This window comes from Yimella radicis (assembly GCF_054778255.1).
The window spans coordinates 1-227023 of sequence record NZ_BAAGZR010000009.1 but is presented as its reverse complement, the minus strand read 5'-3'; the positions used below and the strand labels follow the sequence as shown (position 1 = coordinate 227023).

General features: G+C 66.8%; 224 protein-coding genes, 7 tRNA genes and 1 riboswitch (1 of these 232 cut by a window edge). Of the genes, 136 read left to right on the top strand and 95 right to left on the bottom strand.

Translation table 11 applies throughout. The annotated features are described in order from the left end of the window. The 4 genes in view from qcrB to ctaE are tightly spaced (at most 46 nt apart) and all read right to left on the bottom strand, a layout consistent with a single transcriptional unit that may run on beyond the window. Positions 1-684 carry the start of a cytochrome bc1 complex cytochrome b subunit gene (gene qcrB / locus ACYU8W_RS08220; protein ID WP_129624024.1) on the bottom strand. The gene continues 1128 nt to the left of window position 1, outside the view, so only the first 684 of its 1812 coding nucleotides appear in the window; its start codon is at positions 682-684; its stop codon lies beyond the left edge, outside the window. Then, positions 681-1757 (bottom strand): cytochrome bc1 complex Rieske iron-sulfur subunit, encoded by a 1077-nt coding sequence (qcrA, locus tag ACYU8W_RS08215; RefSeq protein WP_499468158.1) that lies wholly within the window; start codon positions 1755-1757, stop codon positions 681-683. Before qcrA ends, qcrB begins: the two co-directional genes overlap by 4 nt. Positions 1758-1789: 32 nt before the next feature. After that, on the bottom strand, positions 1790-2578 hold the full coding sequence (gene qcrC, locus ACYU8W_RS08210) for a cytochrome bc1 complex diheme cytochrome c subunit (protein ID WP_499468156.1): 789 nt from the start codon (positions 2576-2578) through the stop codon (positions 1790-1792). A 46-nt stretch (positions 2579-2624) separates the two neighbouring features. Next, the gene (ctaE, locus tag ACYU8W_RS08205) at positions 2625-3269 is read right to left on the bottom strand and encodes an aa3-type cytochrome oxidase subunit III (RefSeq protein ID WP_499468154.1); all 645 of its coding nucleotides are present in this window, start codon (positions 3267-3269) and stop codon (positions 2625-2627) included. Between the two features lie 218 nt (positions 3270-3487). Here ctaE and ACYU8W_RS08200 point away from each other — a divergent pair, with 218 nt between their 5' ends. Both ACYU8W_RS08200 and trpD read left to right on the top strand, forming a co-directional pair. After that, positions 3488-3931, top strand: a complete 444-nt coding sequence (locus ACYU8W_RS08200; protein WP_129624021.1) for a response regulator — start codon at positions 3488-3490, stop codon at positions 3929-3931. 4 nt (positions 3932-3935) lie between these two features. Beyond that, positions 3936-4994 (top strand): anthranilate phosphoribosyltransferase, encoded by a 1059-nt coding sequence (trpD, locus tag ACYU8W_RS08195; protein WP_499468152.1) that lies wholly within the window; start codon positions 3936-3938, stop codon positions 4992-4994. A gap of 44 nt (positions 4995-5038) precedes the next feature. On the opposite strand, the gene ACYU8W_RS08190 is transcribed toward trpD, so the two are convergent. Together ACYU8W_RS08190 and ACYU8W_RS08185 are read right to left on the bottom strand one after the other, a co-directional pair. Continuing rightward, on the bottom strand, positions 5039-5320 hold the full coding sequence (locus ACYU8W_RS08190; protein WP_129624019.1) for an Lrp/AsnC family transcriptional regulator: 282 nt from the start codon (positions 5318-5320) through the stop codon (positions 5039-5041). Then, complete coding sequence (locus tag ACYU8W_RS08185) at positions 5317-7056, bottom strand: DEDD exonuclease domain-containing protein (protein WP_499468150.1); 1740 nt, start codon at positions 7054-7056, stop codon at positions 5317-5319. The genes ACYU8W_RS08190 and ACYU8W_RS08185 overlap by 4 nt, the downstream gene beginning before the upstream one ends. Positions 7057-7267: 211 nt before the next feature. Between ACYU8W_RS08185 and ACYU8W_RS08180 the strand changes: the two genes are divergently transcribed. Genes ACYU8W_RS08180 through ACYU8W_RS08145 form a run of 8 tightly spaced genes read left to right on the top strand, consistent with a single transcriptional unit; the run spans position 7268 to position 12979 of the window. Continuing rightward, a complete protein-coding gene (locus ACYU8W_RS08180) occupies positions 7268-7504 on the top strand; it encodes a hypothetical protein (protein ID WP_129624017.1) in 237 nt (78 codons plus the stop codon). Positions 7505-7545: 41 nt separating this feature from the next. Beyond that, complete coding sequence (locus ACYU8W_RS08175) at positions 7546-8382, top strand: hypothetical protein (RefSeq protein ID WP_499468148.1); 837 nt, start codon at positions 7546-7548, stop codon at positions 8380-8382. A 9-nt stretch (positions 8383-8391) separates the two neighbouring features. Continuing rightward, positions 8392-8835, top strand: a complete 444-nt coding sequence (locus ACYU8W_RS08170; RefSeq protein WP_129624015.1) for an SRPBCC family protein — start codon at positions 8392-8394, stop codon at positions 8833-8835. Further along, entirely contained in the window at positions 8832-9833 is a 1002-nt protein-coding gene (locus ACYU8W_RS08165) for an ArsA family ATPase (protein ID WP_499468146.1), read from the top strand. The genes ACYU8W_RS08170 and ACYU8W_RS08165 overlap by 4 nt, the downstream gene beginning before the upstream one ends. Continuing rightward, positions 9830-10330 carry a hypothetical protein gene (locus tag ACYU8W_RS08160; protein ID WP_499468144.1) on the top strand — a complete coding sequence of 167 codons (501 nt, stop codon included), beginning with the start codon at positions 9830-9832 and terminating at the stop codon, positions 10328-10330. Before ACYU8W_RS08165 ends, ACYU8W_RS08160 begins: the two co-directional genes overlap by 4 nt. A gap of 5 nt (positions 10331-10335) precedes the next feature. Further along, positions 10336-11295, top strand: a complete 960-nt coding sequence (locus tag ACYU8W_RS08155) for an ROK family glucokinase (RefSeq protein ID WP_499468142.1) — start codon at positions 10336-10338, stop codon at positions 11293-11295. Continuing rightward, on the top strand, positions 11292-12290 hold the full coding sequence (locus ACYU8W_RS08150; RefSeq protein WP_499468140.1) for an ROK family glucokinase: 999 nt from the start codon (positions 11292-11294) through the stop codon (positions 12288-12290). The genes ACYU8W_RS08155 and ACYU8W_RS08150 overlap by 4 nt, the downstream gene beginning before the upstream one ends. Then, complete coding sequence (locus ACYU8W_RS08145; RefSeq protein ID WP_499468138.1) at positions 12287-12979, top strand: endonuclease/exonuclease/phosphatase family protein; 693 nt, start codon at positions 12287-12289, stop codon at positions 12977-12979. The genes ACYU8W_RS08150 and ACYU8W_RS08145 overlap by 4 nt, the downstream gene beginning before the upstream one ends. Before the next feature lie 3 nt (positions 12980-12982). Here ACYU8W_RS08145 and ACYU8W_RS08140 read toward each other — a convergent pair whose 3' ends face one another. After that, entirely contained in the window at positions 12983-13426 is a 444-nt protein-coding gene (locus ACYU8W_RS08140; RefSeq protein ID WP_499468136.1) for a hypothetical protein, read from the bottom strand. Next, entirely contained in the window at positions 13423-14172 is a 750-nt protein-coding gene (locus tag ACYU8W_RS08135) for an alpha/beta hydrolase (protein ID WP_499468134.1), read from the bottom strand. Before ACYU8W_RS08135 ends, ACYU8W_RS08140 begins: the two co-directional genes overlap by 4 nt. Positions 14173-14251: 79 nt before the next feature. Here ACYU8W_RS08135 and ACYU8W_RS08130 point away from each other — a divergent pair, with 79 nt between their 5' ends. After that, positions 14252-15160: a lysophospholipid acyltransferase family protein gene (locus ACYU8W_RS08130; RefSeq protein ID WP_499468562.1), complete on the top strand. Its 909-nt coding sequence runs from the start codon at positions 14252-14254 to the stop codon at positions 15158-15160. A 96-nt stretch (positions 15161-15256) separates the two neighbouring features. Continuing rightward, positions 15257-16585 carry a class II 3-deoxy-7-phosphoheptulonate synthase gene (locus tag ACYU8W_RS08125; protein WP_239702882.1) on the top strand — a complete coding sequence of 443 codons (1329 nt, stop codon included), beginning with the start codon at positions 15257-15259 and terminating at the stop codon, positions 16583-16585. Between the two features lie 63 nt (positions 16586-16648). Here ACYU8W_RS08125 and pknB read toward each other — a convergent pair whose 3' ends face one another. Further along, positions 16649-18595 carry a Stk1 family PASTA domain-containing Ser/Thr kinase gene (gene pknB / locus ACYU8W_RS08120; protein WP_499468132.1) on the bottom strand — a complete coding sequence of 649 codons (1947 nt, stop codon included), beginning with the start codon at positions 18593-18595 and terminating at the stop codon, positions 16649-16651. 122 nt (positions 18596-18717) lie between these two features. On the opposite strand from pknB, the gene ACYU8W_RS08115 reads away from it, so the two are divergent. Beyond that, on the top strand, positions 18718-19077 hold the full coding sequence (locus ACYU8W_RS08115) for an Rv2175c family DNA-binding protein (RefSeq protein ID WP_239701997.1): 360 nt from the start codon (positions 18718-18720) through the stop codon (positions 19075-19077). A gap of 24 nt (positions 19078-19101) precedes the next feature. Here the strand turns inward: ACYU8W_RS08115 and ACYU8W_RS08110 are convergent, their stop codons facing one another. Continuing rightward, on the bottom strand, positions 19102-20184 hold the full coding sequence (locus ACYU8W_RS08110) for a polyprenyl synthetase family protein (RefSeq protein ID WP_499468130.1): 1083 nt from the start codon (positions 20182-20184) through the stop codon (positions 19102-19104). Positions 20185-20273: 89 nt separating this feature from the next. Between ACYU8W_RS08110 and metF the strand changes: the two genes are divergently transcribed. From metF to ACYU8W_RS08095, 3 genes are all read left to right on the top strand, one after another. Further along, positions 20274-21167 carry a methylenetetrahydrofolate reductase [NAD(P)H] gene (metF, locus tag ACYU8W_RS08105; RefSeq protein WP_499468128.1) on the top strand — a complete coding sequence of 298 codons (894 nt, stop codon included), beginning with the start codon at positions 20274-20276 and terminating at the stop codon, positions 21165-21167. 99 nt (positions 21168-21266) lie between these two features. Continuing rightward, the gene (locus ACYU8W_RS08100) at positions 21267-21716 is read left to right on the top strand and encodes an SAV_6107 family HEPN domain-containing protein (protein WP_499468126.1); all 450 of its coding nucleotides are present in this window, start codon (positions 21267-21269) and stop codon (positions 21714-21716) included. A gap of 130 nt (positions 21717-21846) precedes the next feature. Beyond that, complete coding sequence (locus tag ACYU8W_RS08095) at positions 21847-22284, top strand: SCO2097 family morphological protein (protein ID WP_499468124.1); 438 nt, start codon at positions 21847-21849, stop codon at positions 22282-22284. 16 nt (positions 22285-22300) lie between these two features. On the opposite strand, the gene ACYU8W_RS08090 is transcribed toward ACYU8W_RS08095, so the two are convergent. Together ACYU8W_RS08090 and ACYU8W_RS08085 are read right to left on the bottom strand one after the other, a co-directional pair. Further along, positions 22301-22783 (bottom strand): DUF456 domain-containing protein, encoded by a 483-nt coding sequence (locus ACYU8W_RS08090; RefSeq protein ID WP_499468122.1) that lies wholly within the window; start codon positions 22781-22783, stop codon positions 22301-22303. A gap of 98 nt (positions 22784-22881) precedes the next feature. Beyond that, the gene (locus tag ACYU8W_RS08085; protein ID WP_129624003.1) at positions 22882-23085 is read right to left on the bottom strand and encodes a DUF7455 domain-containing protein; all 204 of its coding nucleotides are present in this window, start codon (positions 23083-23085) and stop codon (positions 22882-22884) included. Between the two features lie 289 nt (positions 23086-23374). On the opposite strand from ACYU8W_RS08085, the gene ACYU8W_RS08080 reads away from it, so the two are divergent. Beyond that, positions 23375-25483, top strand: a complete 2109-nt coding sequence (locus ACYU8W_RS08080; RefSeq protein WP_499468120.1) for a DNA gyrase/topoisomerase IV subunit B — start codon at positions 23375-23377, stop codon at positions 25481-25483. Between the two features lie 33 nt (positions 25484-25516). On the opposite strand, the gene ACYU8W_RS08075 is transcribed toward ACYU8W_RS08080, so the two are convergent. Then, the gene (locus tag ACYU8W_RS08075) at positions 25517-25993 is read right to left on the bottom strand and encodes a hypothetical protein (RefSeq protein WP_499468118.1); all 477 of its coding nucleotides are present in this window, start codon (positions 25991-25993) and stop codon (positions 25517-25519) included. Between the two features lie 76 nt (positions 25994-26069). On the opposite strand from ACYU8W_RS08075, the gene dinB reads away from it, so the two are divergent. The 6 genes from dinB (at position 26070) to ACYU8W_RS08045 (ending at position 30369) form a co-directional block, all read left to right on the top strand. Next, a complete protein-coding gene (dinB, locus tag ACYU8W_RS08070) occupies positions 26070-27284 on the top strand; it encodes a DNA polymerase IV (RefSeq protein WP_141928118.1) in 1215 nt (404 codons plus the stop codon). Positions 27285-27412: 128 nt separating this feature from the next. Continuing rightward, positions 27413-28000 (top strand): HhH-GPD-type base excision DNA repair protein, encoded by a 588-nt coding sequence (locus ACYU8W_RS08065; protein WP_141928119.1) that lies wholly within the window; start codon positions 27413-27415, stop codon positions 27998-28000. 38 nt (positions 28001-28038) lie between these two features. Further along, complete coding sequence (locus ACYU8W_RS08060; protein ID WP_141928120.1) at positions 28039-28671, top strand: transposase; 633 nt, start codon at positions 28039-28041, stop codon at positions 28669-28671. A 10-nt stretch (positions 28672-28681) separates the two neighbouring features. After that, positions 28682-29080 carry a hypothetical protein gene (locus ACYU8W_RS08055; RefSeq protein ID WP_499468115.1) on the top strand — a complete coding sequence of 133 codons (399 nt, stop codon included), beginning with the start codon at positions 28682-28684 and terminating at the stop codon, positions 29078-29080. 264 nt (positions 29081-29344) lie between these two features. Then, positions 29345-29869, top strand: a complete 525-nt coding sequence (locus tag ACYU8W_RS08050) for a DinB family protein (RefSeq protein ID WP_246092380.1) — start codon at positions 29345-29347, stop codon at positions 29867-29869. Continuing rightward, on the top strand, positions 29866-30369 hold the full coding sequence (locus tag ACYU8W_RS08045; protein WP_141928122.1) for a GNAT family N-acetyltransferase: 504 nt from the start codon (positions 29866-29868) through the stop codon (positions 30367-30369). The genes ACYU8W_RS08050 and ACYU8W_RS08045 overlap by 4 nt, the downstream gene beginning before the upstream one ends. On the opposite strand, the gene ACYU8W_RS08040 is transcribed toward ACYU8W_RS08045, so the two are convergent. From ACYU8W_RS08040 to ACYU8W_RS08030, 3 genes are all read right to left on the bottom strand, one after another. Further along, complete coding sequence (locus ACYU8W_RS08040) at positions 30366-31289, bottom strand: ferredoxin family protein (protein WP_499468113.1); 924 nt, start codon at positions 31287-31289, stop codon at positions 30366-30368. The genes ACYU8W_RS08045 and ACYU8W_RS08040 overlap by 4 nt on opposite strands. A 32-nt stretch (positions 31290-31321) precedes the next feature. After that, positions 31322-33790, bottom strand: coding sequence for a DNA gyrase/topoisomerase IV subunit A (locus ACYU8W_RS08035; RefSeq protein ID WP_499468111.1), 2469 nt, complete (start codon positions 33788-33790; stop codon positions 31322-31324). A gap of 150 nt (positions 33791-33940) precedes the next feature. After that, positions 33941-34642: a thermonuclease family protein gene (locus ACYU8W_RS08030; RefSeq protein ID WP_499468109.1), complete on the bottom strand. Its 702-nt coding sequence runs from the start codon at positions 34640-34642 to the stop codon at positions 33941-33943. A gap of 392 nt (positions 34643-35034) precedes the next feature. Between ACYU8W_RS08030 and ACYU8W_RS08025 the strand changes: the two genes are divergently transcribed. Then, the gene (locus tag ACYU8W_RS08025) at positions 35035-35451 is read left to right on the top strand and encodes a VOC family protein (RefSeq protein ID WP_499468107.1); all 417 of its coding nucleotides are present in this window, start codon (positions 35035-35037) and stop codon (positions 35449-35451) included. A 49-nt stretch (positions 35452-35500) separates the two neighbouring features. On the opposite strand, the gene ACYU8W_RS08020 is transcribed toward ACYU8W_RS08025, so the two are convergent. Beyond that, entirely contained in the window at positions 35501-36310 is an 810-nt protein-coding gene (locus ACYU8W_RS08020) for an LLM class F420-dependent oxidoreductase (protein ID WP_499468105.1), read from the bottom strand. A 35-nt stretch (positions 36311-36345) separates the two neighbouring features. On the opposite strand from ACYU8W_RS08020, the gene ACYU8W_RS08015 reads away from it, so the two are divergent. Then, entirely contained in the window at positions 36346-37395 is a 1050-nt protein-coding gene (locus tag ACYU8W_RS08015) for an alpha-hydroxy acid oxidase (protein WP_499468103.1), read from the top strand. 85 nt (positions 37396-37480) lie between these two features. Here the strand turns inward: ACYU8W_RS08015 and dhaM are convergent, their stop codons facing one another. The 5 genes from dhaM to ACYU8W_RS07990 are packed head-to-tail and all read right to left on the bottom strand — an operon-like array spanning position 37481 to position 41940. After that, positions 37481-37891: a dihydroxyacetone kinase phosphoryl donor subunit DhaM gene (dhaM, locus tag ACYU8W_RS08010; RefSeq protein WP_129623992.1), complete on the bottom strand. Its 411-nt coding sequence runs from the start codon at positions 37889-37891 to the stop codon at positions 37481-37483. Beyond that, entirely contained in the window at positions 37888-38505 is a 618-nt protein-coding gene (dhaL, locus tag ACYU8W_RS08005) for a dihydroxyacetone kinase subunit DhaL (protein ID WP_499468101.1), read from the bottom strand. The genes dhaM and dhaL overlap by 4 nt, the downstream gene beginning before the upstream one ends. A 2-nt stretch (positions 38506-38507) precedes the next feature. Continuing rightward, positions 38508-39509, bottom strand: a complete 1002-nt coding sequence (gene dhaK, locus ACYU8W_RS08000) for a dihydroxyacetone kinase subunit DhaK (RefSeq protein WP_499468099.1) — start codon at positions 39507-39509, stop codon at positions 38508-38510. Further along, complete coding sequence (locus ACYU8W_RS07995; protein WP_499468097.1) at positions 39506-40189, bottom strand: nitroreductase family protein; 684 nt, start codon at positions 40187-40189, stop codon at positions 39506-39508. The genes dhaK and ACYU8W_RS07995 overlap by 4 nt, the downstream gene beginning before the upstream one ends. Next, positions 40186-41940: an AMP-binding protein gene (locus tag ACYU8W_RS07990; RefSeq protein WP_499468095.1), complete on the bottom strand. Its 1755-nt coding sequence runs from the start codon at positions 41938-41940 to the stop codon at positions 40186-40188. Before ACYU8W_RS07990 ends, ACYU8W_RS07995 begins: the two co-directional genes overlap by 4 nt. A 129-nt stretch (positions 41941-42069) precedes the next feature. On the opposite strand from ACYU8W_RS07990, the gene ACYU8W_RS07985 reads away from it, so the two are divergent. The 7 genes from ACYU8W_RS07985 to ACYU8W_RS07955 all read left to right on the top strand — a co-directional run bounded on the left by ACYU8W_RS07985 (position 42070) and on the right by ACYU8W_RS07955 (position 50560). Then, entirely contained in the window at positions 42070-42192 is a 123-nt protein-coding gene (locus ACYU8W_RS07985; RefSeq protein WP_499468093.1) for a hypothetical protein, read from the top strand. A gap of 50 nt (positions 42193-42242) precedes the next feature. Further along, entirely contained in the window at positions 42243-43646 is a 1404-nt protein-coding gene (locus ACYU8W_RS07980; RefSeq protein ID WP_499468091.1) for a beta propeller repeat protein, read from the top strand. 19 nt (positions 43647-43665) lie between these two features. Beyond that, positions 43666-46338 carry a bifunctional acetate--CoA ligase family protein/GNAT family N-acetyltransferase gene (locus tag ACYU8W_RS07975; protein ID WP_499468090.1) on the top strand — a complete coding sequence of 891 codons (2673 nt, stop codon included), beginning with the start codon at positions 43666-43668 and terminating at the stop codon, positions 46336-46338. A gap of 85 nt (positions 46339-46423) precedes the next feature. Beyond that, positions 46424-47026: a DUF5998 family protein gene (locus tag ACYU8W_RS07970; RefSeq protein ID WP_499468088.1), complete on the top strand. Its 603-nt coding sequence runs from the start codon at positions 46424-46426 to the stop codon at positions 47024-47026. A 5-nt stretch (positions 47027-47031) separates the two neighbouring features. Then, positions 47032-48159, top strand: coding sequence for an alkaline phosphatase family protein (locus ACYU8W_RS07965; RefSeq protein WP_499468086.1), 1128 nt, complete (start codon positions 47032-47034; stop codon positions 48157-48159). Between the two features lie 24 nt (positions 48160-48183). Further along, positions 48184-48885, top strand: coding sequence for a thymidine kinase (locus tag ACYU8W_RS07960; protein ID WP_499468084.1), 702 nt, complete (start codon positions 48184-48186; stop codon positions 48883-48885). A 52-nt stretch (positions 48886-48937) separates the two neighbouring features. Then, complete coding sequence (locus ACYU8W_RS07955) at positions 48938-50560, top strand: MFS transporter (RefSeq protein ID WP_246092383.1); 1623 nt, start codon at positions 48938-48940, stop codon at positions 50558-50560. Between the two features lie 23 nt (positions 50561-50583). Here ACYU8W_RS07955 and sepH read toward each other — a convergent pair whose 3' ends face one another. Then, the gene (sepH, locus tag ACYU8W_RS07950; protein ID WP_499468082.1) at positions 50584-51948 is read right to left on the bottom strand and encodes a septation protein SepH; all 1365 of its coding nucleotides are present in this window, start codon (positions 51946-51948) and stop codon (positions 50584-50586) included. 151 nt (positions 51949-52099) lie between these two features. Between sepH and ACYU8W_RS07945 the strand changes: the two genes are divergently transcribed. The 6 genes from ACYU8W_RS07945 to ACYU8W_RS07920 all read left to right on the top strand — a co-directional run bounded on the left by ACYU8W_RS07945 (position 52100) and on the right by ACYU8W_RS07920 (position 56386). Continuing rightward, complete coding sequence (locus tag ACYU8W_RS07945; RefSeq protein WP_499468080.1) at positions 52100-53356, top strand: ferrochelatase; 1257 nt, start codon at positions 52100-52102, stop codon at positions 53354-53356. Beyond that, entirely contained in the window at positions 53356-54174 is an 819-nt protein-coding gene (locus tag ACYU8W_RS07940) for an inositol monophosphatase family protein (RefSeq protein ID WP_499468078.1), read from the top strand. The genes ACYU8W_RS07945 and ACYU8W_RS07940 overlap by 1 nt, the downstream gene beginning before the upstream one ends. Positions 54175-54337: 163 nt before the next feature. After that, entirely contained in the window at positions 54338-54631 is a 294-nt protein-coding gene (locus tag ACYU8W_RS07935) for a DUF4193 domain-containing protein (protein WP_129623982.1), read from the top strand. Positions 54632-54657: 26 nt separating this feature from the next. After that, positions 54658-55161 (top strand): dUTP diphosphatase, encoded by a 504-nt coding sequence (gene dut / locus ACYU8W_RS07930; protein ID WP_499468560.1) that lies wholly within the window; start codon positions 54658-54660, stop codon positions 55159-55161. A gap of 5 nt (positions 55162-55166) precedes the next feature. Then, entirely contained in the window at positions 55167-56012 is an 846-nt protein-coding gene (locus ACYU8W_RS07925; RefSeq protein WP_499468076.1) for a DUF3710 domain-containing protein, read from the top strand. Further along, positions 56012-56386, top strand: coding sequence for an OB-fold nucleic acid binding domain-containing protein (locus ACYU8W_RS07920; protein WP_239701976.1), 375 nt, complete (start codon positions 56012-56014; stop codon positions 56384-56386). Before ACYU8W_RS07925 ends, ACYU8W_RS07920 begins: the two co-directional genes overlap by 1 nt. Positions 56387-56408: 22 nt before the next feature. Here the strand turns inward: ACYU8W_RS07920 and ACYU8W_RS07915 are convergent, their stop codons facing one another. Together ACYU8W_RS07915 and ACYU8W_RS07910 are read right to left on the bottom strand one after the other, a co-directional pair. Next, entirely contained in the window at positions 56409-57107 is a 699-nt protein-coding gene (locus ACYU8W_RS07915) for a potassium channel family protein (RefSeq protein WP_129623980.1), read from the bottom strand. Between the two features lie 14 nt (positions 57108-57121). Next, entirely contained in the window at positions 57122-57787 is a 666-nt protein-coding gene (locus ACYU8W_RS07910; RefSeq protein WP_129623979.1) for a potassium channel family protein, read from the bottom strand. Between the two features lie 143 nt (positions 57788-57930). On the opposite strand from ACYU8W_RS07910, the gene ACYU8W_RS07905 reads away from it, so the two are divergent. Together ACYU8W_RS07905 and acnA are read left to right on the top strand one after the other, a co-directional pair. Continuing rightward, positions 57931-59196, top strand: coding sequence for a class I SAM-dependent RNA methyltransferase (locus ACYU8W_RS07905; RefSeq protein WP_499468073.1), 1266 nt, complete (start codon positions 57931-57933; stop codon positions 59194-59196). Between the two features lie 206 nt (positions 59197-59402). Continuing rightward, entirely contained in the window at positions 59403-62060 is a 2658-nt protein-coding gene (gene acnA / locus ACYU8W_RS07900; RefSeq protein WP_499468071.1) for an aconitate hydratase AcnA, read from the top strand. 72 nt (positions 62061-62132) lie between these two features. Here the strand turns inward: acnA and ACYU8W_RS07895 are convergent, their stop codons facing one another. Together ACYU8W_RS07895 and ACYU8W_RS07890 are read right to left on the bottom strand one after the other, a co-directional pair. After that, positions 62133-62861, bottom strand: a complete 729-nt coding sequence (locus ACYU8W_RS07895; RefSeq protein ID WP_141928142.1) for a hypothetical protein — start codon at positions 62859-62861, stop codon at positions 62133-62135. Between the two features lie 74 nt (positions 62862-62935). Beyond that, positions 62936-64159, bottom strand: coding sequence for a globin domain-containing protein (locus ACYU8W_RS07890; protein WP_499468069.1), 1224 nt, complete (start codon positions 64157-64159; stop codon positions 62936-62938). 160 nt (positions 64160-64319) lie between these two features. Here ACYU8W_RS07890 and ACYU8W_RS07885 point away from each other — a divergent pair, with 160 nt between their 5' ends. Further along, a complete protein-coding gene (locus ACYU8W_RS07885) occupies positions 64320-64991 on the top strand; it encodes a uridine kinase family protein (protein ID WP_499468067.1) in 672 nt (223 codons plus the stop codon). On the opposite strand, the gene ACYU8W_RS07880 is transcribed toward ACYU8W_RS07885, so the two are convergent. Then, positions 64967-66682 carry an HNH endonuclease gene (locus ACYU8W_RS07880; protein ID WP_499468065.1) on the bottom strand — a complete coding sequence of 572 codons (1716 nt, stop codon included), beginning with the start codon at positions 66680-66682 and terminating at the stop codon, positions 64967-64969. The genes ACYU8W_RS07885 and ACYU8W_RS07880 overlap by 25 nt on opposite strands. Positions 66683-66902: 220 nt before the next feature. Next, the gene (locus tag ACYU8W_RS07875; protein ID WP_499468063.1) at positions 66903-67292 is read right to left on the bottom strand and encodes a VOC family protein; all 390 of its coding nucleotides are present in this window, start codon (positions 67290-67292) and stop codon (positions 66903-66905) included. A 106-nt stretch (positions 67293-67398) separates the two neighbouring features. Here ACYU8W_RS07875 and dxs point away from each other — a divergent pair, with 106 nt between their 5' ends. Both dxs and ACYU8W_RS07865 read left to right on the top strand, forming a co-directional pair. Beyond that, entirely contained in the window at positions 67399-69267 is a 1869-nt protein-coding gene (dxs, locus tag ACYU8W_RS07870) for a 1-deoxy-D-xylulose-5-phosphate synthase (RefSeq protein ID WP_499468061.1), read from the top strand. Positions 69268-69270: 3 nt separating this feature from the next. Further along, the gene (locus ACYU8W_RS07865; protein ID WP_499468059.1) at positions 69271-70245 is read left to right on the top strand and encodes a phosphotransferase; all 975 of its coding nucleotides are present in this window, start codon (positions 69271-69273) and stop codon (positions 70243-70245) included. A 95-nt stretch (positions 70246-70340) separates the two neighbouring features. Here the strand turns inward: ACYU8W_RS07865 and ACYU8W_RS07860 are convergent, their stop codons facing one another. The 7 genes from ACYU8W_RS07860 to ACYU8W_RS07830 all read right to left on the bottom strand — a co-directional run bounded on the left by ACYU8W_RS07860 (position 70341) and on the right by ACYU8W_RS07830 (position 78969). Further along, positions 70341-71174 carry an aldo/keto reductase gene (locus tag ACYU8W_RS07860; protein WP_499468057.1) on the bottom strand — a complete coding sequence of 278 codons (834 nt, stop codon included), beginning with the start codon at positions 71172-71174 and terminating at the stop codon, positions 70341-70343. A gap of 104 nt (positions 71175-71278) precedes the next feature. Further along, on the bottom strand, positions 71279-72046 hold the full coding sequence (locus ACYU8W_RS07855) for a glycerophosphodiester phosphodiesterase family protein (RefSeq protein ID WP_499468055.1): 768 nt from the start codon (positions 72044-72046) through the stop codon (positions 71279-71281). 11 nt (positions 72047-72057) lie between these two features. Then, on the bottom strand, positions 72058-73584 hold the full coding sequence (locus tag ACYU8W_RS07850) for a UDP-N-acetylglucosamine 1-carboxyvinyltransferase (protein WP_499468054.1): 1527 nt from the start codon (positions 73582-73584) through the stop codon (positions 72058-72060). A 135-nt stretch (positions 73585-73719) separates the two neighbouring features. Next, a complete protein-coding gene (locus ACYU8W_RS07845; protein ID WP_499468052.1) occupies positions 73720-75825 on the bottom strand; it encodes a 3-hydroxyacyl-CoA dehydrogenase NAD-binding domain-containing protein in 2106 nt (701 codons plus the stop codon). Next, positions 75825-77087, bottom strand: a complete 1263-nt coding sequence (locus ACYU8W_RS07840; protein WP_129623968.1) for a thiolase family protein — start codon at positions 77085-77087, stop codon at positions 75825-75827. Before ACYU8W_RS07840 ends, ACYU8W_RS07845 begins: the two co-directional genes overlap by 1 nt. A 50-nt stretch (positions 77088-77137) precedes the next feature. After that, positions 77138-78391 (bottom strand): ribonuclease D, encoded by a 1254-nt coding sequence (locus ACYU8W_RS07835; RefSeq protein WP_499468050.1) that lies wholly within the window; start codon positions 78389-78391, stop codon positions 77138-77140. Next, on the bottom strand, positions 78388-78969 hold the full coding sequence (locus tag ACYU8W_RS07830) for a DUF3000 domain-containing protein (protein WP_141928155.1): 582 nt from the start codon (positions 78967-78969) through the stop codon (positions 78388-78390). The genes ACYU8W_RS07835 and ACYU8W_RS07830 overlap by 4 nt, the downstream gene beginning before the upstream one ends. An 81-nt stretch (positions 78970-79050) precedes the next feature. Here ACYU8W_RS07830 and ACYU8W_RS07825 point away from each other — a divergent pair, with 81 nt between their 5' ends. Both ACYU8W_RS07825 and hemE read left to right on the top strand, forming a co-directional pair. Next, positions 79051-79893, top strand: a complete 843-nt coding sequence (locus ACYU8W_RS07825; protein WP_499468048.1) for a DMT family transporter — start codon at positions 79051-79053, stop codon at positions 79891-79893. A gap of 31 nt (positions 79894-79924) precedes the next feature. After that, the gene (hemE, locus tag ACYU8W_RS07820) at positions 79925-80971 is read left to right on the top strand and encodes a uroporphyrinogen decarboxylase (protein ID WP_499468046.1); all 1047 of its coding nucleotides are present in this window, start codon (positions 79925-79927) and stop codon (positions 80969-80971) included. A 30-nt stretch (positions 80972-81001) separates the two neighbouring features. Here hemE and ACYU8W_RS07815 read toward each other — a convergent pair whose 3' ends face one another. Then, positions 81002-81379, bottom strand: coding sequence for a hypothetical protein (locus ACYU8W_RS07815; RefSeq protein WP_499468044.1), 378 nt, complete (start codon positions 81377-81379; stop codon positions 81002-81004). Between the two features lie 66 nt (positions 81380-81445). On the opposite strand from ACYU8W_RS07815, the gene ACYU8W_RS07810 reads away from it, so the two are divergent. Next, the gene (locus ACYU8W_RS07810) at positions 81446-81736 is read left to right on the top strand and encodes a hypothetical protein (protein WP_499468042.1); all 291 of its coding nucleotides are present in this window, start codon (positions 81446-81448) and stop codon (positions 81734-81736) included. Between the two features lie 36 nt (positions 81737-81772). Here ACYU8W_RS07810 and yczE read toward each other — a convergent pair whose 3' ends face one another. Beyond that, on the bottom strand, positions 81773-82480 hold the full coding sequence (yczE, locus tag ACYU8W_RS07805) for a membrane protein YczE (protein WP_499468040.1): 708 nt from the start codon (positions 82478-82480) through the stop codon (positions 81773-81775). 67 nt (positions 82481-82547) lie between these two features. On the opposite strand from yczE, the gene yczR reads away from it, so the two are divergent. The 3 genes from yczR to hemQ are packed head-to-tail and all read left to right on the top strand — an operon-like array spanning position 82548 to position 86096. Beyond that, the gene (gene yczR / locus ACYU8W_RS07800; protein WP_499468558.1) at positions 82548-83924 is read left to right on the top strand and encodes a MocR-like transcription factor YczR; all 1377 of its coding nucleotides are present in this window, start codon (positions 82548-82550) and stop codon (positions 83922-83924) included. Positions 83925-83973: 49 nt separating this feature from the next. Next, a complete protein-coding gene (gene hemG, locus ACYU8W_RS07795) occupies positions 83974-85380 on the top strand; it encodes a protoporphyrinogen oxidase (RefSeq protein ID WP_499468038.1) in 1407 nt (468 codons plus the stop codon). After that, complete coding sequence (hemQ, locus tag ACYU8W_RS07790; RefSeq protein WP_499468036.1) at positions 85377-86096, top strand: hydrogen peroxide-dependent heme synthase; 720 nt, start codon at positions 85377-85379, stop codon at positions 86094-86096. Before hemG ends, hemQ begins: the two co-directional genes overlap by 4 nt. 87 nt (positions 86097-86183) lie before the next feature. On the opposite strand, the gene msrB is transcribed toward hemQ, so the two are convergent. Both msrB and ACYU8W_RS07780 read right to left on the bottom strand, forming a co-directional pair. After that, positions 86184-86585 (bottom strand): peptide-methionine (R)-S-oxide reductase MsrB, encoded by a 402-nt coding sequence (gene msrB / locus ACYU8W_RS07785; RefSeq protein ID WP_499468034.1) that lies wholly within the window; start codon positions 86583-86585, stop codon positions 86184-86186. A 95-nt stretch (positions 86586-86680) separates the two neighbouring features. After that, on the bottom strand, positions 86681-89068 hold the full coding sequence (locus tag ACYU8W_RS07780; protein WP_499468032.1) for a DUF8508 domain-containing protein: 2388 nt from the start codon (positions 89066-89068) through the stop codon (positions 86681-86683). Positions 89069-89269: 201 nt separating this feature from the next. Here ACYU8W_RS07780 and ligD point away from each other — a divergent pair, with 201 nt between their 5' ends. Then, positions 89270-90313, top strand: a complete 1044-nt coding sequence (gene ligD / locus ACYU8W_RS07775) for a non-homologous end-joining DNA ligase (protein ID WP_499468030.1) — start codon at positions 89270-89272, stop codon at positions 90311-90313. A 233-nt stretch (positions 90314-90546) separates the two neighbouring features. Here the strand turns inward: ligD and ACYU8W_RS07770 are convergent, their stop codons facing one another. Beyond that, positions 90547-91605 (bottom strand): ATP-dependent DNA ligase, encoded by a 1059-nt coding sequence (locus ACYU8W_RS07770; protein WP_499468028.1) that lies wholly within the window; start codon positions 91603-91605, stop codon positions 90547-90549. Between the two features lie 37 nt (positions 91606-91642). Here ACYU8W_RS07770 and ACYU8W_RS07765 point away from each other — a divergent pair, with 37 nt between their 5' ends. Then, positions 91643-92794 carry an alpha/beta hydrolase family protein gene (locus ACYU8W_RS07765; protein WP_499468026.1) on the top strand — a complete coding sequence of 384 codons (1152 nt, stop codon included), beginning with the start codon at positions 91643-91645 and terminating at the stop codon, positions 92792-92794. On the opposite strand, the gene ACYU8W_RS07760 is transcribed toward ACYU8W_RS07765, so the two are convergent. After that, the gene (locus tag ACYU8W_RS07760) at positions 92783-93439 is read right to left on the bottom strand and encodes a dihydrofolate reductase family protein (protein WP_239701959.1); all 657 of its coding nucleotides are present in this window, start codon (positions 93437-93439) and stop codon (positions 92783-92785) included. The genes ACYU8W_RS07765 and ACYU8W_RS07760 overlap by 12 nt on opposite strands. Positions 93440-93469: 30 nt before the next feature. On the opposite strand from ACYU8W_RS07760, the gene ACYU8W_RS07755 reads away from it, so the two are divergent. Beyond that, positions 93470-94372: a PPK2 family polyphosphate kinase gene (locus ACYU8W_RS07755; RefSeq protein WP_499468024.1), complete on the top strand. Its 903-nt coding sequence runs from the start codon at positions 93470-93472 to the stop codon at positions 94370-94372. Between the two features lie 67 nt (positions 94373-94439). Here ACYU8W_RS07755 and glgX read toward each other — a convergent pair whose 3' ends face one another. Beyond that, positions 94440-96599, bottom strand: a complete 2160-nt coding sequence (gene glgX / locus ACYU8W_RS07750; protein WP_499468022.1) for a glycogen debranching protein GlgX — start codon at positions 96597-96599, stop codon at positions 94440-94442. 182 nt (positions 96600-96781) lie between these two features. Between glgX and ACYU8W_RS07745 the strand changes: the two genes are divergently transcribed. From ACYU8W_RS07745 to ACYU8W_RS07730, 4 genes are all read left to right on the top strand, one after another. After that, positions 96782-97828 carry a YihY/virulence factor BrkB family protein gene (locus ACYU8W_RS07745; protein ID WP_499468020.1) on the top strand — a complete coding sequence of 349 codons (1047 nt, stop codon included), beginning with the start codon at positions 96782-96784 and terminating at the stop codon, positions 97826-97828. Between the two features lie 51 nt (positions 97829-97879). Then, positions 97880-97952: transfer RNA gene (locus tag ACYU8W_RS07740), tRNA-Gly, on the top strand. Between the two features lie 27 nt (positions 97953-97979). After that, positions 97980-98050, top strand: a tRNA-Cys gene (locus ACYU8W_RS07735). A 1-nt stretch (position 98051) separates the two neighbouring features. Next, positions 98052-98126: transfer RNA gene (locus tag ACYU8W_RS07730), tRNA-Val, on the top strand. A gap of 60 nt (positions 98127-98186) precedes the next feature. On the opposite strand, the gene ACYU8W_RS07725 is transcribed toward ACYU8W_RS07730, so the two are convergent. Beyond that, entirely contained in the window at positions 98187-99110 is a 924-nt protein-coding gene (locus ACYU8W_RS07725) for a phosphatase PAP2 family protein (protein ID WP_499468018.1), read from the bottom strand. A 94-nt stretch (positions 99111-99204) separates the two neighbouring features. On the opposite strand from ACYU8W_RS07725, the gene ACYU8W_RS07720 reads away from it, so the two are divergent. From ACYU8W_RS07720 to ACYU8W_RS07695, 6 genes are all read left to right on the top strand, one after another. Further along, positions 99205-99277 (top strand) — tRNA-Gly (locus tag ACYU8W_RS07720). A 14-nt stretch (positions 99278-99291) separates the two neighbouring features. Further along, a tRNA-Val gene (locus ACYU8W_RS07715) sits at positions 99292-99366 on the top strand. Positions 99367-99509: 143 nt separating this feature from the next. After that, positions 99510-100553 carry a chorismate-binding protein gene (locus ACYU8W_RS07710; protein WP_499468016.1) on the top strand — a complete coding sequence of 348 codons (1044 nt, stop codon included), beginning with the start codon at positions 99510-99512 and terminating at the stop codon, positions 100551-100553. Next, positions 100550-101377, top strand: coding sequence for an aminotransferase class IV (locus ACYU8W_RS07705; RefSeq protein ID WP_141928171.1), 828 nt, complete (start codon positions 100550-100552; stop codon positions 101375-101377). The genes ACYU8W_RS07710 and ACYU8W_RS07705 overlap by 4 nt, the downstream gene beginning before the upstream one ends. Then, complete coding sequence (locus ACYU8W_RS07700) at positions 101377-101907, top strand: TIGR02611 family protein (protein ID WP_499468014.1); 531 nt, start codon at positions 101377-101379, stop codon at positions 101905-101907. The genes ACYU8W_RS07705 and ACYU8W_RS07700 overlap by 1 nt, the downstream gene beginning before the upstream one ends. Before the next feature lie 79 nt (positions 101908-101986). Then, positions 101987-102060, top strand: a tRNA-Val gene (locus ACYU8W_RS07695). Positions 102061-102113: 53 nt separating this feature from the next. On the opposite strand, the gene ACYU8W_RS07690 is transcribed toward ACYU8W_RS07695, so the two are convergent. Then, entirely contained in the window at positions 102114-102839 is a 726-nt protein-coding gene (locus tag ACYU8W_RS07690; RefSeq protein WP_499468012.1) for a FadR/GntR family transcriptional regulator, read from the bottom strand. A 178-nt stretch (positions 102840-103017) separates the two neighbouring features. On the opposite strand from ACYU8W_RS07690, the gene ACYU8W_RS07685 reads away from it, so the two are divergent. The 3 genes from ACYU8W_RS07685 to ACYU8W_RS07675 all read left to right on the top strand — a co-directional run bounded on the left by ACYU8W_RS07685 (position 103018) and on the right by ACYU8W_RS07675 (position 105323). Further along, positions 103018-104415, top strand: a complete 1398-nt coding sequence (locus ACYU8W_RS07685; RefSeq protein ID WP_499468010.1) for a GntP family permease — start codon at positions 103018-103020, stop codon at positions 104413-104415. A gap of 26 nt (positions 104416-104441) precedes the next feature. After that, on the top strand, positions 104442-104924 hold the full coding sequence (locus ACYU8W_RS07680; protein WP_129623947.1) for a gluconokinase: 483 nt from the start codon (positions 104442-104444) through the stop codon (positions 104922-104924). Positions 104925-104990: 66 nt separating this feature from the next. Continuing rightward, entirely contained in the window at positions 104991-105323 is a 333-nt protein-coding gene (locus ACYU8W_RS07675; protein WP_499468008.1) for a cupin domain-containing protein, read from the top strand. A 4-nt stretch (positions 105324-105327) separates the two neighbouring features. Here the strand turns inward: ACYU8W_RS07675 and ACYU8W_RS07670 are convergent, their stop codons facing one another. Next, positions 105328-107172 (bottom strand): ABC transporter ATP-binding protein, encoded by a 1845-nt coding sequence (locus tag ACYU8W_RS07670; protein ID WP_499468006.1) that lies wholly within the window; start codon positions 107170-107172, stop codon positions 105328-105330. A 76-nt stretch (positions 107173-107248) separates the two neighbouring features. On the opposite strand from ACYU8W_RS07670, the gene ACYU8W_RS07665 reads away from it, so the two are divergent. From ACYU8W_RS07665 to ACYU8W_RS07650, 4 genes are all read left to right on the top strand, one after another. After that, positions 107249-107701, top strand: coding sequence for a MarR family winged helix-turn-helix transcriptional regulator (locus ACYU8W_RS07665; RefSeq protein ID WP_499468004.1), 453 nt, complete (start codon positions 107249-107251; stop codon positions 107699-107701). Between the two features lie 287 nt (positions 107702-107988). Beyond that, positions 107989-108420 (top strand): antitoxin, encoded by a 432-nt coding sequence (locus ACYU8W_RS07660; RefSeq protein ID WP_499468002.1) that lies wholly within the window; start codon positions 107989-107991, stop codon positions 108418-108420. Positions 108421-108696: 276 nt separating this feature from the next. Continuing rightward, on the top strand, positions 108697-110697 hold the full coding sequence (gene thrS, locus ACYU8W_RS07655) for a threonine--tRNA ligase (protein ID WP_499468000.1): 2001 nt from the start codon (positions 108697-108699) through the stop codon (positions 110695-110697). Between the two features lie 73 nt (positions 110698-110770). Further along, positions 110771-111241 carry a GNAT family N-acetyltransferase gene (locus ACYU8W_RS07650; protein WP_499467998.1) on the top strand — a complete coding sequence of 157 codons (471 nt, stop codon included), beginning with the start codon at positions 110771-110773 and terminating at the stop codon, positions 111239-111241. Here ACYU8W_RS07650 and ACYU8W_RS07645 read toward each other — a convergent pair. Further along, positions 111225-111659: a nitroreductase family deazaflavin-dependent oxidoreductase gene (locus ACYU8W_RS07645; protein WP_499467996.1), complete on the bottom strand. Its 435-nt coding sequence runs from the start codon at positions 111657-111659 to the stop codon at positions 111225-111227. The two genes, ACYU8W_RS07650 and ACYU8W_RS07645, sit on opposite strands and share 17 nt — an antisense overlap. Before the next feature lie 118 nt (positions 111660-111777). On the opposite strand from ACYU8W_RS07645, the gene ACYU8W_RS07640 reads away from it, so the two are divergent. The 6 genes from ACYU8W_RS07640 to pdxS all read left to right on the top strand — a co-directional run bounded on the left by ACYU8W_RS07640 (position 111778) and on the right by pdxS (position 116708). Beyond that, complete coding sequence (locus tag ACYU8W_RS07640; protein ID WP_425472332.1) at positions 111778-112350, top strand: HIT family protein; 573 nt, start codon at positions 111778-111780, stop codon at positions 112348-112350. A 28-nt stretch (positions 112351-112378) separates the two neighbouring features. Then, complete coding sequence (gene pgsA, locus ACYU8W_RS07635) at positions 112379-113005, top strand: phosphatidylinositol phosphate synthase (RefSeq protein WP_129623940.1); 627 nt, start codon at positions 112379-112381, stop codon at positions 113003-113005. Further along, complete coding sequence (locus ACYU8W_RS07630) at positions 113002-113928, top strand: phosphatidylinositol mannoside acyltransferase (protein ID WP_499467994.1); 927 nt, start codon at positions 113002-113004, stop codon at positions 113926-113928. The genes pgsA and ACYU8W_RS07630 overlap by 4 nt, the downstream gene beginning before the upstream one ends. Continuing rightward, a complete protein-coding gene (locus ACYU8W_RS07625; RefSeq protein ID WP_499467992.1) occupies positions 113925-115097 on the top strand; it encodes a glycosyltransferase family 4 protein in 1173 nt (390 codons plus the stop codon). The genes ACYU8W_RS07630 and ACYU8W_RS07625 overlap by 4 nt, the downstream gene beginning before the upstream one ends. Beyond that, positions 115097-115675, top strand: a complete 579-nt coding sequence (locus ACYU8W_RS07620; protein WP_499467990.1) for a hypothetical protein — start codon at positions 115097-115099, stop codon at positions 115673-115675. Before ACYU8W_RS07625 ends, ACYU8W_RS07620 begins: the two co-directional genes overlap by 1 nt. Before the next feature lie 118 nt (positions 115676-115793). Next, positions 115794-116708, top strand: a complete 915-nt coding sequence (pdxS, locus tag ACYU8W_RS07615) for a pyridoxal 5'-phosphate synthase lyase subunit PdxS (RefSeq protein WP_499467985.1) — start codon at positions 115794-115796, stop codon at positions 116706-116708. A gap of 2 nt (positions 116709-116710) precedes the next feature. On the opposite strand, the gene ACYU8W_RS07610 is transcribed toward pdxS, so the two are convergent. Further along, a complete protein-coding gene (locus tag ACYU8W_RS07610) occupies positions 116711-117673 on the bottom strand; it encodes a GNAT family N-acetyltransferase (protein ID WP_499467982.1) in 963 nt (320 codons plus the stop codon). Between the two features lie 17 nt (positions 117674-117690). Here ACYU8W_RS07610 and pdxT point away from each other — a divergent pair, with 17 nt between their 5' ends. Then, positions 117691-118323 carry a pyridoxal 5'-phosphate synthase glutaminase subunit PdxT gene (gene pdxT / locus ACYU8W_RS07605; RefSeq protein WP_499467978.1) on the top strand — a complete coding sequence of 211 codons (633 nt, stop codon included), beginning with the start codon at positions 117691-117693 and terminating at the stop codon, positions 118321-118323. 72 nt (positions 118324-118395) lie between these two features. Here pdxT and ACYU8W_RS07600 read toward each other — a convergent pair whose 3' ends face one another. The 5 genes from ACYU8W_RS07600 to ACYU8W_RS07580 are packed head-to-tail and all read right to left on the bottom strand — an operon-like array spanning position 118396 to position 123455. After that, positions 118396-119745, bottom strand: coding sequence for an ABC transporter substrate-binding protein (locus ACYU8W_RS07600; protein WP_246092389.1), 1350 nt, complete (start codon positions 119743-119745; stop codon positions 118396-118398). Further along, a complete protein-coding gene (locus tag ACYU8W_RS07595) occupies positions 119742-120959 on the bottom strand; it encodes a branched-chain amino acid ABC transporter permease (RefSeq protein WP_499467976.1) in 1218 nt (405 codons plus the stop codon). Before ACYU8W_RS07595 ends, ACYU8W_RS07600 begins: the two co-directional genes overlap by 4 nt. 1 nt (position 120960) lies before the next feature. Continuing rightward, entirely contained in the window at positions 120961-121839 is an 879-nt protein-coding gene (locus ACYU8W_RS07590; RefSeq protein WP_499467974.1) for a branched-chain amino acid ABC transporter permease, read from the bottom strand. 13 nt (positions 121840-121852) lie between these two features. Beyond that, positions 121853-122557: an ABC transporter ATP-binding protein gene (locus tag ACYU8W_RS07585; protein WP_129623932.1), complete on the bottom strand. Its 705-nt coding sequence runs from the start codon at positions 122555-122557 to the stop codon at positions 121853-121855. Continuing rightward, positions 122550-123455, bottom strand: a complete 906-nt coding sequence (locus ACYU8W_RS07580; protein ID WP_499467972.1) for an ABC transporter ATP-binding protein — start codon at positions 123453-123455, stop codon at positions 122550-122552. The genes ACYU8W_RS07585 and ACYU8W_RS07580 overlap by 8 nt, the downstream gene beginning before the upstream one ends. A 151-nt stretch (positions 123456-123606) precedes the next feature. Here ACYU8W_RS07580 and ACYU8W_RS07575 point away from each other — a divergent pair, with 151 nt between their 5' ends. The 12 genes from ACYU8W_RS07575 to ACYU8W_RS07520 all read left to right on the top strand — a co-directional run bounded on the left by ACYU8W_RS07575 (position 123607) and on the right by ACYU8W_RS07520 (position 136954). Further along, positions 123607-124881: a PucR family transcriptional regulator gene (locus tag ACYU8W_RS07575; protein WP_499467970.1), complete on the top strand. Its 1275-nt coding sequence runs from the start codon at positions 123607-123609 to the stop codon at positions 124879-124881. 72 nt (positions 124882-124953) lie between these two features. Next, a complete protein-coding gene (locus tag ACYU8W_RS07570; RefSeq protein ID WP_499467969.1) occupies positions 124954-125712 on the top strand; it encodes a YebC/PmpR family DNA-binding transcriptional regulator in 759 nt (252 codons plus the stop codon). Between the two features lie 75 nt (positions 125713-125787). Beyond that, positions 125788-126144 carry a hypothetical protein gene (locus ACYU8W_RS07565; protein ID WP_499467967.1) on the top strand — a complete coding sequence of 119 codons (357 nt, stop codon included), beginning with the start codon at positions 125788-125790 and terminating at the stop codon, positions 126142-126144. Positions 126145-126204: 60 nt separating this feature from the next. Beyond that, complete coding sequence (gene ruvC / locus ACYU8W_RS07560; protein WP_129623928.1) at positions 126205-126771, top strand: crossover junction endodeoxyribonuclease RuvC; 567 nt, start codon at positions 126205-126207, stop codon at positions 126769-126771. Then, positions 126768-127373 (top strand): Holliday junction branch migration protein RuvA, encoded by a 606-nt coding sequence (gene ruvA, locus ACYU8W_RS07555; RefSeq protein WP_499467965.1) that lies wholly within the window; start codon positions 126768-126770, stop codon positions 127371-127373. Before ruvC ends, ruvA begins: the two co-directional genes overlap by 4 nt. Next, a complete protein-coding gene (gene ruvB / locus ACYU8W_RS07550; protein WP_499467963.1) occupies positions 127370-128458 on the top strand; it encodes a Holliday junction branch migration DNA helicase RuvB in 1089 nt (362 codons plus the stop codon). Before ruvA ends, ruvB begins: the two co-directional genes overlap by 4 nt. A gap of 181 nt (positions 128459-128639) precedes the next feature. After that, on the top strand, positions 128640-128960 hold the full coding sequence (yajC, locus tag ACYU8W_RS07545) for a preprotein translocase subunit YajC (protein ID WP_499467961.1): 321 nt from the start codon (positions 128640-128642) through the stop codon (positions 128958-128960). Positions 128961-128964: 4 nt separating this feature from the next. Then, positions 128965-130956, top strand: a complete 1992-nt coding sequence (gene secD, locus ACYU8W_RS07540) for a protein translocase subunit SecD (RefSeq protein WP_499467959.1) — start codon at positions 128965-128967, stop codon at positions 130954-130956. Beyond that, a complete protein-coding gene (gene secF / locus ACYU8W_RS07535; protein ID WP_499467957.1) occupies positions 130956-132089 on the top strand; it encodes a protein translocase subunit SecF in 1134 nt (377 codons plus the stop codon). Before secD ends, secF begins: the two co-directional genes overlap by 1 nt. Further along, positions 132086-132607, top strand: coding sequence for an adenine phosphoribosyltransferase (locus ACYU8W_RS07530; RefSeq protein WP_499467955.1), 522 nt, complete (start codon positions 132086-132088; stop codon positions 132605-132607). Before secF ends, ACYU8W_RS07530 begins: the two co-directional genes overlap by 4 nt. A gap of 46 nt (positions 132608-132653) precedes the next feature. After that, complete coding sequence (locus ACYU8W_RS07525; RefSeq protein WP_499467953.1) at positions 132654-134945, top strand: RelA/SpoT family protein; 2292 nt, start codon at positions 132654-132656, stop codon at positions 134943-134945. Positions 134946-135040: 95 nt separating this feature from the next. Then, positions 135041-136954 (top strand): acyltransferase family protein, encoded by a 1914-nt coding sequence (locus tag ACYU8W_RS07520; protein ID WP_499467951.1) that lies wholly within the window; start codon positions 135041-135043, stop codon positions 136952-136954. Between the two features lie 12 nt (positions 136955-136966). On the opposite strand, the gene ACYU8W_RS07515 is transcribed toward ACYU8W_RS07520, so the two are convergent. The 3 genes from ACYU8W_RS07515 to ACYU8W_RS07505 are packed head-to-tail and all read right to left on the bottom strand — an operon-like array spanning position 136967 to position 140285. Next, positions 136967-138244 (bottom strand): M18 family aminopeptidase, encoded by a 1278-nt coding sequence (locus ACYU8W_RS07515; protein ID WP_499467950.1) that lies wholly within the window; start codon positions 138242-138244, stop codon positions 136967-136969. Continuing rightward, entirely contained in the window at positions 138244-139608 is a 1365-nt protein-coding gene (locus ACYU8W_RS07510; protein WP_499467948.1) for a DUF349 domain-containing protein, read from the bottom strand. The genes ACYU8W_RS07515 and ACYU8W_RS07510 overlap by 1 nt, the downstream gene beginning before the upstream one ends. 2 nt (positions 139609-139610) lie before the next feature. Further along, complete coding sequence (locus ACYU8W_RS07505) at positions 139611-140285, bottom strand: peptidylprolyl isomerase (RefSeq protein WP_499467946.1); 675 nt, start codon at positions 140283-140285, stop codon at positions 139611-139613. A gap of 210 nt (positions 140286-140495) precedes the next feature. On the opposite strand from ACYU8W_RS07505, the gene ACYU8W_RS07500 reads away from it, so the two are divergent. Together ACYU8W_RS07500 and hisS are read left to right on the top strand one after the other, a co-directional pair. After that, on the top strand, positions 140496-141191 hold the full coding sequence (locus ACYU8W_RS07500) for an MBL fold metallo-hydrolase (protein ID WP_499467944.1): 696 nt from the start codon (positions 140496-140498) through the stop codon (positions 141189-141191). A gap of 20 nt (positions 141192-141211) precedes the next feature. Beyond that, positions 141212-142558 (top strand): histidine--tRNA ligase, encoded by a 1347-nt coding sequence (gene hisS, locus ACYU8W_RS07495; RefSeq protein ID WP_499467942.1) that lies wholly within the window; start codon positions 141212-141214, stop codon positions 142556-142558. Here hisS and ACYU8W_RS07490 read toward each other — a convergent pair. Then, on the bottom strand, positions 142545-143270 hold the full coding sequence (locus ACYU8W_RS07490) for a hypothetical protein (RefSeq protein WP_499467940.1): 726 nt from the start codon (positions 143268-143270) through the stop codon (positions 142545-142547). The genes hisS and ACYU8W_RS07490 overlap by 14 nt on opposite strands. A 103-nt stretch (positions 143271-143373) precedes the next feature. On the opposite strand from ACYU8W_RS07490, the gene xerD reads away from it, so the two are divergent. The 11 genes from xerD to ACYU8W_RS07435 all read left to right on the top strand — a co-directional run bounded on the left by xerD (position 143374) and on the right by ACYU8W_RS07435 (position 153900). Further along, positions 143374-144300, top strand: a complete 927-nt coding sequence (gene xerD / locus ACYU8W_RS07485; RefSeq protein WP_499467938.1) for a site-specific tyrosine recombinase XerD — start codon at positions 143374-143376, stop codon at positions 144298-144300. Between the two features lie 535 nt (positions 144301-144835). Next, positions 144836-145690 (top strand): ParA family protein, encoded by an 855-nt coding sequence (locus ACYU8W_RS07480; RefSeq protein ID WP_499467935.1) that lies wholly within the window; start codon positions 144836-144838, stop codon positions 145688-145690. A gap of 58 nt (positions 145691-145748) precedes the next feature. Continuing rightward, positions 145749-146678, top strand: coding sequence for a segregation and condensation protein A (locus tag ACYU8W_RS07475; RefSeq protein ID WP_499468556.1), 930 nt, complete (start codon positions 145749-145751; stop codon positions 146676-146678). Further along, positions 146671-147312 (top strand): SMC-Scp complex subunit ScpB, encoded by a 642-nt coding sequence (scpB, locus tag ACYU8W_RS07470; protein ID WP_499467932.1) that lies wholly within the window; start codon positions 146671-146673, stop codon positions 147310-147312. The genes ACYU8W_RS07475 and scpB overlap by 8 nt, the downstream gene beginning before the upstream one ends. Then, a complete protein-coding gene (locus ACYU8W_RS07465; RefSeq protein WP_499467930.1) occupies positions 147309-148172 on the top strand; it encodes a pseudouridine synthase in 864 nt (287 codons plus the stop codon). Before scpB ends, ACYU8W_RS07465 begins: the two co-directional genes overlap by 4 nt. Before the next feature lie 108 nt (positions 148173-148280). Next, complete coding sequence (locus ACYU8W_RS07460; protein WP_499467928.1) at positions 148281-149351, top strand: prephenate dehydrogenase; 1071 nt, start codon at positions 148281-148283, stop codon at positions 149349-149351. Positions 149352-149388: 37 nt separating this feature from the next. Further along, the gene (gene cmk / locus ACYU8W_RS07455; protein WP_499467926.1) at positions 149389-150060 is read left to right on the top strand and encodes a (d)CMP kinase; all 672 of its coding nucleotides are present in this window, start codon (positions 149389-149391) and stop codon (positions 150058-150060) included. After that, a complete protein-coding gene (locus tag ACYU8W_RS07450) occupies positions 150053-150730 on the top strand; it encodes a lysophospholipid acyltransferase family protein (protein ID WP_499467924.1) in 678 nt (225 codons plus the stop codon). The genes cmk and ACYU8W_RS07450 overlap by 8 nt, the downstream gene beginning before the upstream one ends. A 38-nt stretch (positions 150731-150768) precedes the next feature. After that, positions 150769-152238, top strand: a complete 1470-nt coding sequence (gene der, locus ACYU8W_RS07445) for a ribosome biogenesis GTPase Der (RefSeq protein ID WP_141928204.1) — start codon at positions 150769-150771, stop codon at positions 152236-152238. Between the two features lie 124 nt (positions 152239-152362). After that, positions 152363-153121, top strand: a complete 759-nt coding sequence (locus ACYU8W_RS07440; RefSeq protein WP_499467923.1) for a PIG-L family deacetylase — start codon at positions 152363-152365, stop codon at positions 153119-153121. Positions 153122-153153: 32 nt separating this feature from the next. Beyond that, complete coding sequence (locus ACYU8W_RS07435; protein ID WP_499467921.1) at positions 153154-153900, top strand: PIG-L deacetylase family protein; 747 nt, start codon at positions 153154-153156, stop codon at positions 153898-153900. On the opposite strand, the gene ACYU8W_RS07430 is transcribed toward ACYU8W_RS07435, so the two are convergent. From ACYU8W_RS07430 to ACYU8W_RS07415, 4 genes are read right to left on the bottom strand one after another with little or no spacing between them, the layout of a single operon-like run. Next, a complete protein-coding gene (locus ACYU8W_RS07430) occupies positions 153901-157290 on the bottom strand; it encodes a DEAD/DEAH box helicase family protein (protein WP_499467919.1) in 3390 nt (1129 codons plus the stop codon). It lies immediately after the preceding gene. Next, positions 157287-158351, bottom strand: coding sequence for a DUF8606 domain-containing protein (locus ACYU8W_RS07425; protein ID WP_499468554.1), 1065 nt, complete (start codon positions 158349-158351; stop codon positions 157287-157289). Before ACYU8W_RS07425 ends, ACYU8W_RS07430 begins: the two co-directional genes overlap by 4 nt. Positions 158352-158373: 22 nt before the next feature. Beyond that, a complete protein-coding gene (locus tag ACYU8W_RS07420; protein WP_499467917.1) occupies positions 158374-159549 on the bottom strand; it encodes a restriction endonuclease subunit S in 1176 nt (391 codons plus the stop codon). Continuing rightward, positions 159549-161027, bottom strand: coding sequence for a class I SAM-dependent DNA methyltransferase (locus ACYU8W_RS07415; RefSeq protein WP_499467915.1), 1479 nt, complete (start codon positions 161025-161027; stop codon positions 159549-159551). The genes ACYU8W_RS07420 and ACYU8W_RS07415 overlap by 1 nt, the downstream gene beginning before the upstream one ends. 209 nt (positions 161028-161236) lie before the next feature. Here ACYU8W_RS07415 and ACYU8W_RS07410 point away from each other — a divergent pair, with 209 nt between their 5' ends. Further along, complete coding sequence (locus tag ACYU8W_RS07410) at positions 161237-162499, top strand: hypothetical protein (RefSeq protein WP_499467913.1); 1263 nt, start codon at positions 161237-161239, stop codon at positions 162497-162499. 47 nt (positions 162500-162546) lie between these two features. On the opposite strand, the gene ACYU8W_RS07405 is transcribed toward ACYU8W_RS07410, so the two are convergent. The 4 genes from ACYU8W_RS07405 to ACYU8W_RS07390 form a co-directional block, all read right to left on the bottom strand. Continuing rightward, complete coding sequence (locus ACYU8W_RS07405) at positions 162547-162837, bottom strand: DUF6308 family protein (RefSeq protein WP_499468552.1); 291 nt, start codon at positions 162835-162837, stop codon at positions 162547-162549. Positions 162838-162978: 141 nt separating this feature from the next. Further along, positions 162979-163052 (bottom strand) — tRNA-Pro (locus ACYU8W_RS07400). 95 nt (positions 163053-163147) lie between these two features. After that, a complete protein-coding gene (locus tag ACYU8W_RS07395; protein WP_499467911.1) occupies positions 163148-164206 on the bottom strand; it encodes a YncE family protein in 1059 nt (352 codons plus the stop codon). Between the two features lie 261 nt (positions 164207-164467). Continuing rightward, positions 164468-165607 carry a MalY/PatB family protein gene (locus ACYU8W_RS07390; RefSeq protein ID WP_499467909.1) on the bottom strand — a complete coding sequence of 380 codons (1140 nt, stop codon included), beginning with the start codon at positions 165605-165607 and terminating at the stop codon, positions 164468-164470. A gap of 60 nt (positions 165608-165667) precedes the next feature. Between ACYU8W_RS07390 and ACYU8W_RS07385 the strand changes: the two genes are divergently transcribed. Beyond that, entirely contained in the window at positions 165668-166669 is a 1002-nt protein-coding gene (locus ACYU8W_RS07385) for a magnesium transporter CorA family protein (protein WP_499467907.1), read from the top strand. A gap of 9 nt (positions 166670-166678) precedes the next feature. On the opposite strand, the gene ACYU8W_RS07380 is transcribed toward ACYU8W_RS07385, so the two are convergent. After that, the gene (locus ACYU8W_RS07380) at positions 166679-167938 is read right to left on the bottom strand and encodes a DUF2207 domain-containing protein (RefSeq protein WP_499467905.1); all 1260 of its coding nucleotides are present in this window, start codon (positions 167936-167938) and stop codon (positions 166679-166681) included. Positions 167939-168039: 101 nt separating this feature from the next. On the opposite strand from ACYU8W_RS07380, the gene fdhD reads away from it, so the two are divergent. The 12 genes from fdhD (at position 168040) to ACYU8W_RS07320 (ending at position 178620) form a co-directional block, all read left to right on the top strand. Beyond that, the gene (fdhD, locus tag ACYU8W_RS07375) at positions 168040-168876 is read left to right on the top strand and encodes a formate dehydrogenase accessory sulfurtransferase FdhD (protein ID WP_499467903.1); all 837 of its coding nucleotides are present in this window, start codon (positions 168040-168042) and stop codon (positions 168874-168876) included. A gap of 36 nt (positions 168877-168912) precedes the next feature. After that, entirely contained in the window at positions 168913-169509 is a 597-nt protein-coding gene (gene clsA / locus ACYU8W_RS07370; protein ID WP_205744612.1) for a cardiolipin synthase ClsA, read from the top strand. Beyond that, the gene (locus tag ACYU8W_RS07365) at positions 169506-170399 is read left to right on the top strand and encodes a DUF881 domain-containing protein (RefSeq protein WP_499467900.1); all 894 of its coding nucleotides are present in this window, start codon (positions 169506-169508) and stop codon (positions 170397-170399) included. Before clsA ends, ACYU8W_RS07365 begins: the two co-directional genes overlap by 4 nt. After that, positions 170396-170728, top strand: a complete 333-nt coding sequence (locus tag ACYU8W_RS07360) for a small basic family protein (RefSeq protein ID WP_129623862.1) — start codon at positions 170396-170398, stop codon at positions 170726-170728. The genes ACYU8W_RS07365 and ACYU8W_RS07360 overlap by 4 nt, the downstream gene beginning before the upstream one ends. Next, entirely contained in the window at positions 170725-171501 is a 777-nt protein-coding gene (locus tag ACYU8W_RS07355; RefSeq protein WP_499467898.1) for a DUF881 domain-containing protein, read from the top strand. Before ACYU8W_RS07360 ends, ACYU8W_RS07355 begins: the two co-directional genes overlap by 4 nt. A 28-nt stretch (positions 171502-171529) precedes the next feature. After that, positions 171530-171919, top strand: a complete 390-nt coding sequence (gcvH, locus tag ACYU8W_RS07350) for a glycine cleavage system protein GcvH (RefSeq protein ID WP_499467896.1) — start codon at positions 171530-171532, stop codon at positions 171917-171919. A gap of 31 nt (positions 171920-171950) precedes the next feature. After that, positions 171951-172406, top strand: a complete 456-nt coding sequence (locus ACYU8W_RS07345) for an FHA domain-containing protein (protein WP_499467894.1) — start codon at positions 171951-171953, stop codon at positions 172404-172406. 7 nt (positions 172407-172413) lie between these two features. Beyond that, complete coding sequence (ftsR, locus tag ACYU8W_RS07340; protein WP_129623858.1) at positions 172414-173100, top strand: transcriptional regulator FtsR; 687 nt, start codon at positions 172414-172416, stop codon at positions 173098-173100. Positions 173101-173110: 10 nt separating this feature from the next. After that, a complete protein-coding gene (locus tag ACYU8W_RS07335; protein ID WP_129623857.1) occupies positions 173111-173614 on the top strand; it encodes a bifunctional nuclease family protein in 504 nt (167 codons plus the stop codon). Between the two features lie 148 nt (positions 173615-173762). Next, positions 173763-174344, top strand: coding sequence for a MerR family transcriptional regulator (locus ACYU8W_RS07330; RefSeq protein ID WP_141928504.1), 582 nt, complete (start codon positions 173763-173765; stop codon positions 174342-174344). Positions 174345-174427: 83 nt separating this feature from the next. Next, positions 174428-174523, top strand: a riboswitch (glycine riboswitch). 65 nt (positions 174524-174588) lie between these two features. Then, a complete protein-coding gene (gene gcvP / locus ACYU8W_RS07325; RefSeq protein ID WP_499467891.1) occupies positions 174589-177468 on the top strand; it encodes an aminomethyl-transferring glycine dehydrogenase in 2880 nt (959 codons plus the stop codon). A gap of 324 nt (positions 177469-177792) precedes the next feature. Next, the gene (locus ACYU8W_RS07320) at positions 177793-178620 is read left to right on the top strand and encodes a hypothetical protein (RefSeq protein ID WP_499467889.1); all 828 of its coding nucleotides are present in this window, start codon (positions 177793-177795) and stop codon (positions 178618-178620) included. Positions 178621-178686: 66 nt separating this feature from the next. On the opposite strand, the gene ACYU8W_RS07315 is transcribed toward ACYU8W_RS07320, so the two are convergent. From ACYU8W_RS07315 to ACYU8W_RS07305, 3 genes are read right to left on the bottom strand one after another with little or no spacing between them, the layout of a single operon-like run. Beyond that, entirely contained in the window at positions 178687-179901 is a 1215-nt protein-coding gene (locus tag ACYU8W_RS07315; protein ID WP_239701915.1) for a pyridoxal phosphate-dependent aminotransferase, read from the bottom strand. 22 nt (positions 179902-179923) lie between these two features. Next, positions 179924-182977: an AAA family ATPase gene (locus ACYU8W_RS07310; protein ID WP_499467887.1), complete on the bottom strand. Its 3054-nt coding sequence runs from the start codon at positions 182975-182977 to the stop codon at positions 179924-179926. Then, positions 182974-184128, bottom strand: coding sequence for an exonuclease SbcCD subunit D (locus tag ACYU8W_RS07305; protein WP_499467885.1), 1155 nt, complete (start codon positions 184126-184128; stop codon positions 182974-182976). The genes ACYU8W_RS07310 and ACYU8W_RS07305 overlap by 4 nt, the downstream gene beginning before the upstream one ends. Positions 184129-184308: 180 nt before the next feature. Here ACYU8W_RS07305 and ACYU8W_RS07300 point away from each other — a divergent pair, with 180 nt between their 5' ends. Further along, entirely contained in the window at positions 184309-185790 is a 1482-nt protein-coding gene (locus ACYU8W_RS07300; protein WP_499467883.1) for a glutamate-cysteine ligase family protein, read from the top strand. Between the two features lie 104 nt (positions 185791-185894). Here ACYU8W_RS07300 and ACYU8W_RS07295 read toward each other — a convergent pair whose 3' ends face one another. Continuing rightward, complete coding sequence (locus ACYU8W_RS07295; RefSeq protein WP_129623851.1) at positions 185895-186503, bottom strand: histidine phosphatase family protein; 609 nt, start codon at positions 186501-186503, stop codon at positions 185895-185897. 30 nt (positions 186504-186533) lie between these two features. Here ACYU8W_RS07295 and ACYU8W_RS07290 point away from each other — a divergent pair, with 30 nt between their 5' ends. From ACYU8W_RS07290 to ACYU8W_RS07280, 3 genes are read left to right on the top strand one after another with little or no spacing between them, the layout of a single operon-like run. Next, entirely contained in the window at positions 186534-186968 is a 435-nt protein-coding gene (locus ACYU8W_RS07290; protein ID WP_499467881.1) for an OsmC family protein, read from the top strand. 6 nt (positions 186969-186974) lie between these two features. Then, the gene (locus ACYU8W_RS07285) at positions 186975-187517 is read left to right on the top strand and encodes a DUF1697 domain-containing protein (protein WP_499467879.1); all 543 of its coding nucleotides are present in this window, start codon (positions 186975-186977) and stop codon (positions 187515-187517) included. A 9-nt stretch (positions 187518-187526) separates the two neighbouring features. Continuing rightward, positions 187527-188147, top strand: coding sequence for an L-threonylcarbamoyladenylate synthase (locus ACYU8W_RS07280; protein WP_129623848.1), 621 nt, complete (start codon positions 187527-187529; stop codon positions 188145-188147). A gap of 1 nt (position 188148) precedes the next feature. Here the strand turns inward: ACYU8W_RS07280 and ACYU8W_RS07275 are convergent, their stop codons facing one another. Beyond that, entirely contained in the window at positions 188149-188271 is a 123-nt protein-coding gene (locus tag ACYU8W_RS07275; RefSeq protein WP_255407396.1) for a hypothetical protein, read from the bottom strand. A gap of 122 nt (positions 188272-188393) precedes the next feature. On the opposite strand from ACYU8W_RS07275, the gene ACYU8W_RS07270 reads away from it, so the two are divergent. After that, positions 188394-189371, top strand: coding sequence for a quinone oxidoreductase family protein (locus ACYU8W_RS07270; RefSeq protein WP_499467878.1), 978 nt, complete (start codon positions 188394-188396; stop codon positions 189369-189371). Between the two features lie 66 nt (positions 189372-189437). Here the strand turns inward: ACYU8W_RS07270 and ACYU8W_RS07265 are convergent, their stop codons facing one another. Then, positions 189438-190451, bottom strand: a complete 1014-nt coding sequence (locus ACYU8W_RS07265) for an LLM class flavin-dependent oxidoreductase (protein ID WP_499467877.1) — start codon at positions 190449-190451, stop codon at positions 189438-189440. A gap of 76 nt (positions 190452-190527) precedes the next feature. On the opposite strand from ACYU8W_RS07265, the gene ACYU8W_RS07260 reads away from it, so the two are divergent. Further along, on the top strand, positions 190528-191913 hold the full coding sequence (locus ACYU8W_RS07260; protein ID WP_499467875.1) for an FAD-binding oxidoreductase: 1386 nt from the start codon (positions 190528-190530) through the stop codon (positions 191911-191913). Positions 191914-191968: 55 nt separating this feature from the next. Next, on the top strand, positions 191969-192751 hold the full coding sequence (locus ACYU8W_RS07255; protein WP_499467873.1) for a dioxygenase family protein: 783 nt from the start codon (positions 191969-191971) through the stop codon (positions 192749-192751). A 19-nt stretch (positions 192752-192770) separates the two neighbouring features. On the opposite strand, the gene ACYU8W_RS07250 is transcribed toward ACYU8W_RS07255, so the two are convergent. The 4 genes from ACYU8W_RS07250 to ACYU8W_RS07235 all read right to left on the bottom strand — a co-directional run bounded on the left by ACYU8W_RS07250 (position 192771) and on the right by ACYU8W_RS07235 (position 196459). Next, a complete protein-coding gene (locus ACYU8W_RS07250) occupies positions 192771-193571 on the bottom strand; it encodes an SDR family oxidoreductase (protein WP_499467871.1) in 801 nt (266 codons plus the stop codon). Between the two features lie 345 nt (positions 193572-193916). Then, complete coding sequence (locus ACYU8W_RS07245; RefSeq protein WP_499467869.1) at positions 193917-194855, bottom strand: pseudouridine synthase; 939 nt, start codon at positions 194853-194855, stop codon at positions 193917-193919. Between the two features lie 18 nt (positions 194856-194873). Further along, on the bottom strand, positions 194874-195965 hold the full coding sequence (locus tag ACYU8W_RS07240) for a methyltransferase (protein WP_499467868.1): 1092 nt from the start codon (positions 195963-195965) through the stop codon (positions 194874-194876). 176 nt (positions 195966-196141) lie between these two features. Beyond that, positions 196142-196459, bottom strand: a complete 318-nt coding sequence (locus ACYU8W_RS07235; protein ID WP_129623840.1) for a putative quinol monooxygenase — start codon at positions 196457-196459, stop codon at positions 196142-196144. Positions 196460-196759: 300 nt separating this feature from the next. Between ACYU8W_RS07235 and ACYU8W_RS07230 the strand changes: the two genes are divergently transcribed. Further along, positions 196760-197443 (top strand): lysophospholipid acyltransferase family protein, encoded by a 684-nt coding sequence (locus ACYU8W_RS07230; RefSeq protein WP_499467866.1) that lies wholly within the window; start codon positions 196760-196762, stop codon positions 197441-197443. Positions 197444-197608: 165 nt separating this feature from the next. Here the strand turns inward: ACYU8W_RS07230 and ACYU8W_RS07225 are convergent, their stop codons facing one another. Further along, positions 197609-199987 (bottom strand): ATP-dependent DNA ligase, encoded by a 2379-nt coding sequence (locus tag ACYU8W_RS07225; RefSeq protein WP_499467865.1) that lies wholly within the window; start codon positions 199985-199987, stop codon positions 197609-197611. 106 nt (positions 199988-200093) lie between these two features. Between ACYU8W_RS07225 and ACYU8W_RS07220 the strand changes: the two genes are divergently transcribed. Then, positions 200094-201095, top strand: coding sequence for a TIGR03557 family F420-dependent LLM class oxidoreductase (locus ACYU8W_RS07220; protein ID WP_499467863.1), 1002 nt, complete (start codon positions 200094-200096; stop codon positions 201093-201095). 55 nt (positions 201096-201150) lie between these two features. Here the strand turns inward: ACYU8W_RS07220 and ACYU8W_RS07215 are convergent, their stop codons facing one another. Beyond that, positions 201151-201861: an alpha/beta fold hydrolase gene (locus tag ACYU8W_RS07215; protein WP_499467861.1), complete on the bottom strand. Its 711-nt coding sequence runs from the start codon at positions 201859-201861 to the stop codon at positions 201151-201153. Positions 201862-202050: 189 nt separating this feature from the next. Here ACYU8W_RS07215 and ACYU8W_RS07210 point away from each other — a divergent pair, with 189 nt between their 5' ends. Then, positions 202051-202314, top strand: a complete 264-nt coding sequence (locus ACYU8W_RS07210) for a hypothetical protein (RefSeq protein WP_147301300.1) — start codon at positions 202051-202053, stop codon at positions 202312-202314. Positions 202315-202392: 78 nt separating this feature from the next. After that, the gene (locus ACYU8W_RS07205) at positions 202393-203628 is read left to right on the top strand and encodes an APC family permease (protein WP_499467859.1); all 1236 of its coding nucleotides are present in this window, start codon (positions 202393-202395) and stop codon (positions 203626-203628) included. 69 nt (positions 203629-203697) lie between these two features. Here the strand turns inward: ACYU8W_RS07205 and ACYU8W_RS07200 are convergent, their stop codons facing one another. The 3 genes from ACYU8W_RS07200 to ACYU8W_RS07190 are packed head-to-tail and all read right to left on the bottom strand — an operon-like array spanning position 203698 to position 205702. Then, positions 203698-204324 (bottom strand): DUF3618 domain-containing protein, encoded by a 627-nt coding sequence (locus ACYU8W_RS07200; RefSeq protein ID WP_115921868.1) that lies wholly within the window; start codon positions 204322-204324, stop codon positions 203698-203700. Beyond that, positions 204321-204884 (bottom strand): phage holin family protein, encoded by a 564-nt coding sequence (locus ACYU8W_RS07195; RefSeq protein ID WP_115921869.1) that lies wholly within the window; start codon positions 204882-204884, stop codon positions 204321-204323. Before ACYU8W_RS07195 ends, ACYU8W_RS07200 begins: the two co-directional genes overlap by 4 nt. Next, positions 204884-205702 carry a hypothetical protein gene (locus tag ACYU8W_RS07190; protein WP_499467858.1) on the bottom strand — a complete coding sequence of 273 codons (819 nt, stop codon included), beginning with the start codon at positions 205700-205702 and terminating at the stop codon, positions 204884-204886. Before ACYU8W_RS07190 ends, ACYU8W_RS07195 begins: the two co-directional genes overlap by 1 nt. A 285-nt stretch (positions 205703-205987) precedes the next feature. Between ACYU8W_RS07190 and gntA the strand changes: the two genes are divergently transcribed. The 3 genes from gntA to ACYU8W_RS07175 all read left to right on the top strand — a co-directional run bounded on the left by gntA (position 205988) and on the right by ACYU8W_RS07175 (position 208439). After that, positions 205988-206650, top strand: coding sequence for a guanitoxin biosynthesis heme-dependent pre-guanitoxin N-hydroxylase GntA (gntA, locus tag ACYU8W_RS07185; protein WP_499467856.1), 663 nt, complete (start codon positions 205988-205990; stop codon positions 206648-206650). Continuing rightward, entirely contained in the window at positions 206647-207324 is a 678-nt protein-coding gene (locus tag ACYU8W_RS07180; protein ID WP_499467855.1) for a DUF1989 domain-containing protein, read from the top strand. The genes gntA and ACYU8W_RS07180 overlap by 4 nt, the downstream gene beginning before the upstream one ends. Positions 207325-207404: 80 nt before the next feature. Continuing rightward, a complete protein-coding gene (locus ACYU8W_RS07175) occupies positions 207405-208439 on the top strand; it encodes a lactonase family protein (protein ID WP_499467853.1) in 1035 nt (344 codons plus the stop codon). A gap of 1 nt (position 208440) precedes the next feature. On the opposite strand, the gene arfB is transcribed toward ACYU8W_RS07175, so the two are convergent. Continuing rightward, complete coding sequence (arfB, locus tag ACYU8W_RS07170) at positions 208441-208887, bottom strand: alternative ribosome rescue aminoacyl-tRNA hydrolase ArfB (protein ID WP_499467851.1); 447 nt, start codon at positions 208885-208887, stop codon at positions 208441-208443. 77 nt (positions 208888-208964) lie between these two features. On the opposite strand from arfB, the gene ACYU8W_RS07165 reads away from it, so the two are divergent. Then, entirely contained in the window at positions 208965-209588 is a 624-nt protein-coding gene (locus ACYU8W_RS07165) for a LysE family transporter (protein ID WP_499467849.1), read from the top strand. Positions 209589-209603: 15 nt separating this feature from the next. Here ACYU8W_RS07165 and ACYU8W_RS07160 read toward each other — a convergent pair whose 3' ends face one another. The 8 genes from ACYU8W_RS07160 to ACYU8W_RS07125 form a co-directional block, all read right to left on the bottom strand. After that, positions 209604-210743: an XdhC family protein gene (locus tag ACYU8W_RS07160; protein WP_499467847.1), complete on the bottom strand. Its 1140-nt coding sequence runs from the start codon at positions 210741-210743 to the stop codon at positions 209604-209606. Further along, complete coding sequence (locus tag ACYU8W_RS07155) at positions 210736-211317, bottom strand: nucleotidyltransferase family protein (protein ID WP_245949981.1); 582 nt, start codon at positions 211315-211317, stop codon at positions 210736-210738. The genes ACYU8W_RS07160 and ACYU8W_RS07155 overlap by 8 nt, the downstream gene beginning before the upstream one ends. 22 nt (positions 211318-211339) lie before the next feature. Beyond that, the gene (locus ACYU8W_RS07150; RefSeq protein ID WP_499467845.1) at positions 211340-213529 is read right to left on the bottom strand and encodes a xanthine dehydrogenase family protein molybdopterin-binding subunit; all 2190 of its coding nucleotides are present in this window, start codon (positions 213527-213529) and stop codon (positions 211340-211342) included. After that, complete coding sequence (locus ACYU8W_RS07145) at positions 213526-214515, bottom strand: FAD binding domain-containing protein (protein ID WP_499467843.1); 990 nt, start codon at positions 214513-214515, stop codon at positions 213526-213528. Before ACYU8W_RS07145 ends, ACYU8W_RS07150 begins: the two co-directional genes overlap by 4 nt. Further along, complete coding sequence (locus ACYU8W_RS07140) at positions 214512-215048, bottom strand: 2Fe-2S iron-sulfur cluster-binding protein (protein ID WP_499467841.1); 537 nt, start codon at positions 215046-215048, stop codon at positions 214512-214514. The genes ACYU8W_RS07145 and ACYU8W_RS07140 overlap by 4 nt, the downstream gene beginning before the upstream one ends. 109 nt (positions 215049-215157) lie before the next feature. Further along, entirely contained in the window at positions 215158-217047 is a 1890-nt protein-coding gene (locus ACYU8W_RS07135) for an NAD(P)/FAD-dependent oxidoreductase (protein WP_499467839.1), read from the bottom strand. A 90-nt stretch (positions 217048-217137) separates the two neighbouring features. Continuing rightward, positions 217138-217737, bottom strand: coding sequence for a GNAT family N-acetyltransferase (locus ACYU8W_RS07130; RefSeq protein ID WP_141928532.1), 600 nt, complete (start codon positions 217735-217737; stop codon positions 217138-217140). A 7-nt stretch (positions 217738-217744) separates the two neighbouring features. After that, positions 217745-218452, bottom strand: a complete 708-nt coding sequence (locus tag ACYU8W_RS07125; protein ID WP_499467837.1) for a 4a-hydroxytetrahydrobiopterin dehydratase — start codon at positions 218450-218452, stop codon at positions 217745-217747. 405 nt (positions 218453-218857) lie between these two features. On the opposite strand from ACYU8W_RS07125, the gene ACYU8W_RS07120 reads away from it, so the two are divergent. Then, positions 218858-219211 (top strand): hypothetical protein, encoded by a 354-nt coding sequence (locus ACYU8W_RS07120; RefSeq protein ID WP_129623819.1) that lies wholly within the window; start codon positions 218858-218860, stop codon positions 219209-219211. 7 nt (positions 219212-219218) lie between these two features. Here ACYU8W_RS07120 and ACYU8W_RS07115 read toward each other — a convergent pair whose 3' ends face one another. After that, the gene (locus ACYU8W_RS07115) at positions 219219-219458 is read right to left on the bottom strand and encodes a VOC family protein (RefSeq protein ID WP_129623818.1); all 240 of its coding nucleotides are present in this window, start codon (positions 219456-219458) and stop codon (positions 219219-219221) included. 1389 nt (positions 219459-220847) lie between these two features. Here ACYU8W_RS07115 and ACYU8W_RS07110 point away from each other — a divergent pair. From ACYU8W_RS07110 to ACYU8W_RS07095, 4 genes are read left to right on the top strand one after another with little or no spacing between them, the layout of a single operon-like run. Next, a complete protein-coding gene (locus ACYU8W_RS07110; protein ID WP_499468550.1) occupies positions 220848-221966 on the top strand; it encodes a tyrosine-type recombinase/integrase in 1119 nt (372 codons plus the stop codon). Next, a complete protein-coding gene (locus tag ACYU8W_RS07105; protein WP_499467835.1) occupies positions 221959-222108 on the top strand; it encodes a hypothetical protein in 150 nt (49 codons plus the stop codon). Before ACYU8W_RS07110 ends, ACYU8W_RS07105 begins: the two co-directional genes overlap by 8 nt. Beyond that, the gene (locus ACYU8W_RS07100; protein WP_499467833.1) at positions 222101-222457 is read left to right on the top strand and encodes a helix-turn-helix domain-containing protein; all 357 of its coding nucleotides are present in this window, start codon (positions 222101-222103) and stop codon (positions 222455-222457) included. The genes ACYU8W_RS07105 and ACYU8W_RS07100 overlap by 8 nt, the downstream gene beginning before the upstream one ends. Positions 222458-222463: 6 nt before the next feature. Further along, positions 222464-223936, top strand: a complete 1473-nt coding sequence (locus ACYU8W_RS07095) for a Fis family transcriptional regulator (protein WP_499467831.1) — start codon at positions 222464-222466, stop codon at positions 223934-223936. 35 nt (positions 223937-223971) lie between these two features. On the opposite strand, the gene ACYU8W_RS07090 is transcribed toward ACYU8W_RS07095, so the two are convergent. From ACYU8W_RS07090 to ACYU8W_RS07080, 3 genes are all read right to left on the bottom strand, one after another. Then, positions 223972-224532 (bottom strand): alpha/beta fold hydrolase, encoded by a 561-nt coding sequence (locus ACYU8W_RS07090; RefSeq protein ID WP_499467829.1) that lies wholly within the window; start codon positions 224530-224532, stop codon positions 223972-223974. 17 nt (positions 224533-224549) lie between these two features. After that, on the bottom strand, positions 224550-225245 hold the full coding sequence (locus tag ACYU8W_RS07085) for a GNAT family N-acetyltransferase (protein WP_499467827.1): 696 nt from the start codon (positions 225243-225245) through the stop codon (positions 224550-224552). Between the two features lie 116 nt (positions 225246-225361). Further along, positions 225362-225571, bottom strand: coding sequence for a hypothetical protein (locus ACYU8W_RS07080; RefSeq protein WP_499467825.1), 210 nt, complete (start codon positions 225569-225571; stop codon positions 225362-225364). Positions 225572-225990: 419 nt separating this feature from the next. On the opposite strand from ACYU8W_RS07080, the gene ACYU8W_RS07075 reads away from it, so the two are divergent. Continuing rightward, positions 225991-226668, top strand: coding sequence for a hypothetical protein (locus ACYU8W_RS07075; RefSeq protein ID WP_499467823.1), 678 nt, complete (start codon positions 225991-225993; stop codon positions 226666-226668). A 174-nt stretch (positions 226669-226842) separates the two neighbouring features. On the opposite strand, the gene ACYU8W_RS07070 is transcribed toward ACYU8W_RS07075, so the two are convergent. Next, a partial coding sequence (locus ACYU8W_RS07070; RefSeq protein ID WP_499467821.1) for a helix-turn-helix domain-containing protein occupies positions 226843-227023 on the bottom strand: 181 nt, incomplete at its 5' end.

Here is a 227023-nt window from a genome sequence, read left to right as displayed (position 1 = left end):
GACGGTGTACAGGCGGGGGATGATCGCCTCACCCGGGAAGCCGCCACCGAACAGGCCGTAGGCGATGTAGGTGCCGATGACCGGGACGCTGAGGATGAAGCCCTGGGCGGCGCGGACACCCGTACCGGACAGCAGGTCGTCCGGCAGCGAGTAGCCGGCGAAGCCCTCGACCATCGCGAGCATGAACAGCAGCAGACCGATGACCCAGTTGATCTCACGCGGCTTGCGGAAGGCTCCGGTGAAGAACACACGGAACATGTGCAGCATGATGGACACGAGGAAGATCAGCGCGCCCCAGTGGTGCATCTGACGGATCAGCAGACCACCGCGCACGTCCATGGAGATGTCGATGGTGGACGCGAAGGCCTCCGACATCGGCACGCCCTGCATCGGCACGTAGGAGCCGTCGTAGACCGTGTGGCCCATGCTCGGCACGAACCAGAAGGTCAGGAAGGTGCCGGTGATCAGCACGACGATCATCGAGTACATCGCGATCTCGCCGAGCATGAACGACCAGTGGTCCGGGAAGACCTTCTTCATCAAGAACTTGGCAGCCCCCGCAGCGCCGGTGCGCTCGTCGACCCAGTTGCCGATCGCGCCGGCCGGGCCGCCGCTCTTCTTCGGGGCGTCGGTGCGATCGTCGGTGCGCAGGGCGTCCGCAGGACGGTGTGCAGCGGTACTCATGCAAGCTCCCAGAAGCTCGGGCCGACAGCGTCGGCGAAGTCGCCGTCAGCGACCAGGTAACCCTCGTCATCGACCGAGATCTTCAACTGTGGCAGCGGACGCTTGGCCGGGCCGAAGATGACCTTGCAGTCCTCGGTCATGTCGAAGGTCGACTGGTGACACGGGCACAGCAGGTGGTGCGTCTGCTGCTCGTACAGGCCGACCGGGCAGCCGACGTGGGTGCAGATCTTGGAGTAGGCGACGACGCCCCCGATGCCCCAGTCACGCTGTTTCTGCGACTTGATCTTGTTCTCGTCGAGGCTGACCAGGATGACCGAGGACTTGGCCTTCTCGTTCAGCGGGTGCTCGGTCTCGTTGACGCCTTCGGGCAGCACGTGGAAGACCGAACCGAGAGTGACATCGGACAGACGGATCGCGGTGCCGTCGGGGTCGCGCATCAGGCGGCGGTTCTTGCCGTTGAGCTTCTTGCCCCAGAGGGTGACCTCGAGGTCGTTGCGCGGCATCGGACCCATCGAACCCAGCAGCTGCAGGCCGAGGGGGAGTGCGAACAAGCCGAGTGCACCGCCCATCGTCATCTTCAACAGCGGACGACGCGTCAGGTGGGTGGACTCGCCGGCGTCGGCGAGGGTCTTCACGACGCTGTCGCGGGTCTCGTCGTCCGAGCACAGCGGGTGGCGCTCCTCGACTACCTCCTCGTCCGACATCAGCGTCTTGGCCCAGTGGATGGCGCCCAGGCCGATGAACAGGATCGACAGACCGAGCGTCACGCCGAGTGCGGTGTGGCTCGCGCCCACCTTGCCGCTCAGCGGCAGCGTGACGGTGGCGTCCTGGCCGATCGCGAAGTAGCTCACGATGAACAGCAGCGTGAACAACATCGACAGACCGAACATCGTGACGACCTGGAGTTCGGACCGCTTCGCGGCCTTCTCGTCGTGGTCACCGTGACGGTGGATGTGCGGGGGGAGTCCCGGGTTCTCGAAATTTTCCGGGGTGTCGGCGGCCCCGTGCGACGCGACCGCGGTGCCGTGGCTGCCGTGCGCGTCGTTCGAGTGCCGTGCGACTTGGTTCGTCACTGCGGGATCCTCCTGCGGAGTGGGGTCTGTCATCACGCCGCCTTCTTGCCCAGCCAGACGGCGAAGCCGATGAGGATACCGATGAAGATGGTCCAGGCGAACAGGCCGTCGGCGACCGGGCCCAGGTTGCCCAGGCTGTGGCCGCCCGGCGATGCCTCGGTCTCGATGTACTTCAGGTACGCGATGACGTCCTGCTTGTCCTTCGGCGACAGGTTCGTGTCGTTGAAGACCGGCATCGACTGCGGGCCGGTGAGCATCGCCTCGTAGATGTGCTTCTCGCTGACGTTCATCAGCGGCGGCGCGTACTTACCGCGGGTCAGAGCACCACCGGAACCGGCGAAGTTGTGGCACATGGCGCAGTTGACGCGGAACAGCTCGCCACCCTTGGCGATGTTGCCGCCACCGGAGGTGTACTCCTTGCTCGGAACGGCCGGGCCGTCACCGAGGGAGGCGACGTAGGCGGCCAACGCGTTGGTCTGCTTCTGGTCGAACTGCGGGGTGGCTCGTCCGGCCTGGACACCGGGCTGCTGCATCGGCATGCGGCCCGTGGCCACCTGGAAGTCGACGGCTGCGGCTCCGACACCGACCAGCGACGGGCCGTTGGGGCCACCGGCGGCGGAGATGCCGTGGCAGCTGGCGCAGTTGGCCAGGAACAGCTGCTTGCCCTCGGACACCTGGTCGGCGGACGCGACGCTCGCGTTGGAGGCGTCGGCGTTCTTGGGGGCGAACAGTGCGTACAGGCCACCGGTGAGCACCAGGCCGAGCAGAAGCACGACCAGGAGTGCGGCGGGATGCCGGCGGCGGGCGGCGAGGGAACTCACGGGGCTTTGTCCTGTCGTCGAGCGGTCGGAGCGGTCGGGGGAGTCGTCACTGGAGCAGGTAGATGGTCGCGAACAGCGCGATCCACACCACGTCGACGAAGTGCCAGTAGTAGGAGGTCACGATGGCGCCGGTGGCCTGGTGGTGGGTGTAGCGGCGCGTGGTGAAGGTGCGGCCGATGATCAGCAGGAAGGCGACCAGGCCGGCCGCGACGTGGACGCCGTGGAAGCCGGTGGTCATGTAGAACATCGAGCCGTACGCGTCGGAGTCCATCGAGATGCCGTCGCTGAACATCTCGGAGTACTCATACACCTGACCGGACACGAAGATCGCGCCGAAGACGTAGGTGAGGGCGTACCACTCGCGCATGCCCCACTTGCCGACCTGGAGCAGGGAGCCGGTGCGAGCGGGCTGGCCGGCCTCGGCCTTGAAGACGCCGAGCTGACACCAGACCGAGGAGATCACCAGGATCAGGGTGTTGACCGTCGCGAAGGGGACGTTCAGGGCTTCAGTGCGATCGGCCCATAGATCCGGCGCAACGGCGCGGATCGTGAAGTACATCGCGAACAGACCGGCGAAGAACATCAGCTCGCTGGAGAGCCACACCATCGTTCCGACGGCGGTCATGTTCGGCCGGGTCACCGCGGGGCTGGTACCGGGGGAGCTCGAGTGAGCAGTAGTTGCTGTCGCCACGGCGCCATTATGTCCCCATTCGCTCCGACGCGCGCCATCGACCCCCCGGTTTCGTGAGCTTCCCGTGACCCAACGAGCATCAGGCGGGTTGAGTGCCCTTGCCGTTGCGGGGATTTGGTGCGGCACAAGCGAATGCGGCCGTGATGGGGTTGTGATCTGCGGTTCGTTGTGGTCGGGCGCGAACGAGCACCGACCGTGAGGTCGGTAGCATCAGCGACATGAGTTCGAACGTGCCGGTTCCCGCGGCCGAAGCCGCCCGGTCGGAGCAGTCCTCCGGCCCGCGTCAGTTGACCGTCCTGCTCTACAGCGACGACAGCGCGACCCGCGACGCAGTGCGCGTCGGTGTCGGTCGCCGTCCGGCGCGGGACGTGGAGATCGTCGCGTGGCGCGAGTGCGCCACCGCCCCGGCCGTGATCGAGGCGGTCGAGAGCGAGACGTACGACCTGCTCATTCTCGACGGTGAAGCCGCTCCGGTCGGTGGCCTCGGGCTCACCCGCCAGCTGAAGAACGAGATCGTGAACTGCCCGAAGGTGCTGGTGCTGACCGGTCGAGCCGCGGACGGTTGGCTCGCGTCCTGGTCGCAGGCGGAAGCAGCCGTGCCGCACCCCATCGATCCGCTCGTCCTCGCGAACGCGATCGCCTCCGTCGCTCGACAGGGCTGAGCCGGTGACGGCACAGCTGACCTGGCCGACCATCCTCAACTCGCTGCTGGACGGCGACGATCTCTCGCTCGATCAGACGTCCTGGGCGATGAACGAGATCATGTCCGGCAATGCATCGCCCTCCCAGCTCGCGGGCTTCCTGGTCGCGTTGCGCGCCAAGGGTGAGACCGTCGTCGAACTTCGGGCGTTGGCCGACGTCATGGTGGCGCACGCGCAGCCGATCAGCGTCGAGGGCGACACCCTCGACATCGTCGGTACCGGTGGCGACCGGGCACACACGGTGAACATCTCGACCATGTCGTCGATCGTGTGCGCCGGCGCAGGCGCCAGGATCGTCAAGCACGGCAACCGGGCTGCGTCGTCGTCGTCCGGCGCGGCCGACGTCATGGAGGCGCTCGGCGTCCGTCTCGACCTGACTCCGGCTCAGGTCAAGAAGGTCGCGGACGAGGCCGGGATCACCTTCTGCTTCGCCCAGACCTTCCACCCGAGCATGCGTCACGCCGCGGCGACCCGAAGGGAAATGGGCGTCACGACCGCGTTCAACGTGCTCGGACCGATGACCAATCCGGCCAACCCGAAGTACCGGGCGGTCGGTGTCGCCGACCCGCGGGTCGCCCCGCTGGTCGCCGGAGTCTTCGCCGAACGTGGGCAGAACGCCGCAGTGTTCCGCGGCGACGACGGCCTGGACGAACTGACGTTGTCGACGACGTCCACGGTGTGGTGGATTCACGACGGTGAGATCAGCGAGCACTCGATCGATCCGGAGAATCACGGCCTGCAGCGGGCACCGCTGGAGGCGCTGCGCGGGGGCGATGGCATGCACAACGCGCAGGTGGTGCGCGAGGTCATGGACGGCTCGACCGGACCGGTGCGGGACGCCGTGTTGCTGAATGCAGGGATCGCCCTTGCGGTGGTGGAGTCGGGAAGCGGTGGACGCTTCGGCGCCGATTCCGACCTGGACGGTGCCCTCTCGCGGGGCATCGGAGCCGCCGAGAGGTCGATCGACAGCGGCGCTGCCAAAGCCGCCTTGGAACGTTGGATCAACTCCACGCAGAACGCCTGACCCCAGGCGTCACCAGACGTCACCAGACGTCGTTGCTGCGGCTACTACTCGTCGAGGCCGAGTGCGAAGGCAGCTCCGAGGTCGTCCGAGGAGTACGTGCGGAACGCGATGTGGGTGCGTGAGTCGAGTACCCCCTCGACCTTGTTGAGGCGATCGGCGATCACGTCGGCGAAGTCCTCGTGGCGTGCGACCTTCGCTACCGCGATGAGGTCGACATCGCCGGTCACCGAGTAGACCTCTGCGATGCCCTTGATCTCGGAGATCTCCTGGGCGACCTCGGGGATGCGGTGGACGTCGGCGGTGATGAGAACGATGGCTGAGATCACCCGGCCACCCTATCGCCGGCGTCGGCGCGGGTGCCCTGCGCCAAGGACATCTGCTTCTCCAATCGGGTTCTGGTGCCGGCGGCCCCGTTGATCGGGCACACCCACACTCCGTCGGTGTGCACGATCCGAACTCCCGGCTGCTCGAGCCAGTGCAGCACCTTCTCGGTTTCTTCGGTGAGCGCGGCCGGAGCCGGTGCCACCGGCGCGGCGACCACCTCGGCTGTTTCGCGCAGTGCTGCGATGTAGGGCATCGGATCTGCGCCGCGTGGGCTGAGGGTGGTGCCGGCGAATCGGCCGTAGCGCACGCAGACCACCTCCCATCCTCCGACCGCACCGGGGCGTGCTGCGACGACCTCTGGGGTGCGGGCGAGCGGATCGAGTCGCTGGGCGCGTGCGGCGCCCCGGACGAACGAAAGCATCCGGTCGCGCACGTCAGCCGCATCCTCGTACCGGCTCTGATCGCTGAGGCGTTCCATCCGTTCGGTGAGTACGTCGACGACCGGGCGTGCGTCGGTGGTCAGCAGCCGTTCGGCGTCGGCAGCGATGTCGGCGTACTCGTCGGTGGACTGCTCGCCGATGCACGGCGCCCCGCACTTGCCGAGATCGAAGAGCGCGCAAGCGGTGGACCCGCCCCGAGCCGACAACCGTTTGGTGCACTGGCGCAGCGGGATGACGTCGTGGACCGCGGTGACGGCCTGTTCGGCGGCGGTCCTGGAGTTGAACGGGCCGACGTAAGAGCGGGCATCGGCGCGGACCGTGGAGACGACGGACAGCCGCGGGAAGGGTTCCTGGGTCAGCTTCACCCACACCGCCCGCTCCGGATAGCGCGAACGGCGGTTGAACCGCGGCTTGTGCTGCGCGATCAGCCGAAGCTCACGCACCTGCGCCTCGAGTGCGGTCTGACACACGACGGGAGTGACCGACTCGGCCAGACCGATCATCTCGCGCATCCGTCGGCGCTTCTCGCTCTCGGTGAAGTAGCTGCGTACGCGCTTCTTGATGTCGACGGAGGTGCCGACGTACAGGGCCTGACCGTTCACGTCCTTGAACACATAGACACCCGGAGCGGACGGCAGATCGTCTGCGATCACCCGCTTGCGCCGTTGCTGCGGGCTGACCCGTTTGCTGTAGGTCTGGAGTTCTTCGAGCGTGTGCACGCCGAGATTGCCGACCCGTCCGATCAGCGCATGCAGGACGTCGACGGTTGCCCGCGCGTCGTGCAGCGCTCGGTGATCGGGAGTGGTCGCGGCGCCGAACAGATGGGCGAGCGTGCCGAGTTTGCGATTGGGCGCCTCGTCGGCGGTGACGAGTTGGCGACCCAGGTGCGCGGTGTCGACCACGGCCGGCCGCGGCCACACCGCGCCGGTGTCACGACAGGCGGCCTTGAGGAAACCGACGTCGTACGGCGCATTGTGGGCGACGACGACGCAGTCACCGAGGAAGTCCAGAAAGGGGCCGAGCACGGCGTCGATGCGGGGAGCGCCGGCGACCATCGCATTGCTGATGCCGGTCAGTACGGACACGAACGGCGGGATCGGCTCGCCCGGGCGCACCAGCGTCTGGAACTCACCCAGCACGATGCCGCCGCGCACCTTCACCGCACCGATCTCGGTGATGTTCCTGCCGGCGGGTGCTCCGCCGGTTGTCTCCAGGTCGAGCACGACGAAGGTGACATCGGACAGCGGTGTGCCGAGATCGTCGAGTGTCGCCTGGACTGCGACCGGTCTGGTGGACATGTTCCGAACGCTAGGTGCCGCCACCGACAACGACCCGTAGGACGCGCGGCACAGCCGGTGGACAGCGTCGGGAGGGCCGTGCTCGAGGCGTGTCCGCGGCTCGTCCGAGGTTGGGCCCGAGCAGGTTGTCGGTGCTCACCCCTAGCGTCTTCGGCGTAGTGGAAACCGAGTCGGAGACCAAGCGATCCGACCGAACACGAAGGAGGACCACATGCACGACGAACTGCACATCGACTGCCGTACCTGCCCGGTCCGAGACCGGATGTGTGGCGACTGCATGGTCACCCATCTGTACGCACTCACCCCGCCCGCTCCGCGACAGCCCGCACTCGACCGCGGCGAGCGAGCAGCGCTGGACATGTTCGTCTCACTCGGACTCGTCGACGTCGCTGACCTCGCGAGCGTCGAGGTGGAGGTGGACGAGACGGGCCTGCGTTCGGTCGGCTGACCTGGCGCTCGACCCATCTCGCCATCGGCCACGATGGGTCCATGGCTGAAGTCGACCGTCGCGGTGCCCTCACGGGGTTCGCCGGCCTGGTCGGTGCCGCCGTGCTGACGTCATGCGGTCGATCTGTCGAATCCGAGTCGTTCGAGTCGTCGGCGACCTCCGCCCGTTCGACCAACCGCGCCCGCACCGTGCTCGACGCCCAAGGACTGCCAACGCAACTGCGAGCAGCGGTGAGCCGCGACGCCGAGAAGGCGGCGAGCATCGTCACGTCCTTGTGGGGTGATCAATCGCCCTGGCCGTCGGCAGGCGCGCACGTCCGCGCCTTCGCAGACCACGACGCGTTCGTTGCTGCCGGTGGGGACCGCAACGCACGATCCGTCACTGCGACCACCACCGAGGACGGCACCGTCCTCATCTCGCCATCCCTCCTCGAATCGCCCTCAGCAGCAAGGGTGTTCGTCCTTTCTCACGAGTTCACTCATGTGCGGCTCGGGGTTCGCTCCGCGGCTGCTCGATGGGTTGCCGAGGGCGCGGCCGAGCTCACGGCCTGGCAAGCGTCCGGTCTGTCGTTCGCGCAGTACGCACCGACCTTCGTGCGTCGCGTTCGAGCGGGTGACCGGCCGTACGGGCCACCGTCGGACGCCCAGCTGGACTCGCACGCCGCCGACGTCCAGCGCGCCTACCAGCACGCCTGCGCCTACAGCGACTTCCTGCTCACGCGCACCGATCCGGTGGGCTACCGCCGTTTCGTCGTTTCCGCGGTCGCCGGAGGGCGACCCTTCGACGACCTGTTCGACGACACCTTCGCCGCCACCCAGCGAGCGCTCGGTGCATCGTTCGCCGAGCATCTGGCGAAAATTGCATCCGGCCGTCGATAGGGTGGCCGCATGGCCGACAGCACCCAGTCCACGATCGACATCGCCGCCGACGCGGCGACCGTTCTCGACATCATCGCCGACTTCGACGCCTACCCCGAGTGGGCGACCCAGGTGAAGAGCGCGAAGGTGCTCTCCGAGGACGAACTCGGGTGGCCGGAACAGGTCGAGTTCACCCTCGACGCTGCACCGATCCGCGACACCTACGTGCTGGAGTACGACTGGGACGTCACGGAGGACGGCACCGGATCGGTCAGCTGGCACCTGGTGCGGTCCGACCTGCTCAAAGGTCTCGACGGCACCTACAGCATCACCGGGTCAGGCGACACGACCTCCGTCACCTACAAGCTGGCGGTCGCCTTGAAGATGCCGCTCATCGGTGCGCTGCGCAACAAGGCCGAGCGCACGATCATCGACACGGCCCTCGCCGGCTTGAAGAAGCGCGCCGAGGGGTGAGCCCCAGGCTGCTGCTGGTCGGCGGCCCCGGAGGCTCCGGTTCATCGACCTGGGCCGCTGCGCTCGCCGACGACTGGGCCGCGCGCGGGCTCAGCGTCGGTGTGGTTTCACTCGACCCGAGATTCGGTGCCCACACGCTGACGACACACCGCGACGCCGTAATGGTCCGACCGGAGGTGGACCTTCCGGAGATGTTGTCGTCGGCGGCCCGGTCCTGGGGGCTCGATCCGTTCGTGGTGGACCAGGCGCTGGCGCTGCTGTCTGCCACGGGCGGCCCGGCGCTGTGGCAGCTGCCGCGCCTGCTCGAGCGCTTCGACCGGGTGGTGGTGGACGCCGGGGCGCAGCTGTCCGGACTCGTCCTGCAGGCTCACCGGCTGCCGTGGCTGCTGTCCGAGGCGGGCCCCCTGCACAGCGGCTGGTTGCGGGCCACGCGTCCGGTGATCGCTCTGGCGATGGGTTCATCGGCCATCGACAAAGCAGGCGCGAGTCGACTGGCGGCGGTGGCGGAAGACGCGGTTCGGTTGTCCGAACTGGTGATGTCCCGGGCGACGGCGTCCGTTCTGTGTGCGAGGAACGCGAGCCCGACTGCGAAAGTAAGACACCACGCCTGCGCCCTCGCTCTTGCCCAGTGCCGTCTGGGGGCGGTCGTGACCGCGGGGGACGACGTCGTGCTGTGCGATGGCCCTCGGGTAATTCCGATGTGGTCCGACCTGCCCCGGAACTGGGACGAGAAGCTGGCAGACCCGCCCCGGGAATCGAGCGTCCGGGGGGACGCGCGAGATGGTGCTGTCACCTGGGAGTTGCCCTTGCCGTTCGTCGATCCGGCAGAGGTCGAACTCGAACAGTCAGGTAACCGGTTGACCGTTGCGGTGCAGGAGTCGCGCCGCACCTTCGTGCTTCCCTCACTGCTTGCGCGCCATGTCGCGACAGGTGCCACGGTTCGGCAAGGCATCCTTGGGGTGACATTCGAACCGACGCAGCCCGAGGAAACTTCGTGAACCAGCAGTCCGAACCACGTGCGTCCGAGACCGGCTCGGTCGCCGATGAGGCGATCAAGCTGATGGAATCGCTCGGCGCGTGGGCCGACACACAGGCACAGGCACAGGCACAGGCGTCGGCTCAGTCGTCCGGTGCTCCCGCTCCGGACACGCAGGAAGCACCAAGGCAGGAGTCAGCCGAGAAGTCGACCACGGGTGGCTGTGACTGCAGTTCGACACACGCACCCAAGGTCTGTGCGGTATGTCCGGTCTGCCGCATCGGTTCGTTCGTCGAGAGCCTCGGCCCGGACGCGATGGAGCGCATCGCCGATGTCATCGGGATGCTCGCCGGGAGCCTGCAGGAAGCGGCACGGCAACGTCGCGGCATGCCGGAGCAGAAGTCGGCCGCCGAGGCCCAGCAGCCACTGCGAACGCACAAGGTTCCGGTCACGACAGACGCCGGCACAGATCCGGACGCCGCGCGTCCCCGAACCGGCGGCGGTGACTCGGCAGAATGACCAGCGTGAATTCGACGCGAGCGACCATCGGTATCGACATCGGCGGCACGAAGATCGCCGGGGGACTCATCGCCCCCGACGGCACGATCCTCAAGCGCGACCGCCGCGACTCCCCGGCGCAGAACGTGGACGAGATCGCAGCGACAGTCGCCGACGTCATCAGCGATCTCGCCGAGGGCGAGGACGTGGAGCGGGCCGGCGTGGCGTGTGCGGGATACATCGACAAGTCCGGGACCACGGTCCTGTTCTCACCCAACCTCGCTTGGCGCGACGAACCGCTCAAGGAACGACTTGAGAAGTCGGTCGACATCGAAGTGACGATCGAGAACGACGCGAACGCCGCTGCCTACGGCGAGTTCATCCACGGAGCCGGCCACGACGTCGACGACATGGTGATGATCACGATCGGTACCGGAGTCGGTGGTGGCGTGATCATCGACGGTGAGCTCTTCCGGGGCTCCTACGGCATCGCCGCCGAGATCGGTCACATGCGCGTGGTACCCGACGGTATTCGCTGCGGGTGCGGCAACCGCGGATGCCTGGAGAGCTACGGCAGCGGTCGCGCCCTCGTGCGTGAAGCCCGCGCACTGGTCGCCGGTGGCTCGCCGTACGCCGGCGGCCTCGCCGACAAGTGCGGGGGGGACGCCAGACAACTCGAGGGCAAACACGTCACCGAGGCGGCACAAGCAGGGGATCCGGCCGCCGTCGAGCTGCTGGCCGACATCGGCCGATGGATCGGTGAAGGCGCCGCCTCGTTGACCTCGGTGCTCGACCCGGCTCGGTTTGTCATCGGTGGCGGTGTGGCCGATGCCGGCGACCTGCTTCTCGGACCCATCCGTGAGGGATTCGGCCGCCAGTTGACCGGCCGCGGTCACCGGCCGACCGCCACCTTCGAGATCGCCCAGCTCGGCAATGACGCCGGCATGGTCGGCGCAGCGGCCCTGGTGCGGCCGGCGAAGGCGTGAGCGCGAACGTGAAACCCGGCCGGAGCGACGAACTCGCGATCGGGATCGACATCGGGGGCACGAAGGTCGCCGGCGGCATCGTCGACTCCGACGGCACCGTCGTCGCCCGGACTCGCCGGGACACCCCGCATCGTTCGACCGCGCCGCACGTCGTCGAGGACGTCATCGTCGACGCGGTCCAGGAACTCCTGCGACACACCGAGCGCCGCCCGGTCGCGATCGGCATCGGCGCCGCGGGCTTCGTCTCCTCGGACCGGGCCACGGTCGTGTTCGCACCGCACCTGTCCTGGCGGCACGAGCCGCTGCGTGAGGCGTTGCGGCAACGGATCGACCTGCCGGTCTTCGTCGACAACGACGCGAACGCGTCCTGCTGGGCCGAGTGGCGCTTCGGAGCGGTGCGCGAGGTGTCCCATGTCGTGATGGTCAACCTGGGCACCGGCATCGGCGGAGCGATTCTCACCGACGGTCAGATGCAGCGTGGCCGGTTCGGCATCGCGGGGGAGTTCGGCCACATGCAGGTCGTCCCCGACGGACACCGGTGTGAATGCGGTAACCGTGGCTGCTGGGAGCAGTACGCGAGCGGGAATGCGCTTGTGCGAGAAGCCCGTTCGATGATCGCAGCGAACTCACCGATGGCCGCCGACATGGCCGCCATGGTCGATGGCGACGCCTCGAGACTGACCGGCCCGATGATCACCGAGGCCGCGCAAGGCGGCGACCCGACTGCCCAGGAACTCCTGGCCGAGATCGGTACCTGGCTGGGAGTGGGTCTGGCGAATCTGGCCAACGCGTTCGACCCGGGAGCCTTCGTGATCGGCGGAGGCGTCAGCGCGGCCGGTCCGATGCTGCTCGACCCGGCCCGCGCATCCTTCCGTAGGCACCTGTCCGGCCGTGGCTACCGGCCCGAGGCGCGCATCGTGAAAGCCGAACTCAGCAATGAAGCCGGTCTGGTCGGCGCCGCCGACCTGGCACGCACGGAGGTACTGGACGCATGAGGGCAGCGCACACCCTGCGGGTGGTGTCGTACAACGTCCGCGCCTTCAAGGACGACACGGACGCGTTGAAGGAGATCATTCGGCTGATGGAGCCGGATGTGCTGCTGGTGCAGGAGGCTCCCCGGCATCCGCTCTCCGGGCACCGGATCGCGCGGTTCGCGGCCGACGTCGAAATGACCTGGGCGAACGGCAAGCGCGGCTGGATGAGCACCACGTTGCTGACCAGCCTGCGGGTGCACGTGCACGACAGCGTCCACCGCAACCTGGAGGTCCGCAAGGGCGACGAGCCGCGCGGGTATGCGCTGGCGACGATCAGCCTGCCCGGACACTCGCCGCTGCACGTCGCGAGCCTGCACATGTCGCTGCGCTCGGACGAGCGCAAACCGCAGGCGGCGGCTGTGATGAGCGTGCTGCAACCTGACGTCATCCCGGCGATCATCGGCGGCGATCTCAACGAAACCCCCGGGCACGACGTCTGGAAGATGTTCGGCGAGACGCTGCACGAGGCGACGCTGGACGAGTTCACTTTCCCCTCGAAAGCTCCGGTCAAGCGGATCGACGCGATCTTCGCCTCTGCGTCCCTGCCGCACAGCCGCCCGGTGTTCTCCCTCGATCCGGCGAAGCTCGCCCGCGCGACAGACCACCTGCCGCTCTATGTCGACTTCGATCTGAGGTCGCTCGCCCTGTAAGGACTACAGCCTGGCGCCGTCGTCGAAGGGGTCGTCCTCGTCCCGATTGGCGGGTTGACGAACCACCATCAGCACGATGCCGGCGATCGTGATGAGCACCGCCGCGACCCACCAGAGTGCGGCGGCGTAGCGGTCGAAGAAGAACAGGTAGAGCAGCCAGATCGGCCCGCCGACCAGGCAGGCGATCGTCGCCCAGAAGCCTTCGTCCTTGGGCAGTGGCGGGGGAGCGGGAGGGTGGAAGTCCTCCTCGTGCTCCTCGACGAAACCGGGGCCGGTGCCGGCGCGCCACTGCGTCGGGACGGTGAACGCCGCGGGTGCGGACGGCTCCGGATCTTCGAGGTCGATCGGTTCGGCGGCTGGGCCGTCCCAGTCGGTCATCATCTCCTCGAACCGCCGGTCGACCTCCTCGTCGGAGTGCGGGTGTTCGTCGGGGCGCTCGTCGCTCATGCGTTTCCTGCAACTCGTCGGGTGAAGTCGGTGACCGCTTCATGAATGCGCGGAGCGTCGTTGTCGAGGGTTGCGACGTGGTAGCTGTTCTCGAGCACGACATCGGTGACGTCGGTGCTCGAGATCCGGGAGAGAAACAGCTGCGAACTCGACGGAGGCACGATGTGATCCACCCGAGAACGCAGCACCAACACCGGCTGCGTGATCTGCGCCAGGTCGCGGGTCACGCGGTGCCACAGCTGCGCCTGGGTGTGCAGCGCACGCAGCGGCATCCGCTCGTAGGCGTCGTGCGACACCCCGTCCTTCTTGATGTCGCCGCCGATTCCGGAGACCGTCGAGCGCAGCCGTCGGGCAACCGGGATGAGGCGGAACTTCAGATTCTTGGTGCGTATGACCGGGTTGATCACCACGAGTCCGGCGATCTCCGGGTTCCGTTGCACCAGAAGGGTGCTCAGCGTTGCGCCCATCGAGAGGCCACACGCGACCACGGTGTCGCATCGTTCCGTGAGTTCGGCGTACGCGCCCTCGAGTTCGGCGTACCAGTCAGTCCAGGTCGTGCCGTCGAGGTCCTGCCACGCGGTGCCGTGCCCGGGGAGTCGGGGAGCGCGAACGCTGAACCCCTCGTCGACCAGATGCTCGGCCAACGGGCGCACCGCGGCCGGCGAGCCGGTGAATCCGTGGCAGACCAGGACGCCGGTGCGGGAGCCGTCGTGGACGATCGGGGTGGCACCCTCGCGGATTTGCATGACGTCTATCTTTACGCATGCCCGCGAGGTGGTGGCGGTGGGCGTTATGGTTCAGGCCGAAGCAATTCTTGGAGGCGCGGTGCTGTACTGGTTCTTGAAGCGGGTCCTGATCGGTCCTATTCTCAATTTGGTGTTCCGACCCTGGGTCGACGGTGAGAAGAACATCCCCGATAAGGGGCCGGCGATCTTCGCCAGCAACCACCTGTCGTTCTCCGACTCCTTCTTCCTCCCGCTGGTCGTGCCGCGCCGGATGACCTTCGTCGCCAAGGCCGACTACTTCACCGGCACCGGTATCAAGGGCCGCCTCACGGCCGCCTTCTTCCGTGGGGTCGGGCAGATACCGATCGACCGCGCCGGCGGATCCGCGTCGAGCGGGGCGTTGCAGTCCGGCCTCAACGTGCTACGCCGGGGCGAACTGTTCGGCATCTACCCCGAGGGGACCCGCAGCCCCGATGGGCGTCTCTACAAGGGCAAGACCGGCGTCGCTCGGCTCGCTCTGGAGGCCAAGTGCCCGGTCATCCCGGTCGCGATGATCGACACGGACAAAGCGCAGCCGACCGGTAAGAAAATCCCGAAGATCATGAGGATCGGCATCCGCATCGGCAAGCCGATGGACTTCTCGCGCTACGAAGGCATGCAGGACGACCGGTTCGTGCTGCGCAGCATCACCGATGAGGTGATGTACGAGCTGATGCTGTTGTCCGGCCAGGAGTACGTCGACGTGTACGCGTCCACGGTCAAGGACCGGATCGCAGCCAAGGCCAAGGAGATCGGCGGCGCGGCCGTCGCCGTCGGCAGCGGTGCCGCCCAGGCCATCGGCCACAAGGTGTCCCGACGTTCCGGCGAGGACGCCGGCGCGAAGGACGAGACCTCGCCGGAGGCATCCGAGGGCGGTCTCGCGATCGACCTGGAGACCGACGCCGACACGGTTGCTGGCACTGTCCACGACGCCGACGGTGACGCCGCTCACACCCCTTCGCAGAGCTGACGTCCCGCGCATCGGGCACCTGATTCGGACGTGGTGAGCGGCGCGTACGCTTGCCGGGTGAGTACCACCGCACTGAACCCCGACGCCCTGAACGAGATGCCCGAGTGGCCGCAGCTGCCTGCCATGCAGCAGCCCACCTGGCCCGACCGTCAGGCCGTCGAGTATGTGCGCTCCGAGCTGGCTTCGCTGCCGCCGCTGGTCTTCGCGGGGGAGTGCGACGTGCTGCGCGATCGCCTTGCCGCGGCCGCGAAAGGTGAGGCCTTCGTGTTGCAGGGAGGCGACTGCGCCGAGATGTTCTCCGCGGCGACCGCCGCGAACATCCGCGACCGCATCAAGACGATCCTGCAGATGGCCGCAGTCCTCACCTATGGCGCGAGCACCCCGGTCGTGAAGCTCGGTCGCATCGCCGGCCAGTACGCCAAGCCGCGCAGCAAGGACACCGAGACCCGGGGCGACGTCACCCTCCCGGCGTACCGCGGCGACATGGTCAACGACTTCGCGTTCACCGAGGAATCCCGCACCCCCGACCCGCAGCGACTGCTGCGCGCCTACCACACCAGTGCCTCGACGCTGAACCTGGTGCGAGCCTTCACCACCGGCGGTTTCGCCGACCTGCGTCACGTGCACGAGTGGAACCGCGGGTTCATCGCCAACTCGGCGTACGCCCGCTACGAGTCGACGGCCCGCGACATCGACCGTGCGATGAAGTTCATGAAGGCGTGCGGCGCCGACTTCGATGCGATGAACGCCCGCACGGTGGAGTTCTTCGCCAGCCACGAGGCGTTGCTGCTCGACTACGAACAGCCGTTGACGCGGATCGACTCGCGGACCGGCAACCCGTACGCGGTCTCGGGCCACTTCGTCTGGGTGGGCGAACGCACCCGCGACCTCGACGGCGCACACATCGACTTCGTGTCCCGCATCCACAACCCGATCGGCGTCAAGCTCGGCCCGAACGCCGACCCCGACGACGTGCTGCGGATGATCGACCGTCTCGACCCGCAGCGCACTCCCGGCCGCCTGACGTTCATCACCCGGATGGGCGCCGGTGTCGTCCGCGAGAAGTTGCCGAACCTGGTTCGGCGGGTGACCGAGTCGGGTGCCCAGGTCGTCTGGGTCTGCGACCCGATGCACGGCAACACCTTCGAGTCGCCCAGTGGCTACAAGACGCGTGAGTTCGACCAGATCGTCGATGAGGTGCGTGGCTTCTTCGAGGTGCACGCCGCGCTCGGCACGATCCCCGGTGGCGTGCACGTCGAGCTCACCGGCAACGACGTGACCGAGTGCCTCGGCGGTTCGGAACAGATCCTGGACGCCGACCTGGAGAAGCGGTACGAGACCGCCTGCGACCCGCGACTCAACCACCAACAGAGCCTGGAGTTGTCCTTCCTGGTCGCCGAGATGCTCGCGCAGCGCAGCCGCTGACGATCAGCAACAGGAAGGGACCGGTTCACAGTGAACCGGTCCCTTCCTGTTGCGGCTGACGCGTCAGACGATCGACAGGGTGATCGTGCTGCCCTTCTTCACCGAGGTGCCGGGGCGCAGGCTTTGATCCCGGACGGTGTCGAAGAGCCCGCCGAAGAACCGGTCGAGTTCGACGGTGAATCCCTGTGACTCCAGGAGAGTCTTGGCGGCGCCGCTCTTCATGTCGATGACCCTGGGGACCTGGACCATCTCCGGCCCCTTGGAGACGATCAGTTCGACCGAGTCGCCCTTGTACAGGTTCGCGCCGCTCGCGGGAGTACTGCGGATGACCGAACCCTTGGCGACCGTTTCCGAGAACTCCTCCGTGCCGTAGGCCACCTTCAACCCGAGACGGGTCAACGAACCTTCAGCCTCAGCTCGAGGTCGACCGGCAACGTTCGGGACCGGAACCGGCTGCTTGCCCTTGCTCACGACGAAATTGACCTTGGCACCCTTCTTGAGCGCGGTGCCGGGTACCGGGGTGGACGAAATGACCGAGCCGGTCGGGACGCTCTCGTGGAAGGCTTGCGTCACGGTGCCCACGCCCAACTTCGCCTTCGTGATCGCCGCCCGCGCTGCAGCCTGCTTCGACCCCGCAAGTTTCGGGGCACTGAACCGCTCGGGCCCCTTGGAGACGGTGAGGGTGACGGTGGAGTTCTTGCGCTGCTCAGACCCGGCGCCCGGTTCGGCCCTGATGACCTTGCCCTGTGCGACGCTCTCGCTGAAGGTCTGTCGCACGCGTGCCTTGAGATCAGCCTTGCTGATCCGTTCGACCGCCGAGCCCTGAGCCAACCCGTTCACCGTCGGCACCTTTGTCGACCCCAACGGGCCGGACGTGAAGGCCCAAGCGGCGGCTGCGCCGAGCGACAGCAACGCCACCAGGAACAGGACGACCAGCAGGAGACCGCGTCGAGGACGCCGGGAGTTTTCGCCCGGCTGATAACCGCGGGTGTCGAGCGGATTGGTCTTGCTGTGGATGGCAGTGGTGTGCGATCTGCCGGCATCCACCTGCTCGTGGTCGACCTGTGCATCGGTGGTCTCGGTGGTCTCGGTGGTCTCGGCGTCCGAGGGGAGCGCACGGGTGCGCCGGTCGCCGTGATCGGTGTGATCGGTGTGTCCGGACTCGAGCCCGCGTCGCACCGTCCGCAGCGCGACCAGCAGGTCGGCGGCAGTGCCCGGGCGATCGTCCGGATCCTTGGCGGTGGCCTGGGCGATGAGGTCGTCAACAGTGTCCGGGATACCGCAGACGGCGTCCGACGCGCGCGGCATCGTGCCGTGCACGTGCTGGTACGCGACATGGATCGGCGAGTCGCCCGGGAACGCCTTCTCGCCGGTGAGGATCTCGAAGAGCAACAGACCGGCGGAGTAGACGTCCGAACGCGCGTCGGCCGTGCCGTGCTCCACCTGCTCGGGGGACAGGTAGGAGGCGGTGCCGAGCAGGATGTCGCTGTCGCCCGTGAGTGTGCTCGTGGTGACCGCACGTGCCAGTCCGAAGTCGGTGACCTTCACCTGGCCGGTCTGGCTGATCAGGACGTTCTCCGGCTTCACGTCACGATGTACCAGGCCGGCACGGTGCGCGGCGGCGAGGCCGTCGAGGATCGGGTCCATCAGGCCGAGGGCCTCGTCGACCGGTAGCGGTCCGCGCCGCCGGATCAGCTGGCGCAGCGTGTCACCCAGCACCAACTCCATCGCCAGGAACGCGTACTGCCCGTCCGAGCCCTGGTCGGTCACGGCGACGACGTTGGGGTGCCCCAGCCGGGCCGCCGAGCGCGCCTCGCGTCGGAACCGCGCGACGAACGCGTCGTCGCGCGCGAGGTCCGCACGCATCACCTTCAACGCGACGTCACGCTCGAGGCGCTCGTCGATCGCCACGAAAACCGAGCCCATCCCGCCGTCGGCGAGGTGCCGGGTGACGCGGTATCGACCGTCGATCACTCGTCCCACGATCGATGCTTCACTGGCTGGACTCACCCGCAAATTCTAAGTTCCTTCCGAATCAGGGCCGGGGAGGTTGGGCTGCGTGTATGGCTCTGCCCGTCACGACGAGACCCGGCGCCGCATCGATCCGACGCACGACATGCCAAGCTGGTGCCGTGAACGACGTGGAAACCCTGGTCGGCTCCTGGCTGTCCGTGCCCGAAGTCGCCGATGCTCTCGGCCTGCCGCACCGCACCGTCCGCCGGATGATCGATGACGGCGAGTTGCTCGCTGCACGCATCGGCTCCAACGAGGCGCTGGCGGTACCGGCCGCCTTCGTCAAGGACGGCGAACTGCTGCCGGCGCTGATGGGCACGATCACGGTGCTGCGCGATGCGCATCTCACCGCCGACGAGGCGCTGCGCTGGTTGTTCACCCCGGACGAGACCCTGCCGGTGGTCGGTTCACCCATCACGATGTTGCAGCTCGGCCGCAAGGCCGAAGTGCGCAAACGGGCCAGCGAACTGGCCTGGTGAGGCACGCCCTCCCGGGCTGAACGGTCAGGCTGCGCGCGCGACGGCGATGCCGATCAATTCGCGCAACATCTGCTCGCCCTCCGGATCGAGGTAGGCCCGGTCGAGTGCCGAGCCGGCTTCACGGCTCAGGTCGGTGATCATCTGCTCGACCCGCTCGACCGCGCCGGACGCGGTGATCCAGTCCCGCAGTCGACCGATCCCGTCGTCGTCGAGATCGTCGTGTCCGAAGGATTCGTTGAACAAGCTGACCTCCCCGGCGGAACTGTTGTCGAGCGCCAGGGCGATCAACACGGTGCGCTTGCCCTCGCGCAGGTCGTCACCGGCGGGCTTGCCGGTGGCTTCCGGGTCGCCGTAGACACCGAGCAGGTCATCGCGCAGTTGGAACGCTTCGCCGAGTGCGAGGCCGTACTCGGACAGCGCCGACTCGGTGTCGGCGTCGACGCCGAACGCGGTCGCGCCGATGAGCAGAGGCTGTTCGACGGTGTACTTGGCACTCTTGTAACGGATCACGAGTCGGGCCCGTTCGATGCGGTCCTGCGTCGAGGCCGACTCCCACGGGCGCACCGATTCCAGGACGTCGAGGTACTGGCCGCCCATGAGCTGAGTCCGCATCCGGTCGAACACGACGCGACCTCGAGCCAGTTCGTCGGCCGGCAGCCCACTGGCGCTGTACAACTCGTCGGTCCAGTTCAGGCACAGATCGCCGGCGAGAATCGCGGCGGCTTCGCCGAATCGGTCCGATTCTCCGTCCCAGCCGTGCTCCCGGTGCAACGCCGCGAGCGTGCGATGTGCGGTGGGCATGCCGCGACGGGTGTCGCTGCGATCCATCACATCGTCGTGCAGCAACGCCGCTGCCTGGAAGACCTCCATGGCGGTCGCCACCTGCACGATCGCGTCGTCGTGTCGTCCGCCGGCGGCACGGTAACCCCAGTAGCAGAACGCGGCACGTAGTCGCTTCCCGCCACGCAGCAGCGCGTTGATCGGCGCGATCAGGGCGTCCATCTCCGGGCCGATCGGCGCGAGCTCAGCGGTGTGGTGGGCGTGTGCGCGATCAAGGACGGTCTGAACCTGGGCGCGCAACTCCTCGAGGGGAAGGGGCTGGTTCACGCGGGGTCCTCTCGGCGGGCTTCATCGGGGGTTACTCACGAGTCGGTCACTGACGGGTCGAGGGCCGGGTAACCGCTAAGGTCGCCCACATGCCCGATGCGAGCGCTCGTCCGCACCCAAGCATTCCAGACCTGCTCCACGCGCCCGACACGGCGTTCAGTTTCGAGTTCTTCCCGCCGAAGGACGACGCGAGTGAAGCGATCCTGTGGGATTCCATCCGGCGCGTCGAGCGGATCCGACCCTCGTTCGTCTCCGTCACCTACGGCGCGGGGGGCTCGACCCGTGACCGGACGGTACGCGTCACCAGCCGGATCGAGCACGAGACGACACTCACCACGATGGCGCACCTGACCTGTGTCGGTTCCTCGACGACCGAGCTGCGTCAGATCGTCGGCCAGTACGCGGGTGCGGGCATCCGCAACATCCTCGCCCTGCGCGGCGACCCCGCCGGTGGGCTGGGCACGCCGTGGACCCCCCACCCGGAGGGTCTCGACCACGCCGACCAACTGGTCGGCCTGATTCGAGAGCTCGGCGAGTTCACCGTCGGAGTGGCCGCATTCCCCGACAAGCACCCGGAGTCGGGGTCGCTCGAGCACGACGCTCAGGTTCTGATCCGCAAGGCGCAGGCGGGTGCGTCCTTCGCGATCACCCAGATGGTCACCGACGTCGACGCCTACCTGCGCCTGCGCGACCTGGTCGCCGCATCCGGGCGATCGATTCCGATCGTTCCCGGACTGATGCCGGTGACTGCCTACGGCCAGCTGCAACGGATGACCGAACTCAACGGTCAGCCGTTGGCCGCGGAGGTCGTCGAGCGCATCGAGGCGGTGAAGGACGACAAGTCGGCCGTCCGGGAGGTCGGCATCCAGATCTGCACGGAGCACGCGCAGCGCATGCTGGCCGAAGGTGCGCCCGGTCTTCACTTCATCACGATGAACCGGTCGACCGCGACGCTGGAAGTGCACCGCAACCTGGTCGGCTGAACGCTTGCGCGACGGGTTGTCGGTGGGGGAACCTACTGTATGAGCGTTCGAACATGAGTTCGAACAACTCGTTCGGTCCACCCCTTCGCAGGAGGCGCCATGTCCACCGTCACCAGCAGCCCGACCCCGCTCGCCACCGGGGTCCTCGATCTCATCGATCGCTCCCGCGGTTGCCTGCTCGAGGCCTGTCATCAACAGGACGTCATCGAGCGGTACCGCTGCGCACAGCTGGCCGCCTTGCGCGCAGCGGCTGCGTTGCTGGCCGCGCGGAGCCGGCGCAACGCCAGGTCGGGTCCTCGGTCGGTGTGGGAGGTCGTCCCGACCGTCGCTCCCGAGCTCGCTGAGTGGGCGACCTACTTCACCGACACCGGGCGCCGGGGGCAGATCTTCGATCGGGGAGCACAGCGACCCACCGTGCGCGAAGCCGACGATCTGATTCGCGCCGGTGAGACCTTCCTCGGGCTCGTGCTTCGCTGTCTGGGTCTGCCGATGGCGTCCGTTCTGGGCGCCGGGCTCGACGCCGCGGTGGCTCCGTCGATGGCGCGGTGAGTTGCGGCCGGAAATTCAAAGTGACGAGTTCTGCTGCCCGGCCTACCATGCGGCCCGCCGGCGACTTATCCTCGGAGGTACACGTCGATGCTCGACGTGCATCCGCAACATTCCTGCTGGGAGGTCGACCGTGCCGCTGTCGGAGCACGAGCAACGCATGCTCGAGCAGATGGAACGCGCGTTGTCCGAAGAGGACCCGAAGTTCGCCTCCCAGATGCGTGCGGTCACCAGCCCGCGACGTGGACGCCTGATGATCGCTGCGTTCGGGATGATGATGGGCCTCGCGGTCGCCGTCGTCGGGGTGATGAACAACTTCATCTGGCTCGGCGTCGTGGGCTTCGTGGTGATGGTGGCTGTCGCGGCATGGGCCTTCAACGGCTCTGGTTCGGCCGCGAACCTCGGCACCGTGCAGGACGACGGCACCGTTCGTCCGGCTGAGCCCCGCGGGCACCGTCCGCGTGGTGGGCGAGGTCGCGGCGTGAGTCGCCCGGGCAAGCAGCGATCCTCCGGTTCATTCATGCAGCGGCTCGAGGCGCGCTGGGAGAAGCGTCGTCGCGAGCAGTGGTGACTCGTCGGTCGGCTTCTCAGCGAGTGAGAAGTAGCCCGCCCACCCACAGCAATGACACGGTGACCGCTGCCGCGAGTTCGATTCCGATGCTGGACAGCACCGCTTTCAAGGCCATCTTGGTCGAGGTCCACGCTGCCGAGGGATTGCGCAGGCGTACCTGCTCGGCGAGGTACACGCCGGCGATGAAACCGAGGAAGAGCCCCACATAGGGGATCACGAAGAAGCCGATCGCGGCCAGCACGATGCCCGCGAGGCGGGACCGCCCGGGGACGCCTGCCTGGCGCAGCGACCTGTTCGGGATCTGGTACTGCAGGAACCAGCCGATCAGCGCGATCACCACACTGATCCCGAAGATCACCCAGGCGGTCGTCGATCCGTTGTCCCAGGCCCACAGCAGGACACCGGCCTCGACCACGAGCAGGCCGGGCAGGACCGGCACGATGAGGCCGAGGATGCCGATGAGGATGAGTGCGCCGGCCAGAAGAGTCACGGGTTCCACGCGATGAACCTATCGCCCGGACAAGCGAATCGCCCGCACCGAGAACGGTGCGGGCGATTCGTTCTCACCGGCATGCCGGTGGGGTGTCTGTCGCGCTGTCAGTCCTGAGCAGCGTGCAGGCGGTCGGTCTCGTCGATGACTTCTTCGGCGACGTCCTGAAGCTTGTCCAAGTGGCTGCGTCCGTGGTGGGCGCAGAACAGCAGCTCCATGTCGCCGGCAAGACGGGCCCGGATAAATGCCTGAGCGCCGCATCGGTCACAGCGGTCAGCGGCGGTCAGCGTAGGTGCGAGTGCAGTGGCCATTGGGTCCATCCTTTCGTCGGGCGCCGAGACGCCGTCAGTTTCCTCTCGAGGAGGTCGTTCGTCACGACGGTCGATGCCCCCTCGCGGTTGCAACGGTGTGCGCCGTTCCGATGAGACAACATCCAAGCACCTCCGTGTGTTCCCGGAGGGGTTCTGCACCGGCGTGGCGTGTGCCATATCCGATCTGTGACCAGGACTGTCACCAGCCTCCGTCGGCCAGCCTCCCGGGCGATGTCGGTGGGCGCGGTTACGCTGCGAGCGCCGTCCCGCACGAAGGAGTTCGACCCCCGTGGTTCCTCGCAGTACATCGTCCGCCTCCGAATACAACGCTCGGCACCTGCAGGTGCTCGAAGGTCTCGAAGCGGTGCGCAAGCGTCCGGGCATGTACATCGGCTCGACCGATGGGCGCGGTCTCATGCACTGCCTGTGGGAGATCATCGACAACGCCGTCGACGAGGCGCTCGGCGGTCACGGCGATCGCATCGAGGTCACGTTGTTCGCCGACGGGTCGGTGCAGGTCAGCGACCACGGCCGAGGCATCCCGGTCGACATCGAACCGCGCACCGGACTCTCGGGTGTCGAAGTCGTGTTCACAAAGCTGCACGCGGGTGGCAAGTTCGGCGGAGGCTCCTACACCGCCTCCGGTGGCCTGCACGGCGTCGGCGCATCGGTCGTCAACGCGCTCTCGGCGCGACTCGACGTCGAGGTCGACCGGGCGGGAAAGACGTACGGGATGAGCTTCCGCCGCGGCGAACCCGGCACGTTCGCCGGCGACGGCCCGGACGCGCCGTTCACTCCGTTCGAGGTGGGCAGCGAACTCGCGGTCGTGGGCAAGGCCAAGCGTGGGGTCACCGGTTGCCGCATCCGTTACTGGGCCGACGACCAGATCTTCCTCAAGAACGCACGGTTCGACTACGACGGTCTGCTGGATCGTGCACGCCAGACCTCGTTCCTGATTCCCGGTCTGGCGATCGCCATCCGCGACGAACGCGGTCTGCCCGAGACTCCCGGTGCCGATGGTCCCCACGAAGAGTTGTTCCTGCACGACGGTGGCATCAGTGAGTTCACCGAGTACCTCGCCGCCGACCCTGCGGTCACCGACGTGTGGCGCTTGCAGGGTGAGAGCACGTTCACCGAGACGGTGCCGGTGCTGGACGACAAGGGCCACATGATGCCGACCGAGGTCGAGCGCAACTGCGTCGTCGACATCGCGCTGAGGTGGGGCACGGGCTACGACACGAAGGTGAAGTCGTTCGTCAACATCATCGCGACGCCCAAGGGCGGCACCCACGTCAGCGGGTTCGAGCAGTCGCTGCTCAAGGTCTTCCGCAAGCAGTTGGAGGTCAACTCACGTCGGCTGAAGGTCGGCAACGACAAGGTCGAGAAGGACGACATCCTGGCGGGACTCACCGCCGTCGTCACCGTCCGGCTGGCGGAGCCGCAGTTCGAGGGGCAGACCAAGGAGGTGCTGGGCACCTCGGCGGTGCGGGCCATCGTCAGCAAGGTCGTCGAACAGGAACTCACCGCCAACCTCACCTCGGGCAAGCGTGACTTGAAGACCCAGTCGACCCAGCTGCTGGAGAAGGTCGTGTCGGAGATGAAGACGCGCATCAGCGCGCGTCTTCACAAGGAAACCCAGCGCCGCAAGACAGCGCTCGAATCCTCTTCTCTGCCATCGAAATTGAAGGACTGTCGCTCAACCGACTCCGAGCGCACCGAGCTGTTCATCGTCGAGGGAGACTCCGCGCTCGGCACCGGCATGGCGGCCCGTAACTCCGAATATCAGGCGTTGCTGCCGATCCGCGGCAAGATCCTCAACGTGCAGAAGGCGTCCGTGGGCGACATGCTCAAGAACGCCGAGTGCGCCTCGATCATCCAGGTCGTCGGTGGTGGTTCAGGTCGTTCCTTCGACCCGGAGATGGTGCGTTACGGCAAGGTCATCCTGATGACCGACGCGGACGTCGACGGTGCGCACATCCGCACCCTGCTGCTGACGTTGTTCTTCCGGTACATGCGTCCGTTGGTCGAGGCCGGCAAGGTGTACGCCGCCGTGCCTCCGCTGCACCGCATCGAGACCAGTGCGCAGGGCCGCAGCAAGGGCGAGGTGATCTACACCTACTCCGAGGCGCAGATGCGCAAGACGATGGCCGACCTGCAGAAGAAAGGCCGTCACATCAAGCAGCCGCAGCGCTACAAGGGGTTGGGCGAGATGGACGCCGACCAGCTGGCCGAGACGACGATGGAGCCGCGCCATCGCACACTGCGCCGGGTCACACTCGCCGACGCCGAGGCCGCCGAGCGGATGTTCGATCTGCTGATGGGCTCGGAGGTCGCGCCCCGCAAGGACTTCATCGTCGACAACGCGGCGGGCCTCGATCTCGAGCGCATCGACGCCTGAGATCGGGCCCGCCGGGCCAGGGCTGCCGCGCGGTCAGTCCTCGAACTCGACGTCCTCGTCCTCGATGTCGACATCCTCTTCGTCGGGGGACTGCTCATCGTCGTCCACGACGTGCAGCGCCGCTTCCTCCGCGGGTTCGGCGTCGTCGCGCCGCTGGTACGCCGAGTCGTCGACCTCGTCGGGGTCACCGATGAAGTCCTGATCGGCCGGGATCGCGTCCGGGTCGTCACCGCCGGCCATGGCGTGGTCGCGTAACACGTCCGCCTCTTCCTCCGGCGCGCCGTAGGCGGTGCCTTCCTCGGGGATTTCCTGCCCGATGCGCTGGTCGATCGTCTCTTCCTCGTCGTCGTCGAGGAACTCCCCAGCCCGCGGCTGTCGCTCCGGCGGCGTCCAGGGTTCATCGTCGCTGTCGTTCGGGTCGTCGAGATAGGTCTCGGCGTCCCGGCGCTCCTGCGGGTCGAGTTCGGTGCTGCCGAAGTCGCTGTTCCATTCCTTCGATTCGTCGCTCATCACCCCACCGTACGACCCGGAAGAGGTGGTCGGGTCGCTGCGCAGGGTGGCCGTTGTCGGCGGCTGATGCGAACATATGTTCGTGTCCGGTGAGGGAGTGGTCGAGGGGCCGATGCTGCACGCCGATCTCGACTCGTTCTACGCCTCCGTCGAGCAGCGCGACGACCCTCGGCTGCGTGGGCGTCCCGTCGCGGTCGGCGGTGGGATCATCATGGCGGCCTCCTATGAAGCCAAGGCGTACGGCGTCTCGACACCGATGGGCGAGCGCATCGCCCGCCAACTGTGTCCTGATCTGCTGGTCGCGCCGATGCGGCCGAAGGTCTACATGGAAGCCAGTCGGGCGGTTTTCGAGATCTTCCACGACCTCACGCCGAATGTCGAAGGAATTTCGGTCGACGAAGCGTTCCTGGACGTCGGCGGACTCGCCCGTCTGGTCGGTTCACCGTCCCAGGTCGCTGCGCTGCTGCGGCAGCGGGTGCGGGACGAGGTGGGGTTGCCGATCTCGGTCGGGGTAGCTCGCACGAAGTACCTCGCAAAGATCGCGAGCGCGGTCAGCAAGCCCGACGGCTTGCTGGTCGTTCCACGTGACGGCGAGGAGGATTTCCTGTACCCGCTCCCGATCGAACGGCTGTGGGGAGTCGGTAAGAAGACGTCGGAGAAGTTGCACGCCAGGGGAATTCGCACGATCGGTCAGCTCGCCGAGCTCGAGCTTCGGTCATTGTCCGAGACAGTCGGCAAGGCCTCGGGGCGACACCTGTTCGCACTGGCGCATTTCCAGGATCCGCGTCCGGTCGAGCGGGGTCGGCGTCGCCGATCGATCGGCTCGCAGCGGGCGTTCGGCCCCGGGCGGCGTAGTGACGCCGAACTCGACCAGATCCTCGTCGGCATCGTCGACCGGGTCATGGGTCGAGTCCGTGACGGTGGCCGACCAGGGGCGACAATCACCGTCCGGGTTCGGTTCGGCGACTACGAGCGGGTCACCAGATCACGCACGCTGCCTCGACCCACGATGGCCACCGAGACCGTGCTGCGGATCTCCCGTGAACTGTTGCTCGGGCTACGCCCGCTGATCGCTGACCGCGGAATCACGTTGCTGGGCTTGACGATCGGTGCTCTCGACGCAAGCGGCACCACGCAGTTGATGCTGCCCTTCGACGCCCACCAATCCGGTGTCCTCGACACTGCGTTGGACGAGGTGCGCGAGAAGTTCGGGTCGGGTTCGGTGCGGCGCGGTGTGTTGGTCGGCAGCTCGGACGGGTTCGACGTGCCGATGCTGTCCGACGGAATGTGACTCAGTCGGGGTCCTGCGGCCAGGTCCACCGCACCCCGACGGTGCCCGGACCGACATTGCATATCCTCGGAATCGAGGTGGCAGGTGCTCCGGCCGATGCGCCCTGGGGGCGGCCTAGACTGCGCCGCATGGTGAAGCTGCAGATCGCCCAGGATGTCGAAGCCGACGAGTTGCTCTCCAGTGATCCGTTCGCGCTGTTGGTCGGAATGCTGCTGGATCAGCAGTATCCGATGGAGCACGCCTTCCGTGGTCCGGCCAAGATCGCGTCCCGCCTCGGCACGATCGACCCGAGAGTGATAGCCGCGCAGGAGCCCGAGCAGTTCGCCGACCTTGCCTCCACCCCTCCGGCGATCCATCGGTACGGCCGTTCGATGGCCGGTCGCGTGCAGCAGCTGGCTCAGGTCGTCGTCGCCGAGTACGACGGCGACGCGTCGAAGATCTGGTCGACTGCCGGCGACACCAAGGAACTGCTCAAACGATTGAAGGCTCTGCCGGGCTACGGCGACCAGAAGGCCCGCATCTTCGCCGCCCTGCTGGCCAAGCGGCTCGACGTCCGGTCGCACGGCTGGCGTGAGGTGATCGGACCCTACGCAGAGGAAGGGAGCTTCCGGTCGGTGGCGGACGTCGTCGACGGTGAGTCGCTGCAGAAGGTGCGCGACTTCAAGAAGCAGACCAAAGCCGCGGCCAAGGCGAAGGCGGCCGAGCAGTCGAGCTGAATGTAGGCAATAGCCTTCATCCGTAGTAATTTAGACATATGCCTGAATCGGACGCGGTGAAGGGTTCGGTCGTCGTCACGGCCGACCAGATCGGTAGTCGCAAGGGAGGCGACAACGTCCCGGCGGCGTTGGACGCCCTCGCGCAACTGCGGCTCGGACGAAGCTCGCGCCGATTCGCGCGTACAGCCGGTGACGAGATTCAGGGCTTGGTCACCGATTCGGCTGCGGTGGTGTCTGTCATCGAGACCCTCACGCGGCTCGGTGGCTGGCGTATAGGCATCGGTATCGGCGATGTCGACCGTCCTGTTCCGCGTGACGTCCGTGCCGCGAACGGTCCGGCCTTCCTCGCCGCCCGCGATGCGCTCAACACCGCGCGCAGCGCGCCGCAGGATCTACGCGTCGTGGGCCCTCCCTCATGCGCTGAAGCCGAAGCAGTGCTGTGGCTGTTGCTGAGTGTGTGGCGTCGCCGGACGCCGGCCGGCTGGGAAGCGTGCACCGTCGCCGCCGACGGTCGACCACAGCAGCAGGTTGCCAAGAGCCTGGGTATCACCGCTTCGGCGGTGAGCCAGCGGCTGCGATCGAGTGGGTTCGCCGAGACGCAGGCGGGGGCGCGGCTGGTCGAGCGACTGCTTGACCGGGCTCGCGCCGAGACTGTCGGTGGCCCCGGCTAGCGTGCACACCATGGATGGGGGATCGGCGCTCATCGTCACCGTGATCGGCTTCGTGGCCGTCCTGGTCGGCGGGCTGCTCACCATGCTCTGCTTCCGGGTCGTCGACCGCGGCAACCACTCGACGCCGCCGGCGGCGGACGCCGACGAACACTCCGTCGAGGCCGCAGGATCGAGCCTGCGCGGGGGCGCGTGGATTGGGGGTCTGGAGCGGCTGGCGATCTACTCGGGACTTCTGCTTGGTTGGCCCGAAGCGATCGCGATCGTGCTGGCTGTCAAGGGCCTCGGTCGATACCCGGAACTGAAGAACGGCGACAACTCGGCGGTGGCCGAGCGATTCATCATCGGCACGTTCGTCAGCGTGCTCTGGGCGTGCGGGTGCGCGGGAGTTGCGCACTGGTTGATCGGCTGAGCGTGGACGGACGGCTGACCCATCTGGGCCGAATCCATAGCCACACACGAACGTCAGCGCGGAACAAGACCTGAAGCGAGGGATCCGTCAGGAGACCCAGCGCAAGTCGATTCCTGCTCGGTCACTTTGGTGTTCGATCGACTGGCGGGCGACGGATCGTCGTGGACGGTGGATGTGCGGCGCCGTGGACCAGTAGGTCTTGCCCGTCGTCCGGACGGTGAAAATCGCTCGCTGTCGCGAGATGACGCAGGCTACGTTCGGGCGGTGACCGACAATCGATTCGAAGCTCCTATGGCCGGCGACGAGGTTGCCACCGTCCTCGGCTTCCTTCAGTACCTGCGCGACACTTTCCGATGGAAGATCGAGGGACTCGACGACGAGCAATTGCAACAGCCCCTCGCGCCGTCCACCATGACGCTCGCTGGGATGACCACGCACCTGGCGTTCGTCGAGAACTACTGGTTCACCTACGTATTCGAGGGCAAGCGTCCACTCGAAATGTTCGCCGACAACGATTGGGACGCGGCTCCGGACTACGACTGGGAGATGGCTGCCGGCATGTCACCGGACCAACGCACCGAGTTGCTGAGCCGGATGCAGCAAGAGTCAGACTCCGTCGTCGATGCAGCGCTCACCAGCGGCGGACTCGACCTCACAGCGCAGAACCCGGGCCAGGACGATCGGGTCAGCTTGCGGTGGATCCTGGTGCACCTGGTCGAGGAGTACGCGCGGCACAACGGCCATGCCGATCTACTCCGCGAGGCGATCGACGGACAGGTCGGCGAATGAGCACCATCCGTGCGGCGACCGATGCCGACTGGGCTCAGATCTGGCCGTTCTGGAGGGACATCGTCCAGGCCGGCGAAACCTACGCCTTCCCCTTCGACCTGACCAGTGAGCAGGCTCGCGGTTGGTGGATGGAACAGCCGCCTGGGCAGACCGTTGTGTGGGTAGACGATGACGGCAGTGAGTCAGGCGCCGTGCTGGGCAGCGCGAAGATGGGCCCCAACCGGCCGGGCAACGGTTCCCACATAGGCACGGCCAGCTTCATGGTCTCGCCCGACGCCCGGGGCAGGGGCGTCGGCCGCACGCTGGGGGAGTACGTCGTGCAGTGGCACCGCGACCAGGGGTTCCACGGCATCCAGTTCAACGCGGTGGTCGAGACCAACGAATCCGCCGTCAAGCTGTGGAAGTCGTTGGGGTTCGACGTGATCGGCACTGTGCCTGACGCTTTCCGGCATCCGCAGCAGGGTCTCGTCGGCCTGCATGTGATGTACCTGGCGCTCTAGTCGAGCAACTCCACGGTCCAGTAGTTCGACGGCTTCGGCTGCTTCAGGCACGAGTCCTTGAGGTCTGGCCCGGCGCACGAGGTGATCTGCACACGCCAGGTGCGCCCGTTCCGGTGCTGCACCCGCATTCGGTCGACGTCCTCCTCCTCGACGGTGAATGCGTCCAGGGCGAGTTCACCGCTCTCGGCGCGGACGGCGGCTTCGGCGGCCTGCGCGGGTGGTGCGAGCACGCTGCGCCCCCGGTTGTGCGACAACGAATTCAGCGAGGCCGCCACCTCGCGCCGGCGTTCCGCGTCGTATGCGTCGAGCGCCGTCTGCCCGGTCAGTCGGGCGTAGGTCTGACCGGAGGGAAGCATGACCGCAGTGGGTGCGAACCGGTGTCCGCCCGTGTGCGAGCACTCCCACACGCGTCCGGGGTGTTGTTCGGACGCGTGTGCCGCCACCGGTCGGCCCCGTACCGCACAACACTGGTCGCGTTTACTGTTGGCGCAGACCAGGAGGGCGACGTCGCGTGTCTCCTCCAGCAGCGGCACCACCTGGCTCACAGCATCCGGACCTTCGGCGATGTGCAGGCGCCAATCGATACGGAGCAGGTCAGCCGGATCACCCAGCGATCCTTCCAACAGCCACGGGTCATCGGCCAATCCGCCTGCGACGAAACAGAATCGTGAGAGTGAAGTGTCGTGGGTGTCGACGTGTCGACCCGGTCGGCGGATGAGCAACAGCCGACCTCCGGCGTCCGAGATCGCGCGTTCGAGCGCCGGCCCGACACCTTCCGGCAGATGAGCTGTCGCGATGGCGTCATGACCCCACGGTCCGTTCTGTTCCAGCGCGACCCAGAACTGCGCCACCGATGCCGAACCCGGCGCCGGGAGCCCGGCTTCGTCCCACTGCCGCGAACACTGCGTCACGTCACTCATGCGGGCCAGTCTGCCGGACCGATCGTCGACGGTCAGTCGTCGGACGGTTCGGTTGCGGTGTCTGCGACCGAGCCGGCGATCGCAGCGAGGTTGCCGGTGAGGGGCACGCCACTGCCGTCGCGGCGGGTGTCGGCGTCCGGCAGGTCGACCGCGACACCTGCGCCGGTTGCGGCGCGTGGTGCGCGTCCGGCCCAGGCGAAGACGAGCTCGTCCTCACCGCGCAGGAAACGCTGGCAGCGGACGCCGCCGGTGGCCCGACCCTTGCCGGGGTAGGCGGCGAATTCGGTAACCTTAATCGACCCGCCTCCGGTGCCCGGCAGCGCACCGGAGGAGTCGGCAACCGTGATCAGCACAGCGTCGGCCGATTCGACGGCGCCGAACCAGATCGCCTTTGCGCCGGCGCCGAGCTTGATGCCTGCCACGCCACCACCGGTGCGACCCTGCGGCCGCACGCCGGACGCGGGGAAGTGCAGGAGCATGGCCGCCGACGTCACGAATGTGAGTTCGGCTGTGTCGGAAGCGGGTTGAGCTGCACCGACCACCTCATCGCCGTCCTTGAGCGTGATCACCTCGAACGAATCACGGTTCGGGTACTCGGTGGTGACCCGCTTGACCACACCGTTCGCCGTACCGATCGCGAGCGGCGGAGCCGAAGCGTCCAGGCTCATCAACGTGAGCACCTTCTCCCCGGCGGGCAGATCGACGAACGCCGCGAGCGGGGCTCCGCCCGACAACGCCGGCGCCTCATTGGTGGCGACCAGGGTCGGCAGGTCGAGGGCGGTCAGCCGGGTGACCCGTCCGGAGGAGGTCACCACGCCGAAGTCGCCGCGGACCGTCGTGCGTACTGCGCCGACGATCGCGTCATGCTTTCTACGAGAACCGCTGTCGGACAACGGATCCGCTGTCGTCGTGCGAGCCAGCAGTCCGCTGGAGGACAGCAATACCCAGCACGGGTCATCAGTGACCTCGAGCGGCGTGGCCGTCTGCTTCGGAGCTCCGGAGGACTCAAGCAGCACAGTCCGGCGAGGAGTGCCGTGAGCCTTGGCGACGTCGGCGAGTTCGGTCGAGACGAGCTTGTTGAGCACCTTCTCATCGCCGAGGATCGCCTCGAGTTCCTCGATGGCCTTGCGCAGTTCGTCGGCCTCCTGCTCCAACTCGATGCGGGAGAACTTCGTCAGTCGGCGCAGTTGGAGGTCGAGGATGTAGTTGGCCTGCGCTTCGGACAGATCGAACACCTGCATCAACCGGGCCCGGGCGGCAGCGGAGTCGTCGCTGGTGCGGATCACCTGGATGACCTCATCGATGTCGAGGATCGCGATGAGCAGACCCTCGACCAGGTGCAGACGGTCCTTCTTCTTCGCCAGCCGGAACTCGGTGCGGCGGCGCACCACGACGATGCGGAAGTCGACGTAGACCTTCAGCAGTTCCTTCAGGCCGAGGGCGCGCGGCTGACCGTCGACGAGCGTGACGTTGTTGATGCCGAACGACTCCTCCATCGGGGTCAACTTGTACAACTGCTCCAGCACTGCGTCCGGGTTGAAGCCGTTCTTGATCTCGATGACGAGTTCGAGGCCCTTGTTGCGGTCGGACAGATCCTTGACGTCGGAGATGCCCTGGATCTTCTTGCCCTGGTGCAGATCCTTGATCTTCTCGATGACCTTCTCCGGACCGACCAGATAGGGCAGTTCGGTGACGACCAGACCCTTCTTACGCGGCGTGACATTCTCGACCCGCACCGTCGCACGAGTACGGAACGAACCGCGTCCGGTGAGGTAGGCGTCCCGGATGCCTTCGAGCCCGACGATCTGGCCGCCCATCGGCAGGTCCGGGCCCGGAACGAACTTCATCAGGTCGTCCAGCGAGCAGTCGGGGTTGGTGATCAGGTGCCGCGCGGCGCCGATGACCTCGACCAGGTTGTGCGGGGGCATGTTGGTGGCCATACCGACCGCGATACCGCTGGCGCCGTTGACCAGCAGGTTCGGAAACGCCGCCGGCAGCACGGCGGGCTGCTGCTCGGATTCGTCGTAGTTGGGTACGAACTCGACGGTGTTCTCGTCCAGCGACGCGGTCATCAGCAGCGCGGCGGGTGCCGGCCGGGCCTCGGTGTACCGCGACGCAGCGGGGCCCTGGTCGAGCGAGCCGAAGTTGCCGTGGCCATCGACCAGGGGAAGGCGCATCGTCCACGGCTGGGCCATACGCACCAGCGCGTCGTAGATCGCGGTGTCGCCGTGCGGGTGGTACTTACCCATGACCTCGCCCACGACGCGCGAACACTTGACGTGGTTGCGATCCGGACGCAGACCCAACTCGTCCATCGAGAACAGGATCCGGCGCTGCACCGGCTTCAGACCGTCGCGGGCGTCCGGCAGAGCACGGGAGTAGATGACCGAGTACGCGTACTCCAGGAACGCCGTCTGCATCTCGTCCTCGACCGTGATGTCGACGATGTTCTCGACGAAGTCGGGTTCGAGCGGTTGGTCGTCCTTACGACGGCGGGCCATGGGTCTCCCTCGGTGATGCCGGACAAGCTGAGTGTCCTGTCACCGCCGACGGCGACAGGCCATCTGCAAGTGTTGTTCAGCAGGCACCGTCACGCCCGTTCCGACACGCGTTCGCCGCGCAATTCCGGGACGAACGAAGGGAATCGGAACTCAGCGCTTGGCTCGGCGCCAGCCTGCGTCCCGGGCTTCCTGCTCGGAGCAGAACCAGCGTTCGCCCTTGGACGTCGTGATCCTGGTCTTGTCGTACGCCGATTGACCGGGAAGGTGGTAGATCTTCTCGCCCTCGCTGTTGATGTTGCCCTTGATCGAGCAGCCGGCCGGCTCGGCCGCGGGCGGAGGCGTTGTCGGGCGTGCGGTCGGGCGGGGTGCCGGCGGCTGGGTGGACGTGCTCGGCGAGACGAAGGGAGCCGGTGCGGTCGCGGACGGGACGGCGGAGGCCGGGTTGAAGGCCGCGTCATAGCTGCAGGCACCCCACAGGCCGAGCTTGGCCGACTGAGCCTGGGTCTGCGCGGTGCGGAACGTATCCTGCTTGCCGTACGCCGCCGCGTAGGTGTACTCGCGACCGAACCCGCCGGCGATCATCGCCTGAGACACGTCCGTTCCGTCGGGTAGCACGACATATCGCACCAGCCGGTGGTACCGATCACGGTCGACCTGGGTCGGGTCGGCGACCAGGTGAACCTGCTTGGACTGGACCAGGCTCTGCATCCTGCTGGTGGCTTCCTTGGCGAAGCAGGCCACGGCGGTGTTCGGTTTACGACTCTCGGGTGTGTCGACGCCGAGCAGGCGCACCGGCTGCCGGACCCCGTTGATCCACACCTTGATCGTGTCCCCGTCGGTGATGCCGGCCACCTGCACCAGGCTGCCCGCTGGCCGGGCAGAAGGGGTGCTACTGGGTGTCGTGGCCGTCGTCTCACCACCCGTGGACGGTGCGGCTGCCGCCGCTGCCGAGGTAGAGGTGCCGTTGGTCGGCTCGTCGCTCGCTGCGTCCGATACCGGTGAATTCTCTTGCGCTGCAGTGGATCCGGCGTTCACGGATGCCGTCGAAACAGCCGAGGTGTGCTGCGCGACGGAAGTCTGGGTCGTGTCCGGGGCCGGGTTGCAGCTCGCCAGAAGCGGCACGAGCAGGGCAGGAGTCAGCGCACGTAGTGAAAGGCGGGGCACCTCACGAGATTAGGTTGCAGTAGCCATCCCTCGCAGGCGTTTCGCCGTTTCCGAGTCGACCCAGTAGCACAATCGTCGGTATGGCACTTCGCTGGTACACGATCGTCGTCGACAGCCACGACCCCGCACGGCTGAGCAGGTGGTGGGCCGAGACCCTCGGCTGGGTGATCGTGTACGAGGCCGACGACGAGGTCGTCGTTGTTCCGCCGGGCACCAGTATCGATCCGGTGAAGTCGCTGGACGACTGGCTGACCGAGGGGCAGGGTCTGGTCTTCGTGCCGGTGCCCGAGGACAAGACCGTCAAGAACCGGCTGCACATCGACCTCGCGCCGCACTCATCCCAGGATCGCGAAGCCGAGATCAAGGCGTTGCTCGAACGCGGGGCCACCGAGGTCGAGGTCGGTCAATCGGACGCCGACGAAGGCGCGGTCACCTGGACCGTGCTGGCTGATCCGGAGGGCAACGAGTTCTGCGTGCTGTCCACCCGCGACCGTTGAACGTCCGCAATCGCAGCGAGTCGACCCGCGAGTTTCGCGGACTTTCGGATCAGTTGGCGTTGATCTCGTCGCGCCAACGCAGCCACGGCTCGACCGGAGCGAGGTCGTAGTCAGGCCCGCCGGTGCCCATCGTGAACAGACGCGCACCCAGGTCGTACAGCGGTTGTCCCTCGACCTGCGGAGCGTCCGGGAAGCGTCCCTCGCGCCCCTTACCGCCCACCCCGACCGAGATCTCGATCTCCTCGATGGGGCGACCCTCCCGCTCGCAATGCCCCTGGAGCACCGACAGCTTGTGCTTCAGCACCTCGGGATCGGCGAAGGAGTGCCACGTATCGGCGTACTGAGCGACGAGCTTGAGAGTCTTCTTCTCGCCGCCTCCGCCGATGAGCGTGGGGATCTTGCGCGTCGGTGCGGGGTTCAACTGCTCGTAGCGCTGCTCGATCTTCGGCATTGCGGTCGCCAGCTCGTCCAATCGGCTTCCGGCAGTGCCGAATTCGTAGCCGTACTCGTCGTAGTCGCGCTCGAACCAGCCCGAGCCGATGCCGAGGATCAGACGTCCGTCGCTGATGTGGTCGACGGTGCGGGCCATGTCGGCCAGCAGGTTCGGGTTGCGGTAGCTGTTACAGGTGACCAAGGCGCCGATCTCGACCCGGCTGGTCTGCTCCGCCCAGGCGGCGAGCATCGTCCAGCACTCGAAGTGCATGCCGTCGGGGTCGCCGTTGAGCGGGAAGAAGTGGTCCCAGTTGAAGATCACGTCGACGCCGAGGTGCTCGGCGCGGCGTACCGCGTCCCGGATCTTGTCGTACGAGCCGTGCTGGGGCTGGATCTGGACGCCGATGCGGACGGGGCGGTTGGTCATGAAACCCACGCTAACGCGGTCCTAGGGTGGCAGGTATGCACCCGATGATCGAAGCGTTCCGGGAGACCGCTGCGCACCGTCTCGACCCACCGTTCTGGGAGTACGTCGAGCGCGGGTGCGGGATGGGAATCTCGGTGGCCGAGGCCGAATCCTCCTGGTCCGCCTACCGTCTGCGTCCACGGACGCTGCGCGATGTGTCGACCGTCGATCTCGGCCTCGACCTGTTCGGCACCTGGTCGAACCCCATCGGGGTGGCACCGACCGCCTTCCACAAGCTCACGCACGTCGAGGGTGAGATCGCGACGGCCGGCGCCGCCGGCGCGGTGGGCAGTCCGTTCGTGCTCTCCAGTCGCTCCACCTGTCGGATCGAGGACGTCGGTGCGGCCGTGCGGGGGCCGTGGTGGTTTCAGGTCTACATGACGCTCACGCGCGAGGTCACCGAAGGGATGGTGCGGCGCGCGGTCGCAACCGGTGCCACCGCCTTGGCGTTGACCGTCGACACCCCGTACGTCGGACACCGCAACATCCCCGACTCCGGGCGTCCGATGGAGATGACCGACGAACTCGCGCTGGTGAACATGGGCGATCACCTCACTCCCCAACAGGCCCGCGCCCCGTGGTCGCACATCGACCAGGACCCGGCGATCGGGGTCGAGACGATCGAGTGGTTGAAGCAGATCAGCGGCCTGCCGGTGGTCGTGAAAGGTGTGCTCCGCGAGGACGACGCACGCTTGTTCGTCGATCACGGCGCGGACGCCGTCTGGGTGAGTGCGCACGGCGGACGCCAGCTCGACCGTGCCGTGACGCCCGCGAGTGTTCTTCCCGAAATCGTCGAGGCGGTGGGTGATTCGGTGCCGGTGGTCGTCGATGGCGGAGTGCGTGACGGCTTCGACATCCTCACCGCTTTGGGCCTCGGGGCGTCAGCGGTCTTCGTCGGTCGCCCTGCCCTCTGGGCGCTCGCGTCGCAGGGCCGTCCCGGCGTCGAGTCGTTGCTGCTCGAGTACGCCGCCGAGCTGAAGCACGTGATGGGCTTGGCCGGCGTCACCGACCTGCAGCAGATCCGGGACGCGTGCCTTGTCCGATGACGAGGCCGACATGTCGCAGGAACAGTTCTGCTCGGTGTACGACCAGGTATCGGCAGGGTGGTGTACAGGACGAGATGCACCTTCATCAGCTGGTGAGGTGCTTGCCCTTCGCTTCGAGCGCGCGCCGCGCCTCGCTGTCGCACTTGTCGAGCGAGGCTCCGGTGGACGCGGTGACGCCGGCGATCACGAGCCCTTCGACCAGCGGTCCGCCGCACAGGCGTACCCGCGAGGCGAGGTCGGGGTCGAGGAACTCCAGCGCCATCTCGGCACTCATCACCGAGCTGCCCAGATCCATCAGGACGAGCACGCCGTCACCGGAGTCGGCCGCCTCGATCGCCGCGCTGACTGCGGTGGCATCCGTGCCGAATCCGCCGTCTGCGGTGCCGGATGCCACCACGATCGTGGGCGGGGTGCCGGCACCGAACAGTTCGGACGACAGCTCGACCGCGGCATCCGCAAGAGCTCGACTGTGCGAGACGACGACGATACCGATCACGCGGAATCACCTACGAGAGTGCGGGCGGCCGACTCCAGCAGCAAGGTGAGGCTGGTGGCTCCTGGATCCTGGTGATCCTTCGAGCGTTCTCCGAGGTAGGACGCGCGACCCTTCCGGGCGACCAGCGGGGTGGCTTCGTCGCGACCCTTCGCGGCCGCTTCGGCCGCCGCGTTCAGCGCTTCATCGAGCGAGCCGGCTGCGTCGAACGCGTCGACTGCGGGGGAGAGGGCATCGACCATCGTCTTGTCGCCCACCTCGGCCTTGCCACGTTGCACGATGCCGTCGAGTCCGGCCCGGAAGGCTGCGGCCAGCGCGTCCTTGCCACCGTCGCCCACCGCGCCGGCGAAGCGGAGCAGGAAGGTGCCGTACAGCGGGCCGGATGCGCCACCGACGGTGGAGACGAGTGTCATGCCCGCCTTCTTGAGGTACGCCGCCGCATCGTCGAACTCCGAGGAGTCAAGTGCGGCAACGGCTTTCATTCCGCGTTGCATGTTGCTGCCGTGATCGGCGTCACCGGTCTGACGGTCGAGGTCGGTGAGCATCGCCGCGTTCTCGTCGATGACACTCGCGTAGTCGGACATCCAGGCAGCTGCCGTTTCGAGGTTCAACGTCATGCTCAGCACCCCCACCGAAGGCCGGGAGTGTTGACCGGTGCATCCCACAGGCTCACCAGCTCGTCGTCCGCACGCAGCAGCGTCACCGAACAGCCGGCCATCTCCAGCGAGGTGATGTAGTTGCCCACCAGGTTGCGAGCGATCGCAACGCCCTGGGCCTCGAGAATCTTCGCCACTTCCCCGTACATCAGGTACAGCTCTAGCAGCGGCGTGCCACCCATGCCGTTCATCATCACGATTGCCGGAGCGCCCTTGAAGTCGTGGTCCTTCAGGATCGGTTCGAGGAGTTGCTCGGCGATCTCGCGTGCCGACGCCAGAGGCCGCTTCTCCCGGCCGGGCTCGCCGTGGATGCCGATGCCGACCTCCATCTCATCCTCGCCGAGTTCGAAGGTGGGTTCACCGGCCGCCGGGACGGTGCACGAGGTGAGCGCCATGCCCATCGAACGACCGTTCCCGTTCACCTTCTTCGCGACCTCGAGGACGGCGTCGAGGTCACGTCCCTCCTCGGCGGCAGCACCGGCGATCTTCTCCAGCAGCACGGTCACGCCGACGCCGCGGCGCCCGACCGTGTACAGCGAATCCTGAACTGCCACATCGTCATCGGTCACGATCGAGGCAACGCGGATGCCCGAGTCGGCCTCGGCCATCTCGGCTGCCATCTCGAAGTTCATGACGTCACCGGTGTAGTTCTTCACGATGTGCAGGACGCCCGCGCCACCGTCCACGGCGGTGGTCGCCGCCATCATCTGGTCAGGCACCGGGGAGGTGAACACCTCGCCGCAGCAGGCCGCGTCCAACATGCCCGGTCCGACGAACCCACCGTGCATCGGCTCGTGACCCGAGCCGCCGCCGGAGACGAGCGCTACCTTGCCCTTCTTCGGGGCGTCCTTGCGGTAGATGGTCTTCAGGTCGAGGTCGACGCGGACCCGGTCGGAGTGAGCCGCCTCGAATCCACGCAACGCGTCGACGACGACATCAGCCGGGTCGTTGATGAGTTTCTTCATGTCTTCATCCTTCCGGAAGGAACCCCTTGAGATGGGTTCTTTGTCAGCACATTTCGATCGGTGGACCAGGGCGAGCCGAAACGACCGTCGTGCACCACCTCGCCCGTCGGACGACGACGGCGCGCCAGGGTGCTGCCACTCGGACGCTGGGTGCGCGCGTACCCCATCGCGACCACACCGACCAGCGACCGGTCTCCGGGGATGCCGAACGTCTCCCGGACGACATCGCACCGCTCGACCGGCACTCCGAAGAAGAGTCCGCCCAGGCCTTCGTCGACAGCGACGAGCAGCATGATGAGGGCGGCCATCCCGGTGTCGACGTCCCAGTAGGGCACGGGCCAGTGCGATTCGTCCATGTCCTGCCATGGCTTGTCCGGCTGGGCATAGCGGCGAAGGTAGGCGTCCTTGTCGCCGCAGCACAGAATCAGCACCGGAGCCGAACTCACCTTCTCCAGCCAACGGTCGAGTTCCTCGTCGGCGCTGGTGGTGACCTCCCAGAACCGATGCCGGTCAGCGGGATCGGTCAACACGACGAAGTCCCAGCCCTGACTGAAGCCTGCACTCGGTGCCCGCAATCCGAGAGTCACCGCCGTGTCGACGACGTCGCGCGGGACCGGCCGGTCGGGGTCGAAATCGCGGATCATCCGGCGGCGGCGGATCGCCTTCTGCAGTTCCATCATGACCTCAGATCCGGGAAGTCGGCTTCCCAGAATTCGAGCTCGGAGGCACGCGAGGTGGAGTCGCCACCGTTCCCGTGCGAACTGGCTTCCCGTTGCCGCAACTCGACCCGACGGATCTTGCCCGAGATCGTCTTGGGCAGGTCGAAGAACTCGATGCGCCGGATCCGCTTGTACGGAGCGAGATGCTCTCGGGTGAACACGAGGATGTCTCTGGCGATCTCGGCGGACGGTGAATTTCCCTCCGTGAGAACGACGTACGCCTTCGGGACGGCGAGTCGGGTCGGGTCGGGCGAGGGCACGATCGCCGCTTCCGCGACGAGCGGGTGCTCGATCAGCACCGACTCGAGTTCGAAGGGGGAGATGCGGTAGTCGGACGCCTTGAACACGTCGTCCGCGCGTCCGACGTAGGTGATGTAGCCGTCCTCGTCCCGGGCCGCGACGTCACCCGTGTGATAAACGCCGTCGCGCATCACCTGCGCGGTCTTCGCCTCGTCGCCGTAATAACCGGTCATCAGTCCGGCCGGCCGGCCGAGCGGTCCGGACAGGCGCAGGCAGATCTCACCCTCGTCGCCCGGACCGTTGCGCTCCTCACCGGTGGCGGGATCCACCAGCACCACGTCGTAGCCCGGCAACGGGCGGCCCATGGAGCCGGGTTTGAGGGGCTGCCCGGGAGTGTTGCCGACCTGGGCCGTGGTCTCGGTCTGGCCGAAGCCGTCGCGGATGGTGAGCCCGAGGGCCTTCTCCACCTGCTGGATGACCTCGGGATTGAGCGGTTCGCCGGCCCCGACCATCTCGCGCAGCGACAACTTGCCACGGTAGGCGGCGAGGTCGGCCTGGATCAGCATCCGGTACACGGTGGGCGGGGCGCAGAACGTCGTCGCCTTCTCCTGTGCCATCCACTCCAGCAGTTCGCGGGCATCGAACCGCGGCTGGTTGACGACCAGCACGGTCGCGCCTGCGTTCCACGGTGCGAAGACGTTGCTCCACGCGTGCTTGGCCCAACCCGGAGAGCTGATGTTGAGGTGGACATCGCCGGGCTGCAGCCCGATCCAGTACATCGTCGACAGGTGGCCGAGCGGGTAGGAGGTCTGCGTGTGCAGCACCAACTTGGGACGGGACGTCGTGCCGGAGGTGAAGTACAGCAGCATCGCGTCGTCCGGTGCCGTGGTCACCGCGGGAGCGGGCGTCGTCGAGGCCCCGGAGTCGGAGTACGACAGCCAACCGGACGCCGGGTCACCGACGGCGATGCGCGTGAAGTCGCCCTCGACGGATGTGAATGCACCGGTGACCGCCGAGGCGGCGATCACGTGCTTGACCTCGCCGCGCTCGACCCGATCGCGCAGGTCGGCGGAGGTCAGCAGCATCGTCGCGGGGATCGTCACCGCGCCGAGGCGGATGCAGGCGAGCATGCATTCCCACAACTCCACCTGGTTGCCGAGCATGAGCAGGACGCGGTCGCCCTGGTGCACGCCGGCGTCCGACAACCAGCCGGCGACCTGCTCGGAGCGGGCCGACAGATCGGCGTAGCTGCGTTCGAGGCGTTCGTCGGCCGACTTCACGATCAGCGCAGGGCGGTCGGGGTGTCGCGCAGCGATTGCGTCGAACCAGTCCGTCGCCCAGTTGAACGATTCGAATGCGGGTGTCTGCCAGGCGTTCGCGGCTGCAGCCGGGTCTTCCCGGGCGTCCAGCAACGCGTCCCGTAGACGGCCGAAGAGATTCGTGGGAGTGCTACCAGGCTCTGTGGTCGGCATGTTTTCGACACTAGCGACGAAGACGTCGTCGCGCGGGCCAACCGGTGAGTAGCGGTCGGCGTCCTTGAGTTCATGACAGCGGTGACGTTGACCCCGATCCGGGTCGCCCGGTGTTGCTGCAATATTAGGATGGCCTTTCCGTCGCCCGTCGCCCAGGTGGCGCAGAGCCTCGGCAAGTCCGAGGGCACGATCAAGCGGGATCTGTTCGATGCGCGCAAACTGTTGAGGGAACGTCTGGAGGGACAGCGATGAACGATTCGCCTTTCGGACGACGTCATGGCGACGACCCATCCCAGGATCCCGTGAACGAACCGGACCTGGTCGATGACTTCTTCGCCAAGCACCGCGACGCGCTCGAGCCCGCTACGCCGAACGACGTGCACTGGCAACAGGTGGTGCAGACCGCCCGTCGCAGCCCGATGCGCACCGCCGGCAAGGCCGGGGGAGGCATCATCGCCGCCGGGGTCGCCGCGATGCTCGTGCTGGCCGGCGTATGGACCTGGAAGCAGGAACCCTTCGGAGCCGACAACATCCGTCCGGGGCAGACCGTGGCCGCCAGCGAGGACGGGTCTGAGCGGGGCACTGCCGACGCCGGTGACGACATGGGAGCTGCCCAGCTGCCGCAGGGCGTGCCGGCCACGTTCCGCACCTGGTCGGTCAGCAATGCCGGCAGCGGCACCCTGTACAACCTCGGGACGACCGAGTGTGGTTCGGACATCTGCCCGACACTGTTGCGCTCCGGCGCCGACGGTGAGTCCTGGCAGGCCGTCCACACCTTCAACGGCACCGACACCTCGAGTGCGTCCGGCGCCGATGTGCCGAACATCCAGCCGGACGGTGCGCTCAGCGACGTCCGCTTCGTCGACTCCCAGGTGGGCTACGTCTACGGCGGCGACCTGTGGGTCACCTCGGATCGCGGCGCCAGCTTCGACAAGGTCAACCACCCCGGACAGACCGTGCTCGATCTGGAGATCTGGGAGGGGCAGGTCTACCTGCTCACCGCGGACGGCTGCGTCCAGGGCACGTGTTCGGGCCCGGTCTACGTCTCCTTCAGCAGCCGCGCCAACCCCAGCTCGTTCACGACTGTCGACTCGGCGGCGCTGTCCAGACCGATCGACGACGCCTCCGTCGTGGTCAAGGACGCGCTGGTCATCGTGCAGACCAGCAACAGCGGCCGCTCGACGCAGCAGCCGTGGATGCTGTCTGCCGAACGGCTGGAGCCCATGAAAGCCCCCGAGGTCTGCGGATCAAGCCCCCTCGAAGCGGTGACGATCACCGCCAGCACCGACGCGCACATGTTCGCGCTGTGCCGGCTGTCACAGGACCGCAGAGCCTTCCGTGTGGTGAGCAGCAACGACCAGGCGCAGAGTTGGGTCGAGCACTCCGTCGGGACGCTGCGCCTTCCCGAGATCGGACAGCTGAGCCTCGGTGCCGCCGACCCGCAGCACCTGGTGGTGACCGTCGGCGGCCCACGTGGTGGTGGCACGAGTAGCGGGGACGACGCGCGCAGGGTCCTGCAGATCTCCGCCGACGGCGGTCGCAGTTGGACCGTGCCCCGATTCCCACAGCCGCCGCCGGTGAACGGCTTCGACTGGACCGGTAGCCCGGGCGGGGCGCAGTTCTACGCGGTTCCGCGCACTACCCCGGGATTCTGGGTGAGTTCCGACTTCGGGAAGTCCTGGAAGGTCGTCGTCCCGAAGTCGTGAACATGACATGCTGGGCTGCATGAGCGAGAATCCGGCGCCCTATCCGGCTGGATGGGAGGCGGACGTCGTCCTGCGAGACGGCTCCGTCGCGCAGATCAGGCCGATCCGCCCCGACGACGTCGCGGCCCTGCAGGACTTTCACCGCAAGCAGTCGCCGGAGTCGATCTACCTGCGCTTCTTCGCACCGATGAAGGAGTTGTCCGACAAGGACGCCAAGCGTTTCGCCAATGTCGACCACGTCGAACGGGTCGCGCTGGTGCTGGAGGGCAACGAGGAACTGATCGGGATCGGCCGGTACGACCGGCTCGGCGGGCCCACCGGGACATCGGCCGAGGTCGCCTTCAACGTCTCGGATCATTTCCAGGGGCGCGGTATCGGATCGGTGCTGCTGGAACACATGGCGGCCATCGCCCGTGAGGCCGGGGTGGAGGAGTTCACCGCCGACGTCCTGCCGCAGAACCGTAAGATGATGGGGGTCTTCATCGATGCCGGGTTCGGCGTCAAACACCACTTCGACGACGGCGTCATCTCGCTCGCGTTCCCGATCGAACCCACGGACGCCAGTGAAGCCGTCCGGATCGCACGGGAGCAACGAGCCGAAGCCGCGAGCATCCGAGCACTGCTGAACCCGCGCAGCGTCGTCGTGATCGGAGTGTCCCGCAACCGCGAGTCCACCGGCCGCGATTTGTACGAACACCTGCGCACCGGTGGTTTCGCCGGTGACCTGTACGCGGTGAACCGCACCGCGCACGCCGAGATCGAGGGCGACCTGTACACCTGCCTCGCCGACGTCCCGGGCGACATCGACCTTGCGGTGATCGCGGTTCCGGCGTCCGAAGTCCCGGGCGTGGTCCGCGAATGTGCCCAGCACGGCGTCCGCGGCGTGCTGGTCGTGTCGTCCGGATTCGCCGAGGCGGGTGAGGCCGGAGAGCAGTTGCAGCAGGAGTTGCTGCGAACCGCCCGCAACCACGGGATGCGTGTGGTCGGCCCGAACTCCTTCGGTCTCATCAACACCGCCGTCGATGTGCAACTGAACGCGTCGCTGGCACCGGAGCTGCCGGCTGCAGGTGACCTCGGCCTGTTCTCCCAGAGCGGTGCGCTCGCGATCGCCGGGTTGGAGTCCGCTGCGCGTCGTGGCCTGGGCATCAGCACCTTCGTGTCGGCCGGTAACCGCGCCGACGTCTCCGGCAACGACCTGATGCAGTTCTGGCTGGACGACGAGCAGACGCGTGCGGTCGGTATGTACCTGGAGTCGATGGGTAACCCGCGCAAGTTCAACCGCATCGCGCGGCGCTTGTCGAAGGCCAAGCCGGTGATCGTGGTGAAGTCGGGTGTCTCGCAGTACGGCGTGCCGCCCGGGCATCAGGTGCGTCCGACCCGGATCCGGCCGGAGGCCTTCCGGGCGATGCTGCGTCAGGCCGGCGTGATCCGCGTCGAGAACGTGCACCAGATGTTCGACATCGCTCAGCTCGTCGTGCACCAGGAGATACCGAAGGGGGAGCGGGTCGCGGTCGTCGGCAACTCTTCAGCGCTGGGTGCACTGGCCGCCGACGCGTGTGTGTCCTGGCGCCTGCAGGTGACCCACGGACCGGTCAGCCTCGATCCCGACGCAACGGCACAGGAGTTCGCCGACGCCGTTCGGGCGGCCTTCGAGGACCCGTACGTCGACTCGGTCGTCACCGCGTTCCTCCCGCCCCGCCAGTCGGCTGGTCTCGACATCGCCGAGGCACTCGGCGAGGTTGCCGGACGCTACGAGAAGCCTTGTGTGACGACGTTCCTCGGTATCCGCGGGGTATCCGAGGTGCTGGCCGGGCAGCCCCGCGAGGACGGCCGACGCGAGGTCGTCCCGTCGTACGCCATGCCCGAGGACGCGATCCGTGCGCTGGCCGCCGCCACGCGGTACGGGCAGTGGCTCGACCGGCAGAGCGACGACCTCGTGCTCCCCGAGGGCATCGATCAGGACAAGGCCGCAGCAATCATCGCCACGGTGCTGGAATCCGACCCAGACGGCCGCGAGCTCACCGCCCTGGAGACACGGGAGTTGCTTGCGGCGTACGGCATCACCGTCTGGCCCTCGACGGCCGTGACCTCGGTGCAGGAGGCGGTCGCAGCCGCCGACGAGATCGGCTACCCGGTGGTGCTGAAGTCGACCTCGCCGATCGTGCGGATCCAGCCGGTGTCGTCGGTGCGAGCAGATCTCGGCTCCGCCGACGCGGTCGCCGAGGCCTACCGCGCGCTCGATGACCGGCTCGCCCCGATCGGTGCCAACACGTTCGTGGTGCAGAGGATGGCCGAACCCGGCATCCCGTGCGTGGTGACGTCGGAGGAGGACGAGTTGTTCGGTCCCGTCGTGCGGTTCAGCCTGGCGGGTGTGCCGACCGAGGTGATGAACGACTTCGGCTACCGCATCCCGCCGTTCAGCAGCAACGACATCGACGACCTGATCGACTCCGTCCGGGCCGCCCCGATCCTCGACGGTTTCGGGCACCGTGCGCCGATCGACCGCGACGCGCTGCGCGACGTCATCGCCCGGGTCTCGGTGCTCGCCAACACCAACCCGCAGATCTACGAACTCAACCTCAACCCGGTCAACACCCACCGGTGGGGCGCGGAGGTGCTGGGAGCGTCGATCATCGTCGCGCCGCCGGTCGGCCGCAGCGACAGTGGTCGCCGCGCGATGAGCGGGTGGTGACCGCCGGGCGCTGACAGCGGCTTCGGCGATCCACATCGCCGCCATCACGCAGCTGCCCCGGTCGGGACATGGGAAGATGACCCTCATGTCCGCTTCGCACCTGACCGCCGCCACCTTGCCCGACGCGTTGTTGCATGACATCGAGCAGGCGGGCTACTACCCGGCCTTGGTCGCCGACGTGTTGAAGGCGGCCCTGGGCACTCAGGCCGTCGACGCCCACCTGGTACACGCGGAGACCACGATCGACACCGACACCGTGCGTCGGCACATCACCGTGCTGGTGATCAGCGGCGGACGCCTGGTCATCGCCCACGCCGACGACCACTCCCCGTCCTTGGACGCACCCACGATCGTCGCCCGCAACGTCGCCACCGCGACCACCGAGACGGTGCCGCTGTCGGCGATCCGCGGAGTGATGCTCACCCACGTCATCAACTCGCCGGAGAAGTACGCCGAAGGGTCACTCGGACGTGAGGTGACGGTCACCATCGGCTGGGGCACGGTCAGCCGCGTCGACCTGCTGCCCGCAGCCTGCGCCGACCCCGACTGCGTCGCCGACCACGGCTACGAGGGCACGGTCACGGCCGACGACATCAGCGTCCGGGTCAGCGCCGACGCCGACGGCGAACGCAACCTGCAGAACGCACTCGACTTCGCTGCGGCGCTGTCCGCGGTCACCGGTCGCTGAAGCCGGTGATACGCCCGCTGCCCGCAGCGCCGAGCTACGGGGCCACCGACCTCGCCGGGGTGTTGCCCTCGGCGGCAGCTTCGCTCGGCGTCAAAGGTTTTCGCGGCACCCTGCCGCAGGCTCGTGGCGCGGTGGTCGTGCTCGTCGACGGTCTGGGCGCCGAACTTCTTCGGGCCCGTTCCGGTCACGCACCGTTCATGCGGACGCTGATGATCGACGCGGCGAGTGCGACCGCGGGCTTCCCGTCGACGACCGCGACCAGCATGGGCACGTTCGGCACCGGACTTCCCCCCGGCTCGCACGGCCTGCTCGGCTACCAGGTGGTCGATCCGGCCACCGACCTCCTGTTCAACGAACTCTCCTGGGAGAACGGACCCGATCCGCGCCGCTGGCAGCGTGAACCGACCGTCTTCGAGCGCGTTGCCGCTGCCGGGATCGAGACGACGATGGTCGCCAACGACTACTTCGACGGCTCCGGCCTGACGACGGCTGCGCTACGCGGTGCCGGTTTCGCCACGGCCGCCACGCTCGCCCAACGCGTCGACATCGTGCTGGCCCGCGTGGCTCGGAAGCCCCGCAGCCTCACCTACCTCTACTGGGGAAACCTCGACCGCACTGGTCACGAATTCGGTTGCGGCTCATGGGAATGGGTCGATGAACTCGAAGCGGTGGACGCCGAACTGCAACGGTTGTCCACCCGTCTTCCGCGCGGCGTCAGCCTCACGATCACCGCCGACCACGGCATGATCGACATCCCCGAATCCAACAAGACCGACATCGCCTTCGACCCCGAGCTCGCCGCCGGCGTCCGGCACACCGGAGGTGAGATGCGATCCCTGCAGCTCTACTGTGAGCCCGGCGCGACCGACGACGTCCTGGCCGCCTGGACCGCGCGGCTGGGCGAACAGGGCTGGGTGTTGCCGATGGCCGATGCCGTCTCGCGAGGACTGTTCGGCCCGGTGCAACCGCATATCGCGCCCCGTCTCGGCGACGTGCTCGTGGCCATGGACGGCCCGTACGGCTACTGGGATTCACGCGTGATGACCACCAAGGTGGGTGAGCTGACCGGTCAGCACGGCTCGCTCACCGCCGCGGAGATGGCCGTTCCGGTGCTGCACCGTCCCGCCGACTGATCCGGCCATCTAGAGTCGTACCTCGTGGCTGAACTCGTCTTCTTCTCCGGCACCATGGACTGCGGCAAGTCCACACTCGCCCTGCAGATGGAGCACAACCACCGAGCGCGCGGGCGCGAAGGACTCATCTTCACCAAAAACGACCGCGCCGGCGCGGCCGTCATCTCCTCCCGTCTCGGCCTGTCGCGTGAGGCGGTCGAGGTGACCGACGAGCTGGACTTCTGGGAACTGGTCATCGCGCAGACCGCCCATGGCCGCGAGATCCATTACGTCATCTGCGACGAGGCCCAGTTCTACGAGCCGGAGCAGATCGAGCAGCTCGCGCGGGTCGTCGACGAATGCGACATCGACGTGTACGCGTTCGGCATCATGGCCGACTTCCGCACCCAGCTCTTCCCGGGTTCGAAGCGACTGATCGAACTCGCCGACAGGTTGCAGGTGCCGCAGGTCGAGGCGCTGTGCTGGTGCGGTCGCGGTGCCACTCACAACGCCCGCGTCGTCGACGGACACATGGTCATCGAGGGCGAACAGGTCGTCGTCGGCGACGTCGCCGGTGAAACCGCGCACGCGGTCGAGTACGAGGTGCTGTGTCGACGTCATTACATGCGCCGGATGACCTCGGCCGCCGCCCGCCTGCAGAGCGGTTCCGCGGACATTCTTCCCTTCGATCTCGGATTGTGCCCCCTGCCTTCGGCGCCGATGGGCGATACTTCATCCGGGCAGTGACACCGGCGGATGGAAGCATGATCGACATGGACGCCGGGCAGGGGACGAGGCGATGAGCGAGCGGGACGAACACCGGCCCACCGCCCCGTTGCCGCGCCCGCGCACGGAGCACTCGGACGACCGGCGGCGGGAGTCCCGTCGCTACGACGATCGTGGCTACGAATCCCAGTACGGACGTGACGACGACGATCGCCGTGACCGACGCCGGTTCGACGACAGGTACGCCGACCGCCGAGATGGACCGTCAGGTGGCACCGCGATGTCGTCCTCGCGCACCCGGGTAGTCGGTCGAGGAGTAGCACGCTCGGCCGGCGCTGTCGCCCGGATGACCGCCGGTGCCGGACGAAGCACCCTGAAGGCTGCCCGTCGGGCGAGCAACTCGCACGGCGCCGGTGAGTCCGGTCTCGGCCGCCTCATCGAGGTGCACGCGTTCAGTTCGGCCGGCGACGCCGCCGTCGCCATCGGTCTGGCCGGCACCGTCTTCTTCGCCGCACCCGGGGAGCAGGCCAAGACCCAGACGCTGCTGTTCCTGCTCCTCACGATGCTTCCGTTCGCGATCGTCGCGCCCCTGATCGGTCCCGTGCTCGACCGGCTGCGCCACGGTCGCCGGTGGGCGATCGGCGGCACGCTCGCGATCCGCGCCTTCTTCTGTTGGGTGCTCGCAGGAGCGGTTGCCGCTGAATCCACCCTCCTGTTCCCGGTCGCGATGTGCGTGCTGGTCTCGTCCAAGGCGTATCTGGTCAGCCGATCCGCGGCGACCCCACGCCTGCTGCCCGATTCGATGACGCTGGTGAAGGCCAACAGCCGGCTGTCGCTGGCCGGAGTCGTCGGCGCCGTCATGGCCGGTGCACTTGCCGGTGGTGCGGCGAAGTTCGGCGGGTCGGAGTGGGCACTGCGAGTTGCATTCGTCCTGTTCACGATCGGCACGATTTTGGCGATCCTGCTGCCGCCCCGGGTCGACTCGACCATCGGCGAGAAGCCCGCGCCGATGTTCCGGCGCAAGACGAAGTTCCCGATCTCCGGCGACGTCATCTCCGCGCTGCGGGCGAACGCCGGCCTCCGCTGGCTGTCCGGCTTCCTGACGCTGTTCATGGCCTTCCTGATGCGCGCCGAACCGTTCCCGGGCTGGGAGAACAAGCAGACCCAGTTGCTGGCCCTCGTGCTCGGCGCAGCGGGACTCGGCAATGCTCTCGGCACGGTGATGGGCAACCTGATGAAGGTTGCCTCACCGCGGATCATCGTCCTGGTGATGTTGATCGTCGACGCTGCCGTGGTGGTGTTCGCGGCGCTGAACTTCCGCCTGTGGACGGCCGTCCTGGTGGCGCTCGTCGCCGGTGTCGGACAGCAGTTGGGCAAGCTCGCGCTCGACTCATTGATCCAGGACCGCGTACCCGAACACATGCGCACCAGCGTCTTCGGGCGCTCGGAGACGCTGCTTCAGCTCTCGTGGGTCATCGGTGGCATCGTCGCCGTCGTCATCCCCACCGACGCGACGCTCGGCATGTACCTGTCCGCGGCTTTGCTGGTGGTGTGGGCGGGCCTGGTGCTGTGGTGGCACACCGGGCGCACGGTTCGTTCCGGTTCGACCGGCCCGTACGACCGGGTGCATGACAGCCCGACGATGGGCATCAGTCGCAAGCAGGCGATGAACCCGGCACCGCGCGAACGACGCTGAGGCGCAAGCGGGTTCGAGCGCGCCTACTCCTTCGGCCCGCGCTTACCGAACATGATGTCGTCCCAACTGGGCACCGACGGGCGACCCTTGCGGGCCTGACTCGGACGAGACGGCACGGCCTGCTCAGGTTCGTCGTCGCCCCGGCCGTCGGACGGCTCGGCCGGCGTATAGACGGCCTGCTTCGAGGCAACCTCGTCGACGTCTGAATCGGCGTCGGACACGTCGTCGCCGAAGCTCGGACCCGGTTCGATGTCCGGGTGATCCGAGGCGTCTTCGAAGGCATCATCCCCAGCCTCGTCGACGGCGACGTCCTCAGGATCCTGGGCGACCACCTCATGTCGCAACGGCTCGACCTCGCCGAGACCGAACAGGTCGACCGTGCCGGTGACGGGGTCGTGGCCCAGTTCGTCGACCGTGGGCTGATCCGGCTCCTCGGCGCCCCCGTCCGTGTCGTCGCCGGCTGCGGCGGACTGCTTGCCCGCCGGGTGATTGCCGGACGGGTGGCTCTCGCCCTTGCGGCGCGCGTTCGCCTTGCGACGGTTCTTCGACCGCTCGCGCATCACCGATACCAGGTCGACCGGACGGTCGTCCTTGTTCGCGACCGGCGTGGCCGCGTCGGCGTCGGTGTCAGCGGAGTCCGACGGCTCCGGTGAGCTGTCCGTCTCCTGCGCCTCGTCCGGCGCAGCGTGCGGGATCTTCGGTGCGGAGACACGTGCGGGACGGTGGGGCGCGGGCGACTGCTGATCGAGACCGCCTTCGGCAACGACGTCGTAGACGACCGATTTGGCGGGGTTCTTGCCGAACGGCATCGTCGCGGTCGGCTGGTCGTCCTCGCTCAGCCAGCGTGCTTCGTCGTCGGTCGGGTGCAGGCTCTGGGTCTGCGCGTCGTAGCGCCAGGTCGCGACGCGGGCACGTCCGCCGGCGGGGAAGCGGCACTCGATCGTCCACCCGCGGTCGCCGCGGTAGGCGTCCCAGTTCATGTCGGATGCGGCCACGCCACGGTGCGAAAGACGGCTGCTGACGCGTTCGCCGACCGTGGTGCCCTGCTCACGTCCGCCGACGCGGACGTGCAACGGCAGCTTCTGTGCGGTGAGCGCCACGTGGTCGCGCTCGGCGCGGATCGGCGGTTCGAATCGGCCGACCTTGTCGGTGGACCAACCGGTGCGCTCGGCGACCTCGTCGATCGTCAGACCGGAGCGCAACAACGCCTGGATGTCGCGGGGACGCACGTTCGGGTCGACGCCGTCGTCGTTCAGCCGGGAGCGCACGGCGCGGACGGCGCTGCGCAGGGCATCGTCGATCTCGACCTGGTGCTGTTCACCGTCCTCGTCGACGAGGAGCAGTCGCGTGCCTTCGTCATCGACACCGACGAATCGCAAGTCGCGCATGTGTATGTATGCCTTCCCGGGCTTCGACAAACCGTGGTTCACCTTGCCACGGTGAGTGTGATCGGACCGGACGGCACGCCGGGCGCGAGGCACACACGAGACATCGACGGGTGCCGCGCCCCGCCCCGGGGACGAGGGTGACAATGGACCCATGAGTTCTCCCACCGCCGACCCCCGTGACCCTGCGGACTCCGGCTCCGCACCCATGAACCCCGAGGCAGCGTCGGATGCCACCACGGATCCCACCACGGATCCCACCACGGACATCGGGCAGACCACCCCTGAGCCCCAGCCGTCGGGCGAGGGTGGGGACACCGCTCTGCCGCCGTACGACGCGATCGTCCTGCTGTCGTTCGGTGGTCCGGAGTCACCGGAGGAGGTCATGCCCTTCCTGCGCCGGGTGACCGGTGGACGTGGCATCCCCGACGAGCGACTGGAAAAAGTGGCCCACCACTACATGGAGTTCGGCGGTCGCAGCCCCATCAACGACCAGTGCCGGGCCCTGCAGTCGGCGTTGCACGACGAACTGCGCCGGCGGGGCATCAGCACCCCCGTGCTGTGGGGCAACCGCAACAGCGAACCGTTCCTGACCGATGTGCTGCGGGAGGCCTACGACGGCGGCATGCGCAATGTCGTCGCGCTCACCACGAGCGCCTACTCCTCCTACAGCTCGTGTCGGCAGTACCGCGAGAACATCGCTGCCTCGCTGGCCGAACTCGCCGAGGAAGGCAAGGAACTCCACGTCGACAAGGTGCGCCAGTACGCCACGCATCCCAGCTTCGCACGCACCAACATCCGGCTGATCACCGACGCCGTCCGTGCGGCCGACCAGCCTGACGACTCCAAACTGCGGGTCGTGTTCGTGACCCACTCCATCCCCGAGGCGATGGACGACACCTCCGGCCCGGGCGATGGGGAGGGAAACCTGTACGAGCACCAGCACGACGAACTGGCGCACGTCGCACTCGACGAGATCGGCGCGACGCTCGACCGCGACCTCGACGGCGCACTGGTCTACTGCTCGCGGTCCGGCCCGCCCAGCCAGCCCTGGCTCGAGCCCGACATCAACGATCACCTGCGTTCGCTCGCCGAGGACGGCGTCACGGACGTCGTCGTGGCACCGATCGGCTTCATCTCCGACCACATGGAGGTGAAGTTCGATCTCGACACCGAGGCCGCCGAAACCGCACAGGAAGTCGGGCTGCGCATGACGCGCGTCCCGACCGTCGGTATCGACCTGGAGTTCGTCAGCGGGCTGGTCGACCTCGTCGAGGAGCGCGCCGCTCAGGCCCGCGGTGAGCAGGTGACGATGCCGGCGTGGCCGGGTGAGGCGATGCCGCCGATCTGTCGCCCGGGCTGTTGCCCGAACCTGCGTACCGCGCTGCCGGCTGCCTGCGGCTCCGACTGATGGCATCGCACGACGCCGCAGCGCTGGAACAGGTTGCGCGCGACGTGGCGGTGCTCGCCGGCCGGTTGATCGTCGAGGAACGCCCCGCCGGGCTCGGTGTCGCGCAGACGAAGACCAGCCTGACCGACGTCGTCACCGAGATGGACCGGCGCAGCGAACGTCTGATCCGCGACGAGCTCGCACACCGTCGTCCGGACGACGGTGTGCTCGGCGAAGAAGGCACCAGCGACGCGGGCTCGAGTGGGATCACCTGGGTGGTCGACCCGATCGACGGGACGGTCAACTACCTGTACGAGATTCCGGCGTACGCGGTGTCGATCGCAGCCTGTACCGGCGACATCTCCCTGCCGGAGGAACTCGTCCCCGTCGCGGGCGCGGTCTACAACCCGGTGACCGACGAACTCTTCCACGGCCATCGTGGCGGGGGAGCGCACCTGAGCATCGGGTTGCGTCAGCAGCCGCTTTCGGTGAGCGGCACGAAGGATCTGGGGATGGCGCTGCTCGGTACGGGCTTCGGGTACGAAGCGGCCAAGCGGGAGCGACAGGGCGCTGTGCTGGCCGAGCTCATCGGTGACGTGCGCGATGTGCGCCGGATCGGGAGCGCGGCGCTCGATCTGTGCTCCATTGCGGCCGGACGCCTGGACGTGTACTTCGAGTCCGGCCTCAATCCGTGGGACCGTGCGGCCGGTCAGTTGCTGGTCCGGGAAGCGGGCGGAGTGGTCCGCGGGGCAGACCAGGAGCCCGACAAGCACATGGTGATCGCAGGCCCGGCGGGGTTGGTCGAGCAGGTGGCGCTCCGGGTGCTTGCTGACGGATGACCACCCACGAGGGTGAAACCGCGGACCCGGTGCGCACTCCTCGGCCGCGATGGTGCACAATTCCCGCGCGGCGGGCACAAAAAACGGGTCGGGAGCGTTACCGCGACTGAAGCCGGGGTACCGCCCGGCCGACGCACCGAACTGACGACGAAGAAGGACCTCGATGGCCACCGATTACGACGCTCCACGAAAGACCGACGACGACCTCTCCGAGGACAGCCTCGAGGAACTCAAGTCGCGTCGCAACGACACCAGCGGTCAGGTCGACGTCGACGAGACCGAGCAGGCAGAAGGCTTCGAGCTGCCGGGTGCGGACCTCTCCGGTGAGGAGATGGAGATCCGCGTCGTCCCGCGTCAGGCCGACGAGTTCACCTGCTCACGCTGCTTCCTGGTCAACCACCGCAGTCAGCACGCCGGCGAGCGTGACGGCCTGCCGATCTGCAAGGACTGCGCCTGAGCGCTGTGCCTGACCGACTGCCGCTGATGATCCAGCAGCTCGACCCGGAGCTGCCACTGCCCGCGTACGCCAAACCCGGCGACGCGGGCATGGATCTGTATGCGGCGCAAGGGGTTTCACTGCCACCCGGTGAGCGCTCGTTGGTGCGCACCGGTATCGCGCTCGCCATACCCGACGGCTTCGTCGGCCTGGTTCACCCGCGGTCGGGGCTGGCCGCGAAGCACGGCATCACCATCGTCAATGCTCCTGGCACCATCGACGCCGGCTACCGCGGCGAGGTGCTGGTGAACCTGATGAATCTGGACCCGCGCGACACCTTCCAGGTGCAGCGGGGTGACCGCATCGCCCAACTCGTGGTGCAGGCATGTGCCCGGGTCGAGTGGGAACCCGTGGATGCCCTTCCCGATAGCGTGAGAGGTGTGAGGGGACACGGAGCCAGTGGTGGCTTCGGTTCGTCCACGACACCGACAGATCGCCCTTCGGACCGACCGTCCGACAGCACGACTTCCGACAGCACGATCAAGGACTGAGAACCGTGGGTATTTTCCGTCGCAAGGACAAGGCGGCCGAGGTCGAGAAGCCAGCCGTGACCGAGGTCGACACCGAAGAGGTGCGTGACGTCGAGACGGACGCCGCAGTCGGCGAACCGGTGACCGGGACCTCTGACGACAGCGCCGACGACGCACGCACCGACCCGGCTGTTGCCGCCGACGAGAACGCCGACAAGCTTGCCCGCACCCCGCGCCTGAACTCGCGTGAGGTCGACCGCAGCAATGGCCCGTTCGACCGCACGGAGGTCGACGACCTCGAGGGCCGCGTCGACTTCGGTTCGATCGCCATCGTCCCGATCGCCGAGATGGAACTTCGCCTGGACGTCGACGAATCGGGACAGGAGATCACCGGCCTGACTGCGATCGTCGGCGAATCTGCGTGTCAGATGCAGGTTTTCGCTGCACCGAAGTCCAGCGGTGTGTGGGAAGGAATCCGTGGCGAGATCCACGACAACCTGCTGAGCACCGGCGGTACCGCGCAGGAGATGGTCGGCGCACTGGGGTACGAACTGCACGTCCGGATGCCGGCCACCGGCCCTGACGGTCGCACCACGCACTCCGCCGCGACCTTCGTCGGCGTCGACGGCCCACGCTGGTTCCTGCGCGCCGTCCTATCCGGCAAAGCCGCGATGGAGGACGAGGCCGCCGAGCAGATGCTGGAGTTCATCCGCGGCGTGGTCGTGACCCGTGGCGGTGAGCCGCGCGCTCCCCGCGAACTCCTGCCGCTTCGACTGCCGGAGAACACCGAGCCGGTGCGCGAGTACGACGAGGCGGGCGAGCAACTCCCGAACCCGTTCGACCGCGGTCCGGAGATCACCGAGATCCGTTGATGGATTCCCGCCTGCGTCGCTGGGCCCGAAAAATCTCGGGTTCGAGCGTTGAACACGACCGAGAAGCGTTGCAGCAGAACGCCCTTGCCTCGGGCAGCATTCGTGTCGCCGAGCTCGTCGACCGTTCATCGGCGACCTGCACGGGCACGATCACCGAGGTCTCTGCTCAGCAGTTGGGTGAGGACGGTTGGACCCTGCTCGCTGCCGTCGACGACGGTTCGGGCGTGCTGACGCTGAGCTGGCTCGGTCGGCGCAGCATCGCCGGAATCGAACCAGGCGTGATGCTGACCGCGCACGGTCGAGTGTCGTTCAAACGCAGCCTGCCGGTGATGTTCAACCCGCGCTACGAAATCATCCCCTGCAGCGACCGCTGACCACTGCCGCCCATCTCCAAGGTCAAAGGACGTCTGGGGTCACCAGACGGATCTCGGACGCGTCCTGACCGGTGAGCGCGGTGCCGAGCAACGGCTCGGACGCGGGGGTGGTGAGGAACAGCAATTCGTCGAACCCTTCGACGACGTCGTGCGGCTTCGGCGCGATCGGCGTCTCGTCGCGAATGATCGCGACCAGCACGGTGTCCTTCGGCAGCTCCAACTCGGCGATGGTGCTGCCCACGACGGGTCCGTCGGCGGGAACGGTGATCTCGACCATCGCAGCGCGACCCTGCTGGAACTGGAACAGCCGGACCAGGTCACCGACGGAGACAGCCTCCTCGACCAGGGCGGTCATCAGGCGCGGGGTCGACACCGCGACGTCGACACCCCAGCTCTCGTCGAACATCCACTCGTTCTTCGGGTTGCTGATGCGGGCGACCGTGCGCCCGACGCCGAACTCGGTCTTCGCGAGCAACGAGACGACGAGGTTGACCTTGTCGTCGCCGGTCGCGCAGACCACGACATCGCAGTCCTCGAGGCCGGCCTCGTGCAGTGTGCTGGTCTCGCACGCGTCGGCCAGCAACCAGGACGCTTCGGGCACGGACTGGCTCTTCGCCTCGTCCGCGTACTTGTCGATGAACAGCACCTGGTGCTTGTTGACGAGCAATTCACGACCGATCGAACGGCCGACCGAACCTGCTCCGACGATGACGACTCGCATCGAAATTCCCTCGCTCAGACTTCGGTCGGACGCTGACCCGCGAGCAACTGCTCGAGGGCGGCGAGACGGTCGGTGCGCACCAGCATCTGCAACAGGTCGCCGTCCTGCAGGACGGTGTTCTTGACCGGGAGCATCCCTTCACCCAGCCGCGTCAGGTAGGCGACGCGGGCGCCGGTGATCGCCTCCAGTTTGACCAGCGGAGTGCCGACCCAGCTGGGGTCGGTCGGGATCTCGGCCAGTGTCACCGCGCCGCTCGCGTCGGTGTGCACCGGGACGGCTCCGGCAGGCACCAGCCGGCGCATCACCTGGTCGGCGGTCCACTTCACGGTGGCCACCGTGGGGATGCCGAGCCGCTGATAGATCTCCGCGCGGCCCGGGTCGTAGATACGGGCGACCACGTGCTCGACGTCGAACGTCTCACGGGCCACCCGGGCGGACAGGATGTTGGAGTTGTCACCGCTGCTGACTGCCGCGAATGCGTACGCCCGGTCGATGCCGGCTGCACGCAGGGTGTCGCGGTCGAATCCGACGCCGGTGATGCGTCGTCCCTCGAACGCTGCGCCGAGGCGCCGGAAGGCGGCCTCGTTCTGGTCGATGACGGCGACTGAGTGTCCCTGTGCTTCCAGCGACATCGCCAAGGTGGAGCCCACACGGCCGCAGCCCATGATCACGTAGTGCACTCAGCAGACGCTACCGGAGCAGGTGGGTGCACTCCCAACCTCGGCGGTTCGCCCCGTGCCGTACCTGCTGCCTATGCTCCGAACATGTCCCTTCCATGCATCCCCGGCCCGTCCTGCCCGTGCACCGCCGCGTGGGTCGCGCGATGAGCCGTCCGTCGGGTTCGGGACGTGGGCGTCGACGTGGCGACCAGCGCCGTCCGCGGTCGCGTTCCAACCAAGGCCGATCGCTGGTCGGTCAGGAGTTCGAGGTCGAGATCGGTCCGGTCGCGCACGGCGGTCACTGCGTGGCTCGCCACGAGGGACGCGTGTTGTTCGTCAGGCACGCGTTGCCCGGCGAGCGCGTGATCGCGCGGGTGACCGACGGGGGAGACAAGTCGAGCTTTCTGCGGGCAGATGCCGTCGGGGTGCTCGAAGCATCGGACGAGCGAGTGGACGACGGGTGTCCGTTCGCCGGTCCGGGCAAGTGTGGCGGGTGCGACTGGCAGCACACGACCGCCGCCTATCAGCGCGATCTGAAGACCGCCGTGGTGCGCGAACAGTTGCAGCGGCTGGCCGGCATCGAATGGAACGGTCAGGTGCGGGCCGTGCCGGGTGACGACGACGGTGCCGGCTGGCGCACCCGGGTCGAGTTCACGATCAGCGGGGGAGGGCGTCTCGGCCTGCGTGGCCACCGCTCGCACGACATCATCAAGATCGACAACTGCCGGATCGCGCACCCGCTGATCGGTCAGGTCGGTCTCTACGAGGAGCGTTTCAAGCCCGGTCTGTCGGGTCTCGACGTTGCGGTGACCTCTGAGAACGAAGTGATTGCAGTCGAGTTGCCGCTGGAGTCGGGGGACGAGATTCCGGTGCTGGGCGAGGTGGTCGCGGCCAACGGACGCGAACACGAGTTCGAGGTGAGCGCGCGCGGCTTCTGGCAGATCCACCCGGGGGCCACCACGACCTTCGTCGAGCACGTGCTGTCGAAGTTGGCGCCGGTCGAGGGCGAGAAGGTGCTCGATCTGTACTGCGGTGTGGGCTTGTTCTCCGCGTTCTTCGCAGACGTCGTCGGCGCGCCGAACGTCCTCGGTGTCGAGGGCTCGGAGCCGGCCGTGGAGCAGGCGCACGCGAACGTCCCCGGCGCGAGTTTCATCGCCGGTGACGTGCGAGAGCAGTTGGACTTCCTGGAGGCCGAGGCCGATCTGGTCGTGCTCGACCCGCCACGCACGGGCGCGGGGCGTGAGGTCATCGAAGCCATCGCAGCCCGTGCGCCGCGGGCCGTCGCGTACGTCGCGTGCGATCCCGCAGCGTTGGCGCGCGACCTGGCGTACGCGTCCGAGGTCGGTTACGCGCCGACCTCGATCGAGGCGTTCGATGCCTTTCCCATGACCCATCACGTCGAGACGATCGCGATCCTCGAACCGCGGTGAGACCGGGTCGGGCGCTCACGAGGATCTTGCCCGGCAGGGGCGTGTCGCGCGGTCGAACGGTGTTGAATCGGAGCAGGCACACCACGCGCGTGAGTTAGGTGAACCTTCGTAATTCCGCGCCGATCCGGTGTGATTGGATTATCTTGACGTCAAGATAATCGGGCTGTTGCCCGTGACAGCCAGACCGATGCGATGAAGGAGTTGGCGTGAGCACCAACAGTTTTGGGGCCAAGGGCACCCTCGAGGTAGGGGATCAGTCCTACGAGATCTACCGGTTGAACACGGTCGAGGGCAGCAACAACCTCCCGTTCAGCCTCAAGGTGCTGCTGGAGAACCTGCTGCGCACCGAGGACGGCGCGAACATCACCAAGGAGCACATCAACGCGCTCGGTCAGTGGGACGAGAACGCCGAGCCCGACACCGAGATCCAGTTCACGCCGGCACGCGTGATCATGCAGGACTTCACCGGTGTTCCGTGTGTGGTCGACCTCGCCACCATGCGTGAGGCTGTCGCCGAGCTCGGTGGCGACGCGAAGAAGATCAACCCGCTCGCACCGGCCGAGATGGTCATCGACCACTCGGTGATCATCGACGTCGCCGGCCGCCCCGACGCGTTCGAGAAGAACGTCGAGATCGAGTACGGACGCAACCGCGAGCGCTACCAGTTCCTGCGCTGGGGTCAGACCGCGTTCGACGACTTCAAGGTCGTGCCCCCGGGCACCGGCATCGTCCACCAGGTCAACATCGAGCACCTGGCCCGCACCGTGATGGTGCGCGACGGCGTCGCCTACCCCGACTCCTGCGTCGGCACCGACAGCCACACCACGATGGTCAACGGCCTGGGCGTGCTGGGCTGGGGCGTCGGTGGCATCGAGGCCGAGGCCGCGATGCTCGGCCAGCCGGTCTCGATGCTCATCCCGCGCGTCGTCGGCTTCAAGCTGACCGGCTCGATCCCGGCCGGCGCCACCGCCACCGACGTCGTGCTCACGATCACCCAGATGCTGCGTCAGCACGGTGTGGTCGGCAAGTTCGTCGAGTTCTACGGCGACGGTGTCGGCGCGGTGCCGCTGGCCAACCGCGCCACCATCGGCAACATGAGCCCGGAGTTCGGCTCGACCTGCGCGATCTTCCCGATCGACGACGTGACCCTCGACTACCTGCGCCTCACCGGCCGCAGCGACGAGCAGGTCGCGCTCGTCGAGGCCTACACCAAGGAGCAGGGCCTCTGGCACGACCCGTCGCACGAGCCGCGCTTCTCGGAGTACCTCGAGCTCGACCTGTCGACCGTCGTTCCCTCGATCGCCGGCCCGAAGCGTCCGCAGGACCGCATCGTGGTCTCGGAGGCCAAGGAGCAGTTCAAGCTCGACGTCAAGAACTACGGCGTCGATGGTGATCTGCGCTCCGCGTCCGTCAACAAGGAGGGCGACACCTTTGAGCTGAAGGACGGCGCGGTCGTGATCGCGTCGATCACCTCGTGCACCAACACCTCGAACCCCTCGGTGATGATGGGCGCCGCCCTGCTGGCCAAGAAGGCCGTCGAGAAGGGTCTGACGGTGCCGCCGTGGGTCAAGACCTCGATGGCGCCGGGTTCGCAGGTCGTCACCGGCTACTACGAGAACGCCGGCATGTGGCCCTACCTTGAGAAGCTCGGCTTCCACCTGGTCGGTTACGGCTGCACCACCTGCATCGGTAACTCCGGTCCGCTGGCCGACGAGATCTCCGCAGCCATCAACGAGAACGACCTCTCGGTCGTCTCGGTGCTGTCGGGTAACCGCAACTTCGAGGGCCGCATCAACCCCGACGTGAAGATGAACTACCTGGCTTCACCGCCGCTGGTCATCGCCTACGCGCTCGCCGGCACGATGGACTTCGACTTCGATGTCGACGCGCTCGGCAAGGACGCCGAGGGCAACGACGTCTTCCTCAAGGACATCTGGCCCGACCCGGCCGAGGTCGAGTCGACGATCGCGCAGGCGATCAACAAGGAGTTGTTCGTCAAGGACTACGCCGACGTGTTCGCCGGCGACGAGCGCTGGAAGTCGTTGCAGACCCCCGAAGGCGACACCTTCGAGTGGGACGGCGAGTCGACCTACGTCCGCAAGCCCCCGTACTTCGAGGGCATGAAGCTGGAGACCACTCCCGTCGAGGACATCTCCGGTGCTCGCGTGCTGGCCAAGTTGGGCGACTCGGTCACCACCGACCACATCAGCCCGGCCGGCGCGATCAAGGCCGACAGCCCGGCCGGTCGTTACCTGAACGAACACGGTGTGGAACGCAAGGACTTCAACTCCTACGGCTCGCGTCGCGGTAACCACGAGGTGATGGTGCGCGGTACGTTCGCGAACATCCGCCTGAAGAACCAGTTGCTGGACGGTGTCGAGGGTGGCTTCACCCGCGACTTCACCGCCGGTGGCGAGCAGGCCGCGATCTACGACGCCGCCGAGAACTACGCCAAGGAGGGCACCCCGCTGGTGATTCTCGGTGGCAAGGAGTACGGCTCGGGCTCCTCGCGTGACTGGGCCGCCAAGGGCACCCGTCTGCTGGGCGTCAAGGCCGTGATCACCGAGTCGTTCGAGCGTATCCACCGCTCCAACCTCATCGGCATGGGCGTGCTGCCGTTGCAGTTCCCGAAGGGTGAGTCGACCGACTCGCTCGGCCTGGACGGCACGGAGACCTTCGACATCTCGGGCATCACCGAGCTCAACGAGGGCAAGACCCCCAAGACGGTCCACGTCACCGCCACCAAGGAAGGCGGCGACACGGTCGAGTTCGACGCGGTCGTCCGCATCGACACCCCGGGTGAGGCGGAGTACTTCCGCAACGACGGCATCCTGCAGTACGTCCTTCGCAGCCTGGTGAAGTGATTCGCCTGTAACGCAAGGCAATACGAAGCCCCGGTTCGATTCGGACCGGGGCTTCGTCGTGCAGGTCGAGGATCAGGCGTGCAGTTTCGCCGCGAGCCAGTCGGGCGTGTGGGCGGCGTCGCGCGGGAACACCCTCGCGTCCTCGACGTACGCCAGGTCGGACGGTGGGACGTGGAATGCGGGCTCGGAGTCGTAGTCGAAGCGTGCGTCGGCGGTGCCTTCGCGCCGCACGAGCACTTCCATCGTGAACCAGGTGCCGGCTCCTGGCTTGTACATGAGCGTCCGTAGCCTTTCGGCGGCCAACTTGGCATCGCGGGCCGCCAACGTCCGCCGCTCATCACCGCCGTCGCTGATGAACACCGCGCACGAACTCACCGCAGCGGTCATGTGCGCCACGAAGCGAGCGGTGCGCCAGTCACCTGTCGCATTGGATCCGACGGACTGCGCGATCTCGCGGATGACGGCCGCTTGCTCCAGCGCCGCCGGTTGCGGTTCTGCGACGTGCTGAGTGGGTGGCGCCGAATGCTTTTGGCCGTGCTCCGCCGCCCGTTTCGCTCGGTATTGCCGCGCGCTCTTGCCGGCGCGTAGCCGGTGGACGAGGCTGTCGAGCGCATCGGACTCCTGCTCGAAGCGGGCCACGCCCGAGACCGTCGCCCGTTCGTTCGTTGCGTACGTGTACCAGCCGTCGGCGTCCGCGCCGATGCCCACGATCTCCGTCCGGTTGGTCGGGTCAGCGAACCAGACACAGTCGTGCAGACCCTCGGCCGCAATGATGGCCTGCGCTTCGTCGCGAGTCGTCATGTCGGCATTGTCACCGAACGCGCGCAGCACGTGGGCCCACGGGCCCGACGTGCTGCGCGTCGTGGAACGTTCGGTCAAGCGTGGGCGAGTTCGTCCTCGGACGCCTGGCTTGCCTTCGATCCACCGAGCCACAGGTCGGGGCCGAAGATCTCATACGAGATGTCCCCTCCGTCGACGCCGCGGCCGATGAGTTCCGAACGCACGTACTGCATGAACGGCACCGAACCGCACAGGTAGTACAGGGCGTCCTGCGGCAGGTCGAGGGACGCGACGTCGACGAGCCCGCCCTGAGTGCCGTCCTCGTTGAGTTCGTAGACGACAACGCCGGTGGCGTTGGGCAGGGCCGCGATGTCGGCGGCGACCTGCTCGCGCAGCGGGTGGTGGGTGACGTCCGCGTCGGCGTGTACGTGGATCAGGCGGCGATCGGAGTTCTGCGCGCGTGCGTCGGACAGGATCGCGGCCATCGGCGTGATGCCGATTCCGGCGCTGAACATCACCAGCGGACGGTCGCTCTCGGCAACCCGGATGTCACCGACGGGCACCCCGGCCTGGACCACATCGCCGACCTTCCGCTCGAACAGGAAGGTGGAGACGGCGCCGTCCGGGTGGCCATCGGTGCCGAAGACGCGGCGGACGGTGATGTCGATGGTGTCGCCGCCGGGTGCACTGCTGATCGTGTACTGGCGCGGCTGGCGGTAGTCCTCGCGCAACTGCACGACCACCGACACGTACTGACCGGGGATGTATGCCGGCGGCTTCGAGCCGTCCACCGCGGCGAGGCGGAAGGTGCGGACGTCGGTGCCGACCTCGTCGATCGCGACGATCTTGTGGTCGCTGAGCACGGTGTCGGGAGTGCGTTCGATCTGCTGGTAGATCTTGGCTTCGGCGCTGATCAGGTCGACTGCGAACAGCCAATAGACCTCACCCCACGCACGGGCGACCTCGGGAGTGACGGCGTCACCGAGGACGTCGCCGATGGCCTCGAGCAGGTTGCGGCCGACGATCGTGTAGTCGGCCGGCGCGATCGCGAGGGCGACGTGCTTGTGTGCGATGCGTTCGATGATCGCGTCGAAGTTGAAGTCGGTGTCGCCGAGCAGGTGGTGGGCGTACGCGACGATGCTGGACGCGAGCGCGATCGGCTGCTCACCGATGGCCTGGTTGGCCTGGTTGAACACGTTCAGCAACTCGGGGTTGTTGGAGAACATCTTCGGGTAGAAGGCCTTGGTGATCTCGGTGATTTGCTCGATCACGACCGGTGCGGTGGCCTTGACGATCTCTGCGTTGTCCGGGTGAAGCAACGTCCGACTCCTTCGGTGAGGCAAGAACGGGTCCGTCCGGGCCCACCTCGACGCTAATCAGGGCGCGTTCGTCGCTCCTGGGACGAAGGTCCCGAAGCGGGGGTGACCTGTATCACAACATGATCTGGCGTGTTGTCACGGAGGCTGTCACGATTGTCGTGTGCCCAGACTGCATCCGGAAGAGCCGGCCGTCCCTGCGTGGGAATGCCTGTCCGACAACGGTTTTCGTGAACAGGTGTGGCGCTTGTCGGGTTCAGGGGAGCGACGGTTGATCCTCATCGACGGTCGGAGCGCAGGCGGCAAGACCACGCTCGCCGAGTCGCTGGCCGTCCTGTTGAGTGGGACGGTCGTGCACACTGACGATGTGGCCTGGCACCTGCACCCGACCGAGTGGGACGACGAACTCGTGCGCGGTGTGATCGCGCCCTGGCGCGCGGGCAAGTGTGTGCGCTTCCGCCCGCCGGGTTGGATCGCGAAAGGTCGCCCGGGGGCGGTGGAGGTGCCTGCATCGGCCGGGGTGTTGATCGTGGAAGGCGTGGGCGCCGGTCGGGAGTCGCTGACCGAGCAGGCCGACCTCCTGATCTGGGTTCAGTCCGATCGGGACGAGGCGCGCCGGCGGGGGATCGCACGCGACATCGAACTTGGCCGGGAACCCGCTGAGGCGGAACAGTTCTGGGACGAGTGGACGCTGTCGGAGGAGCCGTTCCTTGCCGCGGAGCGTCCCTGGACGCGTGCGCACCTCATCGTGAACGGCACTGCAACGGGTGACGGCCACCAGATCGCGACCGGTCCGTTACGGGCTCTGACTCAGGGTCCTTCGGTGTCCCAGTAGGTCTGCAGGAGTCCGGGTTCGGTGGTGTAGGTGCGGCCGGTGGGTGAGGTCCAGGTGCACACGCCTGCGGTGTTCATTTCGACTTTCCAGCCGCTCTGTTTCATCTTGTGGTGGTGTCGGCATAGGCATTGCAGGTTGGTGTCGGTGGTGGGTCCGCCGCGTTGGTAGGCGGTGACGTGGTCGGTGTCGGTGAACACTGCGTGCCGTGCGCAGCCGGGGGCTCGGCAGTGTTGGTCGCGGGCTTGGATTCGTCGGCGCATCGTGTCCGGTGGCCGGTATGCCTGTGAGGTGTCCTGGTGGATGAGTTCGCCGGTGTGCGGGTCGAATTCGACACCGGTGGTGGTGATCGTGGTGGCGTTCTGGATGAGTGCTTCGATTCCGTAGCCGGACAGTGCTCCGGCGCGGTGATGGATCCCTAACGCAGTGCTGTTCGTGCCGCTGCTCTTGGCGGTGAACAGGCCGAGTGCATCTGTCTTCGTCGTTGGACGGCGCGTCGAAGCACCACCGGTATCGCTGCCGCTGGCAGGCCGAGGGTCGGTCCCACCACCGCCTGGGCTGCCACCGCCGGGATTGTCGCCGCCTTCGTCGGGACCGGCACCGTCGTCGCGGGCCGGCTTGTCGGTGCAACCGGTGCATGTGGTGGGGGTGAGGATCTGGATGTCGAGGGTGTAGTTCAGGTTGCGGGTGACGATCTCGTACAACGCGTCGGCCCGGTACTCACCCAGGAGTTTGTCGGCAGCGTCTTCACTGGTGTCGGACCGTTTGAGATCGAAGGCGCGTTTCTCGACCAGGTCACAGATCTCCGCGACCTGCGCATCGGGCAGGACCGCGGTGAAGGACGCCAACCCGGGGGTGGGGTGGGGGTCGAACCACACCCCGGTCTGCTGCGCTTTCGTGCGCTTGTGCGTCTTCCGTGCGGCTGCTGCCTCGAACCTGGTGACGAGGGTGCGGGTCGAGCGGCGCGCGGACGCCGCATCCCGGCAGTGGATCTTGCGTTGAAGGATCGTGTCTTCGATGAGTTCGCAGGTGTCGGGGCGGGCGTCCTGCAGTTCGGTCGCGACCGCGGTCACGGTGTCCAGGTTCGCCACACCCGAAGCCGCGTCACCCAACAGGGCGGGTGTTTTGGTGGCTGTCCACACCGATGTGCGCACCAGTTGCGACGCGGCGATCGAGGACAGGCGGAGTTCGGCGGCGACACCGTCAGCGGCGAATTCACCCACATGCCCCGGCTCATGCCGGGCGAACCGTGTGCAGGAGACGTCGGTGGCGTCCCAGCGGGCGTACTGACTGATCGACACCGCCCGCACGGCGCCGGCGGTGTTCATCACCGCGTGCGCCACCCGGATGGATTCCTCGAACTGCCGGGTCTGTGTCACCCAGTGATCCTCGGCATCACCCTGGTCACCGCCCACCTGTTGGTCGATCCCGTTGAGGTCGGTTTCGGTGAAGAACCGGTCCCCACCGGGCTGGACGGTGAACGGGTCCTCTCCGTTGAGGCGTTCGAACGCGTTGTGTGTCAGCAATTGTGCGATGAGCAACTGGATGGTGGCGGGGTTCGCACCCGGCACCAGTTCGGGGTGCGATGCCAGTTCGATGGCTGCGTCGACGCCGTCTTCGAGCATCACGGCTTCGAGCAGATCGCGTGGGGTGATCGCGTCCTGTCCGAGGGGTTTCGCCGTGGTGTTCGACATGCCTTCATCGTACACCTGTTCGAACTTCAGTTGAAGGGTTCGAACGGATCAATTGTGTTTGTGGACAACCGGATTGGTTACTCACCGGTTGTGGAGAACGCGTGGGTCGGGTGGCCGTTGATGGTTGCCTTGGTTTCGGCGCGTACACCCTCGTGCCTCGGGCGTCCGGCTCAACCAGCGGTGACGGGCGTTCGGCTGGACGAGCGGACGCGGGTGGCGATCAGGTGTACAGGCAGAAGGGGTGACCGGCGGGGTCGAGGAGCACTCGCACGTCGTCCTGCGGCTGGTGGTCGGGCAACGTCGCGCCGAGCGAGATTGCGCGCTCGGTCTCGGCGGCCAGATCCTCGACCTCGAAGTCGAGGTGCAACTGCATCTGCTGACTGCCGGGGGAGCACGGCCAGATCGGCCGCACGTAGTCGGGATTGCGTTGAACGGCCAGGTAAGCCACGCCCTCACCGCAATCAAGGGCCGCGTCGTCCTCGTCCATCTTGTAGATAGCCCAGTCGCGTAACTCGCTGTAGAACCTGGTCAGTTCGGCGACATCAGGAGCATCGAGCACGACACCCCACCAGTCCTTGCGCTTCCACCGATCCTTGCCTGCTGTACCCATGCCGCCACCGTAGGGGCTGATCCGGAACGACAGCCCGTCCGACGTTCGTTGGAGCCCTGGATCGCCTAGACTCGACTGACCCCCTGTGGAAGGAACGTGCACACCCGTGGGACTGCTTTCCGGCATTCACGCACCGGGCGACGTCAAGAACGTCCCGGTCGAGCAAATCGACGAACTCGCGCGGGAGATCCGCGATTTCCTGGTCGACTCGGTCTCCCGCACCGGCGGACACCTCGGCCCGAACCTCGGGGTCGTCGAGTTGTCGATCGCGCTGCACCGCGTGTTCGATTCACCGAGCGATTCGATCGTCTTCGACACCGGTCACCAGTCGTACGTCCACAAACTGCTCACCGGGCGGCACGACTTCTCCGACCTCAAGAAGCAGGGAGGTATCTCCGGCTACCCCTGTCGCGCGGAGTCCGAGCACGACATCGTCGAGAATTCTCACGCCAGCACGTCCCTGTCCTGGGCGCACGGCATCGCCAGGGCTCGCAAGCTCAAGGGCGAGGATCGCCACACCGTCGCGATCATCGGCGACGGTGCACTCACCGGCGGCATGGCCTGGGAAGCGCTCAACAACATCGCGGTCGACCGCGAACTCCCGCTCGTCATCGTGATCAATGACAACGAGCGGTCCTACGCCCCGACCATCGGCGGTCTTGCCGAACATCTCGCCACGCTGCGCACCACCCGCCAGTACGAGCAGGTTCTCGACTGGGGCAAGGCGCGGCTACAGCAGACCCCTGTCGTCGGCAACGCGATGTACCAGTCGTTGCACGGCATGAAGAAGGGCATCAAGGATGTCCTCTCGCCGCAGCGTGGCATGTTCGAAGACCTCGGTCTGAAGTACGTGGGACCGGTCGACGGCCACGACGAGCAAGCTGTCGAACATGCGCTGGAGAAGGCAAAGACCTACGGCGGCCCATGCTTGGTGCACGTGATCACCCAGAAGGGCCGCGGCTACGCGCCGGCGGCCGAACACGAGGGCGATCAATGGCACGGCATCGGCAAGTTCAATCCAGAGACCGGGCTACCGTTCGAGGTGTCCGGGCGCATCTGGACCGATGAGTTCAGCGACGAGATGGTGCGCCTGGGAGCCCAACGCGACGACATCGTCGCCATCACCGCGGCGATGCTCATCCCGGTCGGCCTCGACCAGTTCGCCGCCAAGTACCCCGAGCGGGTCTTCGACGTCGGCATCGCCGAGCAGCACGCCGCCACGATGGCCGCCGGTCTCTCGTTCGGCGGCATGCACCCGGTCGTGGCGATCTACGCCACCTTCCTCAACCGGGCCTTCGACCAGTTGCTCATGGACTGCGCGCTGCACAAGCAGGGCGTGACCTTCGTGCTCGACCGCGCCGGCATCACCGGCTCGGACGGCCCGTCGCACAACGGCATGTGGGACATGGCGATCTGCTCGATCGTGCCCGGGCTGCGCCTGGCCGCACCGCGCGACGGGGAGCAGGTCAAGGCGCAGCTGCGCGAGGCGGTCGAGGTCGACGATGCCCCGACGGTCATCCGCTTCCCGAAGGGCGACGTCGCCGAACCGCTCACTGCTGTTCGGCAGATCAATGGTCTCGACGTGCTGCACGACGCGTCCGCGCCACAAGTACTGGTGGTGGCGGTCGGTTCGATGTGCGCGGCCGCGATCAGCGTCGCGGAAAAGCTTGAAGCACAAGGGCATTCGACTCTGGTGATCGACCCGCGATGGGTCATCCCCGTGAACGAAGCGATCGTCGAGCAAGCGCGGTCGGTCGGGCGCGTGGTCGTGATCGAGGACAACCTGGTTACTCACGGTGTCGGCGTCGCCGTCTCGCATGCGCTGCGATCCGCGGGTGTCGACGTACCGGTTCACACCTACGGCATTCCGCATCGGTTCCTCGATCACGCGTCGCGCGGTCAGGTGCTGGAGTCGATCGGCCTGACGCCTGACGTCATCACGACCGACGTCCTGGCCCGTATCGCGTCCCACTGATCGTTGGGCGAGTACTTCACGACTGATCTGTGGTCCTCGCGCGACTGGTTGCGCGATGCGACGGCCTGGATCGACGACAACCTCGAACGCCGCGGTGTCACGCGCATACCCACGTCACCGCGGCAACCGCGCCTGCGCCCATGGTCGACCCTTCTTGTGGTCGATACCGATCACGGACGCGTGTGGTTCAAGGCATGCGCACCGCAGCAACGAGCCGAGGTGCCGGTGCTCGACGCACTCACCGACGTCGCGCCTGACCTCGTCCCTACGTTGTGGTCCGCCGATGCCGAGCGGGGTTGGTTGCTCGTGCCGGATCAGGGGCCGACCCTGCGCGACGTTGCCGACGCGCAGAACATCACGGGGCACCTCTCGGCGGTGCTTCGCCGATATGCCCGGGCGCAACGAGCGTCCGTCAAGGCGGTCGATGCGATGGCTGCGGCCGGGGTGCCCACGCTCCGTCCCGGTGATCTGGTGCAGGAGTGGACGAGTGAGGGCCTGGCCGCAGAGGCCACACCCGCGTTACGTGATGCCGCGGCGCGCCTCGACGCGGTCGGCCTGCCGACCACCGTCCAGCACGACGACCTGCATGCCGGCAATGTCTTTGTCGCCGATGCGGCCAGTGCCAGCATGCATGACTCGCGCATTTTCGACTGGGGTGACACCTATCTCGGAAATCCGTTGTGCTCGTTGCTGATTCCGCTGCGTGGCCCGTCGTACCACTTCGATCTGCCCGCTGACCCAGAGCGCGACGCTCGCATCGTGCGGGCCTACCTGGCGTGCTGGTCGGACCTCGCGTCGTCGGCCGAATTGTCGAAGGTACTTCCCGACGCGCTGCTGTTGGCCCGGGTCGGTCGCATCATCGGGTGGCGCCGAGCGCTGGCGAATGCGACAGATGCCCAGAAGCGGCAGTGGTCGGACCACCCGATGCAATGGGTGAAGGAAGTCGTCGCAGCCGTACGGTCTGCACGCCGGCGATGAGGCGAGCCGCATCCGTGCTGGGTAGTGGTCGTCCAGTGGCCACGAGTCCCTCGATCGCGTGGTTCATCCAGCGCTCCTCGGCTGCCACCCTCGGGTCACAGCATTTCTAGTGGCCGCGGTCCGCTCGGCGGCGGAAACGCACGGTCCAGAGCGTCCAAGTCTTCGCGGGTCAGCTCCACCTCCAGTGCTGTGGCGTTGTCGCGCACGTGTTGCGGGCTGCTCGCCTTGGGGATCGTGCAGAGCGAGTCGCGGCGCAGCACCCAGGCGAGGGCCGCCGCCGCGGGGCTGACGCTGTGGCCGGCCGCGACGTCGTTCAACCTCGCGTCGTGAAGGATCCGGCCCTGCTCGATCGGCGAGTACGCCATGACCGGCAGCTGGTGGTCGGTGCACCACGGCAATAGGTCGTACTCCGGTCCTCGCCGCGACAGGTTGTACAGCACCTGATCCGTGGCCAGCCCGCCGCTGCCCGGCACGTCCCGCAGGTCGGCGAGGGCCAGGTGGTCGAAGTTGCTGACGCCCCAGTATCGGATTTTCCCGTCCGCGACGAGCTGTTGGAAGGCCGCGACGGTGTCCTGCAGCGGGTACCTGCCTTGCCAGTGCAGCAGGTAGAGGTCGATCCGATCGGTGCCCAGGCGTTTCAGGCTGCGTTCGCAGGCCGCGATCGTGCCGGAACGGGAGGCCTGGGACGGCCGGACCTTGCTGACCACGAACGCCTCGTCGCGGCGACCCGCCAATGCTTCACCGACCACCTCCTCCGCGCCGCCGTCGGCGTACATCTCGGCGGTGTCGACCAGTGTCATGCCCAGCTCGAGGCCGGCGTGCAGCGCGGCGACCTCGTCGCCGCGTCGGCCGGGGTCCTCACCCCAGCCCCAGGTGCCCTGGCCCAGCACAGGGATGGACTCCCCGCTCGGTAGCGTTATCCGTCGCATCCGCGATCACTTCCTGGTTGTCCTGAGGTGGGAGGTGCGCTGAGATCCTAGAACGGCCGGTGCGTCCCCGGCCGGTACTCAGCGTCGACAAACGACCTGGCCGCTCAGGCCCACTGGCCGCGTTCCTGCAGAACGGTTTTCAGCAGGTCGGCACGGTCGGAGATCAGGCCGTCGACGCCGAGGTCGAGCAACTCGTGCATCTCCTCGGGGTCGTTGATCGTCCAGACATGCACCTGTACCCCGGTGCTGTGCGCCCGCTGCACCAGCGCTCTGGTCACCACGGTCACCCGGCCATAGTGATGGGGGATCTGCAGAGCGTCGACCGGGCCGAGTGCTCGGCGCGCCAGCGGTGAGAACCGGGCCTTTGCGGCCAGCACAGCGGTGCGAGTCCGACTCTTGCCGGCCGAGGTCGCCACCGGTCTCGACAGTCGCTTGAGCACCTCGTGACGCGTGTGGTCGTCGAACGACGCGACAAGGACGCGGTCGTGCGCCGCGTGCTTCTCGATCGTGTCGGCAAGGGTCTCAGCGGCGCTGATGTGCTTGCAGTCAATGTTCAGACGGAGGGCGGGCCAGGCATCCAGCACGTCGTCGAGGCGGGGCACGGGATGATCGCCGATACGGGCGAGCTCGACCGTGCTCCAAGGTAGTTCGCGGATCAGCCCCTGCGCATCGGTAACCCGGTCGAGGGTGTCGTCGTGGAAGGCGACCAGCATGCCGTCAGACGTGACGTGCACATCGGTCTCGACATAGGCGAACCCCAGATCGACCGCCTGCTCGAAGGCAGCGAGGGTGTTCTCGTGGCCGTCGACCGAGAAGCCGCGATGCGCCATCGCGATCGGGGCCGGGTGATCGAAATACGCCGTACGAGCCATGGGCGCGCTGCTCAGTCGCGGAAGGACTCGATCTTCGCGCCGAGGTCGTTGAGGCGCTCGGCGAGCTCCTCGTAGCCACGGTTGATGACATAGGTGTTGCGCAGCACCGAGGTGCCCGGTGCGGCGAGCATGCCCAGCAGAATGACGACTCCCGGACGCAGCGCCGGCGGGCACATGACCTCGGCCGCGCGCCAACGGGTCGGGCCCTCGATGAGCACGCGGTGCGGGTCCATCAGCTTGACCTTCGCGCCGAGCGCGTTGAGGTCGATCAGGTAGATCGCCCGGTTGTCGTACACCCAGTCGTGGATCGTGGTGCTGCCGGTCGCAGTCGCCGCGATGACGGCGAAGAACGGCAGGTTGTCGATATTGAGGCCGGGGAACGGCATCGGGTGGATTTTGTCCTTCGGCGCCACCAGATCGCTCGGGATCGTGGTGATGTCGACCAAACGGGTCTCACCGTTCTTCGACAGGTACTCCTGGCTCATCTCGTACTGGAAGCCCATGACCTCCAGCTGAGCCAGTTCCATCTCCATGAACTCGATCGGCACGCGCTTGACGGTGATCTGCGACTTGGTGACAATCGCGGCTGCGATGAGCGACATCGCCTCGATCGGGTCCTCGGACGGGTGGTACTCGACGTCCTTGTTGATCTCCTTGACGCCGGTGACGGTCAAGGTTGTCGTGCCGACGCCCTGGACCTCGACACCGAGTTCGCGCAGGAAGAAACAGAGGTCCTGAACCATGTAGTTCGGGCTGGCGTTGCGAATGATGGTGGTGCCCTCGTGGCGGGCGGCCGCGAACAGTGCGTTCTCGGTGACGGTGTCGCCGCGCTCGGTGAGCACGATGGCACGCTTGGGGCGCACCTCGCGGTCGACGGTCGCGTGGTAGTAACCGTGCGTCGCGACGACGTCGAGACCGAAATGGCGCAGCGCGTGCAGGTGCGGCTCCACGGTGCGCTCACCGAGGTCGCAGCCGCCGGCGTTCGGCAGCTTGAACTTCTCGTACTCGTGCAGCAGCGGGCCGAGGAACATCAGGATCGTGCGGGTGCGGCGGGCAGCTGCCTCGTCCATCGAATCGAGGTCGATGGTGTCGCCCGGGACGATCTCCAGGTCGGAGCTGTTCGGCAGCCAGCGGGTTTTCACGCCGACCGAGTCGAGCACCTCGGTGATGCGGTTGACCTCTTCGATGCGCGCAAGGTTGCGCAGCGTCGTCTTCCCCTTGTTCAGCAGGGCCGCACACAGACACGCGACTGCGGCGTTCTTGCTGGTGCGTACGTCGATCTCACCCGAGAGCTGACGCCCGCCTTCGATGCGAAGGTTCAGGGGAGTGTTCGATGCCACGGTTACCACCTCGGTGTCGAGAGCCTGTCCGATCCGCGCGAGCGTCTCCAGACTCAAGTTCTGTTTGCCTTGTTCGATGCGCGCGACGGCGCTCTGACTGGTGTTCAAGGATGCTGCAAGTTCGTGCTGGGTCAGTTGTTTGTGGCGCCGCGCGTCGCGAATGATGCGGCCGACGCGTACCAGATAGTCCTCAGTCACCCCGCGAGCCTATCTCACATATGAGATATCGACGGGATGCAGAGCAGTTTGTTCAGCGTAACGCTGATCACCCCTTCGACACGAAAGGCGCGACCCGTCACGGGGACAGGTCGCGCCTTCGCGCTCGAGATGTGATCAGGACGTGGGCACGCTGGCAACGCCCGGAGCCAGGAACCGCGAACCCGTGACCTTCTCGGAGGTGCCGGTGCGGTCCAACAGCGGTGAGATGCCGCCGTTCCAGAACGGGAAACCCGCACCGGTGATCATGGCGAGGTCGATGTCCTGCACCTCGGCAACGACGCCTTCGTCCAGCATTCGGCGGATCTCGTCGGCCATCGAGGCCAGCGCGCTCTCGCGCACCTGCTCGGCGGTGAGCTCCTTCGGGTCGGACGGAGCATCGAACAGCTCCATGACCTTCGGGTCGATCTTCCCGTCGGCGCCGTAGAACGAGGGGATCTTCGCCTCCACGACCTTCGCCAGGTTCTTGCTCGCCCGGAAGCGGTCCGGGAAGGCCTTGGCGAGGGTCTCGCTGTTGTGCAGCGCGATCGGGGGACCGACCAACGAGATCAGCATGAACGGCGGCATCGGGGTGAGGCCGGCGAACGCCTTCTCGACGGTCTCGATCGGCGTGCCCTCATCGACCATGCGACCCGCGTCGCCCATGAAACGCCCGAGCAGACGGTTGACGACGAACGACGGCGAGTTCTTCACCAGGATGCAGGTCTTCTTCAGGCCCTTTCCTGCAGCGAACGCCGTTGCGAGAGTAGCGTCGTCGGTCTTCTCGCCGCGGATGATCTCCAGCAGCGGCATGACGGCCACCGGGTTGAAGAAGTGGAAGCCCACGACCCGCTCCGGGTGCTTGAGGTCTTCGGCCATCTCGGTGATCGACAGCGACGAGGTATTGGTGGCCAGCACGCACTCCGGCGTGACGATCTCCTCGACCTCGGCCCAGACCTTCTTCTTGACCGACATCTGTTCGAACACCGCCTCGATGACGAAGTCGGCGTCGACGAATCCGTCCTTGGAGGTGGAACCGGTGACGAGCGCCTTGAAGCGGTTCACGCCGTCGGGGGAGATGCGTCCCTTCGCAGCGAGCTTGTCGATCTCTGCGTGGACGTACTCCACACCCTTGTCGACCCGCTCCTGGTCGAGGTCGGTCATCACGACCGGCACCTTCAGCTGACGGATGAACAGCATCGCCATCTGACTGGCCATGAGTCCTGCACCGACGATGCCCACCTTGGAGACCTTGCGGGCGAGCGACTTGTCCGGCGCACCGGCAGGACGCTTGGCGCGGCGCTGCACCAGGTCGAACGCGTACAGGCCGGCACGCAGTTCGTCGCTCATGATGAGGTCGGCCAAAGCCTGGTTCTCAGCCTCGAAAGCCTCCTCGCGCGACGCCGTTCGAGCGGCAGCGACGAGGTCGAGCGCGCGGTACGCCGAGATGGCAGCGCGACCGGTGCGCTGGTCCGCCGTCTTGCGCATCTTCGAAACGGCTGCGTCCCAAGCGGTTTCGTCGGTGTCGACCGACCCGCGCTCGACCTTCTCCTCGCCCGAGATGACACGTTCGGCGAACGCCAGCGAGTCCTCCAGGAAGGTGACCGGCTCGAGCAGGCGGTCCGCGCAACCCAGGGCGAAGGCGTCCTTGCCCTTGATCATGCGGTTCTGGTTGAGCGGGTTCTCGACGATCAGCTTGAGCGCGTTCTCGACACCGATGAGGTTCGGCAGCAGGTAGGTGCCACCCCAACCGGGCACGAGACCGAGGAAGACCTCGGGCGTGGCGTACGCGGGCACGTCCGAGGAGATCGTGCGGTAGTCGGCGTACAACGCGATCTCGACGCCGCCACCCATGGAGGCGCCGTTGATGAACGCGAAGGTCGGCACCGACAGGTCGCTGATCTTGCTGAACGTCTCGTGACCCTGACGGGCGATCTCCAGCGCCTGGTCGCGGGAGGTGATCGTGCCGACACCCTTGAGGTCGGCGCCGACGGCGAAGATGAACGGCTTGCCGGTGATGCCGAGGCCGACGATCTCCTTTGCGTCCGCGCGGCGGGCGGCCTCGTCCAGCGCGTCCGAGAGCTCGGTGAGACCGGCCGGGCCGAAGCTGTTCGGCTTGGTGTGGTCGAACCCGTTGTCGAGCGTCAGGAGCACGAAAGTGCCTGCACCACCGGGCAACTCGACGTCCTGGCTACGGACGTGGGTGACGACCTCGTCCGCGTGCTGGTTCTGGTTCTCGGCCATCAGGCAACACCCTCTTCGGAGTTGTTCGAGTGGAGCTTGGAGACCTCGCTGTCGACCGAGCTGGCGTACTCGGCGTGGTGCGGGTTCTCCCAGATGACCGCCCCACCCATGCCGATTCCGATGCACATCGCGGTGAGGCCGTAACGCACCTCGGGGTGCTCCTCGAAGTGACGCGACAGTTGCGTCATCAGCCGGACGCCGGACGAGGCCAGCGGGTGACCGGTCGCGATCGCACCGCCCCACGGGTTGACACGCTTGTCGTCGTCGGCGATGCCGAAGTGTTCGAGGAAGGCGAGCACCTGCACGGCGAACGCCTCGTTGAGCTCGAACAGGCCGATGTCGTCGATGCTCAGACCGGCGTGGTCGAGTGCTTTCTCGGTGGCCGGCACCGGACCGATACCCATGACCTCCGGTTCCACACCCACGAACGAATAGGTGACCAGGCGCATGCCGACCGGCAGGCCGAGCTCGGTGGCTGCACGCTCGGAGGCGAGCAGGCAGGCGGTCGCACCGTCGTTCAGGCCGGCCGCGTTGCCGGCGGTGACGTTTCCGTGCGGACGGAACGGGGTCTTCAGCGACGTGAGGTCCTCGAGCTTGACGTCCTTGCGCGGCGGCTCGTCGACGGTGGCCAGGCCCCATCCCTTGTCGGCGTGGCGCGTCGCGACGGGCACCAGGTCGGGCTGGATCTTGCCGTCCTCGTACGCCTGCTGCAGCTTGTTCTGGCTGGCGACCGCGAAGTTGTCGCAGCGCTCCTTGGTGATGCTGGGGTAGCGGTCGTGCAGGTTCTCGGCGGTCTCGCCCATGACGAGTGCAGAGGTGTCGACCAGCTTCTCGGCGACGATGCGCGGGTTGGGGTCGACGCCCTCACCCATCGGGTGGCGGCCCATGTGCTCGACGCCGCCGGCGATGGCGATGTCGTAGGCGCCGAAGGCGATGCTGGACGCGGTGTTGGTGACGGCCGTCATCGCACCGGCGCACATGCGGTCAACGGAGTAGCCGGGAGTGGTCTTGGGTAGGCCGGCCAGCAAGGCGGCCAGGCGGCCGAGGGTCAGGCCCTGGTCACCGATCTGCGTCGTGGCCGCGATCGCGACCTCCTCGACGCGCTCGGGCGGCAGATTGGGCTGACGGCGCAGCAGGTCGCGGATGCATTTGATGACGAGGTCGTCAGCGCGGGTCTGGGCGTAGATGCCCTTCTCGCCGGCCTTGCCGAACGGCGTACGAACGCCGTCGACGAAGACGACCTCGGAAAGCGTGCGGGGCACAGTGCCTCCCGGGATGAGTCGATAGGTCAGGACGACTCTAACCCGATTTGTTACTGGCTGGTAGGCAGGTCGGCGGAAACCGCGTCGACGATCATCGGGGTGACGACCTCGATCTGCCAGGGCCGCGCTCCGAGCTGGGTCAACTCGGCCGAGATCGTCTGTGCATCAAGGCGATTCGCGGGATCCCAGAGCACTCGGCGCAGGTGGTCGGGGGTGAGGATGTTCTCGACCGGCAGATTGTGCTCCTCGGCGAAGACCGCGAGATCGTCACGCACCTTGGTCAGGCGGGCTGCTGCGACGGGGTCGCGGTCGGCCCAGACCCGCGGCGGCGGAGGTGCGTCGCTGCGGACGGTCGCCGGCGGCAGGTCGGCGTCCGCCATCGAACCGACTCGGCGGACCGCCTCCAACCAATCGCGTTGGTGACGGGCTACGCCGGTGTGCGGGCGTCCACGCCGACTGGTGGCGCTCGGCAGTGCAAGCAACTCGGCCGGAGTCTTGGGGGCTGTGTTGGCGATCTCGACCAGGAGTGCGTCGGGCAGGACGCGTCCGGGCGACGTGTCGCGGCGCTGGGCGATCGTGTCGCGGGTGAGCCACAGCTCGCGCACCCGGGCGATCGCGCGACGGTTCTTGATCTTGTGCATGCCGGAGGTCCGTCGCCAAGGATCCTGACGCGCCGGGGGACCGGTGAAGGAGGTCAGCGCGTGAAACTCCTGCTCAGCCCACTCCCACTTGCCCTGCTCCTGCAGGTCGGCGGCCAGGGCGTCACGCACCTGCACCAGCACTTCGACGTCGAGTGCCGCGTACGACAGCCACGGCTGCGGCAACGGCCGCTCGGACCAGTCGACGGCCGAGTGCTCCTTCGCGAGTGTCATGCCGAGGTAGTGCTCGATCACCGCGGCAAGACCGACCCGCGGGATGCCGGCTAGCCGCGAGCCGAGTTCGGTGTCGAACAGGCGGCTCGGCTTCAGGCCGACCTCGGCCAGGCACGGCAGGTCCTGCGTCGCAGCGTGCAGGACCCACTCGACGTCGGCGATCGCGTCCTGCACCGGGCTGAGATCGGGGCAGGCGATCGGGTCGATCAGGTGAGTGCCGGATCCTTCCCGGCGGATCTGGACGAGATAGGCACGGTTTCCGTAGCGGAACCCGGACGCCCGCTCGGCGTCGATCGCGACCGGACCTTCACCGCCGGCGAGCGCCTTCGCAGTCTGCGTCAGCGCGCGTTCGGTGTCGACGACCGCCGGGACCCCGTCAGCGGGGGCGGCCAGCAGTGGGTAGGTGGCGGGTTCGGCGACGTCGTCGGTCATCGACGCTGCCCCGGCAGCGCCACGACGCCCTCGGGCAGCGGGGGCAGGCCGGCGATCGTGCACAACATCGCACCCCAGGCCTGCAGGTGAGACGTGAGGTCCTCGGTGGTGGGGGTCCACGAGGCGCGGATCTCCATCTCGACCGTGGTGCCGTTGTCGGCGAGGCCACCGAAGCCCTGTGACAGGACGCGGGTGACGGTGCCGGCCTCGGCGGTGAACTCGGCGCCGGCCTCGGCCAGGGAGTCGATCAGCCAGGTCCAGCCGACCTCTCCGAGCATCGGGTCGGACGCCAGTTCCGGTTCCAGTTCGGCGCGCGCGAAGGTGACGATGCGCCAGGCGCCTGCCCAGGGCTCGGGGCAACTGGGGTCGTGCAGCACGACGAAGCGTCCCGAGGCGAGTTCGTCGTCGTCGGGGGAGTTCGCCACCTCGGCGGTCATGGCGACGGAGTACGGCGCGATGCGCCCGGGCGCCGGAACCTCGGTCAGGCTGACCTCGGGCCGAAGGCGCACGGTCTCGAGCTCGCGGACGACGCGAGAGAAGTGCGACCCGATGTCGCTGCTGGCATTCTTCGAACCCACGTCGTCGAGGGTATGTCGAACATGCCTACGAATCGCGGAACGGCACGCCGTGAGCCCGGACGGGTGCAGCAGGATGGGCGGATGGTCGCTCTCCTGGCTCTCGGTTCCAGTCTGGTCTGGGGCACCTCGGACTTCGCGGGCGGTCTGTTCGCCAAGCGCATCGCCGCCGTCCGGGTCGTCGCCGTGGCGCAGATCGGCGGCCTGCTCACGATGTGTGTCGTGCTCGGCGTCCGGGTCGCGCAGGGCGCCGCGATCGCGGACGGGCCCTGGCACCTCTACGGGGCGTTGGCCGGCCTGACCGGCGCGGTCGGCCTGGTCTGCTTCTACGCCGCGCTGTCGATGGGCACCATGGGCGTCGTCTCGCCGATCGCCTCGATGGGTGCGGTCGTGCCGGTCGCGGCGGGCCTGGCCACCGGTGACCGGATCGGCGTGGCGGTCGGAATCGGGTTGGCACTCATGCTGTTCGGCGTGGTGCTCGCATCCGGTCCTGAGCTCGGTGGCGGCGCCGGACGGACGCCGGTGCTGCTCGCGTTCGTGGCGGCCGTCGCGTTCGGGTTGTCGCTGTTCTGCATGGATCGCGCCGCCGAGGTCGACGTCGTCCCCGCACTGTGGGCGATGCGGATCGCGAGCGTGTCGGCTCTGCTGCTCGCCTGGCGCTTTTGGCCGGGTGGCCCGGTGGGCGCACGGGTGCCTCGCCGTGATGTGCCGATGATCATGCTCGTCGGAGTCGGCGATCTGGCAGCCAACGCACTGTTCAGCTTCGCCGCTGCGCAGGGAATGGTGAGCGTGGTCAGTGTTCTCGGATCGCTTTACCCGGTCGTCACGCTCATCTGGGCACGGGTGCTGCTGGACGAGCGATTACGTCCGGTCCAGGTCGCGGGGGTGGCAGCAACGCTCGGCGGCATCGCGTTGGTCGTGGGCTGAGCACCACTGCGGTCGTGGGAGGATCGGCGGCGTGATCGTTGCATCGTCTGACCCGCGCGACAGCGCCCTCGTCCGTGCCGCTCGCGGCCAGTCCGTCGACCACACCCCGGTGTGGTTCATGCGCCAGGCCGGGCGCTCGCTGCCTGAGTACCGAAAGGTGCGCGAGGGCGTCCCGATGCTCCAGTCGTGCCGCACACCCGAACTGGTCACCGAGATCACGCTCCAGCCGGTGCGTCGGCACAAGGTGGACGCGGCGATCTTCTTCAGCGACATCGTCGTGCCGCTCGCCGCAGCCGGGATCGACCTCGACATCGTTCCGGGTACCGGCCCCGTCGTTGCGTCGCCGGTGCGTTCGCGAGCCGATGTCGACGCACTGCCGGAACTCGACCCCTCGCAGATCGACGACATCGCGACGTCTGTCGGCATGCTGACCGCCGAACTCGGCGGCACTCCGCTGATCGGCTTCGCCGGTGCGCCGTTCACGCTCGCCAGCTACCTGGTCGAGGGCGGTCCGTCCAAGAACCACGAACACACCAAGGCGATGATGTACGGCGACCCGGACGCGTGGAATGCGTTGTGCGCCAAGCTCGCCCGCATCTCCTCCACCTTCCTGAAGGTGCAGGTGCAAGCCGGTGCCTCCGCGATCCAGTTGTTCGACTCGTGGGTCGGTGCACTCAGCCGCGTCGACTACCTGACGTACGTGCAGCCGCATTCGGCGGCCGTGCTGTCGGCGTTGGGTGAGCTCGACGTCCCCCGTATCCACTTTGGAGTGGGTACCGGAGAACTGCTGCCGGCGATGGGCGCAGCAGGCGCCGATGTCGTGGGCGTCGACTTCCGTCTGCCGCTCGACGAGGCGGCCCGGCGGATCGGCCCCGACTACTCGGTGCAGGGCAACCTCGACCCGGCGCTGCTGTTCGCGCCGTGGGAACCCTTGCGCGACAAGGTGATCGAGATCCTCGACGCCGGCTTGGCCGCGCGTGGCCACATCTTCAACCTCGGCCACGGCGTGCTCCCGACGACGGACCCCGACATGCTCACCCGGGTGGTCGAGTTGGTGCACGAGCACTCCGCACGCTGAGTCAACGCAGCGGCGGGTGAGCCGCGCTCGTCAGGCGCGCCGGCTGGTGAGTTCGACGTGGTCGTCGTCGACGACGTCGCAGGTGATGGTGGTGTCGACCACCTTGAAGCTGCTGCCCTGGGCGCAGGTGTTGTCGGCGCCGCCGGCTTGGATGAGTGCCTCGCCGCCCTTCTTCGCGCGAACGAGCCGGATGCGGTCGTTCTTGCCGAAGACCTTCCCCGATCCGTCGTCGGCCGCGTACGGCCGCGGGAACTTGTAGAAGTCGTTTCCGGTGATCTCGATCTTGCAGGTGTTGTCGGTCTCGCAACTCGCGCTCCACTGGTCGCAAGCGCTGAGTGACACGCTGAGCACTCCCGCCGAGACGAGCGCGAGGGTGGTGCGCAGGCTTCGGTCGACGATCGGTTGCATGCCCCAAGACAACCAGAACGAGGTTGTCGATGGCGCAGGCCGCACAGGACGGTCGCCGCCGAACTCGTGAACGCGTCCACCGAGACGGCGGGGCGCATCGAACGGCAGTTGCTGAGCGCTCGCGGCTTCGACACATGGGGTTCGCAGCGGCTCAAGGGCACGAAGAAGGCGGTGCTGCTGAAGTTCGAGCCTGGCGCTCTCAAGCAGGCGCGTCGGCGTACCGTTCGCAATGAGTCCGGAGTGTTCGTCGACGCGAAGACCAGAGGCGTCTGGGACTACGAGATGACCGACGAGGGCGTCTACGCCTGGACCAGCCGCACCGGGCAGACCTACGTCACGTATCCACCGGGCGATTGACGGCAGGCTTGGTCCGCCGACGACCGCCGGTGATCCTCAGTCGCCGCGCTCGGCCAACTCGATCTCGGTCGGTGTGTGTCGCTCGGGCAGGTCGACGATGCAGGCCGGCAGGAACAACTGCACGAGCGGGCCGATCAGCAGCGCGTAGGCGAGCGTGCCCACGCCGACGATGCCGCCGAGCAGCCAGCCGATGCCGAGCACGCTGAGCTCGATGCCGGTGCGCACCACCCGCAGGCTGATGCCGGTGCGACGGTGCAGACCGGTCATCAGTCCGTCGCGCGGCCCGGGGCCGAGTTGGCTGCCGATGTAGAGCGCGCCGCCGAGAGCGTTCATCACCAGGGCCGCCGCGAACAGCGGCACCTGCACGGCGAGGCCGTGCGCGGTGGGCAGCAGCCGCAGCGAGATATCCGTGGCAACACCGATCCAGAGGGCGTTGGCGACGGTGCCGAAGCCGGGCCACTGACGAAGTGGCGCCCAGAGCAGCAGCACCGGAATGCTCACCACGATCACCGCGACACCGAGCGACCAGTCGGTGTGCAACGAGACGCCGTAGTGGAAGACGTCCCACGGGTCGAGGCCCACGCCGGCGCGCACCATCATGGCCATCGCGAGGCCGTACATCGACAGGCCCACGAAGAGCTGGGCCAGGCGGCGGGTCAGCCGTCCGGCACGCAGTTGCGCCAAGGGGGAGAGGTTCGCCAACTGGCGGGGTGCGGGTCGGTCCGCAGCAGCGGTCGTGCTCATGTCGACAAGCATGACCGAAAGTGGCCTTGTTCTACATAGCCACTTGTGTGACAGTGGCTTTGTGAGCATGCGCATCTCGGCGAGCCGGCTCGGCTCCATTCTCGGCGATGATCGCAGCGACGGCCCGGCGTACCTGTGGATCGCCGACGGCATCCGCGCTGCCGTCGCCGACGGACGTGTCATGCACGGCACCCGACTGCCCGGCGAGCGCGACCTCGCACCGGCGCTCCAAGTCTCGCGCACCACGATCACCAAGGCCTACGCCGTGCTCGCCGAACGCGGATACACCCGCGCTCGCCAGGGTTCCGGCACGACCATCGTGCTGCCCGGTGGCCGGCCCGACGAGGGTGACGCCGAACCGCTCGACGACCGTCCGGCCGACCCGCGGTTGCTCAACCTGGTGCAGGCCGCGCCCCCGGCCACCCCGGGTCTGCAGGCGGCCTTCGAGAAGGGTCTGGACCAACTGCCGCGCTTCACCGCCGGCCGCGGCTACTACTCGCTCGGCATCCCCGACCTGCGCGAGGCGATCGCGCAGCGTTACACCGACCGCGGGGTGCCCACCGGCGCCGACCAGGTCGTCGTGACGGCGGGCGCGAGTTCCGCGGTCGGCATCGCCCTCACCGCGCTCACCGACCCGCGCTCGGCGGTGCTGCTCGAGAGCCCCGGATACCCCAACACCGTCCAGGCCATGCGAGGTGTCGGGCGGCGCCCGGTCGGTGTGCCGGTGGCCGACCCGGCGGCCATGGACGATGCCTTGGCGCGGGTGAACGCGTGCCTGGTCGTGCTCGACTTCCAGAACCCGACGGGCCTGCTGGCCGACGAGGAGCGCCGAGCCGAGCTTGCCTGCATTTGGAAACGTCATGGCACAACCGCGATCGTCGACGAGACGCTGGTCGAGACCTGGTTGGACGACGAACCGCAGGTGCGCCCGATGGCGGCGCACCACCCGGGTGTCATCACCATCGGATCGGCCAGCAAGACGCACTGGGGCGGGCTGAGACTCGGCTGGATCCGGGCGCCGCGTCAGCTCGTGGGTGCGTTGTCGGCCGCCCGGCGCAGCTTCGACCTGGGGTCGCCGGTGCTCGAACAACTTGCCCTCGACGAGCTGCTGCGCACCCGGCCCGGGCTGCACCCCGACATGCGCGTGATGCTGCGGGGGAGCCGGGATCGGTTGTGGCAGTTCGGAATCGAGTGCGGCTGGCGGGCCGTTGCGCCGTCCGGCGGACTCAGCATCTGGTGGCGTCTGCCGCGCCCACGCGGCAATGCGCTCGCCGCTGCCGCCGAACGCGAGGGCCTGCTGATGCTGCCCGGTTCGGCTTTCGCGGTCGACGGTCGCGGGCTCGATTCCTTCCTGCGCACGCCGTTCACGCTGCGTCCCGATGAGATCGACAAGGTGCTGCCGGCCCTGCGTACGGCGGCCGAGAACAGCGGGTGCGTCGAGTAGCTACTACCCCGTGTCGGAGTCGTTCGCCGGACGTGGGAAACTGAGTCACGTGGTCGATGTAGCCGTCGTCGGAGGCGGAATCGCGGGCCTGAGTGCCGCGTGGGAGCTTGTCGGCTCCGGAGCCTGCGTCTCAGTGTTCGAGTCCACCGACCGGGTCGGCGGCAAACTGCGCACCGAGAACGTCGCGGGCACGCCCGTCGACGTCGGCGCCGAGTCGATGCTCGGTCGTCGCCCGGAGGTGCAGCAACTCCTGGCCGAACTCGATCTCACGCCCAGCCCGCCCGCCCAGGTCGGTGCGTCGATCTGGAGCCGCGGCGCGCTGCGTGCGATGCCGAAGGGCACGCTGATGGGTGTGCCCTCCGATGCGAGCACGCTCGCCGGCCTCCTCGGCGACGCCGAGGTCGCCCGCGCGGCCGACGAACAGACCGTCCGGCTCGACACCGGTGGCGACATCTCGGTCGGCGATGCCGTCGAGCAGGCCTTCGGACCGGCCGTGGTCGACCGACTCGTCGAGCCGTTGCTCGGTGGCGTCTACGCCGGCGACGCCCGCTATCTGTCGCTGCGGGCGTGTGTTCCTGCCCTGTACGACGCTGTGCAGCACGGCAACTCGCTGGGGGGCACGGCCGCTGCGGTCTCCCGCCAACCCGCCGTCGCCGCAGCCGACCAGCCGCCGGTCTTCGTCGGACTGCGCGGTGGAATCGGCTCGCTCCCGACCCGGCTCAGCGAGGCGCTGCGCGCGGCGGGGGCGCAGGTGCGGGTCGGCACGTTGGTCACCGGCATCGACCGCGACGAGCAGGCCGGACGCTGGCGGCTCGTGCTCGGCGACGGCACCACCTTCGACGCCGACGCGATCGTGCTCGCCACCCCCGCACCCTCGTCCGCGAAGCTGCTGGCGACCCTCGCACCCGGGGCGTGCGACGAACTGCGCGCCATCGAGTACGCGTCGATGGCCGTGGTCACGTACGCCTTCCCCGCGTCGGCGCGCGAGTTGCTGGGGGAGCAGTCGGGCTTCCTCGTGCCGCCGGTCGACGGGCGCCGCATCAAGGCCTCGACGTTCAGCTCGGTGAAGTGGCCCTGGCTGGCGCAGGAACGCCCCGACCTGGTCTTCGTTCGGGTCTCCGCGGGCCGTTTCCGCGAGACCGAGGCACTGCGTCGCCCCGACGCGCTGCTCGCCGCCGACGGCCTCGCCGAACTGCGGACGGCGCTCGGTCCCTTGCCGACTCCGGTGGCCGCGCACGTGCGGCGCTGGGGCGGCGGCCTGCCGCAGTACGCCACCGGGCACATCGACCTCGTCGCCCGCTTGCGACGCGAACTCGCAAGTCTTCCAGCGGTTTCCGTGGCCGGGGCAGCCTACGACGGTGTGGGCATCCCGGCCTGCATCGGTTCGGGTCGCACCGCTGCCCGTACTGTGCTGGATCAGTTGAACCCATCCGAACCCAACGAAGGACGCTCATGACCGACCAGCAACACGACGTGCACCGCCAGCCCACCGAGGCCGAGGCGGAAGCGATCAACGCCAGCATCCGCTACGCGATGTACTCGGTGTTCAAGGCGGAGCGCCCGAAGCCGGAGGGCAAGAAGGCCGTCAAGGAGGCCGAGAAGTTCTTCGCCGGCCTGGAGAGGTCGGGTGTCACCGTCCGCGGCATGTACGACGTGGGCGGCCTGCGCGCCGACGCCGACCTGCTGGTCTGGTGGCACGCCGAAACCGTCGAGCAACTCCAGGACGCCTACCGGGGCTTCCTAGCCACCGAGTTCGGTCGCAGTTTCGACGGCGTATGGTCGAACGTCGGGCTGCACCGTGCCGCGGAGTTCAACCGCGGCCACGTGCCGGCCTTCCTGTCCGGCGAGGCTGCGCGCAAGTACATCTGCGTCTACCCCTTCGTGCGCTCCTACGACTGGTACGTGCTGCCCGAGGACGAGCGGCGCCGCATGCTGCGCGAACACGGTGAGGCCGCCCGCGACTTCGGCGACGTGCGCGCCAACACCATCTCGGCGTTCGCCCTCGGCGACTACGAGTGGCTGCTGGCGTTCGAAGCCGACGAACTGCACCGCATCGTCGACCTCATGCGCGAACTGCGCGCGGTCGACGCGCGTCGCCACGTGCGCGAGGAAGTGCCGTTCTTCACCGGTCCGCAGACCACGATCACCAACTTCGCGCAGCGACTGCGCTGACGACCAGCACCACACCGAACCAACAGCAGAGCCCCGGGATCGTCCGGGGCTCTGCTGTTCGTCGGTGTTGATCGTCGATGCGGTCGTTCAGTCGTTCGGCTGCAGGGTGAGCGACACCGAGTTGATGCAGTAGCGCTGGTCGGTCGGGGTGGCGTAACCCTCGCCCTCGAAGACGTGCCCGAGGTGGGAATCGCAACTGCCGCAACGCACTTCGGTGCGCACCATGCCGTGCGACCGGTCTTCGATGAGGCGCACGTTGTCGTCGCCCGACGGCGCGTAGAACGACGGCCAACCGCAGTGGCTGTGGAACTTCGTCGTCGAGCGGAACAACTCCGCACCGCACGCCCGGCAGTTGTAGATGCCCTTGGTCTCGGTGTCGGTGTATTCGCCCGTGAACGCGCGCTCGGTACCGCCCTCGCGCAGCACCGCATACTCCATCGGGCTCAGCTGCTCACGCCACTCCTGCTCCGACTTGGTCACCTTCGTCATTGGTCCACTCTCCTTGTCCGGTCTGCCTCTGCGTCAACGACGCGGGCCGGGCGGATCATTCCGCCCGGCCCGCGTCGATGTGTCGCAACTGCGGGTCAGCGGGTCACCTGCACCGGCAGACGGACGATCTGCGGGTCGTGGTCGGAATCCTGGTTGTGGAACTCGGCATTCGTGTGGAGGATGTCGTAGGAGTAGCGCTTGTTGGCCATCGTGCGCACCAGGTTCCGGCTGAGCAGGATGTGGTCGAGCACCTGGCTGTTGCCCTGGAACACATAGGTGTACCGCTCGGGCGCCGGCAGCGTCCGCGGCAGATCGGTCAGTGCGCTCGAACCGGACCCCACCAGGATGTCGGTGGTGCGGCTGAACTCGAAGTCGTTGATGTCACCGAGGACGATGACGTTCGCGTTCGGGTCGGCGGCGAGCAGCTTGTCGACGAATCCACGCACGACCTGTGCCTGGCTGTGTCGCTGGGCCTCCGAACCACGCACCGGCTGCTGGAAGCGGCCGAACAGCGGGTCGTCGCCACCTTTGGATGCGAAGTGGTTGGCGATGACGAACACACTGCGGTCGTTGTAGCTGAACTGTCCGACCAGCGGCTTGCGCGAGTTGTCCCACGCGGCGTTGCCGACGTCGATGCGTCCCGGAGACTGGGTCAGTGAGGTGCCGCGGCCGGTGCCGACGACGTCCGTCGAGGTGTTCGCGGTTGCACCGGACTTGTCGACGAACCAGACGCCTCGGTCGGTGCGGAACAGGAAGACCTGGCGGATGTTGCCTCCCGGCTGGCCACCGTCGGTCAGGTTGTTCGGATTGACCCACTTGGCCTCGTACGCCGGTCCGCCGGCCGCCTTGATGGCGGCGATCAGCGTGTCGCTGGTCGCGGTCGAGTCGACCGTGCCGTCGTTGCGAGAGCCGCTGTTGTCCTGGATCTCCTCGAGCGCCAGGATGTCGGGCGACTTGAGGTTGGTGACGATCTGTCCGGCCAGCCGTGAGTACTTCTCCGCAGGGTCGGACGGCGCGAGGTTCTCGACGTTGAACGTCCCGACAGCCATCTCGTTGCCGCGCGGGGACGCGGTGACCTCACGCTGCAGGCCATTGTCGGTCAGCGTGCCGGGGTCGGTCGCGAGCAGGGTGTAGTTGGCGAACGAGTAGTCCAGGACGCCCGTCGTGGTGCCGCTGAACACGTCGCCGACGTTCGCCGCACCGATCTGACCCTTGACGAGCGAGTCGTTGAGGATCAGCCGCATGGCGTTGGGGTGGGCATAGGAGCTGTACACGACGCCGCCGCGGGGCGAGTTGACCGCGTCGACGTTCTGGCCGGGAACGACCGGGGTTTCGCCGTAGCGCGTGTTCGTCGGTCCCACAGCGCGAGCGTCCTTCAGTGCCAGACGCATTCCTTCCATCGACTCGTTGAAATCGATGGCGTTCTGCGCGGGTTCGAACGGGACGCCGGGCAGTTCGATGTTGCCGGGGTCGCCGGCGAAGATCGTTTGCTGCGGAGCGACGCGGTCGACGCCGAGCACGACCGGCGCGGGCAGCGCAGCGGTGCCCGTGACGGTGACCGTCGGACCGTCGATCTCGGTGGTGGTCAGGTTGGTGGTGCCGCCCGAGCCGCCGGGGCGGTACTCGGCGACGGTACCGACAACAGAAACCTTGTCGCCCGCCTTCACCGTCGGTGCCGTCCGGGTGAAGACGTAGACGCCTTCGCTGGTCGAGTCGTCGCCGTCCGGAGTGAGCGACTGGATCCAGAAGCCGGAACTCTTGACCGCGGTGACGACACCCTCGACGTCCTTGACCTTCGTGCCGGCCAGGGGGGAGGTGTGTGAACTGCCCTGGATCTGCGCGACCGTTGCGACGGTGCCGTCGTCGGGCGGCGTCGGGCTGCAGTCCTGTTGTCCGGCAGCGGAATTGCGAGGACTTGGGGAGCCCACGGCAAAGTCGACCGAATTGTTGTCGGTGTCGGTGCACGTGGAGGTGCGTGCGACGGACGTCGGGTTGGAGGTGGCGGCAGCCGGGCTGCCCTCTGCGGTAGAGGCGCTACCCCATCCGAGCAGGTCGACGACCTTGCCCGAGGGGTCGACGATCGCGACCCGTCCACCCGATGCGCTCATCGGGATGGTGCCGACGACGTCCGGCGTGGGCAGGGGAGCGGCCGACGTGTTCGCACCGGATGCTTCCTTGACCAGGAAGCTCGTGCCCGGCGCGACCCTGCCGCTCAGCGGGGTGCGCTGGGCGGTGGTGCCGTTCGCCGACCAGTACTGGACGCTCCAGCCACTCAGCTCGACCGGCGCGCCACTGAGGTTGTACAGCTCGACGAAGTCGCTGTTGTGGACGGCGCCGGAGTTGCCGCCACCGCCGTACACCTCCGAGATGACGACGGACGAGGAGACGGCTTGAGCAGAGGGCGCAAGTGACACCGCGCCTGCGGCGGCGAGGGTGGCGGCAGAGCCTGCCACGGCGAGGCGGAACAACGAACGAGAAGGCATCGGGGCACTCCGGGGGAATTTGGCTGGGGCTTGGGCTGGGGCTTTTCCGACGCTAGGTCGCCCCGACGTCCGTCCCCTCCGGTGTCGGTGAATGTCCGGCAACGGTTCGGTCATGAAATGGCAAAGTCGCCGGGCCCAACTGTGCAAACCGCGGATCGGAACACCTGGGCTGCCAGCGTGCCAGGCCCCTAGGGTGAATACATGGCAGCTGCGAAGCCGGTGATGCTCGAGGGCGACGGACCGACCGGCGTCCGGACGGTGAAGATCTCCAGTCCGGACCGACTGATCTATCCCCAGGACGGGATCACCAAGCTCGATCTGGCGCAGTATCTGGTCGCCGTGGGCGAGGCGTTCATCCACGCCAACGGCAACAGACCCGTTGCGCTGGAACGATTCCCGGAGGGCATCGAGGGGGAGCAGTTCTTCTCCAAGAACCCACCCCGCGGAGTGCCCGAGTACATGCGCTCGGTCATGTGTACCTACCCCTCCGGACGCAAGCACCCACAGTTGGTGCTCGACGAGCCGGCTGCCGCGGTGTGGTGTGCACAGATGAACACCGTCACCTTCCACCCGTGGCCGGTCTGCGCCGATGACAACGACAACCCGGACGAACTGCGCATCGACCTCGACCCGCAACCCGGGCGCGGTTTCAAGGATGCTGTCGAAGCAGCCTTACCGTTGCGCGACCTGCTCACCGAACTCGGCTTCCAACCACGAGTGAAGACCTCCGGCAACCGGGGAGTCCACGTGTACGCCTCGATCGAACCGACTCACGAGTTCCTCGACGTCCGCCACGGCGTCATCGGTATCGCTCGCGAACTCGAGCGCCGCCTGCCCGATCTGGTGACCACGGCGTGGTGGAAGGAAGAACGAGGCGAGCGAGTCTTCGTCGACTTCAACCAGGCGTGCCGGGATCGCACGATCGCCGGCGCGTACTCGCCACGTCCTTTGCCCGGTGCTCCTGTCTCCATGCCGCTCACCTGGGAACGGCTGGCGGACGCCGACCCGCGCGAGTTCACCGTGCGCACCGCTCCCGGCATCGTCGAATCCGAAGGTGATGCGTGGGCCGATCGCGGCGAGCCCGGCGATATCGCTGCCGCGATCGCGTTGTGGGACAGAGACGTTCACGAACGTGGGCTCGGCGAACTGAACTTTCCTCCCGATTATCCGAAGATGCCCGGCGAGCCGCGCCGCGTCCAACCGAGCAAGAAACGCAACGACCTGCCGGATCCCGAATTTCGATGAAGAGCTGTCGATTCGGCCGGGTTCACGTTCACCGGAACCAGGTCTCGATCGCGCTCGGTCGGTAACCCTGCCTCACCACTCGACCGGCGGGTTGTGTCGGGCCTGCCCGAGTAGCCCATGGGGAGTTCTCCCCATGGTCACCCCGGCTGCCGATCGACAAGATGTTCGTGGGGGCAAGAGATCGGCGCCGGATCCTCGGGGGAGGTCCGGCGCCGATCTTCGTCCGGTGATGATCAGCGGCTGAGTACCGCGCCGAGGTCGTATGCCGGGGCGCGCTCCACCTGGTCCAGCAGGCACGATTCGGGGTCGCGATCGGGCCGCCAACGCAGGAACGTCACGCCGTGCCGGAAACGAGAACCCTCTAGTTGATCGAACTTCACCTCGACCACGCGCTCCGGACGAAGGCGTACGAACGACACGTCCTTGTTGCTGCTGAACCGCGACCGGTCGGTCTCGCCACGAACCGTCTCTCCCTCGTCGTCGGTGACCACGAGGTCGGACAGTTCGTCGATCAGCTCCACCCGTCGCTTCGCGGTGAACGCAAGAATGCCGCCGACGTTGCGCAGGTTGCCGTCGTCGTCGTACAGCCCGAGCAGGAGTGAGCCGACTCCATTGCCGCTCTTGTGAATTCGATAACCGAGCAGCACCGCCTCACACGTGCGGCTGTGCTTGATCTTCAGCATCGTGCGCTTGCCCGGCTGGTACGGGCTGGTGACATCCTTGGCGATCACGCCGTCCAGACCGGCTCCCTCGAACTGTTCGAACCACTGCTGCGCGACCTGTGGATCCTCGGTCACGCGGGTCAGGTGGAAGGGGCCGTCGATGGGCAGACCGTCGAGTGCCTCCGCCAGCGCGGAGCGGCGTTCGGCGAACGGTTGTTCCATCAACGAGTCGCCGCCGGTCCACAGGCAGTCGAAGAAGATCACCTCGGCGGGTGTCTCCACCGACAGCTTGGTCACCCTCGAGGCGGCCGGGTGGATGCGCTGTCCGAGCGCTTCGAACGACAGGCGCTGCGCTCCCGGTGCGCCGGAGCGAACGACGATCTCGCCGTCCAGGACACACTGCTGCGGCAGCAGCCGACGAGCCGCTTCGATCAGTTCGGGGAAGTAACGGGTGAGCGGTTTGGAGCCACGCGACTCCAATTCGACCTCGTCCCCGTCCTTCACCAGAACACACCGGAAGCCGTCCCACTTGGGTTCGTACAAGTACCGCTTGGTGTCGTCGGGCGTGGGCACCGCGGGAGTGGCCTTGGCCAGCATCGGCGTGATCGGGGTCTCGAACGGCACGGTCATGCCCGCCATTGTGCTGCCCGGATGTCACGATGGACAGGTGCAGCCTCGCCACATCGTTCGTGCCGCCTCCATGCTCGGCGCCGGAGCCCTCATGGGGGCCGGAGCCGTAACGTCGGCTGCCGCCGTCTTCGCCCGCAAGGTGCTCACACCCGAGCCGCCGGCCGACAAGAGCGTGATCAGGACGTTCAACGACCTCACGATCACCCTCGACGTCAACGACGAGACGGTTGCGCCCGGCCGATACGGACTCTTCGTCGGTGGGTACGACACCCACGCCCGCATCGGGGACGTGCTCGCCGTGGAGGGCGAGGAGGTCACCCGTGAACTGCTCGGCGTCGACTTCGGTGAGCTCGATGCCGGACCGGCCCGGGTCAACGGCAGCTACTTCGTCGGACCGCCGGCGGACTCCCTCGGTATCGATCTGCGCGAGGTGGTCTATCGCAGCCCGGTGGGGGAGATGCCGGCTTGGCGGATGGACGTGCCCGACTCCACCCGGTGGGCCGTCCTGGTGCACGGGCGCGGCGCGCTGCGCTCGGAGTGTCTGCGAGCGCTGCCGACCCTGCAACGTTGCGGCATCAACGCATTGATCATCAGCTATCGCAACGATCCAGGGGTCCCGTCCGGAGCCGACGGTCTGTACAACCTCGGCCTCACCGAGTGGCAGGACGTCGAAGCGGCCATGCGCTACGTCCTGGACGCGGGTGCCGCCGACATCCAGTTGTTCGGGTGGTCGATGGGTGGCGCCACCGTATTGCAGACCGTCGATCGATCGCCGCTGGCCGAGCACGTGAGCCGTATCGTGCTGGACGCCCCGGTGATCAATTGGCGGCATGTGCTGGCCTTCCACGCGGGGCTCAACAAGATGCCCGGTGTCGTCAGTCAGATCGGGCTCGACTTGATGCGAGGACCGTTGCACCGCAACCTGATCGGGTTGGCCGAGCCACTCGACGTCACCCGGGCCGACTGGGTAACCCGAGCGGAGGAACTGACGAAGCCGACGCTGCTGATCCACTCGGTCGACGACGACTTCGTGCCCTTCGAACCATCGCAGGACCTGGCCGACGCACGACCCGATCTGGTGCGTCTGGAGACCTTCGAGGTGGCACGGCATTGCCGGGAGTGGAATGTCGACAGTGAGCGCTGGGAGAAGGTCGTGCGTAACTTCTGTGCGCCGGCCTCAGCGCACTGACCAACGAGCCAGCAGCGTCGACTCGGATTCGATCAGTCCGACCAGCCTCGCGCGCAGGTCGAGCGGTGCTCCGTCGACCATCCGGTGGGCCGAGCCGCCCACCAACAACGGCGAGGTGGTCAGGCAGATCTCGTCGATCAGGTCGTCCCCGAGGGCGAGGCCCGCAATGGTCGGGCCGCCTTCGAGCAGCACGCGGTCGTAGCCGCGTCGGCGCAGACGGTGCAGAGCGGTTCGCACTCCGTCCGGGCCGCTGCTGTCGACCGCGAAGACGTCATCACGACCCATCGTGTCCATCCTCGGCGGCAGTTCGGCTTCGGTGCTCAGCACGGCCATCGCGGGGTGTTCCGGGCGCCCGGCACGCAGCGATCGCCACCGCTCGTCGGTGATCGGCGCGTCGTACTGCTCGGCGCGTGCGGTGCCTGCGCCGACCGCGATGACATCGGCCCATGCCCGCAGCATGTGGAAGACGAGCCCGTCGACGTCATTGTTGATCGACCCCGACCTATGATCCCCGCCGACAACCGAACCGTCTACTGTCGCAACAAAGTTCAGCCGCACGAACCAGCCGCGATCGACGCCGCATTCGTAGGCGTCCGGCAAATCACCGGGCGTGATTGCTGCGTGGTCGGGGAGCAGTTTCCTCATGTCGGTCATCCAATCGTGAGACCATCCCGTATGGCCAAGAAGAAGACGAAGAAGTCCGACAAGAAGTCGGAAAAACAGCTCAACAAGTCCGGCGATCTCGCAGCCAAGATCACCGAGAAGCTCTGCGTCGCAGCAGGGTTCGAGCTCAGCTCCCTGGATGCCTCGTCGACTCCCGGCTACAAGGGTGACAAGGCGGAAGCGGAGGAACTGCTCGCAGCGAGCGCCGCCGAGCTCGGCGAACTGCAGGAGCGCCTCTACGCCAACGGCCGTGACGGCGACGGCACGTCCGTCCTGTTGGTGATCCAGGGCATGGACACCTCGGGCAAGGGCGGGATCATGCGTCACGTCGTGGGAAGCATTGACCCGCAGGGAGTTTCGCTGACCTCTTTCAAGGCGCCGAACGCCGAGGAGCGCAAGCACCCGTTCCTGTGGCGGATCCGCAAGGCGTTGCCGAAACCTGGGATCCTCGGTGTCTTCGACCGGTCGCACTACGAGGACGTGCTTATCGCACGGGTGCGCAATCTCGTTCCGGCCACTACCTGGCAGCGGCGGTACTCGCAGATCAACACCTTCGAGAAGTCGGTGACCGACAACGGCACCCGGATCATCAAGGTGATGTTGCACATCGACGCCGACGAGCAGAAGGCGCGCCTGATGGAGCGGCTCGATCGCAGCGACAAGTGGTGGAAGTTCAACCCGGGCGACATCGATGAGCGCGAGCTCTGGGACGCCTACCAGGAGGCCTACCAGGCCGCGTTGGACAAGACTTCCACCGACAGCGCTGCCTGGTACGTGGTGCCCGCGAACCGCAAGTGGTACGCGCGGTTGGCTGTCCAGCAGATCCTGCTGCAGCACCTGCGTGAACTCGACCAGCCCTGGCCGGACGCCGACTTCGACGTCGAGGAACAGAAGGCGCGTCTCGAAGCGTCCTGAAGCCGAACTCCGCAGTGAAGGGCTCCCCGAGCGATCGGGGAGCCCTTCACGGGTTGTCAGGTCCGGTTCACTGCTCCTCGTCCGGGGTGCAGCTGAGCACCACGATGGACCGGCCGGCCAGGGTGAGTTCGTACCCACCGGTAGCCACGCGCTCCTCGGTCTCATCGATGGCTTCGTCGGCGGTGTCGAGCACGACGCTCCACTCCGCGTCCTCGACCACGGTCGGGACGGTGAACGTCGTCTCCTGGTCGCCGGCGTTGAACAGCAGCAGGAAGTGGTCGTCGATGACCCGTCGCCCCTGGGGGTCCGGCGCCTGAATCGCTGCACCGTTGAGGAACACCGCGACCTCACGTGCCAGGCCGTTGCGCCAGTCGATCTGGGTCATGTGGTTGCCGTCGGGCGTGAACCAGCCGATGTCGCCGAGGGTGCTCTCACCGCCGTGTCCGGCGTCGCCGGAGAAGAACCGGCGCCGGCGGAAGGTCGGGTGCTCGCGACGTAGCGAGATGACCTTGCTCGCGAAGTCCAGCAGCGACTGCTCGTCCTCGTCGAGGTCCCAGTCGAACCACGCCAGTTCGTTGTCCTGGCAGTACACGTTGTTGTTGCCGAGCTGCGTACGGCCGAGTTCGTCGCCGTGAGCGAGCATCGGCACACCCTGGCTCAGCAGCAGCGTGGTGAGGAAGTTGCGCTGCTGACGCGCCCGCAGCGAGCGGACCTGCGGGTCGTCGGTCTCGCCCTCGACGCCGCAGTTCCAGGACCGGTTGTGCGCCTCGCCGTCGTTGCCGCCCTCGCCGTTGGCCTCGTTGTGCTTCTCGTTGTAGCTGACCAGGTCACGCAACGTGAAGCCGTCGTGGGCGGTGATGAAGTTGATCGACGCGATCGGACGGCGTCCCGAGTGTGCGTACAGGTCGCTGGATCCGGTGATGCGAGAAGCGAATTCGGCCAGTGTCGATGGCTCACCGCGCCAGAAGTCACGGACGGTGTCGCGGTACTTGCCGTTCCACTCGGTCCACAGCGGCGGGAAGTTGCCGACCTGATAGCCACCGTCGCCCAGGTCCCAGGGCTCTGCGATCAGCTTCACCTGACTGATGATCGGGTCCTGCTGGATGATGTCGAAGAACGCCGAGAGGCGGTCGACCTCGTGGAACTGTCGCGCCAGCGTGGCGGCTAGGTCGAACCGGAAACCGTCGACATGCATCTCGGTGACCCAGTACCGCAGCGAGTCCATGATCAGCTGCAGCACGTGCGGGCTGCGCATCAGCAGGCTGTTGCCGGTGCCGGTGGTGTCGTAGTAGTGCGCCGGGTCGCTGTCGACCAGCCGGTAGTAGTGGGCGTTGTCCAGGCCGCGGAACGCAAGCGTCGGACCGAGCTGGTTGCCCTCGGCGGTGTGGTTGTAGACGACGTCGAGGATGACCTCGATGTCGGCAGCGTGCAGCGCCTTCACCATCGCCTTGAACTCCGTGACCTGCTGGCCTTCGCTCCCGCCGGCGCTGTACGCGTTGTGCGGCGCGAGGAAACCGATGGTGTTGTAGCCCCAGTAGTTCGACAGGCCCTTGTCGACCAGGGTCGAGTCCTGGACGAACTGGTGCACCGGCAGGAGTTCGACCGCCGTCACGCCGAGTTGCTGCAGGTGGTCGATGATCGCCGGGTGCGCGACGGCGGCATAGGTGCCGCGGATCTCCTCGGGCACGTCCGGGTGGGTCATCGTCAGGCCCTTGACGTGCATCTCGTAGATGACGCTGTCGTGGTACTCGTGCCTGGGCGGACGGTCGTGGCCCCAGTCGAAGAAGGGGTTGACCACCACCGAGAGCATCGTGTGGTCGAGCGAGTCGTCGTCGTTGAATGCGTCCGGGTCGTCGAAACGGTAGGAGAAGAGCGACTCGTCGCCGTCGATCTGCCCGTCGATCGCCTTCGCGTACGGGTCGAGCAGCAGTTTCGAGGGATTGCAGCGGTGGCCGAGCTCTGGGTCGTAGGGGCCGTGCACCCGGAAGCCGTACCGCTGACCGGGCTGCACCCCGGGCAGGTAGGCGTGCCAGACGTGTCCGTCGACCTCGGTCAGATCGATACGCTCCTCGTCCCAGGTCTGTTCGCCGTCCTCACCCGGCTCTTCACCGGGTGTGAGCAGGCACAGTTCCACCCTTTCGGCGACGGAGGAGAAGATCGCAAAGTTGACGCCAGAACCGTCGAAGGTGGCGCCGAGCGGATAGGGCTGTCCCGGCCAGATGTCCATGGCACGCCATTGTGGTGCACGGCGGGAGCCGTTCTGACCATTACCGTGGGTGACATGTGCTTCACGGGGTCGGCGTCCGGGGCGTGCGGGTGAGTCCGCACAGCCGCGCAAGACGCGCACTCGGGCGGATCCCAGGGGCACTCGCGCTGGCACGTCTGACCCGCGAAACCGTGCGTTTGTGCATGCGATACCGGGTGACCGGCCTGGCGGCGGAAGCCGGTTTCTTCGCCCTCCTGTCGTTCCCGCCGCTGGTGTTCGGATTGCTCGGCGGGGTCGGTTATCTCGGTGGGTGGATCGGTGAGAACGCTGTGACTCGTGTCACCGAGGCGATCGAGGCCTATTCGTCCCAGTTCCTCACCGAGAACTCGTTGCGTGATGTCCTGATGCCCACGATCTCCGACGCGCTGCGCGGCGGAAGACCCGACGTCATCTCCGCCGGTTTCCTGTTGTCGCTCTGGTCGGGATCACGTGCACTCAACGTGCTGCTCGACACCGTCTCGATCATGTACGGGCAGGGCGGCAAACGAGGCATCGTCCGCACCCGGTTGATGAGCCTGAGCCTGTACTTCGTCACGCTCGCCTTCGGGGCCGTCGTCGTGCCGTTGATCGTCATCGGGCCGCAGTTGCTCAGTGAATGGCTGCCGGCGCGACTGCAGGTGCTGATGGTCTTCTACTGGCCGCTCGTCGGCGGCTTGACGATCCTCGGGTTCGCAACGCTCTTCTACGTCGCCACGCCGATCAAGACGCCCTGGGTACGCGACCTCCCGGGGGCCGTTCTCACCCTGATGATCTGGGTGCTGTCGGCCATGGCGCTGCGCTTCCTGCTCGGTGCGTCGGTCGGTAGCACCAGCATCTACGGGCCGCTCGCGGCGGCGATCGTGGTGCTGATCTTTCTGTACTTCCTCGGCATCGCGGTGCTCATCGGTGCAGCGCTGAACGCCGCCACGATGAAGCTCTGGCCGGTCGAAGAGTTCTCGCCGGCTCATCACCGGGCCCGCGAACTGCTCAGCGACGGTGTGTCACGCACCCGTGCCCGGATGAATGACGTCCGGACGGGACCGATCCCGCTGACCCGCAACGGATCTGTCGGCAAGAAGATCAATGCGGCTCCTGCGTCGCGGCCGCCGGACCTGGACGCCGACCGGGAGCCGACGAACCGGAAGGGCGGGGCCGGCGGCGACGGAGACACGCCAGGACCCCGGCTGGATTCGGCAGCGTCCATCGGTTAGCCTCATGCACCGCACCTGAAAGCGTTTCGACAAGCGCACCTTCAGGCGCACGCGGACATAGCTCAGTTGGTAGAGCGCAACCTTGCCAAGGTTGAGGTCGCCGGTTCGAGCCCGGTTGTCCGCTCTGATCTCGCCTTGTCGTGAGATTTCCGGTGGCGTGGCCGAGAGGCGAGGCAACGGCCTGCAAAGCCGTCTACACGGGTTCGAATCCCGTCGCCACCTCGGGCGATTGGCGCAGCGGTAGCGCGCTTCCTTGACACGGAAGAGGTCACTGGTTCAAACCCAGTATCGCCCACCAGTACGCAAGCAGGTCCCGGTCGTTCTCGGCCGGGACCTGCTGGGTTTTTGGATGTCGTGCTCAGTGCGAGGGCTCGTCCTCGGGCGGTCGGACCCCGGCGACCTCGAAGAGTTCACGCCGCCCGGCGATATGGTCGGCGCGCGTGCGCCGCACGGTGATCGTCAGCCGGTGCACGGTCACCACGGCGACCACCCAGCCGATGCCGAGGAACCACGCCGCGATCACGTCGGTGAGCCAGTGGTGCCCGAGATAGACGCGGGACAGACCCATGGTGATCGTCATCGCCGCCGTCAGGAGCACCGTGGCGACGCGGGCCCAGGTGCGGTGCGACCAGACCAGCAAGACGTACGCCGCGATGCCCATCATCACCGTCATGTTCAGGGTGTGGCCGGACGGGAAGGACGGCGAGGACTCGAAGGGCGGCACCGCGAGCTGCGTCGGCGGGCGCAGGCGGGCGGTCGCTTCCTTGCCGAGGACGGTCACCAGCAGCGATCCCGTCATCGCGATTCCCATGAGCACGGCCGGCGTCCGACGGCGCCACAGCAGGCACAGCAGGGCGGTCAGCACCACGCCGAGGATCGGGCCGCCGACCTTTCCACCGATGTCGGTGAAGTGCGTGACTGCAGCGTCGGCACCGGGGGAGCGCCACGAAACCATCCGGTCGAGCACCGGGCGGTCCCACCCGGCGACTCCGTTGTGGTCGAGCACGTTGTCGTACACCTGCGCTGCGATCGCCTGCGAAGCACCGAGCAGGAGGACGCCCAGCGCGGCCGTGATCAGGGCTGCGAGGGAGAGACTGCCGTCCGCGGAGTACCGGCGAATCGTGCGCTCCAGCCACCGGAAGGCACGCAGCAGCAGCCGACCCAGCCACGTCGTCCAGCGGCCCAGGTCGTGTGAACCGATCGACTCGACGGCTCGGGGAAATGCGGTTCGCGCGCCGGACTCGGTCTCGGGCCCCGGTGTGGCATCGGCTGGTTCGGGCATGCCATCCATTGAACCCTTCCGGGGCCCGAAGGGCTCGTTTTGGAGAGTCGGCGAACTGTCGGGTATTGTTTTCCCGTTGCCCGCAAGGGCACAGGCGGACATAGCTCAGTTGGTAGAGCGCAACCTTGCCAAGGTTGAGGTCGCCGGTTCGAGCCCGGTTGTCCGCTCTCTTCATTTCCAAGGGCGATTGGCGCAGCGGTAGCGCGCTTCCTTGACACGGAAGAGGTCACTGGTTCAAACCCAGTATCGCCCACCATCAGCAAGAGGCCCCGGCATGAGCCGGGGCCTCTCTGCTCGTCACAACCGCATACCCCGAAGGCCGCAGGGGTGGTTGACTTGGCAACGACGCCCCGGCCCGGATCGGGTACCCAGATGGGCTCGGCGCCAAGGAGGTCGGTAGTGCCCGGTGAACACGCAGAGTTCGACGGGCTGTCGGCCAGAGGCATCGCGGAGATCCGCCACGACGCCGAAGCGCTGGACGAACCCGGCGTCTGGGTGGTCGTGATCACTTTCGAGGGGCAACTCACCGCCGTCCGGATGCAACATGTCGACCGGGTCGCTCGGCCCGCCGTTCGAGCGACCCGGTCGACGCCGGCCGCCGACAACGGTGAGCATTCCTGGCGCAGTTCGCTCAGCCATGCGCAGTACGAGGCTGCGGTCGAGGAGGTCCGCCGCCGCGTCGCCCTCGGAGAGGTCTACCAGGCGAACATCTGCCGGGTGCTGTCCCGCGATGTGCCGGCGACGTTCGACCTGGGGCGTCTGGCGGACGTCCTGCTGGCGGGAAACCCGGCCCCCTACGCCGCCCTGATCGACCTGCCCACAGCCGGACTCGAGATCGTCTGTGCCAGTCCGGAGCTGTACCTCGAGCGGGACGGCGACCGGCTTGCATCGGCGCCGATCAAGGGCACCGCCCCGACCGAGCAAGAGTTGCTGCCGAAGGACTTCACCGAGAACGTCATGATCACCGACCTGGTGCGCAACGACCTGGCACCGGTCAGCGTGCCGGGCACGGTCGAGGTCGACGGCTTGTGCGCGGTCGAACAGCATCCCGGCCTGGTCCACCTGGTCTCGACCGTGCGTTCGCGGCTGCGTCAAGGAGTCGGCTGGCCGGACATCCTCGGTGCGTCGTTCCCGCCCGGGTCGGTGTCAGGTGCGCCGAAAATCACTGCCCTGCAAGCAATTCGGGATCTCGAGCGAGTGTCGCGGGGACCGTACTGCGGTGCCATCGGGTACGTCGACAACGAGACTGCCACCGCCCGGTTGGCGGTGGGTATTCGTACCTTCTGGATGCAGTCCTTGCCCGGACGCCGGGTGCTGAAGTTCGGGACGGGCGCCGGAATCACCTGGGGCTCCGACCCCGAGGCGGAGTGGTGTGAAACGCTGCTCAAGGCGAGACGACTGATCGGGTTGGCCGAGGTCGCGTTGGAGGAGAGGACGTCATGACGGTTCGAGTGTGGGTGAACGGCGAGCTGGTCGGCGACCGAGCCAGCATCAGCGCGCTCGACCACGGCGTCACCGTCGGCGACGGGGTGTTCGAGACCTGCAAGGTCGAGAACAACGAGGTGTTCGCGCGGGAGCGGCACCACGACCGTCTCGACAACTCGCTCAAGGGCCTCGGTCTGCCGCCCGCGGACCGGGACCGGCTGGACGAGGGAATAGCCGCTGTCCTGTCAGAACCGTTGGAGTTCGGGCGTGTTCGTTACAGCGTGACGGCCGGCCCGGGACCGCTCGGCTCCGACCGTGACGACACCGAGGCGACGTACATCGTCCTCGCGGGGTCTGTGCCGCGTCCGCCGCGGACGACCGCGATCACGACCGTTCCGTGGACCCGGAACGAGAACAGCGCAGTCGTCGGACTGAAAACCACCTCGTACGCCGAGAACGTCGTCGCGCTGGCCTACGCGAAGGAACGCGGCGGCAGCGAGGCGATCTTCGCCAACACCCGCGGCGAACTGTGCGAGGGCACCGGCAGCAACATCTTCGTCGTCGTCGACGGCGACGTGCTCACCCCACCGACCGACTCCGGCCTGCTGCCCGGGATCACCCGCGACCTCGCCATCCTCGCCGCTCGCGAAGAGGGCATCACGGTCAAGGAGGTCGCGCTGCCGCTGTCGATCCTCCAGACTGCAGATGAGGTGTTCATCACCTCGTCCACTCGGGACGTGCAAGCCGTGTCGCGCGTTGACGAACGGAACATGGACGCTCCCGGTCCCGTCACAGCACGGGTCGCGGACGCGTTCCGGGCACGAGCAGCAACATTGGCGTGATGAAGAAGGAGACTGCAGTGGGGGAGCAGGTGGCGCACGAGCACGTCGTGTCCGGTGGCGACGGGGGGAGCACCGCCGTGGCACCGGAGCGACGCGCGGACGGGGACTTTCAAGAGCCGTTCTCACCCAAGACATACAAGTTCGCCTGGCGTCGCAAGCTCGCGGCGAACCCGGTCTCCAACCACACCTACCGAATCGTGGTCGGTGTCGCCGGGTTCATCGTGACCGGCATCGGCGTCGTCGCCATCCCGTTCCCGGGTCCGGGCTGGTTGATCGTCTTCCTCGGCCTCGGCATCTGGGCGACCGAGTTCATGTGGGCCGCGCGTCTGCTCAACTTCGCCCGGGAGAAGGTCGCAGCCTGGAACGACTGGATGCGTCCGAAACCGTTGTGGTTCAAGGGCATTGTCGCGTTGCTGACGTTCGCGTTCGTGTGCTTCGTCGTCTGGCTGACCCTCAAGCTCGGCGGCATTCCCGGCTTTCTGCCCGGCTCGGCCAAGGACTTCCTGCAGCAGATGCCCGGCCTCGGCTGAGCGCACAGGCCCGATTAGGCGGCGACTTGAACGGCGGGTAAAGTACTTCCTCGCAGCCCGGGCGGGCTGCGATCCGCACGGATGTATAGCTCAGTTGGTTAGAGCGTTCGCTTCACACGCGAGAGGTCAGGGGTTCGAGTCCCTTTACATCCACCGACATGCACTGAAGGACCCGACACGTTTTGGTCGGGTCCTTCAGTGTTCGGTCAGTCGGCAGCGTCCGTGAATGCAGCGAGCACTTCGGCGGTGATCGCTGTCATCGCCGATTGCGCGGCCCGGGTGTCGCCTCGCCAGATGGCGTCCGCGACGTCCTCGTGCGCGTGCAGCGCCTCCGGCTTGGGCTGCTGGGGCATGAGGGACAACTGCGTGCGACCGATGAGCACGACCTCGACGAGATCCGCCATCGCGGCGAAGAGGTCGTTGCCGCTCGATTCCAGGATCATCCGGTGCATCCGGATGTCGAGGGTCATGAACTCCTCCAGGCGTCCGGCCTCGCCCAGTTCACGCATCCGGGCAGCAAGCGGGGGGAGGGCTGCGCGGGCCTCGACGGTTGCCAGGCGGGCGGCCGCACCGGCTGCGGCCGGCTCGACGACGTGCCGCAGTTCGGTGAGATCGCGCAACTGCTTGGGGCGGTCGGTCGAATGCAGGCGCCAGTCGATCAGGGTGGGGTGCAACGCATTCCAGCCGGCGCGGTCCTGGACGACGATGCCGACCCGGCGACGCGAAGTGACCAGGTGCAGCGTCTCCAGTTCGCGGACGACCTCGCGGGCCACGGTGCGCGAGATCCCGAAGCGGCGTTGCAGGTCGTCCAGCGTCATGCCGGCGTCGACCGCGATTCTGCCCTCGATGATCTCGATGCCGAGTTCGCGCGCGGGCGCGCGGTGCAGCAGCGGCGCGGACGGCGTCCGGACGGCCTGCTCGATACCCGACATCGGCGTCCCCTCTCGGCTTCTCGGCAACTGCTCTCAGACTGGTGAATGCGATCGAGCCTACGTCGCGGCGCCACGCCCGTATTAAAAATACTCATATTGCTTGATTAAGTACTACGAATAACTCTACAGTCGTGTGACCCACCCCACGTGATTCATCACACTCGACGAAGGACCCTCGATGTTCCTGACCGCAGAAGAGGTGCAGCCCGCATACAGCTCGGGCGTCCTCCTCCTCATCGCCGCAGCGGCGGTGGCAGTCCTGCTCCTGCTGATCATGCGTTTCAAGTTGCACGCCTTCGTGGCGCTCGTGCTGGTCAGCTTCCTGACCGCCCTGGCCACGAAGGTTCCGTTCGAGAAGGTCGTGCCGACCTTGCTGGACGGGTTCGGATCGACGCTCGCGAACGTCGCCCTCCTGGTCGGGTTCGGCGCGATGATCGGACGACTGCTGGAAGTGACCGGCGGTGCTCAGGTGCTCGCCGACACCTTGATCGCACGATTCGGCGAGAAGCGCGCACCGCTCGCGCTCGGTGTCGCCTCGCTGCTGTTCGGATTCCCGATCTTCTTCGACGCCGGCCTGGTCGTCATGCTCCCGATCATCTTCTCGGTCGCCCGTCGCTTCGGCGGCAGCGTGCTGACCTACGCGCTGCCTGCCGCGGGTGCGTTCGCGGTGATGCACGCGTTCGTCCCGCCGCACCCCGGCCCGGTCGCCGCAGGTGAGTTGCTCGGCGCCGACCTCGGCCTCGTCCTGGTGCTCGGCATCATCATCGGTCTGCCGACTTGGTACATCTCCTCCTACCTGTTCGGTCTCTGGGCGGGCAAGCGCGTCCACATCCCGGTGCCGGAGCTGCTCTCCGGTGGCGACGTCGAGGAGGGCAAGGCCGGTGGGTCGAAACCGTCGGTCGGCCTCGTGCTGTTCGTGCTGTTGCTGCCCCTGGTGCTGATCTTCCTCAACACCGGACTGAACACGTTGGCCACCAACAAGACGATCGACGGTGACGCGACGTGGGTTCGCCTGCTGCGCATGTTCGGTCAGACCCCGATCGCTTTGCTGATCACCGTGCTGGTCGCGATGATCCTCCTCGGCATGGGACGCCGCTCGAAGGCCGACATCGAGGAGATCGTCAACGGGGCACTCGGCCCGGTCTGCGCGATCATCCTGATCACCGGTGCCGGTGGCATGTTCGGTGGCGTCCTTCGTGCCAGCGGCATCGGCCAGGCGCTGGCCGGCTCGCTCGAGTCGACCGGTCTGCCCGTCATCGTCGCCGCGTTCGTGGTGGCGACCGCACTGCGCGTGGCGCAGGGTTCGGCGACCGTCGCCCTCACCACGACCGCCGGGCTCATGGCGCCGACGGTGGCTGCGACCGGCGGACTGTCCTCGATCGACCTGGCCTGCATCGTCATCGCGATCGCCGGTGGCGCGACCGTGTTGTCGCACGTCAACGACTCCGGCTTCTGGCTGGTCGGTCGGTTCCTCGGCATGGACGAGAAGACCACGCTGCGCACCTGGACCGTCATGGAGACGCTCATCGGTGTCGTCGGCTTCACCTTCGCCGCTCTCGTGAGCGCGATCCTGTGACCGGGAGCGTGCGCCACGCTGTCCTGATGGGCGTGTCCGGCAGCGGAAAGACCACGGTCGCCATGGGCGTCGCCCGGGAACTGGGATGGGAGTTCGGCGAGGCCGACCTGTTCCACCCCGAGGCGAACGTGGAGAAGATGCGCGCCGGCACCCCGTTGGACGACGACGACCGGCTGCCGTGGCTGCAGACCTTGGCCGACTGGATCGCCGAGCGGGACGCCGCCGGCACCAGCACCGTCTTGGCCTGTTCGGCTCTGCGTCGTCGCTACCGGGACATCCTGCGCAGCAGCGGGGCCCAACTCGACTTCGTTCACCTCGCCGGGTCGAAGGAACTGATCGGTTCGCGACTCCTCGCTCGCCAGGGTCACTTCATGCCGGGAAGTCTGCTCGATTCCCAGTTCGCGACGCTCGAGCCGCTGGAGGAGGACGAGGCGGGAATCACCCTCGACCTCGCGCACACACCGTCCGAGCTCGTCGCGCTGGCGGTTGAGCACCTGCGCGCCGGATGATGCGCGCACGAAGGCCCGGGACGTTGGTCCCGGGCCTTCGTCGTGCCGCGGGTGCACGATGGACTCATGAAGACCGTGCGGTTGGACGATGTGTATCCCGATGAGCGCGAGCGCGCCGGTGAGTCGAAGGTCGGTCGCAGCGCGCTGACCCTGAAAGGTGGCGGTGGCCAGACTCTCGGCCAGGTGCTGCTGACCATGAACGCCGGGTCGCAGTTGGCAGACCACAACAACCCGGGTGAGGCGACCCTGCTGGTCCTGTCCGGCGAGGTCACTCTCGCCTGGGCGGACGGGTCCGCCCGACTGAAGGCGGGGGAGTACACGGTCATCCCGCAGGCCAAGCATCGCCTCGATGCGCACGCCGACAGCGTTGTCCTGCTGTCCGTGGCGCGGACGGGCTGAACCCTCAGGCCGCGGCAGCGCAGAGCTGTGCGTCCCACAGACGTGCGTAGTGGCCCCCGCGCAGCAACAACTGCTCGTGGGTGCCCTGCTCGGCGATGCGTCCCCGGTCGAGTACGACGATGAGGTCGGCGTCGCGGACGGTCGACAGGCGGTGCGCGATGGTCAGCGTCGTGCGTCCGGTGCCGGCCGCGTCCAACGCGCGTTGCACGGCGCGTTCGGTGGAGTTGTCCAGCGCCGAGGTGGCCTCGTCCAGCACCAGAATCTTCGGATTGCGAAGAATGGTGCGCGCCAACGCGATCCGCTGCTTCTCGCCACCGGAGAAGCGGTACCCGCGAGCACCGACGACGGTGTCGTAACCCTGCGGGAGTGACTCGATCAGTTCGTGTACCTGCGCTGCCCGGGCTGCTTCGATCATCTGTTGGTCTGTGGCATCCGGACGGGCGTACCGCAGGTTGTCGGCGACCGACGCGTGCAACAGGTAGCTCTCCTGGCTGACGACACCGACCAGGCCGGCGATGTCGGTCAGACGCAGGTCGCGCAGGTCGTGGCCGTCGATGAGCACCCGCCCGTTCGTCGGGTCGTGCAGACGTGAGACGAGGGCTGCCAGGGTGGACTTGCCCGAGCCGGTGGCGCCGACGACCGCGACCGTCGACCCCGCCGGGACGGTGAGGTCGATGCTGTCGAGAGCCGGGCGGTCGGCGTCCGGATAGGTGACGGTGACCCCGTCGAATCTGATCTCACCGCGCGCCCGATCGGTCTGCAGCGGGGCCGGATCGGCCGGGTCGTCGATCTCGACGGGAAGGTCGAGGTATTCGAAGATGCGGCTGAACAGCGCCATCGAGGTGACCACTTGAGCGCCGACGTTGAGCACGCCCATCAGGGGTCGGAACAACTGGGTCTGCAGTGCGACGAAGGCGACCAAGGTGCCGATCGTCATGCCGCCGCCGGTGGCTGGGAGTCCGGCCGCGAGGTAGATGAGGGCGGGGATCGCGGAGAAGATGATCGCCATCGTGCCCATGCGCCAGCGTCCGGCGAGCTGTGACTGCACCTCGAGTTCGGTGAGGGTGGTCGAGGAACCGGAGAACCGCTGGGAGAGAGCGGGTCTGGAGCCGAGCGTCTTGGCGAGGATGACACCGTTGATCGACAACGACTCCTCAATCTGGGTCTGCATGTCGGCGAGCGTGCGCTGCGCCTTGCCTTGGATGGCACGCCGCTGGTGGGCGACGCGGCGGGTCAGCCAGATGGCCGGCGGCAGCACGACCAGGCTGAGCAGCGACAGCTTCCAGGACAGGAAGGCCATCGCTGTGGCTGTGCCGACGGCGGTGGTCACATTCGATGCGATCGATGTCGCGGAGTCGGTGACGACCGCCTGCATCGCGCTGATGTCGTTGGTGACGCGGGATTGCACCTCACCGCTGCGGGTGCGGGTGAAGAAGCCGAGCGGCATCCGTTGCAGGTGGGCGAACAGGCGGGTGCGCAGGTCGTGCATCACCTGCTGGCCGATGCGGGTCGACAGCCACGTCTGCAGGACGCCGAGCAGTTGGGTAGAGACCGTGATCGTGAGCATGCCGCCGACCAGGGCCAGCAGCAGCGGCACGTTCTGGGCAGGGATCGCGTCGTCGATCAGGTGCTTCACCAGGAAGGGCGATGCGAGACCGATCAGGGAAGTGAGGACGATGAGCGCGCACACAGCGGCGAGCCGGCGACGGTAGGGGCGAAACAGCGCCGTGATGCGCGCGAGTTCGACCGGGTGGTCATCGAGTTGGCGGACGTCGGAGGCGCTCTTGTGCGCCACGCGTCCGGGACCGCCGCGTCCTGAGGTGGTCATGGGTTGGGATCCGGCTGCCATGCGGACTCCCTTCGGTCGGAGATGTGCTGAGGTTACTTCAACATGTCGTAACCTCCACAATCGCTACGATGTTCCCGTGTCTTCCCACGAGTCGTCCGAAGAACTGCCGCTGCGCCAACTGTTGATGCGCGTCGCGCACGTCTCCCGACGGGCGTGGCTCGCCGATCTGGAGCCGTACGGTCTGAGCCCGCACCTGGCTCGCGCGTTAAATGTGATTGCCGCGCAAGAGGATTCGGGCATGCGGGCAGCAGAGCTCGCGCAGCGTCTTCGGGTGTCCCCGCGTTCGGCGACGGAGGTCGTCGACGGACTGGCGGAGCGTGGCCTCGTGCTGCGCAGCCCTGATCCGGACGACCGTCGGGCCAAGGTGTTGTCGCTGACGGATGAAGGCGTCCGCCTGTGGCGCACCCTCGACACCTCGCGCCGCGAACGTGATGACGCGATGTTCGACGTCCTGAGTGCCGACCAACGTGAGGAACTGCGCGCGTTGCTCCTGGTCGTCCTGCGCTCCACCGACAGTGAGATCGACTGAAGCACGACCGACCGGCAGGCGGACGATCAGGTGCTGCCAGTGTCCGAGCGCAGCCAGTCGGGCCACGGTGGGAATGACGCCCGCGAAACCCGCTGAGAGACAGGGAGATCCAGCATGGCGAAGAAGTCGAAGCTTGCGAGCCAGGCTGCTCGGGAGGCGATGGTGGGTCACGAAGTCGAGTTGGTGATCTCTTAGCCACTTTTCGGGTGCGGAGTTTGGCAACCTGGGTGCATACCCAGTTCCCGCGGCTGCGGCCGCGGGTGTGCCCATCCCACGAGGAGGACGACATGAGCAACTCCGGTCAGGCGAAGGACCTGTTCGACAAGGCCAAGAAGGCTGCGATCGGCGGCGTCGACAAGGTGAAGAAGGCTGCTGCCGAGAACCCCGACAAGGTGCGCGGGGGCATCGACAAGGTCACCCAGACGGCCGACAAGGTCACCAAGGGCAAGTACACCGACAAGATCCAGACTGCCGGCAACAAGGTCGAGGAAACCGTGCAGAAGCAGGCGCACAAGCCGACGCCGGGTGTGAACCCGACCGGCACCGACGCGACGGCCGACGGCGGATTCACGACGGACGCCACCGGTACGACCGGTGCCCCCGGCACGGCGGGAGCGCCGGACGCCGGCACCGCCGGTCGCCGTCCGGGCCACGTGCCCGACCCGGTCGACCCGCTGGACCGCCCGGACCCGATCGACCGCCCGGGTCCGCTCAACTGAGTCTCGAATCGAAGAAGCCCGGGTGCCGAAAGTCGCCCGGGCTTCTTCGTGCCCGGGGACGGGACGACATCGAGGTCGACGTCGTGCGGCGACTGCGATCGAAGGGCTTGACCTCGAAGCGGTCATGGCGCGACACCAGCAGTTCGCGCAGCAACTGGTCACCGGCTGACCGTGCTGCGGGCGGTTGCCGGGGGACAGTGATATCCGGTCGAGAGCAACGTTGATCGACCGATAACCTTGCGGGGTTCAATCCGAACCCAGATCAAGGAGCACCACGTGTCCAGCCAGATCACCGTGTCCGTCGCCGGAAGCGAGCGAGCGGTGCAGCAGGGCACTACCGGCTCCGACCTGTTCGGCGGCGACCGCAGCGTCGTCGCGATGCGCGTCGACGGTCAGCTCCAGGACCTGTTCCGCGAGATCCCGGACGGCGCCGTCGTAGAGGCGGTCGACCTGTCCCAGCAGGACGGCCTCGACATCCTGCGCCACTCCGCCGCGCACGTCCTGGCGCAGGCCGTGCAGCAGGTGAATCCCGACGCCAAGCTCGGCATCGGCCCGCCGGTCAAGGACGGCTTCTACTACGACTTCGACGTCGAGACCCCGTTCCAACCCGATGACCTGAAGGCGCTCGAGAAGGCGATGCAGAAGATCGTCAACGAGGGCCAGACCTTCTCGCGCCGGGTCGTCAGCGACGAAGAAGCCCGTGCCGAACTCGCGCACGAGCCGTACAAGCTGGAGCTCATCGGGCTGAAGGGCAATGCCGCCGACGCCGCCGAGGGTGCTGAGGCCGAGGTCGGTGCCGGCGAACTCACGATCTACGACAACATCCGCCGCGACGGTGAGCGTGCCTGGGGCGACCTGTGCCGCGGACCGCACGTGCCGTCGACCAAGGTGCTCGGCAACGCGTTCAAGATCATGCGTTCGGCCGCCGCGTACTGGCGCGGCAGCGAGAAGAACCCGCAGTTGCAGCGCATCTACGGCACCGCCTGGGCCAGCAAGGACGAACTCAAGGCCTACCTCGACCGCATCGCCGAGGCCGAGAAGCGCGACCACCGCAAGCTCGGAGCCGAACTCGACCTGTACTCCTTCCCGGACGAATTGGGTTCGGGCATGGTCGTTTTCCATCCCAAGGGCGGTGTCATCAAGCGGGAGATGGAGGACTACGTCCGTCGCCGGCACCTGGAGGAGGGGTTCTCCTACGTCAGCACCCCGCACATCTCCAAGGAGGGGCTCTTCCACACCTCGGGGCACCTGCCGTACTACGCCGACACCATGTTCCCGCCGATGGAGATGGAGAACGCGGAGTACCGGCTCAAGGCGATGAACTGCCCGATGCACAACCTGATCTTCAGGTCGCGGGGCCGTTCGTACCGTGAACTCCCGCTGCGGTTCTTCGAGTTCGGTTCGGTCTATCGCAACGAGAAGTCCGGTGTGGTGCACGGTCTGACCCGCGTCCGGGCGATGACGCAGGACGATTCGCACTCCTACGTGACCCCTGAGCAGGCACCGGACGAGATCGAGCACCTGCTGAACTTCGTTGTCGGCCTGCTCAAGGACTTCGGGCTGAACGACTACTACTTCGAACTCTCGACGCGCGACACCGAGGGCGACAAGAAGGACAAGTTCATCGGCTCGGACGAGCAGTGGGAGACCGCGACCAGGGCGCTCGAGGACACCGCACGAAAGTTCGGTGTCGACCTCGTGCCCGACCCCGGCGGTGCCGCGTTCTACGGACCGAAGATCTCCGTCCAGGCCAAGGACGCGATCGGCCGCACCTGGCAGATGTCGACGATCCAGTACGACTTCAACCAGCCGCACCGCTTCGGACTGGAGTTCCAGGCCGCGGACGGCAGCCGCCAGGAGCCGGTGATGATCCACTCGGCCAAGTTCGGTTCGATCGAGCGGTTCATCGGTGTGCTCGTCGAGCACTACGCGGGGGCTTTCCCGGTGTGGTTGTCGCCGGTGCAGGTGCTCGGTGTGCCGGTGGCCGACGACTTCGCCGACTACCTGAACGACGTTCTGAAGCAGTTGCGCGACAACGGAGTTCGGGTCGAGCTCGACGACAGCGACGACCGCTTTCCGAAGAAGATTCGCAACGCGTCGAAGTCGAAGGTGCCGTTCGTGCTCATCGCCGGCGCCGAGGACAGGGACGCCGGCGCGGTGTCGTTCCGCTACCGCGACGGCTCGCAGCGCAACGGTGTGCCGGTCGGCGAGGCGATCGAGGAGATCCGAGCCGCGATCGAGTCCAAGGCGCAGATCACCACCGCGCCACAGCACTGACGTGCGTCATGCAGAGCGCGCCACATCGGGCGCGCTCTGCATGACTTCGACGCAGGTGTGCTTCGATGCCCAGGTGAGCAGAATCGTCCGCGCCGAGCGTGAACACGCCTTCATCCTCGGCGCGTTGACGCTGCAGGCCGATCTCGAGTACGGCGGGACGAATCGTCCCGGCTTCATCCCCGAGTTCGCGGACGCCTGGCTCGCCGAATTCGAATCGATGCCGACCTGGGTCGCGTTCTCTGACGACGGTTCTGCGGTCGGGTTCGTGCAGACCAGTTTCGTGCCGAAGCTGCCCAGCCTGTGCCGGCCGACCACGGGTTGGATCCACGTGAAGAACGTCTTCGTCACCCCGGCCGCTCGCGGGGAGGGTGTCGCCGAGCAGATGCTGCGCACGATGATCGCGTGGGGCGGTGCCAACCAGGTGGAGCGCTACCAACTCACCGCCCAGCCGAAAGCACGCTCTCTCTACGAAAGGCTCGGCTTCACCGCCCCCGACGAGCGACTGATGGAATTGCGTCCGGCAGCGGTCAGCTCGGCTCGATGAGGAAGACCGGGATCTCCCGGTCGGTCTTGGTCTGGTACTCGGCGTAGGGCGGAAAAGCAGCAACGGCGCGCTCCCACCATTCGTCCCGCTCGGCGCCCGAGATCCGCCGCGCGACACCGTCCAGGTGACGCGAGCCGTCCTGAACCTCGACGTCCGGGTTCGCGACGATGTTGTGATACCACGCCGGGTGCTCCGGAGCGCCACCCTTGGACGCCACCGCGGCGTAGACGCCGTCCTTCTCCACCCGCATCAGCGGAACCCGGCGCAGCAGACCCGACTTGTTGCCACGGATCGTGTAGACGACCACAGACATTCCCTGCACGTCGGCCACCTCTGTGGTGCCGGCATCCTCGATCGCGGCCAACTGCTGCGCGACCCATGGCGTCTTCTCCAGCGCGTACTCACCCTGCAACGGCATGACGAACTCCTTCGAACGTGTCGATCGGTACGTGCGGTGCAACCGTCCGCACCATGATGCATGGCAACGGCCGGTGCCACCGAGGCTATTCCAGATGGGGCCACTTAGGATCGACGCCGTGACCGATCCGACCGATCCGACCGACTCGACCGTGCAGTCCGAGAAACCCGACGACTTCGCCGGCTCGCCCGACGGTTTCGAGCGCCTGTGGACCCCGCACCGGATGGTCTACATCGAGGCAGACCGGCCGGCCGACCACGACGACGAAGCCTGCCCCTTCTGTGCGGCGCCGAAGAAGGACGATGCCGACGGGCTGATCGTGCACCGCGGCGAACGCTGCTTCGTGGTGATGAACCTGTTCCCGTACAACCCCGGTCACCTGCTGGTCTGCCCGTACCGACACGTGCCGCTGTACCTCGACCTCACCGACGAGGAGACGGCCGAGTTCACCAAGCTGACCAAGGAGGGCATCCGCGCGCTGCAGGCCGTGTCGGCGCCGATGGGTTTCAACCTCGGTATGAACCAGGGCGAGGTCGCCGGCGCCGGGGTGGCCGCTCACCTGCACCAGCACATCGTGCCGCGCTGGGGCGGCGACTCGAACTTCCTGCCGATCATCGCCCGGACCAAAGCGCTGCCCCAGCTGCTGGAGGACGCCAGGTCGCGGCTCGCCGAAGCATGGCCGAAGAACTGAACCGGTCGCTCGGTAACCTGGGACCACCATGCTGAACAAGTACGCCCGGGCGTTTTTCACAAAGGTCTTCACCCCTGTCGCCAAGCTCTTCCTCAAGATGGGGATCAGCCCCGACGTCGTGACGATCATCGGCACCCTCGGCGTCTGCTTCGGCGCGCTGGCGTTCTACCCGCGTCACGAATTCCTGATCGGGACGCTGGTCATCACCGCGTTCGTGTTCAGCGACACGATCGACGGTGTCATGGCTCGCATGTCCGGTCGCTCCAGCGTCTGGGGCGCCTACCTCGACTCGACCCTCGACCGGGTCGGCGACGCAGCCATCTTCGGAGCACTCGTCCTGTACTACGCCGGCGACCAGGGCCACAACATGCTGCTGGCCGGGCTCGCACTCGCCTGTCTGATCTTCGGCAGCGTGGTCTCCTACGCCAAGGCACGCGCCGAAGGCCTCGGTATGACGGCGAACGTCGGCATCGCCGAACGCGCCGAACGGCTGGTCGTCGTGCTGGTTGCCACCGGACTGTGCGGATGGTTCCTGCGGCCCTGGGAAACCTGGATCATGGGCGTCGTACTCGGCCTGCTCGCGCTGGCCAGCTTCATCACCGTGCTGCAGCGGATGCTCACCGTGCGTCAACAGGCGCTCGGCAAAGCTCTGTGAGTTTCGCCGATTCGCTGCAGGTCGCCGGGTTCCGGACGGCCTGGAAACTCGTCTGCAGACTGCCCGAGTCCGCGGCCTACGGACTCTTCGAACGTATCGCCGACGCCACCTACAAGCGCGGCGGCAAGTCGGTCGAGCGGATGCGGTCCAACTACGCCAGAGTTCGTCCCGAACTGTCCGATGGCGAGCTGGATGCATTGGTGCGCAACGGGATTCGTTCCTATATGCGGTACTGGTGCGACGCCTTCCGGCTCTCGGTGCACTCGCCCGAGGAACTCGCCGAGCGGATGCGGCTGACCGGCGCGGACGAGCAGGCCAGGGCGATCGTCGGGCGCGGCGAGCCGATCATCCTGTTCCTCGGCCACATGGGCAACTGGGACCTCGCCGGAGCCTGGTCGACCACCTACTTCGCGCCCGTGACGACCGTCGCCGAACGCCTCAAGCCCGAGGAACTGTTCGGGGAGTTCTTGGCCTTCCGGGAGTCCTTGGGCATGACGATCCTTCCGCTGACAGGGGGCGACAACACCTACGGACGCCTGGTCGATGCCCTCGACGCCGGCGGGTTCGTCCCGCTTCTGTCCGATCGAGACCTGACGTCCAACGGCGTCGAGGTGCGGTTGCTCGGCCACCGCATCAAGGCGGCCACCGGGCCGGCGCGATTGGCCCTCGACACAGGCGCCGCGCTGTTCCCGCTCGCGATCACCTACGAACCCGTACCGGGTCGGGCGGCGCAACGCGTGGTCGCGCACTTCGGCGACCGGGTGATCGTGCCGGACGGCGACCGGTCCGACCAGGTGCGTGCGATGACCCAGCAATGCGTGGACGCGCTCGGGGACGTGGTCAGGCAGCGCACCGAGGACTGGCACATGATGCAGCGCATCTTCCTCGACGACTTCGGCAGCGGCCTGCAGGAGCGGCGATGAGAATCGGGCTGGTCAGCCCGTACTCGTTCGACGTGCCGGGCGGCGTCCAGTTGCACGTGCGCGATCTTGCCGAATACCTCATCGGACGCGGTCACTACGTCGAGGTGCTCGCGCCGTCCGAACTCGACACCCCGTTGCCGCCGTACGTGGTGAGCGCGGGCAGCGCGCTTCCGGTGCCCTACAACGGCTCGGTTGCGCGGCTGACCTTCGGCCCGGTGACGGCGAGCCGCGTGACCCGCTGGATCGAACGCGGCCGCTTCGACGTGCTGCACGTGCACGAGCCGGTGAGTCCGAGCGTCTCCATGCTCGCGATGTGGGCCGCCGAAGGACCGATCGTGGCGACCTTCCACACCAGCAATACCAAGTCGCGGGCTCTGCTGGCTGTCAGCCCGATGCTCCAACCGGGCCTGGAGAAGCTCATGGGACGCATCGCGGTGTCGGCGGAAGCGCGCCGGTTCGTCCACGAACACATCGGCGGGGACGCGGTCATCATCCCGAACGGGGTGTACGTGGACCAGTTCGCGAACGCCCCGGTCAGTCCGGCCTGGCAGGGCACCGACGACCGTCCGACGCTGGCGTTCCTCGGGCGCATCGAGGAGCCGCGCAAGGGCCTGCACGTGCTGCTCGACGCCATGCCTGCGCTGCTGGCTGCGCGACCTGGGCTACGCCTCATCGTCGCCGGGCCGGGCGACCCCAAGCAGGTTCTCGAGGGACGCCCGCGCAACGTCATCGACGCCTGCGAGTTCCTCGGCCCCATCAGCGACGCCGACAAGCAGTCGTTCCTGCGGTCGGTCGACTGCTACATCGCGCCCAACACCGGCGGCGAGAGCTTCGGCATCATCCTGGTCGAGGCGATGAGTGCCGGCGCCGCCGTTGTCGCCAGTGACATCAGGGCCTTCCGCGCGGTGCTCGACGACGGCTGGGCGGGTGCGTTGTTCGCCAACGAGCAGCCGGGTGAACTCGCGGACGTCGTCCTCGAACTCCTCGCCAACGCGGCCGACCGATTGCAACTCGCGGCACAGGGGAGCAGACGTGCGCGTCGCTTCGACTGGTCGCGGGTCGCGTCCGACGTTTTCTCGGTGTACGAAACCGTTTGTGCAGCAACTGTTCCGGCAAGGATGGGCAGATCCGATGTCCGTCCGGTCCGTTGGTGGAGAGGTGAGAGCTGATGCGTGTGTGGTTCTGGGTCATGCTCGTCGTTGCGGTCCTCGCGCTCGTCGCCTGGTACCTCTCCTACACCGCGGCACGGTTGGACCGCTTGCACGCCAGGCTGGAGGGTTCGGTGTCCGCACTGGATGCCCAGTTGGTGCGCCGGGCCGAGGCGGTCATGGAACTCGCGCACTCCGGTGTACTCGATCCCGCAAGTTCGATGTTGCTCGCGCAAGCGGCCACCGGCTCGCTCGACTTCGCCGACGACGCCGAGGTGCACGACGAGGTGCGTGACTTCGGCATCGACCGGGAACGAGCCACCGCCGAGTCTGCGCTCAGCCAAACGCTGCGGCTCACGCTCACGCCGGACGCGGTCCGCGAGATCGAGACGCACAAGGGTGGGCACGCGTTGACGCAGCGGGTGCAGCAGGCGGGCCAGCGTGTCGTCCTGGCTCGTGCGTTCCACGACGACGCAGTACGCGCCGTGCGTCGGGTGCGGGCACAGCCGCCGGTCCGTGCCTTCCGGCTCGCCGGCCGCACCACCATGCCGCGGGTCGTCGACTTCGACTCCGACCCTGCGGCCATCGACAGCTTCTGAGCTGTCTGGACGCTGCCTTGGCAGCAAGGTGCCATATCCGACGATGTGGCTCGAAGTGGACTCCGCACGGGTCTAGCCTTCGAGCAACACCACCGAGGTTCGAACGAGGAGTTCCGCCGTGACCCAAATCGCCGACCACACCACCGATTTCACGCGCACCGGCACCGCTCGCGTCAAACGCGGCATGGCCGAGATGCTCAAGGGCGGCGTGATCATGGATGTCGTCACCCCCGAACAGGCGAGGATCGCCGAGGATGCGGGAGCCGTGGCGGTGATGGCGTTGGAGCGCGTTCCCGCCGACATTCGCGCCCAGGGCGGTGTCTCCCGGATGAGCGACCCGGACATGATCGACGCAATCATCGAGGCTGTCTCCATCCCGGTCATGGCGAAAGCACGGATCGGTCACTTCGTCGAGGCGCAGGTGCTGCAGAGCCTCGGCGTGGACTACATCGACGAGTCCGAGGTGCTCACCCCGGCCGACTACGCCAACCACATCGACAAGTGGGAGTTCACCGTCCCCTTCGTCTGCGGCGCCACCAACCTCGGCGAGGCGTTGCGCCGTATCACCGAGGGTGCGGCGATGATCCGCTCCAAGGGTGAGGCCGGCACCGGCGACGTCTCCAACGCGACCACGCACATGCGTCAGATCCGCCAGGAGCTGCGTCGGTTGCAGAACCTGCCCGAGGACGAGCTGTACGTCGCCGCCAAGGAACTGCAGGCACCGTACGAGCTGGTCAAGGAGGTGGCCGAGCTCGGCAAGCTGCCCGTCGTCCTGTTCACCGCCGGAGGTATCGCCACCCCGGCCGACGCCGCGATGATGATGCAACTGGGCGCGGAAGGCGTCTTCGTCGGGTCGGGAATCTTCAAGAGCGGCAATCCCGCCGAGCGGGCAGCCGCGATCGTGAAGGCGACCACCTTCCATGACGACCCGGACGTCATCGCCAAGGTCTCGCGCGGCCTCGGGGAAGCCATGGTCGGCATCAATGTCGATGACATCCCGGCGCCGCACCGATTGGCCGAACGGGGCTGGTAGTCCTAGCTGATCCGGATGGCGCCGGCGGGCAGGTCTACCGTCAGGCGGCCGCCGTACGTCAGACCGGTGATGCGCGGCATGAGCAACTCAATGACTGAATCCGGTTGGAAATGATCGGGTTTGGTCTCCGGGTGCGGCCAATAGAGGTAGCCCCCGAACCGCTGATCACCGTTCAGTGCAGAACACCGAACGAGCGAGAAGGTCTCCGCGTCATGCTGATCGGTCCATGCGAGGCGCGCCAGCGTGATGGTCGGGCGGACCATCTGCACGGTGGCAGCGTCGAGCGAGAGATTGATCGTGGCGGGCTCGAGCCCGGCGAGGTCGACGCCGCGCGCGGTGAAGGGGGGCGTCTGGGCGGCGATCGTTCCACCCGGATGTCTCGCGTCGCGGCCGGTGCCGGAGGCAACCCCATGACCTCGAACGACCGTGCCGGACAACAGAATTCGACCGATATCGTCGGGGAGATCGAAGAACTGGACATCAGGCGCCCAGTCGGGCAACCATTCGGGACGGCTGTGGCCGAGGAATCGCCAGCCCCGGTGTCGATAGACCGCGGTGGCGCTCGACCTGCTCTGGGTGACGTCGAGTACAGGAGTCAGACCTCGGGCACGGATCTCGGCGACAGCGGTGTCCATCAGTCGTCCACCGACCCCGAGTCCGGCAGCCTCCGGTCCGACGAAAAGCACCGAGAGACAACCCAGCGCTTCGATCGGCCGGCCGGTTCCGCGCGACCAGAACGCCCCGTCCGGGTTGTCGCTCACCCGGGTGACAGACACGTGGCCCACGACCCGATCGTCGATCTGCGCGACGAAGGCAACCAACTCGGTGTCACGGACGATGAACTGCTCAGGCGGGAACGGCAGTGGCCAGCGCAGGGGGTACTCGGAGACCGGTTGCTGGGTGCGCAGCTGCTCGACCAGCTGCGGCAGGTCCGACTCGAGGCGAGGACGGATGATCACGGACACCACAGGAGGCTAACCAAGTGACCGCTGCATCGGTGCCGGATGCTCGGCAGGTTACCGTCGGCGTCCTGGCTCTGCAGGGCGATGTCCGTGAACACCTGCACGCTCTGCGCACAGCGGGAGTCGCCACGGTCGCGGTGCGACGGCCCGCCGAACTCGACGCAGTCGACGGTCTTGTGCTGCCCGGTGGCGAGTCGACGACGATCGACAAGCTGCTGCGCATCTTCGACCTGCGGGATCCGATCCGCGAGCGCATCGCACAGGGGATGCCGGTCTACGGATCGTGTGCCGGGATGATCCTGCTGGCTGACTCGATCGTCGGTGGCACCGCCGACCAGGAGACTCTCGGCGGTATGACGATCACGGTGCGCCGCAACGCTTTCGGCCGACAAAGGGACTCGTTCGAGTGCGACCTGCCAATGCCTGCGCTCGGTGACGTCCCGGTGCACGCCGTGTTCATCCGAGCGCCATGGGTCGAAGCCACGGACGACGCCGTGAAGGTTCTCGCCCGGGTCCCGCAGGGTCATGGTGCGGCGTCGGGGCGAGCGGTCGCGGTGCGCCAGGACAACCTGCTCGCCACCTCGTTCCATCCTGAGGTCACCGGTGACCACCGCCTGCACGCCTACTTCGCCGACATGGTCCGGCACACCTGAGGCCGGACGCAGGAATGCCGCGGACGAACGTCCGCGGCATTCCTCAACTGATCGACGATCAGGACAGCGAGATCACTCGGTGGCCTTGATGTCGTCCGGCAGACCGGACGCGTTCGGCGCCTGAGCGGCCGTCCCGGCGTCCGGCTTGATCGCCGCGTCACCCAGGTCGGTGACCATCGGAGACTGCAGACCCTTGCCGATGCCGTTCTGGATCTCGACGACCTCGACACCGGAGATACCGAGGTGGCTGTCGGCCGAGTAACGGAAGGGCAGCTTCTGCGGGCCCTTCCACTTCGCGCCGTTCTGCTCGATCGCCTTGACGATGCCTTCACGGGTCAACTTCTTGCCCGAGGCCTGCAGCGCCGAGACGAACGCGTACGCCTGGGACATGCCGTAGATGCGGTAGTTGGTCAGTTCGCCCTTGCCGCCGGACTCCTTCCAGACCTTCTGCCACAGCTTGACCCACGGGTCGTCGGCCGAGTCGACACCCGGGATGTACTCGGTCGTCATGATGCCGTCGAGAGCCGAGCTGCCGTTCTTCACGCTGCCCTTGGAGAACTTCGCGAGCAACTCCCCGACGAGCTTCGGGTCGGATCCGACATTGGTGTAGAACCACTTCGGCTTGTAGTTCAGCTTCATCGCGGTGAGCTGGCTGAGGGCGGTGTAGGACGGGACGTTGAAGCCCACGATGAGGTCGGCCTTGGACGCCTGCAGCGCGGCGATCTGCGGCGCGACGTCCGTGTTACCCGTCGTGTACTTGACCTCCTTGACGACCTGCCCACCGGCGAACTGCTTCAGGCCCTTGGCCCCGTCGGCGCCGAGATCGTCGTCCTGGAGGTAGAGGCCGATCTTGGCGTTCGGCATCTTCTCCTTGATGTACTTACCGATGATCTTGCCCTCGATCTCGTAGTCCGGCTGCCAGCCGAACGTCATCGGGCGCTTCTTCGGGTCGTCACCCCACTTGATCGACCCCGAGGAGACGAACAGGTCGGGCACCTTCTCACTGTTGAGGAAGTCGACGACCGCCGAGTGGGTGGGGGTGCCGAGACCACCGACGACCGCGAAGACCTTGTCCTTCTGCACCAGCTCGTTGACGGCCTGTGTGGTGTTGGTGGGGATGTACCCGTCGTCCTTGACGACGTACTGGATCTTGCGCCCGTGAATGCCGCCCTTGGAGTTGACGTAGTCGAAGTACGCCTTCGCGCCCGACGGAATCTCGCTGTAGCCGGGTGCGGCGACGCCGGTGAGCGGGTAGTGCGCACCGATCTTGACCGTGGTGTCGGTGATGCCGGTCGTGGAACCGGCGGACCCGCCGTCCTCGGAAGCCTTGTCGTCGCGGCCGCCTGCGCCGCAAGCGGCGAGCAGAACGGTGCTGAGCGCCATGCTCACGACGACCGTGCCCTTCTTGGACCTTCTCATCATTGGTGCCTCCTCGGCGGTTGTTCCTCGCGGGCGAGGTCAGTGGTGGGTATTGCGGTGTGCGGTGCGCGGGAGGCCGGCGCCGCTCCGGGAGCTGATGAGTGCTTCCCGGTGTCCTGGGGGTGGGCCGAGTCGGCTTCCACGGTCGGGCTGTCCGCGGCTGCGCCGGGACCACCGCCACGACCCGGACGTCGAGCCCACAGTTTCCTGATGCCGCCGACGATTCCGCCGGGCATGAGCAGAATGACCAACATCGTGGTCAGACCGATGATCAACGGTGCGAGCTGAGCCGCCTGGATGTCGGTCAGACCGGCCGAAGTGCCCGCGTTCGTCGCGAAGTTGGGCAGCAGGGCCAGCAATCCGGAACCGAGCAGGGCTCCTGTCAGACTGCCCAGACCGCCGAGCACGACCGCGCTGAGCAGGGTGAGCGACAGTGTCAACGAGAACGATCCGGGAGCCGCCAGCCGGTTGGCGAGGGCGAGCAGAGCGCCCGCGATTCCGGCGCACGCCGCACTGACGACGAACGCGATGACCCGATCGCGGCCGAGGTTGATCCCGGCCAGGGACGCGGCGACCTCGTCGTCACGCACTGCACGCCAGCGTCGTCCGACCCGGCTGGAGGAGAGGTTCGCCAGCAGGATGTAGACGAAGATCAGCAGGAACCACCCCGAGTAGGCGACCCATTCCGACGGTGTGGTCTGCGTGCCGGTCAGGAAGTAAAGCGCGTCGTCGGCGAGTTTCGGTACCTCGGGCACCATCACGCTGAGGCCCTGTTCACCGCCGAGCGTCTCGGAGAAATGCAGCGCCAGAGCGGGCACGGCAACCGCGAGCGCGAGCGTGGCACCGGCGATGTACGGACCGTGCAGACGAGCAGCGGCGACCCCCACCACGGCGCCGATCACGGTGGCGGCCAGTGCCGAGAGCGCGATGATCAACAGCGTCGGCAGGGCGCCTTCGCGATCCTGCAGCAACAAGGCCGTGGTGTACGCGCCGATCGCCATGAACGCGCCGTGACCCAGGGAGAGTTGACCGTTCAGGCCGGTGAGGATCGTCAGACCGCCGGCCGCTATGGCGTAGTACGCCATCATCGCCAGCTGTCCCTGCCGGAACGGGTCGACCGATTCCATGACGAGGATGACGAGGGCCGCGGCCAGCAGGCCGAGGAGCAGGTGCCGGAGCAAGGGATTGCCCCGGACGGTTGTCACTGCGGAACGCATGTCAGACCTTCCGCTCGGAGGTGTGGGAGAACAAGCCGCCGGGCCGCACCAGCAGGACCAGGACCAGGATGACGAGGGCGGCGAAGGAGACCAGCCCGGAGCCGAGGTATCCGGAGACGAGGCTGAGGCTGAGCCCGATGATCATGCCGCCGGCGACGGCACCGAACGGACTGTCGAGGCCGCCGATCACAGCCGCCACGAAGCCGAAGACGACGACCGAGTCCATGTAGCCGGGGTGCACCAGGTTGCCTCCCGCGATCAGCAGGCCGGACAGTGAACCGACCAGTGCGGCGAGCGCCCAGCCGAGCGTCAGCATCGTGCTCACCCGGACGCCGAGCAGGCGGGCCACCTCGGGGTTGAACGCGGAGGCGCGCATCTGCAGACCGATGTCGGTCTTCTGGAAGAGCACGAGCAGCAACAGCATCACCGCGAACACCGCGAGGATGGTGAAGATGCCGAACGGGGTGATCGCCAGGCTCGTGCCGCCCACGGTGACGCCGCGGACTCCGAAGGCCGCCGGGAAGGACTTGTAGTCGCTGCCGAAGATGAGCGCCGCCGCCGAGTGCAGCACGATGAACAGACCGAGGGTCAGGATCACCGCGTTGATGTCGGACTTGCCTTCGACCGGGCGGACGATCACTCGTTCGACGAACGCGCCGAGCAGGAAGCCCGCGACCAGCGCCGCGATGAAGGCGATCCAGTAGTTCATCCCGCGTTCGATGAGGTTCATCGCGACGTAGGTGGTGACCATGGCCATCGGTGCCTGCGCGAAGTTGACGATACGGGTGGAGCGCCAGATGAGCACCAGTGCCAGCGCGAACGCCGAGTACACGGCACCCATGGTGATGCCGTTGAGGATGGTTGTGACGAACTGTTGCACGACGGTTCCCTTCTCAGAACCCGAGGTAGGCGTGGCGTAGACCCTCGTCCGCCGCGAGAGCGTGCGCCTCCTGGGTCGTGACGACCTTGCCGAGGTTGAGGACGACGCCGAGGTCGGCAATGGACAGCGCGCTGCGCGCGTTCTGCTCGACCAACAGGACCGACAGGCCTTGTTCGTCGACGAGCGTGCGCACCAGGTCGAAGATCTGCGCCACGATGCGCGGCGCAAGGCCGAGCGAGGGTTCGTCCAGCAGCAGCACCTTCGGGGTGGCCATCAGCGCTCGCGCGATGACCAGCATCTGGCGCTCGCCACCGGACAGCGTCCCGGCGAAGGCCGAGCGCCGGTCGGCGAGCTTGGGGAACATCTCCCAGACGCGATCCATGGAGACGGGGTCACCGTTTCTGGCGCGTCCCAGTTCACCCAGCCGGAGATTCTCGGTCACGGTGAGTTCGGTGATCACTCCGCGGCCCTCGGGGACGTGGGTGAGGCCGAGGCGGGACATGCGTTCGGGTGCCGCGTGCGTGATGTCAGCGCCGTCGAGGGTCACCGTGCCGGACTGCGGACGGATCAGGCCGGACACGGTGCGCAGCAGTGTGGTCTTGCCGGCGCCGTTGGCGCCCAGCACGGCGGTGATCGTGCGGTCGGGCACCTCGAAGGAGACGCCCTGCAGGGCCTTCACCGGTCCGTAGGAGGCAGAGAGTTCCGAGACCTCAAGCACGTCGGTCTCCGTTCGCGTCGTCACGGTCGAGGGAACGGTTCGGGTCGCGGTCGTCGGCGTCGTCGTCGATCTCACCGTCGTCGTGGGTCACCTCGTTGCCGAGGTAGGCGGCGAGGACGGCCGGGTCCTCCCGGACCTCGTCCGGTGTGCCGCGAGCGATGACCCGGCCGAAGTCGAGCACCGTGATCCGGCTGCACACCCGCATGACCAGATCCATGTGGTGCTCCACGAGCATCACCGACACCCGGTCGGACAGCCCGAGGATGATGTCGCCGAGCTCGGTCATCTCCGACTCGGACAGGCCGGACGCCGGCTCGTCCAGCAGCAGCAACTCCGGCTCGCTGACCAGGGCGCGTGCCAGGGCCACACGCTTGCGGATCGGGTAGGGGAGGCTGGCCGGTGAACGGTCGGCGTATCCCTCGATGTCGAGTTGACGCAGCACTTCGAGGCTGCGCTCGCGCAGTGCCTTCTCGTCGCCGGTGCTGCGCGGGATCGCCAGCAGACCCGACCAGAATCCGGCCCGGCCGTGACGGTCGGCTCCGACCATCACGTTTTCAAGCACGCTGATGCCGTCGAACAGGCCGAGACCCTGCAGGGTGCGGGCGATGCCGTGGCGGGCCAGGTGGTGGGGCCGCAGGCCGTTGAGCTGCTCGCCCTTCCAGGTGATCGTGCCGGAGGACGGTTGCACGAAGCCGCAGGCGACGTTGAACAACGTGGTCTTGCCGGCGCCGTTCGGACCGATCACGCCGTGGACCTCGCTCGGACGGACCTCGAGACCGACGCTGTCGAGCGCGACGATGCCGCCGAAGCGAACGGTGATGTCCTGCAGCGTGAGCATGGTCGTGGGCGAGGCGAGGGCTGCGCGGTCTGGTGCACCGTCTGGTGCAGATGCGCTCACTTGGACTCCTGGGGTGGAAGTGCGGGTGACCCAACTTTGGACGCTACGCACAAGAAGGGATATGGGCGCAGCGCACAATATCTGTGGTGCAGGCGGTCATCCTGGGGATCTGCCACTAGCGCTTTTTGTGCGCCGGTGTCATTCTCGGCCCATGGCCGCGCCCACCGAGTCGAGTCTGTCGACCTCCCGGCACGAGATTCCCGCCGCCCAGCGGGAGGCGATCCGGCGTGCGTGGGCGAGCATGCTCGACGACGCCGAGATCATCGCGGACGCGATCACTCTCGAACTGTTCGGGCGCGACGAGGCCTATTACCAGCAGGTGACCAGCGAACTGCGTGAGGAGGTTCGCACCAGCACCCGCCGCCACGTCCGGGCCGGATTGCTCACGATGGCCGGCCTGGCAGCCCCGGACGATCGCGCGATCCACGTCTGGCGCGAAACCGGGCGCCGGCGCGCACAACAGGGCGTGCCACTGGAACAAGTGTTGAACGCCTACAGCTACGGCGCGAGAGCCCTGTGGGAGACCGTGCTGCTCCAGGGTTCCGGCACCGTGCGCGAGGTGAGCGCGGAGACGCTCATCCTGATGGGACAACAGTTGTGGAGCGCGCTCGACGTGCAGAACGCAACCGCCTGCGAGTCCTACCGTCGCGAGGAAGCGCTGCTGCAACGGCGGGACCTGCAACGCCAGCTCACCGTGCTGGACGGGCTGGTCCAGGGACGTGGGTCCGAGCCTGACTTCGCCTCGGAGGCCCGCCAGGTACTGAGCGTCGGTATCGACGAGGACCTGCTCGCGATCAGCTGCATCAACGACGACGAGGCCGATCAGCCCACCCGGTGGGCCGAGGAACGCCTGGAGCAGATCGGGGTCCAGTCGCACTGGCTCCAACTCGGCGCGCAGACCGTGGGGCTGATCGACCTCGCCGGTCGTGACCCGGCGCCGGTCATCGACCATCTCCAAGTTGAGGCGCGGGGGCGGGCCGCCGTCGCGCTGTGCAGCGACGGTCTGAAGGGTTTCGCGGTCGCGCGACAGCTGGCCTCGCGGGCCGCGTCCTCGCTGCCCCGTGGCAGTCGCGAGGTGGTCGACGTCCGGGATCGTCTGCCGGAGATTCTGCTCACCGGTAGCCCGGAGGCAACCGTGCTCCTGGTCCAGGAGACGCTCGGGCGTCTGAACCAGCAGCCCGACTCGACGCGCCAGATGTTGCTGGAAACCCTCGGCGCGTTGCTGCGGCACGGGGGCTCACCGACCCACGCCGCCCAGGAACTGTTCTGTCACCGCAACACCGTCATCTACCGCCTCAAGCAGATCGAGAACCTCACCGGGCGCTCGCTGACGCAGCCGCGGGATCGGTTGATGCTGTCGCTGGCCATCATCGCCTTGCGCGCCGGAGGAGACGGGGAGAGCGCGCCGTCGTCCGTCGGCGCCTGACGCCCGTCCGGTCAATTAGGATGGCCGACGGCCTGTGGGCCGAAGCGAACGTACGAGTGTGTAGAGGGAGACATGAGCGGTCACTCCAAATGGGCGACGACCAAGCACAAGAAGGCTGCGATCGACGCCAAGCGGGGCAAGCTCTTCGCAAAGCTCATCAAGAACATCGAGGTGGCCGCGCGTCAGGGCGGCGGTGACCCCGCCGGTAACCCCACGCTGTACGACGCCATCCAGAAGGCCAAGAAGTCGTCGGTGCCCAACGACAACATCGACCGCGCCGTCAAGCGTGGTTCGGGCGCCGAGGCGGGCGCCGCCGAGTACATGAGCCTGATGTACGAGGGTTACGCACCCGGCGGAGTCGCGCTGCTCATCGAGTGCCTGACCGACAACAAGAACCGCGCCGTGGCTGAGGTGCGCACCGCGCTGCAGAAGAACGGCGGCTCGATGGCCGACTCCGGCTCGGTCGCCTTCCAGTTCCATCGCAAGGGTGTCGTCATCGTCCCGAAGGGCGACAACACCGAGGACGACCTGCTCGAGATCGTGCTCGACGCCGGCGCCGAGGAGATCAACGACCACGGCGAATCGTTCGAGATCGTCTCCGAGGCAAGCGATTTCGTTGCCGTGCGTGAGGCGCTGCAAGCGGCCGGTGTCGACTATGACTCCGCCGAGTCGTCCTGGCTGCCGACCGTCGAGGTGCCGCTCGACAAAGAAGACGCCAAGAAGATGTTCCGCGTCATCGAGGCGCTCGAGGACTCCGACGACGTGCAGAACGTGTTCGCCAACGGTGACGTGTCGGACGAGGTGCTCGCCGAACTCGACGCCGAGGACTGATCCCGTTCCACCTCGAACTCGACCCGGCAGACTCGCTCCGCCGGGTCGAGTCGTTTCTTCCTCGATGATGGGTCGGTGCCCGGACTGCTGACCCTGAACCTCTCCAATCCGTCGCGCGTGAAGGCGCAGGCACTCCTGCACTGGCTGTGGCCGCGCGCAGAAGACGTGTGGGTGCTGACCGAGATCGGCGGCGACGAGGGGTCACGGTTGATCGAGGCCGTCTGCCGCCAGGCTGGGTACTCGGTCACGTCGTCGGACGTGATCACACCGGACTCGGCTGCCGATACGACCACGCGTTCGTCACCGAAGGCTTCGTCGTCCGGCGATGCGACCTCGATCAGACACCGCGGATCGAGGGGCACACCGATCATGCGGCGCTCGTGCTCGATGTCCGATGCACCCGGCTCATCCCAGTCCGGCGCGCCTGCGTGAATCGCCCCGCCGGTACGGGTTAACGTTCCTGGAACCGAACATTTGTGCGAGGAGTGGACTGTGCGTGTACTCGGCGTCGACCCGGGGCTGACCCGGTGCGGCATCGGAGTGGTCGACGGCGGCATCGGGCAACCGGTGCGGCTCGTGGGCGTCGGCGTGATCCGTACGCCCGTCGGCGACGACCCGGCCGAGCGACTGCTCACCCTGCAGACCGAACTCGACCAGTGGTTGTCCGACTACGAACCGGACGTGGTCGCGGTCGAGCGGGTCTTCGCCAAGGCGAACATCAAAGGGATCATGGGCACCGCGCAGGCGTCCGCCGTGCCGATGCTCGCCGCCGCGCGTCGCGGGTTGCCGTTGGTGATGCACACACCCAGTGAGGTGAAGGCGTCCGTCACCGGCAACGGCCGGGCCGACAAGGCCCAGGTCACTTCGATGGTGACCCGTATCCTGCGGCTCGAGGTCGCGCCCAAACCGGCGGACGCCGCGGACGCACTCGCTCTCGCGATCTGCCATGTCTGGCGCGGGGGTGCGCAGGCACGCATTGCGAACGCCGCTGCTGCACAACGAAACTCACGACCGAAAGAGGCTCCGTTGGTCCGGGCGTCAAACAGGTACGCGCGATGATTTCTTCCATCCGCGGCAGCGTGTTGAGTGCCGGTCTCGACAATGTCGTCGTCGAGGTCGGGGGAGTGGGCCTGCTCGTTCACACCACGCCCGCGCATGCAGCGTCAGCGCGCGCCGGCACCGAAGCGACCTTCTTCACCACGCTGGTCGTGCGCGAGGACTCCCTGACGTTGTACGGGTTCGGCGACGACTCCGAACGCAAGCTGTTCGAACTGGTCCAGACCGTCAGCGGCGTCGGTCCCCGGCTCGCACTGGCGATGCTCGCCGTGCACGCACCGGATGCCCTACGCGGGGCGATCGCCGGTGGGGATGTGCCCACGCTGATGAAGGTGCCCGGTATCGGCAAGAAGGGCGCCGAGCGCATCGTGCTGGAACTCAAGGACAAGGTCGGTGCCCTCACCGGCGGCGGGTCTTCCTCGTTGCCGCAGCCGCAGGTGCCTGCCGCCGACGAGACGCAACAACAGGTCGTCGATGCGCTCGTCGGCCTCGGCTGGTCGACCAAACAGGCGCAGGACGCCGTCGCCAAGGTCACCAAGGCCGACGACGCCCCCACGGATGTCTCGCAACTGCTGCGAGTGACCCTTCGTAGCCTGGGCCGATGAGCGAGTACGACGACTCCTCCTACGAGGCCGGCGCCCGCATCGTCGACCCCGGCGTCGCACCCGATGAACGCCACTTCGAGGCGGCACTGCGTCCGAGGCGGTTGGCGGAGTTCCCCGGCCAGCCACGGGTCAGCGAGCAACTCGGACTCGTGCTCGCGGCGGCGAAGCGTCGTGGCACGACGCCCGACCACGTCCTGCTGTCCGGTCCGCCCGGCCTCGGCAAGACCAGCCTGGCGATTATCATCGCCGCCGAACTCGAGCAGCCGATCCGCATCACCAGCGGCCCCGCCATCCAGCACGCCGGTGACCTGGCGGCGATCCTGTCCTCGCTGGCCGAGGGCGAGGTGCTCTTCCTCGACGAGATCCACCGTATGGCCCGTGCGGCCGAGGAGATGTTGTACCTGGCGATGGAAGACTTCCGCGTCGATGTCATCGTCGGCAAGGGCCCTGGCGCAACGGCGATCCCGCTCGAACTGCCGCCGTTCACGGTGGTCGGTGCGACCACCCGGGCCGGTCTGCTGCCGGCCCCGTTGCGAGACCGCTTCGGCTTCACCGGACACCTGGACTTCTACACACCCGAGGATCTCGCGGCCATCCTGCACCGCAGTGCCGGTCTGCTCGGGGTCGACGCCACCCGGCAGGGCATCGCCGAGATCGCCGGACGCTCCCGCGGCACACCCCGTATCGCCAACCGGCTGCTGCGGCGGGTGCGCGACTATGCGCAGATCCATGGCAGCGAGGTCGTCGATCAACCGTCCGCCATGGCTGCGTTGAAGCTGTTCGACGTCGACGAGAAGGGCCTTGACCGGCTCGACCGCGGCGTCCTGGAGACGTTGTGCAAGCGGTTCGGCGGGGGACCGGTCGGGCTCACGACCCTCGCGGTGGCCGTCGGCGAGGAACCCGACACCGTCGAGACGGTCGCCGAGCCGTACCTGGTGCGTGAGGGTTATCTGTTGCGCACACCGCGCGGACGTGCCGCGACGGCGCAGGCGTGGGCGCACCTCGGGCTGACGCCGCCCAAGGATGCCGGAACGTGGGCGACGCAGTTGTCGTTGCCTGAGGGTGAAGGTCGTTTCTCGGACTGAACATTCCGATCCATCCGCCGGGTATTGCTCGAACTCGGGCATGACACGCCTCACACCCGAAGTTGGGGCAGCCGCACACCTGACTTAGACTCACCCGTCGGCGTACGCGTCCGATCGCACCGGCGAAGCACAACCGTCCGGGCCGTCGCCACATCTATCGATCGCAGGGAGCACCACTCACATGCACGCACTCGTCGCCGAGACCGGCACTCAGAACTCGGGCGGCATGGTCTTGTTGCTGCTGCCGCTGGCGCTGCTCGCCGTGATGTTCTGGTTCAGCCGTCGCCGGCAGAAGCAGTTCGCGCAGGCGCAGTCGCAGATCACGGTAGGCGACGAAGTCACCACCACGTCCGGCCTGTACGGCCGTCTGGTCGCCGTGGACGACCAGACCGCAACGCTCGAGGTCGCCGACGGTGTCCAACTTCGTTTCGACCGCCGGGCGGTCGTGCCGCGCAGCATGGTCATTGAGGCGACCCCCGAATCCAACGACAAGAAGGCCTGAGTTCGTGGCAACCCGTGCAACCCGTGCTCGTCGTGCACCGGCTTCCAAACCGAAGCGCACGCTGATCCTGCTCTTCTTGATCATCGCCGCGCTCTTCGGCGGCATCGCGGCGACCACCGTCTGGGCCAAGCCGGCCGGACAATGGACCCCGAAGCTCGGCCTCGATCTCGAAGGTGGCCGCCAGGTCGTCCTCGAGCCGGTGCTCGGACGCGGCCAGCAGGTCAGTTCGGGCCAGGTGAACCAGGCGGTGAACATCATCCGCCAGCGCGTCGACGGCACGGGCGTCGCCGAGGCGGAGGTCAGCACCCTGGGTGACCGCAGCATCGTGGTGGCGATCCCGGGCAACCCGTCCAAGGAGATCCTCGACTCTCTCGCGCAGTCCTCCAAGCTGACGATCCGTCCGGTCATCGCCACGACCCCGCCGGTGGCGGATGCCGCTGCAACGGCGAAGCCGTCGACCAGCAGCGCGCCCTCGACTCCGTCCGGCTCGCCCTCGACCGCTCCGGCCAAGCCGAGCACGAGCGCTCCGGCCAAGCCGAGCACCTCTGCACCGGCAGCATCGACCTCTGCGAACGCTCCGTTCCCCGAGGCGTACGCCAAGGCCGCACCGAGCACTCCGGCGCCGAGCACTCCTGTGACCTCCAAGCCTGCGACCTCCAAGCCTGCGACCACGTCGAAGACCGCCGCGACTACGCCCGCTGCTCCGGCCGACCCGGTTCCCGCGCAGCCGACACTGCCCGGTGCCGAAGACGCCGGCATCCCGGCCACGCCCAGCGACCCGCAGTGGGGCGCCAAGCCGGTCGCCGACATCTGGGTGACCAACGGGCTGGCCAAGAAGGGCACTACTTACCAGCAGTTGATGTCGCAGTTCAGCTGCCGCAACACCGATCCGAAGAAGGGCCCCACCGCGGCGAAGTTCCGTGAGATCTCCGCGCAGGCGCCCGAGGACGAGCCCTCCGTCGCGTGTGCCAAGGAGGGCAACGAGGTTCTGCTGATGGGTCCGGTCGAGGTCGACGGTTCCACCATCACCGACGCTTCCTTCGGCCAGCGCACCAACCAGCAGGGCATCGCCACCGGTGAGGTCGCGGTCAACCTGGAGTTCAACGAAGAGGGCAAGAAGGCCTTCGGCGACATGACCCGTCGTCTGTCCTCCCTGCAGCAGGACCAGAACCGCTCCGCGATCAACGTCGACGGGGTCGTCATCTCCGCTCCCGGTACGAACGGCCCGATCGTCGACGGCCGCGCCGAGATCAGCGGAGGCTTCACCTCCGACAGCGCGAAGACCCTCGCCGATCAACTCAAGTTCGGCGCGCTGCCGTTCAGCTTCAAGGAACTCACCTCCGACCAGATCAGCCCGCAGCTGGGCACCGACCAGTTGCAGAAGGGACTCATCGCCGGCGCGATCGGTCTGCTCCTGGTGGTCCTCTACTCGCTGTTCCAGTACCGCGCGCTCGGCCTGGTGACCGTGGCCTCGCTGATCGTGGCCGGTCTGCTCACCTACGGTGCGGTCACCTTCCTGGGCTACGCGAACAACTTCCGTCTGACCATGGCCGGCATCACCGGCCTCATCGTCGCGATCGGTATCACCGCTGACTCCTTCATCGTCTACTTCGAACGAGTCAGGGACGAAGTCAGATCCGGAAGACCATTGCGTGCCGCCGTCGAGACGGGTTGGGCCCGTGCCCGCCGCACGATCCTGATCTCCGACGCGATGAACTTCATCGCCGCCGCGGTGCTGTACGTGTTGTCCGAATCCAGCGTGAAGGCGTTCGCGTTCACCCTCGGTGTCACAACCCTGATCGACCTGCTGGTCGTCGTGATGTTCACCCACCCGGTGCTGTCGCTGCTGGCCCGCACCAAGTTCTTCGGCGACGGACACAAGTGGTCCGGCTTCGACCCCGAGCGCCTGGGCGCCAAGGGAGCCACCTACGCCGGGCGCGGACGCGTCACGATCGCCGATCGCAAGGCCGCTGCGGCCGAAGGAGGAATGCTCTGATGGCGAGCTTCGCGCAGTTCGGTAACGACCTCTACACCGGACGCCGTCAGTTCGACTTCGTCGGACGCCGCAAGACCTGGTACGTCATCTCCGCGATCCTTCTCGTCGTCGCGGCCGCCGGCCTGCTCGGCCGGGGTCTGAACCTCGGCCTGGAGTTCAAGGGCGGCTCGGAGCTTCGCGTCCAGGGCGTCACCCAGATGGACAACTACGAGGAGCGCGCCAAGGACGCCGTGAGTTCCGCCACCGGTGCCAACGACTCGCTCAACGTCACCAAACTGGGTGACAACCAGGTGCGCATCCAGGCCAAGAAACTCGGCGACAACTCGGCCGCGACGACCGACAAGGTCTCGAACGCGCTGGCCGAGGAGTTCGGTGTCCCGGCCACCTCCATCGACAGTTCGTACATCGGACCGTCCTGGGGTGAGACCGTCACCCGCAAGGCCCTGATCGCGTTGATCGTCTTCCTGGTGCTGGTGTCCGTCGTGCTCGCGATCTACTTCCGCACGTGGGCGATGGCGGTCGCCGCGCTGGTCGCGTTGCTGCACGACCTCGCGTTCACCGTCGGCATTTACGCGCTGTCCGGGTTCGAGGTCTCGCCGGCCACGATGATCGGCTTCCTGACGATCCTCGGTTACTCGATCTACGACACCGTCGTCGTGTTCGACAAGGTGCGTGAGAACGTCGACGAGGCGCACGCCACCGGTAAGCGGTCCTACGCTCAGGCCGCCAACTACGCCGTCAACCAGACGCTCGTCCGTTCGATCAACACCTCGGTCGTCGCGTTGCTGCCGATCCTGGCGTTGCTGGTCGTCGGATTCACCATGCTCGGCCCGGGCACCCTGCTCGACCTCGCGCTGGTGCTGTTCATCGGCATCGCCGTCGGCACGTACTCCTCGATCTTCATCGCCACCCCGCTGCTGGTGTCGCTGCGCAACCGTGAGCCCGCCAACAAGGAACTGGCCCGGCGCGCGGCGCAGTACCAGGAAGCGACCGGAGCCGACCACGCAGGCACCGCCGAGACCTCGTCCGGCGTCGTCGACCCGGAGCGGGAGAAGGAACTCGTCGCCGCCCGCAAGGAACGCACCGCCCGTAAGCGTGAGGTGCACCCGTGGGCCACGAAGGACGACGCGTGAGCAACGCCTCGCAGGTGCTCCTGGAGCGCGTGCGCGACATCCCCGACTTCCCCCGGCCGGGCGTCTTGTTCAAGGACCTCAACCCGCTGTTCGCGGACCCCGACGCGTTCGCTCTCGTGCTCGGCGAGGTGGCGTCCGGCTGGGAGGGCACGATCGACCTGGTCGCCGGCATCGAGGCTCGCGGCTTCGTCGTGGGCGCTCCGCTGGCCCAGCGGATGGGCGTGGGTTTCCTGCCGGTGCGCAAGGCCGGCAAGTTGCCGGGGGAGACGATCGGCCAGACGTACGACCTGGAGTACGGCACCGCCACCATCGAGATCCCGGCCGACGCGTGCGAGGGCAAGCGCGTGCTGTTGGTCGACGACGTGCTGGCCACCGGGGGCACCGCCGCCGCTGCGGTCTCGCTGCTGGAACGGGCGGGCGCGGCGGTCGTCGGAATCGAGTTCCTGCTCGAGGTCGGGTTCCTGGAGGGGCGCCGACTGCTGGAGGGTCACGAGGTCTCGGTCGTCGCGACCGTGTGACGGCACGGCGGTCAGTTCTGCCGCGCTGCGGCACTAAGATCAATTCATGGTCGAGCAGGAGCGTTCGGGGTCGCGGGTCAGGGCCCGTCTGGTGCGGCTGGGCGCCCCGCGCACACCGCAGCACAAGGTGCTCGGCCCGCTGCTGCGCACCGTCCGTGCCTCTCACCCCAAGGCCGATGTCACGCTGCTGGAACGCGCGTATGCCGTGGCCGAACACGCCCACCGCGGGCAGACCCGCAAGTCCGGCGACCCGTACATCACCCACCCGCTCGCGGTCACCACGATCCTGGCCGAACTCGGCATGCAGCCGGCCGTGCTCGCCGCCGCGCTGCTGCACGACACCGTCGAGGACACCGACTACTCGCTGACCCAGTTGCGCGAGGACTTCGGCGAGGAGATCGCCCTCCTGGTCGACGGCGTCACCAAGCTCGACAAGATGAAGTACGGCGACGCGGCGCAGGCCGAGACCGTCCGCAAGATGGTCGTCGCGATGGCCAAGGACATCCGGGTGCTGGTCATCAAACTCGCCGACCGGCTGCACAACGCGCGCACCTGGCGTTACGTGTCGGTGGAGTCGGCGACCCGTAAGGCCAACGAGACGCTCGAGATCTACGCTCCGCTCGCGCATCGACTGGGCATGAACACCATCAAGTGGGAGTTGGAAGACCTCTGCTTCGCGGTGCTGCACCCCAAGCTGTACGACGAGATCGCCCGGTTGGTGGCCGACGCCGCACCCGCGCGCGAGCAGTATCTGCAGGGTTTCCGCGAACAGGTCAGTACCGACCTCAAGGCGGCGCGGATCGACGCGACGGTCACCAGTCGGCCCAAGCACTACTACTCGGTCTACCAGAAGATGATCGTGCGCGGCCGGGAGTTCAAGGACATCTACGACCTGGTCGCGGTGCGCATCCTGGTCGACTCGGTGCGCGACTGTTACGCGGTGCTCGGCACCCTGCACACCAGGTGGAGCCCGGTGCCGGGGCGGTTCAAGGACTACATCGCCACCCCGAAGATGAACATGTACCAGTCGTTGCACACGACGATCATCGGGCCCGACGGCAAGTCGGTGGAGATTCAGATCCGCACCCACGCGATGCACCACCGGGCAGAGTACGGCGTCGCGGCGCACTGGAAATACAAGGACGATGCGAAGTCGGCTGCTGCGCCGGTCCCGGCGGCGTCCGACGGCGGGCAGCTCGATGAAATGGCCTGGTTCCGCCAGTTGCTGGAATGGCAGCGCGAGACCGCCGACCCCGATGAGTTCCTCGACAACCTGCGCTTCGATGTCGGCAGTCAGGAGGTCTACGTCTTCACGCCCAAGGGTGAGGTCGTCGGTCTACCCGTCGGGTCGACCCCCGTCGACTTCGCCTACGCGGTGCACACCGAGGTCGGTCACCACACGATCGGGGCCCGGATCAACGGACGGCTCGCGCCGCTGGAGTCGCCGGTCGAGAACGGCGATGTCATCGAGGTGCTCACCAGCAAGGCCGACGGCGCCGGGCCCAGTCGTGACTGGCTGGGCTTCGTCGCCAGCCCGCGCGCCCGAAGCAAGATCCGCCAGTGGTTCTCCCGCGAACGTCGCGAGGAAGCGATCGACTCCGGCAAGGAACAGCTGACCAAGGCGCTGCGCAAACAGGGTCAGGGCATCGCGCGATTGACCAATGTCGACACCATGGCCAAGGTCGCGACCGGTCTGCACTACCAGGACGTCGACTCGCTGTACGCCGCGATCGGCGACAACCACGTCTCCGCCGAACACGTCTCCAAGCTGCTGCGCGAGGCCGTCGGTCCGGACGAGCCGGAGCCGCAGGAGACTCCCGAGAGCGCTCCGATCATCACCCGCGCCGAGACGCGGCGGCGTGCGGGCGATCCGGGAGTCACGGTCGTGGGCACCGACGACGTCTGGGTGAAGCTGGCCCGGTGCTGCACCCCGATGCCCGGCGACGACATTCTCGGTTTCGTGACCACCGGTCATGGCGTGTCCGTGCACCGCGACGACTGCACGAACGCCGCCCAGTTGAAGTCCCAGCCGGATCGGCTGGTCGAGGTCGCGTGGGCGCCGTCCGCGGCGAGCGTGTTCATGGTGCAGTTGCAGGTCGAGGCGCTCGACCGCAAGGGCCTGCTCTCCGACGTGACCCGGGTGCTGTCCGAACAGCACGTCAACATCCTGTCGGCGAACCTGTCGACCGCGAACAATCGCGTCGCCGTCTCCCGGTTCACCTTCGAGATGGGCGATGCCGGCTACCTCGACCACGTGATCCGGGCAGTGCGCAAGGTGGACGGCGTGTTCGACGTATACCGGCTCACCGGCTCCGGTCAGCGCGTCGGCGCCTCCTGACCCCGACCCGTCTTGAACGGGCGTCCATCACGGTTTGATCTCGTGGGCCGCGTCACCCGTGACGACTCACCCCTGGGTGTAGTGCCATGGTGCCCATGCGTGACGAGGGGGGCGTGCGCGCCGACGAGCAACCGCCGGCTGCGCGTAAGCATGTCGGGGGACTGGACGGACTGCGAGCGATAGCAGTCGTCGCAGTCATTCTCTACCACCTCGAACTGCCCTGGGCCGCAGGCGGATTCCTCGGGGTGGACATCTTCTTCGTGATCAGCGGCTACCTGATCACCTCGCAATTGTGGGCCCGGGCATCTATAACCGGCGGCGGAGTCGATCTGCGTCGGTTCTGGGCGGCGCGTGCACGCCGGCTCATCCCGGCACTGGTCGTCGTCCTGCTCGCCACCACGCTCGCGCAGCTCGCCGCCGGACGCGATCAGCTCACCAGCTACCTAGGTGACCTCGGTGCGGCCGCGACGTACACCTCCAACTGGTGGTACGTGCTGCACGAACGCTCCTATTTCGAGGCGTTCGGTCGACCGCCGGCCCTGCAGCACCTGTGGTCGCTGGCGGTGGAGGAGCAGTTCTACGTCGTCTGGCCGTTGGTGGTCGCGCTCATCGCGTTCGTGTTCCGTCGTCCGCATGCGCGCAGGTTCGCGATGCTCGCGGTGTGCGTCCTGGGCGCGGCCGCGTCGATGCTGGTGATGGGCGTGGGCACGCTGCGTTCCGGCGCGCCGCTCGCAGCGGACGCCTCACGCTTCTACTTCGGCACCGACTCGCACAGCGCCGGTCTACTGGTCGGTGCCGCCCTTGCGGTGTGGCGCGGCGGCGCCGGTTTCGGCGGACCTGCGCTGCGTCCGGCCACCGTTCGGTCGACGCTTGCCGGAGTCGTGGCGCTCGGTGCCCTGCTGTGGTCGCTGTGGGCGGTGCACTCATGGTCGGTTGCGTTGTACCGCTGGGGTTTCGCGGCTCTCGCTCTGCTCACGGCCGTTCTCGTCGCGGCTGCCACTCGTCCCGGTGTGCTGGGCCGAGTGCTCGACCTCGAACCCCTCGCTGCGATCGGACGCCGGTCCTACGGCCTCTACCTGTGGCACTGGCCGGTCTTCGTCTTCACCCGTCCCGAACTCGACGTGCCGCTGACCGGAGGTGCGAACATCGCCCTCAAGCTCGGGCTGACGTTCGTGCTGTCGGAGTTGTCGTACCAACTGGTCGAACAACCCGTCCGTCGCCTGGGGCTGCGTGGTGGCTGGCGATCGCTGCGCTCTCACTCGATCGGACGCATCGCGCGTCCGGCGCTGGTGTGCACGCTCGTCGCGGTCTTCGCATCGACCGGTGCCGTCGCCGCGATGAGCCCGCAGCCGAAGACCGCGGCGAAAGCTGCCGTCACCGCGGCTGTCGAGGAGCCTGCTCCGCCGTCGTTCGCCGTCCCGTCTGCGACGCCGTCAGCAACGAGCGACCGACCGACCGGTTCCGCCCCTTCGGCGCCGTCCCTGACCGCATCGCCGACGTCGTCAACCAGCAGTTCACCGACTCCGTCCTTCGACGGTCGCACATCGGACATGACTATGACCGTGTTCGGTGACTCGTTCGCGATCGGTGCCGCCAACGGGTTGCACCGGCGGTTCAAGACGGCGACCCTGCACGCCAAGGAAGGTGAGCAGGGGTTCGTCGCTGTGTCCGAACTCGACCGGTTGGCGCCGTCCCTGACCACGGACATCGTCCTCATCCATGTCGGCAACAACGGTGTCATCGACGAGGTCGCGCTGGCCGCCGCCATCGCGAAGATCCCGACGCACAGCGTCGTGGTACTCGGGCTTCCTCGCGTGCCTCGGTTCTGGCAGAACGAGGTGCTCAAGCAGTTGCGCTCGGTCGCCGCTCGCTCACCGCGAGTGAAGGTGGCTGACTGGTACTCCCTGGCCAACCCGCACGACGACTGGTTCGTCGACGGAGTTCACCCGAACGGCAACGGAGTTCGCGAGTACGGCAACTTGATCCAGCGCACCGTCCTCGGCGAGTAGAACCGAACCTGCTCAGGCGGGTGCGAGGAACGCGGTCAACGCTTCGGCGTACATCTGCTGGTCGTCCGAACCGACGAGTTCGCGCACCGAGTGCATCGACAGGGTCGGCGCACCGAAGTCGACGGTGGTCGCACCGGTGAGCGCCGAGGTCATCGGTCCGACGGTCGAGCCGCACGGCAGATCCGAACGCATGACGAAGGACTGCATCGGCACGCCGGCCTGCTCACAGGCGAGCGCGAACGACCCGGCACCGACGCTGTCGGTGGCGTAACGGCCGTTGGTGTTGACCTTCAACACCGGACCGCCGTTCAGCGCGATGCGGTGGTCGGGTTCGTGCCGATCGGCGTAGTTGGGGTGCGTGGCGTGCGCCATGTCGCCGGACGCGATCACCGTGCCGGCAAGGGCACGGTGGTAGTCATCCCGTCCGCCACCGAGCCCGGAGCCGATCCGTTCGAGCACGGTCGGCAGCAGCACCGAGAAGGCGCCACGCTCGGTCATCGACCCGATCTCCTCGTGGTCGAAGAGCACAAGCACCTGGACGGTCGAGTCGGCCGGGCCGTCCTCGACCGCGCGGATCAGCGCCCGGGTGCCGGCGTAGGACGTCGCGAGGTTGTCCATCCGCGCGCCGGCCACGAACTCACCGTTCAGCCCCGTGCGGCCGGCCGGTTGGATGTCGTGCGTCATCACATCCCATGCCAGGACGTCGGCCTCGGCGACCCCGAGCCGGGCAGCGAGGAATTCGCGGAACGAGGGTGCGTCACCCAGCGCCCAGTGCGGTGCGATCTGGAACTGCTTGTTGAAGACCTCACCCTCCGCGGCGCTGCGGTCGAGGTGGATCGCAAGTCGCGAGATTCGCAGCAGCGGTTCGTCGACCCGTAGCAGTTTCGCTGCGACAGAGCCGTTCTCGCGAACAGTGACCCGCCCCGAGAGGCCGAGGTCGCGGTCCAGCCAGCTGTTCAGGATGATGCCGCCGTACGGCTCGACCCCCAACTGTGCGTAGCCGATGCTGCGATGGTCGGGCTGCGGCTTGATCCGGAAGTTGGGGGAGTCGGTGTGCGCCCCGACGATGCGGAACGGTGTCGTGGCGCCGTCGGCGTGCTCGGTGCTCCACGCGGCCAGCGTGCCGCCGCGGACGAGGTAGTAGCGCCCGGGTTCGCTCGGCCAGGCGTCCGTCTCCAGCAGCCGGACGAAACCCGCGTCCTCCAGCATGCGAGCTGACGTCTCGCACGCATGGAACGGCGACGGGCTCGTGCCCAGGTACTCGATCAGTCCGTCCGCGGCATCCAGCATCAGCTGCCGAACTCCTTCAGTCCGCCCATCGCCTGGTCGAGCCAGGTTTGCTTGGTCTTGAGCTCCTCGCGCAGCTTCGCGGCCTTCTTGTCATCACCCTTGGCCTCGGCCGCGGTGATCTCGTCCTGCAGGTCACTGACCGCCCGCTGCAGCTGCTGCGCGAACGATCCGGCGCGCGCAGCGAGTTCGGGGTCGGTCTTCTTCCACTGCTTGTTCTCAGCCTCGCGGATGGTCTGCTCGACCTTGCGCATGCCGCGCTCCATCCGCTCGATGTCCTTACGCGGCACCTTGCCGGCGGCGTCCCACTTGTCCTGGATCGCGTGCAGATCCTTCTTGGCCTTCTCCAGGTCCTTGATCGGCACAAGCGCCTGCGCCTGGGTGAGGAGTTCCTCCTTCACCTTCAGGTTGGCCTCGAACTCGACGTTCTCAGCGGCGGCCACCTCGTCCTTGGCGTTGAAGAACGCGTCCTGAGCTGCCTTGAACTTCGCCCACAGTGCGTCGTCGTCGGCTCGGGAGGCGCGACCGGCGCGCTTCCATTCGCTCATCAACCGCTTGAACGCACCTGCGGTCGGACCCCACTCGGTGCTCTCGGACAGCTTCTCGGCTTCCTCGACCAACTTCTGCTTGGTGGCCTTGGCGGAAGAGTGCTCCTCGTCGAGCTTGGCGAAATGGGTGCGTCGGGTCTTGTCGAAGCCGTTCCGGGCGGCGCTGAATCGCGTCCACAGGGAGTGCTCGGTCTCCTTGTCGAGCCGAACCTGGCTGCGCTGCAACGTCTTCCACTCGTCCAACAGTTCGCGCATTCGAGCGGTGGACTGCTTCCACTGCACCTTCTCGACCGGCTGGGACGCGATCTTCTCGGCCTCGGCGACAAGCTCCTCGCGCTTGGCGGCCGACTCCTTCTTGGCCTCGGCGCGAGCCTTCGACTCGACCTCGGCCTTGGCTGCGAGGGCGGTCGCGATCTGCTCGACGGTGTTGTCGAGTGCGGGCAGGTCACCGACGACGTTCGCCTGCAAGACCTGCTCGCGCAGGGACTTCAGCGCCGCCTGGCCGTCCTGGGTGGACAGGTCGGTCTGCACCACGCGCTTCAGCAGCAGGTTCGCGGATGCCGCCAACTCGTCGTACTTGCGGGCGAAGTAGGCGAGCGCCTCCTCGTGGGTGGCGTCGGGGTAGGACCCGACCTCCTTCTCACCGTCCGGGGTGCGGACGAACACGGTGCCGTCGTCGGCGACCCGGCCGAACGTCACGGAGTTGCTGGACGCGGCCACCGGGGTGGCAGCGGGCGCTGCGGCCGGGGCGTGCGGCTTGATCGCAGCGGGCGTGGGGACGCCGGGGCGGGGCGTCGGCTTCGGTGCGTCGGTCGACATCGTCAGGCCTTCTTCTCAGTGACGGTGATCTTCTTGATCGTGACAGGGGTCTTGGGTGCGGTGCCGTCGGCACCGACACCGCCGGCAGCCACCTTGTCGACGACGTCCATGCCGCTGACCACCTTGCCGAAGATGGTGTAGCCGCCGGCGCTGTCGGACGGGATCGGCACGTCCTTCAGGGTGACGAAGAACTGACCGCCGTTGCTGTCGCCCTTGTTTGCCTGGCGCGCCATCGCAAGGGTGCCGCGCGGGTACTGGTCGTCGGCGGGTGCGTTCTCCAGGCCGTAGGTGTAGCCCGGCCCGCCCTGACCCGTGCCGGTGGGGTCACCGCACTGCAGCACGAAGTCGGGCACGAGACGGTGGCACGAAGTGTCGGCGTAGTAGGCGCCCGAGAGCTGGATGAACGACGCGACCGTCTGCGGTGCCTTGTCGCCGTACAGCTCGAACTTCACCGTGCCCTGGTCGGTCTCCATGCTGGCGTCGAAGGTCTTGCCCTGCGCGCACTCCTTGGCCGGCAGCTTTAGGCCCTCTTTGCTCGTCGCCGGCGTGCAGGCCGCGCCACCCGCGCCACCCGCGCCGGCCGAGGTCGCCGACGATCCGGCGGACGTGGTGTTCTGCGGGCTGTCGTCACCATCGGCGCAACCGGCGAGCGAACCGCCGATCACGGTGGCTGCCACGAGGGCTGAGATCAGACGGTGCGGACGGCGCGTGCTTGCTCGCTCGGTGGGTCGCGATGTGGGTCGCACGGGTGAGGACTCCCAGTCGGTGCAGCCTGGCGGCTTGTACTGCCCCGAAGGGCACGGTCGCCGGTCAGTCTAGGGACATCCGTCCGGCGCGGGCCCGGGCGGCAGGTCACGACCTGGATACGCCGTCGATAGGCTTGGCCGGTGCTGACCGTCTATTTCCCGGCCCAGGCCTTCGCAACCAACTGTTATGTGCTGGCCACCGGCCGCGGACAGGAGTGCGTCGTCGTCGACCCGGGCATCGGGGTGATGCCGCAGCTGACCGAGGTCCTGACCGATCTCGACCTGAAGCCGACCGCCGTGCTGTTGACCCACGGACACGTCGATCACGTGTACTCCGTGACGCCCGTCTGCGGCGGCGAACTCGGTGCCTACATCCACCATCACGACCGTTACCGGCTCGCCGACCCGCTGTCGAGCCTCGATCCGGGCCTGCTGCACATGTTCGAGCAGCAGTTCGGGCAACAGGCCAGTTGGAAGGAACCCGAGCACATCGTCGAGATCGCCGACGCACAGAAGCTGACGCTCGCCGGCCTCGACTTCACCGTCAGCCACGCCCCCGGCCATACCGAGGGTTCGGTGATGTTCGGCATCGACACGATTCCCGACGGTCTTCCCGGCGAGGTCGAGGTGACCTCGACCGTGCTGTCCGGCGACGTGCTGTTCGCGGGCTCCATCGGCCGCACCGACCTACCGGGCGGTTCGCACGAGTCGATGCAGCGGTCGCTGAAGGACGTCGTCCTGCCGCTGCCCGACACCGCACTGGTGCTGCCCGGCCACGGCCCCGGCACCACCATGGCTCACGAGCGCATGAGCAACCCCTTCCTCCAGAACCTCTGACACACAAGGATTCACAACACATGGCTTCCAAGGTCACTCCGATCAGTGGCTTCCAGGAATGGCTGCCCACCGAGCGCATCGCCGAGCAGTACTTCCTCGACACCATCCGTGAGGTGTTCGAGCTGCACGGCTTCGCCTCGGTGAACACCCGCTCCGTCGAGTCGGTCGAGCGGCTGTCCAGCCAGGGCGAGGACGCCGACAAGGAGATCTACGCCGTCCGCCGGTTGGCAGCCCCCGCCGACGAGCAGGCTGAGCCGACGCTGGGCCTGCACTTCGACATGACGGTGCCGTTCGCGCGCTACGTGCTGGAGAACGCCGGCAAGTTGACGTTCCCCTTCCGTCGCTACCAGATCCAGCAGGCCTGGCGCGGTGAACGACCGCAGCGCGGCCGGTACCGCGAGTTCATCCAGGCCGACATCGACATCGTCGATGCGGGGGAGTTGCCCGCGCACTACGAGGCCGAACTGCTGTTGGTCATCGCGGACGTGTTCGCGCGGCTACCGGTCGGTGACTACACGATTCACGTCAACAACCGCAAGATCTGCGAGGGCTTCTACCTCGGTCTCGGTATCGACGACGTGATCGGCACGCTGCGCATCGTCGACAAGCTCGACAAGATCGGGCCGCAGAAGGTCGCGGAGCTCCTGGTCGCGAACGGCTTGACCGACGAGCAGGCCAAGCAGTGCCTCGCGCTGGCGGAGATCAACTCACCGGACGGTTCGTTCGTCGAGCGTGTCCGTGCCCTTGGGGTCGAGCACCCGACGCTGGACGAGGGACTGGCGCACCTCGAGTCCGTCATCGCCACCGCGGCCGAGCACGCTCCCGGCGTCGCGATCGCCGACCTGCGCATCGCGCGCGGCCTCGACTACTACACCGGCACCGTCTACGAGACGATGCTCGAACGCGACCCCGGTTACGGGTCGATCTGCTCCGGAGGTCGGTACGACTCGCTCGCCACCGACGGCAAGCGCACCTACCCCGGGGTCGGCATCTCGATCGGCGTCTCGCGCTTGCTGGGTCTGCTCATCGGCGAGGAGGGCCTGACGGCCTCCCGGGAGACCCCGGTCGCTGTGCTCGTCGCCGTCAACAACGAGGACTCGCGGGCCGAATCGACCCGGATCGCAACGGCTTTGCGCGGGCGCGGCATCGCGACGCTGGTGGCGCCCAAGGCCGCGAAGTTCGGCAAGCAGATCCAGTTCGCCGACCGTCGCGGGATCCCGTTCGTATGGTTCCCGGGGGCCGGCGAGGACGGCAGCGACCAGGTGAAGGACATCCGATCCGGCGATCAGTCGGCAGCCGACCGCTCCTCGTGGACGCCGCCGCAGGTCGACCTGCGTCCCTCGCTGATGAGTCCTACGACGGACTGACGTCGTCGTCCCGCCGGACCGGCTGAGTGGCCGGACCGGTGGGCCCGCGATCCGGCTCCGACGCGGTCACCGGTCGGGCCGTCGCAGCACGGGACACGATCGGTTCGGCCTTGGCTGCGTTCAGACCCAGCTTGCGCAGGTGAAGCTCACCGAGGGCCCGATTGGTCTCCTCGTCACCGGTGCGCCAGCTCGTCGCCGGTCCGGACGACACCGCAAAAAGCTCTGCAGCCGAACGGTGTTGCAATGCTCGGAGCGCGAGCACGTCCATGCCTGCCGTCGTCCTGCGCAGCTTGGCGGCCTGGGACGCCTTGCGCAGCCAGGGGATGCGGATCATGCCCCAGAGGAGCAGGGCGAACAGGTACGGAGCTGCTGCGGTGAGGTAGCCGAGCAGATCCCCGAGGTCGTCGATGCCGACGGACATGTCACGCCCGGCCGCCGAGATCTGGTTGGCTGCCGCGGCCGACTTGTCGAACGGCGACTGCAGGGTGTCGCCGACCAACGGCACCTTGCGCAGGCGCTGGCCCGCCTCGGTGAGGTTGCCCGAAAGCGAGGCGGCGCTCGTCTCCAGCTTGTTCGCGCCGACGGTCGACGCGTCCGCCGTGTTGTTCACGCGATTCGCGACGTTCCACCAGAAGGCCAGCCACGTGACGATCGCCGCGTCGAACAGGATCTGCGGCAGCAGTCGGATCGGTCGTTCGGCGTAGAGCTTCATCGGTGTCCCCTCGCGATGCGCATGGGATGGAACCTACCCGGCGGCCACGCCGCGCGGACGCGCTCGTCCCGATCGGCCGGTGCAGAAGGCAGAATGCACGTCCATGGCCGCCACCGCGCTCGAACGCAGCATCCGCGGGTGGCTCGATCACCTGCGGGTGGAGCGCGGTGTCTCGGTACACACCCTGAAGGCGTACGGTCGCGACCTCGAGCGCTACCGCGGCTATCTCGCCGGCCTTGGTGTCACGGACGCCGTGAAGGTGGGGGAGAACGAGGTCAGCGGGTTCCTGGCTCACTTGCGTGAGGGCGACGACGAGCATCCGCCACTCGCGGCGTCGTCTGCGGCCAGGTCGCTGGTGGCCGTGCGCGGCTTCCACAAGTTCCTCGCGTTGGAGGGGGAGACCACCAAGGACGCGGCCGAAGGTGTGTCACCGCCGACTCCGGGACGACGGTTGCCGAAGGCGATCAGCCAGGACGAGGTGGCGCGACTGCTCGACGCGGCGAGCGTCGGTGACACGCCGAACTCGTTGCGGGACAGGGCAATGTTGGAACTGATGTACGGCATCGGTGCGCGCGTCAGCGAGATCACCGGGTTGGACGTCGACGACGTCGACCTCGAGACCGACACCGTCCGCGTCCTCGGAAAGGGCGACAAGGAGCGGGTGCTACCGCTCGGTTCGTTCGCCAAGGACGCAGTGCAGTCGTACGTCGTCCGTGCCCGTCCGGTGTTCGCATCGAAGGGCAAGGGGACGCCCGCGTTGTTCCTGAACCAGCGCGGCGGACGCCTGTCGCGCCAGTCGGTGTGGAACACCATTCAGGCCTGTGGGGAGCGTGTCGGACTGACCGCTCACCTGTCGCCGCACACGCTGCGCCACTCGTTCGCGACGCACCTGCTGGACGGCGGTGCCGACGTCCGCGTCGTGCAGGAACTGCTCGGTCATGCCTCCGTCACCACCACGCAGATCTACACGCTGGTCACCGTCCAGCAACTGCGTGAGGTGTTCGCCGGATCTCATCCGCGGGCGCGCTGACCTCACCCTCCGGTGACGACCCGCTCGCCTCAACCACGGCGATCTGGATCGCCCTTCATCTCGTCGTCGGGCTGTTCTTGCTGAGGCGCTCCGAGGTCAAGTAGCGAGTACCGCATGCAGCGAGATCCACCTGGCCTGCAAGCACCCCGAAAATCGGCGTGAGTTCGTGCCCTTCGCCGGGCATGGCGAAGGGCACGAACTCACGCCGATTTCAGTGGTCACTAGGGAACGGAGTGGGTTTGCGTCGAGGGTTCGGGGTGGTTTCGGCACCGACGGATTCGTTCCTCATCCGTCGGGCTCGACCAGCGGGCGTGGATGGGTTCTCGATCCCTTCGACACGACGCTCGTCACTCTCGTCCACTCAGGACAAACGCCTATGGCGCTCTGCTGACGCTCCGCACCTCCTCGTCCAGCGTCGTGGAAGGGTTTGAATCAGCTTCGAGCACTGTCTTCGTCGGGGACTGGGCGCGGGTTGGGGTGGTGGCATAGGCTGGCCGCTGATCGGCGAGAGCCAGAGCACGTTCTAGGAGTGAAGTTGAGCCAGCAGGAGACCCTCGGTCCCACCGGCCGCCCGCTACCGACCTTCCCGTACCCCAAGCGGCTGGAGAGTCACGGACCCGCGCGCATCATCGCGCTGTGCAACCAGAAGGGCGGGGTCGGCAAGACCACCACCACGATCAACCTCGGCGCAGCCCTGGCCGAGTACGGCCGGCGCGTCCTCGTCGTCGACTTCGATCCGCAGGGCGCGCTGTCCGCCGGTCTCGGCGTCCGCAGCAACGAACTCGACCTCACCGTCTACAACCTGCTGGTCGAACGCGGTCACGACATCCACAAAGTCATCCAGGGCACCGGGGTCATGAATCTCGATGTGCTGCCGGCCAACATCGACCTGTCGGCTGCCGAGGTCCAGCTGGTCGGCGAGGTCGCTCGCGAGATGATCCTGGCGCGCGTGCTACGTCCGGTCGCCGACGAGTACGACGTCATCCTGATCGACTGCCAGCCCAGCCTGGGTCTGCTCACGGTCAACGCGCTCACCGCGTCACACGGCGTGATCATCCCGCTCGAGTGCGAATTCTTCGCGATGCGCGGTGTCGCCCTGCTGGTCGAGACCATCGACAAGGTCACCGACCGCCTCAACCCGCGCCTGGAGATCGACGGCATCGTCGCCACCATGTACGACGGACGCACGCTGCACAGCCGCGACGTCGTCCGATCGGTGGTCGACCACTTCGGCGACAAGGTGTTCCACACCACGATAAACCGCACGGTGAAGTTCCCCGACGCCACCCTCGCGGCCGAACCGATCACCAAGTACGCCTCCAACCACGGCGCAGCCGAGGCCTACCGACAGTTGGCTCGTGAACTCATCGCCCGCGGCAACGCAGCCTGAGCAGGGCGGCGAGCCCACTCACGTCATCGAGGACGCGATCGAGTCCGGCGACGCTGCACTGCTCGCCGAATCCGCTGACGTATCCACATCGGACGAGGTCGTACCCGGTGGCGTGATCACCAAGCGCAGTGCGTCCACCCCGTTCCAGGTGCACCTCGACGTCTTCTCCGGGCCCTTCGACCTGCTGCTCGGCCTCATCGCCAAGCACAAGCTCGATGTCACCGAGATCGCGTTGCACAAGGTCACCGACGAATTCATCGCGCACATCCGGCAGGCACAGAAGACGAAGGCCGACTGGGACCTCGGTCAGGCGTCGGAGTTCCTGCTCATCGCGGCAACTCTGTTGGACCTCAAGGCTGCTCGGTTGTTGCCGAACTCCGGCCCGGAGGACGAGGACGACCTCGCCCTCATCGAGGCGCGCGACCTGCTGTTCGCGCGACTGTTGCAGTACCGCGCGTTCAAGCAGGTTGCCGCAGCCTTCGATCAGCGCATGGCGACCGCCGGACGCATCACGGCCCGCCAGGCAGGTCTGGAGGAGCAGTTCGCCGGTCTGCTGCCCGAACTCGTCATGAATGTGAGGCCCGAGCAACTGGCGATGATCGCGGCGTCCGCGATGATCCCGAAGATGCCGCCGTCGGTCGGTCTGGAGCATCTGCACCAGGCTGCGGTCAGCGTGCGTGAGCAAGCCGAGATCGTCGCGAACAAGCTTCGGGCGCAACCGGTTTCGTCGTTCCGCGACTTGGTTGCCGACGCCGACAACACGCTCGTGATCGTCGCGCGGTTCCTTGCTGTGCTGGAACTGTTCAAGGAGGCGGTGATCGTCTTCGAGCAGGAGGAGGCGCTGGGCGATCTCACCGTGCGCTGGACCGCGGACACAGATACTCACGTGGAGGTCAGCGCCGAGTTCGACGAGGACGACCCGGTGCCGACGGCTGAGCCCGACCCCGACACCACAGCACCAGATGACGAAGGAGCCGGCGATGACTGAGCCGCAACAGGAACCGCTCGACGTGCCGGTGCCCGCGATCGAGGTGCCGGTCGAGCCCGAAGGCTTCGACGTCGAGGACTTCCCAGGTGGTGCACGCAGCACTATCGAGGCCATCCTGATGGTCGTCGACCAGCCGCTGACGCCTCTCGAGTTGGCCGACGCCCTCGAACTCGAGGAGCACGACGTCCGGGAACACCTCCTCGCGCTCGAGGACGAATACGCCTTGCAGCAGCGTGGATTCACCATCCGCGAGATCAACGGTGGGTGGCGCGTCTACAGTCGGGCGGACTACGCACCGGCTGTGGAGAAGTTCCTCCTGGGCGGTCAGCAGGCCAAGCTGACCCAGGCGTCGCTGGAGACCCTCGCCGTCATCGCGTACCGCCAGCCCATCTCCCGCGCCCGGGTCGGCGCGGTGCGCGGCGTGAACGTCGACGGCGTCATCCGCACCCTCACCACCCGTGGCCTGATCGCCGAGATGGGCACCGACGTCGACGGCGGCGCGATGCTCTACGGCACCACCCCATACTTCCTGCAGCGCATGGGCCTGTCGTCACTCGACGAACTGCCCGCGCTGGCCCCCTACCTACCCGAGACCGACGTGATCGACGAACTGATTGAGCAGGGACACGCATGAGCACTCCGAATGGCCGCCGTCCGGCGAAGAAGACCAACCACCGCAAGGGTTCGTCGGGTACCACCGCGAACCGCGGTGGAGCGCCGCTCCCGCCGAAGCGGCAGGCCCCGGCCGAGCCGATCGACGTCCACGACCCCAACGGCGTGCGCCTGCAGAAGCTGCTCGCTGCCGCCGGCGTGGGCAGCCGCCGCGTCTGCGAACAGCTGATCGCCGACGGACACGTGTCGGTCGACGACCAGATCGTCACCGAACTCGGGGTGCGCATCGACCCGTTGAAGCAGATCGTGCACGTCGACGGTGAGCGCGTAGTGCTCGACGAGAGCCGCGTCTACTTCGCCTTCAACAAGCCGCTCGGTGTCGTGTCGACGATGGACGACGATCTCGGCCGCGAGTCGGTCGGCGACTTCGTCGGCCCCCGCAAGGAGCGCCTGTTCCACGTCGGACGCCTGGACGCCGACACCGAGGGGCTGCTGCTGCTCACCAACGACGGCGAACTCGCCAACCGTTTGCAGCACCCGCGGTACGGCGTGCAGAAGACGTACGTCGCCGTCGTCCCGGGTCCGTTGCCCCGTGGCCTGGGTAAGGAACTGCGTGCGGGCATCGAACTCGAGGACGGACCGGTGAAGGTCGACTCCTTCAAAGTCGTCGACTCACGACCCGGCTGGGTGATGCTCGAGATCATCCTGCACGAGGGCCGCAACCGCATCGTGCGACGCATCATGGAGGCGGTCGGCCACCCCGTCGAGTCCCTCGTACGCACCGACGTCGGCCCGGTTCAGCTGGGTGACCTGCGACCGGGCAAGATGCGTCCGCTGTCCTCGGCCGAGGTGAAGGGTCTCTACAAGGCGGCAGGACTGTAGACGGATGCACGTCAGAGTCGTCGGCTGTGGGCTTGACCCCAGAAATTCCTCCGCTCCTTCGTCGCTCCGATACTTTGCGGGGGCCCCGAACATGGCTGGAGCATCTGCGTGCACATAAGGATTGTCGGCTGTGGCCTGATCGGAACGTCGATCGGTCTTGCGTTGTCCCGCAGCGGGTTCCGTGTCTCGTTGAGTGACCCGTCCCCGACGTCGCAGGCCATCGCCCGCGACATGGGAGCGGGCGAGATCGACGTCACCGACCCACCCGAGGTCGTTGTGGTGGCCGCACCACCGGACGTCGTTGTGTCCGTCGTCCGTGCCGAACTTGACCGCTGGCCGGGCGCCGTCGTCACCGACGTCGCCTCGATGAAGCAGCAGGTGCTCGACGAACTGCGCTCCGCCGGCGCCGATCTGTCGCGCTACGTCGGGTCACACCCGATGGCCGGACGCGAACGCTCCGGTGCCGTCGCCGCGCGCGCCGATCTGTTCGAAGGGCGCACCTGGGTGATCTGCCCGACCCAGGATGATGACCCGGGAGCCGTTGCCGCGGTCCGCGCCGTGGCCGAGGCCACCGGCGCCGCCACCACGACGATGGACGCCGCCGAACACGATCACGCCGTCGCGGCGGTCTCGCACGTGCCGCAACTCGCCGCCAGTCTGGTCGCCGTACGGCTGCGTGAACTGTCGGACGAAGCAATCGGTCTGTCCGGACAGGGAATTCGTGATGTGACGCGCATCGCCGAGAGCGATCCGATGCTTTGGACGCAGATCCTCGCCGGCAATGCGGCAGCCGTCGCCCCGGTGCTCGATGCTCTGCTGGACGACCTCGGTCGCGTTCGGCAGGCGGTCACCGATCTGGCGGCCGGCAACGAGGACGGAGCCCGGCAGGTGCTGGCCCGGGTGATCGCCGACGGCCAACTCGGCCACGCGCGCATCCCCGGCAAGCACGGCAGCGCACCGACGACCTACGCCACGCTCGTCGTGGTGGTGCCCGACCGGCCGGGCGAGCTCGGCCGACTGTTCAACGACATCGGTGCGGCCGGGGTCAACATGGAGGACCTGCGCCTGGAACACGGGCAGGGTGCACCGGTCGGCCTGGCCGAAGTGTCGGTGCTCCCGTCCGTGGCCGAACGACTGCGCGATGAACTCACCGCGAAGGGATGGAGCGTGCATGAGTGAGGGTGGCGACAATGGTGACGAACGAAAAGGGAGTGGCATGAAGCAGATCCAGGTCGCGATCGACGGCCCCTCGGGCACCGGCAAGTCGTCCGTCTCCAAGCTCGTCGCCAAGGAGCACGGCTGGGGCTACCTCGACACCGGCGCGATGTACCGGGCCCTCACCTGGTGGTGTCTCGACCAGGACGTCGACCTGGACGACGGACCTGCGGTCACGGACGCGTCGAAGTCGTTCGACCTGCAGATGGGCACCGATCCCTCGAACCCCACGGTGGCAGTGGGGGATCGACGCATCGATGCAGAGATCCGCGAGCCCGAACTCACCCGTCAGGTCGCGAAGGTCGCCACCAATCTCCAGGTTCGCGCGAACATGCGGGAGCGACAGCGGGCGCTCATGCAGCAGCTCGCGGAACAGACCGGGGGAGTCGTCGCCGAAGGCCGCGACATCACGACGGTCGTCGCACCGGACGCCGACGTCCGGATCCTGATGACGGCCAGCGAGGAGGCACGGCTCGCGCGCCGTTCCAAGGAACTCAGCTCGACCGTCGAGGCGACCCGCTCCCAGATCGTCGACCGCGACAAGGCCGACTCCACCGTTTCCCAGTTCATGACCGCCGCGGACGGCGTCACGCTCGTCGACACCTCCGAATTGACCTTCGAGGAATCGCTGGCGGCGGTGTTGCAGATCGTCGAGGAGGCCCGACGTGACTGAGATCGACTTCGACCGCGGCTGGTCCGACCGTGGACGCGGCATCGGCAACCGACTGGTGAGGTTCGGGTGGCGCGCGAAAGCCCTTCACCCCGAACGGGTTCCGCGCACCGGACCGGTGTTGATCATCTCCAACCACACCGGATTCCTCGACGGCCCGCTCGTCTTCTGCCTCGCGCCACGCACAGTTCACTTCCTGGTGAAGAAGAGCTATTTCAAGTCCGTCTGGGGTCGGTTGCTGCGTGGCATGGGACAGATTCCCATCGAACAGCGCACCGGTGACCGGCAGGCGCTGGCTGTCGCGAAGTCCCTGCTGTCCGACGGTCACGCGCTCGGCATCTTCCCCGAAGGGACGCGGGGTGCCGGCACGGTCGAGTCGGCCCATCAGGGCGCGGCGTGGCTGGCGCTGCAGACCGGCGCGACGATCGTCCCCGCGGCGACGCTGGGGACGCGCGGCACCGGGCGCGGTCGGGAGTCCTGGCCGAAGCCGGGATCAACCTTGCGTGTCGTGTTCGGTGAACCGTTCGACCTGCCGGCGTACGAAGGCGTCCCAGGTCGGCAGAAACTGCAGTTGGCGACGGAGGAGATCCGTTCCCGGCTGGCCGAACACGTGCACGCTGCGGTCGACGAGACCGGCCTCAAGCTGCCGGTCGACGCCCCGCCGGTGCTCTGAGTTTCTCGTTCAACCCGGGTGTCGGGGATGATGGATCAATGACTGAGCAGAATCCCCCCACCGTCACCGACGAGGAGAACGTCGAGCGCGCGTTGCGTGCCGGACTGGAGGACTTCGACCTCAGTGAAGAGGACCGCGCCCTGCTCGAACGACAGGGCGCCGACCTCGATGAGGAGTCGGAGGAATCGACCCGCCCGGTCGTCGCGATCATCGGCCGCCCGAACGTCGGCAAGTCCACCCTCGTCAACCGCATCATCGGACGCCGTGAGGCCGTCGTCGAGGACGTCCCCGGTGTCACCCGCGACCGCGTCGCCTACGACGGCGAATGGAGCGGACGCCGGTTCACGCTCGTCGACACCGGCGGCTGGGAGATCGACGCCCAGGGCATTCACCTGCGCGTTGCCGAGCAGGCCGAGGTCGCGATCGATCTCGCCGACGCCGTCCTTTTCGTGGTCGACGCGACCGTGGGTGCGACCGACGCCGACGAGGCCGTCGTGAAACTGCTCCGCAAATCGGGTAAGCCCGTCATTTTGATCGCCAACAAGGTCGACGACCAGCGCTCCGAGGCCGACGCCGCGATGCTCTGGTCGCTGGGCCTCGGCCAGCCCTGGCCCGTCTCTGCGCTGCACGGACGCGGCACAGGCGACGCGCTCGACGCGCTGCTGGATGTGCTCCCCGACAAGTCGACCGTCTCGGGTGCTTATCAGCGCGGCGGCCCGCGCCGCGTCGCACTGGTCGGACGCCCCAACGTCGGCAAGTCCTCGCTGCTGAACAAGCTGGCCCGTGAAGACCGTGTCGTCGTCGACAACGTGGCCGGCACCACCCGTGACCCGGTGGATGAGTACATCGAACTCGCCGGCAAGACATGGCGATTCGTCGACACGGCCGGCATTCGGCGCCGCGTGCACCAGACCCGTGGTGCCGACTTCTACGCCTCGCTGCGTACCCAGACCGCGATCGAGAAGGCCGAGGTCGCCGTCGTGCTGATCGACGCCGAGGAGTCGATCGCCGAGCAGGACATCCGCGTGGTGCAGCAGGTCATCGACGCCGGTCGTTCGCTGGTGGTCGCCTTCAACAAGTGGGACTTGCTGGACGAGGAGCGCCGTTACTACCTCGAGCGCGAGATCGAGCGCGAACTCGTCCAGATGACCTGGGCGCCGCGGGTGAACATCTCCGCGGTCACCGGTCGCAACGTCGAGAAGCTGGTTCCGGCGATCGAGACCGCCCTCGAGTCCTGGGACACCCGCATCCCGACGGGCCGCCTGAACGCGTTCATCGGCGAGATCGTCGCCGGTCACCCGCACCCGGTGCGCGGCGGTAAACAGCCCCGCATCCTGTTCGCGACGCAGGCGTCCACGCGTCCGCCGCGGTTCGTGATCTTCGCGTCCGGCTTCATCGAGGCGGGTTATCGACGCTTCCTCGAGCGCCGCATCCGTGAGGAGTTCGGCTTCGAGGGCACTCCGATCGAGATGTCAGTGCGGGTGCGCGAGAAGCGCAAGCAGCGCTAGTCCAGGTCGGCATGCCGGATGATCGAACGCGCCCTGGGTGATGACCTGCTGCGCACGCCGCGGCTACAGCGACTCACCGGCTGACCGCGTTCTTTCTGCCGCCGACCAAGAGAGGCCGATATCCGTGAGTTTGCTGAGTGGTGCGCGTCGAGTTCTGCTGGTCCACGCCCATCCTGACGACGAGACGCTCGCGACCGGTGCGCTGATCGCCGAGCTCGTCGAACGCGGTGTGGAGGTGCGGGTCGTGACCGCGACGCGCGGTGAACGTGGCGAACTGACGCCTGCCGTCTCGGGGGTCGAGCCCGGGTCGGACCAACTGGTCGCGCTGCGCGAGGGCGAGCTCGCCTCCGCTCTTCGGACGCTGCAGGTCGCCGGTCATGCGTTCCTCGGCAGCCCGCCTGCACGAGCTGCGGGGCAGACGCAGGAACGCACCTACCGCGATTCAGGCATGCGGTGGATCACCGAGACCGTCGCCGGCCCGGCTGACGACTCGGACGGCGAATCCCTCACTGCCGCAAAGTTGTCGGACGCCGCCGCAGACCTCGAAGCGTATGTCGACGCCATCGGTCCGGATGTGCTGATCTCCTACGACGAGAACGGCGGGTACGGGCATCCCGACCACGTTCGCACCCAGGAGATCACCCGCGAGGTCGCGAAAACTCGCGGTCTGCCGATGCTGGAAGTCATTCCGCCCGACCGGGAGGTCGGGGGAGACCTCGATCGGATCGAGTGGAGCGACCTGTCGGCTCACTTGCCCAGTGTGCGCGAGGCGCTGCAGGCCCACGCGTCGCAGCTGACCGTCGACGGCGACGAGGTCGTTCACGTCGGCGGGCAACGCGAACCGATCGTCACGAGAATCGGTCTGCGCCCGGTCGAACTCTGACCTCGGTCGAACGCTGCGCGTACGGTGATCGCATGACCGAGCATGCTGTCCTTCCCACCCTTCCTGACGAGTCGTGGTCTCGCGTCCTGTGCGTCGTGGCCCATCCCGACGACATGGAGTACGGCGCGTCCGCGGCCGTTGCCACGTGGGCGAAGCGCGGGATCGAGGTCACTTATCTGCTGCTGACCAGCGGTGAAGCGGGCATGCAGCGGTCGCCCGAGGAGGTGGGACCGCTGCGCGCGCAGGAGCAGCAGCGAGCCTGCGACACGGTGGGCGTGAAGAGGCTGCGCATCCTCGACCACCCGGACGGAATGCTCCAGCCGACCCTGCAACTGCGCCGTGACATCGCGCGGGTGATCCGGGAAGTTCGTCCGGACGCTGTCCTGACGATGAACTTCGACCTCGAGGCATACGGCGGGTTGAATCAGGCAGATCACCGCGCTGCCGGCCTGGCGACGATCGACGCGGTGCGGGACGCGGACAACACCTGGGTCTTCCGTGAACTCGCCGATGAGGGTCTCGCGAAGTGGAGCACGGGCCGACTGCTTGTGGGTGGTCATCCAGACGCCACGCACGCAGTGACTGTCGACGAGGACGCGGTCGCCGCGGCCGTTGCGTCGCTGGAGTGCCACGAGGCCTACCTGGCGGACCTGCCGGGCCATCCGAAGGCGGAGAAGTTCATTCCGGAGATCCTGAAGGACGGTGGCCAGGCCGCCGGATCGCAGTACGCGGTGCTGTTCAGGGTGTACGACATGGGTGGGCTCGCAAGCGACGACTGATCACGCAGCGCCGCCGGGCATCGCGTTGCCGTTGACCTCGCGCAGCGTGTCGATGATGAGCGCGTAGTCGGTGGGGAAGATGACGTCGACCTGCCCGTAGTCGAGGTAGGGCGACTCGTAGAGGCGCTCCGGCTTCATGGTCCCGTTCGCGGTGAGTTCGTTGACGATCACCGAAACGAACCTGATCTGTGGCTCGGAGAACTTGGAGTCGTCGAGGAACGTCGCGAACGCCTCGTTGGCGGCGGCGCGGTCGAGGCCGACGAGCGAGCGGATGAACGGGCCCAGGTCGCCTGCGCGCTCGGTGATCCAGGCGATGTCGACGCCGTCGTCGCCGCCCGCCTGCACCAGCATCGTTCCAAGAGAGGTGAGGTCGTCGTCCGTGAGCTGCTTGTTGCGTCGAAGTCGTTGAAGGGCGACGTGGTCTTCGTGCTCCTTGAGGTAGGCCTGCGCCTTGGCTCGGAAGCGCTCCCAATTGATGCCGGAGGTGACCTGGGGGAGCTCGATGTCCTTAAAGTCGACGAGGGTGTCTTCGAAGTCGGTGTAGATCGGGTTCTGGTAGGTCTTCTCGACGAAACGAACAAGGCTGCGAAGGCGCAGCCGCATCACCTCCAGCATCGGCAAGGTGACGTCGACCCACCATTCGTCGCCGGCCACCTTGTCGAGCAGCTCCAACTGCGCGGCGACCGACGGGATGTTTTTCTTCGGCAGGAGTGCACTCGCGACCGACTGAACTGTCTCCCGAATCCGTTCTGCTGCAACGGCATCGCCTTCGAGTTGAGCGAGTTGGCGACGAAGCACCAGCAGGTCGAACCGTTTGGCGGCCTCGTCCGGGTCACGCACCGTCGAGGGGAGGCCGGCAAGGTGGTCGAGCACCTCAGTGGCTTGCTCCTTGGTCAGCGACTCCCACCGTGCGCGTTTCGACCATTCCTCGACCTGGCGATGGTGTGCCCGCACGAGGAAGTTGTCGAGGTTCATCCCTGCGACGATTTCGTGCAGCCAGTCGGCAGTCGCGGTGCGCAGCTTCGTCTCCGTGTTCGCCGCGTCGAGTGCCACCACGAGTCCGAGGCGCGATTCGAACAATCGCTGGGTGATCGACTTCTGCAGTGAGCCTTCGGAGCCGGGGAGGTCTTGCCCGAAGTACTCGAGGTTGCCGCAGAAGTCGAACACCAGGAAGTTCTTCTTGTTCGTGCCGGGGCCGAAGAGATCCGGGCAGAGACGCGTGCCGCGACCGATCATCTGCCAGAACTTCGACTTCGACCGCACCATCTTGAAGAACACCAGGTTGACGACCTCGGGAACGTCGATCCCGGTGTCGAGCATGTCGACACTGATCGCGATATGCGGCGCCTTCTCCGCTTGGGAGAACCTCTCGATGAGGTTCTGCGCGTACGTGGTCTGGTGCGTGATCACGCGCGCAAACTCGCCGCCGTACTCCGGGTAGGCGACGTTGAAGCGATTCTCGATGAACTCCGCGTGAGCTTGGTTCTTCGCGAAGATGATCGTCTTGCCGAGGCGGTCACCGGCAGCCACCTTGTAGCCGTCGGCCATCAGTGTGGCGAGCACCTTGTCGACCGTGTCCTCGTTGAACAGGAACTTGTTGAGCTCCTCGGAGTCGACGGCTGCGGGTGGCCCGTCGTCGCCCCAGTCGAGGGCGTCCCACTCGTCCTTCTCGTCGTCGCTCAGGTCGTCGTACCGGATGCCGTCGCGCAGGAACTTGGTGCCGACTGCCTTGCCCTTCGGGGGCACGAGGAAGCCGTCGGCGACTGCCTCGTCAAGGTCGTATGCGTCGGTCGGCACGCCGTCTTCGAGGTGGAACAGGCGATAGGTGTTGTGGTCGACCTCGTCCTTCGGGGTCGCCGTGAGACCGACGAGGTGCGCATCGAACCACTCGAAGATTGCGCCGTACTTCTGGTACACGGAGCGGTGCGCTTCGTCGATGACGACGAGGTCGAAGTAGCCGGGGCCGAACCGTCGTGTGCCGCCGTCTACGTCGTTGATGAGGTTCATGATCGTCGGATACGTCGAGGCGTAGACCCGTCCGTCGGTGGCCTTCTCGGTGACCAGGTTGACGGTGGTCACCGACGGCAGGTGTGTCTTGAATGCGCTGACGGCCTGATTGACGAGTGCCGTGCGGTCGGCGAGGAAGAGCACCCGCTTCACCCAGTTGGCCTTCATCAGCTGATCGACGAGTGCGATCACGGTGCGGGTCTTTCCCGCCCCGGTCGCCATCACCAGGAGAGCCTCGCGTTCGCGCTTGTCGAAGGCGGAGCCGATCGCCTTGATGGCACGCGATTGGTAGTAGCGCTCCACGATCGCGGTGTCGATCGCTGCACCGGCGAGCACGCGCCGTGTCTCTCGACGTTGGATCATGAGTTCGAGCTCGTCTCGGGTGTAGAAACCCTGCACCTGGCGCGGTGGGTAGCCGCCGTCGGCGAACGCAGCGTCGTCCCAGATCCAGTGCTCGTAACCGTTTGTCAGAAAGATCACCGGACGGCGCCCGAATTGGGCCTCCAAGCAGTCAGCGTAGAGCTTGGCCTGTTGCTGGCCGATGTGCGCGCTCTTCGTCGTGCGCTTGGCCTCGACAACAGCAAGGGGCCGGCCGTCGGCGCCCCAGAGCACGTAGTCGACGTAACCCTTCCCGGCGTTCGGGCCGGTTGAGCCGGGCGAGCCCGGCATACCGCTGACCTCGAACTCGCGGTCGCGTTCTTGGTCGAGGGGCCAGCCGGCCTCAGCGAGTAGCAGGTCGATGATTGCGGTGCGGGTCTCGGCCTCGGAGTAATCGTGATCGTCCTGCTTGGTGTTCGCCTTCTGCGCGGCGGCGATCTGCGCCTTGAGTTCGGCGATCTCGGCGTCCTTCGCGGCCGCGAGATCGTCCTTCTCGGCGAGTGCCCTGGCGTGGGCTTCGTCCTGTTCCTTGAACTTCGCGGCCAACTTCACGAGTTCTTGGCGGGACAGCGGAGCGAGGCTGGCGGCGAGCTTCGGGTCGAACTGCTTGCCGGTCGGCACACCCTGTGGGTCGGTGGTGTACCTGAACGCCGCAAACACCACGACGTGGAACAGCTCCTGCAGCACCTGCTGCGCGACAGCGGAGGGGATCGGTTTGCCCTCGTGCGCGGCCGTGTTGCCCCACTTGCGAATCAGGTTGAGCTTCGGGGTGATTCCGGGTCCGACCTTCGCCTTGAAAGCGGCGTTGTTGATGCGGGCGGCGAGATCGTTCTGGTAGGGGAGCGGCAGCTCGAGGAGGTCGTAGAGGTGACTGACGAGTTGCTCGATCGCGCGGCGGCTGTAGAAGCAGGCCGCCGCCGGGTCGCTCGACAGATACGACTCGGCCCGCACGCAGTCGGCGTGGATCGCGGGCAGCGTGGTCTTGACGAACGCGAAGTTGCTCATGGTTCGTCGATCCCGAAGTGGCGGGCAAGCCGTTCGAGGGTGAATTCCTGGCGCAGTTTGCACGCACCGTGCTGGCTGGCGAACATGCCCTTCTCCCAATAGGCGTCGGCTTCGGGTCGTGCGTCGATCCACTCGATAGGCACCACCCACTCAGCATCATCGTCATCCACGCCGGTGTCCCGGTTGTAGTCGCCGTCGAGTGCCTGGTCAGCGAGATGCAGCCACTCGCCTTCATAGCCGTCTGGGCGCACCAGAGCCGACTCGAATCGGGTCGCAGGTTTCAACGTGCGGCCGACCGCGACGAACCCTCTGCCTGGAATGTTCACCCAAACGCGTGCATCCTGGGGCAACGCCCGCATGGTCTGCGAGTAGAACTTTCCACCGCCGGCCGAGATGAAGCCGAACTTTCGGGCATCGGTCCAGGGTCGGTCGCCACCGAAGGAGACATACCAGTCAAGTCCGTTCCAGGGCGCGCGCTTACCCTGCCTGAGCGTGGTCGACTTGGCCGCACCATCGTCGTCGGATGCCGCCAGCCACGACCTCGCGAGGTAGCGGCGGTCGTCGTCCTCCAAGTAGGAGAAGAAGACGGCATTGACCGGCACGCCGAACCCACGCAGGTAGGTGACGATGCGCTCCGAACTCGCGTCGAGGTCGGTCGCGACGATCGTTAGGTTCAGGTCGCCGTTGAGATCATCAGGCGGCGCGGTGCCGAACACATCCTCGAAGGCCGCCTCGAACGGTGTTGTCAGGTGCCGCGTCGCGATGTCGATGATGTCGTCTCGCGACCGGGTCGACGCCCACGAGCCGTAGTCGAGCACCTGCGCCACCACGTCGCGTGGTGTCTTGTCCCGCTTCAGCTCGAGCAGATGCAGGTTGCCATCCACGTCGATCGCAAGAAGGTCGAGTCGCTTCCCGTAGGACGTCTGAACCTCGCTGCCGATCACCAGCAACCGCTCGCCCAGCAGCGACGGGTCTTGAGCAAGGAACTGATGGAGGTCTTTCTCGGCAGGCAGCACCGACGTCGACAGAGGACGCGGCTCGTCGCCGTCGATGCGCCACATTTTCATCTCGACAGGCATCGGGTCACAGCTCCCCTCGGAACGCGCGGGCCTGGAGCGAGGCAAACAAATCATCGTGATCGGCGAGCCTATTTGCAACCCTGGATCGCTGGCTAAGGATGTGTTCGGCTCGTGCCACAAAAGTCTCCTGGCGGCGGGCATCAGGAACTGGCACGTAAACCGTCATCAGATCTTTCGCGTACACCGCGAACACACTGGTGGTACCGGACTTCCGCTTCTCAAGTTGCTGCTGCCCCTCGGGCGACCAGAGGTATGCGTGCACAAACACAGGGTGCACATCTCGATCAAACCTCAGTCGCATCAGATTGTTGTTGTAGAGCGCGGGTGGGCCGCGGAATATTGTCGACTTGCCGACGAGGTCCCGGCTGTTTCGTGTGTTGAGCATAAGGTCGCCGTCACGCGCTGTGTATCGTTGCTGTTCGGCCGTCGTGGCTTCCGTTCGCGTCAAGGCGCTCCTGTCAAACGATCCGGAGCGGGTGATGGAGTCCATTTTCATGTAGTTGATGGACATGCCTGGACCGACCTCGCGTGCTGAACGCACAAGGCCAATTGTCGCATCTGAAACCAGGTCGCCCATCGCTTTAGACGGTGATTTCCCCGGGACGAACATTTCGTGGAAGATCGCCTGGGTCAGCGAGTCGAGGTGGGCGAGAACCTGGCGGCGCTTGGCGCGGAGGGCGTCCGCGTGGTCAAGGATCGCGGCGATCCGCCGCTGCTCGGGGAGGGGTGGCAGCGGGATGAGGAGATCGTCGAGATGTTCGTTCTTTAGGTTGTTGATATTCGCACCCGCGGCGAGCCGAGATACATTTCGACGGTAAGCACTCGTCTGAAAGAAGTGGGCGAAGTAGCCAGGGTCGACCTCGGGCCCGGGGCGAAGCACCTTGAGGAATGCGCCGAAACCGCCAGCGTAGTCGCCCCGACTGCGCGCGGCCTTGCCGACTACCTGCAAACTTCCGCTCGAGGTGCATACCACAACATCATTGTCCTGGATGTACTGATCGGCTCGGATGCGCGCTTCAGGGATGAAGGTGACGTCATCTGTGACGAGCCGGCCTTCCTGGATATTGCCTGCGGTCAATACCGGGAGATAGCCAGGTTGAGGCTGCCGTACCGCATCAGATTTGGAAAAGGTGACGCCGCGTATCTGGGTTGCCAGATCCCGGACGCGGGCATGCCGCATCACAGCATGGCCTTCAACTCAGCCAAGCCCGCCGAAATCTCGCTCTCAAGCGCCTCGATGTCGGCGATGATGTCAAGCGGCGCGCGGTGCTCCACCTCGTCGTACTCGACCTCCTTGTAGCGGTTGATCGAGAGGTCGTAGCCCTGGGCGACGATGTCGGCCTTCGGTACGAGGAACGACTGGTCGGTGCGGGCCCGCGAGCGCTCGGGCGAGTCGGGATCGGACAGGGTCGCCCATCGGCTCGCAGCGTCGGGAAGGTCGTTCGCGTCGATCGGATTCCGTTTGTCGTCAAGGGAGTAGCCGTCGGCACGCACGTCGTAGAACCACACGTCGTCGGTGCCGCCGGAGTTGGTCTTGGTGAAGAACAGGATCGCCGTGGAGACACCGGCATACGGCTTGAAGACACCCGAGGGGAGCTTCACGACTGCGTCCAGCTTCTGGTCTTCGACGAGCGCCTTGCGCAGGTCTCTATGTGCCTTCGACGACCCGAACAGCACGCCGTCCGGCACGATGACCGCCGCGCGACCTCCGGCCTTCAGGAGCTTGAGGAAGAGTGCGAGGAAAAGCAGCTCGGTCTTCTTCGTCTTGACGACGTTGAGCAGGTTTTTCGACGTGGCTTCGTAGTCGAGCGACCCGGCGAAGGGCGGGTTCGCGAGGATCAGCGTGTACTTCTCGGCGTCGTCGCTGGCGCCCTCCGACAGCGAGTCGCGGTAGCGAATGTCAGGTGCCTCGATGCCGTGCATGAGCATGTTCATCGAGCCGATGCGCAGCATCACGTTGTCGAAGTCGTAGCCGTGGAACATGCTGCGGTGGAAGTGCGTGCGCTGGGTGGCGTCGGTCAGCACGGACGGATGGGTCTCCCGTAGATACTCGGACGCCGCCACCAGGAATCCCGCTGTGCCACAAGCCGGGTCGCAGATCTCGTCGCCCGGCGTCGGCGCCGTCATCCGCACCATCAGATCGATGATGTGCCGCGGGGTGCGGAACTGCCCGTTCTGGCCGGCACTGGCGATCTTGCCGAGCATGTACTCGTAGAGATCGCCATTGGTGTCCCGGTTCTCCATCGGCACGTCGTCGAGCATGTCGACCACCTTGCTCAGCAAGGCCGGGGTCGGGATGGTGAACCGTGCGTCCTTCATGTGGTCGGAGTAGGTGGAGTCGTCGCCGCCCACCTGCTCGCCGTACTTCTGCAGGAACGGGAACACCTCGGTCGACACCGTCTTGTACATCAGGTCGGGTGCGAGCTGCTTGAAATGACTCCACCGCAGGTGGATCTGTCCGGGCAGGAACTTCGGGTCTTCGATCGGGCCGCCGATGATGCGGGCCTTCTTCTCGGCGATCGTCTGCAGGTCGTCGAGGCGGCGAAGGAACAGCAGGTAGGTGATCTGCTCGATGACCTCCAACGGGTTGCTGATGCCACCCGACCAGAAGGCATCCCACACGCGGTCGATCTTGCTCTTGAGTTCCCCAGTGATCACACGCGGAACTCTAGTTGGCCAGGCGGCGACGGATGTTGTCATGGCACGACTCCTGCGCGTCGGCATCTCCAACGCAGCCGAGCAGGCTCCCAGACGGCACCGACACGGTGCAGGGACGCCCGCCCCAAGGGAGAATCGTCGAACCACAGACGTGGTGGGCGCCGTTGGGTACGGTCCTTCCCGTCGGCACAAGCAGAGGGACGCAGGCCATGGACGGCGAGATCGAATTCATCAGTGACGGGCATGGGATGGCTGTGCTCGGTGACCCGGCCGAGGTCGAGCGTTTCCTCCTGTCGGAGGGCTTGGAGTCTCGCGACCTCGGGCTTGCTCGCCTGCGCTCGATCATCGCAACGGGATCGGCCGTCGCGCAGGCCGGATCCGAGATCTCGGCGAACGCCGGCCGTTGGGTCAAGCTCACCAAGCAATCGGCGGAGGCCGCGAACAGGATTGGGTTGCGGCAAAGCGCGAAGTCCGGCCTGAGTACAGGTGTATTGCGCGGACCCAAGGGGCAGGTCAAGGGCTTCGTCGAGTTCGTGAACTCGCCGGGCACGCTACTCAGCAACCCGGCCGTCTTGGCTGGAGCCGGCGGAATCATGGCGCAGCTCGCGATGCAGCAGGCGATGGACGAGATCACCGATTACCTCGCAACGATCGACGAGAAGGTCGATGACATCCTGCGGGCACAGAAGGACACGGTGCTTTCGCGGATGGTCGGAGTTGGCCTCGTCATCGACGAGGCAATGATCCTGCGCAAGAACCGTGGACGCGTCGACGAAGTCACCTGGTCGAAGGTGCAGGGCTCATCGGCGACCGTCGCCGAAACGCAGGCTTACGCGCTGCGGCAGCTCGACGCGATCGCCGAGAAGCTCGAGTCGAAGAGCAAGATGGGTGACGTCGCCAAGGCGGTGAAGGACGTCGAGCCGAAGGTGCTGGAGTGGCTCGCCGTTCTCGCTCGCTGCTTCCAGTTGCAGGACGGTCTTGCCGTACTCGAACTCGACCGGGTGCTGGACGCGTCGCCCGAGGAACTGGACGGCCACCGTCTCGGTTTGCATGAAGCCCGGGAAGCGCGCGCCGATCTGATCACCCGCAGCACCGACCGGTTGATTCAACGGATGGCGGTGGCGGCACGCAATGCCAACGCCAATGTGTTGCTTCATCCGTCCGACGCCCGCACCATCGTCACTTCGAGCAATCGAGTCAACGCCGAGGTTGCCGACTTCCGTGACTTGATGGGCGTCGATTACGGCCGCGTCGAGATCGAGGCGCGCCGGTGGACGGAAGCTGCTCTGGACGTGCGCAATCGAGCTCTCGAATCCGGTGGCGACCGGGTCGACTCGGCGAAGCGTGCGGGCAGCGCAGCTGCAGGCCAGGCCAAGGCGACAGCGGGTCAGGCGCGGAGGGTGGCCGGGAACATCTCGGGTCACGCAAGCCGTGTCGTCCGACGCCGGGGGCGCGACAGCGACCCGCAGTGACGAACCGCAGCTTGGTCTTGTGACAACGATGTGATCACTGTCACACTTCAGCCGCACTTCAGCGTCGGGGGCGTGCAACTGGTGCACGCCCTCTTTTTCGACAGGATTGGCTTCTCCAGGACAGGGTGCCTGAGCGCCTCCTCCAGTTGAGCCCGGACGCGTTGGAGTCCGTAGAACGACCTGATCTTGACCGGTACGTTCAACAGCCCCGGCGCCAGCAAGTCTGCATCGGTGAGCCGGTCCGGTTCATTGGTGCCGCCGTCGTAGCAATCGCAAGCGGGGAAAGCGTAGGGTCGCGCGCTCACGACGTTGATTGTGGCGTTCGTGTAAGCCCGGATCCAAGCCGACGCCGTTCGAGCGAAACCCGAACTCGAAGTTCACATCGGTACGCCGCAAACAGGGGTCTTGCGCTTTGTGCACAGGTCGAACGGATCGCCCCAAACAGCAGAAATCCGCGGAAGTCCGCGGATTTTGCGATGTCGGGCTGACAGGATTTGAACCTGCGGCCCCTTGACCCCCAGTCAAGTGCGCTACCAAACTGCGCCACAGCCCGATCGGCTCGTTTCCGAACCTCCGGAATCCTAGCCGACCGTCGCGGGAGAGCCGAATCGGACCCGACTCGCCGACCTTTCAGGCAGATGTCCTACGTCAGTTCGTCGCGTCTGGCGCTGCCGAGGATGTCGCTGCAGCGGGGGAGGTGTCGTCGAACACCTGGATTCGCCCGGAGTAATTCGCGATCCACACGGTCCCGGTGACCGAGTCGTAGGAGACACCGATCGGGTTCCCGAAGGTCTTCACCGTCTGGATCACCCGCATGTCGCTGGTGCGGATCTTCTGCGCGACGTTCGCCCAGTGGTCCACGACGTAGAGCGCCTTGCCGTCGGGGGAGATCGCCATCGTCCGGGGTTCGCGCTCGGTGGGTGTGGTCGCCAGGACGACGCCGGTATCCCGGTCGACCTTCGTGACGTGATTGGCACGCGACGAGACCACGTAGAGGAACTTCGCGTCCGGCGACATGGTGATGTGGCGCGCCGCCTGGCCTACATGCGCGAACAGCGTGTAGGTGCCTGCGTCCAGGTCGACCCGATAGATGTTCGGGGTGCTGAACGCGGCGACGTACGCGGTCTTGGAGTCGGGCAGGACAACCATTCCGCGGGGATTCTTCGGCAGTGGAATCTGCTTGACCTGTCGACCGGTGGCCAGGTCGATGACGCTCATCGTCCAGCTGCACCAGTTGTTGACCAGCAGGGTCTTGCCGTCCGGCGTCACCGTCAGGTACTTCGGCACAGCGCCGACGCGGATCACTTGATCGACGGCGAACGACTTCTGCGTGTCGATCCGGTAGACGAAGGAATCGACGTACCCGTTCTCGGGCCCGCAGAAATCCTGGGCGGAGTCGCGATGGTTCGGACCGGACATGGCGTAGTTCGAGACATACGCGTACCGGCCGTCAGGGCTCCAGGCGGCCTCCACCGGAGCACCCTTCGTGCGACCGGGGAACTCCGGGAAGCCGAAGGCGGAGAGATCGACGTCGTCGGCCACGGTTGCCGCGAGGGTGCCCGTTCGTGTGTCGTAGAACGTCGCCGAGTGCGAATACATCATGTTGTTCGCGACGGCGAGTCCGTGACCGCTGGTCACGACGGACTTCGGTGTGATTGCGCCACCGATCGTCTTCGTCTCGACCATCGTCGTGAGGTCGGACGCCATCCGCGAGGCCAGCGGTGTGTTGCTCGTGCTCGCAGTAGGTGTCGGCGCGGCGGACTGCGTGGAGGCGCCGGACGACGACCTGCTCGACGTGGCAGCGCTCGAGGAGCTCCCGAGAGAGCACCCGGAGGTACTCGCGACCAGCAATATGCCCGCGAGCCCTGCAACGACTCGCCCGTACATGTGGAAACCTTCCGGCAAAGGGATGTCGCCTGAGACTAGGGCCCTTCGGGCTCCCGAGGCGCGTCCGTGCTGCCCGGCGTGTCAGACCCCATCCAGTGAAGCCATCCGCTCAATCGCCTCGGTGAGGATCTGCGGTGAGGTGGCGAAGTTGAGCCGTGCGAAACCGCGGCCTGTCTCCGGTCCGTAGTTGGTGCCGCTGGACAGGCCCACCTTCGCTTCACGCCGCCACACGGCGGCCGGATCGTCGCCCAATCCAGTTGCACGACAGTCCAACCAAGCCAGATACGTGGCAGCCGGCGGTGTGTACCGAACACTCGGAAGATGCTTGGTGACCAGCGCCTCGAGCAGTCGGCGATTGGCGTCCAGCTCGCGGTTCAGCCGACCGAGCCAGTCACGTCCCTCGGTGAACGCCGCAACATGGGCGATGATCCCGAAGTGGCTTGCGGCGTGCGTGTGCACCTCGTGCAGTTGTGCGAACGCTGCCTCCGATCCGGCGACGACGGCGGCCGCCTTCAGCGCAGCAAGGTTCCATGCCTTCGACGCCGACAGCACGGCGAACCCGCGCTGCCCGCGGTCCACTGACAGGTACGGGGTGTACGAGCCGTCGTGCACCAACGGTGCGTGGACCTCGTCCGAGACGACCGTCACGTCGTGCTCTGCGGCCAGTGCCGCCAGCCGGGTGAGTTCGTCAGCGGTGTGGACGGTGCCGGTCGGGTTCTGAGGGTTGGACAGCAGGTAGGCGCTTCGGCGGCCACGTGCTTGTTCGAAAGCGGCACCGAGCGCCTCGAAGTCCAGCCGACCGGCTGAATCCAACGGTGCGTCGAGAGGCCGGCGACCGAGCATGTCGACGAACCCGTGGAAGGCGTCGTAACAGGGGGAGGACACGACGATCGAGCCGTCGACATCCGTCACCTCGCGCATGACCTCGGCGACGCCGACCATGACGTCCCCGACGACTGTGGTCCGTGCGGTGTCGATCGACCACTGCCAGGTGTCGGCGGCGTACGCGGCGACGGCTTCGGCGTACCGCGGTCCCCAGCCGTACCCGGTGTCACCGCGACGCATGGCGGCGGTGATGGCCTCCACCACCGCCCCGCACGGCTCGGCGTCCATCTCGGCAACCCACAACGGCAGGACGTCGGGTTCGAACGCGACCCACTTCACGCTGGTGCGATCACGGCGTGCCTGCTCCGGTGTGTTTGTCAGGATCTCGTAGTCCATGTGTCGAGCCTACGAGCGCGGTCCGGACCAACGGTCCCGGCGGGTCATAGGCTGACGCCCGTGACGACGAGCAACGGCCAGCAGGTCAACTGCCGGATCTGGCACGACGGCGAACTGATCACCGAGACCGTCCACCGCAGCGAGATCATCGAAGCGCTGCACGAGCCCGACCGGCTGGTCTGGATCGATTTCGTCGATGCGCACCCTGCCGACCTCGCCGAGCTGATCGACGCACTGCGGTTGCCGCCGACCGAGATCGAGGACGCATTCGCCCCCAACGAGCGTCCCAAGGTGACTCGTCACGGTGACCATCTGTTCTTCACCGCGAACACGGCGAAGTTGACCGGGCCACTGGGGGACAGCACCGAGGATCGGCTGCAGATCAAACGCATCTCCGGCTTCGTCCTGCCGACAGCGCTGGTCACCTTCCGTAGATCCGAGTTCGACATGACGCCCGTGCTGCACGCCTGGGACCAGAACGCCGATCTGCTCAAATTCGGTCCGCGCGCTCTGGTTCACGGGCTGATGGACACGATCGTCGACGGGCACTTCGCCACGATCCAACAACTCGACGACGACATCGAGTCGCTCGAGGACGTGTTGTTCGACCAGGACCGCACCGGTCACACGTTCCAACGGCAGGTGTACTCGTTACGTAAAGAACTGGTCGCGCTGCGCCGGGTCGTGCTGCCGATGCGTGAGGTGGTCAACGGGCTGCTGCGTCACGGCGGACGCACCAACACCGAACTCGACAGCTGGTACGACGACCTGTACGACCACATCCTGCGGGCCGGGGAATGGACCGAATCGCTGCGCGACATGGTGAGTTCGCTGTTCGAGACCAACCTGTCGTTGCAGGACGCACGGCTGAACACGACGATGCGCAAGCTCGCTGCCTGGGCTGCCATCATCGCCGTACCGACCGCCATCACCGGATGGTTCGGCCAGAACGTCCCTTACCCCGGGTTCTCCCAACCGGTCGGAGTCTGGGGGAGCACCATCGCGATCGCCGTGGGGTCGGCACTCATGTGGTGGTCGTTCCGCCGGCGCGGCTGGCTCTGAACACGCGGCTCAGAAATCGAAGCAGCCGGCGTCGCAACCGTCGCAGCCGTCCAGGCAACCGGTTGCTTCGTCGAAGATCCCGGACGCCGAATCGGTGAATGCCTCGAAGGCGCCGCTGATGTCCATCAGGCCGGCACCGGACACGTCCATTGCGGAGCCGGCGTCGATCAGTGCGCCGATGCCATCGGCAGCGAGCCCGGTCATCTCGCTCATCGCGTACCAGGCCCACGGGTCCATGGCGAACGCACCGGCGACGTCCAGGCCGTCCTGAACGTACGAACTGCGGATGGCCTCGCCGACGACCTTCGCCCAGCGATCGGCCAGTCCGAAGACGATCGCGAACGGCAGGTACCGGGTGAACAGCCCGATGGCTTCCTCGTGTCTGATCTGGTCTGCTTCGGCGGTCGCCAGGTACTTCTCGAAGCCGAGAGTCTGGATCCGTGCCGCCGTACCCGCCGCCGTCCGTGGGCTTCGCCCCGGACCGGTGAACAGCAGCAGCAGGGCAGAGATCAGAATCGCTCCGGGTATCGCGAACGGCACGAAGCTGTTGTGGCGTTCCCACGCGTCGTACGCGCCGAGGGCCAGCAACGCGGCGACGAACACCAGCAGCACGCCGAAGACTGCGGTCCACCGAGCACGCGAACGAGGATGCTTGCGATACCACCCACGATCGATCATCTCGCGGTAGAGATCGATCTGCGCTTCCCTCAACGTGAACCCGAGGTTGACCTTCAGATCCGACATTCGCACGCTGGAACCGTGGGCGAAAACAGCGGTGAGCATGCGACGCTCGGCGGGCGAAAGGCGGTGGTCGGCCGGCTGCTGCGGGTTCTTCACGAAGAGCCAGTCCTTCGGCTTCGCCGTGCCGGCCGGTGGGTGCGGCGCCGTGCTCGTCGCGGTGTTCGGCTGCGGCAGTGGCGCGGCGTCGGGGGTCTGCATCGGTTCGATCGTGAAGAAGCCCCGAAGCGAGAGGTCTACCAGCATGGCGGCCAGGTCGCGTCCGTCCACCTTGCCGTCGACGACCGTTCCAGCGACCGCGGGCCCGATGCCGGCCGGGGGAGTGAACGACACGGCGACCGTGCCTTTCCACTGCTGCCCGCCGCGGACGCGACGTGAACCGACGCGTTGTTCCGGGGACGGGAACAAGCCGGGTGTCAGACCGACGAACTCCTGGTCACGGCGCCGCCATCGCAACCAGGCGACGATGACGACCGAGATCGCGAGTATGGCTGCAGCGACCGACAGCCAGGTGATCTCCAACTCGGTCACGATTCCCAACCTCCACCGACGTACGCTCGCCCCATGACTTCCTCGACCCTAAGCCGAGCTGCGCTCTCGGCCGTCGCGGACCCGCTGGTTGTGGAGAACTGATGGGACGGCGTACCGACCGTCGACGGATGACACAGGTGTCCTTCGCGGGTGAGCAGATCAGCACCCGGACGCGCGCGGAGACGGTCGCCGTGGAGGAGCCGCTGGAGATCCGGGTCGCAGGGACGAGCCTCACCGTGACGATGCGACTGCCGGGCGACGACATGGAACTGGTGCACGGCCTGCTGCTCGGCGAGGGCCTGATCCACCACCGGGACGACCTCCTCGTCGCCCGTTACTGCGCCGACACCGACACCATGAATGTCATCGACGTGACGCTCGCCGATGGCCCCCGGCCGCTGCCGATCAACGCGCAACGGACGCTGGTGATGCACGGTGGCTGCGGACTGTGCGGTAAAGCCAGCATCGACGCGGTCACCGCCAGTGTCGGTGCGATGGAGATCCGTGGCGAGGTCGACGTCCGGGTGGTGCGTTCGCTGCCACAGAAGCTCACGGAGGAGCAGCAGACCTTCGGTCGGACCGGGGGCACCCACGCGGCCGGACTGTTCACCGCGGCCGGCGAGACCGTGGTGGTCCGCGAGGACGTCGGGCGGCACAACGCGGTCGACAAGGTGCTGGGGTGGGCGTTGATCAACGATCGCGATGTGACCGACGACGTCCTCACGGTGTCGTCGCGAGCCTCGTTCGAGATCGTGCAGAAGGCCGCGATGGCCGGCGTCGGCATACTCAGTTGCGTGTCGGCGCCTTCCCAGCTGGCCATTGACGCAGCGGCGGAGACCGGAGTGACGCTGATCGCGTTCAACCGCGGCGAGCGACTCACGATCTGCTCTCACCCGGAGCGCGTGCTCATCCCGAGCTCGCCGGTTCACCAGGCCTGAGCAGGCCGCGTCGGTGCGGCGGCATAGGCTCTGCGCGTGACCACGGCCGAGGTGAGCAACCGCATCTGGACGGTGCCCAACGCACTGTCGCTGCTGCGACTGCTCGGCGTCCCGCTGTTCTTCTGGCTGATCCTCGCCGAGTACGACTGGTGGGCGCTGGCAGTGCTCATGATCGCGGGCTTCACCGACTACCTCGACGGCAAACTCGCTCGGATGCTCGGTCAGACCTCCAAGCTCGGCCAGATGCTCGACCCGGCGGCCGACCGGCTCTACATCCTCGCGACGATCCTCGCGCTCGCCATGCGCGACATCATTCCGTGGTGGCTGGTGTGGATCCTGCTCGCACGAGAACTGTTCATCCTGTGCCTGGGTCCGATCCTGCAGCGACACCGACTGCCGCTGCCCCCGGTGTCATTCATCGGCAAATCGGCCACCTTCAACCTCATCTACGCCTTCCCGTTGGTGCTGCTCGGGGAGCAGGCCGGCGCGGTCGGTGACGTGGCGCGTCCGCTCGGTTGGGCGTTCGTCTGGTGGGGAACCGCGCTGTACTGGGTGGCGGGAATCATGTACGCGGTCCAGGTGCGTCAGATGGTGCGCGACAGCCGCGATGCGCCACAATCGGCGCGGTCATGATCAAGCTCAAACTGCCCAAACTCACTCCCGACGAGCCCGCGCCACCGCGCGACCCGGCTGCGTCGATGAGCCTGATCAACGACGTCATCCGACATCCGTTGGATCCCTCGTACGAGGCCGAGGCCGCCAAACGGCGGGTGTCGGGCGCGCCATCGCGTCCGATGAATCGCTCGCCGTTGCTGATCCTGACGATGATCCTCATCGGGTTCGGGCTCGCGACAAGCGCCATGGCCCTGCGCGTACCACTCGGCGTCGCGGAGAAGCAGCACGATGAACTGGTCACCCGCATCAACGCCGGCCAGAAGCTGATCGACCAACGCTCGGGCACGGTCAAGACGCTCAACGCCGATATCGCTCGGCTGCAGGAGTCGGCCCTCCAGCGCGGTAATCGCACCGGCACCACCGACGACCTGCGCGAGGCCGAGGCGATCGCCGGAGCGGTCGCCGTCAAGGGCTCGGGCTTCGTGCTGACCGTGAGCGACGCCGAGAATGCCGGAACGGATGCACAGGGGGATCCGCGAACATCCGGTTCCGACACCGGACGCGTGACCTCCAGCGACCTGCAGATCGTGGTCAACGGTCTGTGGCAGGCGGGTGCGGAGGCCATCTCCATCAACGGTCAACGGATCACCTCACTCACCGCCGTCCGCTTCGCCGGCCAGGCGATCCTGGTCAATTTCCGGCCGCTGGTGCCGCCCTACGCGATCTCGGTGATCGGCCCTGGCAGCATGAAGGCCGATTTCGAGAAGAACGCCGGCGGCAACTACCTGTCCACCCTGGGCAAGGGCGTCGGCATCACCTCGAAGTTCGAGACCGACAAGAGCATCACGATTCCGGCGGCACCGTCGGTCTCGTTGAACTACGCACGTGCATCGAAGGAGAACCAGTGATTCCCGCACTCGGCCTCGTCGCCGGTCTCGTCATCGGCATCGTGCTGTCTCCGGACGTCCCGCTCTGGCTCCAGCCGTACCTGCCGATCGCGGTCATCGCAGCGCTGGACGCGGTTTTCGGGGCAGTCCGTGCGGTGCTCGACGGCATCTTCGACGACAAGGTGTTCGTCGTGTCGTTCTTGTCGAACGTGCTGGTCGCGTCGTTCATCGTCTTCCTCGGTGACCAGCTCGGGGTCGGCTCGCAACTGTCCACGGGCGTCGTGGTCGTCCTCGGGCTGCGTATCTTCAGCAACGTCGCCTCCATCCGCCGACACCTCTTCCACGCATGAGCGATCCCGCCGACAAGACACCTGAACCCACCGCAAGAGGTCCGGTCACCAAGCCCTTGCAGGGGTGGGGCCGGCTGGTGCGGATGGGACGTCCCCGCCTGACGAAGGCGAACCTGCTTGCCACTCTGCTCGCGATCCTGCTCGGTTTCGGCATGGTGACGCAGGTGCAGCAGTACCGGGCGTCCGGATTGGAGAACCTGCGCCAGGAGGACCTCGTCACCCTCCTGGACGGGGTCAACCAGCAGAGCGGCAAGCTCGGCACGGAGATCAACCGGTTGACCCGCACTCGCGACTCGCTGCGGGCCGGTGGCGGCGACGCGGCCGCGATCAAGGCAGCCGAGGACCGCCTCGCGGCTCTGGGCATCCTGGCCGGCACGGTTCCAGCCACCGGGCCGGGCATCGAGATGAGGATCCCCGACTCCGAACGCCGGATCCAGCCCAACAACATCCTCGACACCGTCCAGGAGTTGCGCGACGCCGGCGCGGAGGCGATCCAGATCAACGACGTCCGCGTGGTCGCGAGCACCTGGTTCGGGCTGTCGATGGAGGGTCAGCTGATCGTCGACGGCAAGACGATCGCGGCCCCGTACGTCGTGCGCGCCATCGGCGATCCGCACACCGTGTCCACCGCGTTGGCGATCCCCGGAGGTGTCCTGGAGACGTTGCGGCAGTTGGGAATTCCCGCCACGGTGCAGAAGAAGACCTCAGTTGCGGTGACCGCATTGCGGCCCGCGAGCGAGCCTGGATACGCTCAGCCGGAAACATCCGAGTAAACCCAGTGCGCTGTCCACAAGGAGCATGATGAGCGACCTCGAGTACCCCGCCGACCTGCGTTACACCAGCGACCACGAGTGGGTGAAGGACCAGGGCGACGGCGTCGTGCGCATCGGCATCACCGCATTCGCCCAGGACGCACTGGGCGACGTCGTCTACGTGAGCCTGCCGGGCGTCGGCGACACCGTCACCGCAGGTGACTCGTGCGGCGAGGTCGAGTCGACGAAGTCGGTGAGCGATCTGTACGCCCCGATCGAGGGTGAGGTCACGGCGGTCAACGAGCAGTTGGACGCCACGCCGGAGCTGGTCAACTCCGACCCGTACGGTGAGGGCTGGATGTACGAGCTGAGGCTCGCCGACGCTTCGTCCGTGAACGACCTGCAGGACGTCGAGGCGTACAAATCGTCGCTCAACTGAGCACATTCCATCGATCGATTAGGCTTCGAGGATGAACGATCAGCAGTACCCAGGCAACGGCCAGCCGGCCGGTGACGCCACCGCGCGCTTCACCGTCGGCGGCGACGCTGTCGTGCCGACGGAGTTCGTCGGCGAGTTGCGTCTTTCGCAGTCCGACCAGGCGATGGTCGATGCGCTGCGCCCGGGCACCGCTTTGCTGATCGCGATGCGTGGCCCCAACGCCGGCGCGCGTTTCCTGCTCGACGACGAAGAGGTCGGCAGCGGACGCCACACCGACAGCGACATCTTTCTCGACGACGTCACCGTGTCTCGCCGCCACGCGGTGTTCCGTCGCGGTGAGCACGGCTACAGCGTGGTCGACGTGGGGTCGCTCAACGGCACCTACGTCAACGGCGACATCACCGACGCAGCCGAGCTGCGCAGTGGCGACGAGGTGCAGATCGGCAAGTTCCGGTTCGTCTACTTCGGCGCGCCCACCGGCGCGTGAACGGGTCGTGACCGACCCCGCCCAGCAGCCGGCACTGTCGATCGGTGCGGTCCTCAAGCAGCTGCAGGACGAGTTCCCCGATCTGTCCCTGTCGAAAGTGCGCTTCCTGGACGCACAGGGCGTGGTCAGCCCGCAGCGTGCGGGCAGCGGGTACCGGCGCTACACCCAGCGAGACGTCGAGCGACTGCGCTTCGTGCTGCGGTGTCAGCGCGACCGTTTCTGGCCGTTGAAGGTCATCAGGGAAGCCCTGGATGCCTTCGACCGCGGGCTGGAGCCCGCGCCGGTCGAAGGTCGCCCGTCGGTTCCGGCTGTCCAGGATGACTCCTCTGTGCCGAGCGTCGCCGACCTGGTCGGGGGACAGGCGCACGACCTACGCCTGTCCGCGGACGAGGTGTGCTCTGCCACCGGACTCGACCACAAGGCGCTGAACGGGCTGGTCGACTTCGGCCTCCTGAAGCCCGACGCAGACGGCTACTACGACGCGAACGGTCTGCAGATCGCGCGTGCCGCGTCCGCCCTGCTGGCGCACGGCATCGATGCACGTCACCTGCGTCCCTTCCGGTTGGCGGCCGACCGCGAACTCTCTCTCGTGCAGCAATTGACCTTCGGCCCGGGCGACACTCAGCCCGCCGAGGTCGTGCGCGAATGTCTCGCGTTGCACCTTGCTCTCGTCCGAGCGGGCTTGCAGGGGTAGCGTTGACCTCGTGAAACAGGTCGAGGTGATGGGCGTACGGGTCGAGATGCCGACGAACAAGCCGATCGTGATCCTGCGCGAGGCCGACGGCAACCGGTGCGTTCCGATCTGGATCGGTGCGCCCGAAGCTGCGGCGATCGCTCATGTCATGGAGGGTGTGGAACCGCCGCGCCCGCTCACGCATGACCTGCTGCTCAGTGTGATGGAGACGTTGGGCGCCCGCCTGGGGCACGTCGACATCACCTCGATGGACGAAGGCGTCTTCTACGCCGAACTCGTCCTGGCCGACGGCCGCCGCATCGACGCCCGTAGCTCGGACGCCATCGCGCTCGCACTGCGAGCCGAAGCCCCCGTCTACGTCGACGACTCCATCCTCGAGGAGATCGGCGTCGCAATGGAATTCGAGGAAGAGGACGAGGTCGAGAAGTTCCGCGAGTTCCTCGACAACGTCTCGGCCGAGGACTTCGAGGACGCCGGCGAGGAATCCGGTGGGCCCGAGGGCGGCAAGGATTAACTATGAACTTCATGTTGAAGGTTTCGACCGACCTGAAGTTCACCCGCGACACGCCGAGCGACTTCGTTGACGCTCGTGGGGGTCGGTCGTACCTTCAATCCCAGGCACGCGCAGGCGTGCAGTTGACATTCACGAGGAAGAGGTAGCCATGGCACGCGCAGATGTGCAGCCCGAAGGCTCCCGGGCTCCGGCTCCGCTGGAAGCTCCCGTCGTCGACGGCATCGACCTGCCGGACGACGAGCAGCTGGGCTACCGCGGTCCCGCAGCCTGCCGCGCGGCCGGCGTCACCTACCGCCAACTCGACTACTGGGCCCGCACCGGCTTGGTCGAGCCGTCGGTGCGCAACCCGTCCGGATCGGGCAACCACCGGCTCTACAGCTTTCGCGACATCCTGGTGCTCAAGGTCGTCAAGCGGTTGCTCGACACCGGTGTGTCCCTGCAACAGATCCGTATCGCCGTCGCCGCACTGCGCGACCACGGTGTCGACGACCTGGCCACTATCACCTTGATGTCCGATGGTGCGAGCGTCTACGAGTGCACCTCCGACGACCAGGTCATCGACCTGATGCGCGGCGGCCAGGGCGTCTTCGGTATCGCGCTGGGCTCGGTCTGGCGCGAGGTCGAAGGCTCGCTGTCCGAGTTGCCGTCCGAGCGTCCCGACGCCGAGACGATCGCCGACCATCCCGGTGACGAGCTGCGCGGACGTCGCGAACGCCGCGCGGCGGTCTGAGCACCCCCTCGCCGGACACGTCGAACAACAGCAACCAGCACCGGGCGCCTCGAGCGCCCGGTGCTATTTTGTTGCCCAGCTCACGACACCGGGCGGGAGAGTCCCCCGCCGCAGTGGTGGTGGCGCCGAAGGTGCAATTCTCCCCAGAACCTCTCAGGCCACCGGACCGCCCGGACGAGGCGAATCTGAAGGCACGCGCCGACAGATGGGGAGGCGAACCCGTACCTCGCCCCGAAGGAAGAGCATGACGCACAGCATGTCGAGTTCGACGCCGGATTTCGTCGGTCGCCACATCGGTCCCTCGCAGGAGGAGCTGGAAGAGATGTTGCAGGCCATCGGGTACGCCGACGTCGAGGCTCTGGTCGACAAGGCGATCCCGCAGACGATCCGCATCTCGGACGCGCTGGCGGTCGAGGCCGCCACCAGCGAGGCGGCGGTCATCGCCGAACTCCGCGAGAAGGCGAGCCGCAACCGCGTGCTCACCTCGATGATCGGTCTGGGTTACTACGGCACGCACACGCCGGGCGTCATCCGCCGCAACATCCTGGAGAACCCGGCCTGGTACACCGCGTACACGCCCTACCAGCCCGAGATCTCCCAGGGACGGCTGGAGGCGCTGCTCAACTTCCAGACCGTCGTGGCCGACCTGACGGGCCTGACCACGTCGTCCGCCAGCCTGTTGGACGAGGGCACGGCCGTCGCCGAGGCGATGGCGCTGATGCACCGAGCCACCCGTGCCAAGGACGACTCCGTTCTGCTCATCGACGCACAGGTGCTGCCGCAGTCCATCGCGGTGACCGAGACCAGAGCCGACGCTGTCGGCATCGACGTCGTCATCGCCGACCTGCGCAAGGTCACGTCCGCGAAGGACCTCGAAGAGTTCGCCGGTGGCCGCAAGGTGTTCGGCGTCGTCGTCCAGTACCCGTCCGCGAACGGCGAGATCGTCGACTGGAGCAACGTGGCCTCCGCCGCGCACGACGCCGGTGCGCTCGTGACCGCTGCGGCCGACCTGCTCGCGCTCACCTTGCTGAAGTCGCCGGGGGAGTGGGGCGCCGACATCGCTGTCGGCACGAGCCAGCGCTTCGGTGTGCCGATGGGCTTCGGTGGCCCGCACGCCGGTTACATGAGCGTGCGCGAAGGTCTCGAACGCAATCTGCCTGGACGCCTGGTCGGAGTCTCTGTCGACGCCGACGGCGCCCAGGCCTTCCGTCTTGCGCTGCAGACCCGCGAACAGCACATCCGCCGCGAGAAGGCGACCAGCAACATCTGCACCGCACAGGTACTGCTTGCCGTGATGGCGTCGATGTACGCCGTCTACCACGGCCCGGACGGGCTGCGCCGCATCGCGCGCTCCGTGCACGGCAAGGCCGTCGGTCTGGCCGCGGCGCTGCGTGCCGGGGGTGTGGAACTGGTCGCCGACAGCTTCTTCGACACCGTCACCGCGGTGGTGAACGGCCGCGCCGACGGTGTCGTCGAGGCAGCCCGTGAGCGCGGTATCAACGTGTGGCGGGTCGACGCCGACCACGTGAGCGTCAGCGTCGACGAGACCACCACCGAGCCCGAACTCGCTGCTGTCGCAGCAGCTTTCGGCGTGAATGCGCCAGTGCCCGCCGATGGTGAGCCGACATGGGCCAAGAGCCTGGTGCGCGAGTCGGAGTTCCTTGAGCACCCGGTGTTCAACACTCACCACAGCGAGACCGAGATGCTGCGCTACCTGCGTGGACTCGCCGATCGCGACTACGCGCTCGACCGCGGGATGATCCCGCTCGGTTCGTGCACCATGAAGCTCAACGCCACCACCGAGATGGAGGCGGTCACCTGGCCGGAGTTCGCGAACCTGCACCCGCTCGCGCCGGCCGAGCAGACCGAGGGCATCCGTGAACTCATCGACGAGCTGGAGCAGTGGCTGTGTGCCATCACCGGGTACGACTCGGTGTCGCTGCAGCCGAACGCCGGATCGCAGGGTGAGTTCGCCGGTCTGCTGGCGATCCACGCCTATCACGAGGCCAACGGCAACGGGCATCGCAATGTCTGCCTGATCCCGGCGTCCGCGCACGGCACCAATGCCGCATCCGCCGCGATGGCCGGGCTGAAGGTCGTCGTCGTCAAGACCGCACCGACGGGTGAGGTCGACATGGACGATCTGAAGATGAAGCTCAAGCAGCACGGCGAGAACCTCGCCGCGATCATGGTGACCTACCCCTCGACACACGGCGTGTACGAGGACACCATCACCGAACTGTGTGACCTTGTGCACGAGGCGGGTGGTCAGGTCTACGTGGACGGCGCCAACCTCAATGCGCTCGTCGGTCTCGCGCAACCGGGTGTGTTCGGCGGCGATGTCTCCCACCTGAACCTGCACAAGACCTTCTGCATCCCGCACGGTGGTGGCGGCCCGGGCGTCGGTCCGGTCGCGGTGCGCTCACACCTCGCGCCGTACCTGCCCAACCACCCACTGTCCTCGCACGCCGGACCCGACACCGGTGTGGGTCCGATCTCGGCTGCACCGTTCGGGTCGGCGTCCATCCTGCCGATCTCGTGGGCCTACGTCCGGTTGATGGGTGGGGCCGGTCTGACCGACGCCACCAACGCGGCGGTCGTCAACGCGAACTACGTCGCGAGCCGACTGAACGAGCACTACCCGGTGCTCTACACCGGCGAGGGCGACCTCGTCGCGCACGAGTGCATCCTGGATCTGCGTGGCCTCACGAAGGACTCCGGCATCACCGTCGACGACGTCGCCAAGCGACTGATCGACTACGGCTTCCACGCGCCGACGATGTCGTTCCCGGTCGCGGGCACGCTGATGGTTGAACCGACCGAGTCCGAGAGCAAATTCGAACTCGACCGGTTCTGTGATGCGATGATCGCGATCCGACGCGAGATCCAGGACGTCATGGACGGCACGATCGCCGCCGAGGACAGTGTGCTGCGCAACGCGCCGCACACGGCCATCAGCCTCGCCGGCGAATGGGACTACAAGTACTCGCGCAAGGACGCCGCCTACCCCGAAGGTGTCGACCCGATGCGCAAGTACTGGGCTCCGGTCCGTCGTATCGACGGTGCCTACGGTGACCGCAACCTGATCTGTTCCTGCCCGGCGCCGGAGGCGTACGAGGACTGATCAGCGCATAGCACAGCCGTGGCGGGTCGCAGCGAAATGTTGTGACCCGCCATTTGTTGTTCGCATGCGGATAGGGAGAGTTCATGTTCCCAGCCATCGGACGATGCATCTGATGGCCGCCTTTTTGAAGAAGCAAATCACTTCCTTCAGAATCCCCGGATCGCTTGGCATTCCTTGCTGGTCACCCGTTCAATCTTCACAGGTACAGGGACCTGGGAGGAAAGTATGTTCGGTAGGCATGGTCGGTCGCGGGGGACAGAGAGCGCACATGCGCTGCAACCGAAGAACCGTCAACAGGCAATGACGCCGGTCAGTCGGCGGACCGTGACCAAGGGGGCAGCCTGGGCAGCTCCGGTCGTGGTCATCGGCGGGACTGCGCCCGCGTTTGCGGCCTCCGGCTGGACGGTTTGGTTCGAGTCCCTGGGCATCGCCTGCAAGCTCCCCGGCAATTCATGCGTGAACGAGACCGGCATCAGCAAAGGTTATGTGATCAGGGTGAAGGTCTGTCACAACATCCCATATCCGACACAAATCACCGTTCGTGATGCGCTGGTGAGTCTGGGTGGCGCAACAGCCACCCTGTGGCAGGTGGCGGTTGCCGATATTTCATGTGCCTACGGCACAGCGTCCACGACGACCGACCCCGACGCGGGCCAGCAGGCAGATGTACTACTCAATATGACTGCGGCGCCGGCAGGGGGACAAGCATGCTGCATCGTCGACTTCGGCATCGAGGGCCAGCCAGATAGTGCGAACGCTTCGATCAGCGGTTCGGCACCGTTCAGTTGGAATGTCCCCTCAGCCCATGCAGATGAGAAGAACAAGACCGGCACGGGGACGATCATCTTGGGTGCGCCCGCGACCCCTCCATGCAAGGACTGCAAGATCACCGACGTGCCGAACGACCCGACGCCAACCACGATCTCGGCGAAGTCGTCGTCCAGTTCCTCCACCTCCGGTGCCACGAAGTCCTCGGCGGCCAGTGCACCGACCAGTGAGCCAGCCAGCACGGCTGCACCGACAAGCACGGCTGCACCGACAAGCACGGCTGCACCGACAAGTACGGCCAACTCGGCACCCGCAGCTTCGTCGAGCACTTCAACGACAAGCGCACCGACGTCGACGAGCGCGGATCCCCCCTCGGGCTCGTGACGAAACGCGAAGGGCGCCGGCACAGACGTGTGCCGGCGCCCTTCGCCATGTCGCCTGCACCGGCGGTCAGCGCATCGTTGCCAGGAACTCGTCGATCCGGCCGATCGCCTCGGTCAGCACTTCGACGTCGGGCAAGGTGACCAGGCGGAAGTGGTCGGGCTCGAACCAGTTGAATCCGGTGCCATGGGTGACCAGGATCTTCTTCGCGCGCAACAGGTCGATCACGAACTGTTCGTCGTCCTTGATCGGGTACACGTCCGGGTCGAGGCGCGGGAAGCAGTACAGAGCGCCTTCGGGTTCGACGCAGCTCACGCCCGGGATCTCGTTCAGCAACCGGGAGGCCAGCTTCGACTGCTCGTAGAAACGTCCGCCGGGCACGATCAGTTCGTTGACCGACTGGTAGCCGCCGAGCGCCGTCTGGATCGCGTGCTGCGCGGGGACGTTTGCGCACATGCGCATGTTGGCGAGCAGGGTGAGGCCTTCGAGGAAGTCGGTGGCCAGGTGCTTGGGGCCGGTGATGTAGACCCAGCCGGCCCGGTAGCCGCAGACTCGGTAGGCCTTCGACAGTCCGCTGAAGGTCAGGCACAGGACGTCGTCGCCCGCGTACGTCGCGGCATGGTGGTGCTGGGCGTCGTCGAAGATGATCTTCTCGTAGATCTCGTCGGCCATGACCACCAGATCGTGGCGGCGTGCGATGTCGATGAGTCCCTTGACGATGTCGGGGGAGTAGACGGCGCCCGTCGGGTTGTTCGGGTTGATGATCACCAAGGCGTGGGTGTTGTCGGTGATCTTCGACTCGATGTCCTCGAGGTCGGGATTCCAGCCGTTCTCCTCGTCGCACCGGTAGTGCACCGGTACGCCGCCGCAGAGGGTGACCGCTCCGGTCCACAGCGGGTAGTCGGGTGCCGGGACGAGGATCTCGTTGCCGTCATCGATGAATGTCTGCAGCACCATGTTGATCAGCTCGGAGACGCCGTTGCCGATGAACACGTCGTCGACGACCGCGTCGCGGAAGCCGCGTGACTGGTAGTACTGCGCGACGGCGGTGCGTGCGCTGTAGATGCCGCGCGAGTCGCTGTACCCCTGCGCATCGGGGAGTGACTGCACCATGCCGGCGACGATCGCCTCCGGCGCCTCGAAACCGAACGGGGCAGTGTTGCCGATGTTGAGCTTCAGGATGCGGTGACCCTCGGCTTCGAGACGCTGAGCCTCGACGAGGATCGGGCCACGGACGTCGTAACGAACTCCCTGGAGCTTGCGGGACTGGCGAATGGTGCGCATGCGGTCAGCTTTCCACAGCGGGTCAGGCGGCCGAGCCCGCATCGCCGACAAGCACCTCGACCCGTGAGCCCTGCTCGGTCTTGTGCACGCGGATCTGCGCCGGCACCCGCGTTCGCAACTCACTCACGTGACTCACGATGCCCACCGTGCGACCGCCCGACCGCAACTCGTCGAGCACCTGCATCACCAGCTCGAGCGACTCGTCGTCAAGGCTGCCGAATCCTTCGTCGACGAGCAGTGTCTGCAGCGGTCGGCCACCGGCCTCGTGCAGGACGGCCTGGCCGAGCGCGAGCGCCAGGGCGAGGGACACCATGAACGTCTCGCCGCCGGACAGTGATGCGGTGTCCCGGGAGGTGCCGGTCCAGGAGTCGAGCACCTGCAGGCCGAGACCACTGCGAGCGCCGCCCTTGGCTTTCGCGTCGGTGTGTTCGAGTTGGTAGCGGCCACCGGACATGATCGCGAGCTGGTGATTGGCCAGGGTGGTGACGTGTTCGAGGCGTGCGGCCAGCACGTAGGCCGACAACCGCATGTGCAGCGCGTTGTCGCCCGCGCCGGAGACCAGGTCGGCGAGCCGGTCAAGGGCCGGAAGTCGTTCTCGGTCGGCCTCGGACTGCGCGAGATGCTGTCGGACGTCCTCGCCGAGCCGCTCGAGACTGCCCGCCGCCCGCTTGGCGTACTCGAAGACCGATTGCGCCTTCTTGTTCTCCTCGAGGGCGGCCCGGCGTCGCGCTGCAGCGGCCGCGGGATCTGCCGGCGTCTGCGCCATCGCCTCTTGGACCTCGGGCTGATCGAGCACGCCACGTGCTTGCTGGGCCAGGTCGTGGGCGTGTTCCAGCTGACGACGTAGTTCGGCTTCCTCCGGATCGGCAATCCGCGCCGTTACGGCTTCTGCGGCGTCCAAGAAACCTTCATCGTCCAGTTGACGGTTCAGCTCCTGCGAGCAGTCCTCGGCGGTAGAGCTTGCGTCCTCGGCCTGCCGGGACAGTTCGGCCCACTGCTGAAGTTTCGACGACAATGCCTTGTGGACGAGGACGATCGACTCGACGCGCTCGTCGTCGTGCTCCGAGGTCGCACGGCAGGGACACAGCTCGTCGTGGGTGGCGAGGCAATCGTCGCGACGAGTGCGGGCGTCGGCGGCTTGGGTCTGCAACGAGTCGCGTTCGGTGGTCGCGCGGATGGCTGACTCGTCGGCCTGCTTCTCCTCGTGCTGCAGTTGTTCGGCGCGGTGGGTGAGGTCCACCTTCTGCCGTTCGCATGAGGCGAGCACCGCCTCGGCCCGGTCGACCGACGAGCGTCGGCGCTGCACCTCGGCGCGGACCGTGGCCGCGGTCGATTCATCGAGGGTTTCGGCGGCGAGTTCGCACCAGCGCACCTGGATCAGTTCGAGCGCGCTCTGCGATGTCTCGGTCGTAGCCCGGGCAGCCGCAGCCCGACGGCCGGCGTCGTCGTACTCCTTGCGGCGGGCCGCGGCCTCGGCTTCGGCACGGTCGATGTCGTCCTGGCGCACGATCGAAGCGGACGACGCGGGTGCGGGGTGTTCGCAGGAGCCGCAGACAGGACACGGGTCACCGGTCACCAGGCCTTCTGCGAGTTCGCCGGCGAATCCGGCGAGGCGTCGTACCCGTAGGTCGACGGCAGCGCGCTCCGCGTCCAGGAATACGGTGCGAGCTCCCTCCAGGGACCGCTGCGCGGCACTCAGGATCTTCGTCGCCGACGCGACTCGGTCGCGAGCCTGCTGCCACTCGGCGAGGACGAGTTCACGGCGTTCGAGATCGGGAACGGTGTCGATCGTCTGGCCGGCTGCGAGGGCCGTGGTCGCCAGTACTTGGAGTCGTTCGGCGACCTGGCGCTGCGCAGTGCGAACAGTTTCCTTGGCCGCCTCGGCGGCATTCAGCGTCGTGACGACCGCGGGCAGCGTGCGTTCGGCGCGGTCGAGGATGCGTGCTGCCTCGGCCGCCTGTGCCAGGGCGGGCTCGGCCTGGGCGACGCTCACACGCAGTTGCTCGGGAGCAGTGGTGAGTTCGGCGAGTTCGCCGGTGACCCGCGCGAGGGCGGTTTGCGCCTGCTGCTCACGGACGCGGGCACGCTCGAGTGCGCGGATCGCCCCCTGCACGCGCGTCGCGCACACATGTCGATCCAGGCGCTGCTGCAGCGCAGCCCGTTGGTCAGCACCCTCCTCCCAGGCCTGCCAGACCTGCCCGGCCCGTGCGCCCTGCTGCTGCAAACGGGCGAGTGTGGTCTCTCGATCGACCTGCTGTGTCGCGTTATCGAGCGCGGCGCTGGTGGCATCGGTGGCCGCGAGCGCGTAGGTGAGGCGCTCGGAGGTGTGCTCCCGCGTCGACTCGATGACCGTCGGCAGCGCGCAGACGGACAACTCACGCCATTGTTCGATCTGCGGGGCAAGGTCGACGAGCGACTCCTCGGCCCGCACGACCGCCGTGCGAATCTGCGCGTCCTTCGCGTCGATGGCCGAGCGCACGGAGCGGCGGGTGTCTACGAGCCACTGCTCGAGGTCACTGAATCGGGAGATGTCGAACAGCTTGCGCAGCAGATCGGCGCGGTCGTCGGCCTTCGCCCGAAGGAACGCCGCGAACTCACCCTGCGGCAACAGCACGACCTGAGCGAACTGTTGCGCGCCGAGGCCGATGAGTTCGTCGAGCACTTCTGCAACCTCGTCGGCGCGCGTACTCAACGTGCTCCACCCGGTGCCGGTGCGTTCCTGCAGCAGCACCTTCGCCGGTCGTTGGACTCGGCCGGTGCCGCGCTTCTTCACCGCGAAATAGCGCGGGGAGCGCGTGACGCGCAGGCGGCGGCCGGCCACGGTGAACTCCAGTGCCACCTCCGGTGTGACGCCGGGACGGGCGTGGTCGCTGGCCAGCCGCTCGGCCTGCGAGCGACGTGCTCCGGGGACGGTGGAGAAGATCGCGAAACTGATGGCATCGAGCACGCTCGTCTTGCCGCTTCCGGTCGGACCGTGCATGAGGAACAACCCGTGCGCCCCGAGGGCATCGAAGTCGATTGTTTCGGTGTCGCCGAACGGACCGAACGCCCGCAGCTCAAGGAGGTGCAGCTTCACGCCACACCCGCTCGCCGGTCGGCGACACCTTCGTCGTCCTTGCCGGCGCGAGCGACCCGGATCGCGCCGAGACCTTCCTGCAGCAGCGCCTGCTCGGCCTCGTCCACCGGGGTGGAACGGACGTGCTCGACGAAGTCGCAGCAGACCTCGACGTCCGCCTTGGCGTGCAGGCGTTGGACGTAGGACTGGCCGGAGTCCGCCCGCACCGGTCCGTCGAAATGCAGCGACAACGTATGCGGGAAACGGCCACGGATTCGCTCCATGGCGGCGACCGGCTGCAGCGCGTCGGTCAGTGTCACCTCGCACCAGGCGTCCTGCGCATGATCCAACGACGGGTCGTCGAGGAGTTCTTCGAGTTCGCCCCGCAAGCGGGCCAGGCCGCGGAACACCGGCGTGGGGATCTGTTCGTAGGTGCCGGCGTCGAGGTCGACCAGCGTGGACGACTTCGGGTGGCCGGCCTCGCTGAACGAGAACGGCATCGGCGACCCGCTGTAACGGACGTTGTCGCGCAGCACCTGCGGCCGGTGCAAGTGACCCAGCGCCACATAGTCGATGTCGTCGAAGACCTCGACGGGGACGACGCCGAGCCCGCCAACCGACACATCACGCTCGGAGTCGCTGGTCGTCGCGCCCGCGACGAAGGAATGGGCCATCACGACCGTGCGCGCGGCCCCCGGGTGTTCGCGGACGCGGGACAGCGCCGCTCGCATCACTCCCGCGTGGGTGCGCTCGGTGGCACCGAGTGCCTCGGCCGCAACAGCAGGTTCGAGGTAGGGGAGGGCGTGGATCGCGGTGTCGCCCACCACGATGGGTGAACCGATCTGCGACAGATCCGTGACGATGTGCAACCCGACGCGGGACAGCAGCCGGGCACCGAAACCGAGCCGCCGGGCGGAGTCGTGATTGCCGCTGGACAGGATCACGCTGGTGCCGGCCTCCGACAGAGCGACCAGCGCATCGTCCAGTACGGCGACTGTGTCGGGAGAGGGGAGAGCACGGTCGTAGATGTCGCCCGACACCAGCAGTGCGTCGACGCGCTCGGACCGAACGACCTCGACCAGGTGCTGCAGATATGCGCGCTGGGCATCGAGCAGCCCGACCCCATGGAAGGACCGGCCCAGGTGCCAGTCGGAGGTATGGAGCAAGCGCATGGTGCGAGATTAGGTGGCACCACCGACAACCTCACCGACCAACACGGGTCGGGGTCCGGTTGCCGGGCAAGCGGACGTCCGTCGCCTGAATATTCCTGCGAAGTCCAGCGGGCGAACAGCCCTACGGGTGGTGCCTCCTGTGGTTAGTTTTGGGCGCAGCATTCGACGAAGGGGTGGGTCATGGGATCCGATATCGCAGGTACGAGTTACACCCGCGAAGAACGACAGCGTTACCGCGAGAAAGTCCGTCAGGATCTCGACGTCTTCGAACGCATGCTGCACACCCGTGGCTTCGAGTTCGACCGACAACTGACCGGCATGGAGATCGAGATGAACCTCGTCGACGGCCAGATGCAGCCGACGATGAACAATGCGGCGGTCCTGGAGAAGATCCACGACGCCGACTACCAGACCGAACTCGGCCAATACAACATTGAGCTCAACGTGAGCCCGCGTCCGATGCCGGGCGAGGAAGCTCTCAAGCTCGAGGAGGACCTCCGGGCCAGCCTCAACCGCGCCGCCGGTCTGGCCGAGGAAGCCGGCGCCCGCATCGTCACGATCGGCATCCTGCCGACGATCATGCCCGACCACTTCCACACCGAGTGGATGAGCGCGAACACCCGGTACGCAGCCCTCAACGAGGCGATCTTCAACGCGCGCGGCGAGGATCTCTTCATCGACATCGAGGGCCCCACCGGCGAGCGCCTGGCGACCTACGCCGATTCGATCGCGCCGGAGTCGGCGTGTACCTCCGTGCAGTTGCACCTGCAGGTGAAGCCGCTGCAGTTCGCCGCGTATTGGAATGCGGCACAGGCCATTTCGGGCGTCCAGCTCGCGCTCGGCGCGAACTCACCGTTCTTCTTCGGCAAGCAGCTGTGGCACGAGACACGCATCCCGCTGTTCAAGCAGGCGACCGACACCCGCAGTGTCGAGCTCAAGAATCAGGGTGTTCGTCCCCGCGTCTGGTTCGGCGAGCGGTGGATCACCTCGATCTTCGACCTGTTCGAGGAGAACGTCCGGTACTTCCCGGCGCTGTTGCCCGAGTGCAGCGACGAGGACCCGGTCGCACTCTTCGAAAAGGGGAAAGCTCCCGACCTGTCCGAACTGCGCCTGCACAACGGCACGGTCTACCGTTGGAACCGTCCGATCTACGACATCGTCGGCGGGCGCCCCCACCTGCGGGTCGAGAACCGCGTGTTGCCGGCCGGGCCGACCATCGTCGACACCATCGCCAATTCTGCCTTCTACTACGGCGTGGTGCGCATGTTGGCGGAGGACGAGCGTCCGGTGTGGACCCGGATGAGCTTCGCGGCAGCCAACGAGAACTTCTCGCAATGCGCTCGCCGAAGCATCGACGCGAAGGTCTACTGGCCGGGCTTCGGCGAAGTCGCTGCGGACGAACTGATCCTGCGCCATCTGCTGCCGCTCGCACACGAGGGTCTGGAGAAGTGGGGGGTCTCGCAGGCGGTGCGCGACCGTTACCTCGGTGTCGTCGAGGACCGCTGCCGCGCCGGCGTCAACGGGGCGACCTGGCAGATCGCCTGCGTGAACAAGCTCGAGGAACAAGGACTGTCGCGACACGACGCACTGGTCGCCATGATGGAGCGTTACCTGGTCGGCATGAGCGCGAACGAGCCCGTGCACACCTGGCAGCTGCCCTGAGAATCGGACGGCGCAGCCGGCTCAGGATCCGCGCGGTCTCTCGTGATCGGCGCACGTTCCAAGGTGCGCCGATCACCGGAGGGTGCTCGGATTGCGGTGCCGGATCAGTCCTTGATCTGGTGGTTCCACACCTGGATGGTCGGCTGACCGTGGTGGAAGCCGAGCATCGAGATCGAGCCGGCACCCAGCAGCAGACGGGCGCCGAAGCGGGGGCTCATCTGCAGGAACACCGATGCCAGGATGCGCAACGAGTGACCGTGGGCGACCAGCGCAACGTTGCCTTCGTCGATCATCGGCGTCACCTTCGCCAGGACGTGGGAGACACGGGCGGCGACGTCCCACACGGACTCGCCGGGAGTCTTGCCCGGGACGACACCGTCCTTGAAGACCTCCCACGTCGGATCGCCGACCTGCTCGCGGATCTGCGGCGTGGTCATGCCTTCGTAGCCGCCGTAGTCCCATTCACGAAGTTCGGGCGCGATCTCGACATCGCGCAGACCGGCCAGTTCCGCCGTCCGCACCGCCCGTTGCATCGGTGAACTGAACGCACCGACGAAGTTCATGTCGGCCAGGAAGTCGGCCATCCGGCGGGCGTCCGCTTCGCCGTCGGGCAACAGCGGCATGTCGGTGGTGCCGGTGTGCTGGCCGGTGCGGGACCACTCGGTCTGGCCGTGTCGGATCAGGACGAGGCTGTGCTCCACCGGTTGGCTCATGGCCGCCACGCTAGTGGCAGGCTTGGCAGCATGACGAACAACGACGCCATGCGCTCGGTCTCCATCGTCCGGACGTCCGCCGGCAAGTTCCGCGCGACCAACGCCCGCGGCGGCATCCTCGACTTCGGCAGCGGCGGTGACGACCAGTTCACGCCGGTCGAACTTCTGTTGGCCTCGATCGCCGGTTGCTCAGCCATCGACGTCGACATCTTCACCAGCCGTCGCAGCGAACCCGACACCTTCGAGGTGACGGCGTCGGGGGAGAAGCTGCGCGACGAACAGCACAACCACATGGGGCCGATCACGGTGCGGTTCGAGGTCACGTTCCCCGAGGGCGAAGCAGGCGATGCCGCTCGCAAGGTGCTGCCCGATTCGGTGCAGCAGTCGCACGACCGCCTCTGCACGGTCAGCCGGACCGTTCAGCTCGGCGCACCGGTGACGATGGACGTCGCCGAGGGCCACTGAGCCTCGATGGCGGTCCACATCGCGTTCCTGCGAGCGGTGAACGTCGCACCGCGTTGGGTGAAGATGGAGCAGCTGCGAAAGCTGCTGTCCGACAACGGTTTCGATGGCGTCGAAACCCACATCCAGTCAGGAAACATCCGGTTCAGGACGGCCACGCGCAGCCGCGCGAAGATCGTCGCCACGCTCGAGCGCCTGATCGAGGACGAGTTCGGCTTCCCTGTCCCGGTGGTGCTCCGAACACCGGATCGACTGAGTCGGATCGCTGCCCACGCCGATGCATTGCCCGATCCCATCGGCGGTGTGCAGAGTCGCTATGTGACGTTCTGCGTCCACACGCCGTCGTCCGATACCGCGCGGACGATCGGCGGCTGGGAGGTCGACGGTGAGCGACTGATGGTCGACGGTGACGAAATCCATTGGTGGTTGGCGAAATCTGCGCACCAGGCGAAGATCTCCAATGCGCGTATCGAGAAGCTGGTCGGGCCGGCGACCACCCGCGACCTGAAGGTCGTTCGCGCCCTGGCCGCCAAGTGGGGCGACCCAGCGTAAATTTGCGCCATGGCCCGCTATTACGACGTCCACCCGGTCGACCCGCAGCCGCGCAGCATCAATCAGGCGGTCGACATCCTGCGCGACGGCGGCCTGATCGCATATCCGACAGACTCCTGCTTCGCGCTCGGTGCGATGCTCGGCAATGCCGACGCGAAGGATCGGATCATGCGAATCCGGCAGCTGGACGACAAGCACCACTTCACGCTGATGTGTCACGACTTCGCACAGCTCGGCCAGTTCGTGATCATCGACAACAAGGTGTTCCGTGCGCTGAAGGCCGCGACGCCGGGCCAGTACACCTTCATCCTGCCGGCCACCTCCGAGGTGCCGCGAAGGTTCATGCACGCCAAGAAGAAGACCGTCGGGGTGCGCATTCCGAGTCACCCGGTGGTGCACTCGTTGCTCAGCGCCCTCGGTGAACCGCTGCTGACCAGCACCCTGTTGCTACCCGGTGAGGACGAACCGATGGTCGACGGCTGGTCGATCAAGGATCGCCTCGATCACGAGGTGGACGCCGTCATCGACAGCGGGGAGTGCGGCACCGAACCGACCACCGTCGTGGACTTCGCGTCCGGCTACCCCGAGATCGTCCGGGTCGGTGCCGGCGATCCCACACCCTTCGAGTGACTCAGCGGCCGGCGTCGGCGGAGACCGGCGCCGCGTCCTGGATGCGCAGGAAGGGTCGCGCTTGTTCGATCTCGTAGGCGAGTTCGAGCAGCAGTCGCTCCTTGCCCTTTTTTGCCGAGAGCATGAAGCCGTTCGGAACACCGCTGCGCGACAACCTCATCGGCACCGAGACGGCTGTCGGCCAGTATGACCAGCCTTCCGACTCCGGGGAAGGATTCGTCGGCATGGCGGTCATAGAGTGAACACATGACGCGCGCACTCATGGTGACCGAACACGGCGACCGATCCGTCCTCGCAGTGCAGGACGTCGATGTCGTACCGCCCGGGCCGGACGAGATCCAGGTGCAGGTGGCCGCCATCGGAGTCAACTTCATCGATGTCTACAAGCGGCAGGGCGTCTATGCCGGTGACACCCCGTTCGTCCTGGGCGAGGAGGCTGCCGGCGAGGTCGTGGCTGTCGGTGACGGCGTGGCAGATTTCGCCGTCGGCGACCGAGTTGCCTGGGCCCAATCCGGCGGCAGCGCAGCCGAACTGGTGAACGTGTACGCGTCTGTCGTGGTGCCCGTGCCCGACGGTCTGGGTCTCGATATCGCCGCGGCGGCGATGCTGCAAGGGATGACGGCTCATTACCTGGTCAACTCCACCTGGCCGGTGCAGCGCGATCAGGTCGCGCTCGTCCACGCCGCTGCCGGAGGCGTGGGTCAGCTGCTCGTGCAGATGATCGGGGCCAAAGGGGCCGACGTCATTGCGACGGCCGGCAGCGAGGACAAACTGCGCATCGCGCACGATCTGGGCGCCGCACACACGATCAACTACCGCGAGTTCGAAGGTGAGGCCTTGGCCCACGAGGTCCGACGGGTGGCCGGGCGCGGCGTCGACGTCGTGTACGACGGAGTGGGCGAGACGACCTTCGACGCGTCCCTGGCCAGCCTGCGTCCACGCGGGATGATGGTGCTCTTCGGCGCAGCGAGCGGACAGGTGCCGCCGTTCGACCTGCAGCGCCTCAACAGTGAAGGGTCGCTGTTCGTCACCCGCCCCACGCTGCGTGACTACCTGCTCGACCGCGACGAGTTGCTCTGGCGTGCACGCGAAGTGCTCGGTGGGTTGGCCGACGGCTCGTTGCGTCTGGAGATCGGGGCGAGTTACCCGATCGACCGAGCGGCAGCGGCTTATGAGGCTCTCGAGGGCCGCCGAACGACCGGCAAGGTGATCCTGACTCCCTGACGTGCGGCGCCGAATCCCTCACCGGGATCCGACGACACAACTCGCCGGCGAGTCACCGTGTCTCGATCAGCCGGTCAGACCCCAGACCTGCGCAAGCGCGTCGTAGGACTCGCGACGGTGCTGCGGGTCGAAGGTGTACGTCGTCACGATGACCTCGTCGAGGGAGTGCTCCTCGACGAACTCGCCCAACCGGTCGCGGACGGTCTGCGCCGTCCCGACGAAGGTCGCGCGCTCGTCGGGTCGCCCGGCGAACTGCAGTGCTGCCTGCGGGATGACCGTCGAGAGGTCGTCGACCGGCGGCAGGAGCGGGCCGAGTTGTCCGGTGCGCAGGTGGACGCGCATCTGCTGCGAGGTGGTGAACAGCCGCTCCGCCTCGGCCTGGGTGTCGGCGATGACCACGTTCGCCCCCGCCATCACCGTCGGACGGTCCACCTGTGCTGTGCGCACGTCGGCCTGGAAGTGCTCGCGGTACACCTGCAGCGCCTCCCGGATCTGCTGCGGTGCGAAGTGGGAGGCGAACGAGTAGGGCAGCCCGAGTGCGGCCGCCACCTGGGCGCCGCCGGTGGACGACCCGAGCATCCACACCGGGACGTTCGTGCCCTCGCCGGGGATCGCCCGGACGCCGCCGGGCAGCGACCGCGGCTCGCCCAGCAGATCGATGATCGCGACGACGTCCGATGCGAATGAGTTCAGGTCCGGTTCGCCGCGCCGCAGGGCGGCAGCGGTCATCGGATCGGTGCCGGGGGCGCGTCCGATGCCGAGATCGAAACGGTCGCCGTACAAGGTGGCGAGGGTGCCGTAGTACTCGGCGACCATCAGGGGTGCGTGGTTGGGCAGCATGACCCCGCCGCTGCCCAGGCGGATGCGTTCGGTGTGGTGTGCCAGGTCGGCCAGCACCACCGAACTCGCGGACGCCATGAAGGTCGTACTCCCGTGATGCTCGGCCACCCAGAGGCGCTTGTAACCGAGGCGATCCACATCGGCCGCGAGGGTGCGCGTGTGGTCGAAGGCGGTCGAGCGCGCCATTCCTTCGCTGACCGGGACGAGTTCGAGGACCGAGAGCGGGATAACTGGGTTCACGGTTGGTCAAACCACTTCACGGGCGAGGTTGTTCCGCGTCCTAGGGTGAGGGTGGAATCGAATCCAGGAGGTCACGATGAGCGCGAGCCGAGAAGCGCAGGCCGGTGTGGTCGAGGAACTGACCGATGAACTGGGCGCCGACGTGGTGCGCACCAGCGACGAGCAGCGCGAGGCCTACCGTTACGACTGGGCCCGTGACCCGGACGCGGTGTTGCCGTTGGCGGTTGTACTGCCTCGGAACGTCGAACAGGTGCAGGCGACGATGCGATGGGCCACGCGGCACGGAGTATTCGTGATTCCGCGCGGCGCCGGCTCGGGCTTGTCCGGTGGTGCGAGTGCCCAGGCCGGCAGCATCGTGCTCTGCCTCGAACGGATGACCGCGATCGAGGTCGATCCGGCCACCCGAACCGCACGCGCGCAGGCGGGAGCGCTGAACGCATCCGTCAAGCAGGCCGCTGCCGAACACGGTCTGTGGTACCCGCCGGACCCGTCGTCCTTCCAGATCTCCACCATCGGCGGCAACGTCGCGACCAATGCCGGCGGCCTGTGCTGTGTGAAGTACGGGGTCACCGTCGACTACGTGCTGGGTCTGCAGGTGGTGCTGGCCGACGGTCGGCTCATCACCCTCGGCGGCCCGCGACTGAAGGACGTCGCCGGTCTGCCGCTGATCAAGTTGCTGGTCGGCAGCGAGGGCACCCTCGGCATCGTCACCGAGGTGTTGTGTCGCCTGGTGCCGAAACTGCCCGAACCCGCGACGTTGGTCGCCACCTTCGAGACGCTGACGGACGCGGCTCTTGCGGTGGTCGCCACCTGCGCGACCAGTCGTCCCTCGATGGTCGAACTCATCGACAACGCCTCGATCAACGCGGTCGAGGACCACCGAGCGATGGGCCTCGACCGTGCGGCCGGCGCGATGCTGCTCATCCAGTCGGACGCCGCCGGCGAGTCGCGCGCCCTCGAACTCGCGGCCGCGCGCGCGGCGTGCGAAGAAGCGTCCGCGACCGAGATCTTCGAGACCGACGACCCGGACGAAGGCGCGATGTTCGTCGAAGCACGACGCGCTGTGTTCCCGGCCCTCGAACGGCTCGGTGCCTACATGCTGGAGGACGTCGGAGCATCGGTGCCGCTGCTGCCCGAACTCGTCGGGGGAGTGGCCGACATCGCGTCAGCGCACGATTTGCTGATCGCTGTGGTGGCTCACGCGGGTGACGGCAACACCCATCCGGTCATCGTGTACGACGCGTCGAACGAGGATGAAAAGCGGCGCGCTGCAACGGCTTTCACCCAGATCATGGAGTTGGCGCTCTCGCTCGGAGGAACGATCACCGGCGAGCACGGAGTCGGGCGGCTCAAGCAGCCGTTGCTGTCGCGCCAGCTCGGTGAGGACGTGATGGGTCTGCAACACGCGATCCGGAAGGTCTGGGATCCGCAGGGCCTGCTCAATCCGGGCGCCGGATACTGAACGGCTCTGCGGGGTAGTAGTTGATAGATCAACAAAAACTGCCTACGCTGCTTCCATGAGCGAACGGATGCCGGTGATCTATCTGTCCCATGGTGCGCCGCCGCTCGCCGACGACCGCACATGGGCGAGCGAGCTGTCCGCGTGGTCCACGAGGCTGCCCACCCCACGCAACGTGCTGATTGTCTCGGCGCACTGGGAGAACAGCCCGATCACAGTGTCTTCGACCACCGGTGCACCACTGACCTACGACTTCTGGGGCTTCGACCCGAAGTACTACGAGGTGACCTACCAACCGCCGGCCGCGGACGAACTCGCCGCCTCGGTGGCCCGCACTGTCGCCGATCTCGGTCCCGTCTTCCAGGACCAGGATCGCGGACTCGATCACGGTGCCTACGTGCCGATGGTCGAGATGTATCCCGACGCCGAGGTGCCGGTTCTGCAGGTGTCCCTGCCGACGCTCGACCCACGCAGCCTTTTCGACTTCGGCCGCAAGCTGTCGACACTGCGCGACGAAGGCACTCTCATCGTGGGCTCCGGGTTCACCACCCACAACCTGCGGTGGTTCCACCCGTCCGAACCGGCGGACGCCGCTGCTCCGACGCCATCTCGCGAGTTCGACCACTGGGCGGCCGAACGCGTGGGCGCCGGGGACGTCGACGCCATCCTCGACTGGGAGTCCAAGGCGCCTGCGGCCCGTGAGGCGCACCCGCGCTCGGAGCACTGGGCACCACTGTTCGTCGCCCTCGGCGCGGGCTCCGTCGATGGTGCGGTCAGCGGGAGCAGTGAGATCGACGGGTTCTGGTACGGACTCAGCAAACGATCGTGGAGTTTCGCCTGAGCCGAGGTCTGCGCTGCGGTCAGTCGGCGAGCAAGGACGCCTGGTAACGACGCATTCCGCGCAGCCAGCGCTCGTGATCCGACGTCTTCTGTCGCATCATCTCAAGCACCTGAGCGTGCGGCAGGATCAGGAATCGCTGCGCCGCAACGGCTTCCAGCACCTCCTGCGCAACCGTGTCGGGCGTCAGCACGTCTCCCGCCGACAGCACGGCGTTGGTGGCCGCCCTTCCGAGCCGGTCGCCACTGTCGCGACCGGCGTACAGGATCGCGGTCTCGACTCCCATGGGGCACAGGCAGCTGACTCCCACGCCCTGATCGCCGAAGGTGATGCTGAGCCACTCCGCGTAAGCGACTGCAGCGTGTTTGGTGACGGTGTAGGTGGCCGATCCGATCTGGGTGAGCAGGCCTGCCGCCGAGGCCGTGCTGACGAAGTAGCCGGATCCGGCCTGCACCCAGCGGGGGACCAGGCGCTGCGCCGCCCGGATATGAGCGCGGGTGTTGACCTCGAAGCTGTGGTCCCACTGCTGCTCGGTGACCTCGAGTCCGCTGGCGCCGATCACACCGGCGTTCGCGAAGTAGAGGTGGACGTCGCCGAAGCTGTCGTCGGCCACGCCGATCAACTCGTCGATCACACCGGGATCGGCCACATCACCGGTGACGGCAACTGCGCTGTCGCCCAATTCTTCTGCGACGTCCTGCACGGTGGGGGACAGGTCGGCGAGCACGACCCGTGCACCGCCTCCCACCAGTGCTCGTCCGAGTGCGGCGCCGATGCCTGCGCCCGCTCCGGTGACGATCGCCACCTTGCCGTCGATGTCCACGAGATCTCCTGGGGGTTGTCGTCAGTGGTGCAGTGGTCGAGTCCTGATTCAAGCTCATCAGTCCTGGCGATGCGTGGCAGTCCCGCCGAACCAGACTGCCGTCAGGGTAACGCGAGCACTTGTATTGAACACTTGCGCAAAGTGGGCGCCTCCGGAGAGCGGAAGCCGCTACCCGGTCAGACGCGCGGGCCGGCCGGATCTGGGCTCGGTGGTGCGACGTTGACCCGACATGCAGTTGCTGGAACAGGCGACCGGGTTCGGTCCGAAGGTCGACCTCGCCGAGGGTGTCCGCCGCTGCGGGAGTGGTACCGAAAGGCGTGAGATCTGCTTGTCCCGCGCTCAACATCAAGACGAGACTCCGCAGACGGGGAGCCGGCGGCCACTTCGGGGGCTGACCGGCTCCTTCGTCACCGGGTCGACGAACTCGATGCTGGCTGCGAGCAACTGCAGCGGGGTGCTGAAGTCGTTCCGCGCGACCTGCAGCTGCCGGGGGTACAGCGGGTCACCGATGATCGGTGCACCGAGGTGGCTCATCGTCGCCCGCAGTTGATGCGTCCGTCCGGTGACCGGCCGTAGCTCGTACAGAGCGTCGTCGCCATGGTGTTCGACCCGTCGGATCCTGGTGTGGGAGTTGGGTTCCGGGTGGGCAACCTCGACACGGGTTGCGTGCTCGCCGTGCACCTTCGTCAGGTGCAGGTACATATCGGTGGTTTGTTCGAAGTCCTCCAGCGCGGGCGCCAGTGCGAGGTAGGTCTTGACGACTCTTCGGGTGGCGAACAACTCCTGGTAGGGGGCACGCCACCGCGGGTCCTTGGTCAGCACCAGCACGCCGCTGGTCAGCCGGTCGAGCCGATGAGCCGGACTGAGCAACGGCAGATCGAGTTCGTCTCGCAACCGTGCAACGGCGGTCTGGACGATGTGGCTGCCGCGAGGCATCGTCGCCAGGAACGGTGGCTTGTCGACGACCAGGATTCGCTCGTCCTCGTGGATGACCGGGATCCCGAACGGTACGACCGGCTCGGGTGCGAACTCCCGCCGGACGAACACCACCCGTCCGGCGACGTAGGGCGTGGAGCGATCGACCTGCGTACCGTCGGGTTCTGCGACATCTCCCGCGTCGAGCTTCGCATCGACCTCGTCCGGCGTGAGCGCCGACAGACGTTCGACGAGGTGATCACGGACCGTTGTCCAAGAATCATTGTGCGGCAGCGATATTCGCATCGCGTCGATGCCGTGTTCCTGAGGAAACGGTGATCGTGGACGGTGGCGGCGACCACGACTCATGAGTGACTCACTGCCGGATCATGTACGGCTCAGCTGCACCAGCACCTCGTGGTGGCTGCTCTGCGGAAACATGTGGAACACCCGTGCTCGGTCGACGCCGAACGACGGGAGCAGAACGAGATCCGTCGCCAGGCTGCGTGGATTGCAACTGGAGTAGACGAGGTGACGGGTGGCCGAGCGCTCGAGCCATTTGCAGACGTCCGGGCCGATGCCCCGTCGGGGTGGGTTCACGACGACGACGTCCGGCGCGGGCGCCGCAGCGACAGCTTCGAACGCGTCCCCCGCCACGAAGGTGAATCTCGATGTCGCACCTGCGGACTCGAGTTCGGCGGCCGTGCGCCGAGCACTGATGATTGCGTCCGGGGACAGTTCCGCTCCGAACACCTCCCGCATGCCTTGGCCGGCGGCGGTCAGCCCGAACCCGCCCACACCGCAGAACAGATCCAGCAGGACCGCGGGAGTGAGATCGCCGATCCAGTCCGCTGCCTGTGCGTACAGCTGAGTGGCGACGAAAGTGTTCGTCTGGAAGAAGCTTGCCGGCCGCAGGTGCAATCTGACCTCACCCATCCGCATCGGGAGGGTGTCGTGCTCGGTGAGGACGATCTCCTGCGCACCCTCCGTCACCGCACGATGATCGGGCAGCAGGTTCACCGACACGACCCTCGTACCAGGAACGTGCTTGTGCAGCAATGGAATTGCTCGTTCCACCTTGCCCAGTTGCCCGGTGGAGCGCAGCACGAACCGGATCATGAACTCGCCGTCGGGGGAGTGGGTGACGATGAGATTCTTCAGCTCGCCGTTGCGGTTCGGGACGTCGTACGGCGTGAGCCCCGCTTCGGCGACGACCTCCCTCAGCAACGGCAGCGCGTCGGCCAAGGCGGGTTGGTACAGACCGCACCCGGTGAGATCGACGCCGTTGCCGTGGTCGTCGACGATGCCGAGGGTCGGTGCGCCGCGGCGTCCGCCGACCATCAGCTTCGCCTTGTTCCGGAAACCCGACTCGGGCCCGGTCGCGGGTGGCAGCCATTGCTCGGCTCGGACGTGCTCGGCAAGAGTCCTCGTGACGAGGTCGTCGCCGTCGTGGACCTGCTGCGGGTACGGCACGTTCATGAACGTGCACGACCGGCACTCGTGCCGATCGAAGTACCCACAACGCATGGGGTCGAGGATAGGCGGACGCAAGGCGCGGCCCGGGATCGCTCCCGGACCGCGCCCATCGTGCATCGCTCAGACCTGCGCCTTGTCCAGACCACCGGTCCATTGACCGACTCGATCAAGGTCTGAACTCAGTCCACCGACATCTCGCCGAGCTTGCTCCACCCCTCGACCTTCGTGTTCACGATGTCCGGGGTGCGCTGCAGGTACTTCGGCAACTCGGCGGTGGCCTTCTTGAAGTGGTCGCTCTGCACGTGCTTCGCGCCGGCGTCGTCGTCCTCGAACGCTTCGATGAGGATGTACTCGTTCGGGTCGTCGAGGCACCGCGACCAGCGGAAGAACAGGCAGCCGTCCTCGGCGTTGCACGCCTCGGTGAACTCCTTGGCCAGCTGCGGCCAGTCGTCGGCGTGCTCGGGCTTCACTGGGAACTTGGCGGTGATGAAGATCAAGGCGTCTCCTTGGGTCGTTTCAGGTACGGGTCCAGCCTCTCAAACGGCAGGACGGGATGGCAGGTAGGTGCAACGCTGATTTGTAAAGGACTCAAGCAGATCGTCGATAGCGTGGCAACGTGTTCCAAGGGACTTGTTTCTCCTCACGTTCTCGCGGGCGGCGCGGGAGCGGGGCTTACGCCGGAAAGAAAGTTCTCACCATGGTTGGTCTCGGGTGCCGTTCTGCTGATCGTCAGACTGTCGGTGTTCACCCGAGCCGTCGTGGTGTTCTTCAGTAATGAATGAGGCTGGGAGGGCGTGATGGAACAGAAGAAGCCGCTGCTGCTGCGCGCCAAGGACGCGGCGGGGTTCGCGCTGGTCTGGTCGCTCGCGAAAGTGGCCCACCGCGTGCGGTACACCCGGTCCGACGACATCCCGGGCGAAGGCCCGGTGATCATCGTCGCGAACCACATGACGATGAGTGAGCCACTCGCCGTTGCTCGAATGGTGACCGGACACAGGCGTTTTCCGCACTTCCTCGCGATGCGTGAGGTGTTCTCCTGGCCGGTGGTCGGGTGGCTCGCCCGGGCGACCGGTCAGATTCCCGTCGCGCGCGGATCCGCGAACGCCGCCGCAGCTCTGGACGAAGCCGGGCGCCGTCTCGACCTCGGGCAGGTCGTGGTGCTCTACCCCGAGGGACGGCTCACCACCGAACCCGATCGGATGCCGGGACCGGCCCGAACAGGCGCTGCGCGGCTCGCATTGACGCATCCCGAAGCGCCGGTCTTCCCGGTCGGGCTCTGGGGCCCGAAGCAGGGGACCGAGCACCTCTGGCACCGCCACTCGGCCCACTTCAGCGTCGGACCGCAGATCGACCTGAGCGTGTTCGCCGGACGGACCGACGACCAGGCGGCGCGTGAAGCGACCGACCTGATCATGGCTGCCATCCGCACCGAGGTGCTCAACGCGAAGGCCCTGCACGCCGTCCGGCACGACGAGAGGTAGCGGTTCAGCCCCGTCGCATCCAGCTGCGGCAATCCTCCGATCGGGGGTCGTGGACGACAGCGGAGTCGTCTGCAAACGCGCGAAGCTGCGTGTGTCCGGTTCGTAGGCCGGCCATTGCGGTGCGTCCCCCTTCGCGAAACCGACCCACGCGGACTTGCGAGCAGTTCAGCCATCCTCCCTGACCACGTCCTGCGGGTTCTTGTCCGGACGCCAGCCGCGCCAGGCGGGGTGGCGCAGCCGGTCGGTGGACGTCCATTCGCCGAAAGTCACCTCACCGACCTCGCTGGGTCGCACCCACTTGGCATCCTTGGCGTCGGCGCGAGGCACGTCGTCGAGCGCGGGAGTCTTGCGCTCCAGTCGCTCCAGGCGATTCTTGATCTCGGCCAGCTGTTTGGCGTTGAACCCGGTGCCGACACGTCCGACGTAGGTGAGTCCGTCGTCCCCGTTGACGGCCAAGAGCAACGAGCCGATCGTGTTCGCACGACTGCCCGCACCGGGTTTCCAACCGACGACGATCACCTCCTGCATTCGCTGGTTCTTGATCTTCAACCACGTCCCCGCGCGCTTGCCCTGCTGATAAACGCCGTCGATGGTCTTGGCGATCACCCCTTCGAGTTTCAGGTCCTTGCTGACCTTCAACGCTGCCTCTGCGTCCGAACCCAAAGTCACTGGCACGTGGATGTATTCGCCGTCCAACGTGAGTGCTTCCAGTGCCTTTCGACGCTCCGAGTACGGCGTCCGGAGCACGGATTCGCCGTCGAGGTACAGCAGATCGAACACCATGTAGTGCGCCTTCGATCCGCCCGCACCGTGATTCTGCAGGCTGCCGAAATTTGACCTGCCGTCCTCGTCGAGCGCGACGATCTCGCCGTCGAGCACCGCGGTGTGGCCATCGAGGAGCGAACCCAGTTCGGCGAGTTCGGGATAGGTGCGGGTGAAGTCCTTGCCGTTGCGGCTGCGCAGCGACGCCTGACCGCCGGTGACCTCGGCGATCGCGCGGTAGCCGTCCCATTTCGTCTCGAACACCCAGTCACGTGTGCCGAGGTCGTCGACCGAACCGACACTCGCGAGCATCGCCTCGAAGCGCGGCAACTTCTGGTCGGTCGTGGAATCGGATGTGCCGGTCGCGGCCTGGCTGTCGGCTGGTTCGAGCTCCATGCGGTGCATCAGCCAGTTCTTGTCGTCGCCGCCCATCTTGGTATGGATGATCGCGAACTTCGCCGGCTCTCCGCCCAGGCCTCCGTCGGGACGCCCGTGCAGGACAGCGATCACTTCCTTGTCATCGCGCCACTTCTCGCACTCGTAGGTGCCGGCGTCCCAGATCTTCACCTCACCGCCGCCGTACTGACCCTGCGGAATCGTGCCCTCGAAGCTGCCGTACTCCAGCGGATGGTCCTCGGTCATGACCGCGAGGTGGTTCTCCTTCGGGTCGTCCGGTGGCCCCTTGGGCACCGCCCACGACACCAGCACGCCGTCCCGTTCGAGCCGGAAGTCGTAGTGCAGGCGGCTGGCGTGATGCTCCTGGATGACGAACGAATTTCCTTCGCCGGCAACGGGGGACGCCTCGGGCACCGGTTCCGGTGTCTTGGCCTGATCCCGCATGCTCCGGTACTTCGTCAGCCGATCCTTCGCGGTGCGCGAGACGCGTTCGTCCTTGTCCAGCAGCACTTGCATCGGATCGCCGATGGAGGCAAGACGCTCCAGTACCTGCGTCGGTGTGAGTTGCTCCAGGGAGGCGGTGAGTTCGTTCCATTCGCGAGGGACAGCGACATACGGGTGATCCCGTCCGCGCAAGGAGTACGGCGCGACAGCCGTCTTGTTGCCGTTGTTCTCGCTCCAGTCGATGAGCACCCGGCCGCCGCGAACGTCCTTGCGCATGTTGCTGACCACCAGATCCGGGTGCTCTTTCTCCAGAGCCTCGGCGAACGCCTTGGCCACCTCGGTGACCTGTCCTGCCGTGTGCTTACCGTCCAATCCGGCGTACAGGTGAATACCCTTGCTGCCGCTGGTGACCGGCACCGACGTCAGCTTCATTCCGTCCAGCAGTTCCTTGCAGAGGTGGGCGACCTCGATGCACTCTGCGATGCCGGCACCCTCGCCCGGGTCGAGGTCGAGAATCATCCGGTCAGGGTTCTGATGCCCGCCGCGCGGACCGACCTTCCATTGCGGGACGTGGATCTCCAGACTCGCCAGCTGGGCCAGCCAGACCAAGGTGGCTTCGTCGTCGACAAGTGGGTAGGTCGACGCGCGATGGCGATGCTCCAAGGACACCGTGGCGACCCAGTCCGGCGTCGACGCGGGGTCGAGGTTCTTGTGGAAGAACGCGTCCCTCGGCTCGTCAGCTGTACCCACACCGTCGACCCAGCGCTTGCGTGTCGCCGGTCGGCGCGACGCATGCGCGACGAACCACGGGGCCACCTGGCGGTAGTAGTCGATGACGTCGCCCTTGGTCGTGCCGGTCTCGGGGTACATCACCTTGTCGAGGTTGGTCACCTTGATCTCGTGACCGCCGACCTCGATCGCGGTCTGTTCGCTCTTGGCCATGTCGTCAGTCTGGCCACTTGCGAAGCTCGGCGGTCACGAAACCGTCACCCGACGTCCGTGCGGTGCCAGTCTGTTCACACCGACCACGACCGACGGAGGCATTGCAATGAAGCGCATCGGCTATTTCCTTTCGTGCGAGGAGTATTCACCCGAGCAGTTGGTCGAGCAGGCACGTCTGGCGCAGGAGGCCGGGTTCGACGCGCTGTGGATCAGCGATCACTTCCACCCGTGGACCGATGCACAGGGCGAGTCGCCGTTCGTGTGGTCGATGATCGGTGCCATCAGCCAGGTCTGTGATCTACCGATCACGACGGCGGTCACCTGCCCGACGGTTCGGATCCATCCCGCGATCATCGCCCAGGCAGCAGCCACCAGTGCCCTGCTCACCGGCGGGCGCTTCACCCTCGGTGTGGGCAGTGGCGAGGCGCTCAACGAGCACATCCTGGGCGACGTCTGGCCGCACGCCGACGTCCGGCTGGACATGCTGGAGGAGGCCGTGGGCCTCATCCGCGAGTTGTGGACCGGCGAGGTGGTGTCACACGAGGGGCCGTACTACACGGTCGACACCGCCCGCATCTATTCCGTGCCGAACAGCCCGCCGCCGATCTACGTGAGTGCGTTCGGTCCGAAGGCGCTCGAGCTCGCGAGCCGCATCGGCGACGGATTCATCACCACGCAGCCCGATGCGGAAAGCGTGAAGAAGTTCCGAAAGGCAAAGGGCGCGAAGGCGCCGACGCAGGCGGGCTTCAAGGTGGCGTGGGGCAAGAACCGGGACGCCGCGATCGATGCCGCCTTCGGGATCTGGCCTAACGCGGCAGTGCCGGGGGAGTTGTCCCAGGTGCTGCCGAGTCCGAAGCACTTCGAGCAGGCTGCGGAGTTGGTGACCCGGGAGAAGTTCGCCGAGAACGGCGCGTTCGGTCCCGATGCCCGCGAGCACGTCCAGGCGTTCGAGCCGTTCGTCGACGCCGGCTTCGACGACATCTACGTCGCGAACATGGGGCCGGACTATCGAGAGATGATCAAGGCGTACGGCACCGATGTATTGCCCGAACTGCGCCGGAAGCGTTCGCCGAAGAAGGCATCTGCGGCCAAGGACAAGAAGAAGTAGGCGGGGAGCCCAGGGCCGAAGCCCCCTGCGTCGGTTGGGTGTGCGGTCCAGCCTCTCACGGGTGCCCGCGGCGAGCGGTGAACGCGGCGATGATCGCGACCAGGTCGCCTGGCATCTGTTGCGGAAGGCCGTGCGCGCCGTCAGGCACGGTGACGACGTCGCCGTTCGCTGCCGCGGCCAGTTCGTCGCACCATCTGCGACTGGAGACCCGGTCGGCAGAACCACGCACGACGAGCACTCGTGTGTGGACGTGGTTCATGACGTCGGACGCCGGGCGTCCGGCTTCGGTGTTGAATCCGGCGAGCACCCGAGGGTTCGAGCGGAGGTAGTCGAACGCGGCCTGAGCGAAGACCCGCGGTGCCTCGGCCGGAACGCCCTTCACCAACGCGCCGACATGGTTGCGCATCCTGGGCCACCGATCATCCGGCGAGGGGGAGACCAGGATGATCGAAGTGACGAGGTCGGCGCGCTGCGCCGCGAGGCGGGCCGCGGTGATGGCCCCGAGGGAATGGCCCACGACGTCGACCGGACCGCGCTCGAGGTGGTCGAGCCAGGCCGCCACATGCTGCGCCTGCGCGTCGGCGTCCATCCGGTGCGGCAATCGCACGCTTCGTCCGCAACCGGGCGGATCGATCACCAGAATCGGTCGATCGAGTGGGTGCCGGTCGAGGAACCAACGGAAGGCGTGCCACGACATCGACAGGCCGGGGATCAATACCAGCGGACGCGTGTGGGGTCGACCGGGTCGCTCCACCCAGGCGGTCATGACGCCATTCACCGGTTCGCGCCGACGAGTCAGCCCCTCGTCACGGATTCGCCTGGCGGGTAATGGGATCGGCATCATCCTGAGTCTGTCACGGAAGGCCACCTGATCGGGGGTGGTGCGGTGACCATCCACATGCAAACGTGGCCGCACCCGGGCGGACTCCCGTTCGCCCTTACCGAGGAGGTTCTCATGACCGACCAGACCGGCAAGCCGAACGACTCCGAGCAGGACGCTGCGACCGATGCAGCGCAGAACGTCGTCGACGACGTGACGTCATACGAATACAGCGGCGATAAGGACCGCATCGAACACAAGCTGGACGAGGGCCTGGACCAGGCCGGTGTCGAACTCGACTCAGCCGAGAAGAAGCGCGTGGCGCAGGACATCGACGCGCTCAAGGACGACGAGGGTGCCGGCACCCCGGACGTCGAGCGGGCACGTCCCAAGGAGTGATTCCGCGGCCCCACGGCGCGGGTTCTGTCATCCTCGTCCCGTGAGTGTCCCTTGGACCAATCGCGTCGAAGGCGTGCGATGACGGCATCCGCACCGCTTGCCCGGCGCTTGGGCACGGCAGATGCGGTGGTCGTCGGACTGTCGGCCATGCTCGGCGCCGGTGTGTTCTCCGCGTACGCGCCCGCGGCCGCGTCCGCAGGTTCGCTGCTGTTGGTCGCTCTCGCGATCGCGGCCTTCGTCGCCTTCTGCAACGCCGTCGCGTCGGCGCAGCTCGCCGCGGTGTATCCCTCGTCGGGCGGCACCTACCTGTTCGGACGCGAGGTGTTGGGGCCTTGGTGGGGGTTCGTCGCAGGGTGGGGTTTCGTCATCGGGAAGACCGCGTCCTGTGCCGCGATGGCGATGACGTTCGCGTACTACCTCTTCCCCGACACCTCAGTGCTGCAACGACTTTCAGCCGCTGTAGCCGTAGTGGCCCTCACCGCTCTGAACCTGCGGGGCATCACCCGGACTGCGGTCGCCGCGAAGGTGCTGGTGACCATCACCGTCCTGGTGCTTGTGTTCTTCGTGGTGCTGGTGGGTACCCGTGAGAGCGTCGTGCCGAACGCCGCTCTTGCGTCCGCCGAGCCCTACGGAGTGCTCCAGGCAGCGGGTCTGCTGTTCTTCGCGTTCGCCGGGTACGCGCGGATCGCGACCCTCGCCGAGGAGGTACGCCGCCCGGAGATGATCGGTCGCGCCATCCTCATCGCCTTCTCAGTGGCGGTCACGTTGTACGCGGTGATCGGCGTGGTGTCGGTGAAGGTGCTCGGGTCATCCCTTGCTGCGGCGGATGCTCCGCTGATGAGCGCGGTGGACGCCGTCGGCGCCTCGTGGGCCGGCCCGATCGTGCGGTGCGGTGCCGTTGCCGCCAGCCTGGGAGCGCTTCTCGCGCTGATCGCAGGGGTTTCCCGGACGATGCTTGCGATGGCGCGCGAGCGTGATCTTCCGAGTCCTTTCGCCACGGTTGACGAGCGGCACCAGGTCCCTGCCGCCGCGGAGATCGCGGTGGGGGGCGTCGTGGTGCTGCTGGTGCTGCTCGCCGACCTGCGGGGAGCCCTCGGCTTCTCGTCGTTCGGGGTGCTCACCTACTACTTCGTGACCAACGCATCCGCTTTTCGTCAGCCTTGCAAGCAACGGCGTTGGCCGCGTGCATTCAACATCCTCGGCATGGCGGGCTGCGCCGTGCTGGTGGCCACGCTGCCCTGGCAAGCGGTCGCACTCGGCGCCCTGGTGCTGGCCGGCGGCGTGCTCGGACGTGCTGCCCTGCGTCGCCCATGACGGCAGCCCTGACGACACCGAGGGCCCACCACCTCGCGGTGAAGGGCCCTCGGTCTCGGCTGAGTTCGATCAGGTCAGCGACGTGTCGTCACGCTGCTGGTGCTGTTGAACGTTGTCCTTCGACTCCTGGGCGCTGTCCTTGACGTCCGTAGCGGCCTGCTGGCCTTCGGACTTCACTGTCTGGGCAGAGTCCTGGGCGGTCTGCTTGACGCTTTCGACTGCGTCCTGCGCCGGCTCTTTGAGGTTCTGAGCCGACTCCTTCGCGAGTGACTGCGCTTCGGACACGACGGGCTGCGCCTTGTCCTTGGCCTGCTGTGCCAGGTCGCGTTCCTTCTGCGACGCCGGCATCAGCGAGCCGACGAGCCAGCCTGCGCCCAACGCGATGAGCCCAGCGGCCAGGGGGTTGCCCTGGGCCTTGCGCTTTGCCTGCTGGGGCAGCTCACCGGCGCGGTCGCCGACATTCGAGACACGATCGCCCACGCCCGGACCGTTACCGGTGTGCTCGTCGCGGAAGTCCTCTGCAGTGCCCATGACCTTGTCCTTCAATCCGGCGGCGGTGCCCGTCACCTTGTCGACCTGGCGGCGGGCGATGTTGCCCGGCGTCACGGCCTCACCAAGGGCGTTGACGTTCTGACTGAGGTTGGAGCGCGTCTGCTGGATTTCCTGACGCAGCTGCTCCGGGTCGTTGTTGCTCATCGGTTGTTCCCCTCATTTCCCTGGAGCGCATCGGGGACCCGCTTGGCGGTGTCGACGGTGCGCGGCATTCCTTTGACGTTCTTGAGCTGTCCCTTGCCCATCGAGGCGAGGATGGCGGCGATGACACCCCAGATGAGGGCGACGATCACCGCGGACCAACCGAGGTTGTCCATGAGATCTCCGAGCGCCCACCACAGGGCGATCGACAGGAAGAACAACGCGTAGTGCACGGCGGCGCCGGCACCCGCGAGCATTCCCGCGCCCTTGCCGGCCTGAGACGCGGACTGCTGGACTTCGGCCTTGGCGAGCGCGACCTCCTGCCGCATGAGCGTGGACATATCCTCGGTGATCTCGCCGATGATGGCGCCGATCGAGGAGACCTCGCCTTTCTCATGCGTGCCGTGTGCACTACGCAGCGGCTCGGCCGGCGGGATTGCGTCAGTCACGTTCTCGTACTGACGGTTGGAGTCGGCAGGACCGTTTCCGTATCCGCTCCCGTACCCGCCGGCACCCTGGCCGGCGGCGTGCGATCCGGTGCCGTTGTCAGGACCGACTGACATCAGCGCAGGTCTTCCGGACGACGCGGCGTGCCATTGCCGAACTGCTGGCCGGGCTCGACCCGAGCACCGTCGACGTACTGCTCCGGCTGGTAGCCGGGGACACCTTCGACGTACTCGGCGTACTGCGGGGCGTCGTGCACATTGTCGGCGTACTGCTCGCCGATGCCGTACTGGCCTGCGGGCGGTGCGTAGCCGGTGGGCTGGTGCGACTGCGGGCGACCGGCGACATACCGGTTCTGACCCGGACCGCCCTGGCCGTAGGAGTCACCGGAGTCGTCGCGCGCCTCATCGGCGATGCCGCGGGTCATCCGACCGGCCACCAAGCCCACGAGTGCGGCTGCGGCCAGGAAGGTGCCCGGACGCTGACGAGCGAAGCGCTTGACCTCATCGACGACGTCGCCCGGCTCACGGTTCTCCATCCAGGTGGCCGCGTCCCGGGCCCGGGTCGACGCCTGACGGGCCAAGTCGGACGCGACGCCGGACTGCTCGCTGCCCTTCGACATTCCGTCGAGTTCGTCTGCGAGAGAGGTGAGTCCGCTCGCCAGGCGCTGCTGCTGCCCGGAGCTCTGACCGCCGAACTCGCTCTTCAATTGATCGATCAGCGTCTTCAACTGGTCGGTGGCCTCGTGCAGGACCTCACCTGCCTGCTGCTGGGCGGTGCCTGCAACATCGGACGCGGACGACTTGGCGTCCTGCGCGACGGACTTGGCTTCACCGGAGGCGACGTCCTTGGTGGGGTTGGGCTGGTCGAGATCGGCTCGGCCCTCCGTGTACTTGATGTCGTGCTGGGGGTTTCCCGGCAGTTCGTGGTCTGACATACCTCGTCCTGACTGTGAGGAGTGTGGGTCCTGAACGCACGGCAGCGTTCGCCGTGACGTGTCAGCGAAGTGCGGAAGTGTCGACCGCACGCATGACCCGGAACGTCTTCGACGGTATGGCGCTCAGCGCGGTTGAAACGGGCTGGCGCTTGTCGGAAGGCGGCGATCGGCGAATTTCACCCCAACGGAGGGTGGATGCAAGTGGCCGTAACACCAGTGGCGCGGGACAGACTGGCGGATCGATCGGGCGAGTGCGCCCGACCCGTTGATGCGAAGGTGCACAAGATGTCCACGACCCACGAATCGGATCGATTGTCAGATCTGGCCGACATGGTCGCCCAACCCGAATATCCCTGTCTGGGAGCGCGATCGGTCTTCCGTCGCGACAACGTCACCAGCATCGACCTCGGCGAACTGGGAGACCCCGCCAGTGCGCGGGACCTCGGAAAGGCGCTTGCCGTCTACGGGCGGTCGGCGGATCCGACCGGTCCGTTCCAGTCCTTCATCGCCACGTTCGACGGACCGGTCATCGACGACGAACGTGCCTTCGAGGATCTGCTCTGGGCCACGCTGCAGCAGTTGCACGACGGGGACGACCTGCCCTGGGCGCGCGGCGTCGGAGCCGACCCGGATGCGGCTCACTTCGCGTTCTCCTACGCCGGCGTGGCGTACTTCGTCGTGGGACTGCACCCGAACTCCTCGAGAGTGGCGCGTCGCGCGCCGAGGCCCTGTCTGGTGTTCAACCTGCACGAGCAGTTCGAGCTGCTTCGCGAGCAGGGTGGCTTCGAACGGATGCGTGACCTGATCAGGGCACGCGATCGAGCCCTGCAAGGATCGGTGAATCCGATGGCGGTCGACCATGGCGACTCCTCCGAAGCACGGCAGTACTCGGGTCGCGCCGTCGAACCCGACTGGCACGCACCCTTCGTCCCCCAGGAGACCCGATGACGACGCAGCACGTTCGCCCGCGCACCCCGAGCCCTGACGCGCACGTCTCGTATGCCGGAGGGGCGGACGCCCCGGCGCCCGGCTTCGAGCGCATCGCGCCACAGACAGGTGTCGGATTCGCCCTGCGAGCGGGGGAGATGCTCACGATCGTCGACCCGTGCGGGGAACAGGTGAGTGACTTCTTTGCCTTCGGTGCAGACGACCACGACGAGTGGTTCTCCACCGGCCGTACCACCGACTACAAGAACTCGATCTACGTCGGTCCGGGAGATCGGTTGTACAGCAACCGTTCTCGGGTCATGGCGACGATCGTCGAGGACACTGTCGGTGTGCACGACATGACGCTCACGCCGTGCAGCCAGGACACGTTCGACCTGCTCTATCCGGAGTTCGAGGGTGCCGAACACCCGAGCTGCTTCGCGAACCTCGTCGGCGCGTTCAACGTGTTCGACATCTCGTCCGACCGCATCTGCACGACGCTGAACGTGTTCATGGACGTATGGACCGACCTCGACGGCGAACTGCACATCGACCCGCCGCCGACGATGGCGGGCGACCGACTGACGCTGCGCGCTGAGATGGATCTCGTGGTGGGCCTGACCGCATGCTCGGCGGAGAAGTCGAACAACGGCAACTGCACCCCGATCGACTACCGCATCGACCGGCCCTGCTGACCTGTCAGGACCCGCGGGGCCGGTCATCGCGGACGCAGGCCCCAGGCATACAGCCACTCTCTCGTGCTTAGGGTTGAGACATGAGTGACCTCGCCCATGATCTCGTGCTGATCGCCAACGCCGGCGACGGCACCATCTCGACCCTGCGGATGGAGCGCCGCGAAGAACCCCGGCTCGAAATGATCGCGACCTCGGTGGCCGGGCAGGGGTGCAGTACCTTCGCGATCGACGCCGAGCGCGATCTGGTCTTCGCCGCGTACAAGGGTGAGCCGGCGGGGATCGTCACGTTGAAGCTCGACCGCACGACCGGTGAGTTGCACCCGGTCTCCCGCCGCGACGTCGACGCGTCGATGACCTACCTCGCCTTGGACGCATCGCGTTCATTCCTGCTCGGTGCGTCCTACGGCGGTGGCTTCGGTGAGGTGTGGCCGGTCGGGAACGAGGGTGATCTGGGAGAAGCCACCGCACATGTCGAGTTTGCGAACCTGCATTGCGTGGTCCCCGATCGCGGACACGCCTACTTCGTCTCGCTGGGCGATGATCTGATCGCGCAGTACGACCTGGGTGAGGACGGAACGCTCACCCCGCTCGACCCGGCGACCATCGCCCAACCGGACGGCAGCGGACCACGCCACCTGATCATCCACGACGAGAACGCCTACCTGATCACCGAGTTCTCCGGTGAGGTCATCCGCCATGACGTCGGCGCCGACGGCTCGCTCGCCCCGGCGGAGTCGGTGAGCATCGTCGATCCGTCAGCAGGCTTGAAACACAGTCGATTCGGCGCCGATCCCACACAGGAGGGTCTGGTGTGGGGAGCGGACGTGCACCGTGCCGGTCGCTGGATCATCGGCTCCGAGCGCAGCGCGTCCACCCTCGCGACGGTCGCACTGGATGCTGCCGGACACCTCGGCGAGGTCGCGGACTTCGCACCGACCGAGACTCGTCCGCGTGGGTTCGCCGTCACGGACGACGGGCAGTTCGTGATCGCGGTGGGGGAGAAGTCCACCGCCGCCGCGCTGTCCCGCGTGGAGGACGACGGCCGGCTGACCGTTCTTGCGAGGGTAGGTATCGGACGCGGCGCGAACTGGGTGCGCATCATCGCCGGCCACTGAGTCAGTCGTCCGCTGCGGGGCGGGCGCGGTCGTTCTTGATCTCGCCACGTCGACGCTTCGCAGCCAGGCGCCGCCGCTGCGATCCACGGGTCGGACGTGTGGCTCGACGCTGCGGGGGAGCAGGTGCGAGTGCCTCGCGCAGAATCTCGGCCAGTCGCTCTCTGGCCGCCGTCCGGTTGCGCCGCTGGGAACGGTGTTCTGATGCGTCGATGGTGATCGTCGTGCCGACGAGTCGCTCCGACAGACGACTCAGCACGCGCTCGCGCTGCCGGTCGTTGAAGGCGGAACTGGCTGCGAGGTCCAAGCTCAGCTGCACCCGAGAATCGGTCGTGTTGACGCCCTGACCTCCCGGGCCTGAGCTGCGGGAGAAGCGTTCGAGCAGTTCGCCCGACGGCACGATCAACCCGCCCGGGATACCCGGTCCGGGGGGCACATGCAGTTCCGACACCCGTGCATTCTCGCGTGTCGTCTCAGCACTGTGAACGCTCGTGCGCGGTCACGTCGACCATCTCTATCCTTCGACCCATGTCGTGGTCGGTCTGGCTGACCCTGGTGGCGGCCGGGGCTCTCATCTCGTTCACTCCCGGTGCGGGGGCGATCAACACCATGTCGAACTCGCTGACATCCGGGTGGAGTCGTTCCATCTGGGGAATCCTCGGACAACAGATCGCCCTGGTGATCCACATCGCGATCGTTGCCGCCGGTGTCGGAGTCATCGTCGCCGAGTCGCCGTTGATGTTCGACGTCATTCGGTACGCGGGAGCTGCTTATCTGTTGTATCTCGGTGTGCGGCAATGGCGTTCACGTACGGCGGACACCGAAGAGACCGATCGGGCGCAGGCGATCGAGCCGCGCTGGTCGATGATGCGCCGTGGTTTGTTGGTCAATCTGACCAACCCCAAGGCGATCGTCTTCTTCCTGGCCTTCATGCCGCAGTTCATCCGGCCGGAGAACACGCTGCTGCCCCAGTACACGGTGCTCGGCGTGACCGTCGTCGTCATCGACGTGCTGGTGATGTGGTTCTTCTTCGCCGTTGCTGCGCGGGGCCTGCAACGACTCACCCGCAGCGCTCGGGGTCAGCGACGGTTGAACCGGCTGTTCGGCGGTCTCTTCGTCGGAGTCGGCGCGATGCTGGCGACGATCCGCTGACTCATCGGGGCGCGGTCAGTGCCGGTCATGGTGGATCGGCCCGCCCCGCTCGGACAACCGTCCGCCGTCGCCACCCCATCGCAGCGAGATGATCTCGGCCGCGATCGACACGGCAGTCTCTTCCGGAGTGCGCGCACCGAGGTCGAGGCCGATCGGGCTCGACATGCGGGCCAGTTCCTGATCGGACAGTCCTTCCCCGCGTAACCGTTCGAGCCGGTCGTCGTGAGTTCTGCGCGAACCCATGGCCCCGATGTAGGCGACCGACGGCAATCGGAGCGCGACCGACAGCACAGGCACATCGAACTTCGGGTCGTGTGTGATCACGGCGATCACCGTCTGCTCATCGACGGCTCCGGACTCTGCTTGGTCTGTGAGGTAGCGATGCGGCCAGTCGACGACCACTTCGTCCGCGTCGGGGAACCTGGCGGACGTGGCGAAGACCGGGCGTGCGTCGCAGACCGTCACCCGGTAGCCCAGGAAACTGCCCATTCGCGCGACCGCCGCCGCGAAGTCGATGGCGCCGAAAACCAGCATGCGCGGCTTCGGGGCGAAGGACTGCACGAACACCCGCATTCCTTCGCCGCGGCGCTGTCCGTCGGGACCGTAGGCAAGGGTGTCGGAACGTCCGCCGGCCAGCATGCCGAGGGCATCGTCCACGACCGCTGAGTCGGCCCGGTCCGAGCCGAGGGTTCCTGTGTGAGAAGCGGATCCGTCGTCCGCCGGACGCAGGATGACGCGTCGACCGACGCGATCGGGGTCGTCGTGTTCGACGATCGTCGCGGTGGCGACCGGGCGCTGTGCCTCGATGTCGCCTGCGACCTCTGCCAGTTCGGGGAAGGAGGCGGGGGAGAGCCGTTCGACGAAAACGTCGAGGATACCCCCACAGGTCAGTCCCGCAGCGAACGCGTCGTCGTCACTGACCCCGTACCGCTGCAGCACCGGCGTTCCCGACTCGAGTACTTCGCGGCTGAGTTCGTAGAGCGCGCCCTCCACGCAACCACCCGACACAGAGCCGGTGACCCGGTCGTCAGACGCGACGAGCATCGTGGCACCGGCCGGTCTGGGGGCGGACTGCCAGGTTGCGACCACCGTTGCGACAGCAACCGATTCACCTGCGGTCCAGCGCCGCAACAAATCGGGCAGGACGTCACGCACGGTCGAACTCCTGGGGTGAGTCGACGGGTGTGTCGACGTCCCGGCCGGTCGCCAGGTGGCCGCACTCGACCAGGTTGTGCGGGGTGGACACGAAGAGCGCGCGTGCACCCTGATCACCGGTCGCCACGTCGGCGGCTGCCGCCCAGTGGGTCCGTCCGATGATGACGGGATGGCCCGGAACGCCGTCATAGGTGGCCCGGACAAGCACATCGCGTGGGTCTGTCGCGGCCGCGGTCAGCACCCGAGCGACGACGCGGGCGTCGACGTCCGGCAGATCGACGAGCGTGATCAGTGCAGCGTCGACATCTCGGGTCGAGCACGCGTCCAGGCCTGTACGCAGCGACGCGCCCATGCCTTCCTGCCAGTGCTGAGCCACCACTACATCCACCTCGGGTATCAGCGCGGCTGCCTCGTCCGCTCCGGCACCAAGGACCGCGACCACGTCGTCGCAGCCACCTGCTCGAACCGCATCCACCGTGCGCTGCAGCCACGACCCGTCGGCGTCGTGGACCAGAGCCTTCGGCATTCCCATCCGTTCGCCACGACCGGCGGCGAGCACGATCGCAGCTATCACCACGGTGACCTGTGGCGCGACTTCAACTGGTCGCCTCGATGAGCGAAGCCGGAGTGAAAGGCGTGTCCCGCAGGCGGATTCCGGTTGCGTTGAAGATCGCGTTGCCGATCGCGGCGGGTGTGCCGACCATCGCCATCTCACCGATACCCTTCGAGCCCTTGGCGCCGAACCACTTGTCGTACTCGGGCAGGAACTCGACCTCGAGTTCGCCGATGTCGGCGTGGGCCGCGATGTGGTAGCTCGCCAGGTCGTGATTCATCACCTTGCCGAATCGGGGATCGTGGTACGACTCCTCGAACAATGCCGCCGAGAGCGCCATCGTCATGCCGCCGACCATCTGGCTGCGTGCGGTCAGCGGATTGATGATCGTGCCGGCTCCGTAGACGCCGAGCAGTCGGCGCACGCGTACCTCCGAGGTGACGGAACTGACGGCCACCTCGGCGAACTGGGCTCCGAACGCGTGCCGGGAGTACTTGCTCGCGCCCCGCGGCGGGCGTCCCTGGGCGCGAGCGGAGGCGCCGTCCGGTGGGTTGTCGCCGTGCTTGCGACGCAACTTCTCGCAGGCGGCGACGATCGCGTTTCCCCACTCGTAAGTGCCCTGGCTACCGCCGGCCATGATCGCCATCGGGGTGCCGGTGCGGCCGATGTCGGTCTCCACCTGTTCGACAGGTACGTCGAGGGCATCTGCCGCGATCTGGCGCAGCACCGTATGTGCGCCGGTGCCGATGTCCGACGCCTGCATCTGCACCACGTACTTGCCGCCGGTGTGGGTGATCCGGGCGAAGAGGCTCGCGACGTGCTGGTTCGGGAAGCAGGTCGACGCCACCCCGATACCGATCAGCCACTCACCTTCGCGCAGAGTGCCCGGGTCCTGGCGGCGTCCCCAGTCGAAAAGTTCCGATCCGCGCTTGAGTGCGGGGACCAATGCTCTTGTGCTCCACGGCTTCTCGGTCTCCGGGTCCACGTCCGGTTCGTTCCTCAGCCGCAGTTCGATCGGGTCGACGCCCAGCTGATGTGCCAGTTCGTCCATCGCGGTCTCGAGGGCGAACATGCCGTTGAAGTCGCCCGGCGCGCGCATCCACGTCTCCGGCGGCAGGTCGAGCATCACCGAGCGGTGCTCGGTACGGCGGTTGGGTGTGGCGTACATCATCCGGGTGGCGAAACACGACTGGTCGACGTTGCGCTTCAGGCGGGACGCCGCCTGGGTGCTGATGTGTTCGATCGCGGTGAGCCGGCCGATGCGGTCGGCGCCGAGCCGGATGCGCTGGCTGGCTTCGGGGCGGTGGCCGACGCTCTGGAACATCTGCTGTCGGGTCAGCGCAAGCTTCACCGGGCGCGGGCTGATCACTTTCGCGGCCATCGCGGCAAGGGCGATGTGCGGGTGCGGGAAGGCCTTGCCGCCGAACCCGCCGCCGACGTACGGCGAGATGACCTCGAGCTGATTCGGGAGCAGGCCCAGCAACGGCGGCAGCAGGGTGCGGTGGATGATCGGGCCCTGGTTGGTGTCGAACAGAGTCAGGCGGGTGGCTCGCGGGTCGAAGCCATCGACGTCGTGCCAGACGGCGATCACCGCGTGCGGCTCCATCTGGGCATGGAAGTGCGTGGGGTTCGCATACTCCTGATCGATCCGGTGGACGGCTTCGCGCCACCCTTCGTCCAGGTCACCCTTGCTCTCCGTGCCGCGCTTCATCAGCACGATGCGCGGGCTCTCAGCCTCCGGGTCGTGCGGGTCGAACTCGACCTTCGCCCGCTCCTCCTCGCAGATGACCTCCACCAACTCGGCCGCCTCGCGGGCTGCCTCGGGAGTCTCGGCGATGACGCCACCGACGATCTGTCCCCGATGGGCGATCTGGGGTCCCTGCAGGATCCACAGTGCCGGGTCGGACTTCACCGCGAGCCGAGGAGAGTCCTCGTGGGTGAGGATGTGCAGTACCCCGGGGACGGCTCGCGCCGCTTCTGTTTCGATGCGGACGATCTTGCCCTTCGTGATCGGTGCGGGCACCGGCCACAGGTAACAAGGATTCTCGACGTCATGCTCGTACGCATACGGCGCCGTGCCGGTGACCTTCAACGGACCGTCGACCCGTCGTACCGGGGTGCCGACGCTCTTCTCGCGACCGGCGGGTGCCTCGTTCGTCCGCTCCGGAGTCTCGGTCTCGTCCGGACGGGTCTGCGGGCGGACCGGTGCGTCGGTGCTCATCGAGATGCTCATCGGTTTGCTCCTTCGACCAGTTCCTGCAACACCGCGACGACAGTGCGCTGGAGCATCGGAATCTTGTAGGCGTTCTCCGAACCGACTTGTGCAGCAGCGAGTTCGGCGTCGATGGCCGCCTCGAACGCCTCAGCGGTCGCCGGCCCATCACGCAGCTGATCCTCTGCGGTGCGCGCTCGGTGGGGCTTGTGGGCGACGCCTCCGAGTGCGAGACGCACATCGTTCACCTGACCGCCGGAGATGTCGATCGCGGCGGCGACGGAGACCAGTGCGAAGGCGTACGACGCCCGGTCGCGCACCTTGCGGTAATGAGAGCGAACTGCCCAAGGCAGCGGCGGGATCTCGATGCCGGTGATGAGTTCTGCCGGAACGAGGTTGGTGTCGTGAGAGGGGTCGTCGCCGGGTAGCCGGTGGAAATCGGCGAACGGGATCTTGCGGTCGCCGTCCGAGCCTGTCACGTGCACGACTGCATCGAGGGCGGCGAGGGGGAGACACAGGTCGGAAGGGTGCACCGCGACGCACTGGTCGGACTGACCGATGATCGCGTTGTACTTGCCGAATCCGTCGATCGCCGAGCAGCCCGCACCGGGTTCGCGCTTGTTGCACGGGGTGGTGGTGTCCTGGAAGTACACGCAACGTGTGCGCTGCAGCAGATTGCCGGCGGTCGAAGCCATCGCACGGATCTGGCCGGAAGCACCCGCGAGAAGAGCCTCGCTCACGAACGGATAACGCTGCCGCACAAGTGGGTCCGCTGCAAGGTCGGCATTGCGAACGTTCGCGCCGATGCGCAGGCCGCCGTCTGCGGTTTCGTCGACACCGCCGAGGTCGAGGCGGCTGATGTCGACGATCCGATCCGGACGCTTGATGCCGAGCCGTAGGTGGTCGACGAGGTTCGTGCCGCCTGCTAGGTACGCCGTGTCACCGACGCCGCTCATCGAGAGTGCATCGGAAACCGTTGCGGCCCGGACGTACTCGAACTCCTTCATGCCTGACCCCGTTCCTTCGCGACGTCCGTGATGGCCTCACGGATGTGGCAGTACGCACCGCACCGGCACAGGTTGCCGCTCATCCGCTCGGCGATCTCTTCGGGCGTCAGGCGCACCTCGCCGAGGTCGCTCACATCCTTCGTGACATGGGACGGCATCCCCGCCTCGGCTTCGGCGAACATGCCTGCAGCAGAGCAGATCTGACCCGGCGTGCAATACCCGCACTGCAGGGCGTCCCGATCGACGAAGGCCGCCTGCAGGTCGCCGAGGTTGTCGGCGGTGCCGAGGCCGGCGGCCGTGGTGACGTCCGCACCGTCGTAGGACGCGGCAAGGGTCAGGCAGCTGACGATGCGGCGTCCATCGACCAGGACAGTGCAGGCGCCGCACTGGCCGTGGTCGCACCCCTTCTTCACCGAGGTGATGCCGAGCCGGTCGCGCAGTGCGTCCAGCACACTCACGCGCGGGTCGAGCTCGAGTTCGTGTTCCTGACCGTCGACGGTGAGTCGGACGGAGACGTGCTGTGCAGACGGCATCGGCGCACCTTCCAGGCAGGGGAGATTGTCACGGTAATCCTGTGCAGATACCGCAGGGGCGTACCGAAAGGGTGGGAACGGCACGGCGTCATATGCAGTCGAGCGTCGATCACCCGTCCGCGTCCCTTGGCGACTCTTGTTCGTCCGTGGCGGGCACGGCCCCGTCGAGCACCTGATCCAGTGATTCGGCTGCTTCGATGGCGATCTGACCGCGCTCGTAGTCGTCGTCATTGTTGTAGGTGAGCACTCCGACGACGGTGCCATCGGCGTCGGCGTACCAGACGGTGTAGGCGCCCGCGGATTCGACGACCTCGACACGCTCGTGCCCGTCGCCCCACGCTGCGTACTTCAGGGTGTGGTCACCGATCGTGCTCCAGAATCCAGGCACATCGCGCCATTGCTGCTGATCGTCGTCGTCCGATGCCGCATTGCGTCCGGCGAGCTCACCCATCGCCAGGGCGTCACCCCAGTGTTCGACCGGGATGGGGCGGGCCGCGATCGCATGGTGGGCGCGTACGACGTCGCCGGCCGCCCAGACGCCGGGTGCGACCCGCAGGTGGTCATCGGCGACGATCCGGCCTTCGTGCAGTTGCAGACCCGAGTCGGCGAACTGTTCCCCGACCGGTGTCACACCGACGGCCGCGAGCACCAGGTCGGGAGAGAGGGTGTGTCCGTCGTCCAGGTGGACGGTCGACGGCGCGGCCACCTTGGTCACCTGAACGCCCGTACGCAGTTCGACACCGAGCCCGGTGAGCCATTCGTGGATACGGCTGGCCGCGAACTCGCCGAGCCGGTCGATTTGTGGTGCCTGCTCCGGCGTCACGAGCGTGGTGTCGACCCCGCGAATTGCGAGCGAGGCTGCTGCCTCGCAACCGATGAAACCGGAACCGATGACGACGGCCGACCTCGCCCGTTGTGCCGACGCGACCAGGCGCTCGGCGTCGTCGAACGACCGCAGGACCAGAACCTCGGCGTCAGCGTCGGTTTCGGGGAGCGGGATCGGTTGAGCTCCGACGGCGACGATGAGTCGTTCGAACGCGACCGCTTCATCGCCGGCACGGATGCTGTGGGCCGTGAGGTCGATAGAGCTCACGGTCGTCCCGAGTTTGATCTCCACCTGGTCAGGAAGCTCACTTCCCTCGATCGGGGTGGCCTCGACATCGCTTCGGCCGGCGAGCACATCCTTCGTCAAGGGCGGGCGCTGGTACGGAGGCAGTCGATCGGCTGAGACCAGCAGGACGCGGCCTGTTCCTCCCGACTCGACGTAGGACGTAGCGGCGCTCGTCCCGGCGGGCCCGCTGCCGACGATCACCAAGTCGTAGCTCTTCATCCATCGACGGTATCCAGACCTCTTTGCTCGCCGACTCATTCCGGTGCGGCAGATTCGCCGCCGTGGCCGCGGTGCGGGACGTGGACTCCGGGCGGCACCTCGGCGAGTTGAGTCGGGAGGCCACTGCCAGTCGCAGCGCAAAGTGCGCAGTGCCCTGGCAAACGCGAGATCGCGCGATGCCTTGGTGGGGGAGATGCGGCGCGCCAGCGCGATCTGGTCGGCGATGCCGCGTCCACGTTGCCTGGACCTCACGCCTTGCTGGCACTGCTCTTCTCGCTGCGACCGGTCGAAGTCGGCCATGACGCGGGCCCGGGCTGCGGCCAGTGCGGAATCGAGTGACTCGATCTTCTCGAGTTGCGTAATCTTGTCGAAATCGTCTGGGGCAGAGCGTAGTTCACGGATCTGATCGATGATCAGATCGATGTCGACCGCCGGCTTCTGCTGCATATAGGCAGCCAACCACCCAGCACCGACGACGTCCGCGACTTGATGCTCGCAGTAGCGCTGGAGCACGACGGCTTCGTTGTGTTCGGTGTCCTTCGCTCCGTCGAGCAGCGGGACCGTCGAGTGCTGGCTCAGAGGTTGCGTCCGGGGCGTCGTCGAGTTCAGCGCGATACCTGTGGGCGAACTCGGTGACTTCGCAGGGTGACGGTCGAACCACTTGCGCAACTGGGTGCACGGAGAGACCTCCGCGCACCAGTCATCGAGCGGCCCGCTTACTCACCCCGCGTGGCCACAGGCGGTCGACCAGGACGCGAGTCAGGACGGGTCGACGGTCTTGACCATCACACAATTCTTCAGACCCTTGGGTCTGTCGTAGTCGAACCCGAGCCGCTCATACAGGCGCCGGGTGCCGTTGTAGAGGAATGACGACGACATCTTCTTGGTCTGATCCGTGAGGTCGTGCGGATAGCTCTCCACGCGTCCGCCGCCGGCCTGGGCTATGAGGTCGAGTGCGCCGCTGATCGCCAGTTCGGTGACACCGCGGCGCCGGTGTCGCTTGTCGACGAAGACGCAGGTGATGCGGTAATCGGGATCGGCTGCTTTCGTCGCGTGGTACTGCTTGCCGTGGTGCAGGGTCGGCAGTTCTTCCGGGGTGCCGTACTCGGCCCACGCAACCGCCTCGTCGCCGTCCATCACCAGTGCGGCGTGCGCGACTCCGTCGTCGACCAGTCGCTTCTTGATCGCCTGGTTGCCTTCGGCGGTTTCGCCGCGTCCTTCGCAGTTCGGATGCCCGTCGTGGAACCACGTGCACCAGCAACCCCCGAAGATGCCGTTGTGCCGCTGCACGAGTGCCTCGAACGCAGGCCACGTCTGCGGCGTAAGGGACGCGATCGTGTACGTGGGTTCGGTGCTCACCATTCCCTCAGTCCGTGCTCGTGGGCTTGGCCGCGACGCACAGGACACCGCGGTTTCCGTCCTGATCGGCGATCACCGTGAGTGCGGGGTAGTCGCTGTCGTCGACGACCGTCCCGCCGGCGGCGACGACGGCGGCGATCCGTTCTTCGGCTACTTCGGCGGCGATGTAGACCTCGATGTGGAAGCGTTGACCCGAGGCGTTGTCGTCGGCGAGGTCGTCGAACCACAGGTTCGGGACACGTCCAAGGGCGTCCCGAACCTCGTCGCTGGGGGAGCCGAGGCCTTGGGCATTCGGGTCGCCGGTCAGCAACGCCGCCCAAACGGGTGCGATCTTGGCAGAATCCGTTGTGTCCAACCCGAGTTCGAGCACACTGACCGATGCGGGATCGGGGGAGAGGTGCTGGTCGGAGGCGAGTTCGGTGATGCGGCGGGCGAGGTCGACGTCCTGTTGTGTCACCCACTCGACGACGTGTTCGGTGCCGTCGTCGTCGCGGTAGATCGCGTCGCTGGAAGTCAGTCTGAGGTCGACGTAACCCCTGCCGATCGAGACCTGCGGATGATGACCGAACTCATCACCTACGTCGCCCAGCGCAGCGACGAACCGGGCAGCGGCACCGAAGTTGTCGACGGCGTAGCGGGCGTGCAACCCCTGCGCGAGCTTTCGCCAATCGGTCAGGTCGGCCTCGGCGATCTGGTCCCCAGTCAGCATGTCCATGTCTGGACGCTACTCAACATCGCTGGGCCGGTACAGGGTTCGGGAACCGGGGTGAGAGCAAGGGGAGGTCCCAACTCAGTGCTGGGCGGCGGGGGAGCGACCCAAGACGCTGGAGGTGTCGGGCACAGCGCCCGACTTCGTCGACGTGGAGATCAGAGCGATCACGTCGCCGGTCGCGCTGCTGTCGGCGGCCGGCTGCGTCCGCTTCCAGCGTGAGTCGATCGGTGCTCCACCAGATGATGGCGGGACTCACGGAGGTCGAACCCCAGGACGTGGCGCGCGGTGGAGGACACGCTCGGACAGTTCGAAGGTCGGGATGGTTTCATCGGCCCGTGCGAGATGTTGGTGGGTGCCGGAACGGTTCGTTGAGCCCAAGGACTGCGTGCTCGGTGGGAGAGTGGCGTCATGCCTGAGTACTCGGTCAACAAGGTGGCCGTCACACATGCGCGCAAGCTCATCCGCGAGGGCAAGGTTGTGACGAAGTCGCAGTGGGGCGATGCGCAGCCCGACGCGAACCAGGAGAACGAGTTTCTGGACTCACACTCGTGGACCGAGTACAGCGCGTGGCATCTGGCGCTGGTTGATGGCGCGACCGAACAGACCAAGGGGCGCTACGGCTTCGGGTTCGGCGACTTCGACAAGGTGCACCGCTCAGGGCTGCTGGCATGCCAATATCGAGCAGCCGAGTGGAAGCACCGGGAGATCGAGGACGCTGCGACCAAGCTGCTGCGGTACCTGGACGACCAGACCGAAGACTGAGGCGGCGTCAGTTGTCGGCGATCGCTTGTTCGATCGTGGCGACGTCGATCTTCCGCATGGTCATCATGGCGGTGAACGCGCGTTCGCTGACTCCAGGATCAGTCGAGTTCATCGCCTCGCTGAGGACGCGGGGTGTGATCTGCCAGGACACGCCCCACTTGCCCTTGCACCAACCGCAGTCGCTTTCCTGTCCACCATTGCCGACGATCGCTTTTGACTTTTTCCCGAGGCAGCCCCCCGACTTCACCCAAAAAAGGACTCATACCAAAAAAGCATCAAGTACACAGTCCATCCCACCAATAGCAGAGTCAACCCCCCGCCCATGATTGATCTCTTTCTTGTAGTGGGCTCAGCGCAGAGTTCTGGACCTTTACTCTTTACTAAATATATCCGGTGCTGAAGTATGTCCAGATCTTCCGACCAATAGTCCCGAGAGGGCCGGAAGGGTTGCTCGAGTCCGATCCAGAGTGATCTTCGATTCACAAAATCAAGCTTCGGCCACCCGAAGCCTGTTACCGAAATTCCAGCCACCTGTGAGAGATCAACCAAATAGACAAAGATCGGATTCCGCACAGTTGCGAACCTGCCGTCGGGGGTGAGGGCTACGTATGGTCGCGCTAGGAGGAGAAAGGAAGAAACCGATACGAAGAACATAGGTGCAGCGACAAATGTCACCAAGGTGGAAGTAGCTAGGGCATCGGATGCGCGTTCGTTCACGCTTGGGCGTACCGTGGACGCGGCAAAAGCGAGTATTCCCCAAGCTCCGATACATCCTCCGATTCGATTGGCCAGGTTGGAAAGCATAATGCGGCCGGTTTTCGGGTCAGCGCGTCGTTCAATAGCGTATTCGCTAGCCGGCGGAGCCGAGCGCGGTCTCCAGGCGTCCATGTCAATCCCAGCCGTATCTGCTGGAGAAATGCGCCTGCATGGCATTAAGTTTTGCTGAGTGAATGTAGAACGAAGGTTGGTAGTTGTAATTCAGGCCAGCCCTCTTTCTCCGTGGCGTTGGGGCCGAGGGAAGCAAATAGGTACTCCGCCGCGGTGGCAGTCGTCGTGCTGCTGCCCGAAGGTGGGGTCGTGGGCGATGAGGGCACCTGCTCATCGGGGCGGAGGACCGGCAGACTGCACCAGGTGAACTCGTCCCGAGTCGTCGACCTGCATCCAACCTCCCGAAAATCTCGGTTACATCCAGTGATTCAATGATGCATCAGATGAAATCCAAGCGCATCAATGCAGGTCAGCGGCGTGCCGTTACCAAGAGGGTCGCCGGACCTGCATCGCATCAACGGCCAACCTCAGTCCGGTTCCGCCAACCCCGATCAGGCGTTTGTACAGGTCAGAGGCCCAACGGCCGTCGCCCCAGGGCGGTGGCGTGCGGCCGCGCGAATGATTCATCTGGTGCAATGCGCAGGGTACAGCTTGACATAATGTAGATTATCGGACATCAACTAGGACGAGTCGAAACAGATGAGAGAGCTCGTCTCAACTCGACATGACCTCGTCCGTGCAGGTCAGACGTCACTTTCGCTAGTGCCGCGAACTGCCAATGGACCACACAGGGGCACTCAATGGAGCAGGTCAGCGGCCGTGTCTCTCATTAAGTGAGAGAGTCTCGCGTATGGTTGGCGCCGTGGAGATGGTTCCAGGGCGCATCCCGGAGATGCTGCTGCGGCAGGAAGTCGGCCTGCTCCGCACTGACCAACAGGTGTTTGAGCACATGCTCGACCGCTGGCGCGCGCAGTTGCTCGCGCGTGGGTTGTCGACGGCGTATATCCAGTCGTCCTGCCGAGTGGTGGAGCGCTTTCAGGAGCACACCAACGAATACCCGTGGCGCTGGCACCCGATCCACCTGGAGCAGTACCTCGCCGACCGGCGGAGTGCGGAGAAGCCCGCGTCGGTCTCGACGCTGAGGGCGCAGGCTGGCGCGATTCGAGCGTTTTGCAGCTACTTGTGTGAGCCCGCGTATCGCTGGGTGCCGTTCTGCGAGAAGGTCTTCAACGACGTTCCCAGCCAAATCGTTTTCGACTGGAACTCGCCCCGCCACACGACAGACGACGCGGTTCCTCCGCGCCGGCGCGCCCTGACCCTCGATGAGATGGAGGCCCTGTTCGAGGCCGCCGACGACATCGCAGACGAGGAGTACGCCGCGGGGTCGAAAGGCTGGCTTCCTGCGCTGCGCGACTCGATCGCGATCAAGGTCGGCTACGCGTACGGCCTCCGCCGCCGCGAACTCACGATGCTCGAGTACGTCGACTTCGGCCCGAACCCACACGTCCCGGCCTACGGCAATTACGGCTCCGTTCAAGTGCGCTGGGCCAAGGGCACCAAGGGATCTGGCCCCCGGCGCCGCACCGTGCTCACCGTTCCGCAGTTCGAGTGGGTCGTCGATCTGCTGAAGGACTGGGTGTCCCATGTTGGCCGAGAGCTGTTCGCAACGGCCGACCGTTCCGCCGCCATGTGGCCATCAGAACGGAGTGGGTCGGTCGTCGTGCGGACCTTGGATCGGTCGTTCAAGCGAGCCAGGGAACGCGCAGGATTGCCCGAGGAGCTGACGCTGCACGCCCTCCGCCACTCTTACGTCACCCACCTCATCGAAGCCGGCTACGACCCGATGTTCGTGCAGCAGCAGGTCGGCCACAGCTACTCGTCGACCACGGCGCTCTACACGTCGGTGTCCTCCGACTTCAAGCAGAAGACGATCCAGCGCATGATCGCCCGACGGCTGGCAGGCCGCGAAGGAGAGTCCCGTGACTGAGTTCGAGAAGTTCACCCCCGAGACGATCGAGTTGCTCCGACGATCCGTGGACACCTTTGGCCGATGCAGCACCACGCAGTACTACGTCGCGATCCCGCGGGACGCCGACGTCGAGGACGGCGAAGGTGGGCAGGATGGCTGAGCAGCGACGAATCGGCTACCGCTGGAATCTCCGCCAGCTGATGGCGCAGCGCAACTTGTGGAAGACCACCGAACTCATCCCGCTGCTGCGATCACGCGGGATCAACCTCTCCCCTGCGCAGGTACATCGTCTGGTCACCTCGACTCCCGAGCGCATCCCGGCGCGCACCTTCGCGGCCCTGTGCGACATCCTGGACTGCGGTCCTGGCGACCTGTTCGAGCCGTTCGTTGAGATGCGGGCCGCGGCCACAGCCGAGGCGCCACGACGGCCGGAAGACATCGGCGTACAACCCGGTCAGCCCATCGCTCGGCGCGTGAAACTCGTTCGACCCAGCGACGATGACGCCTAACGGATAGTGGCGCGCCCACGCAAGCCGGACGACCCCGAGCGCCGGCGCGAGACCCCTTGCGACCGCTGCGGTGGCGGCTACTACCTCGTGGCCAGATGGGGACCTCACGACCAGATCTGCGGCTACTGCTACCAACAAGCCAAGCGCACCCGCGGCACCTGCGCGTGCGGTCACATCGGAGTGCTGCCCGGCCGGATCGACAACGAGCCCGCGTGCCGGAAATGCTCCGGGATCACACTCAACATCGATTGCGTCCGCTGCGGCGCCGAGGACGAGCTATACCGGACCGGGCTGTGCTGGCCCTGCGCGCTCAGCGGCGTTGTGGATCGACTCCTCACCAACCCAGAGACCGGTGTCATGGCCACTGAACTCGAGCCGCTTGCCGACGCGCTGAAGTCGATGAAGCGCGCCAACAGCGGGATGACGTGGATCCGGCAGAAGCACGTCACCGACTTCCTCAAGCACCTCGCCGTGCACCCGACCATCACCCACGACACCATCGATGGGCTCCCACGATCACGAACCCGTGACTACGTCCGCGGACTCCTCGTCGAGCACGGCGCACTCCCCCCCCGAGACGAGACCAAGGTCCGTTACCGGGAGTGGGCCGAGGACGCGCTCGACCGGCTGGCGAACGAGGACAACCGCGTGATCATCGACCGCTACGTCCGCTGGCAACACCTGCGCCGGATGAACGAGATGGAGACCGTGTCGCACGGCACGTTCCTCCGCAGCAAGCAGACGGTCACCGTCGCGATCAACTTCCTCAACTGGCTCCACGAGCGCGAGCTTCCGCTGGAGGACCTGCAACAGGCCGACGTCGACGACTGGGTCGTCGGCGGCCCGACCACCAGACTGCTCGTCGACCGGTTCCTCAACTGGGCAATGGGCAACAGACTCGCTCCTGCTGGGTTGAAGGTCCCACGCCATCGCCGCGGCACCAGCAAGAAGCTCAGCGCTAGCGACCAGGACGCCGCATTGAAGGAGGTCGTCGACGGTGAGCGGCTGAGTACACGCGACCGAGCTGCGGCCATCTTGGTGCTGGTGTTTGGCCAGCAACTGGAAGACGTTGTCGCGCTGACCTGGGACGACATCACCATCACCGAGGACCTCGTAACCGTCACACTCGGCGGATTCGCGATCGCGCTGAACGACCCGCTTGATCTTCCGTGGAGGGCGCTCGTGGCGAAACCCGGCCACGACCAGACCGCCGCCCACCCGAACAGCAACTGGGTATTCCGCGGCCAATCCCCTGGCCAGCACATCAACGCGATGAGCCTGCGTGACCGCCTTCGCCGCCAACTCTTCAGCACACGCGCAGCGCGGCTCGGCACCCTGCACGAGCTCACCAAGTTGGCTCCTGTCGCGATCGTCGCCGAGGCCCTCGGCTACAGCCCGAAGACCATCGAGACCCACACGACGGCGTCGGGCGCTGACTACGCCGCATATGTCGCCGCGGTCCTGACCGGCGACGGATGACGCAGATCTCGCCCAGACCTATCCGGACCAACTTCTCACGGTGTGACGCCGAGCCAACGGTCGATGGCACGGGTGACTTCGACGTGCACCTCCGCGGTTCGCACTGCGTCCTCGGCGAACATGGCGTGATCAACGCCTGGGAGCTCGGCGATCTCCCCGCCGACCGACCGGGCGGCCTCGATGTTCCACGCTGGGTCCTTGGTGCCACCGACGAGCAGCTGCCGGCCGGGGTGGCGCGACATTGCCTGGACGACCTCGGGCAGATGCAGCAGAGGCGTCAACCAGATCGCGTCGTATTCTCGCTGGGCGGCATGCTCGGCCGCGCAGGTGCCGAGGGACTTCCCGACTACCAGAACGCGCCCCGCGAAGTCGTCAACCGCTCCGGCCAACTGCGTCGCGACCCATTCGATCGTGCCACCGGTATCGAGATCGGGTGCGCTCCACGAGACAGCGCGAACTCGCCAGCCGTGTTGTAACGCCGCGCGGCCAGCGAAGGTCAGGAGCGGCATTGTGGAGGGATAGTTCCTGCCGGGCAGCAGCACCGCGAGCCCGATCGGCTCGTTATGGTCGTCCGGCCAGTCGACGTACTCGGTCATGCTCATGTCTCCCTTGGCTACAAATCGCTCTGCCTGCGGTCCGACCCCAAGAAGCGCCGCAAGCGGTCGCCGCCATCTACAGTCACCTCGCCAGCTGGTCGAACGAAGGCATGGGGCGTGACGACGACGCGCTGTTCTTCCACCCTCACCTTGCCGCGCCGAGTGTGTTGAACGATCCGTCGCCTGCCGTTGTCGACGTACCCGACTTTGCGGCTGACGGCTGCCGAGGCGTGACTCCCCACGATGTAACCCGACTCGCACCTGTCAGCGCCGAGCACGTCGAAGGCGAAGCCAACGGCGAGCTGGCGCATCAGCGTGCCGGTCCCCTTCCCGTGGTGAGCCCGCCCCAGCCAGGACCCAGTCATGACGAGGCGCGTCTGCGGGAAGTCCGTCGCATGTAGGTCCTGCATCCCGACGAGCACGCCATCGCGACGGACCACGAGGGCCAGGCGCCATTCGTCGGGCGCGAAAGTCGCCCTTTGCGTCCACCACCACGCTAGAGATGTCGTCGGGAAGCCGTCAGGAGATCCCGGCGCGAACGGCTCCTCGTGCCAGTCCCGGAGAAACGGCATCGGCAGCTCGGGATCGTGGATGCCGCCACGTACGAGCTCGACCAACTCGGGCAGGTCGTCGTCGCGCAGGACGCTGAGCACGACCGGACCGCAAGCGATCCGTAACGCGAACGGCGGGAAGATCTCCTCGAGTGTGAGCATGCTGGGATTCTTTCCGAGGCGGCCCACTTGCCGCCAGCCGGTTTCCGGACCCGGTGGTCATTGGGGTGTACGAAGGCCCCCCAGCGCCGCTACTCGTCCCACTTCAACACGTCTCACTACCAGTCGACCAACGGCAGTTGCATCAGATGCATGGGTGGGGCGAGTTTTGTGAGAAGACCTTCGGCAAAATCCCTGCACAGATCTCCTTCGAGTGGAACACCCCACGGCACACGACCGATGACGCGATGCCACCAGGGCGTCGGGCGTTCAAACAGAAGGAACTCCAGAAGCTCTTCGACATGGACGACCTCGTCGATCGCGAGCACGCCACCGCCAGCAAGCGCTGGCTACCCGCGCTGCGCGATTCGATCGCGTCCGTATCTGGGCAGCTCGGTCCCCCGGATCCACCGCGTCGACCGCGCGACGGTACTCGTCCTTGCGTGCGAACAACTCCCCCACACGCACCCGGTCAGCACCGCGGGCCTCCTCCAAGTCGATCAGGGCGATCAGCGAGCCGCCCAGGCGAGTCAGGCGTTCGCGCATGATGTCGTACACCACCACGTCACTGCACTCATCGAAGGTCTCGATGCGTTGCGGTTGAGCACTCATCACCCGTCCTCCTGATCAGGTTCCCTAGACGTCAAGGATTGCATCCCGCACGAACATCCCACGTGCACCGAGGCCTTAACGCGATCCGCATCAAACACCCTGAGCTTGGACAAGCTGACACTAAGGAGCGTCACCCATGAAAACGCCGACCCACGAAGCATTCGGGCACTTAGCGGACCGTGCGCCACGTCAACTTGAAATCGACGCAACCCAGCTTTGGAGAACAGGTCGCCGCCGACGGGCACTGTCCATCACTGGCATCGTTAGTGGGGCCGTTGCTGCGGCACTCATCGGCCTGGTGGCGATCACTGCCGGATGCGGTCGAACCACATCGCCCCAGCCAGCGGGAACAACGTTGATAACGACCACAGAACAGGTGCGTAGTGGCATTGCTGCGGAAATGGCGCGCAAGCCTGGTTGGCCACAGCGTGATGTCGTCGTCCGATCCGGAACGGTCGAGGTTCCCTTCGGCCCGAAGGATCCCGCAGACTACCTGACGTGGGCGAAAGGCCTCGGCGAGCGGTACGGCGACAAGGCCCCGCTCCGGCTGAACTATGTCGCTGACCGGCCCGGGGTGCCGACACTTGCGACGCTTGAGGCTACGAAGACCGATGTCAACAACGCACTGAACCCGGCGGCCACTTCGGCACACCTGAGTTGGGGTGTCTCGCTGTCAACCTTCGACGGCGCGGTTCTAGTCACCCACGAGAACACGACCGACCCCGCCTTCACGCAGGAGCTAGCTCGGCTTCAGCAGAAGTACGGGGATCTCATCAAAGTTGAAACAACCAGTCAGCCAGGAAGCCCTGCCTAGCCCAGCTTTCGGCCCGCACAGTGCGAGGTCTTTGCCTTGCCGGTAAGGACGAGCGGCCGGCGTCCAGGCGACCGGATCGGCCGCGCCAGCCAGGCGGTGTTGATCGCGAACTCCGCGGCGGTAACCGGCCCTGGCTGGTGCCCTTTGCGGGCTCATCCCAATTGAGGGATGCTCCTATATTGCGCAACCGGGTGGCTGCTGGGTGGCGAGGTAGTCGCGGTAGGTGAGGATCGCGGCGCGGTTGGAGGTGTGTCCGCGTTCGATGTGAGAGACGGTGGCCATGGACCAGTGCAGGTCGTGCGCGGCGGTCTCGATGGTGATCCCGGCGGCCTGACGCAGCGGGCGGAGCTGGGTG

Coding starts and splice junctions, on each gene's coding strand:
- ACYU8W_RS07745 (WP_499468020.1), top strand. CDS start 96,782: ATGCGATACCGGGTGACCGGCCTGGCGGCGGAAGCCGGTTTCTTCGCC.
- ACYU8W_RS07990 (WP_499468095.1), bottom strand. CDS start 41,940: ATGCCGACCACAGAGCCTGGTAGCACTCCCACGAATCTCTTCGGCCGT.
- ACYU8W_RS07670 (WP_499468006.1), bottom strand. CDS start 107,172: ATGGCAGCCGGATCCCAACCCATGACCACCTCAGGACGCGGCGGTCCC.
- ACYU8W_RS07280 (WP_129623848.1), top strand. CDS start 187,527: ATGGCCCGCTATTACGACGTCCACCCGGTCGACCCGCAGCCGCGCAGC.
- ACYU8W_RS07760 (WP_239701959.1), bottom strand. CDS start 93,439: ATGAGGAAACTGCTCCCCGACCACGCAGCAATCACGCCCGGTGATTTG.
- ACYU8W_RS08135 (WP_499468134.1), bottom strand. CDS start 14,172: ATGCAAATCCGCGAGGGTGCCACCCCGATCGTCCACGACGGCTCCCGC.
- ACYU8W_RS07705 (WP_141928171.1), top strand. CDS start 100,550: ATGACGGTTCGAGTGTGGGTGAACGGCGAGCTGGTCGGCGACCGAGCC.
- ACYU8W_RS07895 (WP_141928142.1), bottom strand. CDS start 62,861: ATGACGACTCGCGACGAAGCGCAGGCCATCATTGCGGCCGAGGGTCTG.
- ACYU8W_RS07305 (WP_499467885.1), bottom strand. CDS start 184,128: ATGCGCTTGCTCCATACCTCCGACTGGCACCTGGGCCGGTCCTTCCAT.
- ACYU8W_RS07690 (WP_499468012.1), bottom strand. CDS start 102,839: ATGTCGGGTATCGAGCAGGCCGTCCGGACGCCGTCCGCGCCGCTGCTG.
- ACYU8W_RS07970 (WP_499468088.1), top strand. CDS start 46,424: ATGTCCGCTTCGCACCTGACCGCCGCCACCTTGCCCGACGCGTTGTTG.
- ACYU8W_RS08015 (WP_499468103.1), top strand. CDS start 36,346: ATGCACCCGATGATCGAAGCGTTCCGGGAGACCGCTGCGCACCGTCTC.
- ACYU8W_RS07285 (WP_499467879.1), top strand. CDS start 186,975: ATGGCGGTCCACATCGCGTTCCTGCGAGCGGTGAACGTCGCACCGCGT.
- ACYU8W_RS07465 (WP_499467930.1), top strand. CDS start 147,309: ATGAGCACTCCGAATGGCCGCCGTCCGGCGAAGAAGACCAACCACCGC.
- ACYU8W_RS07575 (WP_499467970.1), top strand. CDS start 123,607: ATGGCCGCGCCCACCGAGTCGAGTCTGTCGACCTCCCGGCACGAGATT.
- ACYU8W_RS07390 (WP_499467909.1), bottom strand. CDS start 165,607: ATGGACTACGAGATCCTGACAAACACACCGGAGCAGGCACGCCGTGAT.
- ACYU8W_RS07685 (WP_499468010.1), top strand. CDS start 103,018: ATGTTCCTGACCGCAGAAGAGGTGCAGCCCGCATACAGCTCGGGCGTC.
- ACYU8W_RS07395 (WP_499467911.1), bottom strand. CDS start 164,206: ATGGCGTCCGACCTCACGACGATGGTCGAGACGAAGACGATCGGTGGC.
- dhaK (WP_499468099.1), bottom strand. CDS start 39,509: ATGAAGAAACTCATCAACGACCCGGCTGATGTCGTCGTCGACGCGTTG.
- ACYU8W_RS08140 (WP_499468136.1), bottom strand. CDS start 13,426: ATGAGCGACGAGCGCCCCGACGAACACCCGCACTCCGACGAGGAGGTC.
- yczR (WP_499468558.1), top strand. CDS start 82,548: ATGCGCATCTCGGCGAGCCGGCTCGGCTCCATTCTCGGCGATGATCGC.
- ACYU8W_RS07300 (WP_499467883.1), top strand. CDS start 184,309: ATGGGATCCGATATCGCAGGTACGAGTTACACCCGCGAAGAACGACAG.
- ACYU8W_RS07675 (WP_499468008.1), top strand. CDS start 104,991: ATGAAGACCGTGCGGTTGGACGATGTGTATCCCGATGAGCGCGAGCGC.
- ACYU8W_RS07345 (WP_499467894.1), top strand. CDS start 171,951: ATGAACGATCAGCAGTACCCAGGCAACGGCCAGCCGGCCGGTGACGCC.
- ACYU8W_RS07420 (WP_499467917.1), bottom strand. CDS start 159,549: ATGCGGCATGCCCGCGTCCGGGATCTGGCAACCCAGATACGCGGCGTC.
- ACYU8W_RS08170 (WP_129624015.1), top strand. CDS start 8,392: ATGGCCGACAGCACCCAGTCCACGATCGACATCGCCGCCGACGCGGCG.
- metF (WP_499468128.1), top strand. CDS start 20,274: ATGCCCGATGCGAGCGCTCGTCCGCACCCAAGCATTCCAGACCTGCTC.
- ACYU8W_RS07815 (WP_499468044.1), bottom strand. CDS start 81,379: ATGCAACCGATCGTCGACCGAAGCCTGCGCACCACCCTCGCGCTCGTC.
- ACYU8W_RS08200 (WP_129624021.1), top strand. CDS start 3,488: ATGAGTTCGAACGTGCCGGTTCCCGCGGCCGAAGCCGCCCGGTCGGAG.
- dhaL (WP_499468101.1), bottom strand. CDS start 38,505: ATGACGTTGAACCTCGAAACGGCAGCTGCCTGGATGTCCGACTACGCG.
- ACYU8W_RS07140 (WP_499467841.1), bottom strand. CDS start 215,048: ATGCCGTCTGCACAGCACGTCTCCGTCCGACTCACCGTCGACGGTCAG.
- ACYU8W_RS07725 (WP_499468018.1), bottom strand. CDS start 99,110: ATGCCCGAACCAGCCGATGCCACACCGGGGCCCGAGACCGAGTCCGGC.
- ACYU8W_RS08175 (WP_499468148.1), top strand. CDS start 7,546: ATGGCTGAAGTCGACCGTCGCGGTGCCCTCACGGGGTTCGCCGGCCTG.
- ACYU8W_RS07145 (WP_499467843.1), bottom strand. CDS start 214,515: ATGAAGGAGTTCGAGTACGTCCGGGCCGCAACGGTTTCCGATGCACTC.
- ACYU8W_RS07275 (WP_255407396.1), bottom strand. CDS start 188,271: ATGCTCTCGGCAAAAAAGGGCAAGGAGCGACTGCTGCTCGAACTCGCC.
- ACYU8W_RS08065 (WP_141928119.1), top strand. CDS start 27,413: ATGGTGAAGCTGCAGATCGCCCAGGATGTCGAAGCCGACGAGTTGCTC.
- ruvB (WP_499467963.1), top strand. CDS start 127,370: ATGAGCGAGTACGACGACTCCTCCTACGAGGCCGGCGCCCGCATCGTC.
- ACYU8W_RS08020 (WP_499468105.1), bottom strand. CDS start 36,310: ATGACCAACCGCCCCGTCCGCATCGGCGTCCAGATCCAGCCCCAGCAC.
- ACYU8W_RS08180 (WP_129624017.1), top strand. CDS start 7,268: ATGCACGACGAACTGCACATCGACTGCCGTACCTGCCCGGTCCGAGAC.
- ACYU8W_RS07090 (WP_499467829.1), bottom strand. CDS start 224,532: ATGACCGAGTACGTCGACTGGCCGGACGACCATAACGAGCCGATCGGG.
- ACYU8W_RS07195 (WP_115921869.1), bottom strand. CDS start 204,884: ATGTCAGTCGGTCCTGACAACGGCACCGGATCGCACGCCGCCGGCCAG.
- ACYU8W_RS07905 (WP_499468073.1), top strand. CDS start 57,931: ATGAGCCGTCCGTCGGGTTCGGGACGTGGGCGTCGACGTGGCGACCAG.
- ACYU8W_RS07240 (WP_499467868.1), bottom strand. CDS start 195,965: ATGAACGTGCCGTACCCGCAGCAGGTCCACGACGGCGACGACCTCGTC.
- ACYU8W_RS07150 (WP_499467845.1), bottom strand. CDS start 213,529: ATGAGCATCTCGATGAGCACCGACGCACCGGTCCGCCCGCAGACCCGT.
- ACYU8W_RS07975 (WP_499468090.1), top strand. CDS start 43,666: ATGAGCGAGAATCCGGCGCCCTATCCGGCTGGATGGGAGGCGGACGTC.
- ACYU8W_RS07225 (WP_499467865.1), bottom strand. CDS start 199,987: ATGGCCAAGAGCGAACAGACCGCGATCGAGGTCGGCGGTCACGAGATC.
- ACYU8W_RS07860 (WP_499468057.1), bottom strand. CDS start 71,174: ATGCGACGGATAACGCTACCGAGCGGGGAGTCCATCCCTGTGCTGGGC.
- ACYU8W_RS08085 (WP_129624003.1), bottom strand. CDS start 23,085: ATGGCCACTGCACTCGCACCTACGCTGACCGCCGCTGACCGCTGTGAC.
- ACYU8W_RS08060 (WP_141928120.1), top strand. CDS start 28,039: ATGCCTGAATCGGACGCGGTGAAGGGTTCGGTCGTCGTCACGGCCGAC.
- ACYU8W_RS07435 (WP_499467921.1), top strand. CDS start 153,154: ATGACCGAGCATGCTGTCCTTCCCACCCTTCCTGACGAGTCGTGGTCT.
- ACYU8W_RS07120 (WP_129623819.1), top strand. CDS start 218,858: ATGCCTGAGTACTCGGTCAACAAGGTGGCCGTCACACATGCGCGCAAG.
- xerD (WP_499467938.1), top strand. CDS start 143,374: ATGGCCGCCACCGCGCTCGAACGCAGCATCCGCGGGTGGCTCGATCAC.
- ACYU8W_RS08040 (WP_499468113.1), bottom strand. CDS start 31,289: ATGAGTGACGTGACGCAGTGTTCGCGGCAGTGGGACGAAGCCGGGCTC.
- ACYU8W_RS07490 (WP_499467940.1), bottom strand. CDS start 143,270: ATGAAGCTCTACGCCGAACGACCGATCCGACTGCTGCCGCAGATCCTG.
- ACYU8W_RS08075 (WP_499468118.1), bottom strand. CDS start 25,993: ATGAGCGACGAATCGAAGGAATGGAACAGCGACTTCGGCAGCACCGAA.
- ACYU8W_RS07845 (WP_499468052.1), bottom strand. CDS start 75,825: ATGGCCGAGAACCAGAACCAGCACGCGGACGAGGTCGTCACCCACGTC.
- ACYU8W_RS07920 (WP_239701976.1), top strand. CDS start 56,012: ATGGATTCCCGCCTGCGTCGCTGGGCCCGAAAAATCTCGGGTTCGAGC.
- ACYU8W_RS07940 (WP_499468078.1), top strand. CDS start 53,356: ATGGCATCGCACGACGCCGCAGCGCTGGAACAGGTTGCGCGCGACGTG.
- ACYU8W_RS07260 (WP_499467875.1), top strand. CDS start 190,528: ATGAGCGCGAGCCGAGAAGCGCAGGCCGGTGTGGTCGAGGAACTGACC.
- ACYU8W_RS07355 (WP_499467898.1), top strand. CDS start 170,725: ATGAGCGATCCCGCCGACAAGACACCTGAACCCACCGCAAGAGGTCCG.
- ACYU8W_RS07875 (WP_499468063.1), bottom strand. CDS start 67,292: ATGGGTACAGCAGGCAAGGATCGGTGGAAGCGCAAGGACTGGTGGGGT.
- ACYU8W_RS07520 (WP_499467951.1), top strand. CDS start 135,041: ATGCGTGACGAGGGGGGCGTGCGCGCCGACGAGCAACCGCCGGCTGCG.
- ACYU8W_RS07315 (WP_239701915.1), bottom strand. CDS start 179,901: ATGCGCACCATTCGCCAGTCCCGCAAGCTCCAGGGAGTTCGTTACGAC.
- ACYU8W_RS07430 (WP_499467919.1), bottom strand. CDS start 157,290: ATGAGCAACTTCGCGTTCGTCAAGACCACGCTGCCCGCGATCCACGCC.
- ACYU8W_RS07525 (WP_499467953.1), top strand. CDS start 132,654: ATGGTCGAGCAGGAGCGTTCGGGGTCGCGGGTCAGGGCCCGTCTGGTG.
- ACYU8W_RS07180 (WP_499467855.1), top strand. CDS start 206,647: ATGACGACGCAGCACGTTCGCCCGCGCACCCCGAGCCCTGACGCGCAC.
- ACYU8W_RS07680 (WP_129623947.1), top strand. CDS start 104,442: ATGGGCGTGTCCGGCAGCGGAAAGACCACGGTCGCCATGGGCGTCGCC.
- ACYU8W_RS07620 (WP_499467990.1), top strand. CDS start 115,097: ATGCGTGTGTGGTTCTGGGTCATGCTCGTCGTTGCGGTCCTCGCGCTC.
- gcvP (WP_499467891.1), top strand. CDS start 174,589: ATGACGCACAGCATGTCGAGTTCGACGCCGGATTTCGTCGGTCGCCAC.
- ACYU8W_RS07110 (WP_499468550.1), top strand. CDS start 220,848: ATGGTTCCAGGGCGCATCCCGGAGATGCTGCTGCGGCAGGAAGTCGGC.
- ACYU8W_RS07955 (WP_246092383.1), top strand. CDS start 48,938: ATGAGCGAGCGGGACGAACACCGGCCCACCGCCCCGTTGCCGCGCCCG.
- ACYU8W_RS07290 (WP_499467881.1), top strand. CDS start 186,534: ATGACGAACAACGACGCCATGCGCTCGGTCTCCATCGTCCGGACGTCC.
- ACYU8W_RS07515 (WP_499467950.1), bottom strand. CDS start 138,244: ATGCTGGATGCCGCGGACGGACTGATCGAGTACCTGGGCACGAGCCCG.
- ACYU8W_RS07700 (WP_499468014.1), top strand. CDS start 101,377: ATGAAGAAGGAGACTGCAGTGGGGGAGCAGGTGGCGCACGAGCACGTC.
- hisS (WP_499467942.1), top strand. CDS start 141,212: ATGGCTTCCAAGGTCACTCCGATCAGTGGCTTCCAGGAATGGCTGCCC.
- cmk (WP_499467926.1), top strand. CDS start 149,389: ATGAAGCAGATCCAGGTCGCGATCGACGGCCCCTCGGGCACCGGCAAG.
- ligD (WP_499468030.1), top strand. CDS start 89,270: ATGGCAGCTGCGAAGCCGGTGATGCTCGAGGGCGACGGACCGACCGGC.
- ACYU8W_RS07220 (WP_499467863.1), top strand. CDS start 200,094: ATGAAGCGCATCGGCTATTTCCTTTCGTGCGAGGAGTATTCACCCGAG.
- ACYU8W_RS08055 (WP_499468115.1), top strand. CDS start 28,682: ATGGATGGGGGATCGGCGCTCATCGTCACCGTGATCGGCTTCGTGGCC.
- ACYU8W_RS08035 (WP_499468111.1), bottom strand. CDS start 33,790: ATGGCCCGCCGTCGTAAGGACGACCAACCGCTCGAACCCGACTTCGTC.
- ACYU8W_RS07295 (WP_129623851.1), bottom strand. CDS start 186,503: ATGAGCCAACCGGTGGAGCACAGCCTCGTCCTGATCCGACACGGCCAG.
- dinB (WP_141928118.1), top strand. CDS start 26,070: ATGTTCGTGTCCGGTGAGGGAGTGGTCGAGGGGCCGATGCTGCACGCC.
- ACYU8W_RS07660 (WP_499468002.1), top strand. CDS start 107,989: ATGAGCAACTCCGGTCAGGCGAAGGACCTGTTCGACAAGGCCAAGAAG.
- ACYU8W_RS07855 (WP_499468055.1), bottom strand. CDS start 72,046: ATGGCTCGTACGGCGTATTTCGATCACCCGGCCCCGATCGCGATGGCG.
- ruvA (WP_499467965.1), top strand. CDS start 126,768: ATGATTTCTTCCATCCGCGGCAGCGTGTTGAGTGCCGGTCTCGACAAT.
- ACYU8W_RS07165 (WP_499467849.1), top strand. CDS start 208,965: ATGTCGTGGTCGGTCTGGCTGACCCTGGTGGCGGCCGGGGCTCTCATC.
- der (WP_141928204.1), top strand. CDS start 150,769: ATGACTGAGCAGAATCCCCCCACCGTCACCGACGAGGAGAACGTCGAG.
- ACYU8W_RS07945 (WP_499468080.1), top strand. CDS start 52,100: ATGAGTTCTCCCACCGCCGACCCCCGTGACCCTGCGGACTCCGGCTCC.
- yczE (WP_499468040.1), bottom strand. CDS start 82,480: ATGAGCACGACCGCTGCTGCGGACCGACCCGCACCCCGCCAGTTGGCG.
- ACYU8W_RS07510 (WP_499467948.1), bottom strand. CDS start 139,608: ATGTCGACCGACGCACCGAAGCCGACGCCCCGCCCCGGCGTCCCCACG.
- fdhD (WP_499467903.1), top strand. CDS start 168,040: ATGGGACGGCGTACCGACCGTCGACGGATGACACAGGTGTCCTTCGCG.
- ACYU8W_RS07210 (WP_147301300.1), top strand. CDS start 202,051: ATGACCGACCAGACCGGCAAGCCGAACGACTCCGAGCAGGACGCTGCG.
- yajC (WP_499467961.1), top strand. CDS start 128,640: ATGCACGCACTCGTCGCCGAGACCGGCACTCAGAACTCGGGCGGCATG.
- ACYU8W_RS07915 (WP_129623980.1), bottom strand. CDS start 57,107: ATGCGAGTCGTCATCGTCGGAGCAGGTTCGGTCGGCCGTTCGATCGGT.
- ACYU8W_RS07215 (WP_499467861.1), bottom strand. CDS start 201,861: ATGACCGCCTGGGTGGAGCGACCCGGTCGACCCCACACGCGTCCGCTG.
- ACYU8W_RS07075 (WP_499467823.1), top strand. CDS start 225,991: ATGAAAACGCCGACCCACGAAGCATTCGGGCACTTAGCGGACCGTGCG.
- dut (WP_499468560.1), top strand. CDS start 54,658: ATGATCCAGCAGCTCGACCCGGAGCTGCCACTGCCCGCGTACGCCAAA.
- ACYU8W_RS07995 (WP_499468097.1), bottom strand. CDS start 40,189: ATGATGGAACTGCAGAAGGCGATCCGCCGCCGCCGGATGATCCGCGAT.
- scpB (WP_499467932.1), top strand. CDS start 146,671: ATGACTGAGCCGCAACAGGAACCGCTCGACGTGCCGGTGCCCGCGATC.
- ACYU8W_RS07125 (WP_499467837.1), bottom strand. CDS start 218,452: ATGGACATGCTGACTGGGGACCAGATCGCCGAGGCCGACCTGACCGAT.
- ACYU8W_RS07935 (WP_129623982.1), top strand. CDS start 54,338: ATGGCCACCGATTACGACGCTCCACGAAAGACCGACGACGACCTCTCC.
- gntA (WP_499467856.1), top strand. CDS start 205,988: ATGTCCACGACCCACGAATCGGATCGATTGTCAGATCTGGCCGACATG.
- ACYU8W_RS08025 (WP_499468107.1), top strand. CDS start 35,035: ATGGCACTTCGCTGGTACACGATCGTCGTCGACAGCCACGACCCCGCA.
- pgsA (WP_129623940.1), top strand. CDS start 112,379: ATGCTGAACAAGTACGCCCGGGCGTTTTTCACAAAGGTCTTCACCCCT.
- ACYU8W_RS07835 (WP_499468050.1), bottom strand. CDS start 78,391: ATGACCGACGACGTCGCCGAACCCGCCACCTACCCACTGCTGGCCGCC.
- ACYU8W_RS07770 (WP_499468028.1), bottom strand. CDS start 91,605: ATGACCGTGCCGTTCGAGACCCCGATCACGCCGATGCTGGCCAAGGCC.
- sepH (WP_499468082.1), bottom strand. CDS start 51,948: ATGCGCGACTTGCGATTCGTCGGTGTCGATGACGAAGGCACGCGACTG.
- ACYU8W_RS07645 (WP_499467996.1), bottom strand. CDS start 111,659: ATGCCGTTGCAGGGTGAGTACGCGCTGGAGAAGACGCCATGGGTCGCG.
- ACYU8W_RS08125 (WP_239702882.1), top strand. CDS start 15,257: ATGCCCGAGTGGCCGCAGCTGCCTGCCATGCAGCAGCCCACCTGGCCC.
- ACYU8W_RS07365 (WP_499467900.1), top strand. CDS start 169,506: ATGATCAAGCTCAAACTGCCCAAACTCACTCCCGACGAGCCCGCGCCA.
- gcvH (WP_499467896.1), top strand. CDS start 171,530: ATGAGCGACCTCGAGTACCCCGCCGACCTGCGTTACACCAGCGACCAC.
- ACYU8W_RS07230 (WP_499467866.1), top strand. CDS start 196,760: ATGGAACAGAAGAAGCCGCTGCTGCTGCGCGCCAAGGACGCGGCGGGG.
- ACYU8W_RS07330 (WP_141928504.1), top strand. CDS start 173,763: ATGGCACGCGCAGATGTGCAGCCCGAAGGCTCCCGGGCTCCGGCTCCG.
- ACYU8W_RS07100 (WP_499467833.1), top strand. CDS start 222,101: ATGGCTGAGCAGCGACGAATCGGCTACCGCTGGAATCTCCGCCAGCTG.
- ACYU8W_RS07880 (WP_499468065.1), bottom strand. CDS start 66,682: ATGTCGAACACCACGGCGAAACCCCTCGGACAGGACGCGATCACCCCA.
- ACYU8W_RS07755 (WP_499468024.1), top strand. CDS start 93,470: ATGGCCAAGAAGAAGACGAAGAAGTCCGACAAGAAGTCGGAAAAACAG.
- ACYU8W_RS08185 (WP_499468150.1), bottom strand. CDS start 7,056: ATGTCCACCAGACCGGTCGCAGTCCAGGCGACACTCGACGATCTCGGC.
- ACYU8W_RS08145 (WP_499468138.1), top strand. CDS start 12,287: ATGAGGGCAGCGCACACCCTGCGGGTGGTGTCGTACAACGTCCGCGCC.
- ACYU8W_RS07600 (WP_246092389.1), bottom strand. CDS start 119,745: ATGATGAGAAGGTCCAAGAAGGGCACGGTCGTCGTGAGCATGGCGCTC.
- ACYU8W_RS07085 (WP_499467827.1), bottom strand. CDS start 225,245: ATGCTCACACTCGAGGAGATCTTCCCGCCGTTCGCGTTACGGATCGCT.
- ACYU8W_RS07570 (WP_499467969.1), top strand. CDS start 124,954: ATGAGCGGTCACTCCAAATGGGCGACGACCAAGCACAAGAAGGCTGCG.
- secF (WP_499467957.1), top strand. CDS start 130,956: ATGGCGAGCTTCGCGCAGTTCGGTAACGACCTCTACACCGGACGCCGT.
- ACYU8W_RS07985 (WP_499468093.1), top strand. CDS start 42,070: ATGGCCTTTCCGTCGCCCGTCGCCCAGGTGGCGCAGAGCCTCGGCAAG.
- hemQ (WP_499468036.1), top strand. CDS start 85,377: ATGACCGACCAGCAACACGACGTGCACCGCCAGCCCACCGAGGCCGAG.
- ACYU8W_RS07245 (WP_499467869.1), bottom strand. CDS start 194,855: ATGAGTCGTGGTCGCCGCCACCGTCCACGATCACCGTTTCCTCAGGAA.
- ACYU8W_RS07825 (WP_499468048.1), top strand. CDS start 79,051: ATGGTCGCTCTCCTGGCTCTCGGTTCCAGTCTGGTCTGGGGCACCTCG.
- ACYU8W_RS07625 (WP_499467992.1), top strand. CDS start 113,925: ATGAGAATCGGGCTGGTCAGCCCGTACTCGTTCGACGTGCCGGGCGGC.
- msrB (WP_499468034.1), bottom strand. CDS start 86,585: ATGACGAAGGTGACCAAGTCGGAGCAGGAGTGGCGTGAGCAGCTGAGC.
- ACYU8W_RS07410 (WP_499467913.1), top strand. CDS start 161,237: ATGGACGGCGAGATCGAATTCATCAGTGACGGGCATGGGATGGCTGTG.
- ACYU8W_RS07270 (WP_499467878.1), top strand. CDS start 188,394: ATGACGCGCGCACTCATGGTGACCGAACACGGCGACCGATCCGTCCTC.
- ACYU8W_RS07175 (WP_499467853.1), top strand. CDS start 207,405: ATGAGTGACCTCGCCCATGATCTCGTGCTGATCGCCAACGCCGGCGAC.
- ACYU8W_RS07255 (WP_499467873.1), top strand. CDS start 191,969: ATGAGCGAACGGATGCCGGTGATCTATCTGTCCCATGGTGCGCCGCCG.
- ACYU8W_RS07205 (WP_499467859.1), top strand. CDS start 202,393: ATGACGGCATCCGCACCGCTTGCCCGGCGCTTGGGCACGGCAGATGCG.
- ACYU8W_RS07200 (WP_115921868.1), bottom strand. CDS start 204,324: ATGAGCAACAACGACCCGGAGCAGCTGCGTCAGGAAATCCAGCAGACG.
- ACYU8W_RS07780 (WP_499468032.1), bottom strand. CDS start 89,068: ATGCCTTCTCGTTCGTTGTTCCGCCTCGCCGTGGCAGGCTCTGCCGCC.
- ACYU8W_RS07190 (WP_499467858.1), bottom strand. CDS start 205,702: ATGTCAGACCACGAACTGCCGGGAAACCCCCAGCACGACATCAAGTAC.
- ACYU8W_RS08100 (WP_499468126.1), top strand. CDS start 21,267: ATGTCCACCGTCACCAGCAGCCCGACCCCGCTCGCCACCGGGGTCCTC.
- ACYU8W_RS08045 (WP_141928122.1), top strand. CDS start 29,866: ATGAGCACCATCCGTGCGGCGACCGATGCCGACTGGGCTCAGATCTGG.
- glgX (WP_499468022.1), bottom strand. CDS start 96,599: ATGGACATCTGGCCGGGACAGCCCTATCCGCTCGGCGCCACCTTCGAC.
- ACYU8W_RS07595 (WP_499467976.1), bottom strand. CDS start 120,959: ATGCGTTCCGCAGTGACAACCGTCCGGGGCAATCCCTTGCTCCGGCAC.
- ACYU8W_RS07425 (WP_499468554.1), bottom strand. CDS start 158,351: ATGTGGCGCATCGACGGCGACGAGCCGCGTCCTCTGTCGACGTCGGTG.